The 230,686-nt window shown below is 50.6% G+C and carries 168 protein-coding genes and 1 tRNA gene (2 of these 169 only partly in view); 95 read left to right on the plus strand and 74 right to left on the minus strand.

The annotated features are described in order from the left end of the window. The 10 genes from EHT25_RS07330 to EHT25_RS07375 all read right to left on the minus strand — a co-directional run. Window positions 1-1,016, minus strand: partial view of a sialidase family protein gene (locus tag EHT25_RS07330; RefSeq protein ID WP_124872785.1) — the 5' portion only. It extends 181 nt beyond the left edge of the window; only the first 1,016 of its 1,197 coding nucleotides appear in the window; its start codon is at window positions 1,014-1,016; its stop codon lies beyond the left edge, outside the window. A 48-nt stretch (window positions 1,017-1,064) separates the two neighbouring features. Next, complete coding sequence (locus EHT25_RS07335) at window positions 1,065-2,720, minus strand: RagB/SusD family nutrient uptake outer membrane protein (protein ID WP_124872787.1); 1,656 nt, start codon at window positions 2,718-2,720, stop codon at window positions 1,065-1,067. Between the two features lie 31 nt (window positions 2,721-2,751). Further along, complete coding sequence (locus EHT25_RS07340) at window positions 2,752-6,045, minus strand: TonB-dependent receptor (protein WP_124872789.1); 3,294 nt, start codon at window positions 6,043-6,045, stop codon at window positions 2,752-2,754. 240 nt (window positions 6,046-6,285) lie between these two features. Beyond that, window positions 6,286-7,362 (minus strand): FecR family protein, encoded by a 1,077-nt coding sequence (locus tag EHT25_RS07345; RefSeq protein ID WP_124872791.1) that lies wholly within the window; start codon window positions 7,360-7,362, stop codon window positions 6,286-6,288. Continuing rightward, window positions 7,359-7,991, minus strand: coding sequence for an RNA polymerase sigma factor (locus EHT25_RS07350; RefSeq protein WP_124872793.1), 633 nt, complete (start codon window positions 7,989-7,991; stop codon window positions 7,359-7,361). The genes EHT25_RS07345 and EHT25_RS07350 overlap by 4 nt, the downstream gene beginning before the upstream one ends. Before the next feature lie 235 nt (window positions 7,992-8,226). Next, entirely contained in the window at window positions 8,227-10,446 is a 2,220-nt protein-coding gene (locus EHT25_RS07355) for a hypothetical protein (RefSeq protein ID WP_124872795.1), read from the minus strand. Between the two features lie 110 nt (window positions 10,447-10,556). Next, entirely contained in the window at window positions 10,557-12,782 is a 2,226-nt protein-coding gene (locus EHT25_RS07360; RefSeq protein WP_124872797.1) for a hypothetical protein, read from the minus strand. 45 nt (window positions 12,783-12,827) lie between these two features. Continuing rightward, a complete protein-coding gene (locus tag EHT25_RS07365; RefSeq protein ID WP_124872799.1) occupies window positions 12,828-14,012 on the minus strand; it encodes a sialidase family protein in 1,185 nt (394 codons plus the stop codon). 1 nt (window position 14,013) lies between these two features. After that, a complete protein-coding gene (locus tag EHT25_RS07370) occupies window positions 14,014-15,069 on the minus strand; it encodes a polysaccharide deacetylase family protein (RefSeq protein WP_124872801.1) in 1,056 nt (351 codons plus the stop codon). Window positions 15,070-15,185: 116 nt separating this feature from the next. After that, on the minus strand, window positions 15,186-17,432 hold the full coding sequence (locus EHT25_RS07375; RefSeq protein WP_124872803.1) for a ligand-binding sensor domain-containing protein: 2,247 nt from the start codon (window positions 17,430-17,432) through the stop codon (window positions 15,186-15,188). Window positions 17,433-17,691: 259 nt separating this feature from the next. Between EHT25_RS07375 and EHT25_RS07380 the strand changes: the two genes are divergently transcribed. The 14 genes from EHT25_RS07380 (at window position 17,692) to aac(6') (ending at window position 40,528) form a co-directional block, all read left to right on the plus strand. Then, window positions 17,692-19,086 (plus strand): purple acid phosphatase family protein, encoded by a 1,395-nt coding sequence (locus tag EHT25_RS07380; RefSeq protein ID WP_124872805.1) that lies wholly within the window; start codon window positions 17,692-17,694, stop codon window positions 19,084-19,086. A 181-nt stretch (window positions 19,087-19,267) separates the two neighbouring features. Further along, window positions 19,268-19,807 (plus strand): RNA polymerase sigma factor, encoded by a 540-nt coding sequence (locus EHT25_RS07385; RefSeq protein ID WP_124872807.1) that lies wholly within the window; start codon window positions 19,268-19,270, stop codon window positions 19,805-19,807. A gap of 181 nt (window positions 19,808-19,988) precedes the next feature. Beyond that, complete coding sequence (locus EHT25_RS07390; RefSeq protein ID WP_124872809.1) at window positions 19,989-21,029, plus strand: FecR family protein; 1,041 nt, start codon at window positions 19,989-19,991, stop codon at window positions 21,027-21,029. Window positions 21,030-21,182: 153 nt separating this feature from the next. Further along, a complete protein-coding gene (locus EHT25_RS07395) occupies window positions 21,183-24,833 on the plus strand; it encodes a SusC/RagA family TonB-linked outer membrane protein (RefSeq protein ID WP_229311455.1) in 3,651 nt (1,216 codons plus the stop codon). A gap of 21 nt (window positions 24,834-24,854) precedes the next feature. Beyond that, window positions 24,855-26,495, plus strand: coding sequence for a SusD/RagB family nutrient-binding outer membrane lipoprotein (locus EHT25_RS07400; RefSeq protein ID WP_124872813.1), 1,641 nt, complete (start codon window positions 24,855-24,857; stop codon window positions 26,493-26,495). 215 nt (window positions 26,496-26,710) lie between these two features. Continuing rightward, window positions 26,711-30,121 (plus strand): SusC/RagA family TonB-linked outer membrane protein, encoded by a 3,411-nt coding sequence (locus EHT25_RS07405; protein WP_124872815.1) that lies wholly within the window; start codon window positions 26,711-26,713, stop codon window positions 30,119-30,121. A gap of 13 nt (window positions 30,122-30,134) precedes the next feature. Continuing rightward, window positions 30,135-31,775 carry a SusD/RagB family nutrient-binding outer membrane lipoprotein gene (locus tag EHT25_RS07410; RefSeq protein ID WP_124872817.1) on the plus strand — a complete coding sequence of 547 codons (1,641 nt, stop codon included), beginning with the start codon at window positions 30,135-30,137 and terminating at the stop codon, window positions 31,773-31,775. A 119-nt stretch (window positions 31,776-31,894) separates the two neighbouring features. Beyond that, window positions 31,895-33,145: a hypothetical protein gene (locus EHT25_RS07415; RefSeq protein ID WP_124872819.1), complete on the plus strand. Its 1,251-nt coding sequence runs from the start codon at window positions 31,895-31,897 to the stop codon at window positions 33,143-33,145. 67 nt (window positions 33,146-33,212) lie between these two features. After that, window positions 33,213-34,589 (plus strand): PhoPQ-activated pathogenicity-related family protein, encoded by a 1,377-nt coding sequence (locus tag EHT25_RS07420; protein ID WP_124872821.1) that lies wholly within the window; start codon window positions 33,213-33,215, stop codon window positions 34,587-34,589. Between the two features lie 87 nt (window positions 34,590-34,676). Continuing rightward, window positions 34,677-36,461: a purple acid phosphatase family protein gene (locus tag EHT25_RS07425; protein WP_124872823.1), complete on the plus strand. Its 1,785-nt coding sequence runs from the start codon at window positions 34,677-34,679 to the stop codon at window positions 36,459-36,461. 5 nt (window positions 36,462-36,466) lie between these two features. Continuing rightward, window positions 36,467-37,264, plus strand: coding sequence for a glycerophosphodiester phosphodiesterase family protein (locus EHT25_RS07430; RefSeq protein WP_229311456.1), 798 nt, complete (start codon window positions 36,467-36,469; stop codon window positions 37,262-37,264). 252 nt (window positions 37,265-37,516) lie between these two features. Beyond that, window positions 37,517-39,310: a tetratricopeptide repeat-containing sensor histidine kinase gene (locus EHT25_RS07435; protein WP_124872827.1), complete on the plus strand. Its 1,794-nt coding sequence runs from the start codon at window positions 37,517-37,519 to the stop codon at window positions 39,308-39,310. Between the two features lie 5 nt (window positions 39,311-39,315). Continuing rightward, the gene (locus EHT25_RS07440) at window positions 39,316-40,056 is read left to right on the plus strand and encodes a response regulator (RefSeq protein WP_124872829.1); all 741 of its coding nucleotides are present in this window, start codon (window positions 39,316-39,318) and stop codon (window positions 40,054-40,056) included. A gap of 10 nt (window positions 40,057-40,066) precedes the next feature. Continuing rightward, complete coding sequence (gene aac(6'), locus EHT25_RS07445) at window positions 40,067-40,528, plus strand: aminoglycoside 6'-N-acetyltransferase (RefSeq protein ID WP_124872831.1); 462 nt, start codon at window positions 40,067-40,069, stop codon at window positions 40,526-40,528. A gap of 5 nt (window positions 40,529-40,533) precedes the next feature. Here the strand turns inward: aac(6') and EHT25_RS07450 are convergent, their stop codons facing one another. Further along, window positions 40,534-41,814 carry a sensor histidine kinase gene (locus EHT25_RS07450; protein WP_124872833.1) on the minus strand — a complete coding sequence of 427 codons (1,281 nt, stop codon included), beginning with the start codon at window positions 41,812-41,814 and terminating at the stop codon, window positions 40,534-40,536. A 626-nt stretch (window positions 41,815-42,440) separates the two neighbouring features. Here EHT25_RS07450 and EHT25_RS07455 point away from each other — a divergent pair. The 4 genes from EHT25_RS07455 to EHT25_RS07470 all read left to right on the plus strand — a co-directional run bounded on the left by EHT25_RS07455 (window position 42,441) and on the right by EHT25_RS07470 (window position 51,893). Beyond that, window positions 42,441-44,366 carry a helix-turn-helix domain-containing protein gene (locus EHT25_RS07455; protein WP_124872835.1) on the plus strand — a complete coding sequence of 642 codons (1,926 nt, stop codon included), beginning with the start codon at window positions 42,441-42,443 and terminating at the stop codon, window positions 44,364-44,366. Window positions 44,367-44,505: 139 nt separating this feature from the next. After that, window positions 44,506-46,440 carry a helix-turn-helix domain-containing protein gene (locus EHT25_RS07460; protein WP_124872837.1) on the plus strand — a complete coding sequence of 645 codons (1,935 nt, stop codon included), beginning with the start codon at window positions 44,506-44,508 and terminating at the stop codon, window positions 46,438-46,440. Window positions 46,441-46,529: 89 nt separating this feature from the next. After that, window positions 46,530-47,075, plus strand: a complete 546-nt coding sequence (locus EHT25_RS07465; protein WP_124872839.1) for a hypothetical protein — start codon at window positions 46,530-46,532, stop codon at window positions 47,073-47,075. A gap of 18 nt (window positions 47,076-47,093) precedes the next feature. Continuing rightward, on the plus strand, window positions 47,094-51,893 hold the full coding sequence (locus EHT25_RS07470) for a beta strand repeat-containing protein (protein WP_124872841.1): 4,800 nt from the start codon (window positions 47,094-47,096) through the stop codon (window positions 51,891-51,893). Between the two features lie 87 nt (window positions 51,894-51,980). Here EHT25_RS07470 and EHT25_RS07475 read toward each other — a convergent pair whose 3' ends face one another. Further along, a complete protein-coding gene (locus EHT25_RS07475) occupies window positions 51,981-53,432 on the minus strand; it encodes an RNA polymerase sigma factor (RefSeq protein WP_124872843.1) in 1,452 nt (483 codons plus the stop codon). Between the two features lie 379 nt (window positions 53,433-53,811). Between EHT25_RS07475 and EHT25_RS07480 the strand changes: the two genes are divergently transcribed. The 4 genes from EHT25_RS07480 to EHT25_RS07495 all read left to right on the plus strand — a co-directional run bounded on the left by EHT25_RS07480 (window position 53,812) and on the right by EHT25_RS07495 (window position 65,120). After that, window positions 53,812-55,560, plus strand: coding sequence for a helix-turn-helix domain-containing protein (locus tag EHT25_RS07480; RefSeq protein WP_124872845.1), 1,749 nt, complete (start codon window positions 53,812-53,814; stop codon window positions 55,558-55,560). A gap of 641 nt (window positions 55,561-56,201) precedes the next feature. Then, entirely contained in the window at window positions 56,202-60,788 is a 4,587-nt protein-coding gene (locus EHT25_RS07485; protein ID WP_124872847.1) for a DUF8693 domain-containing protein, read from the plus strand. Window positions 60,789-61,600: 812 nt separating this feature from the next. Then, window positions 61,601-63,799: a peptidase domain-containing ABC transporter gene (locus EHT25_RS07490; RefSeq protein WP_124872849.1), complete on the plus strand. Its 2,199-nt coding sequence runs from the start codon at window positions 61,601-61,603 to the stop codon at window positions 63,797-63,799. Window positions 63,800-63,839: 40 nt separating this feature from the next. Beyond that, complete coding sequence (locus EHT25_RS07495) at window positions 63,840-65,120, plus strand: HlyD family secretion protein (protein ID WP_185731294.1); 1,281 nt, start codon at window positions 63,840-63,842, stop codon at window positions 65,118-65,120. Between the two features lie 10 nt (window positions 65,121-65,130). Here the strand turns inward: EHT25_RS07495 and EHT25_RS07500 are convergent, their stop codons facing one another. From EHT25_RS07500 to EHT25_RS07510, 3 genes are all read right to left on the minus strand, one after another. Continuing rightward, window positions 65,131-66,204 (minus strand): TonB family protein, encoded by a 1,074-nt coding sequence (locus tag EHT25_RS07500; RefSeq protein ID WP_185731295.1) that lies wholly within the window; start codon window positions 66,202-66,204, stop codon window positions 65,131-65,133. Window positions 66,205-66,335: 131 nt separating this feature from the next. After that, complete coding sequence (locus tag EHT25_RS07505) at window positions 66,336-66,602, minus strand: hypothetical protein (RefSeq protein ID WP_124872855.1); 267 nt, start codon at window positions 66,600-66,602, stop codon at window positions 66,336-66,338. Window positions 66,603-66,663: 61 nt separating this feature from the next. Next, window positions 66,664-66,852: a hypothetical protein gene (locus EHT25_RS07510; protein WP_124872857.1), complete on the minus strand. Its 189-nt coding sequence runs from the start codon at window positions 66,850-66,852 to the stop codon at window positions 66,664-66,666. Between the two features lie 339 nt (window positions 66,853-67,191). Here EHT25_RS07510 and EHT25_RS07515 point away from each other — a divergent pair, with 339 nt between their 5' ends. Then, window positions 67,192-68,235, plus strand: a complete 1,044-nt coding sequence (locus tag EHT25_RS07515; protein ID WP_124872859.1) for a sugar phosphate isomerase/epimerase family protein — start codon at window positions 67,192-67,194, stop codon at window positions 68,233-68,235. Between the two features lie 29 nt (window positions 68,236-68,264). Here the strand turns inward: EHT25_RS07515 and EHT25_RS07520 are convergent, their stop codons facing one another. Further along, window positions 68,265-69,548: a hypothetical protein gene (locus tag EHT25_RS07520; protein WP_124872861.1), complete on the minus strand. Its 1,284-nt coding sequence runs from the start codon at window positions 69,546-69,548 to the stop codon at window positions 68,265-68,267. A 129-nt stretch (window positions 69,549-69,677) separates the two neighbouring features. Between EHT25_RS07520 and EHT25_RS07525 the strand changes: the two genes are divergently transcribed. Both EHT25_RS07525 and EHT25_RS07530 read left to right on the plus strand, forming a co-directional pair. Further along, window positions 69,678-70,907 carry a DegT/DnrJ/EryC1/StrS family aminotransferase gene (locus EHT25_RS07525; protein ID WP_124872863.1) on the plus strand — a complete coding sequence of 410 codons (1,230 nt, stop codon included), beginning with the start codon at window positions 69,678-69,680 and terminating at the stop codon, window positions 70,905-70,907. 104 nt (window positions 70,908-71,011) lie between these two features. Continuing rightward, the gene (locus EHT25_RS07530) at window positions 71,012-73,330 is read left to right on the plus strand and encodes a hypothetical protein (RefSeq protein ID WP_124872865.1); all 2,319 of its coding nucleotides are present in this window, start codon (window positions 71,012-71,014) and stop codon (window positions 73,328-73,330) included. Between the two features lie 102 nt (window positions 73,331-73,432). Here EHT25_RS07530 and EHT25_RS07535 read toward each other — a convergent pair whose 3' ends face one another. From EHT25_RS07535 to EHT25_RS07555, 5 genes are all read right to left on the minus strand, one after another. Beyond that, window positions 73,433-74,128, minus strand: coding sequence for a 3-keto-disaccharide hydrolase (locus EHT25_RS07535; protein WP_124872867.1), 696 nt, complete (start codon window positions 74,126-74,128; stop codon window positions 73,433-73,435). Between the two features lie 29 nt (window positions 74,129-74,157). Further along, on the minus strand, window positions 74,158-74,613 hold the full coding sequence (locus EHT25_RS07540; protein WP_124872869.1) for a DUF1440 domain-containing protein: 456 nt from the start codon (window positions 74,611-74,613) through the stop codon (window positions 74,158-74,160). A 123-nt stretch (window positions 74,614-74,736) separates the two neighbouring features. Further along, window positions 74,737-75,900 carry a DNA-binding transcriptional regulator gene (locus tag EHT25_RS07545; protein ID WP_124872871.1) on the minus strand — a complete coding sequence of 388 codons (1,164 nt, stop codon included), beginning with the start codon at window positions 75,898-75,900 and terminating at the stop codon, window positions 74,737-74,739. Window positions 75,901-76,023: 123 nt separating this feature from the next. Further along, on the minus strand, window positions 76,024-77,277 hold the full coding sequence (locus EHT25_RS07550; protein WP_124872873.1) for an MFS transporter: 1,254 nt from the start codon (window positions 77,275-77,277) through the stop codon (window positions 76,024-76,026). 74 nt (window positions 77,278-77,351) lie between these two features. Beyond that, entirely contained in the window at window positions 77,352-79,949 is a 2,598-nt protein-coding gene (locus EHT25_RS07555) for a family 20 glycosylhydrolase (RefSeq protein ID WP_124872875.1), read from the minus strand. 89 nt (window positions 79,950-80,038) lie between these two features. On the opposite strand from EHT25_RS07555, the gene EHT25_RS07560 reads away from it, so the two are divergent. From EHT25_RS07560 to EHT25_RS07585, 6 genes are all read left to right on the plus strand, one after another. Further along, the gene (locus EHT25_RS07560; protein ID WP_124872877.1) at window positions 80,039-81,178 is read left to right on the plus strand and encodes an acyltransferase family protein; all 1,140 of its coding nucleotides are present in this window, start codon (window positions 80,039-80,041) and stop codon (window positions 81,176-81,178) included. 11 nt (window positions 81,179-81,189) lie between these two features. Further along, window positions 81,190-82,149 carry a metallophosphoesterase family protein gene (locus EHT25_RS07565; RefSeq protein ID WP_124872879.1) on the plus strand — a complete coding sequence of 320 codons (960 nt, stop codon included), beginning with the start codon at window positions 81,190-81,192 and terminating at the stop codon, window positions 82,147-82,149. A gap of 1 nt (window position 82,150) precedes the next feature. After that, complete coding sequence (locus EHT25_RS07570; protein ID WP_229311457.1) at window positions 82,151-84,028, plus strand: sialidase/neuraminidase family protein; 1,878 nt, start codon at window positions 82,151-82,153, stop codon at window positions 84,026-84,028. 60 nt (window positions 84,029-84,088) lie between these two features. Continuing rightward, window positions 84,089-86,518 carry a hypothetical protein gene (locus tag EHT25_RS32610; protein ID WP_229311458.1) on the plus strand — a complete coding sequence of 810 codons (2,430 nt, stop codon included), beginning with the start codon at window positions 84,089-84,091 and terminating at the stop codon, window positions 86,516-86,518. A gap of 223 nt (window positions 86,519-86,741) precedes the next feature. Continuing rightward, window positions 86,742-88,214, plus strand: coding sequence for a CoA-acylating methylmalonate-semialdehyde dehydrogenase (locus EHT25_RS07580; RefSeq protein ID WP_229311459.1), 1,473 nt, complete (start codon window positions 86,742-86,744; stop codon window positions 88,212-88,214). Window positions 88,215-88,252: 38 nt separating this feature from the next. Continuing rightward, entirely contained in the window at window positions 88,253-89,611 is a 1,359-nt protein-coding gene (locus tag EHT25_RS07585; protein WP_124872881.1) for an aminotransferase class III-fold pyridoxal phosphate-dependent enzyme, read from the plus strand. A 52-nt stretch (window positions 89,612-89,663) separates the two neighbouring features. On the opposite strand, the gene EHT25_RS07590 is transcribed toward EHT25_RS07585, so the two are convergent. From EHT25_RS07590 to EHT25_RS07600, 3 genes are read right to left on the minus strand one after another with little or no spacing between them, the layout of a single operon-like run. After that, window positions 89,664-90,644, minus strand: a complete 981-nt coding sequence (locus tag EHT25_RS07590; RefSeq protein WP_124873557.1) for a Gfo/Idh/MocA family protein — start codon at window positions 90,642-90,644, stop codon at window positions 89,664-89,666. Window positions 90,645-90,675: 31 nt separating this feature from the next. Then, entirely contained in the window at window positions 90,676-92,817 is a 2,142-nt protein-coding gene (locus EHT25_RS07595; RefSeq protein WP_229311460.1) for a hypothetical protein, read from the minus strand. Between the two features lie 8 nt (window positions 92,818-92,825). Beyond that, window positions 92,826-93,650, minus strand: a complete 825-nt coding sequence (locus EHT25_RS07600; RefSeq protein WP_124872883.1) for an HpcH/HpaI aldolase family protein — start codon at window positions 93,648-93,650, stop codon at window positions 92,826-92,828. A gap of 330 nt (window positions 93,651-93,980) precedes the next feature. Between EHT25_RS07600 and EHT25_RS07605 the strand changes: the two genes are divergently transcribed. From EHT25_RS07605 to EHT25_RS07625, 5 genes are all read left to right on the plus strand, one after another. Next, the gene (locus tag EHT25_RS07605; RefSeq protein WP_124872885.1) at window positions 93,981-94,685 is read left to right on the plus strand and encodes an orotidine 5'-phosphate decarboxylase / HUMPS family protein; all 705 of its coding nucleotides are present in this window, start codon (window positions 93,981-93,983) and stop codon (window positions 94,683-94,685) included. Between the two features lie 62 nt (window positions 94,686-94,747). Beyond that, entirely contained in the window at window positions 94,748-95,773 is a 1,026-nt protein-coding gene (locus EHT25_RS07610) for a zinc-binding dehydrogenase (RefSeq protein WP_124872887.1), read from the plus strand. A gap of 102 nt (window positions 95,774-95,875) precedes the next feature. Next, window positions 95,876-96,652, plus strand: a complete 777-nt coding sequence (locus tag EHT25_RS07615) for an SDR family NAD(P)-dependent oxidoreductase (RefSeq protein ID WP_124872889.1) — start codon at window positions 95,876-95,878, stop codon at window positions 96,650-96,652. A 121-nt stretch (window positions 96,653-96,773) separates the two neighbouring features. Beyond that, on the plus strand, window positions 96,774-97,670 hold the full coding sequence (locus EHT25_RS07620; RefSeq protein ID WP_124872891.1) for a sugar phosphate isomerase/epimerase family protein: 897 nt from the start codon (window positions 96,774-96,776) through the stop codon (window positions 97,668-97,670). A 33-nt stretch (window positions 97,671-97,703) separates the two neighbouring features. Then, entirely contained in the window at window positions 97,704-100,043 is a 2,340-nt protein-coding gene (locus EHT25_RS07625; RefSeq protein WP_124872893.1) for a right-handed parallel beta-helix repeat-containing protein, read from the plus strand. 38 nt (window positions 100,044-100,081) lie between these two features. On the opposite strand, the gene queG is transcribed toward EHT25_RS07625, so the two are convergent. Continuing rightward, on the minus strand, window positions 100,082-101,026 hold the full coding sequence (gene queG / locus EHT25_RS07630) for a tRNA epoxyqueuosine(34) reductase QueG (RefSeq protein WP_124872896.1): 945 nt from the start codon (window positions 101,024-101,026) through the stop codon (window positions 100,082-100,084). Window positions 101,027-101,218: 192 nt separating this feature from the next. On the opposite strand from queG, the gene EHT25_RS07635 reads away from it, so the two are divergent. After that, window positions 101,219-101,791, plus strand: a complete 573-nt coding sequence (locus tag EHT25_RS07635) for a nucleotide exchange factor GrpE (RefSeq protein ID WP_124872898.1) — start codon at window positions 101,219-101,221, stop codon at window positions 101,789-101,791. An 83-nt stretch (window positions 101,792-101,874) separates the two neighbouring features. After that, window positions 101,875-103,017, plus strand: coding sequence for a molecular chaperone DnaJ (gene dnaJ / locus EHT25_RS07640; protein ID WP_124872900.1), 1,143 nt, complete (start codon window positions 101,875-101,877; stop codon window positions 103,015-103,017). 40 nt (window positions 103,018-103,057) lie between these two features. Here dnaJ and EHT25_RS07645 read toward each other — a convergent pair whose 3' ends face one another. The 6 genes from EHT25_RS07645 to EHT25_RS07670 all read right to left on the minus strand — a co-directional run bounded on the left by EHT25_RS07645 (window position 103,058) and on the right by EHT25_RS07670 (window position 107,880). Beyond that, window positions 103,058-103,411 carry a VOC family protein gene (locus tag EHT25_RS07645; RefSeq protein ID WP_124872903.1) on the minus strand — a complete coding sequence of 118 codons (354 nt, stop codon included), beginning with the start codon at window positions 103,409-103,411 and terminating at the stop codon, window positions 103,058-103,060. A gap of 313 nt (window positions 103,412-103,724) precedes the next feature. Next, window positions 103,725-104,189, minus strand: a complete 465-nt coding sequence (locus tag EHT25_RS33115; RefSeq protein ID WP_229311461.1) for a transposase — start codon at window positions 104,187-104,189, stop codon at window positions 103,725-103,727. A 486-nt stretch (window positions 104,190-104,675) separates the two neighbouring features. Continuing rightward, window positions 104,676-105,263 carry a DUF4082 domain-containing protein gene (locus EHT25_RS07655; protein WP_124872905.1) on the minus strand — a complete coding sequence of 196 codons (588 nt, stop codon included), beginning with the start codon at window positions 105,261-105,263 and terminating at the stop codon, window positions 104,676-104,678. A gap of 745 nt (window positions 105,264-106,008) precedes the next feature. Continuing rightward, complete coding sequence (locus EHT25_RS07660) at window positions 106,009-106,707, minus strand: SDR family NAD(P)-dependent oxidoreductase (protein ID WP_124872908.1); 699 nt, start codon at window positions 106,705-106,707, stop codon at window positions 106,009-106,011. A 26-nt stretch (window positions 106,708-106,733) separates the two neighbouring features. After that, window positions 106,734-107,123 (minus strand): DoxX family protein, encoded by a 390-nt coding sequence (locus EHT25_RS07665; RefSeq protein ID WP_124872910.1) that lies wholly within the window; start codon window positions 107,121-107,123, stop codon window positions 106,734-106,736. 52 nt (window positions 107,124-107,175) lie between these two features. Further along, entirely contained in the window at window positions 107,176-107,880 is a 705-nt protein-coding gene (locus EHT25_RS07670; protein WP_229311462.1) for a DsbA family oxidoreductase, read from the minus strand. Between the two features lie 231 nt (window positions 107,881-108,111). Here EHT25_RS07670 and EHT25_RS07675 point away from each other — a divergent pair, with 231 nt between their 5' ends. Next, window positions 108,112-108,456 (plus strand): winged helix-turn-helix transcriptional regulator, encoded by a 345-nt coding sequence (locus tag EHT25_RS07675; protein ID WP_124872914.1) that lies wholly within the window; start codon window positions 108,112-108,114, stop codon window positions 108,454-108,456. A 197-nt stretch (window positions 108,457-108,653) separates the two neighbouring features. On the opposite strand, the gene EHT25_RS07680 is transcribed toward EHT25_RS07675, so the two are convergent. Together EHT25_RS07680 and EHT25_RS07685 are read right to left on the minus strand one after the other, a co-directional pair. Further along, window positions 108,654-108,842 carry an IS3 family transposase gene (locus tag EHT25_RS07680; RefSeq protein WP_185731296.1) on the minus strand — a complete coding sequence of 63 codons (189 nt, stop codon included), beginning with the start codon at window positions 108,840-108,842 and terminating at the stop codon, window positions 108,654-108,656. Window positions 108,843-108,901: 59 nt separating this feature from the next. Beyond that, a complete protein-coding gene (locus EHT25_RS07685; protein WP_124872916.1) occupies window positions 108,902-109,210 on the minus strand; it encodes an RsbRD N-terminal domain-containing protein in 309 nt (102 codons plus the stop codon). A 625-nt stretch (window positions 109,211-109,835) separates the two neighbouring features. Between EHT25_RS07685 and EHT25_RS07690 the strand changes: the two genes are divergently transcribed. Continuing rightward, the gene (locus tag EHT25_RS07690; RefSeq protein WP_124872918.1) at window positions 109,836-110,321 is read left to right on the plus strand and encodes a VOC family protein; all 486 of its coding nucleotides are present in this window, start codon (window positions 109,836-109,838) and stop codon (window positions 110,319-110,321) included. Between the two features lie 618 nt (window positions 110,322-110,939). On the opposite strand, the gene EHT25_RS07700 is transcribed toward EHT25_RS07690, so the two are convergent. Beyond that, complete coding sequence (locus EHT25_RS07700; protein WP_124872922.1) at window positions 110,940-111,371, minus strand: IS5 family transposase; 432 nt, start codon at window positions 111,369-111,371, stop codon at window positions 110,940-110,942. A 413-nt stretch (window positions 111,372-111,784) separates the two neighbouring features. On the opposite strand from EHT25_RS07700, the gene EHT25_RS07705 reads away from it, so the two are divergent. From EHT25_RS07705 to EHT25_RS33560, 13 genes are all read left to right on the plus strand, one after another. Next, window positions 111,785-112,522, plus strand: a complete 738-nt coding sequence (locus tag EHT25_RS07705; protein WP_124872924.1) for a LytR/AlgR family response regulator transcription factor — start codon at window positions 111,785-111,787, stop codon at window positions 112,520-112,522. A gap of 518 nt (window positions 112,523-113,040) precedes the next feature. Further along, window positions 113,041-113,976, plus strand: a complete 936-nt coding sequence (locus tag EHT25_RS07710) for an NAD-dependent epimerase/dehydratase family protein (protein ID WP_124872926.1) — start codon at window positions 113,041-113,043, stop codon at window positions 113,974-113,976. 50 nt (window positions 113,977-114,026) lie between these two features. Then, the gene (locus EHT25_RS07715; protein ID WP_124872928.1) at window positions 114,027-115,133 is read left to right on the plus strand and encodes a nuclear transport factor 2 family protein; all 1,107 of its coding nucleotides are present in this window, start codon (window positions 114,027-114,029) and stop codon (window positions 115,131-115,133) included. Window positions 115,134-115,204: 71 nt separating this feature from the next. Continuing rightward, window positions 115,205-115,744, plus strand: coding sequence for a nuclear transport factor 2 family protein (locus EHT25_RS07720; RefSeq protein ID WP_124872930.1), 540 nt, complete (start codon window positions 115,205-115,207; stop codon window positions 115,742-115,744). 60 nt (window positions 115,745-115,804) lie between these two features. After that, complete coding sequence (locus EHT25_RS07725; protein WP_124872932.1) at window positions 115,805-116,863, plus strand: proline iminopeptidase-family hydrolase; 1,059 nt, start codon at window positions 115,805-115,807, stop codon at window positions 116,861-116,863. 28 nt (window positions 116,864-116,891) lie between these two features. Then, complete coding sequence (locus EHT25_RS07730) at window positions 116,892-117,395, plus strand: RidA family protein (RefSeq protein WP_124872934.1); 504 nt, start codon at window positions 116,892-116,894, stop codon at window positions 117,393-117,395. A gap of 109 nt (window positions 117,396-117,504) precedes the next feature. After that, window positions 117,505-118,749 (plus strand): acetyltransferase domain-containing protein, encoded by a 1,245-nt coding sequence (locus EHT25_RS07735; RefSeq protein ID WP_124872936.1) that lies wholly within the window; start codon window positions 117,505-117,507, stop codon window positions 118,747-118,749. Window positions 118,750-118,778: 29 nt separating this feature from the next. Beyond that, on the plus strand, window positions 118,779-119,315 hold the full coding sequence (locus tag EHT25_RS07740; protein WP_124872938.1) for a GNAT family N-acetyltransferase: 537 nt from the start codon (window positions 118,779-118,781) through the stop codon (window positions 119,313-119,315). An 87-nt stretch (window positions 119,316-119,402) separates the two neighbouring features. Then, window positions 119,403-119,807: a hypothetical protein gene (locus tag EHT25_RS07745; RefSeq protein WP_124872941.1), complete on the plus strand. Its 405-nt coding sequence runs from the start codon at window positions 119,403-119,405 to the stop codon at window positions 119,805-119,807. 18 nt (window positions 119,808-119,825) lie between these two features. Beyond that, a complete protein-coding gene (locus tag EHT25_RS07750; protein WP_124872943.1) occupies window positions 119,826-120,338 on the plus strand; it encodes a YybH family protein in 513 nt (170 codons plus the stop codon). 125 nt (window positions 120,339-120,463) lie between these two features. Beyond that, window positions 120,464-120,946: a YybH family protein gene (locus tag EHT25_RS07755; RefSeq protein WP_124872946.1), complete on the plus strand. Its 483-nt coding sequence runs from the start codon at window positions 120,464-120,466 to the stop codon at window positions 120,944-120,946. A gap of 85 nt (window positions 120,947-121,031) precedes the next feature. Continuing rightward, entirely contained in the window at window positions 121,032-124,229 is a 3,198-nt protein-coding gene (locus tag EHT25_RS07760; RefSeq protein WP_124872949.1) for a histidine kinase dimerization/phosphoacceptor domain -containing protein, read from the plus strand. Window positions 124,230-124,248: 19 nt separating this feature from the next. After that, a complete protein-coding gene (locus EHT25_RS33560; protein ID WP_229311463.1) occupies window positions 124,249-124,638 on the plus strand; it encodes a hypothetical protein in 390 nt (129 codons plus the stop codon). Window positions 124,639-124,859: 221 nt separating this feature from the next. Here EHT25_RS33560 and EHT25_RS07775 read toward each other — a convergent pair whose 3' ends face one another. From EHT25_RS07775 to EHT25_RS07785, 3 genes are all read right to left on the minus strand, one after another. After that, window positions 124,860-127,175 carry a hypothetical protein gene (locus EHT25_RS07775; protein ID WP_229311464.1) on the minus strand — a complete coding sequence of 772 codons (2,316 nt, stop codon included), beginning with the start codon at window positions 127,173-127,175 and terminating at the stop codon, window positions 124,860-124,862. A 643-nt stretch (window positions 127,176-127,818) separates the two neighbouring features. After that, complete coding sequence (locus tag EHT25_RS07780) at window positions 127,819-128,094, minus strand: hypothetical protein (protein ID WP_124872951.1); 276 nt, start codon at window positions 128,092-128,094, stop codon at window positions 127,819-127,821. Between the two features lie 64 nt (window positions 128,095-128,158). Next, window positions 128,159-131,191, minus strand: coding sequence for a glycosyltransferase family 117 protein (locus EHT25_RS07785; protein WP_124872953.1), 3,033 nt, complete (start codon window positions 131,189-131,191; stop codon window positions 128,159-128,161). 271 nt (window positions 131,192-131,462) lie between these two features. Between EHT25_RS07785 and EHT25_RS07790 the strand changes: the two genes are divergently transcribed. Further along, entirely contained in the window at window positions 131,463-131,753 is a 291-nt protein-coding gene (locus EHT25_RS07790; RefSeq protein ID WP_124872956.1) for a hypothetical protein, read from the plus strand. A 105-nt stretch (window positions 131,754-131,858) separates the two neighbouring features. Here EHT25_RS07790 and EHT25_RS07795 read toward each other — a convergent pair whose 3' ends face one another. Both EHT25_RS07795 and EHT25_RS07800 read right to left on the minus strand, forming a co-directional pair. Beyond that, window positions 131,859-133,988, minus strand: coding sequence for a M3 family metallopeptidase (locus EHT25_RS07795; protein WP_124872958.1), 2,130 nt, complete (start codon window positions 133,986-133,988; stop codon window positions 131,859-131,861). 96 nt (window positions 133,989-134,084) lie between these two features. Next, window positions 134,085-134,837 (minus strand): FkbM family methyltransferase, encoded by a 753-nt coding sequence (locus tag EHT25_RS07800; protein WP_124872960.1) that lies wholly within the window; start codon window positions 134,835-134,837, stop codon window positions 134,085-134,087. 133 nt (window positions 134,838-134,970) lie between these two features. Between EHT25_RS07800 and EHT25_RS07805 the strand changes: the two genes are divergently transcribed. The 5 genes from EHT25_RS07805 (at window position 134,971) to EHT25_RS07825 (ending at window position 138,845) form a co-directional block, all read left to right on the plus strand. Next, complete coding sequence (locus tag EHT25_RS07805; protein WP_124872963.1) at window positions 134,971-135,567, plus strand: outer membrane beta-barrel protein; 597 nt, start codon at window positions 134,971-134,973, stop codon at window positions 135,565-135,567. 55 nt (window positions 135,568-135,622) lie between these two features. Next, window positions 135,623-137,326: a DUF6909 family protein gene (locus EHT25_RS07810; protein ID WP_124872965.1), complete on the plus strand. Its 1,704-nt coding sequence runs from the start codon at window positions 135,623-135,625 to the stop codon at window positions 137,324-137,326. A gap of 29 nt (window positions 137,327-137,355) precedes the next feature. Next, window positions 137,356-137,958 carry a hypothetical protein gene (locus EHT25_RS07815; protein ID WP_124872967.1) on the plus strand — a complete coding sequence of 201 codons (603 nt, stop codon included), beginning with the start codon at window positions 137,356-137,358 and terminating at the stop codon, window positions 137,956-137,958. Between the two features lie 99 nt (window positions 137,959-138,057). Further along, a complete protein-coding gene (locus tag EHT25_RS07820; protein WP_124872969.1) occupies window positions 138,058-138,447 on the plus strand; it encodes an iron chaperone in 390 nt (129 codons plus the stop codon). Further along, entirely contained in the window at window positions 138,444-138,845 is a 402-nt protein-coding gene (locus tag EHT25_RS07825; RefSeq protein WP_124872971.1) for a DUF1801 domain-containing protein, read from the plus strand. The genes EHT25_RS07820 and EHT25_RS07825 overlap by 4 nt, the downstream gene beginning before the upstream one ends. Window positions 138,846-138,955: 110 nt before the next feature. Here EHT25_RS07825 and EHT25_RS07830 read toward each other — a convergent pair whose 3' ends face one another. The 3 genes from EHT25_RS07830 to EHT25_RS07840 form a co-directional block, all read right to left on the minus strand. Next, window positions 138,956-139,567: a hypothetical protein gene (locus tag EHT25_RS07830; RefSeq protein ID WP_124872973.1), complete on the minus strand. Its 612-nt coding sequence runs from the start codon at window positions 139,565-139,567 to the stop codon at window positions 138,956-138,958. Then, complete coding sequence (locus EHT25_RS07835; RefSeq protein ID WP_124872975.1) at window positions 139,557-140,042, minus strand: DUF6036 family nucleotidyltransferase; 486 nt, start codon at window positions 140,040-140,042, stop codon at window positions 139,557-139,559. The genes EHT25_RS07830 and EHT25_RS07835 overlap by 11 nt, the downstream gene beginning before the upstream one ends. A 270-nt stretch (window positions 140,043-140,312) precedes the next feature. Further along, window positions 140,313-141,563, minus strand: a complete 1,251-nt coding sequence (locus EHT25_RS07840) for an MFS transporter (protein ID WP_124872977.1) — start codon at window positions 141,561-141,563, stop codon at window positions 140,313-140,315. Window positions 141,564-141,762: 199 nt separating this feature from the next. Between EHT25_RS07840 and EHT25_RS07845 the strand changes: the two genes are divergently transcribed. Then, entirely contained in the window at window positions 141,763-142,887 is a 1,125-nt protein-coding gene (locus tag EHT25_RS07845) for a hypothetical protein (RefSeq protein ID WP_229311465.1), read from the plus strand. On the opposite strand, the gene EHT25_RS33425 is transcribed toward EHT25_RS07845, so the two are convergent. The 4 genes from EHT25_RS33425 to mutS are packed head-to-tail and all read right to left on the minus strand — an operon-like array spanning window position 142,870 to window position 146,212. Then, window positions 142,870-143,031, minus strand: coding sequence for a HepT-like ribonuclease domain-containing protein (locus EHT25_RS33425; protein WP_124873571.1), 162 nt, complete (start codon window positions 143,029-143,031; stop codon window positions 142,870-142,872). The genes EHT25_RS07845 and EHT25_RS33425 overlap by 18 nt on opposite strands. Continuing rightward, on the minus strand, window positions 143,001-143,207 hold the full coding sequence (locus tag EHT25_RS07855) for a ribonuclease HepT family protein (RefSeq protein ID WP_124872979.1): 207 nt from the start codon (window positions 143,205-143,207) through the stop codon (window positions 143,001-143,003). The genes EHT25_RS33425 and EHT25_RS07855 overlap by 31 nt, the downstream gene beginning before the upstream one ends. Beyond that, on the minus strand, window positions 143,200-143,508 hold the full coding sequence (locus EHT25_RS07860; RefSeq protein ID WP_124872981.1) for a nucleotidyltransferase family protein: 309 nt from the start codon (window positions 143,506-143,508) through the stop codon (window positions 143,200-143,202). Before EHT25_RS07860 ends, EHT25_RS07855 begins: the two co-directional genes overlap by 8 nt. Before the next feature lie 19 nt (window positions 143,509-143,527). After that, a complete protein-coding gene (gene mutS / locus EHT25_RS07865; protein ID WP_124872983.1) occupies window positions 143,528-146,212 on the minus strand; it encodes a DNA mismatch repair protein MutS in 2,685 nt (894 codons plus the stop codon). Between the two features lie 143 nt (window positions 146,213-146,355). On the opposite strand from mutS, the gene EHT25_RS07870 reads away from it, so the two are divergent. From EHT25_RS07870 to EHT25_RS07885, 4 genes are all read left to right on the plus strand, one after another. Beyond that, window positions 146,356-147,390, plus strand: a complete 1,035-nt coding sequence (locus EHT25_RS07870) for a hypothetical protein (protein WP_124872985.1) — start codon at window positions 146,356-146,358, stop codon at window positions 147,388-147,390. Between the two features lie 33 nt (window positions 147,391-147,423). Then, a complete protein-coding gene (locus tag EHT25_RS07875) occupies window positions 147,424-147,966 on the plus strand; it encodes an RNA methyltransferase (protein ID WP_124872987.1) in 543 nt (180 codons plus the stop codon). A gap of 80 nt (window positions 147,967-148,046) precedes the next feature. Beyond that, complete coding sequence (locus EHT25_RS32615) at window positions 148,047-148,496, plus strand: hypothetical protein (protein ID WP_185731297.1); 450 nt, start codon at window positions 148,047-148,049, stop codon at window positions 148,494-148,496. Between the two features lie 434 nt (window positions 148,497-148,930). Next, window positions 148,931-150,223: a sensor histidine kinase gene (locus EHT25_RS07885; protein ID WP_221622251.1), complete on the plus strand. Its 1,293-nt coding sequence runs from the start codon at window positions 148,931-148,933 to the stop codon at window positions 150,221-150,223. A 67-nt stretch (window positions 150,224-150,290) separates the two neighbouring features. Here EHT25_RS07885 and EHT25_RS07890 read toward each other — a convergent pair whose 3' ends face one another. Beyond that, a complete protein-coding gene (locus EHT25_RS07890; RefSeq protein WP_124872994.1) occupies window positions 150,291-154,070 on the minus strand; it encodes a PVC-type heme-binding CxxCH protein in 3,780 nt (1,259 codons plus the stop codon). Window positions 154,071-154,103: 33 nt separating this feature from the next. Further along, window positions 154,104-155,222, minus strand: coding sequence for a Gfo/Idh/MocA family protein (locus EHT25_RS07895; RefSeq protein ID WP_124872996.1), 1,119 nt, complete (start codon window positions 155,220-155,222; stop codon window positions 154,104-154,106). Window positions 155,223-155,507: 285 nt separating this feature from the next. Between EHT25_RS07895 and EHT25_RS07900 the strand changes: the two genes are divergently transcribed. Both EHT25_RS07900 and EHT25_RS07905 read left to right on the plus strand, forming a co-directional pair. Continuing rightward, window positions 155,508-156,380: an AraC family transcriptional regulator gene (locus EHT25_RS07900; RefSeq protein ID WP_124872999.1), complete on the plus strand. Its 873-nt coding sequence runs from the start codon at window positions 155,508-155,510 to the stop codon at window positions 156,378-156,380. A 34-nt stretch (window positions 156,381-156,414) separates the two neighbouring features. Continuing rightward, entirely contained in the window at window positions 156,415-157,752 is a 1,338-nt protein-coding gene (locus EHT25_RS07905; RefSeq protein ID WP_124873001.1) for a sigma-54-dependent transcriptional regulator, read from the plus strand. 79 nt (window positions 157,753-157,831) lie between these two features. On the opposite strand, the gene EHT25_RS07910 is transcribed toward EHT25_RS07905, so the two are convergent. After that, window positions 157,832-158,692, minus strand: a complete 861-nt coding sequence (locus EHT25_RS07910) for an alpha/beta fold hydrolase (RefSeq protein ID WP_124873003.1) — start codon at window positions 158,690-158,692, stop codon at window positions 157,832-157,834. 140 nt (window positions 158,693-158,832) lie between these two features. Beyond that, window positions 158,833-159,894 carry a PA0069 family radical SAM protein gene (locus tag EHT25_RS07915; RefSeq protein WP_124873006.1) on the minus strand — a complete coding sequence of 354 codons (1,062 nt, stop codon included), beginning with the start codon at window positions 159,892-159,894 and terminating at the stop codon, window positions 158,833-158,835. A gap of 177 nt (window positions 159,895-160,071) precedes the next feature. Between EHT25_RS07915 and EHT25_RS07920 the strand changes: the two genes are divergently transcribed. After that, window positions 160,072-160,770, plus strand: coding sequence for a peptidase associated/transthyretin-like domain-containing protein (locus EHT25_RS07920; protein ID WP_124873008.1), 699 nt, complete (start codon window positions 160,072-160,074; stop codon window positions 160,768-160,770). 297 nt (window positions 160,771-161,067) lie between these two features. Here EHT25_RS07920 and EHT25_RS07925 read toward each other — a convergent pair whose 3' ends face one another. Beyond that, complete coding sequence (locus tag EHT25_RS07925) at window positions 161,068-161,736, minus strand: ABC transporter ATP-binding protein (RefSeq protein WP_124873011.1); 669 nt, start codon at window positions 161,734-161,736, stop codon at window positions 161,068-161,070. Between the two features lie 164 nt (window positions 161,737-161,900). On the opposite strand from EHT25_RS07925, the gene sucC reads away from it, so the two are divergent. After that, window positions 161,901-163,124 (plus strand): ADP-forming succinate--CoA ligase subunit beta, encoded by a 1,224-nt coding sequence (gene sucC / locus EHT25_RS07930; RefSeq protein WP_124873013.1) that lies wholly within the window; start codon window positions 161,901-161,903, stop codon window positions 163,122-163,124. A 112-nt stretch (window positions 163,125-163,236) separates the two neighbouring features. Here sucC and EHT25_RS07935 read toward each other — a convergent pair whose 3' ends face one another. Next, complete coding sequence (locus tag EHT25_RS07935) at window positions 163,237-164,061, minus strand: M48 family metallopeptidase (protein WP_124873015.1); 825 nt, start codon at window positions 164,059-164,061, stop codon at window positions 163,237-163,239. A gap of 150 nt (window positions 164,062-164,211) precedes the next feature. Here EHT25_RS07935 and EHT25_RS07940 point away from each other — a divergent pair, with 150 nt between their 5' ends. The 8 genes from EHT25_RS07940 to EHT25_RS07975 all read left to right on the plus strand — a co-directional run bounded on the left by EHT25_RS07940 (window position 164,212) and on the right by EHT25_RS07975 (window position 171,033). After that, on the plus strand, window positions 164,212-164,823 hold the full coding sequence (locus tag EHT25_RS07940) for a fumarylacetoacetate hydrolase family protein (protein ID WP_124873017.1): 612 nt from the start codon (window positions 164,212-164,214) through the stop codon (window positions 164,821-164,823). A gap of 34 nt (window positions 164,824-164,857) precedes the next feature. Continuing rightward, on the plus strand, window positions 164,858-166,840 hold the full coding sequence (locus tag EHT25_RS07945) for a M23 family metallopeptidase (RefSeq protein WP_229311466.1): 1,983 nt from the start codon (window positions 164,858-164,860) through the stop codon (window positions 166,838-166,840). Between the two features lie 66 nt (window positions 166,841-166,906). Beyond that, a complete protein-coding gene (gene bcp / locus EHT25_RS07950; RefSeq protein WP_124873022.1) occupies window positions 166,907-167,356 on the plus strand; it encodes a thioredoxin-dependent thiol peroxidase in 450 nt (149 codons plus the stop codon). A 74-nt stretch (window positions 167,357-167,430) separates the two neighbouring features. Beyond that, window positions 167,431-168,288, plus strand: a complete 858-nt coding sequence (locus EHT25_RS07955; RefSeq protein WP_124873024.1) for a transketolase — start codon at window positions 167,431-167,433, stop codon at window positions 168,286-168,288. A 14-nt stretch (window positions 168,289-168,302) separates the two neighbouring features. After that, on the plus strand, window positions 168,303-169,259 hold the full coding sequence (locus tag EHT25_RS07960; protein WP_124873027.1) for a transketolase family protein: 957 nt from the start codon (window positions 168,303-168,305) through the stop codon (window positions 169,257-169,259). Between the two features lie 119 nt (window positions 169,260-169,378). Further along, on the plus strand, window positions 169,379-169,939 hold the full coding sequence (locus tag EHT25_RS07965; protein WP_124873029.1) for an RNA polymerase sigma factor: 561 nt from the start codon (window positions 169,379-169,381) through the stop codon (window positions 169,937-169,939). Between the two features lie 44 nt (window positions 169,940-169,983). After that, window positions 169,984-170,433 carry a hypothetical protein gene (locus tag EHT25_RS07970; RefSeq protein ID WP_124873031.1) on the plus strand — a complete coding sequence of 150 codons (450 nt, stop codon included), beginning with the start codon at window positions 169,984-169,986 and terminating at the stop codon, window positions 170,431-170,433. A 189-nt stretch (window positions 170,434-170,622) separates the two neighbouring features. After that, window positions 170,623-171,033: a hypothetical protein gene (locus EHT25_RS07975; protein ID WP_124873033.1), complete on the plus strand. Its 411-nt coding sequence runs from the start codon at window positions 170,623-170,625 to the stop codon at window positions 171,031-171,033. 64 nt (window positions 171,034-171,097) lie between these two features. Here the strand turns inward: EHT25_RS07975 and EHT25_RS07980 are convergent, their stop codons facing one another. The 3 genes from EHT25_RS07980 to EHT25_RS07990 are packed head-to-tail and all read right to left on the minus strand — an operon-like array spanning window position 171,098 to window position 174,763. Further along, the gene (locus EHT25_RS07980; RefSeq protein WP_124873035.1) at window positions 171,098-172,345 is read right to left on the minus strand and encodes an adenylate/guanylate cyclase domain-containing protein; all 1,248 of its coding nucleotides are present in this window, start codon (window positions 172,343-172,345) and stop codon (window positions 171,098-171,100) included. Between the two features lie 4 nt (window positions 172,346-172,349). Then, window positions 172,350-173,030 (minus strand): DUF6989 domain-containing protein, encoded by a 681-nt coding sequence (locus EHT25_RS07985; RefSeq protein ID WP_124873037.1) that lies wholly within the window; start codon window positions 173,028-173,030, stop codon window positions 172,350-172,352. Continuing rightward, a complete protein-coding gene (locus EHT25_RS07990; RefSeq protein ID WP_124873039.1) occupies window positions 173,027-174,763 on the minus strand; it encodes a hydroxysqualene dehydroxylase in 1,737 nt (578 codons plus the stop codon). Before EHT25_RS07990 ends, EHT25_RS07985 begins: the two co-directional genes overlap by 4 nt. 227 nt (window positions 174,764-174,990) lie before the next feature. Between EHT25_RS07990 and EHT25_RS07995 the strand changes: the two genes are divergently transcribed. After that, on the plus strand, window positions 174,991-175,584 hold the full coding sequence (locus EHT25_RS07995; protein WP_124873041.1) for an HD domain-containing protein: 594 nt from the start codon (window positions 174,991-174,993) through the stop codon (window positions 175,582-175,584). Here the strand turns inward: EHT25_RS07995 and EHT25_RS08000 are convergent. Beyond that, a complete protein-coding gene (locus tag EHT25_RS08000) occupies window positions 175,565-178,810 on the minus strand; it encodes a cyclic nucleotide-binding domain-containing protein (protein WP_124873043.1) in 3,246 nt (1,081 codons plus the stop codon). The two genes, EHT25_RS07995 and EHT25_RS08000, sit on opposite strands and share 20 nt — an antisense overlap. 86 nt (window positions 178,811-178,896) lie before the next feature. On the opposite strand from EHT25_RS08000, the gene EHT25_RS08005 reads away from it, so the two are divergent. Continuing rightward, entirely contained in the window at window positions 178,897-182,334 is a 3,438-nt protein-coding gene (locus tag EHT25_RS08005) for a methylmalonyl-CoA mutase family protein (RefSeq protein ID WP_124873045.1), read from the plus strand. Between the two features lie 15 nt (window positions 182,335-182,349). Here EHT25_RS08005 and EHT25_RS08010 read toward each other — a convergent pair whose 3' ends face one another. Together EHT25_RS08010 and EHT25_RS08015 are read right to left on the minus strand one after the other, a co-directional pair. Then, window positions 182,350-184,806, minus strand: a complete 2,457-nt coding sequence (locus EHT25_RS08010; protein WP_124873047.1) for a carboxylesterase family protein — start codon at window positions 184,804-184,806, stop codon at window positions 182,350-182,352. Window positions 184,807-184,834: 28 nt separating this feature from the next. After that, window positions 184,835-186,274 (minus strand): alpha-L-fucosidase, encoded by a 1,440-nt coding sequence (locus EHT25_RS08015; RefSeq protein WP_124873049.1) that lies wholly within the window; start codon window positions 186,272-186,274, stop codon window positions 184,835-184,837. Between the two features lie 597 nt (window positions 186,275-186,871). Here EHT25_RS08015 and EHT25_RS08020 point away from each other — a divergent pair. The 3 genes from EHT25_RS08020 (at window position 186,872) to EHT25_RS08030 (ending at window position 193,381) form a co-directional block, all read left to right on the plus strand. Next, entirely contained in the window at window positions 186,872-189,964 is a 3,093-nt protein-coding gene (locus tag EHT25_RS08020; RefSeq protein ID WP_229311467.1) for a SusC/RagA family TonB-linked outer membrane protein, read from the plus strand. Between the two features lie 19 nt (window positions 189,965-189,983). Beyond that, window positions 189,984-191,561, plus strand: a complete 1,578-nt coding sequence (locus tag EHT25_RS08025; protein WP_124873053.1) for a SusD/RagB family nutrient-binding outer membrane lipoprotein — start codon at window positions 189,984-189,986, stop codon at window positions 191,559-191,561. A 254-nt stretch (window positions 191,562-191,815) separates the two neighbouring features. Then, on the plus strand, window positions 191,816-193,381 hold the full coding sequence (locus EHT25_RS08030) for an FG-GAP repeat domain-containing protein (protein WP_124873055.1): 1,566 nt from the start codon (window positions 191,816-191,818) through the stop codon (window positions 193,379-193,381). A 97-nt stretch (window positions 193,382-193,478) separates the two neighbouring features. On the opposite strand, the gene EHT25_RS08035 is transcribed toward EHT25_RS08030, so the two are convergent. From EHT25_RS08035 to EHT25_RS08050, 4 genes are all read right to left on the minus strand, one after another. Continuing rightward, window positions 193,479-195,077, minus strand: coding sequence for a SusD/RagB family nutrient-binding outer membrane lipoprotein (locus tag EHT25_RS08035; protein ID WP_124873057.1), 1,599 nt, complete (start codon window positions 195,075-195,077; stop codon window positions 193,479-193,481). A 19-nt stretch (window positions 195,078-195,096) separates the two neighbouring features. Further along, a complete protein-coding gene (locus tag EHT25_RS08040) occupies window positions 195,097-198,420 on the minus strand; it encodes a SusC/RagA family TonB-linked outer membrane protein (RefSeq protein WP_124873059.1) in 3,324 nt (1,107 codons plus the stop codon). A 298-nt stretch (window positions 198,421-198,718) separates the two neighbouring features. Beyond that, window positions 198,719-199,492 (minus strand): SDR family NAD(P)-dependent oxidoreductase, encoded by a 774-nt coding sequence (locus tag EHT25_RS08045; RefSeq protein WP_124873061.1) that lies wholly within the window; start codon window positions 199,490-199,492, stop codon window positions 198,719-198,721. 97 nt (window positions 199,493-199,589) lie between these two features. Further along, complete coding sequence (locus EHT25_RS08050) at window positions 199,590-201,257, minus strand: UxaA family hydrolase (protein WP_124873063.1); 1,668 nt, start codon at window positions 201,255-201,257, stop codon at window positions 199,590-199,592. A 122-nt stretch (window positions 201,258-201,379) separates the two neighbouring features. On the opposite strand from EHT25_RS08050, the gene ade reads away from it, so the two are divergent. From ade to EHT25_RS08065, 3 genes are all read left to right on the plus strand, one after another. After that, window positions 201,380-203,029 carry an adenine deaminase gene (gene ade / locus EHT25_RS08055; RefSeq protein WP_124873066.1) on the plus strand — a complete coding sequence of 550 codons (1,650 nt, stop codon included), beginning with the start codon at window positions 201,380-201,382 and terminating at the stop codon, window positions 203,027-203,029. A gap of 161 nt (window positions 203,030-203,190) precedes the next feature. Further along, window positions 203,191-203,781: an RNA polymerase sigma factor gene (locus EHT25_RS08060; RefSeq protein ID WP_124873068.1), complete on the plus strand. Its 591-nt coding sequence runs from the start codon at window positions 203,191-203,193 to the stop codon at window positions 203,779-203,781. Window positions 203,782-203,895: 114 nt separating this feature from the next. Continuing rightward, window positions 203,896-205,167 (plus strand): replication-associated recombination protein A, encoded by a 1,272-nt coding sequence (locus EHT25_RS08065; protein WP_124873071.1) that lies wholly within the window; start codon window positions 203,896-203,898, stop codon window positions 205,165-205,167. On the opposite strand, the gene EHT25_RS08070 is transcribed toward EHT25_RS08065, so the two are convergent. The 3 genes from EHT25_RS08070 to EHT25_RS08080 all read right to left on the minus strand — a co-directional run bounded on the left by EHT25_RS08070 (window position 205,168) and on the right by EHT25_RS08080 (window position 207,889). Further along, window positions 205,168-205,551 carry a hypothetical protein gene (locus EHT25_RS08070; protein ID WP_124873073.1) on the minus strand — a complete coding sequence of 128 codons (384 nt, stop codon included), beginning with the start codon at window positions 205,549-205,551 and terminating at the stop codon, window positions 205,168-205,170. It lies immediately after the preceding gene. 124 nt (window positions 205,552-205,675) lie between these two features. After that, window positions 205,676-206,848 (minus strand): hypothetical protein, encoded by a 1,173-nt coding sequence (locus EHT25_RS08075; RefSeq protein WP_124873075.1) that lies wholly within the window; start codon window positions 206,846-206,848, stop codon window positions 205,676-205,678. 69 nt (window positions 206,849-206,917) lie between these two features. Continuing rightward, window positions 206,918-207,889 (minus strand): DUF2157 domain-containing protein, encoded by a 972-nt coding sequence (locus EHT25_RS08080; protein ID WP_124873077.1) that lies wholly within the window; start codon window positions 207,887-207,889, stop codon window positions 206,918-206,920. 133 nt (window positions 207,890-208,022) lie between these two features. Here EHT25_RS08080 and EHT25_RS08085 point away from each other — a divergent pair, with 133 nt between their 5' ends. Together EHT25_RS08085 and EHT25_RS08090 are read left to right on the plus strand one after the other, a co-directional pair. Beyond that, window positions 208,023-209,714: a VRR-NUC domain-containing protein gene (locus EHT25_RS08085; RefSeq protein WP_124873080.1), complete on the plus strand. Its 1,692-nt coding sequence runs from the start codon at window positions 208,023-208,025 to the stop codon at window positions 209,712-209,714. 229 nt (window positions 209,715-209,943) lie between these two features. Continuing rightward, window positions 209,944-210,324: a c-type cytochrome gene (locus EHT25_RS08090; protein WP_124873082.1), complete on the plus strand. Its 381-nt coding sequence runs from the start codon at window positions 209,944-209,946 to the stop codon at window positions 210,322-210,324. Between the two features lie 157 nt (window positions 210,325-210,481). Here the strand turns inward: EHT25_RS08090 and rlmB are convergent, their stop codons facing one another. Together rlmB and EHT25_RS08100 are read right to left on the minus strand one after the other, a co-directional pair. Further along, entirely contained in the window at window positions 210,482-211,300 is an 819-nt protein-coding gene (gene rlmB, locus EHT25_RS08095) for a 23S rRNA (guanosine(2251)-2'-O)-methyltransferase RlmB (RefSeq protein WP_124873084.1), read from the minus strand. Continuing rightward, a complete protein-coding gene (locus EHT25_RS08100) occupies window positions 211,273-212,622 on the minus strand; it encodes a GWxTD domain-containing protein (RefSeq protein WP_124873087.1) in 1,350 nt (449 codons plus the stop codon). Before EHT25_RS08100 ends, rlmB begins: the two co-directional genes overlap by 28 nt. A 199-nt stretch (window positions 212,623-212,821) precedes the next feature. Here EHT25_RS08100 and EHT25_RS08105 point away from each other — a divergent pair, with 199 nt between their 5' ends. Further along, window positions 212,822-213,589: a class I SAM-dependent methyltransferase gene (locus EHT25_RS08105; protein ID WP_124873089.1), complete on the plus strand. Its 768-nt coding sequence runs from the start codon at window positions 212,822-212,824 to the stop codon at window positions 213,587-213,589. 69 nt (window positions 213,590-213,658) lie between these two features. Here EHT25_RS08105 and EHT25_RS08110 read toward each other — a convergent pair whose 3' ends face one another. Beyond that, a complete protein-coding gene (locus tag EHT25_RS08110) occupies window positions 213,659-214,546 on the minus strand; it encodes an SDR family oxidoreductase (RefSeq protein WP_229311468.1) in 888 nt (295 codons plus the stop codon). A 131-nt stretch (window positions 214,547-214,677) separates the two neighbouring features. Here EHT25_RS08110 and EHT25_RS08115 point away from each other — a divergent pair, with 131 nt between their 5' ends. Continuing rightward, complete coding sequence (locus EHT25_RS08115) at window positions 214,678-215,811, plus strand: trans-sulfuration enzyme family protein (protein WP_124873091.1); 1,134 nt, start codon at window positions 214,678-214,680, stop codon at window positions 215,809-215,811. Here the strand turns inward: EHT25_RS08115 and EHT25_RS08120 are convergent. Further along, window positions 215,808-216,668, minus strand: coding sequence for an SDR family oxidoreductase (locus EHT25_RS08120; protein ID WP_124873093.1), 861 nt, complete (start codon window positions 216,666-216,668; stop codon window positions 215,808-215,810). The genes EHT25_RS08115 and EHT25_RS08120 overlap by 4 nt on opposite strands. Window positions 216,669-217,740: 1,072 nt before the next feature. On the opposite strand from EHT25_RS08120, the gene EHT25_RS08125 reads away from it, so the two are divergent. From EHT25_RS08125 to EHT25_RS08135, 3 genes are all read left to right on the plus strand, one after another. After that, window positions 217,741-218,001, plus strand: coding sequence for a hypothetical protein (locus EHT25_RS08125; RefSeq protein WP_124873095.1), 261 nt, complete (start codon window positions 217,741-217,743; stop codon window positions 217,999-218,001). A 291-nt stretch (window positions 218,002-218,292) separates the two neighbouring features. Beyond that, a complete protein-coding gene (locus EHT25_RS08130) occupies window positions 218,293-220,506 on the plus strand; it encodes a hypothetical protein (protein WP_124873097.1) in 2,214 nt (737 codons plus the stop codon). 5 nt (window positions 220,507-220,511) lie between these two features. Then, window positions 220,512-221,678, plus strand: coding sequence for a hypothetical protein (locus tag EHT25_RS08135; protein ID WP_124873099.1), 1,167 nt, complete (start codon window positions 220,512-220,514; stop codon window positions 221,676-221,678). Window positions 221,679-221,756: 78 nt separating this feature from the next. Here EHT25_RS08135 and EHT25_RS08140 read toward each other — a convergent pair whose 3' ends face one another. The 4 genes from EHT25_RS08140 to EHT25_RS08155 form a co-directional block, all read right to left on the minus strand. Then, window positions 221,757-222,926, minus strand: a complete 1,170-nt coding sequence (locus tag EHT25_RS08140) for a cysteine desulfurase family protein (protein WP_124873102.1) — start codon at window positions 222,924-222,926, stop codon at window positions 221,757-221,759. A 191-nt stretch (window positions 222,927-223,117) separates the two neighbouring features. Next, complete coding sequence (glmM, locus tag EHT25_RS08145) at window positions 223,118-224,527, minus strand: phosphoglucosamine mutase (protein ID WP_124873105.1); 1,410 nt, start codon at window positions 224,525-224,527, stop codon at window positions 223,118-223,120. Window positions 224,528-224,649: 122 nt separating this feature from the next. Further along, window positions 224,650-225,492, minus strand: a complete 843-nt coding sequence (locus EHT25_RS08150; RefSeq protein ID WP_124873107.1) for a transglutaminase family protein — start codon at window positions 225,490-225,492, stop codon at window positions 224,650-224,652. Between the two features lie 37 nt (window positions 225,493-225,529). Then, window positions 225,530-226,255 carry a proteasome-type protease gene (locus EHT25_RS08155; protein ID WP_124873109.1) on the minus strand — a complete coding sequence of 242 codons (726 nt, stop codon included), beginning with the start codon at window positions 226,253-226,255 and terminating at the stop codon, window positions 225,530-225,532. A gap of 235 nt (window positions 226,256-226,490) precedes the next feature. Between EHT25_RS08155 and EHT25_RS08160 the strand changes: the two genes are divergently transcribed. The 3 genes from EHT25_RS08160 to EHT25_RS08170 all read left to right on the plus strand — a co-directional run bounded on the left by EHT25_RS08160 (window position 226,491) and on the right by EHT25_RS08170 (window position 228,878). Continuing rightward, window positions 226,491-227,171, plus strand: coding sequence for an NUDIX hydrolase (locus tag EHT25_RS08160; protein WP_124873112.1), 681 nt, complete (start codon window positions 226,491-226,493; stop codon window positions 227,169-227,171). Window positions 227,172-227,332: 161 nt separating this feature from the next. After that, window positions 227,333-227,404, plus strand: a tRNA-Arg gene (locus EHT25_RS08165). A gap of 361 nt (window positions 227,405-227,765) precedes the next feature. Continuing rightward, a complete protein-coding gene (locus tag EHT25_RS08170) occupies window positions 227,766-228,878 on the plus strand; it encodes a DUF5005 domain-containing protein (protein WP_124873114.1) in 1,113 nt (370 codons plus the stop codon). A gap of 164 nt (window positions 228,879-229,042) precedes the next feature. Here the strand turns inward: EHT25_RS08170 and EHT25_RS08175 are convergent, their stop codons facing one another. Then, on the minus strand, window positions 229,043-230,182 hold the full coding sequence (locus tag EHT25_RS08175) for a hypothetical protein (RefSeq protein ID WP_124873116.1): 1,140 nt from the start codon (window positions 230,180-230,182) through the stop codon (window positions 229,043-229,045). Between the two features lie 328 nt (window positions 230,183-230,510). Between EHT25_RS08175 and EHT25_RS08180 the strand changes: the two genes are divergently transcribed. Next, a protein-coding gene (locus EHT25_RS08180) for a hypothetical protein (RefSeq protein WP_124873118.1) crosses the window boundary here: on the plus strand, window positions 230,511-230,686 show its start. The gene runs 544 nt beyond the window's last position; 176 of the gene's 720 nt are visible here — the first part of the coding sequence; its start codon is at window positions 230,511-230,513; its stop codon lies off the right edge, out of view.

The raw sequence follows: 230,686 nt of genomic DNA on the forward strand, positions 1-230,686 counted from the left end.
AGGAGTTTGTGCGGCCAGGTTTTTCCGCCGTCGGAAGACAGAAACGCCGTCATGTTGTTGCGGGTTTTGCTGTTGTTCAGGATCAGCAACAGCTTGCCCGACCGGAGTTTGCCAATGTAAAACCGGCTGGACGTCGTTGGCCCGGTTGCCGTGAACGGTTCGAGCGTGGACCAGGATTTGCCAAAATCGTTACTTTTTGAACTGTAGATACCTCTCTTGGTCCGAACGAGGCAAAGCAATTCCCCTTTGTCGGAGGTCTGAACAACCTGGTGTTCGTCGAAGGTCCGCATGCTGTCGGGCAAAACCGGGACAAAACCGTAGGGTTCGACGCTAGTAATCCGGCGGGCTTTTTTGCTGAAATCAAAGCGGTGAACGAAGGTTCCATCGGGGATATACCCGGGTTCCTGCGAATGATCCTTGCCGAGTTGCCAGACAGAAACCGGAAACAGCGCCATGTCCTTTTGCGGAATGTAAACCGGTTTGTTCATCATTACGCCGTACGAAATCAGCCGGGGTTGTTCGTAAACCACCTTCGAACCGTTCCACGACAGCGGGATGGCATTGACGCCTTCCTTCAGATCCCAGTGTTTGTTGTCCATCGAAACGGCATAGAACAGCCAGACCTGCTCGTTTTTGTCACGCCAGAGAACCGGGTCAAAAAACCGGGTGGTCGAATCTTTCGGGTAAATCACTAGCTGGTCGTTTTTCCAGGTTTTGCCATTGTCGAGACTCACCGCCAGCGTGACGTAATTGCCCGGCCCTTCACCCTTCCCGCCCGTATACCAGACAAGGTAAATCTGTTTCCCATCGGCCGAGGCCGCAATGGACGAAACCAGCTCGTGCTGCCGGTTTTTGATGCGCGGATCGTTGACGGGTTGTTCGAGAATAACGCCTGCCGTGGCCCGACGGGCGTCGGTTTTGGTTAAATCCGTTTGAGCCTGGGCTGCGGTCAGACCCAACGCCAAAACCGGCAAAAGTTTAGTGTAGATGGATCGAAAAAAGGAGAAGGATATCATTCGGTTTGAGAATTCAATGTTGGAGTTGCGGTTTGTGTTTGCCCGGTTTTAGTACCCCGGATTTTGTTCGAGTTTGGCGCTGAAATTGGCATCGATCGCGGTTTGCGGAATCGGGAAGAACTCGTGGTAATTCTGGATGCTGCTGCGGGTGTCTTCGCGCATGTTGTATTTGCGGGTTCGTTCCACCAGCTTGCCCATCCGAATCAACGTCCGGCGACGCGGTTCTTCGGCAATCAGTTCGCGCGCCCGCTCGTCGAGGATGTAATCAATCGTAACGCTGCTGGCCCCTACCGGTTTGGCATTGGCCCGCGCCCGAACCACGTTGATATCGGCGGCTGCTTTGGCCAGATCACCCTTCCGGAAATTGGCTTCGGCCCGCAGCAGGTAAGTATCTGCCAACCGGTACACCATGAAATCCGAGAAAGTCCTTCCTGTCGTGTTATTGCCCGATTTTCCGACTTTCCCTTCAATTTTGCGGAGGGTTGGAAACAGGTTCTGCATCGTATCGATCCGCGTGGTTTTGGCCTCAACGGGTTTTCGGAAATAAGCCGATGCGGGATTGGTGTAATACATCGTCCGGCGGATGTTATGGGGCGAATTCCGCATGTCGTTGCTCCAGTTTCCTTCCCAGAGATTATACAGAAAATAGGTGGTTGGTCGGGTCAGGCCCACTCCGCGCCCCAGACTGTCTACGATGATCATCCCGGCTTTTCCGTCCGGATCACGCAGGTTGATGTACCACGGCCCCCAGCCGCGCAGGATGTTGTTCCCGGCCGTTCCACCCTGCCCGCCGGGCGTCTGATCCTCAAATTGCCAGACATAGATTGACTCCAGATTACCCGAACTCCGGTTTTGATTTCCGAGTTTGAACAGGTCCGAATACGGATCACCAGGCAGGTCTTTTTCACTGCCAAATCGGGCGTTCATGAGTTTATACAGGCCGGAATCGATTACGCGCGAGGCACTGGCAACCGCTTTGTCGTGTTCGCCCAAACTCATGTAAACCTCCGTCAGCAGGTGGTCGGCGGCTGCTTTCACAATCCGGCCTTCCTGGCTCTTCTCCACCGTTGCGGGCAACCACTGCGACGCAAACTCCAGGTCGGCCCGGGCCGATTCGTAGACCTGTTTCCGGCTGTTGCGGACAAAATCCGTCTTGGGACCCGTATAAATCGTGTCCACAATCGGCACCCCGCCGTAGAGATTCGCCAGCGCGTTGTGCGTGTAGGCCCGAAAAAACCGGGCTTCGGCAATGATGGCGTTCTTTTCGGCTTCACTGGTCCAGATGCCCTTCAACTCCGGTTTGTTGGCGTAAACGATGATTGTATTGGCCCGCACCAGCATCAGTTTGTACGCCCACATCCAGTATTTGGTCACGGTATTGGCCGCTGGCGTCAGGTACGTGACATAGTTGCGAAACGGGCGGGCGTCTTCCTGACCGGTGGTCGCAATGTCGGTTCCGCTGTGCAACGTAAAATAATAATCGTGATTGTCTTCATAGGACAGTTCTTCGCGAGCAGCCTGGTGCAGCGCCGTGAGGTAGTTGTCAAAACCGGCCTTGGACGTCAGAACGACGTCGGAACTGAGGGACGCCAGCGGTTTTTCATCCAGAAAATTATCCTTACAGGCCACCAGCCAGAGACTCAGGATCAGCAAACTTCCCAGGCCGAAAACCGCCTGGCAATAACGCGTGATGATTCGTTTCATCTTCGTATTCATGTTGGAAGGGTCAGGAGGGTTAAAAACCGGCATTGATGCCTAAGGTGATTGAGCGCGAAGTCGGGTAAAAATCACCCGGACTTGTATAGCCGCTTTCCGGATCGGGGCCAATCCACTTGGTAAACGTGTGGAGGTTTTTGCCACTCAGGAATACCCGCAAATTCGACAGTTTAGCTTTGTTAGTCAGCGTTTTAGGCAAATCGTACGTCAGGGCTATATCCTGAATCCGGACAAAACTCCGGCTGTAATAATACCCGTGGCCGTACGGATTGGGATAAACAATCGAGGGTCGTGTGTTCGATTTGTTCGCAGCAGTCCACCAACCGGCATCGATCATGTTCAGCGGACGGTGCGGGTAATTGCCCCCCGAAACGCTGTAATCCACGGAGTTGAAGCTCGAAATCCAGCCCTGCATGGCGTTCAGGAAAACCGAAAGCGATAGGTTGCCGTAGCGAAACGTATTGGTAACACCCCAGCGGTATTTCGGCTGACCGGTCTGGCCGATGATGGTCCGGTCGCTGGCGTCAATTTTCTTGTCGCCGTTCCGATCTTGCAGTCGGACAAAACCGGGTTTGTAACCTGTTGGCAATTCGTCGCCTTCCTGGTAAATCCCGTCGAATACGTAATCGTAGGCCACGTTAACCGGCTGTCCGATAAACCAGCGGTTTCCCAGGTCGTCGTCCTCCTTGCCGTCGCCGTTGGTATCCGATTGATAGAGGTGAACAATCTTGTTTTTGTTGGTCGAAAAAACCAGATCGGTGCTCCACTCAAACTTTCCCTTCCGGAGATTGACCGAATTGAGGGTCAGTTCCAGCCCTTTGTTGCTGGTGGCACCCAGATTCGTCCAGACAAAATCATAACCGGTCATGGTAGGCAACGAACGCCGGACGAGCAGGTTGCGGGTGTTCATTTTGTACAGCTCGATGGTGCCGCCCAGCCGCCTGCGAAACAGGTTGAAATCCAGCGCTGCATTTCCGGTGTACGTCGTCTCCCACTTCAGGTTCGCGTTCGCCATGTTCGAAGGATAAATTCCCAGGGAAGATGAGCCGCCATCGCCGTAGACATAGCGTGTCGTGGTGGAAAGACTCAGTGATTGATACGCATTAATGGCCTGGTTCCCAACGGCTCCGTACGAAAGCCGGAGTTTCAACATATCAATAAAGGACAGTTTTTTCAGAAAGGACTCGTCGGACACTATCCAGGCCAGGGAGCCCGACGGAAAAACCGCATACTTGTTATTGGCTGCAAAAACCGAGCTGCCGTCGCGCCGGGCCGTCAGTGTCAGGAGGTATTTGTTCTTGAATCGGTAGTTCAGCCGGGCCATCGACGAAACCCCATCCGCTGCACTCGCGGTCGAAGTGTTGGTCAGCAGGTCGCCCAGGCCGAGATCGTTCCAGCCAATGGCGTCCGACGAAAGCCGGGTCGAATTGGCGGTGGTCGATTCAAAACCGAGGTGATTCCGTCCGTAGAGCAGCGTCACATCAAACGCATGATTCGGATTGATCTGGTGGTTATAAGTCAGGATATTTTCCAGCACCCAGTCGAAATCTTCCCGGTTAAACTTGCTGGCGCTGGTGTTATTAGTCGCCAGCATGTGCCGGTCCTGCCGGACAAAGTTGTAGTTGTGCTGCCAGCGGTAATTGGGCGAATAGTTCAGCCGGTACGAAAGTCCTTCCAGAAAAGGCGCATTCAGAAGCGCGTAGAAGTTGGTAAACAGGTTGTTATAAATTTCCTCATTTTTGGTCAGCAACGCCATCCGGGTCGGGGTCAGCGGAATCTGGTCTTCGGCAATGACATACCAGGTCGGTTCGCCATCGTCGTAATACCAGGTGCCGTAAGGCGTCGAGTAATAAGCCGCCGACAAATCCGCTTCCTTCCCGGACAAATCACGGCGGATGTAGGTCGAATTCAGGCCGACGGTCAGCCAGTTGGTCACCTGGTTTTCAATGTTGGCCCGCAACGAAAGACGCTTCTGGTTGTCGTTGAAAATCAGGCCCTGCTCGTTGGCCATCGAGGCCGAAAGGTAATAATTGGTCAGCCTGGTGCGCCCCGACAGGCTCAGGTCGTAGGAACTGATACGCCCCTGCTGCGACACCCCTTTCCACGGATCGACGATCCGGCCCGCTTTGTAATTGACCAGTTCGGAGGTGGTCAGGTAATCGGTGATTTTGGCCGGATCAGCTTCCAGGCCATTCTGCGTCCGGACGTCCAGCGTTTTTTGCAAGTAGCGATCGGGCGTCAGGAGGTTGACTTTGTAACTCCAGTCCGATAGTCCGTAAAAGGCATTCACCCGAATGGTCGGTTTTTCTGTATTGCCTCGCTTAGACGTAATCAGAATGACGCCATTGGCCGCCCGCGCCCCGTAAATAGCCGCCGAACTGGCATCTTTCAACACTTCCATCGATTCGATGTCGTTCGGATTGAGGTCGGCCAGACTGCCATTGAAAAAAATCCCGTCCACCACAATCAGTGGATTGTTACCACCGCTCAGCGATCGGGGCCCCCGAATCAGGATATTCCCGTTCTGACCCGGTCGGCCATTGTCGGTGAACTGCACCCCGGCCACCCGCCCCCGCAGCGATTGTGCCACGTTGGTATTCGGGAGATTTTCGGTTTGCGTCATGTCTACCTTCGTAACCGAACCGGTTACATTTCGCCGGGATTGCGTTCCGTAGCCCACGACCACGATTTCTTCCAGTGCTTTGGTATCTACTTTCAGCGTGATGGCGATCGTCGACTGATTTCCAACCGCTACCTCCTGCGAGAGGTAACCTACAAAAGAGAAAACCAGGGTTGTGTTCCTGTCCGGAATCGTGATGCTGAACTTTCCATCGGAGTCCGTCGTAGTCCCCCGCGTGGTTCCTTTCAACAGGATACTGACACCAGGCAGCGTTGCACCGTTCTCATCCGAAACCGTCCCGCCCACACTCCGGTCGGCAACTTCAACGTTTGGGGTTCGTCGGGCGGATTCTTCGGGCGACGGTGGAGGGAAAGGCTGCTGACTTAACACAATCTGACTGCCAACCACCCGGTAATTGATGTTGAGCGGTTTTAAAACGGATTCCAATACTTCCCGAACGGACTGATTCTGAATGCGAACCGAGGTCCGGCGTTCGGCCTGAATCGCTTTGGGGCTATACATAAACTTCACATCGGCTTCGCTTTCGATTCGAGTCAAAACCGATTTCAGTGATTTATCTTCGATCCGAATCGTAATCCGTTTTTCCAGCACATCCTGAGCCGGTGATTCGATCGCGTACGCCAAACTCACACAGAACACCGCCAGCAACAATTGGGTAAAAGATATTCTCATGACTCTCCGAAGCAACTCATGTGGTTGTAAGGGTTTTTCCATACATTTGAAGGGCTTAAAAAGCTGTTTTTGAACAATTGTAGAAAGGTTGGGCAAAAGCAATCCCGTTCACCTGATTGCAGGCGGTTCGCAGCCGTTTCGGGATCAATGGGGTCAGTGGTGTTCGCAGCACTACTGGCCTTTTTAGTAGAAGAGAAGAGAAATTAAATCATAGGCAAGTCGTTGAAATAGAATATCTTGTCATTTACATCCCCTGCCGTAAATTACCACCTGGCCATCGACAACTTCGTATCGTGCCTGGATGGTCTCGCAGACTAAGGTCAGTTTTTCGTAAAAAGAACCGTTCGTTAAAGTGCCGGTCAGGTTACAGTCTTTGAGTAAATCCGGGTCAAAAATCATTTTAACACCATACGATTTTTCGAGGGATGAAAAAACCGTCGGTATTGGGGTTTCCGAGAACTCCAGGGGCTGATTATCCGCGGGTTTGCTGAGCATGACCGGTTTTTCGACGAGTGTTTTGACCAATCGATCATCGGCCTTCACAAAAACGGCCTGTTGATTGGGGGTCAGAATGATTTCGTCGGAAAGCGTCGGACGGGTTGCCTGTCCGGCAGTTTGTTTGAAAACCGTCACCTTTCCCGTCCGAACGGCAACAGAAACATTCGCGTCTGCGTCGTAGGCCTTAATCCGAAAGCTGGTGCCCAGCACTTTGGTCACCACATTCCCGGTGTACACCAGAAACGGCTTTTCCGGATTTTTGGTCACCTGAAAAAATGCCTCGCCGGTCAATTGCACTTCGCGCTTCACGTTTCCAAAACCGGTTTTAATCAGCAATCGGCTGGCTGGTTCCAGAATGACCTCGCTCCCGTCGGAAAGCCGGATCGTTTTGGGGGAAGGCGTTGAATTGAACTCTTCCCGCTGTTGTTCAGAATCAACCCGATTGGAAAGGGTTTTCGGCCTGCCAGATGGGAAACCATTCCACCAAAAACCGTAACCAATTCCTGCCACTACCACCAGCATAGCGGCAAATTGAACCCAGCGGTTTTGGAAAAAAGGAGGTTTAAATACCGGCGTCTCGATGCCCGACAGAATCTGCGCGATAGCGGTTTCAACCTCAGCGGGATCAGTAGGGGCAGATTCGATGCGCAGGGCGACGACCAGCGATTTGGCCTGCTCCAGTGTGTCGTATTGCTCAGGATGTGTGGCCCGCCAGGTGGTCCAGAAGGTGTCGTCAGCGGGCAACTGGCCCAACGCCCACTTCCGGAAATAGGGGTCCTGCACGAAGTCATCGGGCTGGTAGTGCGAATAATTTTTCATGGATTGAGGGCCGAAAAAACCGCCACGACAACCGTCATAAACCAGTTTTTTCGAAGTAGTTTGAGGGATTCATACACCAGATTGACGGCCGAATGGTAATTGATGGCCATTACCCGGGCAATGTCGTCATACTCCATTTCCTGAAAAAACCGCAGGTAAATAGCTTCCCGCTGGCGTTTGGTCAGTTTGTCGAGATGAACCCGGAGCCGTTTCAGGTCTTCGTGCTGAACTTCGTTGTTGATCAGGTACGACTCGATGGTAAACTGAACTTCAAAGGCGTAGTCGTTGGTTACTTCATCGGCTTCCCGAAACCAGCGCAACCGTTTGGTTTCCCGCACCAATTTCCGGCGCAGCGACGTCAGCAGATACGGTTTCAGCATTCGCACGTCGTCGAGTCCCTCCCGCTGGTTCCAGAGTTCGATGAACAAATCGTGCAAACAATCTTTAACAAACTCCCGATCGCGCTGAAAACGAACGCCATAATTGAGCAACAACGGGTAATAGAGATTCAGTAATTTGGCAAAAGCGTTCCGATCTCCCTGTTTGAAGGATTGCCAGAGCGCGTACTCTTGTCCACTTTCCGGCAAAAGGGACGAGTCCTGCCAGTTAAAAAGGTTGGGTTTAGGCATATGAACAGGTGCGTTTCAGGCAACAGCCTGCTTTACAAGCAAAACATAACTTTCCTACTTCATACTGGTAAGAGGCATGAAATAGGAATTTGTCCTGAAAAAAAATGAAAATAGTTCGGTGAAGGGAAAAAAAAGTTTCGCGGAGTTAAGCGGAGAGAAAAGGAGTTAAGCAGAGAAAAATAACTCTGCTTAACTCCTTTTCTCTCCGCTTAACTCCGCGAAACAACTTCTCTTTTTATTTCACCGGCGCAGAGATTACTCCAAGATACCGTCCCATCCAGTAGGGTAACAGGAACGAATCACCGGCGCTGAGTTCGCTCATGCCGTTGTGGCCGGGCCGGTCGAGTTTGAAGAGGTTGCGGTTGTGCTTGAGTTCGGGCCGCTCGTCGGGTGGTAAAACAAGGGTGGTGGTTTGTTCCCGAAAGTTTTCCGGCACAAAATCGAGGTCTTTGCGGTGGCTGTTCATCACGCTCCACTCGATCATGTCGAGCGGAAATTCCTGCAAATGCCAGACGGTTTCGTCTAAATCGAAGGTCTTGGCACCGGTCATGGCGTAACAGAGGTTCCAGAGGCTGTTTTTCTCCGGTCGTTCAAACTCCCAGTGTTCCCTGATCGTTGCTCCAAATTTGGCTTGCAGTTCCTTGTCGAACGCATACGGATACAGGCACCAATAGGCCAGAAAATACATTTCGTCGTCAGAGTGGTTCCATTCTTTGGAGAGCATTTTGGCCCATTCAGTGGCGTTGGGCGGGGTTTTGCCAATTTCGCCCATCGGCCGCATCAGGTTTTCGAGGTAGCCGTGTTTTTCCATCAACTCATACGCCTTCTCTTTGTAAACCGGTTTTTTGGTGAAATGATAAGCCGCCTGCAAAAACGCGATGATGTTGGATGAGTTGATTTTCCGATCGCCGACCATCGTTGGAAAACCGTTCACATAATCCGGGTGCCACTTGGCCCAAAGCGTCGGTTTGCCGTCAAAATCAATCAGATACCAGTTGTTGTTGATGATGTTGGTCATCAGTTTATCGATCAGGTCAATGGCCCGTTTCCGCGTTTCGCCTTCGGTCAGCCCGGCAATTTGGGTCAGGGCAAAAAACTGCCCAACGGTCTGGTCGCTGCTGGTGGTTCCGCGCCAGTCCCAGTTGCCCTCTTTGGCGTGGGTCCAACCGTTGGTCAAACCGCCGTCCCATTTTTCCGGTTTAAACTTAAAGTAACCTTTTCGTTCAAAACCGCGCGCAAAATAGCCGGGCATGCTCGTGATGGTAAAAAGCCGCTCCATCGCTTCAAACGATTCCAGCCAGTTCTGCAACGCTTCCGGATCGCCGGTTACTTTGTATCGATACAACTGGCTCACCAGGTACATGGCCGTCCAGAGGTTGTCGCTGTCGCGTTGTCCCATTTCAAAGGTGGACAAATCACCGTTTTTCAGCGTCGAAACATCGCAGTTAAAACCGTAGCGAATGTGCCGTTGCCGAACCTGTTTTTCGTACATCAGGGCTTTATCGTTCAACGTCATCTCCCGAAACTGGATTTCGCCCAAGCCTTTATTGGTCAGAATCAGGACGGTTTTTCCTTCGCCTTCTGAAATATGAATAATCCGATTTCCCGGCACCCAGCGTTCGCCGTAATAATAATTGAACTTGCCATCCGGGCGAAGCATGAAAGCCCCCAGATTCGACCCAAACCAGATGTTGCCGTGAACGTATGCAATGGTGGTCAGATTCGTAACCGGGAGTCTTTTCTGAATGCTTCCGACGGTCTTGTTCTGAACCGGATCGAAAACCAGATAGCCGTCGCGTGTTCCGAGGTAAAGTTCATTTTTCACGAGCGCAAAACACGTCAGCCCTGGTTGACGCAAGGCCATCCTTAATCTATTATCAGACAACGAAAGCAAGCTGAGTGACTGATCACCCAGAATCCAAAACTGGTTTTTGGCCTCATCGAACAGAATGTCTTTTACCTTGTCATTGGTCAGTTTACCAGTCCAGACAACGGTTGAATCCTGAAGCAATTTCAATGTACTTCCGTCCGAAACCAGGTACGCAAACCGGTCGGTTCCGGGGCAGAAAATACGGGCTTTCGGCAAACCGTGCCGGGCCAGCAGCTTCCCGGCCCAGGCATTACTGAGTACGGTTTGATCATCCAGGTAGACAAATTGATTCTGGTGAATGCCCAGACTCGCCAGCTTTTTGTCGGCCATCGGTCGGTAGGCCCGAACGGGCTCCAGCGTCCCCGGATACTGAAACTGGCCGCCAGATGGTTGCAGCAGCCCTTTCGACGACAGAATCTGAATGGCGCCATTGCGGTCGGCAACTACTTTAGACAAAACCGTTGTCGTGTCTTTCAGATAATGCTTGACGCTGTAGTCCTGAACGTATGGAACATCCTGATAAACTGAAGTTTGCGCATACAGCACTTCAGTTGACAAGGCTATGAGAAGTAAAAGTTTTTTCATATGTCCGGTTAAAAAGTTATTTCGCAGCGTTAAGCGGAGTAGGTCAGAGTTAACAGAGAAATCTCCGCTTCACTCTTTTTCTCTGTTTAACTCTGCGAAACAATTTCTTTTTATTTGACCACAATCGGTGCCGAGATCACGCCCAGATACCGGCCCATCCAGTAGGGCAACAACCAGATGTCGCCCGCACTGTGTTCCGAGCCGCCACTGCGTCCTTGCCGATCCAGGGTAAACATGTTGCCATTATGCCGTTGAATGGGTCGCTCGTCGGGTGGGAGAACTTCTTTGGTCGTTTGCCGCCGGAAGTTTTCCGGTATCAATTCGATGTCCTTGCGGTGGCTGTTGTGCACTGACCAGTCGATGAGATCCAATGGATGTTCCTGCAAATACCAGACAGCTTCTTTCAAATCGAAGTCCTTTGTACCCGTCAAGGCCGTGAAAATGTTCCAGGCTCCTTCCTTCTCAGGGCGTTCGGCCTGCCAGTGATCGATGATCTGTTGTTTATATTTTGTTTTCAGCGTATCGTTAAAAGCATACCGGTATAATCCCCAGTACCCGACGAAATACATCTCATCGTCGGAGTGATTCCAGCCGTCCGACATGTGTTTGGCGTGTTCATCTGCGTCCGCCGGTGCTTTCCCAATGGCCTGCATCGAGCCCATCATGTTGGTCAGGTAACCGTGTTTCTGCATCAGCTCAAACGCCTTCTTTTTGTACTTTTCCTTTTTTGTAAAATGATAGGCGGTTTGAAGCATGGCCACAATGTTCGACGAATTCAGCTTCCGATCGCCCACATTTGGCGGAAACGAATTGACATAAGCCGGATTCCACTTGCCCCATTGCGTCGGTTTTCCGTCGAAGTCGATGAGGTACATGTCGTGCGTAATGATGTGGTTCATCAGGGTGTCGATGAGCGTAATGGCACGGCCTTTCAGGTCTTTGTCGGGTATCAATTCGGCCATCGCACCAAACGCAAAAATGTGACCGATGACCTCATCGCTGCTGGTCGTCGATTTCCAGTCCCACTCCTTGTCTTTGGCGTGTTGCCACCGTTCCGAGTCGGAAAGCTCCTTGATGTGACCGCTGCGTTCGAAGGACCGGGCCGGAAAACCGGGAACCGGCGTGATGGTATAAAGTCGCTCCATGGCGTCGAGCGACTCCCGGCAGTTTTGCAGCGCTTCGGGATCCTTCGTCACGGCGTAGCGGAAAATTTCACCGCCCAGATACATCGAGGTCCATAAACCGTCGTTGTCCGAGTCTTCCAGAAAACCGGTCGACAAATTGCCTTTTTCCATGCGGTCGAGCGTTGAATTGAATCCCACCCGAATGTGACGACTCCGCACTTGCTGATCAAAAAAAACGGCTTTATCGTGCAGGGTCATCTGCTTGAAAACAATCTGGCCCAAACCAGCCTGCGTCAGAATCAAGACCGAGTTTTTCGGGCCTTTCGAAATATTTGTAACCACGTCACCGGGCAACCAGCGTTCGCCAGCGTAATAATCGAACTTTCCATCCCTGCGCAGCGCAAAAGCGCCTTTTGTCGACCCGAACCATAGCTTGCCGTCGACCTCCGAAACCGCCGTGATCTCGGTCCAGGGAAGTTTCTGGTGAATCGCTCCGACCTGCTTTTTAGTAGCCACATCGAATTCGACGTAGCCGTTGTTCGTTCCAATGATTGCCTTTTTGCCCTGAGCGGCTAAATCAAAGGCCGTAAAACCGGTTCCGTCCAGCACTTTTGTCAGCCTGGGCGTCGCAACGGATAGCGTGTTCAACGACTTTTTGCCCAGAATCCAGAACAGATTGGCACCCGGCTGATACCGAACCCCTACTACTTCATCGCCCGGCAAATCGCCTTTCCAGACGGTTTTGGAATCTTTGACCAAACTCGCCGACGATCCGTCGGAAACGAGAAACGTAAAGTCCGGACCCGCCTGGAAAAATTTGGCATTCGGCAGGTTGTGTTCCGAAAAAAGTTTACCTGCCCAGGCATTGCTGAAAACCACCTTGTCGCTGAGGTAGACAAACTGCTGGTGGTATTCGCCCAAAGCCGCTAGCTTTTTATCCTTCATAAACCGGTATGTGTTGTCGGGCTGCAAGGTGCCGGGATACAAAAACTGGCCGTCGTGCGGGTGCAGGAGTTCTCCTTTGGAAGTCAGGATCTGAATGGCTCCGTTGCGGTCGGCATGGGCATGTAGCAGGTCGCCGGTGGATTTGTCGGAGTAATATTTGATGCTGTAATCCTGCCAATATGGTTTGTCCTGGTAAACCGGCTGCGACTGGGCGTAGCAGATGGCGGAAGTTAAGGCTAAGAAAATAATGAAAATTGAGGTTCGCATGAGAATTGGGGTTGTATATACTGAATGGGAAGCTGTGTGGACGGGTTACTGGCCAATTTTTGCGGGATCGACCACGACATATTTAATCGAATTCTGTCCTTTGCCGAGGTGATACGAATACGTCAGGTGAATGTGCCCGCCCGGCGCCTGAATCATCGACGGATACGAAAAACCGCCTTCGCCCTTCTGTTTATCTTCAATGCGGTTTTTCCATTTCCAGGTTTTTCCCTCATCGTCGGAGAGAAACAGGCTCAGCCGGTAGCGGCCATCGTCGATATCATTCCCGAAAAAGGCCCACCGGCCATCCCGAAGACGAAGCAATTCGACACTGGCGGTATTCGGAATGTCCGATTTCACGGTTGCGGTCCAGCTTTCGCCCTGGTCTTTCGATTCGCTGATGTGAACGCGGCTGGGTTGGTCGCCACTGTCGCGCATGTAAGCCACAACGGTACCATCGTTCCGCCGGGCGAGTGCGGGCTGAATCGGGCCGCGACCCACAATCGGCAGGCTTGGTCGCCAGGTGGTTCCGTCGTCATCCGAAATCGCCACCATCGACAGATTCAATCCGTCGGAATAGAGCGGCAACAGAATCCGGCCGTTGTCGAGTTGCAGCGGTTTGATGCGCGTCATCCAGCCAAAGCTGCGTTTCCGGAGATCACGACTGGCTTCGACAATCATATCGTCGTATTTGGGCGCGTATTCGGCCCAGCCCGCTGGATTTTCCGGTAACTGCTTCATTTTTAAAGCGACTTCCTTAGCAAACCGGTCATCGGGTTTGAGTAGCATATTGTCCTGCCAGTTCCAGACGGGCGCACCGGTTTTGGTATAATCGACAGCGGTTTTAAATCGCAGAATCGAGTTCTCCCAGCGATTGGCCTGGACGGCAATCCAGACCAGGAACAGCTTGTTTTGCCGGTTGAGAAAAAGAACGGGATTACAGTCCGGCAAACCGGGTGTGTCGGCCATTAAAAACGGAGCGCTCCAGCTTTTCTGGCCTTTGACCAGCCGGGCGCCCATGATGCGCACATCGTCCGCCGAACGTTCCCCACTCCCCTGAAACCAGGCCGCCAGAAAATCGCCGTTCGGCAATGCCACGACGCTGCTGCCGTGAACATGTTCGTTCTGGTACGGAAAAATCAACTCTTCCCGAACCACCGTTGCAGTAGACTGTGCCAGCAATGCATTGGCTGACAGCATGATAAAACACAAAAACAGGCTCCGTTTTTTCATGCTATTCTTTGACGGCCTTCCGACGCTGCATCAGTTCGCGCCAGGTGGTCAGCACAATGCCTTGTGATTCAATAAATGCTTTCAGATCCGGGTCCATCATCGACAGCATATCCGCGTAGCGCGAACCACCCGAACCGCTGATGAATTTGAAGGTGTCGTTCTGCTCGTTGCTGTGGATAATGATCATGGCAACACCCGGTTTCATTTTGGTCAGGATTTCCTTAAATCGCTGGGTTTTGTATTTTCCCCAGGCCTCCGGCGTCGGGTTCGGCGTGTCTTTCGGTTTCCACTGACCGGTGTCGGCATACAGATCGTCGAGGACGGGCAAACCGGCTTTCCAGATTTTTGCGCCAATGGCCGGGGCCTGTTTCAGCGATTCCGGAATAGGCAAGTTCATGCCTTCCCTGTACTTGCCTTCCGCTTTCAGTTTGTCGATCACCGGCTGAATTTCGCTGTCGACCAATAAAGTATTGTTGCCGCCGGGAAACATGACCGGAATGCCGTAATCAACGCCGACTTTGATGTATTTTTCCAGAAAAGCCGGGGTGGCAAACAGCGTTCCCATGTGCGAATCGAGGTGCGTCGGCTTCAGTCCCATTTTGATGGCCCGGTCGATCTGCGCCCGCATCTCCGTCTCCAGTTCGTCGGGTTTGCCGTTCTTCACCACATCGGCCACCTCCGGCCAGAGGGCACCTTCGTTGTCGGTCAGGCTGGGGACCTGCTTGATTCCGGCCAGGGGCGACCAGCGATAATCTTTCCACTCGGAGGTGAGCGTCAGGTGAATACCGGCGTCGATGGCTGGATTTTTCAGGACGTATTTGATAAAGCTGGCCGACCAGGCGCAGGGCATCATGATGCTGGTGGAGGTGGCCACTCCCTGCTCGATGGATTTGATCGTTCCCTGATTGGCAGTCAGGTACATCCCGGCGTCGTCGACGTGAAAAATGACGATTTTCTTGCCTTTCGGGTAGCCGAGCTTTTCGGCATACGTCGTCTGCGCCTGCGCGGATGCGGTAGTAAGCGTTGTGATCAGTAAAAGTGCTTTTAGCTTGTTCATAGATTTAAAGAAATTGTTTCGCGGAGTTCAGCGGAGAAAAGGGAGTTACGCAGAGATTTTTTTACTCCGCTTATCTCTTTTTTTACTCTGCTCGACTCCGCTAAATAATTCAAAACTTATTCGATCATTTTCAAATACCGCCCCATCCAGTAGGGCAGCAGCCAGAAAACCGGTTCGCGTTCGATGCCGGGGTCGCCGTTGATGGCTGCCCAGGGGTTTTTGTCCCAGCGCACAACGGTCCGGATGCTGGCGGGCGGCAATTCGTTCACCTGCAATTCATCCAAAACCGGGTCGCGCGAAATTCGGACATCTTCCCGTTTGGTGTGATCAACCGTCCAGTTCACCAGATCGAGCGGGGTATCAACCAGAAAATCCACCGAAGCGGCCAAATCCGTTTTCCGGTTCCGGGCGTAACAGTAAAAGAAATTGACCAGCGGATTTTGGTCATTCCGCCGACGTTCCATCCACCCGTCCATGTGTTTTTCGTAAAATGCAACCAGTTTTGGGTCTTTTTCGCACCGGATCAGAATCGGATAGACGTATGCCTGCAACATGACGTCGAAATAGATAAACCAGGCCGGATTCTGCCGCGCAATCTGCGTCATGTTGTCGAGGTAATGCTCCCGGTCGATGAGTCGACGATATTCTTTCTCGTATTTTCCTGCCCCAGTCACATGGTAAGCCAGTTTCAGAAAGGCCAGCATTTCCATCGAATTCTGGCTGCGGTCGGGCATCCATTCCGGATCGTGATTCAACTGTTCCGGTGACCAAACCGCCCAGCGCGTCGGCTTGCCGTCGACATCCACCAGGTTGTAATTGTGCTTCATCAGGTAATCCACAATCCGGGCAATGTGCTGGCGTACAACGATTTTCTCGGCGGCATCGGCCACCAGTTCGTAATACAGGTAGTAGCCAATCATGTGGCCGCAAAGTTCATCGCTGCTGGTGTCGCCCTTCCAGAGCCACTGGCCGTCTTTCGATTTTCGCCACCGGACTTCGACCGGTTTGAAACGCGGCTCCTTCACCAGTTCATCGGCTTTTTCGCGTTCCGAAAAGGTGCGGTTTCCGTCATGAACCGTCGTCCAGTTGGCCGGAACAATCGTTCGGGCGAAAAAACCGTCGGTATCGGTCACTTCCTGAAGCAATTTCAAAAACCGGAAGGCTTTGGCGGCTTTTTCCTTCGCATCCGGATTCTTGGTGGCTGCGTACCGGAAGCATTCCATGGCCAGGTAATTCCCGGTGTATTCGCCGTCGTTGTCGTCGTCTTCCGGCTGAAAGGTGGCCGTATCGCCGGGCGTCGTGAGTTTGCACTGACCGGCAATCCAGGGAGCCCGAATGTGGCGTTTCATGAGCACATCATAAAAATAATCGTGCTTCTGTGCGAGCGTCATTTTTCGTTTTTTAATGGCACTCACTCCCCTGGGAGTCGCGATCCAGGCATTGCCACCGGCGTCGAACGCAATGTCGTTGACGTGATCGTCCAGCAGCCAGCGACGACTAAACCGCAACGAATGACTGCCGTCGGGGCGATACCGTACGAGGCCCACCTCCGAGCCAATCCACATCGAACTGTCGGGCGATTGTTTGACGCATGTGACGAAATTTGACGGGATACCGTTTTCCGGTCGGAACGTTTTTTCTTTTTTACGCTGATGCAAAACCGTTACCCCACCCAATCCTCCAACCCACAACTTTTGCTCGGCGTCGAGTGCGATTCCTTTCACATAAGCACTGACCAGGTGATCGGTTTTGTAAAAATGTTCGGTTGAATCCGGCTGGCTGTGGTACAAGCCCACATCCGTTGCTACCCATATACCCCCTTTTTGATCCGAAACTACGTCGCGGATGGAACGGGCGATGGGGTAGTTTTTAGCCTGCCAGCCCGAAGCCGTATGGAGCCAGCTCCCATTGGGTCCGAGGGCATAAACGCCCTCCTGGGTCGCGCAAAGGGCCGAAATGGGCGCAACCGGCCCGGTCATGCGTTCCAGTTTATCCTTTTTAACCCGGTAAACATCGTTCCAGGTCCCCAGCCAGACCGCCGAATCCTGGTCGACCTCAACGGCGAAAGCCGGACCTTTGTCGGCTTCGGCCATAATGCTCTCCCACTTGCGCTGACCGGTTTTTTTCCGGAAAACGCCCGAAGCCGTAGCCGCCCAAACCGTCCCTTGCGGATCAATGGCGACGCTCCGAACCTGGTTTTCGTCCGGATCTGAGCTGATCGGGTGGGCTTCGTGGTACTCCTGCCAGAACGGTGCATCCTGATAAACCGCATCTTCTTCCACCTTCGAATCGGGTCGACACGATCCGATCAGGCCCAAAAGCAGCCAAACAGCAATACCGTAAACGGTTCGGTTCTGGTTCATGGAAATCGGGGAACGCATTCTGAAGTTTAGTCAGACCGGAGAAGAAGCGAATCGATCAATTAGCTAACAATCAATGGAGTACTCTTCCTTCTTTTCTCTTTGGTCTGAATGTCTTTTTTAGTATACTCAGCAAGCCGGATTCCGGGCTATCGGGGCACAGCGGCAAATTTCAGGTTTCCGGAAAACCAAAAGTTTAACATACCGGTAATAGTCCTTTTGGCAATTTTGGCCGTATATCCAGTGGTAAAATAGAGTCTATATGAAATTCCCCTTGTCAATTGCCTTTCCTTCCAGTCTGTTATTCCTGAGTTTCCTCACGTTCAATCCCGCGTGCGGGCAAGATCACAAGCCCTACCTGCCAACGGCTTATCCGGACCGGTTGACATTGGGCTGGCAGGAAAACCCGGCTACGTCGCAGGCCGTAAACTGGCGCACCGACTCGACCGTCACGCATGCTGTCGGCTCCATCGCCGAAGCAGACCCCTCGCCGGAGGTTGCTTCAAAAGCCACCACGGTTCCGGCGACGACGCAATCGGTCAAGCTCGACGGCTCGACGAAACTCTACCACACGGTTCATTTCAAAAACCTGAAACCGGCGACGAAGTACAACTACCGCGTGGGGAACGGAAAAGAATGGACCGAATGGTTTCAGTTTACTACCGCCAGCGATGGTCCGGCACCATTCTCCTTCATTTATTTTGGTGATGCGCAAAACGACATTCGTTCGCTCTGGTCGCGAGCCATTCGGGGGGCCTATTCAACGATGCCCAAAACCGCTCTGATGGTTCACGCAGGCGATCTGATCACGACCTCCAACGCAGACTGGCAATGGGGCGAATGGTTCGAAGCCGGGGGCTGGATCAACGGCATGGTGCCCACGCTGGCGACGCCCGGCAATCACGAATATTTCAAGGATGACGACGAACAACGGAAGGTTTCGCGACACTGGCGTCCGTCGTTTGTCCTGCCCGAAAACGGTCCGGAAAAATTGAAGGAAACCGCTTATTACCTCGACTACCAGGGCACCCGGTTTATCATGCTGGATTCGCAGGCGGCTCTGCTCGATTCGACGGTCTTGGATCAACAGGCCGACTGGCTCGTGAAAATCTTGACGAATAACCCCAATCGTTGGACCATCGTGACGCACCATCACCCGATTTATTCAACCAAAAGCGGACGGGATAACGAAGAATGGCGGTCCAAAATGGAACCTATTTACAAGAAATTCGGCGTCGACCTGGTTTTGCAGGGACACGACCACACGTACGGACGCGGCTTGAACATGCCGTTGGGCAAAAGCCGCAAATACCCCGACGGCCCGGTTTACGTGGTGTCGGTCAGCGGGCCGAAAATGTACGACATCGGTCTCCAGGACTGGATGGATCGGGCGGGTTCGAATACGCAGTTGTACCAGATCATTTCCATCGATGGCGTCAAGCTTTCTTACCAGTCGTATACCGTAACCGGCGAGGTCTACGACTCCTTTGAACTGACTCAGAATGCCAAAGGTCAGAACCAGTTGACCGACCGATCGCCCGCGCTGAAGCCCGAGCGGCTGGATTTACCAACGGAATATCAGAAACGATTCAAACCCGAACAGCTTGAAGAATACAATCGTAAATACAAAGAATATAAAGCACGGAAAAGCCAATAAAATCACCCAATAAGCACATTTCGCAAATTGAGGATAGATTTACGCATTTTGCGACGCTTTTTTGAAAAATTTTGACCAATTTTAGCTTAACAACAGCCCAACAGCTGCTTGGTCAATACTCAAGAGGAATACTTATACCCAACCGCCCGTAATTTTAACTGATTCCTAATCACCCACGACAATGGATTGTCTAAATGAACGTATTCTCCGCAGAGTGATCCAGGGCGATCAGGCTGCCTTCGCGGAGTTATATAAGTACTACCGGACACCGGCCCTTAAATTTGGCATTACCCTGCTTAAAGACGAGGAAGAAGCTGAGAACATGATCCACGAAGTATTCATCAAAATCTGGGATCGGCGCTCACAAATTAATCCTACCCTCAATTTTACCTCGTACCTGTTTACCTGTTTGCGCAACATGGCGTTTGATCATCTGAAGAAGGTGGAGAAGAATAACCAGCTCAAACTGCAGTACCTGGAGAAAATGACGGCTGCCCGCGATGAGGAGGTCGAAGACAAAGAAATGAAATTCCAGTTGCTGTATACAGCCGTTAATTTATTGTCGGAGAAACGGAAGCAAATTCTGTTCCTGAACATCGAGGAAGGCAAATCGTATCAGGAAATCGCCGAGATGCTGATGATATCTAAAAATACCGTCAAGAACCAGTTAGTGAAAGCCAAGCAGTTTCTACGTGAAAAGGTAGATTTGGCCGCTTTATAGTTGCTGTATAACCCTCCCCTGATTTCGTTTCCAATGAGCCGTTCGGACCTGAGTTTGAGCGGCTTTTGCTTTTGATCGAAAAATAGAAGACCCGTAGTTTTCATCAAAAAAAGTTCGCTTAGCAATAGTCTTTTACGTGAGCGTCACAGTATTATAGGCAACTTACCAAACTACCAATAGAATGGTACGGTCCCGCGCCGAATATTTAATAAATAAACTCATCAGCAATTCGCTGACGGAGAAAGAATTGGATGAATTATTGGAAGGGTTAGGAAAAGATGAAATGCAGGAGCAATATTCATCGGTTCTGGAAAAGTATTTCAATGAACTGGTTGAAGAGGATCGAACCAATTATAAACCTGAACTGAACATAAACCGGGACGAAAATGCAGCGTCTGGTCAAACGAATTTTGCGACCCGGCCAACTCATCGATTCTATGCTGATTTTCGGTTACTGGCGGCATTGATTGCGCTGCTGTTTAGCATCGGAACGCTCTTTTATTTCAAGTCAAAAAAAGCTCCGCTTGAACGGGCCACGGCAAGTGAGAACGTTCAAATTGCCCGGACGGCCCAACCGCATACCAACGAAGAAAACGTACCGCGGGGGAAACGTAAAAGTGTTCGATTGAGCGACGGAAGTTTAATCAAGCTGAATTCTGATACCAAACTCCGTTTTCCAAAAACCTTCGATCAGGCCGTACGGACGGTTGCACTCGAGGGCGAAGCCTTTTTTAACATTGAACGGGATGAGTCAAAACCGTTCGTTATTTCGGTCGGTGACCTGCGGGTAAAAGTGCTTGGAACTTCTTTTAACGTCAAGAATTATGGCGATGAAAATGAGGTCGAAATAACCGTTCGTACGGGGAAAGTCAGCGTGAAATTAAACGCTCAGCATTCCAGTCCGATTATTCTTATAAAAGATCAAAAATTAATCTATAATAAATCCACCGAAGCCTTCCGAATAACGGATGTAAATGCAGCACAGGAAGGCAATTGGGTGGACGGTTCGCTTCAGTTTAAAAATACGCCCATGGAAAGCGTCGAACGAACGATTGAAAAATGGTACGACGTCGATATAATTATTGAGAACAAAGCGCTTTACAACACTTCATTTACCGGTGTTCACCTGAATGAGAGTCTCGAATCCATGCTGGAGTCCATCACCTATGCCATTGATGCTCACTACCAAATAAATGGAAAAACCGTTGTGATCAGGAATTAACAATATCTTAAAAAGAGAAAAGATGAATATGAACGAAAACACCTCTTAATTTGACTTACGAGTAGCGTAAGGGATTAAATTAAATCCAGTTTATCTACAGATAATTACTACCTAATCAATACTTCTATGAACTCGAACTCTATTATTTCACGAATGCTAAGGCATTTGTTTACAGTAGCGTTGCTGACGGGAATATGTTTCTCAGCAGCATGGGCCGATCGACCCGAAATCGATCTGGAAAACGTTAAAATTACCCTGGTCCGGGAGGAAGGATCCATCAGCAAAATCATCGAAAAAATTACGAAAGCTACCGGGTATGTTTTCCTGTACGAAGACAACCTGAAAGGTGATCTTGAAAAACGTGTTAAAATCGAGAATGGCACAAATTTACAAACCATTTTAGCCAGCATTTCACAACAATCGTCGCTGGAATTCAAGGCGGTAAGCAAGAATATCATTATCCGGAAGAAAACCGGTGCAGCCGAACCAAACGATGCGAAACAAACCCGTAAAATCAGTGGTCGCGTAACGTCCAGCAAGGACGGCGCCGGTTTGCCGGGGGTTAACATCGTCCTGAAAGGTACGCAGACCGGTTCGAACACCGACGGAAATGGCCGGTACACCATCGACATCAGCGGGAACAATCCGACGCTGGTGTTTTCGTATATCGGTTTCGTGAGCCAGGAAATCGCCGTGGGAAACCGCAACACCGTTGATCTGGCGATGGAAGAAAGTGCCGAAACGTTGCAGGAAGCCGTCGTAACCGCCCTCGGTATCAAACGCGAGAAACGCTCGCTGGGTTACGCGGTGGGTGAAGTAGAAGGAAAAGAAGTAAGCCGGATCGCACCGGAAAACGTCCTGACCTCGATGGCCGGTAAAGTAGCCGGGGTGACGATCAGCCAGACGGGCGGAACCGGTTCGTCGGTGAGTATGATTATTCGCGGTGCCAAATCGTTGAGCAACGACAACCAGCCGTTGTTTGTGGTCGACGGTGTGCCCATCGCCAACACCCTCAACAATGTCAGCCAGAGCGGTAATGACAACCGCGTCGATTACGGGAACGCCATTTCCAGTATCAACCCGGACGACGTAGAAAGCGTTTCGATTCTGAAAGGACCCAGTGCAGCCGCTTTGTATGGTTCACGCGCCGGAAACGGCGTTGTGTTGATCACGACCAAAAGTGGTAGCTCAGCGAAAAAGATGACGGTCAATATTACCTCCAATACGGTTTTTGACCGGCCCTACAAATTCCTGGATATGCACTCGAAATTCGCAACCGGAATTTTGCCGTTCACTCCTACCAACAACCCGTATCCGGGTGGAATCCTGATGATCGACGAAGCATCGGCGGGTGGTGTTGGTCCGGAGCTGGACAAAGGTTACAAAGCCATTCAGTGGAACAGCCCGAAAGACGCCAGTGGCAAATCCATTCCGACGGATTTGGTATCACACCCGAACAACATCCGGGATTTTGTCAGAACCGGCATTACGACCACCAATGGCGTGTCGATCTCGAACAGCAATGACCTAGTGACCTACCGTTTATCGTACTCGAACATGACCAACCGGGGAATTATCCCGAACTCGGATCTGTTCCGGAATACCCTGAACCTGAGCTCATCGGTGAAGTTGAGCAACAAACTGCGGGTAAGCACGAATCTGGACTTTAGCCGCAACAACTCCAACAACCGGCCCGCCAGCGAACGCGGAACCAACCCGCTGCAATGGGCGTATGCGGTTTCTCCCCACATCGACATCAATGAACTGAAAGACTACTGGGTACCGGGTAAAGAAGGCCTGCAACAAAAATCACAGGCCATCGGAAACTACAACAACCCGTACTTCCTGGCCAATGAAGTGAACAACGCCTTTACGCGCGACCGTCTTTTTGGAAACGTGAAAGCCGACTGGCAGATTACCAAAGACCTGAACCTGATGCTCCGGTATGCACTGGATACGTATCAGGAAAGCCGGACCACCACCATGGCCAACAGCTACACCGGTGAACCACGCGGTTATTACGGCATCCGGAATCTGGGACGCTACGAACGGAACGCGGACTTCCTGTTGACGTACAAAAAAGACATTAAAGATTTCAGTCTTTCCGTTTCAGGTGGTGGAAACTTGCGGTATCAGAAATATACCGATGTAAATAACGCCAGTAAGAACGGAACCGGTCTGGTTATTCCGGGTCTGTTTACCCTGCAGAACATCGCAACGGCTAACATCCTGTACGAAAGCAGCTGGAACCAAAAAGGGGTAAATAGTTTGTATGCCCTGACGACAGTCGGTTACAAGGACATGATTTTCCTCGATGCCTCCGTTCGGAATGACTGGTCGAGTACCCTGCCGGTAGCCAACCGTTCCTACTTCTACCCTGCCGCTTCGCTGAGCTTCCTGATCAACGAAATGATTCCGATGTCTAACAACGTCAACATGTTGAAAATCAGAGGAAACGTTGCAAAATCAGGTAACGATACAGGTCCATACAGTTTGATCAATACGTTGGGAAGTTACGAATCCTGGGAAGGCTTGACCCGTCTGACCAAATCCGGCTCGATTCTGTTGCCGGATTTGAAACCGGAGATCGCGACTTCGTACGAAGTCGGTGCCGATCTGACCATGTTCCGCAACCGTTTGCGGGTTTCCGGTTCGTATTATGTGATGGAAAACCGCAACCAGATCATCCCGACCAAACTGCCGCCTTCTTCGGGTTTTACCTCTAAAAACATCAATGCCGGTTTGCTCGTCAGCAAAGGCTTTGAATTCAACGTCGGTGGAACACCGTTTGAGAAAAACGGCTGGAGAGTCGATCTGAACGCCAATATCAGCCGGAACGTCACGACGATCAAAGAACTGACGCCAGGTCTGGATTTCTACACCTTGTGGACGGATGCCAAAGGGGGTGCGTGGACGTACGTAGGCGAAAAAATTGGAGATATCTATGACTCGCAGATTGTTACGGTAACCGACCAGAATTCACCATATTTCGGTTATCCGATTCTGGACCAGGACGGCTCCTGGCAGAGCGTGAGTGCCAGTAACTCCAGAAACAAGATCGGTAACTTTAACCCGAATTTCATTCTCGGTTTACAATCGTCCATTTCGTATAAAAACTTCCATTTGAACATGACGTTCGACTGGCGGAATGGCGGTGATTTTGTTTCGCAGACTTACCGCTACAGCGAGTCGGATTTGAAATCGCAACGCTTCCTGGATCAACTGATCAACCCGAACGGTTTGACGGGCGATGCGCTGGCGAACATGCTGAAATCGGATCCGGACAAATACATCAAAATTACGGGTAACCACTTTCCGATCGTGGGTGGCCCAACGGCCGCCTACGGTGGCTTCCCCTTCGAATACGGTGGAAATACGTACGCGTACGGGGTGTTTAACCCCGGTGTGATTGCAACTTACGATGCCGAAGGCAAGGTGACCGGTTACAAGGAAAACCTGGGCGGAACGGGAACGAAAATCATCCCCTACGGCGACAACTATCCCTGGGATTTCACCCGTGCGGCCCTTTTCGATGCCTCGTTTATCAAGCTGAGAGAAGTATCACTGTCGTATGATCTGCCCAATACCTTCACCAAGCGAATTGGTATTCAGAACGCGCAGATCGGTGTATACAGCCGGAACATCATCCTGTGGACGGCCGCCAAAATCGGTATCGATCCGGAGATGGCTTTCCAGCCCCAGGCGGGTGCTCAAGCCGGTACGCAGTTCAAACAAGGTATCGAACGTTACAACGTCATGCCGTGGGTGATGCCGGTCGGTTTCAAGCTTAACTTAACTTTTTAAGCCATTATAAACTTCATACCCATGAAGATCTTATCTAAAAAATCCATCGTTTTCGTCGCTCTGTTAACTACCTTCTTTTCCTGTAAGGATTTAACCGAACTGAACGTAAACCCGAACGGTGTTGCGCCCGAAACGGTGAACCCCAACCTGCTGCTGCCGTCGGTGCTGACGGAATCCGGTAAAGCGTTTGTCAACTTAGGTTACATGGACATCGCCGGTGTGATGCAGCACACGCAGAAAGATGCGTGGTCGAGCAGCCACAACGACTATGACTGGACCGACGGACAAAGCTGGAGCGGTTATTACGACATTCTGCGGAACAACCAGTTGCTGTATGACCGGGCGGTTGAGCAGAAACTCGAATTCCATCAGGGGGTTTCGCTGGTCATGAAGTCAATGGTATTCGGATTGATCACGGATCTGTATGGCGATGCGCCGTATACGACTGCCTTAAAAGGCGAATTGGGCGGAGTTGAAAACATTACGCCAGCCTACGATTCGCAGGAAGCCATTTATACGGGTATTATTGCCGACCTGGAAAAAGCGAACACGCTGTTATCAAAAACCAAAGCCGAGTATACCAGCATTGTTGACGAAGCTGACGTGTATTACAAAGGTGATCCGACCAAATGGCGGAAACTGGCGAACTCACTCCTGCTGCGGTATTACATGCGGATTTCGAGCAAGAAAGCCGACGTAGCCAAAGCTGGTATCGAGAAAATTGTGGCGGGTGCGGCTCAATATCCGATCATTTCAGTCGAAACTGAAGACGCAACCATGAGTTTCCCCGGAACGAGCGACGGCACGTCATGGCCCGCCAACTCCGTTTATGACGTCAGTGGCAGCAACTACCGCCGGATCAAAATGAGCGCTCCTTTCGTAAAAGCCTTACAGGCGCTGAAAGATCCCCGTCTGGCGATCTGGGCGAACAAGGTTGAAATTCCGCTGGTTGTTGACGCAACGTTACCGGCAGGTACCGACAAAATCGTTAGCGGAAAGCGGTATTTGTCACCGGATAAAGTGGGAACGACCGTCATCGATACCGATCCGGATTATGTGGGTCTGCCACCGAGTGTTTCGGCGCTGCCGTCGGCTTATAACCTGAACCCAACGCCGGGTCAGACGTCCTACAATCCGCACGTATCGTTCCTGAACGATATCTACAAAGCGGCCAAAGGCCCACTGTTGAAGGCGCGACTGGTTTCGGCCGCTGAAGTTCACTTCATTCTGGCCGAAGCAGCGTTGAAAGGCTGGGCTGCTGGCGATGCCAAAACGCATTACGAAGCCGGAATCAAAGCGTCGCTCAATACCTGGACGGTGGGTAGCGCATACGCTACGTACATCACCAATCCGGGGGTTGCTTTCGACAAAACGATCAAGCAGGTGATCCAGCAAAAATGGATTGCCAGCTGGACAGCCGCTACCGAAGCCTGGTTTGACTACCGCCGGACCGGTTTTCCGGAATTGAAAGCGGGCCCCGCGGCCAAACGGGCGGTTTTGCCGGTTCGTTTCTACTACATGAAAGACGAAATGAACATCAACGCCAAAAACGCGACGGCAGCTGCGGATAAGCTGGAAACCACATCCTACTCACAGGCACAGGGCAAAAACAGCCCCTGGTCGAAACCGTGGCTGATTCAGGGAACCGGCAAGCCGTGGTAAGCTTTACGGTTTTCGGTTTACAGTTGTCGGTTTCCGGTAGCTAATTCATTTAAGCAATCTCGCGTTAGTCTTGCAGGCAACCGTAAACTGAAAACCGCATACCGCATACTAAATGAAGCAATTATCAGAAAAAGGGTGGACGAAATTCCACCCTTTTTGCATTATAATAGTTATATTTCGGCTTCCTATCTTACTATTCAATTCAACCTATTTCTATGAGAAAAACGTTTATTAATTCACTCAAATGGTTGTTTGTCACCACATGGTTGCTGGGGATTTGTCTCTCCCCGGTTTTGGCCCAATCCGGCCGAAAAATCAGTGGTAAGACCAGACTAGGCACGGACAATTCACCCCTTCCGGGCGTCAACGTACTGATCAAAGACACCCAGATCGGAACCACCAGCGACGACAACGGGCGGTTTTCACTCGACGTCAGCGGAACGAACCCCGTGTTGGTATTTTCATACATCGGGTACAAAACCGAGGAAGTTGTTGTCGGGAACCGCAGTACCGTTGATGTTACTCTAACAGAAAGTGCGGAAACCTTGCAGGAAGCCGTCGTAACCGCTCTCGGGATTAAACGCGAAGAACGCTCGCTGGGCTACTCGGTCGGCAAAGTTGATGGCAAAGACCTGACCCGCGTTGTTCAGGAAAACGTATTGAACAGCATGGCCGGGAAAGTGTCCGGTGTCACAATCAACCAAACCGGCGGAACCGGTTCGTCGGTCAGCATGGTGATCCGGGGTGCCAAATCACTCAGTAACGACAACCAGCCGCTGTTCGTGGTCGACGGCGTTCCGCTGGCCAATACGCTCAACAACGTCAGCCAGATTGGAACCGACAACCGCGTGGATTACGGCAACGCCATTTCGGGCCTCAATCCCGACGACATCGAAAGCATTTCGATCCTGAAAGGCCCCAGTGCCGCGGCTTTGTACGGCACCCGCGCCGGAAACGGAGTGGTGCTGATCACGACCAAAAACGGCTCGAAAGTCAAGAAAATGACGGTAACCATTTCGTCCAACACGGTTTTTGACCAACCGTATAAATTTCTGAAATGGCAGACCAGTTTTGGTCCGGGGCAGTATTCGGCCATTCCGGTGTCGGTCAGTAAAAACCCCCTGACCAATCCGTTTGGAAAACTGATTCAGGAGGAAATTGGCGCGACCTACGGCGCGGCTCTGGACAAGGGATACGAGGAAGTGCAGTGGAACAGCCCGCTCGACGCCAACGGGAAACCGATTCCGATGCCGCTGGTGTCGCACAAAAACAACGTCCGGAATTTTGTACAAACCGGTATTACTACCACCAACGGTATTTCAATTGCCAACAGCAACGACCAGATCACCTACCGGCTTTCGTATTCGAACATGCAAAACCGGGGCATTATTCCAAATTCGGACCTGTTCAAAAACACGCTGAATCTGAACACATCGGTGAAACTCAGCAACCAGTTGCGTCTGAGCACGAACCTGGACATCAGCCGGAATAATTCGAACAACCGACCCGCCGGAAACCGGGGTGCGAACCCGTTGCAGGCTGCGTATAACATTTCACCCCACATCGACATCCGGGACCTGCGCGATTACTGGATGCCGGGCCAGGTTGGCCTGCAGCAACGGACGCCGTACAACGGACTGTATAACAACCCCTATTTTCTGGCGAATGAAATCAACAACGGTTTTACCCGCGACCGGCTTTTCGGCAACATCAAAGCCGACTGGCAACTCACGAAGGACCTGAGCTTCATGGGCCGGTATTCACTCGATACGTATTCGGAAGAGCGCGAAACCAGGATCGCCAACAGCTACGTCAACGACCCGCGCGGAGCCTACGGGTTGATCAACATCAAACCCTTTGAAAGCAACATCGATTTTCTGGGTACTTACAAAAAAGAGTTCAATAATTTCGGCGCAACGTTCTCCGTGGGTGGAAATTATCGGTACCAGAAAGGTTCGAATCTCACGACCGCCAGCCGACCCGGAACCGGTCTGATTGTGCCGGGTGTGTTCACGATTCAGAACATTGCCCCGGCCAACCTCGACTTCAACAGTACCCGGTATGAACGGGTTATTTACAGCCTGTATGCGCTGGCCAACCTGAGTTTCAAGGACATGGTTTACCTGGACCTGACCGCCCGAAACGACTGGTCGAGTACGCTTCCGGCTTCCAACCGTTCCTATTTTTACCCCTCGGCTTCGCTGAGTGTGTTGCTGAACGAAATGCTGCCGGTTTCCAACGCCATCAGTATGCTGAAACTCCGGGCCGGGGTTGCGCAGGTGGGGAACGACGCTAATCCGTATGCCCTGCTCAGCACCCTCGAAAACGCCGGAACCTGGGACGGCATTCCGCGCCTGAACGTACCGGGAATCTTGCTGAATTCGAGTCTAAAACCGGAAATTGCCACGTCAAAAGAATTTGGGCTGGACCTGAATCTGTTCCGAAACCGCCTGCGGGCCAGCGCCACGTATTACAATTCGGAAAACCGCAACCAGATTCTGAGCTCGCTTCTCCCACCTTCATCCGGTTTTACGTCCAAGAACATCAACGCCGGTTTGCTGGTCAGCAAAGGATTTGAATTTTCGCTGGGCGGCACCCCGCTCGAAAAAAATGGCTGGCGACTGGATGTGAATGCCAACCTGACGCGCAACCGCACAACCATCAAACGACTGGCCGACGACATTCCCTATTTCACCCTTTGGACCGATGCCAAAGGCGGGGCCTGGACGTATGTAGGCGATGAAATCGGCGATATCTACGATTCCAAAGTCGTGACGGTCGAAGATAAGAATTCGCCCTATTACGGCTATCCGATTCTCGACCAGACCGGGAAATGGCAGGCCATCGATGCCATCAATACGAAGAACAAAATCGGTAATTTCAACCCCCGGTTTATTCTGGGCGCCCAAACGTCGCTTACCTACCGCGGTTTCAGCCTGAACATGACCTTCGACTGGCGGAACGGCGGGGATTTTGTCTCGCAAACCTACCGGTACGGCGAAGAAGACGGGCGTTCGCAGTTATTTCTGGATAAACTGATCAACCCCAACGGCCTGACCGGCGATGCGTTACGTAATTATTTAGTGGCCAATCAGGACAAGATGATCCTGATCAACGGAAACAATTTCCCCCTTGTGGGCGGACCAACCCCTGACTACGGCGGGTATCCGTTCAAATACGGTCCGTATACCTTGCCCCACGGCGGGGTCTTCATTCCGGGCGTGCTGGCAACGGGCTATGATGAAACCGGAAAGCCAACGGGTTACAAAGAGAATTTAGGTGGTCCGGGTACGTTGATCCTGCCTTTTGCGGGGGCTACTTCCTGGGGGTTCTCGCGGGCGGTCATGTTCGATGCGTCGTTCCTGAAACTCCGCGAGGTGTCGTTTGGCTATGAGTTGCCGCAGGGCCTGGTGAAACGTATTGGGCTGCAAAATGCGAACGTTTCGGTGTATAGCCGGAACATTATTCTGTGGACGGCCGCCAAAATCGGCATTGACCCGGAAATGGCTTTTCAGCCCGAAGCGGGGGTGCAGGCATCCGGGATTCAGTTTAAGCAAGGCATTGAACGAAACAATGTCACGCCCTGGGTCATTCCGGTTGGTTTCCGTCTTGGTTTAACATTTTAAGTTACTCGATCCTATGAAAATCGCAGCCATTAAATACATCTCCTTCGTTTGCCTCGTAGCCCTGACGGTTTTTTCCTGCCGGGATTTGACGGAGGTAAACCGAAATCCCAATGGCGTGGAGCCATCCACAGCCCACCCAAACCTGGTGTTATCGACGGTTCTGACCGAAACCGGAAAAGCGTTTGTCAATCTGGGGTACCAGGACATCGCCGGAGTCATGCAGCACACGCAGAAAGACGGCTGGGCCGGTTCACACAATGAATACGACTGGGGCGGTAGCCAGAGCTGGAGCAGCTATTACGACATTCTGCGGAACAACCAGTACGTCTACAACCGCTCGGTCGAGCTGAATTTTGAACTGCACCAGGGCATTGCGCTGGTCATGAAATCGATGGTGTTTGGGCTCATTACCGATCTCTGGGGTGATGCGCCGTACAGCCAGGCGCTCAAGGGCGCGACTGGTGGGGCAGAAAATACCTTTCCGGTTTACGATACGCAGGAAGCCATTTACACCGGTATTCTGGCCGATCTCGAAAAAGCCAATACACTGCTGTCAAAAGCCAAAAGCGCCTATAACAGCACCGCCGAATCGGCCGACGTCTATTACAAAGGTGACCCCGCCAAATGGCGAAAACTGGCCAATTCGCTGGCATTGCGGTATTACATGCGGCTGTCGCTGAAAAAACCGGATGTCGCTAAAGCCGGTATCGAGAAAATCGTCGCCAATGCCGCCCAGTACCCGATCATTACCGCATCGGCCGATGACGCTGCCATGGCGTTTGCCGGTAACAGCAACAGCGATTCGTGGCCTGCCAACGCGACATACGATGTAAGCGAAAGTAATTACCGGCGGCTGAAAATGAGCGATACATTTGTCAAGGCGTTGTTGGCAGTGAGTGATCCCCGTCTGCCCATTTGGGCCAATAAGGTGCAGATCCCGCTGATCGTGGATGCCACACTGCCCGCCGGAACCGACAAGATTGTCGATGGTAAACGCTACCTATCACCTGACAAAGTGGTGGGGAAAGAGGTCAACACGGACCCCAATTACGTCGGTTTGCCCACCGCCATCGTCGGTGGAGCCGCCTACAACCTGAGCCCTACGGCGGAGCAGGCCGCTAAAAATCCGCACGTTTCGTGGCTGAACGACATTTACAAGGCGGCCAAAGGTCCGTTGCTGAAAGCCCGGCTGATGTCGGCATCGGAAGTGAATTTTATCCTGGCCGAAGCCGCGCAGAAAGGCTGGGCCGCGGGCGACGCCAAAGCCCGTTACGAAGCCGCCATCAAGGCATCGCTGGAAACCTGGGGTGTTTCCGGTTCTTATGCGACATACATCGCCCAGAAAGGCGTTGCCTACAACGGAACGCAGCAGCAAATCGTTGAACAAAAGTGGATGGCGAGCTGGACAGCTGCCACCGAAGCCTGGTTCGACTACCGCCGGACCGGTTTCCCGGTTTTGAAAACCGGCCCCAATTCGAAGCGGAAAGTACTGCCCGTCCGATTTTTTTACATGCTCGACGAACGCAACCTGAATAAAGCCAATTCCGATGCCGCCCTGGGCCGCCTGGAACTGACGCCCAATTCAGAAGCTGATGGCAAAAACAGCCCCTGGTCGAAACCGTGGGTGTTGCAGGGAACCGGGAAACCGTGGTGATAGCCTGAATGGGAGAGAAAAGAGTATAGACAAGAGAGAAAAGATACGAACACCCTTGAGGATTGCTATTTGTTCTCTACTCTCTTGTCTATACTCTCTTGTCTTGTAGAAATACCTCCATGAAAAAGGCCCTTTTCGTTGGTTTTGTTTTAACATTGTTTACGTATTGCGTTCACGCCCAGCAATTTCGGGCCGGAGCAGCACTTCGGGTTATTACCCCAAATCCACTACTACCCATTTCGGGCGGTATTGGAACTCCTAAAAAAGCCACGGAGAAAAAAGGCGATCTTTTCGTTCGGGCGTTCGTGCTGGAAAAGGGAGCAAACCGGGTGGCGATTGTCAGTGTTGATAACCTGGGCTGGCCATCAGTTTTGGGAAACAAATCGCGGGCATTGATCAAAAGCATTCCACCCGGCAATGTGTTGATTGGCGCCACACATACCCACAGCGGACCGGATGCGTACGGTTTTCCGGACCAGTCGGGAAAAGCCCTGGCCGATTTGCCGTACCTCGATCAATGCGTTAAAAAAATTGCCGAAGCGGTGGAAGAGGCCGTAGCTAAACTGCAACCAGCGACGCTGAAAATTGCAGTTGGCGAAGCCAAAGGGAAGATTGCTTTTAACTACTACGCCGACGAATTATACGACCCACGCTGTGGGGTCATTCAGGCCCTTTCGGCAACCGGAAAACCAATTGTTACGTTGGTCAATTACGCCATTCATCCCGAAGTCATCGGCTCGGGTCGGGGCATTCTAAGCCCGGATTTGTGCGGTCCGCTCTACGATAAAATCGAGTCAAAAACCGGTGGCATGGCTATTTTCATGAACGGAGCGCAGGGCGGTATGGTAACGGCGGACGTCCGGCGCGAAGGCGGCACCGAAGCTAACACCTGGGAAGAATGCATCCGGATTGGCGAACTGCTGGGCGAGGAAGCCCTGCGGATTGTTGGCCCGGCAAAGGTACTGGAAAACCCGTCGCTCTACTGCACGAGTCGGTCCATCGAGTTCCCAATCGAGTCGGACATGATGAAGTACATTCTCAAAAACTCGCCCCTGGGTTACAAGCTGAACAGTTCCGACAAAGTGACTGCCCAATTGAACCTGCTGAACATCGGTCCGGCGCAAATCCTGAGCATTCCGGGCGAAGCATTACCCAACATCGGTTTTTACGTCAAACGCCACATGAATACGAAATTTCCGTTTCTGTTCGGACTAACCAACGATGCGTTCGGCTACATGCTGACCAAAGTCGACTTCAACAGTTTCAAACGGTACGATTACATCAGCCGAACCAGTTTAGGCGAAATGACCGGTGAAATTTACATGGAACAGGCTTTAAAAATGGTAGCAGAAAGTCCAAAACCAGAATAATAACCAGTGAATACATTCATCAAAACCCTAAAAATTATCCCCTAACAACTAAAGACTAAAAACCACCATGAAACGATTCGTAACTCCATTTATTTTTTTGTTAACCCTGACCTTTCTGTCGTTCGATTCACCCAAAAAGAAAGCCATAACTCCCGAAACGGCACTCCAGAGTTACCTGAATAACGACGACAAATCCTACAAATGGGAATTGAAGGATTCCTTCGATATGGGTGATGTAAAAGCTTATAATTTGCTGCTGACGTCGCAGAAATGGCGGGAATTTACCTGGCGTCATCAATTGACGGTTCTGGTTCCGAAAGAGAACAAGTACGACGGTGCGCTGCTGTTCATTACCGGTGGTTCCAACAAAGCCGAACAGCCAAACTGGAACGACAAAGGCAAAGATGACAAGGTGATTCAGGGGCTGGCTGGAATTGCCCTTAAAAACAAAGCGATCGTTACCTTGCTGCGCCAGACGCCCAATCAGCCGTTTTTTAATAACCTGACGGAAGATGCGCTGATTTCGTATACGCTTCATAATTTCAAAAAAGACGGTGATTATACCTGGCCGCTGCTGTTTCCGATGGTGAAAAGTGCCGTCAAAGCGATGGATGCGGTGCAGGAATTTTCGAAGCAGACACTGAAACACGACATCACCCGGTTTGTGGTTTCGGGGGCTTCGAAACGTGGCTGGACCACCTGGTTAACCGGTGCAAATGACAAACGCGTAACGGCCATTGCGCCGATGGTTATCGATATTTTAAACATGCCGGTTAGTCTCGATTACCAGGTAAAAGTGTGGAAAGAGTACAGCGTTCAGATCGAAGATTATGTCAAATTGGGTATTCCGCAGGCGGCCCGTACTGAAAGTGGAAATGCGATCAATACGATGGTCGATCCGTATTCGTACCGCAAGAATTTAACGATGCCCAAAATGATTATTATGGGTACCAACGATGAATATTGGGTGGTGGATAATATCAAAAATTATTACGACGATATTCCGGGCGATAATATGATTCACTACGTACCCAATGCGGGGCATAGCCTGGGCGATGGTAAGTCGGCATTCGAAGGATTAGGCGCATTCTTTGGGATGACAATGGCGAAAAAGTCGTACCCGATCTGCAAATGGAATGCAACCAGCACGAAAAAAGGCGTCGATGTTGCGATCAAGACCACCTCGGATGCGCTGGTTGATGTGATCGTTTGGTCGGCCAATTCAACCGATACGGATTTTCGGAACGAAACCTGGACCAGCAAAAGCCTGGGAATCAAAAACAAAGCAAAAGTGGACGTTTCAGAAGCTTTCCCGGCTTCTGGCTATCACGCATTTTATGTTGACCTGAAATATGCCGATCCGAACGGTGGAACCTACACCGAAAGCACCCGGATGTTCGTGTCCGACAATGACGAAGTATTTTTGAAACCGAGTTCGATTTAAAAATTATCCTTTTGCTGCTGACAGGACCAAGCCGTCGATACGGTGTTTTTCCTGTCAGCGGTTTTTTAAGTGCCTTATACAACCTCCATGAAACGTTCATTTCTCCTCCTTTTTGGTTTGGGGTTCTTCCTGTTTCTGGCCTCCTGCCGAACCGATTCCAAGCCAGCCACTACCTCCGTTAAAACCGTCATGGATGATGCCGTAACCCGACTTTATCAGACACTTAAACCGGAACAGCTTGACACACTTAGCCAATCGTACGTCCTCAACTTTCTGACGGAAGACGAGAAAAAAGTGCTGGGCACGCAGTATCTCACCTTCGATGTCGATGTGCCGGTAACAGTTTCGCTGATGCGGCATCAGGAACAGAAAGTGCTGCCATTCTGGCTGGAAAACGGCGGTTTCAAAAAAACCGATCTGGTCGTTAAAAACGAGGAATATACCTACGAAGTCTGGCAGAAAGCGTTCGATGCCGGCAAAATAGAACTGGGAATCAACGGTTTCGACAAGGACCGGCCAGTGTATTTCATCAGCGTCGGGCCGCAAAAACCGGGGGATCACGTAACGATTTCCGACGTTTTTCCATCCTCCCAAACCCTGGACACCTTGCAGATCGGGGCATTCACTTACCACGACTGGAGCGACCTGACGTTGAACGAAGTACCGGAATCGTTGCGCGGGCAAACGCTCTTTCAAACCATTCGGGGTCGGGCGCGGGAAGCGCATCTGGTCGGAGCATTCCGAAAAACCGCTACGCCTTCATCCGACAAACCGGATCAGATGCTGCTGACCTGGAGCGGAGATCCGAAGAGTACGATGGACGTCCAATGGCGGACCGCTTCGACGGTTTCGGCTGGCGTGGTGCAGTATTGGATGAAGGGTTCTGCCGATACGTTGACGACTACGGCAACGGCGTTTCGGATGGAGGACCGATTGTTGCAGAATGATCGATTTGCAAATCGGTTCACCGGGAACCTGACCGGACTAAAGTCGGGCGAGACGTATGGTTACCGGGTCGGTTCGAAGTCGGGCAATTGGTCCGAAGTGGGTTCATTCCAAACACAATCGGCATCGCCAGACGGTTTTTCATTCATCTGGTTTGGCGACACCCACAAATCGCCGGATTGGGGAGCCATGGCGCAAAAAACGCTCGTTCGACACCCCGAAATCGCGTTTTATTCCATTGCGGGTGACCTGGTCAGTACTGGTTTGCACCGCAACGAATGGGACGAACTCTGGCAGTATTCCGGCGGGATTTTCCGGCAAAAACCGCTTATGCCCATTCCCGGCAACCACGACAGTCAGGACGGCCTGGGTGCCTGGATGTACCAGGAAATGTTCAGTTTACCGAAAAACGGACCCAAATCGCAGGATGTTCCGTCCGAACAAACGTATGCGTTCACGTACCAAAACGCCCTCTTTCTGATGATCGATGCGACCTCGCCCATTGAAGCGCAAACCGCCTGGATCAGAGAGCAACTGGCGAATTCGAAAGCTGACTGGAAGTTGGCGTTTTTCCACTTTCCACCCTACAATTTTGAGGAAGATTACAAAGACATCCGCCGGGAATGGTGCAGCCTATTTGACAAATACCACGTCGATATGGTCATGAGCGGCCACGTGCATTATTACCAGCGCACCAAACCGATGTTTGCCGAAAAACCGGTCTCCTCCCCCGCTCAGGGCACGATTTATACGATTTCGATTGGTATTCCGAGTGAACACGAAGTATGGCCGGATGAAAAGTACGCCGTGATTCGACACAAGAACGGGCCCTTGTACCAGCACCTGAAAATCGACGGAAAGACGCTGGTTTACAAGAGCTTCGACAAGGATGGAAAGGTGAAAGATGAATTGAAGATTGTGAAATGATTGCCATGAAAATCCACGTTAGCTGCCTGCTTTGGCTTTTATCAATCGGGACAATGTGTGCCCAACCCTTCATTTCCGCCCACCGGGGCACCACACCAACTGCGCCGGAAAATACAATAGCCACATTCAAGGCGGTTTTGGAAATGCCCGTCAAGTACATCGAAATCGACGTCCGAACGACCAAAGACGGTCATTTGGTGATTCTCCACGACGGCAATCTCGACCGAACGACGAGCGGTTTTGGCCCCGTTCAAAATCTGACGCTGACCGAAGTGAAGCAACTTTCGGCCGGGAAGGGCTTCGGAGAGAAATTCAAAGACGAGCGGATTCCAACGCTCCGCGAGGTCTGCCAGCTACTCCGCGACTGGAATGCAAGTCATCCTGCCCGGGTAAATCTGTACGTCGATTGCAAAGCCGTGGCTCCGCAACTCCTGGTGGATGAACTCAATGAGTTCGACCTGTTGACCGATGCGGTTTTTTACGGTTCCGACGGTTTTCTGGCTTCGTTGAAACAGGTTGCACCACGGGCGAAACTGATGCCGTCGCTCAAAAATGCGGAAGAACTGGCGGGGAAGATCGAAAAACTGCATCCATATGCCTTCGATGTGCGCTGGCCGTCACTGACCCGCGAACTGATTCAGCAAATCCACGCGCAGGGCATTCAGGTTTTCTCGGATGCATTGGGCTTTTTCGAAAATGCGGATCAATACAAAAAAGCCGCCCAAATGGGCATCGATGTGATTCAGACGGATTATGCGCTGAAGGTCAGTCAGGCATTGACGGACTGGAAAGCGGGGAAGTAAAATGGGGCTTTATCCTCGTGTTGCTCCCTTTCCCGTTCTATTAGCACACTGACTTGCAAGTTTCACTGGGCGGTTTTTGACTTTTTACAGCGAAGTCCCTGCAATTCATACAATTCAAATAAGGTAAAAAAATTGCGGACGAAAGTTCATAAAGGACAGCGATTGCCTCTAAATTTGCTTACTTTCCAGTTGTAAAGTTTTGGTAACTTTACGAAACGGCCGATTTTCCTTTTTAACTTGCCAATTCGCTCAATGACGCTTTTGCAGAAGCTTCAAAACGTTTTCGGTCTTAAAACGTGGAAGATCTTTTCCTGGATCAGTTGGCGCGCTTATCGTTTTCTGCTGCTTTTCACGCTGGTGGCGAAACTCCAGACCGGTCTGGCGCAAAAACCGCAGTACCTCAAACTCCAGCCCCACAAACTCCTGTATGCGGATACGGTATACCGGGAAGCCATCGCGAAGCACGATTCGTTACTGCTGGCGGAAGCCTACTACCTGTATGGAAAGACCTATTCCGGGTCCGGAGATAAAGTAGCCGCTCATCGCTGGTACCTGAAATCATTGAAAATCCTTGAAAAACGCGGAGATTCGTTTGAGCTGTGTCGATTATACGTTCGAATCTATGAATCACAGCATTCGTATGACGAGTCCCGCCGGTATATACTGCTGGCGCAGGGAATTGCCCAACGGCTGAATTCATACAAAGCCTGGGTGCGTGTGCTTGGCGCTTTTTCTAATTTTCACACAAAAGATTGGTCGGAAAATGGGAATAGACCCCATTTACCCAAACCTCGATTGGACAGTGCCCTCTACTATTTAAAGAAACTTTCGCCCCTGCTTTCTAAACACAAAGACACCAATAGCATCGTCGAGAATATGATTGGCATTGGCTACTTGCTTAAAGTTTCGAAAAAGCCTGAAGCAGCAATTACCTATTTCTCCAATGCGCTGAGACTGGCAACGATACAAAAAGAAGAAGGGCAAAAAATGAAATTGCTGATGGAACTGGCAGATTGTTACCTGCTGGTCAGGCAACCCCAAAAAGCCTGGTCTTTTCTTACTCAGGCACAGCAAATCTACGATCGCAGCCCATTCAACGATTATTTCGTCAGGACTTACTTTGAAAATCTTTATTACTCGTATTACCACTTAAAAGGGAATTGGAAAAAAGCGCTGGAATACAGTGAAAAACTTCGGGAAATCGAACGCAACAACTTCATCATCGAACGGAATGGGGCGGTTTCCCGGCTGAATATGGAGTTCAAGGCCGAACAGAAAGACGCGCTCCTGAAAGCCCAGAAGAACGATTTGGCGTTGCGCTCGGAAACGCTCCGTATCCAGCAACGCCTGATCTGGGCGGTTTCGGCCCTTTTATTGGTTTCCGCCATTATGAGTACCGTGTTTTTTATTCTTTACCGCAAAAACCGGCGCATCAGCCTCCGGAATGCCGAACTGGTGAAAGAACAGAATCACCGGGTAAAAAACAACCTTCAGGTAGTGTCGAGTTTGCTCAACCTGCAATCGCGGCAACTCGTTGACGAAACCGCCCGGAAAGCCGTCGAAGAAAGTCAGTTTCGGGTGCAGGCGATGGCTATTCTCCACCGCCGACTGTACGACGGCGATGGTCTGGTGACGGTCAATCTAGATGAATTTATTCAGGAACTGATCACCAGCGTCATCCGAACTTTTGGCTACTCCGAAATCCGTACGGTTTTTGATCTGGCCCCCATTGAATTACCGGCCAATGACGCGTTATCATTAGGCTTGATTGTGAACGAATTAACGACCAATGCCTGCAAATACGCTTTCCCGGATCACCCGGATCCGGTTTTTCAAATAACCGGCGAGAAGCATAACGATTTGCTGAAACTGACCATCGCCGACAACGGGCCGGGATTGCCGCCTTCCTTGATCGGTGACGACAGTCCAAACCTGCGAAAGACGTTTGGCATGCGGCTGATTCAGATTCAGGTCAACCAGCTGGACGCCGTCGGGCGATTCAGTTCCCGGGATGGTGTCCGGTTTGAAATGCAGTTTAAAATGTAATGTTCATGGAATCCCTACAAATTCTGATTATAGAAGACGATTTATTGACGGCAACCGATTTGAAAGATGCCCTGGAAAGCGCCGGTCACCGGGTCCCAACGATTGCCCGGAATTACCAGGAAGCAATGGCGGCCGTTCGGCGGCAAAAACCGGATATGGCGCTGATCGATATTAACCTCGAACGATCGACGGCGGATGGCATTACCACGGCCCGGGATATGCTGGCCATTCACCGGATGCCGATCATTTACCTGACTGCGAATTCGGAAGTTCCCACCTTCCAGCGGGCGCGGGAAACCAATCCGGCGGCTTACCTGATCAAACCGTTTCACCAGAACGAAATCGTCTTTCAGATTGAGCTGGCGTACTGCAATCGGGCAATGGGCGGGCGGCAAACGAATCACCAGGAATACGCCGAAAGTTTGTTTTTACCGATCAATAAGGGCTATGAACAGGTTGCAAAAAAAGATGTTCTTTACCTCCTGGCCGAAGGAGCTTACGTGAAGGTGTTCATGCTTGATGCGGAAAAACCGCATCTGTTGTCGATGAATCTGGGGTATCTGGCGCAGTATTTCCCGCTCTCCCATTTTTACCGGTTGTCGCGCTCGTTGCTGGTCAACCTGAACCATATTGAACGGATGGAGCAAAATCAATTGTTCATGCGCCACCACCCTACGCCCATTTCGGTTCCCAACAACAGCCGTGCGGATCTGCTGAAAAAACTGGGGGTGATTCGGACGCGGTAATCGATCTGGAATGGCAACGAATCAAAATTTCGAACTAACAATAGTCCCCCTTTCCACAGCCTCGATCAGCCCGTTTACGGAACTCGTTCTGGAACTGTGGCCCGATTGTAATTTCGAGGAAGAATACGAAAACAGCCAAACGATCCTGGATTCAGCAACTGACATTTGCTATCTCGCCCAGGTAAACGATGCCTACGTTGCGTTTATTCACCTAACGATTCGACATGATTACGTGGAAGGAGCGGCCGATTCTCCTGTTGCCTACCTCGAAGCGCTGTACGTAAAACCGGCCTATCAAAACCACGGAATTGGTACAAAACTGGTCCAGCTCGGTGAAGAATGGGGACGGCAGAAAGGATGCCGGCAATTTGCTTCGGATACCGAGTTGACGAACTCGGCCAGCATTGATTTTCACCTGAAAACCGGTTTTGAAGAAGTAAACCGGATCGTTTGCTTCATTAAAAATCTGTGACCTTCTTATAAAACCGGCAGCAACAAAAAGAAAGTCGTACCCATATCCGGACTGCTTTCCAGCCAGATTGTTCCGTGCTGGGCTTCGGTGTATTCTTTACACAGGAAAAGGCCCAGCCCAACGCCCCGCTCCTTGTTGGTGCCAAAAGTTGGTTGGGCTTTGAGCGAGAAAATGGCGGTGATTTGTTCCTTCTGAATCCCCCGACCGTTGTCTTTAACGGTAATCAGGCATTTTTTCCCTTCCAAAACCGCCCCAACTGTGACCACACCGCCGATGTTTGTAAACTTAATCGCATTGCCGACCAGATTCCGAACGATCAACTGGAGCATGGCAGCATCCGCCAGAACCTCCTGAGCGGGATCAACCCGGAAATCCAGCTGAATTTCCTTTTTGGCCGCGAGCGGTTTATAAATTTCGATCACCGGTTTCAAGCAGAGAAAGACGTTTACCGGAGCCAGCGAAACCATTGTACCTTTCAGCTGCGTACTCGACCACGACAACAGATTGAACAGCATGTCCTGGGTGTAATTGATACTGCTGAGCAGTTCCGATTCGATCTTTTTCCGCTCTTCGGACTCCAGATCTACTTCTTTCAGAATTTCGAAATATTGCTGAACCGACGCCAGGGGCGATCGCAAATCGTGCGAAACGATGGAAAATAGCTTGTTTTTCTCCTCATTCAGCCGTTCCAGCACGACCGACCGCTCCTCGATCCGCTTTTGTTCTTTCTTATAGGCACTGGTAAAAAACCGCGTTCCCAAATACAGAAAAAGTCCGTTGGTGATGTAAGTCGATGCCAGATCGCTGGTTTGCGACAACCGACTCGGGTATCTTTCCACCACAAGTTCCGGATAAAGGTACTCGACCGTTAAGAGCGTAACGACAACAATCAGGTTGAACGTAACCCAAAACAAGGCGTGTCGGGATGGCCCGGCAATCAGAAGCAAAAACAGCGTAATGGTGAAACTGAGCAGGGAGGCACCTACCATTCCCGAATTGAAAAAATAATTGACCGCAAACAGAACGGTCACCACGATTCCGGAGATGGTGATGGCTGTTACAAACTTTTTCCGGATTCGGGAGAGGTAATAGACATATCCGCCGAACAAAAAAAGCAGCGTACAGATCCATCCGGTTTCGGGAATCCCGACAATGAAGCTGAACGGGATGTTGTAGCCCATGTTCAACACAACCAACATGCAGATGGCGTTGAAAATGCGCACTTCGAGTGTAAACTCGACCGGCCCCCCAATTAATTTATACAGTGTTTCCTTGATAACTTTCAATCGGATCAACTCCTTATCAACCTATTTTCATCGGTAAATATACCACCAAAAAACAACCCGGAAACAGGAAATGTAGCGGATAAAATGCGGGAGGGCTTCGTCAAATATTCCTTCGTGTTTGTTGATGACACCGTACTACCAATTCGAAACCGCCACACCGCCATCGTCTTTCAGCGCTTTAGCGACAATCACGGGACCGTCGGCGTATTGCCGGGCGAGGGAAAGCTGGGTGCGGGTTTTGGCTAAATCCGGCGAAGCTGGTTGATTTTATTCGGCCCGTACGGCAACCCGGCCGAAACCGCCAGCACAATAAGGAGCCAGAGAAAAATCTCCACGGCTCATTAACATAAACCGCTATTAATCAAAAAGTAAGAACTAGAGTGAGCGACTATTTAGCAACCGGTAATCAGTCGATAACCGCCAACATTATGAATGAGAAATTGGTCTGGCACATTGCCAATGCCCGCCTATTGAATGAACTGCGATATGAACGAATCGATAAAATGAAGAAATACCAGACAAAATCAGGTCCTTGATGGGGAGTTTGCCGATTTTTACTCAACAGAAACGCTGTTTATGTTACTAACAAAAGAATATATTTACAAATTGTATTAGGGGATGTCTTGATGGTAACTTCTGAAAAAGCATTTGTCGAAAAATTAAACCGGCTGATTGACGATAACCTCGACAACTCTTCGTTCACCGTTGAAACCATCTGCCAAAGTCTGGGCATCAGCCGCTCCCAGTTGCACCGAACCCTCAAGGAACAAACCGATCTTTCGACCACTCTATACATCCGCAAACGGCGGCTACTGAAAGCCCGCCAGTTACTGACTTCGTCCAGCCTGCGCATTGCTGAAATCGGCGATTTGGTCGGGATAACCAACCCGCAAAATTTCAGCAGTTACTTCATCGACGAGTTCAAGCTAAGCCCCACGGAATTTCGGAAACAGCGGTTGCAGTCGTCGGAAGACGAAGCGAACTCGGGTGCGGTTTCGGCCGAGCCGGAATTACCGGACCTGTCCGTTGAGGATCAACCCGCTGAGGAAACCGCCGGTCAACCCCGGTTTAAAAACCGACGCCGGTTGGTGTTTGCCGGTCTGGCGGCTACTCTGGCAGTGATCATCGGCGCAGGCCTTTTTGTCTGGTATCAAACCCGTTCCCTTAGCCCGTCAGCCCAAACCGCCCGCCATTCGCTGGCGGTTTTGCCGTTTACGAACCTGGGAGCGGCCGACAGCAGCCCGGCCTGCGACGGCATCATGGACGATGTGCACACCTCGATTTCGCTCATCCAAAACCTGAAGGTGATTGCCCGTTCGTCTTCGGATCAATACAGAGACACTAAAAAAAGCATCTGGCAAATTGGCGACGAACTGCGCGTCACCAACATCCTGAAAGGCAGCGTATTGAAAACCGGCGAACAGATTCAGATCAAGGTCGAACTCATCAACACGCAGGAGGATATCCGCCTGTGGGGCAAAACCTACCGGGCAGCTTACAGCGAACTCTTTAGCTTAACGGACCAGGTTGTTCGGGACATCGCCCGGCAACTCACTCCCCGACTCAATCCAGGTCAGGCGGCCCCGCTCAAACGATTGCCTACTCACAATCTGGCAGCGTATCAGGAATACATCAAAGGCAAACAGTTGGTGCTGGCCCGCACCGGCGACAAACTCCGCGCCAGTGTTACGCTGCTCAACCGGGCCATTGCGTTGGATTCCAGCTTTGCCGATGCGTATGCCGCCCGGGCTTCGGCTTACCTGATTATGGGAGATTTCAAAGTACTGGATAAGAAAACCGGATTCAAACTGGCCGAAAATGATGCCCTGAACGCCATTCGGCTTGATGGTACCAATGGGACGGCCTACGGTGTATTGGCCAATCTGTACCGCTTGCAGTACAAGTGGGATCAGGCGCTGACTACGTTTCGGATTGCCCTGAAATACAGCCCCAACGATGCACAGATCAATTTCTGGTACGGCATTACTCTGCGATCGATCGGGCGGTTCGACCAGGCCATTCAATATGAAGCCAAAGCGGTGGCACTCAACCCGCTTTACCCGGCCGCCCTGATCGGGCTGATCAGCACCTACGCCAACGCGGGGCGCTACGAGCTGGCCCGAAAGGCGATTCAGGATGGCGAACCCCTGTTTGATGATGCCTACATGTATCATTACGCCCGGTCTTTTTACCACCTGAACCGGCGCGAATATCCGCAGGCCGTAGCCGCAATGCGGATTTCCGATTCCCTGAGTCATTCCGCCAAAACGTTAGATTATTACCGGTTGTACCTCCGGGCGCGGGTACTTCCGAAAAACCGCTTTGAAACCGAACTGAAAACCGTTGCTCCCACGATCGATACCTATCACGATCTGGCGTATGCATATGCGGGTTTGGAAGACTCCGACAACTGCCTGAAATACCTGCAACTCTCAATTGACCACAAACTCGCGCCGGATTACCTGAAAGTCGCACCTTTCTTTGCGTTCCTCCACCGCGACCCCCGCTTTATCGAGATTCTCCGTCAATGCAATCTGGCGGAATACCCGTAGTGCTTGTTTGGATTAATTTCCAATAAATTCTCCGAAATGAACCCGTAATGCAATTCTCAACCGAGTCTTATTTGTATTTTTACCAACCGTAACCCTAAAATCACCGATCGGCCCCACCGATTGCTCGGCCTAACTCAAGATGAATTCTGGCGATTCATTCCGTTCAAGACTGGACTCACTCATTGAACGCAACCTGGCAGATCCGTCGCTTTCCATTGAAACCATTTGCCGGGAACTGGGCGTAAGTCGCTCCAGTTTGCACCGGCTAGTTAAAGAAGAAACGAATTTGTCCGTTACGCTGTACATTCGCCAGTTTCGGCTGGAAAAAGCCCGGACCCTCCTCAAAACCAGTGAATTACGCAGTGTGGAAATTGGCGAATTGGTTGGAATTCCAAATCCCCAGAATTTCAGCAAGTATTTTACCGAATCCTTCGGGGCCAGTCCGTCCGAATTTCGGAAGCTCCCGGCAGAGACTACAACTGTGGCACCCGAACGGGTCGACATCGCCATGGAACCCGAGCTTGTTCCTCAACCACCCCGGCAATCCGCAACGGTTTTTAAAAACCGGTCCAGAAACCGTTACCTCTTTATGGCGCTGGCCCCGGTGGCGTTAACAAGTCTGGGCCTGTACATTGGGGTACTATTCGGCCGGCAACCTGTTAAAAATCAAACTGAAACGGAATTTAACAGTTCGATTGCCATTTTGCCCTTCCAGAATCTGGGAACACCCGAAACCCAGTACTTCAGCGAGGGGGTTCGGGAGGAAGTGCAGGCTGTTTTGGCTTATTTGCCCCGCATCAAAGTAATTTCCCGAACGTCCACGCGGGCGTACGAAGGAACGGCCAAAACCGTACCGCAGATTGCCCGTGAACTCGGCGTGGTGTACCTGCTCGAAGGCAGCGCACTCCAGTCGGGCAACCGCATCAAACTATCGGTCGAGCTGATTAAAGCGGAAGAAAACCAGACCGTCTGGATCAAAACGTACGAAGGAGAAACGAAAGACCTGTGGACGTTTACCAGCACCGTTGCCAAAACCATTGCGGGGGAATTGGACCAGCAGCTCAGCAGTGCCATCCGGCAGAAAATGGATAAAGCTCCCTCCCGACAGCCAGCCGCGTATACCGAATACCTCAAAGGACAACACTTCCTGCGGGCCCGAACCAAAGAAGGGCTGGCCAATAGCCTGATCAGTCTGGACCGGGCCATTGCCCTGGATTCCGGTTTTGCGGAAGCTTACGCCAGCAAGGCGCAGGTGTATTTTCTAAACATCGAGGAAGGATATACTGACGCCGACAGCAGCCTGAAACTGGCCGAAAAAAATGCCCTCACCGCCATCCGGCTCGATCCCGAAAATGCGAACGCCTTCGCCATGCTGGCCAAATTTTATCAGCGCCAGAACAAGTGGGAACAAGCCCTCACCACCATGCGGATTGCGCTTCGCTATCAGCCCAACAATGCCCTGAACAATTACTGGTACAGCCTCATGCTTCGCTCCGTAGGCGAAACCGATCAGGCCATTCAGTACAGCACTAAAGCCCTGCACATCGATCCGCTGTTTCCGGTGATCATGATCGGTCATCTGGGTAACCTGACCTACGCCGGACGGTTTGAAGAAGCCCGACAGGTCATGCAGGAAGGGCAGCGGTTGCACGGTACGGTATATGCCTGGTACTGGAGCACCGCGTTTTATTATATCAATCAGAACCGGTTTCCCGAAGCCCTCCGTGAACTGGAAAAGGGGCAGCAGCTCAACCCCGATGCCAATCCATTTCTGGTTTATATCGCGTATGTAAAAGCCCGCATGAAGCAACCCGCTGCGGCCCGGTCTCTGCTGACTTCCCTGCCGGACGATGAAAGCAATTATTCCAATCGGGCCGTTCTCTACGCCGGGCTGGGCGACGCAAACCACTGCCTGATTTTTCTCGAAAAAGGAGCCAATGGAGGCTCCCTTCCCAATTATCTGAAAGTATCGCCCTTATTCCGGTTTGTACAGAATACGCCCCGGTTTCGGGCCGTTCTGCACAAAGTGGGCCTGGATCAGTCCGTTTTGCCCTCTGCTGACACAATACACTAACTTTTTGACACAATACACTAACTTTTTGGGCTAATACACCAACAGCCATTGCCGGGTAGGGTAGCAATTTTGTAACCAAAATCCGGTTTATGAAACCTGTCCTCGTCCTGCTGCTAGTCCTGAATCTGGCCTGTGCGCCCCCTTCCTCCAATGGCCTTCCTGACGGCTACGAAACGGCGGCTCCGGCCTACCTCGTCCTTACCCAGAAAGCCCTTTCCTACCAGGCCGACTTCGATACCGAAGCCTGGGGGCAAATGCTGACCGACAGCGTTGAATTCATTACGCCCGACGGGCAAGTGGTCTGGCACGGCAAACCGGCGGTGCTGGCGGGCTGGCAACAATGGCGGAAGCAGGTCGGGGCAGAGCGAATGTACCTGACGGATTTGACGAGCCTGCCGATTCAGATTACGGAACCCGTCCCCCTTTGGGAGAAAACCGGGGTCTATGTCGTCTCCTACTGCACCGCCCACCTAATGCTGCGGAATGGCCGACAAACTGATTTACTGCTGAACCTGTGTTGCCACTTCGATGCCTCGGGTCATATTGACCGCTATCTGTTCCTGCACCAGCAACCCGCAAGCGATCTCATCACCCGAAAACCGGTACCGGTTTTGAAAACCGCCTTTCATTTCTAACGTTCAATTCTTATTTGTATGCCTCTGTCCTACCACCCTATTCATCTCCTTCCGGGTTTATGCCGGGCGACGGTCCTGCTTCTGTTGTGGGCCGTAGTAACCACCCAACCCGCCTTTTCCAACCCGCCGACGCCAACCCAAACCACCTGGACCGGCAGCACCAGTTCCGACTGGGCGACCGCCGGAAACTGGTCGGACGGGGTTCCTACAACGACGCTCGACGTGATCATTCCCAACGTCACCCGTTCACCCCAGATCGGAAACGGAACCCTGGCCGTGGCCAAATCGGTGGAGATTCAGAACGGGGCTTCGCTGACGATTGCCAGCGGAGGCAGCCTGACCATCAACAACTCAAGATTTCTGATCCTGGAGGGCGGGAGGTCCTACGTCATGGCTTTCTACAACGATGGAACGGTCCAGAACAATGGGCAACTAATCCTTGGGAATACCGCCAACGCGGGTATTTATGGGTTGGTCAACAGGGGTAGTTTCAACAATAATAGCGGGGCCTCCCTTCAGATCGATCGAATCGAAACCTATTCCTTCTACAACGAAGTCGGCACGGTGACCAATGCTGGTACGGTTACCCTCGGATCTCTGGCTTCGACCAGCACGTTTGGTCTGTATAACAAAGCGACCTTCACCAATACGGGCCGCATCCAGATCGACCGAATGGCAACGTATGGGTTGCTCAACGAAGCTGGCACCTTCACCAATACGGCGACAATCAGTATCGGTTCGTTGGCATCGACTGGCACATATGGCATTAGTAATGAGAGTACGTTTAACAACAATACGGGGGGAATCATCCAGATTGACCGAGCAGGAACGTACGGTTTATATAATGAATCAGGAACGTTTACCAATGCGGCTGCCATCACGATTGGTGCCGCTGTCGAGGCCTCAGCCGGTGTAAATGGCATAGGCAATTTCCAGGGGACTTTCATCAATGATGCAGGGGGAAGTATTCAGATCGATCGAACCGAATCGGTTGGCTTACAAAATATGTCCCCCGGAACGTTTACCAATGCCGCCACTATCACAATCGGATCGATTGCATCAAAGAACGCATACGGTCTTGACAATCAGAGCACATTCAACAATAACGCTGGAGGAATTATTCGGATTGACCGATCAAAAACGTACGGTTTAAACAACAACTCCGGTACATTCAACAATGCGGCCACCCTTATTATTGGTGGTTCGTTTGAAATAGGAAACTCGGGTTTATATAATAGTGCCATCTTCAACAACAATACCGGGGGAAGCATTCAGCTTGATCGCTCAACCTACAACGGAATAAAGAACAGCGGTGGGACATTTACGAACGTGGCCCTCATCAACATCGGAGCTTCGACGGGTTTTACGGGTATTCGAAACGACGCTACGTTTGCCAACGGCTGCGGAGGGGCGATCACTACCCAAAACATCATTGAGAATGCACGCACCTTTACCAATAGTGGTGCGATCATTGAAAAGGCCAGTGGCAACAGCTCCATTTCCACCAACACCGGTCTGGTGCAGAACTTAAACGGGGGTACTTTTACCATTACGACCAATACCGGCAGCCTCATCACGACAGAGGGTGTATACTGGAGAGGTTGCTTTAACACCGACTGGGCGACGGCATCCAACTGGAGCAAAGGACTCGTCCCCACGGCCTCCGACGATGTGGTGATCCCGACCGGAACCACTTATCAGCCGATAATCGGTGCCAGCACGAACGCCGTCGTGAATTCGATTGAGGTTCAAACGGGGGCTACACTGACCCTGGCCAGTTCGAGCACCCTGACCGTCAACGGTTATAAGACCGTGCAGGATATCACCAGCCCTTTCTCAAACGCCGGAACCGTCACCAACAACGGATTGCTCCAACTTGGCAACTCCGTCTCCGTCGGTCTTTCCAATACTGGTACATTTACCAACAATTCCTGCGCCGAATTCCGCCTGCGGGCGGGTCTTTCCAATACCGGCACATTGACCAACGGTGATTTGATGACCGTGATAACGGTAGCGACGCACACCAATACCAGCGGTCTGGTTAACAATGGGATCATTGAGTATCCGCTGGGAAACCCCATTTCCAACGTAACCAACAACGACCTGATTGTCAAAAACTTTACCAGTTGCCGTTCGATATCACCCGCCCTGCAACTCGGGAGCAGCAACAGTTTCCAGGTCAGTTCGACCTGGTATAAGGATCAGAATATGACTCAAACCGGGGGAACCTACAATCAGGAAACCAACACCTTTACCGTTACCAGCCTGGACGAAGGGCGTACGCATACGCTGTATTTTACCGTCGTCGACAATGCCAACCAATGTACCCGGAACATGTCGGTTTCGGTCGAGATCAGCAACACGCCATCGGTTTCCATCAGCGGAAACCCCTCCCTGACTATTACACCGGGTACTAGTGTGACCCTGACCGCCAGCGGAGCCAACTCTTACACCTGGTCTACGGGTGAAATAACCAGCAGCATCACCGTTTCCCCTCTTACTTCGACGGAGTACTCACTCACGGGTGTCAGCGGGCTTTGTTCAGGCATTGCCAGTCAAACTGTCACGGTGGCAAATCCCGCCAGCGCCACACTTTCGGGCAGCACCACCCTCTGCCCTGGTCAACCCGCCACGCTCAGCGTCGATCTGACCGGAACCGCCCCCTGGTCGCTGACCTACACCGACGGCTCCACCCCCGTCGTGCTTACCGACATCACCACGTCACCCCATACGTTCACGGTCAACCCCGGTACCACCACCACCTATTCCTTGCTGGGCGTTGCCACCGCCGAAGCGCCGACCAACGGAACCGTCAGCGGAACCGCCACCGTCACCCGAAACTCCGTCGCGTCAGCCCCCGTCCTGACGCCTTCCAGTACGAGCGTCGTCCAGAATACGCCTGACGTGACACTGACCATCAGCGGATGTTCCAGCGGGGTTACCTGGACGGGTCCGAACAATACCAGCGGAACCCAAACCACCATCAATGCGCCTACCTCGGCCATTGCCACCCTGGTCTACTCCGCCACCTGCGTCAGCACCTGCCCGGCCCCACCCGGTTCGGCCACCATTACCGTGACCGCTCTTCCCGCCAGCGCCACACTTTCGGGCAGCACCACGCTTTGCTCCGGTCAACCCGCCACGCTCAGCGTCGCCTTAACCGGAACCCAACCCTGGTCACTGACCTACACCGACGGCACCACACCGGTTGTGCTGACGGGAATAACCGCGTCGCCCCATACGTTCACCGTCAACCCCGGCATAACAACCACCTATTCCTTGCTGGGTGTTGCCACCGCCGAAGCCCCGGCCAACGGAACCGTCAGCGGAACCGCCACCGTCACCCGAAGTTCCGTCGCGCCCATGCCCGTTCTGACACTGTCCAATACGAGCGTGATTCAGAATACGCCTTTTGTCACCCTAACCATCAGCGGTTGTGCCAACGATCTCAACTGGTCGGCCAACAATAACACCAGCGGGACCGGCACCACCATCAACGTGCCCACTTCCGCTGTCGCGACCCTCGTCTATTCGGCCACCTGCGTGAGCGCTTGCCCGGCCCCGCCCGGTTCGGCCACCATCACCATCACCGCGCCCACCGCCACGGGTAGCTTCGACGGTTTTGTCAACGGCGCCGACTGCGGTTCTTTCCGGGGCTGGGCCTGGGATCGCAGCAAACCCAACACTGCCTTTTCCGTCGATATTCTGGACGGGCCCAACGTGATTGGGACGCTGCTGGCGGGCGATTTTCGGCAGGATTTGCTCGATGCGGGCAAAGGCAACGGCAAACACAGTTTCCGATTCACGATTCCCGAATCGATCAAAGACGGCTTGCCCCACAACCTTTCGGCCCGCATTGCCGGGAGCAGTTTCATGCTAAAGGATTCCCCCAAAGCCTTGATCTGCCAGAGCAGCACCACCCCGGTGGGCAACAAACCGCCGGTTCCGCCCACGCCCACGGTCTTGATTGCCCCTCTGACTGCGCAGGTTGGGGTGGCCTTCTCGGGGACGCTGGTGGCTTTCACCGATCCCGAAGGACAACCGCTGACCTACAAACTCAGCGGTTTGCCCGGCGGTTTGTCGATCAGCGAAACCAGCCGTGTCATCAGTGGAACGCCCACCGCCGACGGAACTTTCGTCTTGACCTATTCGGCCACCGATTCCGACGGAGCGACCAACTCGGTCAGCTTCAATCTGATGGTGAATCCGGCGCAGACCACCACCGTAACGGGAAATTTTGAAGGGTATCTGGACAAAGTCGAATGCGGCACGATTCGCGGCTGGGTCTGGGACCGCAACAAACCCAACACCCCGGTGACGGTCGAATTCTACACCGGCAGCACGGTTTGGGGCAGCACCATCGCCAACATTTACCGGGACGATTTGAAGAATGCCGGCAAAGGCAACGGCGTTCATGCCTACAGTTTCGAGGTTCCGGCCAGTCTGAAAGACGGCACCACGCGGTTGATTTACGGCCGGGTGCAGGGAAGCACCTTCGTGTTGAAGGATTCGGGCAAACCGCTGACTTGTGGCTCGCCCGCCCGGCTATCGGCGGAAACCGGTTCGGAACTGTCGGTGACGGTGTTAGGCAATCCGGTGACCGATCAGGTTGAATTGGAAATCCGGGGCGCAGCCGGTCAGTCGGTCAACCTGCACCTCAGTGATGCCAGTGGTCGATTGGCGAACCAGCATCGGATTGAACTGGCAAAACCGGTTGAGCGGTACTCGTTCGCGGTCGGGCAGCAACCGGCCGGGTTGTTGCTGCTGCGGGTGAATACGGCCTGGAAAACCGTAACCCTGAAAATGGTGAAAAATTAACGGAAGCGTGAAACGAGAAATCCCCGCCCGGCCGTTGCCGGGCGAGGGATTTTTATATCAAACCGAAAAATCATGGTCGGGATGATTTTATTCCGCCAGCGTTATTTCAACGGCACCAATTTTCCCTTTATCGCCGTATTTTTCAATGGCTTCCTTTTCCTTCAATTTGACCAGCCGGTATTTTTTTTCGGACAGTTTAACGGTTTCGTTTAATTCCCGGGGCGTTCCGTCAACGATCAGACAACTTATTTTGCCGAACAAGGAAAATTTTCCACTGCCCGTAAACTTCTGGGTGTTCAGATTGACCTTCACGTTGTTTCCCCGAAAATACACCTGGTTATTATCGGCCGACCAAAATAATTCCGAGGCATAAAATGTACCGTGCATTTCCTCCGAATCCGTTTTGATCGTTGGTTTCAGTAGCTCAATGGGCCGCGTGGTCTCGAACGAAGCGGTTTTTGCAACCTCCTGACTTTTACTCGGAATGAGCTGAGGGGCCCTGGTCAAGTGGCTGGTCGAATCGAGCGCCAGCGCCGAGGTGGTCAGGAGCAGGGCACTAACTGTGTTTAACGATTTCATATTCTTGCTGTTTAACGTTTTTTCACTTGGTAAGATGCCATTCTTTGAAAAGGTGGCAGTGGAAGCAGCAAGATTTAAAAACTTTTTAGCAACCCTGTTTTCTAAATTGAAACCGGAAACGCTGCTCATCACAGGCACCGGTTTTTCGGATTTGATCGCTTTTTTCAATTCTGTCCCCGGCTTCCAATGCAGCCAGAAAACAACGGCCAGGTTCATGACCATTGCCAGCGAAGCAACATTCGTCAGCAGAAAACCGGGCGAAAAACCGCTGGTGGTTTTGAACATTGGCGCTGAAACCGTACCAAAACCGGTAGGGTTGATTGGCGATATATTCCGCGGTTGAAGCTCCAACCGCCTTAATTTTCCCGTCAAAAAATGATCGATTTTCAAAAACCGGTCGGGCAGCAAAAGCAGGAGTAAAAACCGCTTTCTTTTTTTGCCCTCGTTTGCCTTATGAATAAGAATCTCCCGGATTTTCTTCCGGGCCCGCGCCAGATGCGACTTTGACGTTCCCTCGCTGATGCCCAATTCCGCCCCGATTTGGGCGTGCGTGAACTGGTCAAAGACATAGAGATTAAACACGAGTTTATGGTGCTCAGGTAACCGTCCAACGGCGTCCAGCAACTCAGCTGCCGAGAAACCAGGTTCGTCGCCGGGCTGGTGTTCGTTCGGGAAATCAATGAAGGCTGTCTCGCGGGCAATCCGGTCTTCGTGCGCTTTCCGTTTTTTCTGCTGCCGCAGGTATTGCAAAGCCATATTGACGACGATCCGGCGAAACCAGCCCTCGAACGATCCTTTGTTTTCAAAGCTCGACGCTTTATCGATGGCAACCAGAAAGGCATCATGCGCCAGGTCTTCGGCGGTTTGCCGGTTGCGGGTATACCGGTAACAAACGCCAATCATTTTAGCGATGTGCTGCCTGTACGTCGCTTCCCAAAAATGGCTGGTGACATCATTCATACAGACAATGATGCTTTTTTTTCAGAAGGTGGCAGTTTTTGCGAATTAAATTAATCAATCTTTGAACAACTGAAGCAGCGGTTCTTCCGAAAAAAGAAAAGTACGTCAGGTGGGTATCTGACGCACATCCGTTCCTAAAATACGGCATTTGCAATAATATACGAAGCAATGCAACAATACACAAAGTTTTTGGCACAATACCAGAAGACTTTTGGCGGCAAAAACCGGAAACTTGCAGGGATGAAATCCGTTCGCTGTCGCTTTAAGTTTTCACCAACCAAGCAGCCGCTGACGGAATAGCGATGCGGTTTTACAACCAAAACGTATTACTTTTCATTCAAAAACCGTCCAACAATACCGTACTTGATCCAGGGAGTTTATGACGCAGACCGGCAATGGAGTTCTGACTAAGTTAAATACTTTCTTAGATGAAAATCTAAGCCATCTGGCGCTGCCGTCGGATGCAATTTGCCGCAAGGTTGGGTTGAGCCGGTCGCATTTGTACCGGATTATCAAAGAACATACGGACTTATCGATTACACTCTACATCCGTCAAAAACGCCTGGAAAAATCCCGTGAGCTGCTGACCGAAACGGATTTGCGGGTTTCGGAAATCGCTTACCTCGTCGGCATCGAAAGTCCCCAGAATTTCAGCAAATATTTCGCCAGCGCTTTTCATCTGAGCCCGACCGAGTACCGGAATCAGGCCCAGCTCGGAAAAACCGCTCCGGTTTCTCCCCCGGTCCCGAAAGCCTCCATTGCCGTTTTGCCGTTTTTGAACCTCAGCAACGATGCTGACCAGGAGTTTTTCAGCGACGGTGTAACAGAAGAAATCATCAACGCCCTGAGCCACGTGCCCGACTTGCAGGTTGCGGGCCGAACCTCGTCGTTTGCGTTCAAAGGGAAAAATCAGGATCTCCGGCAGATTGGCGAACAGCTCAATGTGACGCACATTCTGGAAGGAAGCGTCCGGAAAGCGGGCCAGAAACTTCGCATTACGGCGCAGTTGATCAAGGTCGCCGACGGTTATCACGTCTGGTCGGAGAAGTACGACCGGGAGTTGAACGATATTTTTGACATCCAGGACGAGATTGCGCTCGCCATTTTAAAGGAAGTTAAAGTGCAGTTGCTGGGCGTCAACCAGAACGCGGTGCTTAAACGATATACCCTAAACGCGGATGCGTACCTGCTGTATCTGCACGGGCGGTTTTATCACAACAAGTTCGCAGGTTTCGACGAGTTCAACCGGGCGATTGGTTATTTTCAGTCGGCGATTGATCGGGAACCTACTTATGCCATTGCCTACGCCGGCATTGCTTCCTGCTACCTGAATATGTGGTTTTATCGGCACCTGCCGTCGGCGGTTTGCCTGCCGCTCATGAAACAGGCCACGGAACAGGCCATTCAACTGGACAACACGGTTCCGGAAAGCTACCTGGCCCTGGCCCGGATGCAATTACTGTATCAGTGGGATTTTTCCAGTGCGGCTACATCCTTTAAAAAAGCGCTGGAACTCAACTGGAATACCGCCGAACTCTACGGTCAATATGCGCTCTATTGGGGTCTTATGGGCTACCACGCCAAGGCGGAGGAGCAAATCCGGCTGGCGCTAACGCTGGAACCGTTTTCGCTGATCAATAATTTTTACGCGGGGTATGGCTACTGGATGGCGGGAAAGTTTGAAAAAGCCATCGATCAGGGGAAACGGCTGGCCGCACTCGAACCCACCTTCTGGGGCGGACACCTGATTACAGGCCTGAATCTGATCACGTTACAAAACTACGCAGAAGCTCGTCCGGCACTGGAAACCGCCCTGCATCTTCATTACAACGGCATCACACTCAGCGCGCTCGGGGCGCTGTGGGGCCTGACCGGCGAAACCGAAAAAGCCCGGCAGGTGCTGGCCGAAATGGAAATTCTGAACACAACCCAGGCGGTGGCGCAGTATGACCGGGGCATCGTCCATGCCTGTTTGGGCGAGGTTGAAACCGCCTGCGGTTATTTTCAATCGGCCATCGACCAGCACGAACCGCCGATGTTGTTTTTCCGTTTCATTGTCCGGGACTGGCTGGCGGGAAGCCGGTACGACGCTCAATACGAACGACTCATTCGGCAACTGGTTCACTGATTCTTCGGGGAGAATTCCCCTTGTAGCCGGAAAATAGCCTGTCCGGCTACGATGAAACCCCTCGATCCATTCCGCGATTGGCCAAACATCCGACGACCGATCAGCTTTTGGCTGTTCCGGCCGGCCTTGCCCCTAACCGGTTTTTGTGGACTTGCCACCCCGGCTCTTCCCTGGTTAGCCGTGGAGCCCAAAGCGTCAAAAGCCTGAAATAAATCGTTTTATAGTTCCTATTCGCTTTTTGGGGAAAAGCATCCGACGGCTCCCAAATGCCTTTTTGTAACGGGGGCCATGAAATCAGCTCTATTTCTCTCTTTAATGGCCCATCGTTTTTTAATTAATACTCCTCCGATAACTAAATCCCCGGTTTCGGACAGTTTTAATATGCGTTCATCCTTGAATGCCTGATCTTAAAAATCATTTTTGTCACTTTTGCCCGTAAAACGCCCGGTGACCATTTCCGAATCACCGAACAACGAGGCTATGAGATTTTTTTGATAAAAACCGCCTTCCTGCAACAATAAACAAAGTGATGCAACAATACACGAAGTTTTTGACACAATAACAGAAGCCTCATCGACAGCCTACGGCTAGCTTGCCGTGTCTAAATTCACTTCATTCTGTTCACCCATAATTCTTACTTTATGAATGCTTTTTACAATTTTGTCCATTCATTTTTCATCCGAAACCGGCTGCTGCTGGGCGTTATTCTGGCGTACTTTACTGCTCTGTCGGCGATGGCCCAGACAACCAACACCTGGACTGGTTCCAGCAGTTCTGATTGGAACACGTCGGCCAACTGGTCAGCGAATCACGTTCCACTGGCTACCGAAAATGTAGTGATTCCCGACGTAAGCCCCTATCCCGTCCTCAGTTCGACCGCGGTGGTGAACTCGGTGGAGGTGTCGGCCGCATCGTCGTTTACGATCACCGCTGCCGCTAGCCTGACCATCAACGGGTCGATGGCTGCTAGTCCCTATTCCTATGCTTTCTTCAACTGGGGCACCGTCTCGAATAGTGGGCAGGTAGTCATTAGGATGACGGAAAGCGTCGGACAGGTTGGTTTGTTTAACCGCGGGGGCGGGGGAGGACGCGGTTTTACCAATAACGCAGATGCCAGTGTTCAAATTAACGGTTCTTCCTACGCGGGTATCTATAATACGTCCACATTCAATAATGGGGGTGCCATCACCATCGGAGCTTCGGCCAGCGTGGGGGAATATGGCGTCTATACCAGTGGGGGGTTTTACAACAATACCGGTGGAATTCTTTCCATCGACCGAGCAACCGAAGCAGGGTTTTATAATCCGGGCGGTATCTCACCCAACGATGGCACCATCCGGATCGGTTCTCTGGCCCCCATGGGACCGGTTGGTTATAATAACAGTGGATTTAATTTGACAACCAATAGTGGAATCATCACAATTGACAATACAACTACAAATGCCTTTTTAAACAACAGCTCATTTAAGAACACTGGGTCCATCACCATCGGGGCGCTGAGTCCGGTTGGTGCTGAAGCGATTCGGCTTACTAATACTTTCACCAACGACGGCTGTGGGGCGTTGGTCGACATCCGGGCTGATGCCGTGATCACGACAACCAATGCCAGTTCTAATCGGTTCAATAATAACGATGGTGCGACGATTATCGAGCGCGCCAGTGGCACCAGTACCATTTACAATAATTCGGGTTTGGTTCGAAATCTCAACGGGGGAACCTTCACGATCACTAATAGCAACACCGGAGTACTTACCACCGACGCTGGCATTACCGCCAATCCCTCACTGACCATTACGCAGGGACAAAGCACCACCCTAACCGCGGAAGGAACCGCGCCCTACACCTGGTCATCGGGACAAAACACCCAATCCATTGAAGTGACCACCTCCGGCCCCTATTCGGTCACGAGTACCCTGGCGAGTTGTACCCGGGTTTCCAGTGTGACCGTTACTGTTAATGCTCTTCCCTGCGGAACTGTTGTGTATGTGACGCAGAACGGGGCCGGTTCGCAGGATGGTTCGAGTTGGGATAATGCCTATCCGGGAACGGCTCTCCAGACGGCCATCAACACGGCAGCTACGTGCGGAGCGCAGGTGTGGGTGGCCCAGGGCCTCTATAAACCCACCGCCGACAATAACCGTGAAATCAGTTTTTCGATGAAAAACGGCGTGGCCATCTACGGCGGTTTTGCGGGTAATGAAGCCGCCAATTACGACCTGTCGCAGCGGAATCTAGTCACCAACCAAACCATCCTCAGTGGCGATATCGACGACGGTGGGACGCTCGCCAACAATAGTTACCACGTTATTTTCAATGAAAGTGGGCTAACAACAACAGCTATTCTGGATGGTTTCGTCATCACCGGTGGCTATGCCAGTGAAACGGGTGGCCAAAATAAGGCTATTGGTGGCGGGATGTTAAATAATGGCGTATGCAGCCCCACGGTTCGCAACTGCTCCTTTGTGGGCAACTTTGCTGAAAATGGTGGTGCCATCAATAATAATGGGCGTGGTACAGGTAACAGTAGTCCGGTGTTGACCAATTGCTCCTTTCAAAGCAATACGGCTGTCAGGGGTGCGGCCATTTACAACCTTGGTATTACTTCGGGTAACAGCAGTCCAACACTGACCAATTGCTCCTTTCAAAGCAATTCTGCCACCCAGGGCGGGGCTCTCTACAACTATGGGAGTGGCGGCAGCAGCAATCCGACGTTAACCAACTGTGTATTTTTCGGTAATGGAGGGAGTAATACGATCTTCAATGCAGATGCTAGCCCTACGGCATCGTATAGTCTGTTCGAGACCGGAGCAAGCGGTTACTCGGGTAGTAATAACCAGACCGTTAGTGTTACACCCTTTGCCAGTTCCACCTCTCCCGAACTTGCTCCCAATTCACCGGCCATCGATGCGGGTGACCCCGCTACCACCTCTGCCACGATTGGAACCACGGATTTAGCCGGTAACCCACGTTTTGTGAGACAACTTGACATGGGCGCCCTGGAATTTCAGGGAAGTATCAGTCTGACGCTGGTCACCTCGGCCACTCCCAACCCGGTTTGCGCAGGCACTACCGTGGCGTTGTCGGTGACGGCTTCGGGTGGTACCGCCCCCTACTCTTACACCTGGACGGCCCCGGCGGGCATTACCCTCTCGGCCACCTCCACCAGCGCCGTCTCGGCCAGCATCGGAGCGGCTATCAGTGGGGTACAAACCCTGACCATTACGGTTGCGGCATCGGGCGGTTCGCCTACCAGCACCAGTCTGGTGACTATTTCGGTTAATCCGGTGCCTTCGGTCAGCATTACCGCCAACCCTTCCCTGACCATTGTCCAGGGACAAAGCACCTCTTTAACGGCTTCCGGTGCCGATTCGTACCTCTGGTCCACTACCGAAACCAGCTCCGGGATTTCTGTCAGCACTGCCGAACCCTATTCCGTCACCGGCACCACCTCGGGTTGTTCCAGCAGTACCACCGTGACGGTAACCGTCATCAATTCGGCCAGCGCCACGCTGTCGGGCAGCACCACCCTGTGTCCCGGCCAACCTGCCACCCTCAGCGTGGCGCTCACCGGAACCCAACCCTGGTCACTCACCTATACCGACGGAACCACGCCCATCAACGTCAGCGGAATTACCTCCTCACCCTACACCTTTACGGTCAATCCCGCCGGAACGACAACGTATAGTTTAGTCGCGGTCGCTACCGCTGAAGCACCCGTCAACGGCGTCGTCAGCGGATCGGCCACCGTAACCCGAAGTACCGTCGCGTCGGCGCCCACGCTGACGCCGTCCAGCCAGAGCATAATTCAGAATACGCCTTTCGTCACCCTGACCATCAGCGGTTGTCCGGGGGCACTCAACTGGTCGGCCACTAACAGCACCAGTGGAACCGGCACCACCATCAACGTACCCACGTCCGCCGTCGCGACCATCGTCTATTCGGCCACCTGCGTGAGTTCCTGCCCCACTCCACCCGGATCGGCCACCGTTACCATCACGGCCCCAACCACCACCGGCAACTTTGACGGGTTTGTCAATGGCGCCGATTGCGGCTCCTTCCGCGGCTGGGCCTGGGATCGGGGCAAACCCAATACGGTTTTCTCTGTCCAGATCCTCGATGGGCCCAACGTCATCGGGACCCTGGCTGCCGGGGATTTCCGTCAGGATTTGCTCGATGCGGGGAAAGGCAACGGCAAACACGCCTTCCGCTTCACCATTCCCGACAACCTCAAAGACGGGTTAGCCCACAACCTCTCGGCCCGGATTGCGGAGAGTAGCTTCATTCTGAAAGATTCGCCCAAAGCGCTCATCTGTCAGGGCGGCACCACCCCGCCCGCCAACAAACCGCCGGTTGCTCCTTCGCCCACGGTGTTGATTGCGCCTTTGGCCGCCCAGGTCGGTGTGCCGTTTTCGGGAACCCTGGCGGCTTTCACCGATCCCGAAGGAGGAGCGTTGACTTATGATCTGGTGGGTTTGCCCAATGGCTTAATGATCAATACCACCAGCCGCGTTATCTCGGGAACGCCCACCGTTGCCGGCGACTTTGTCCTGACCTATACGGCCACCGATCCGCAGCTTGCCACCAACTCGGTCAGCTTTGTGCTGACCATCAGCGCTCCAATGACCACCACCGTGACCGGGAATTTTGAAGGGTATCTGGACAAGGTGGAATGCGGCACAATTCGCGGCTGGGTTTGGGATCGCAACAAACCCAACACCCCGGTGACCGTCGAATTCTACACCGGCAGCACGGTTTGGGGCAGCACCATCGCCAACATTTACCGGGACGATCTGAAGAATGCGGGCAAGGGCAATGGCGCTCACGCCTACAGTTTTACGGTCCCCACTGACCTGAAAGACGGCAATACCCGATTGATTTACGGCCGGGTACAGGGCAGCACCTTTGTGTTGAAGGATTCGGGAAAACCGCTGACCTGCAACTTACCCACCCGCTTATCAGCCGAAACAACGTCGGACTGGCAGGTGACGGTGTTGGGCAACCCGGTTTTAGGTCAGACCGTTGCAGTTGAAATCCGGGGGGCCGAAGGACAACCATTGCGGTTTTCGGTGACGGATGTACAAGGCCGGATCGTAGGGGAACAGAACGTGGAGAATGCAAAATCCGTCGAACGGCAAACGTTGTCGATTGGTAAAACCGCTCCCGGTATTCTGCTGCTGCGGGTGAACACGCCAACGATTTCCAAAACCGTGAAACTGGTCAAACCGTAAAAACGGGTTTGAATAAATTGTTCCTGCTACTGCCCAAATTCGGCAAACCGGCTCGAAAACTGGTTTGCCGTGTTTGGGCAGAAATTTTATTCCTGCAACAATACACGAAGGAATGCAACAATAAACTAACTAATTGATAAAATAAGAGAAGTCCATTTTAATGCAATTAACCACCTTGTGGTCATTAAATCAGCTCGATTGGATGACCACTTTTTGGCCTACCAGCGAAGTGTTCTGCCAACGCTAACTTATAAACCGATAACTAAAACAGCCATTTCAGACACTTTTATGCAACAACCATCCTTAAGCCGATTCCCGAATCGTGTTTATCGACAATTTTAATGACCAGCCTGAACTCTGCCGCCCAGTCATCCGCTGGAAAATGAGGCAATGTCAGTACCCTGATTAAACTGTTTTTGCGAACCAAATAGCCAATGAATCCATGAAACTCACGCGTAAATTATCCCACCCAATAATGTCCCAGGAGCCCGGAACCGGTCGGAAAACCGCCCGGCCAATGTAAATACGACCCGGCTGTTGTCCGATTTCCGTAAACCGGTCAAAGTCGGAATTGGACAAAATGGTCGATTCGGGACCAACTCATACCCCGTTCGCTTTCTCACGAACAGCCCGCTCTTCATTACGTGCTGATGAGCTTCTGATGGGATGATTCCTGTCGGCCAATGTGCCCACGAATAATTCAGAACACCGATGGATTGAGCCTTTTCTTCTGGTCTTAACCGTAAAACCGCTCGCATTGACGGTCGTATTTTACGCCATTTTCCAAACCGTACCTTTTTCCCATATCCATTATGCAGCCTTCGCATTTGCTGTCACCGCATGTCCAGCCCGTTCAGAAAAACAACAACGACTCTGCCCTGAAATGTCTGCGCAAAGTGGCTCGCCACCACGGAAAGAACCTATCCATGGCCTCCCTACGGAGCAAAAATTCGGGTAAAGCCGGAAATAAAACCCTGAAAGACATTGCCGAATTAGCCGAATCCATTGGTTTTCGGGCCCGTTGTATCGACGTTTCGTATGCAACGCTAACGCAGGAAATTCCTCTCCCCTGCCTCATCAAATGGAATGGACACGGTTTTGTTGTCGTATCCAAAATTGTTCAAAATCAGATCGCAATCGGTACCGATCGGGAAACGATCACGGTCTCATCCGGCGAGTTTCGCAAAAACTGGCTACCCGAGTCCGCCGAAGAAGCCACGGTGTTGCTGCTGGAACCGACGCCCGGTTTTTTAATGGAAACCGCACCCGAACCCGACGCAAAACCGCAGGGCTTACGGTCGCTGGTGAATTACCTGAAACGGTATCCGAAACTTGTCTGGCAATTAATTCTCGGAATGGCATTCGGAACCATTCTGAAACTCATTTTCCCCTTTCTGACCCAGGCCATCGTGGACGTGGGTGTAATGAACAACAACCTGAATTTTATCTATATTTTTCTGGCGGGCCAGTTGATGCTGATGGTCGGTCGCAATTCGCTCGAAGCGATTCGGGGGTGGTTGCTGTTGTACGTGAGCAGTAAGGTGGGTGTTTCGTTGCTGACCGATTTTGTTGCCAAAGTCATGCGGTTGCCCATCAGTTATTTCAATGAAAAAGCCGTTGGTGAGGTGATGCAGCGGGTTGAAGATCAGAAACGCATCGAAACCTTTCTTTCCGCGCAGCTGCCAATCATTCTGTTCGGGAGTATCAACCTGATCATTTACACCCTCATTTTTGCCATTTATGACCTCACTATTTTCGCCATTTTTTTCGGAGCGACGCTGCTCTATCTAGGCTGGATCGCCCTCTTCCTGAAGAAACGGCGCGAACACGATTTTACCCGGGCGCGCATCGCCGAACAGGATCAGAACAAACTGGTCCAGATTGTACAGGGCATGTCTGATATTAAACTGGCGAACGCGGAAATTCTCAAACGCTGGGACTGGGAACTGATTCGGGCGCGGCTCTTCCGGCAAAACATCCGGTTGCTCAAAATTTCGCAGGTACAGCAAATTGGCGGTTTGCTCATCAACGAAACCAAAATTCTGGTCATCACTTTCCTGTCGGCCAAAGCCGTTCTCGACGGTCACCTTTCGCTGGGCGCCATGCTGGCCGTACAGCAAATGCTGGGGCAAACCAACAGCCCGACCGAGCAATTGTTTGCTTACCTCCAGCAGATTCAGGACGCCCGGATCAGTACCGAACGCATCAATACCGTCCACCAGATGCCGGAGGAAGAGGCTGACGATCGGGCGATTACCTCTCATATATCCGAGAACCAGCCGATTGTATTGCGGAATGTCAATTTCCAGTACCCGCACTCGGCCAGTACGGTTTTGCGTGACATCCGGCTTTATATTCCGGCGGGCAAAACCACCGCCATTGTCGGTTCGAGCGGCAGCGGCAAAACCACCTTGCTCAAACTGCTCATGAAGCATTACGAACCAAGTTCGGGGGAAGTGTCGATCGGGAAACAGAGCCTCAAAAACATTGCGACCCGCAGCTGGCGGAACGAATGCGGGGTGGTAATGTCGGACGGGGTCATTTTTGCCGATTCGATTTTGAGCAACATTGCCCTGGGCGACCCCGACCCTAACCTGGAACGGGTTCACAACGCGGCCAGGGTAGCCAACATCCATGAATGGATCGAAACTACGCCCCTCGGCTATCATTCTACCATCGGCATCGAACACGGCAGCATGAGTCAGGGCCAGAAACAGCGGATACTGATTGCCCGCGCGGTGTACAAAAATCCGGAATTTCTGTTTTTCGACGAAGGGACTAATGCACTCGACGTTCAGAATCAGCAGATTATCATGAAAAACCTGAGCGATTTCTTTAGTGGCCGAACCGTTGTCGTTGTGGCCCACCGCCTGAGCACCATCCGTCATGCCGACCAGATTGTGGTTATTGAGGAGGGCCAGATTCTGGAAAAAGGAACGCATGAAGAACTCGTGGCGCTGGAGGGTCGCTATTTTGAACTGCTCACCAAACAACTCGAAGCCGCTTCCTAAATCGGCCTTTTTCGCTCAATCACTTATTCGCCATTTTCCAATGAAAAACTCTACGCAAAATCTGTTAAGCGACGAAATGCTGGATATTCTCAGCGAAACACCGGGCTGGATTGTCCGCACCTGGACGGGTGTCATTGCGGGCATTTTAACCCTGTTTTTTATCAGTACCTGGGTTATCAAGTATCCGGAAGTGTTAAAAGGCAACGCAATTGTTACCACCAAAATACCGCCCATTCGAGTCGTTGTCCCCACTGGCGGCCGCCTGATCCGGCTCCTCGCTAAAGACGATATACGGGTAAAAAAAGGCGATATTCTGGCGGAAACCGAGAACACCACCCGGCTGGAAAATATCCCGGCAATGAAGCAATTGATCGCCAGTGCGAGGCAGTTTTTACGAAACCCGCAACGCACCATTTCCTTTCCGGGCCATCAGTTTGTCTGGGGCGATTTGCAGGATGATTTTAACCTGCTGCGGCAAAGCTATCTGGATTACAAGCACCTTCAAACGGACCGTTTCCAGGCAAGCCAGCTTCTAAGTCTGCAGGAACAGGCCGACGAGTTGCGGCAGTTGGGGGCAGTGAACGAGCGCCAGAAACGGATCAGTGATGAAGAATTTGCCAATGCGGAGGAACGCTTTCGCAGTGAAGAAACGCTGTATCAGAAAGGTATTTACAGTAAATCGGATTATATCGAAAGCAAAAACAAGCACCTGAAAAAGCAGAGCGAACGGGAGGAGTTTCACAAACAGGCACTTTCCAATCGACTCAAAATCAACGAAGTCGACCGAAATTTACATGAATTGAAACACAGTTATTCGGAAAAGCAGCGCCTTTTTCTCGATAATATCGAACGCAGCATCCACAACATCGAGAATAGTTTGCAGAACTGGCGGCAGAACTACCTGATTACCGCACCGGCCGACGGCAAGCTGGTTTTCCTGAAAAATCTGACGGAGAATCAGCACCTGACGGTTTCCGATACGCTGTTTGTCGTCATGCCGGAGCAGGAGCAATTTATTGCTGCCCTCGATTTTCCTGTCCGGGGAATGGGAAAAGCCGGGATTGGGCAAAAAGTGATTATTAAACTGGACGATTACCCTTATCAGGAATTTGGTATGCTCGAAGGCCGGGTGCTGAGCATGGCCCCTTCGCTAAACGTGCGGTTTTATCGGGTTATGGTGAGCCTGCCCAAAGGCCTGACAAGTACCTACAATCAAACCTTCACCTGTAAATCAGAAATGACTGGTACGGCCGAAATTGTCACCGCCGACGTTCGGCTGATCGAACGCGCTTTTTACGGATTTCGGAAGCTGCTCCTATGAACCAATGAAGTTACTTGTAGTATCCCCAAACTTCCCGGCCATCTACTTCCGGGAAACTGCGGTAGGCAACCGTGAGCGGTATGGTGATCTCCTCCAGTTCAACAAGATCCTTCACCCGATCGGCGGGTAATTTGTTGATCGGAACGAATGTGACGGGTGTTCCGTAGGATTTGGTGTACGTAAAGGCAATCGGTAACAGGTAACTTCCGGCGTATTCCGGATTAAGTGGCGGCAGTTTTTTCAACCCCTGTTTGACTTCCTGATCAAAACCGTAACCGGCATTATCCGGACTGATTAAAGCAATATTCTGAATGTTGCCGTTTGTATCGACATCGAAACTCACGTACGTTCGGCCGTATACATGGTTCAATCTGGCTTGGGTTGGATACGCAATTCGCTTCCGGAGGGTCTGTTTAAAAACGGGATCACTGCCCAGCGTTAGTTTTTTTTCCGATAATTCCGACGTTAGCTCGTCGTAATATTTCAAAATATTTACAACAGATTCAGGAGTTATATTTTTGTCTGGTAACCGAGCCGCCAACTGCTCCGACTGATCTTCTAAAACTGATAAAATTGATTTTTTGGTTAAGTTAATCTGTTCAGGATTGGCGTTGCCTTTTTTGAGGTAATAGGTTTCCAGAATTTCATACCGTCCGCTAAACCCTTCCCGTTTCTGGTAGCCATCCGAACTGGCCAAATTCACTAGCCTGGTTTTTAGATGCTTTAACAATTTGGTCGTGCCGTTATTGACAACCTGCAAGAAAACTTTGTTGTTGCTTCCTGAACCGATCGGTAGGCGAATAAACCGGTGCCCCCCGACCGTAAAAGCTTCTGGCTGAACGCGCTCCGGCGTTTCGGCATTATTCAATTGGTATGATAATTCACCACTTACCAAGTGAAACGAAAGCTGGCAGGCAATTTCCCGACCGCCAAGCTGGACGGTCCCCTGTTGCCAGGCTGGATATGTAAAAAATTCACTGCCCAGATAAACCATCCGGTTGTAGGTTGCGCCTACGGTTTTTTCAAGCTGTATGGGATATACGTCACAAGTTGTAATAACCCGGCCCTCTGGGTCTTTTGACACAACGCATTGGCCAAAAATACGGAAACCATTCAGGAAGATTGCAAGCGTAAGAATGACGCAACGAAGCATAATGTGTCTGTTAATCAGATGGCCTTGAGTCAGTATTATAGCAACTAATTTCGAAATCCTATTTAAAGCCGGGCCATTGTCTGCCGAAAATAATCAACCGGAATTTCGCCAACCACTGTCCCTTTCACTTCAATTTCTACCTTCGAATTCTTTAAAATCAATTGCAGACGACCGTTAAAAAGCCGACTACTTTCGCTATTTAAAAACCGCTTCAGGCTGCTCACATTTTCTTTCCGACAAACCCATTCATCGCCGTTTTTCCGAACTATTAATCGAACCTTCTTTTCAAAAAGTTCGATTATCAATTCCAGCGTATCCGATAGTTTCATTGAAGTCATTTACTTTCAAAGCTATCATTTTTGCGCCACATTCACTACGGTAGTCAGCGGGTTATTGGGAGAAATTAACGCCCAGTTGAAAAGTACGCCAGGCTTCGGCCCGGTCGCGGTCGTGGTGGTAGGTTGGCTTCGTCATCTTCGCGTACGTCACCGGATTTTCGAGCATCAGCAACTGAAGAGGTGCCGCAAGCGTCGGTTGCTGACCCGGCGAAGCGGCATAATTCAATCGCAACTTAAACATGACCCGATTCGGGCGGGCACTGGAGGACGGAATCACGGAACTGACCTGAATCGTATTGTCGACAACCGTGGTTTCACCCGGTGAAATCGGATCGGTAATGGAGGATTTGCTGAAGGTAGGCGGTGTTGAAGTCCTTGTAAATCGGATGAATATATGAGAAATCCCTGCGTATTTCCGGCCAATATGATGTCGCCATTGGCCCGGTTTACGTAAAATAAACCAAAGCGAGTAAACCCGTTCCCGGCTTTTCTTTCTGGTATATTCGGAACCGCCATCTCACTTGATTTTGCTTTAAAGCCCTGTAAAAGACTGTTGTACATAGCACATTTTGGAAATCGTATGAAAAACAACCAATCCCGGCGTCAGTTTATCGGCGCAACGACCGCGCTCATTTCGGGCATTCTTGTGGGTACAAAACCGGTTTTTGGCGCTCCTGCCCTCATCCGAAGCCTGGGTGACAAACCCAACTCGCTGATCGACGGTGTTCAGATCGGATGCATTACGTATTCGTTTCGGGAAATGCCCGACCAGAGTGCCGATGCAACATTGCAATATGTTCTGGACAGCGGCATCAGCGCCATTGAATTGATGGGCGATCCGGCAGAATCGTTTGCGGGCGCTCCCAAAAGTAAGGTCGATATGAAGGTGGTTGGCCCGCTGATGCGGAAGCGACGCGAAAATCAGACGCTGACCGACGACGAGCAGAAAACGCTGGCAGAAGTGGAAGCCCAGCGGAAAGCCTACCAGCAGGAACTGGCGCAATGGCGGCTTTCGGCCCCGATGAAGAAATTTGAGCAGGTTCGTAAAATGTATAACCAGGCCGGTGTGCAGATTTACGCCTTTAAACCTTCGACATTCGGCATCCAGAGTTCGGACGCTGAGATCGATTACGGCATGCGGGCCGCCAAACTGCTGGGGGCCAATCAGGTTACGCTCGAACACCCGGCCAATGACGCTCACACGCTCAAACTCGGTAAAATGGCTGAAAAACACGGTTTGCGGGTTGGTTACCATGGCCACGAACAGCAAACCCCGACTTTCTGGGATACCGCCCTCGCCCAGTCACCGGCCAACGCGCTCAACTTTGATTTGGGGCATTACGTGGCCGCGGGCAATCCCGACCCATTGATCCTGATCAAACAGAAACACGACCGCATTGCCAGCATGCACATCAAAGACCGCCAAACCGCTGCGCACGGAAAAGGGAACCTGCCCTGGGGACAAGGTGATACGCCCCTGACGCAGGTCCTGAAACTGATGCGCGAACAGAAGTATAAATTTCCGGCCGTGGTTGAGCTGGAATACCAGATTCCGGCGGGTTCCAATTCGGTCGCCGAGGTCAAAAAATGCGTTAATTACTGCCGAAACGCGATCCTGAGCTAAAACCGGGGGTGGCAAAAACCACCCCTTTTTTATTCAAACCGCCGGTTCATTCCTTTCATTTCGCCGTGGGTGTTGATGGCCACCAGGGTAATCAGTGCAATAAAAACCAGCACGACCGCAAAGCCCATTGCCCAGCGACTCGCATACAGCCCCCGATTCGAAAAACCGGGTTTTGCTTTTCCAATCACTGCGGTAATAACCAGCAGGTTGGCCACGTAGAGATATTGCTCGATCCGGTAGGTGCTCATGTAAGCGCCGGTGGTCAGGAAACTAAAAACCGTATAGAGGCCCAGATGGCCGATGAAGAATGTGCGGACGTCGTTGTACGTATAGCCAACGAATTCAGTTGTTTTATTCCGGTAATATTTCATAAACCAGATCGCGCTGGTTACCACCAAAATTGCCAGCGTTACCCACCGAACGTTGGTAATCAGACTCAGCACGTCGCCCGTGGCAATTTTGCTGTACGTACCTTCCAGTTTCTCCATTGTAAACGTCTGATTCCAAACGATGAACGGAATGACGAGCGTCAGCATTACCAATGGAAACCAGATCCGGCTTCTTTTTTCGCGGTTTTCGGCAGGCTCCCAGTCCGACGTAAACGTTCCGTAGGCCATGCCCCCGCCCCCGAAAAAACCGATGGAATATTCCATCACATTCCAGAAGTTGAATTTGATCTGGGCGACTCCGCCCATCACCTGCAGGAAATTTCCGAAAGCAAACCCAAAACCGGCACCCAGCCCGGCAAAAACCGCTACGCGCAGGGCTGAATACTGCTCATTGCGGTACATAAACCAGGTCAGCGCAAACGCCATTCCCAGACAGGAAGCCCACATTTCGGAGCGCGGGGGCGTCATCAGCCAGCCCCATTCCTCGATCAGTAAATAATAGACAATCAACCCGCCAACCAGCATTTCGACAATGATCCGGTGCCACTGAACGCGTTTTTTGTCCGAATCGGCCAGTGCCAGTCCGAACAAACCGCCCCCGATAAAGCCGTATAAACCGCCGATGATGAACAGCATCACCAGCCCGTAATAGACATTGACAAAGTCGATGCCCCGTCCGTATCCCACCACAATTCCGTAACTCATGATTCCGCCGGTGCCCCAGCCAATGGCCGATGCCAGTGCGGCCTTGAACACTTTTGAGTACCAATCCGTCCGTTTGGCAACCAACAAAATACCCAATGCGCCGATGCCTCCGGCCCAGGCCGCACCCTGTTCGTGCCCAAATTGTCCACGGATGGCCCAGGCCGTGCCCATCGCCATGCCCGCAACGAGTAGGCTGGTAAATAATGACTTGACGTTCATAGTGGTTTAGGGGGTTTGAACTAATACGTTACAGGCTGCAAAACAGGCTATTCTCCGCAAAATTTATTCAGCGGCAATAGCCTGAAACCCATTGGATCGCGTACTTTAAGGGATTCGATTTTTATAAAAATGAAAAGTACTCCGGAAACCCTGGCCATCGACGGCGGAGAAAAAACCGTGCAGTCGACCTTCCCCTGGCCCATATACGATGAAAGTGAAGTCCAGGCCGTCGCCGAAATCGTTCGGAGCGGGCGCTGGGGCAATCCTGATTGTAGTGATGCCGTGGCAGCTTTCGAACAGGCATTCGCGGCTTACTGTGGCACAAAATACGCCGTCACCTGCGTCAATGGTTCCGTTTCGCTCCGGCTGGCCCTGATTTCCTGTGGCGTTCGGCCAGGCGATGAAGTCATTGTTCCGCCGTATACCTTTATCGCGACGGCATCGACGGTGCTGGAAGTCAACTGTGTACCGGTTTTTGTGGACATCGACCCCGACACCTACAACCTCGATCCGAAAGCCATTGAAGCGGCCATTACGGAACGGACCAAAGTGATAATTCCCGTTCATTTTGCCGGTTTGTCCTGCGACATGGACGCCATTCTGGACATTGCCAAACGCCACAATTTGCGCGTGGTTGAAGATGCGGCCCACGCCCACGGGGCCGAATACAAGGGGCGCAAACTGGGTTCCATCGGTGATGCGGGCAGTTTCAGTTTTCAGTCGTCCAAAAACCTGACGAGTGGTGAAGGCGGAATCGTGGTAACGAACGATGAGGATTTGTACCGCATGATGGCGTCGCTGCGGAACGTCGGGCGCGTGGAAGGCCACCAGTGGTATGATCATTTCAATCCCGGCTGCAATTACCGCATCACCCAGATGCAGGCGGTTTTGCTCTCCCAGCAACTCAATCGGCTGGAAGAACAGACGGTTTTGCGCAACGATAATGGCTTATATCTAAACGAATTACTGGCTGATATTGACGGTATTACACCCTTAAGCCGGGGAACCGAAGAAATCCGCCATTGCTATCACCTGTACATTTTCAAGTACGACGGGTCAGCCTTTGGCGGTCTTTCCCGGAAAGAGTTTGTCGCGCAACTGGCCGCCGAAGGGGTGCCGTGTTCGATGGGCTATCCGCATCCGCTCTACCAACAGCCGGTTTTTCAGAACAAAAATTTCATGTGCTACGCCATTCCGGAGACCGTCGATTATTCTTCCGTGAATTGCCCCGCAGCCGAACGGGCCTGCCGAGACGAAGCCGTCTGGATCTTCCAACACGCCATGCTGGGCAGCCGCGAAGACATGCGCTCCTTTGCCGAAGCTATTCGTAAAATCCAACGGGTTATTTCGCGGAGTTAAGCGGAGTAAAAAAGAATTAAGCAGAGTTTTATAGTTCTCTCCTTAACTCCCTTTAACTCTGCTCAACTCCGCGAAATAGCTCTTTCAAATTCTTCTAACCTGAAATGAAACTCTATTTCCATTTTCTATTATTGCTCACATTACCCCTTGCTGCTCAACCCGTTAATCTAAAAAATGCGGTTATTGTCGTTTCGCCTTCGATCCCGGTGCCTATGCGGACAACCGCTCCGCAGATGCTGGTGGAAGAAATCGCCAAACGTACCGGCAGCACCCTGAAACAGTCCCAAAACGGGGGTGCCACGACGCTCGTCCTGGCGCTTTCTTCCGACAAAGACGTGTTAGGAAAACCGGTTCCGGCCCGTACGGGGACTAATTTGCCCGAACAAAAACCGGAAGGTTTCCGGATCGTCACCGAAACCGGAGCAAAAGGAACGACACTCTGGATCATCGGAGCCGATTCGCGCGGCATTCTGTTCGGCTCCGGCTGGCTGCTCCGGAATTTAAAGATGGATGCCAAACGGCTCGAACTCGCCGGACCGGTCGAATTGGCCAGTGCGCCCGCCTACCCGATTCGCGGGCATCAACTCGGCTACCGCACTACCGCCAATTCGTACGATGCCTGGACGGTCGCCCAGTTTGACCAGTATTACCGCGATCTGGCGATTTTCGGCACCAACGCCATCGAAGGCATTCCGTTTCACGAAGAAGAAAAACCCAGCCCGCATTTTAAAATACCGCCGACTGAAATGCAGGTTCGCATGAGCGAATTGTGTCAGAAATACGACATGGATTACTGGGTCTGGACGCCGGTTGAATTTGAACTGACCGACGAAGCAAAGCGGAAAGCGGAAATTGAGAAGCACGAGGCTTTTTATAAATCCTGTCCCCGGCTCGACCACATCTTTTTCCCGGGTGGCGACCCTGGCGACAACCACCCGCGCGAGGTGATGGCGTTTCTGAAAGACCTGCATGAAAAGCTCGTCAAAGCGCATCCGAAGGCCAAAATCTGGATTTCGCTGCAGGGTTTTAACACCGAGCAGATCGATTATTTCTACAATTACCTGGCGCAAAACAAGCCGACCTGGTTGCAGGGTGTGGTGTCGGGGCCGAGCAGTCCGCCGATGGCCGAAACCCGGTACCGGCTTCCCAAAAATTACCAGCACCGCGAATACCCGGATTTGACGCACAACGTCCGCTGCGAATTTCCGGTGGAGCGCTGGGATCAGGCGTATGCCTTAACGTTAGGTCGGGAAGCTATCAATCCCCGGCCGTTTTTCTTCGCCGGAATTCACGGAAAATACGCGGCTTTTACCGACGGTTTTGTTTCGTATTCGGATGGTTGTCACGACGATATCAACAAGATTGTCTGGAGCCAGCGGGCCTGGGACCCGGCCAAAGATGTCAACGAAATCCTGAACGACTACAGCCGGTTTTTCTTCGGCTGGACGGTAGCCACTGAAGCCGCCGACGGTATTTCCGCGCTCGAAAACAATTGGCAGGGACCGCTGGCCCAAAATGGCGGTGTCGAAGCGACATTCACTTTCTGGAAAAATCTGGAATCCACTCATCCGGAACTAAAAAATAACTGGCGCTGGCAAATGCTGCTCATGCGTGCCTACTACGATACCTACACGCGTCGGCGGTTGATTTACGAACAGGGACTTGAAAAAAACGCCAATTTAATTCTGGCTCAGGCCAACGAAGCCAACATGGAGAAATCCATGGAATCGGCACTCACAATCCTCAATAAAGCCGACAAAGAACCCATTTCGACCGAATTACGGAAGAAAATTGAAACCCTTTGTGCCGATTTGTACACTTCCATCGGTTTGCAAACCAGCGTTCCGAAGTACAAGGCGAAGAATTATGAACGGGGCGCTTCGCTCGATTTTGTAGATTATCCGCTGAATAACCGCTGGTGGCTGGCCGATGAATTCAAGAAAGTTCAGGCCATGAAAACGCCGAAAGAAAAACTGGATCGGCTGCACGTCATCGGCAACTGGGAGACGCCGGGCGAGGGCAGTTATTACGATGACGTGTCGAGCGGCAGCAAAAGTCCGCGCGTAAAAACCATCTCCGAAGACGCCACCGACATCGCCTGGTGGGACAACGGTTTCAGCCGCGCCCGGCTTTCGACCCAAACGTTTCAGAATGAACCGGCGCTGGACTACGACAACCTCGATCCGGGCAGTCGTTACATCATTCGGGTGGCCGGTTTGGGGGAAGCGCTGCTCCGCGTCGACGGGCATCGCCTAAAACCGCTCATTTACAACAAAGCGAACGAAACCTTCAAAGAATGGATCGTCCCGCTGTCGCTCACCCAGGACGGAAAGATTTCCGTCACCTTCGATGAGCCGGAAGAATCCCACCTGAACTGGCGCCAACACTCGAAGGTTTCGGATGTGTGGCTGTTGAAGCAGTAAAACGGTTTTACGGTATACGGTTTTCGGTGGCTGGCGCATGCTTTTCAAGGCGTTTTTGTGCGTGCGTCAGCCACCGAAAAACGAAAACCAAAAACCGTATACCTATAATTCCTTCACCTTGATATTCCGAAACGCGCTCTCGTCGCCGTGGTCCTGCAGGAGGAAATAGCCGGATTCCATGGTTCCGAAATCTTCAACGGCTTTGAATTTGCTTTGGGCTTTGGCGGCTTTAAACCGGTCGTCACCGCGCTCATACTCAACGACTTTGGTGCCGTTCAGCCAGTGTTCGACGTGTTTGCCTTTGACCACCACCCGGCCTTCGTTCCACTGACCGATTGGTCTCAGTTTTCGGGATGACGGAGCGAACAGTTCGTACAAACCGGCCGTGCGCCGTTTGTCGTCTTTATCGGCGGCAATGTCTTTGTTATTCACATCGTCGATGATCTGGTATTCACAGCCCAGCCAGGCTCCATCAGGGTATTTCTTGACGAAATATTTTAACCCGCTGTTGGCACCGGGTGTCAGTTTAAACTCAAACCGCAGATCGAAATTGCCGAATTTTCGGCGCGAAATCAGGTCACCACCCCGTTTCGATTTATCACCGCCTTTGTTGGCAACCAGCGTTTTATTTTCAACACTCCAGCCTTCCTTCGGAAATCCAGCCGCTTTGGCGCTGGTCCACTGGCTGGTGTTGGAACCATCAAAAAGCCAGATCCAATCGGACTGAACGGGTCTGGAACGATCTTCGAAAGTGGAGAAAGAATTAACAAAAAGGGAAATCACAAGCAGAAAATACATGGGTTCAGGAGTTGGTTATACGAGTTTATTTATTTTTTCGACGCGTAATACCGCTCGACAATAAGCGATATGGGCAATCCGATGCATACCATCAGAATGGCCATATTAAGCAACGCACTTTCCAGTTTGATCGGTCCGCGCGCCACGTTGGTCATCGGCACGACCACCAGATTCATGACGCCCCAGACCAAAACACCGTACAGTAATCCGCTCAGCAATTTGTGTTTCTTCAACAGCGGAGGCAACGACGGAAAGATGAAAAAGTACGCAATGGCGAAGAAAAACGCGATGGTGTAGTGAAACAGGAGCCCCAACCACGCCATTTCGGAGCCACCGGCAAACGCATCTTTCCCGAAAACCCCACTCGCAATGTACTTTAAAACCGGTACCGCTTTCCAATTACCCAGCAGAACGATGGCGGCCGTGATGTCCAATGTTCCGGCGGTAAATCCCGCGAGTAAAATCGTCTTGAGTCGAGATGTCATAGGCTTAGGGGCTATTTCGCAGAGTTGAGCAGAGGAAAAAGAGTTTAGCGGAGAAAAATATATAAAACTCCGCTAAACTCCTTTTAACTCTGCTCAACTCCGCGAAATAACTCTCTTTCAAACTCATTTCCCCGCCACGTATTTATTCCGGAATTCAATCGGCGTGCAGCCCTTCACCTGCCGGAATTGCCGGGCAATGTTCTTGCTATCCGATAGCCCCATGTCAAGCGCAATTTCAAAAATTGTCATGTCGGTTTCCAGGAGTTTCTGCGTAAATTTTTCAATCCGCAGGTTAAAAATATACTTGTAAATCGGGTAGCCGGTTATCATAAAAAACCGCTTTTCCAACGCGCGTCTCGATAGCGGAACCTGTCTGACAACCTCATCGACTTCCAGGTTTTTATCGATATTCTGGTGAATGTATTTCAGCGACGAAGCAATGTAATGATCGTTGGTGGCATAGATGTCGGTCGAGTGCCTCGTAACCACTTGCGTCGGTTTCACCACAATATCGTAAAACCCCGCCCCTCCTGTCCGAATCATCTGATCGAGCAGCTTAGCGGAGTCGTAACCACCCTTCTCCGCATCGAGTGCAATACTTGATAACGGCGGATCGGAAAGTTCGCAGATCGTTTCGTCATTATCGACTCCCAAAACGGCGACTTCCTCCGGAATCCGGATACCGGTTTGCCGACAGGCTTCCGTAATGTGCTGACCCTGACGGTCGTCACAGGCCATAATTGCAATCGGTTTCGGCAATGATTGCAGCCATTGGCTCAGGGCACTTGGTTTGTAATACCACAATTCGCTGGATTGCGCCTTGGTATGTTCAAATGAATGAACCTCAAATCCGGCGCTCCTGATGCGGTTTTCGAACCCCTCCGCCCGTTCACGCGACCAGACGATGTCTTTAAAACCGTAAAAGGCAAACTGCGTAAAGCCTTTTTTCAGGAAATAATCAGCCGCCATGGCACCGGCTTCGTGGTAAGCGCCGGTGATGTTGGGTATGTCGTCAAATCGCTCTTTGAAGTCCTGGGCAATAACCGCAATCCCGGCTTTAATGATTTCAGAAATCTCGTTGTCATTATAAAACTGTCCGATAATGCCGTCGGCTCCCCACTCCTGCGCCCATTGCAGGATGCCTTTAATTCCGATGGTTTCTCGGTAAAAAAGTGGCATTCGGCAAAAAACCCAGGGACCGTGTTCGCGCGAGTATTTCGTTACGCCTTTCAACAGGCTTTTGCTGTAATCCTCGGCAAAATCGATCAGAAGGATGATTTTATACATACATACCTGTTTTGCAAAGGAGTTATTTCGCAAAGTTGAGCGGAGTTCACCAGAGTTTAATGAAGAAAAAGATAACGCTGCTTACCTCTCTTTTTCTCCGCTAAACTCTGCGAAATAACTCTTCTACTCAAATAATTCCCGAAAACTCTTCACCGTTGCATTGTTTACCAGTGGCCGCGCCCACAAACCGATGCTGAAAATGTAGCTCAGCGTAATCAACAGGAACAACATCGCGAATTTCAGCCCGACCAGTTCGCCCAGCCCGCCGATGATCAGTGGCACAACAGCTCCGCCCGCAATGCCCGTACACAGAATGCCCGAAAATGTCCCGTGGTGATGGGGCACCGAATTGAGCGCCAGCGACACGATGATCGACCACATGACGGAAGCAAAAAAACCGGTCATCGGAAACGCGTAAATGGCCAGCTCTTTCGGACCAAATAAGCCCGCCAGCAAGGAAACGATCGCTCCTCCTGCAAACAACATCAGCACCCGCCGACTGTCGAATATCTTCAGGAGCAGCAAGCCCAACAGGCAACCAATTGTCAGTAGCCCCCAGAAATAGGCAATGACCGAAGCACCGGTTGTGGCCGGATCGACGCCGTGGTACGTTTGCAGAAATTGGGAAGTCCAGTTTGCAATGCCCTGTTCCGTACCGACATACGCGAAAATTCCGCAGAAAAAAAGCCAGACGGTTTTGTTCCCGAGTAAGTCTTTGAAAGCGGCTCCGGTATCGATTCGTTCGTCGTCTTTCAACTCCACCTCCGGGAAACGAACAACGTAAATCACGGCCACCATCAGCAATGCCGTTACGGCAAAAACCCAGTAGAGCGACACCCATTTCAGGTTCGCCGGAACCAGTTGATTGAACAGGGTGATTACCGACGAAGTTTCAGTTCCGGAATGCACATTACTCACTAAGTAACTGTATAACAGCGGACTCAGGAACGAAGCGGCTCCAAAAAACAACTGGGCCAATACCGAATTGAACGCAAACTGCGCTTCGCCACCGGCCACCCGCAACAACGGATTGATCACGACCTGAAGCATCGCCATGCCGACGCCAATCAGGAAAAGTGAAAACAGAGCAATGGAGAAACCGGGGATCAGGGCAAACAATAAAGCGCCCGCAAAAGCCAGAAAAAATGCCCCCAGCAAGACCGGTTTTTCGCGGTATTTCTCGACCAGGATCCCCGACGGAATCGACATCACACCGTAGGCAACAAAGAACGCAAACGGCAGAAAACCGGCCAGGCCGATGCTCAATTCAAAACTTTTGATAATGTCCGGAATGAGCGGACCAAGAATATTGGTCAGAAAGGATATGACAAAAAATATCAGCAGTATTAACAGGACAATCAACGAATTGTGCTTCATCTTGGGACTGATTTAGTAGGAACAGAGATTGAGCGAATCTGAACGGATGATCCGTTAAAATCCGGCCCATCCGTTCAATCGAGCGTCGATCCGGCCGCGTTTCCATCCACAATTGCCGTCCGGCTCGATCGTCCGGCTGCGTCGAAACTCCTCACTTTAACTTTCCCCGACACTTTCACCGGAGCCGAATACAAGCTCGATTGGGGGGTTGGTTCAGAGCCATCGGTGGTATAGCGAATGGATAATCCCGGATATTCGACATTGGCTTTTAACGTGCTGTTTTCCAACACCGCTCCCGGCATCGGTACCCGGTAATTATACCCTCCATTCAAGGTCGCCAAACGGGGCATATCCTTCTGAGCCAGGGTATTCGCAAAAACATTCCAGCCTTTTTGCATCGATGATTGACGGACACCGCTGTTTTCGATGGTTTCCCAGGGGCGCTCGGCAGCCCAGGCACTTTCGGCAAAACCCATCAGCTTTGGCAAGGTATAGTATTCGAGCATGTCCCGTCCTTTCACGGTTTCGCTCCACAGCTGAGACTCCAGTCCAATGACATTTTTCCGCGCTTCCGGTTTCATTTTTTCCAAACCGGTAAAGGTCAACGGTTTGCCCATCGAGGTCTGGAACGTCGTTTTAAACATATCAAAGGGAGCAAACGCCCAGTTAGCGTAGGCATCGACCAGACCGCCCCAATACAAACCGGGCTCCAGCGGATCGGTATTATACGCCAGATCGAAATAGAAGTTCGTGACATTACACAGCACGACCGGATACCCCGCATTGGCCAGCCGGTTGCCTAAATCCAGGTCGTAAATGTTGTTCCAGATGTAAGGCACCACTTTTTTACCGACAAACTCCGGATTCGGGAGATATTTGCCCTCCGGAGATTTGTTCAGCGCGACTTCCTCCCAGCCGTGGATGCTCAGATTCCGTTTTTCGAGCCGCTTCAGCAGTTTCCCGAAGAAATACGATTGCAGGTTTTTGGGGTCTTTTACCGCCGGGTTTTCTTTCAGCAACTGAGCCGCTTCGGGCGATTTTGTCCAGGCACCTTCGGCTACCTCATCGCCCCCGGCATGGAAAACATCCAGCTTCAAACCCGCTTCTGCATATATTTTGGTAATTTCGTCCACCACTTTTTCGTAAAAATGGTAGGTCGATTCGCGAGCTACGTTGACCACGTTGTCCTTGTAACCCTGCGCCGAAAGGTACACCGATTTGTCGTTTGGATCGATCAGGCGGTATTCGTTAGCTTCTTTTTCCTTCCCTTCCTTCATCAGCCGTTCATACCGCGCTTCCATTGCCTTGATGGCCGCCCGTGCGTGACCCGGAAAGTTCAGTTCGGGAATGACTTTGATGTGCCGTGCGGTTGCGTATTTCAGGATTTCGATGAAATCAGCTTTGGTGTAAAAACCGCTGCCGTATTTGCCCTCGTCATACGCTTTTGGCCCCGATCCGTAGGCCGGATGCAAAACCGGTGACGCCATCCCCCCGGCGGTGTGTTCGCGTTGAGCACCGACTTTGGTTAGTTCAGGCAACCCGTCGATTTCGAGCCGCCAGCCTTCGTCTTCGGTCGTGTAAAACAGAAAATGATTGATTTTGTACATCGCCAGCAGGTCGATCAACCGCAGAATCGTCTCTTTCGTCTGAAAATTCCGGCTGACATCCAAATGCATACTCCGAAAATGAAACCGGGGTGCATCTTCGATCTGCACATAATCCAGCGCAATCGCCGGACCCGGTTTTAGATACGACGCCGTCGGGATCAAGGCCAGCAAGCTTTGGGTTCCGTAAAAAACGCCGGAGGCATCGCTTCCGGTAATGGTCACGCCTTTGTCGTCAACGCTCAGTTTATACGCTTCCTTCGCAATCCCATTCACCAAAACCGCACCGGTTTTCAGCACAATACCTTTATCGGCGGGCGTTCCACTTTTGATTGCAAAATCAGTTCCGGTCACCGCTTTCAACTTCTCACTCAACAGTTTAGCTTCGTTTTCAAGCCCGTTTCCGTAAAAGATTGCTACCTCATTTCCAAAACTCAACGTACCGGCACCTGGTGTAATTTTCACCGGAGCCGGAATAATTCTCTGCAACTGTTTGGCATCCAACAGGCTGACTGCCAGATTATCCTGATACCGTTTAGCCGCCGTTTGCAAAGGCCGAAGGTCGTCTTTCCCGCGCAATTGCTGCTCTTTTCTAGCAAACGGCAAAACCGTGTAATTGCCGACCTGAACAATGTTTTCTTCCTTTCCGTCTTTATCGTAGAAAACGAAGTAAAGCCCCATCGGCGCGTCGGTATGCTTGATTACAGCTTCGGTCCCGGCATACCGAATTTCGGTCGAATCACCGGGTGCCAGCGCAAAACCGGCGTTTGGTGTAAGCTTATACCAATCGCCGTTAATATGCTGAACAGTAGCGGACTGAGCGGTTTTTGCTGGAATAATGGGGCGGGGCGACATGTTGAAAAACAACGCCCAGTTTTTATCCGTCAGCGCATCGTTGCCGTGATTCGCCAGCGTAAACCGAGCTTCAAAACCGTTCTCCACATCCGTAAAATTGGTCACCAGCTCCCAGGAAACCGCGATTTGTCCGGTTTCCTTTTCGGATGATTTGCAGCTATTCAGCAGGAATACAACGGCGAATAAAACCGTGAGGCAAAAAAAGTTACGCATGGAAGGGTGAGTTAAGTAGCCTTAATAATACGGAATCCAGTATTAAAAATACCACTGGCGCTCAAAGACTTTTTCAAGCTTTCCCATCGATGATTACCCAAACGAATCAATCGGTCCCTTCAACCGAGTTGCTGGCTTCCAGCCCAAACCGGTTGATATCGCTCGATGCCCTGCGCGGTTTTACGATTGCGGCCATGGTTTTGGTCAATTTCCCGGGCGACAGCGAGCATGTCTATTTTCAATTGCAGCACACGAAGTGGAATGGCCTGTCATTCACCGACTTAATTGCGCCTTTCTTCCTGTTCATCATTGGTGTTTCCATTACGCTGGCGTACGCCAGGCGGCTGGAAAATGGTGATCCGAAAGGAGAAATGTACAGGAAAATTGTCATCCGGGCGGTAAAGATTTTTGCCGTCGGTATGTTCCTGAATATCCTGGCCACGTTCAGTTTTTCCGATATTCGCTGGACGGGAACGCTCCAGCGGATCGCGTTTGTGTTCCTCATGTGCGCCTTTCTTTTTCTGAATACCACCTGGCGACAGCAGGCCTGGATTGCCGTCATTACGTTAGTTGTTTACTGGCTGGCTTTAACGCTGATTCCAACTCCGGGATTTGGGAAAGTCATGCTGGAACCGGGTGCCAACCTCGTCGCGTGGTTCGACAATTTATACCTGCCAGGGCGGATGTGGCAGAAAACCTGGGACCCCGAAAGCCTTCTCAGCACATTTCCCTCGGCCGTTTCCGGCATCACCGGATTACTGGCCGGTCGCCTGATGATCAGCCCATTAAGCCAGAACGAGAAAGTAAATTACCTGATGACGGCCGGTGTTTTCGCGGCCGCCACCGGTTTTTTCTGGAACCTGGCATTCCCACTGAACGAAAACCTCTGGACCAGTTCGTTCGTGCTGGTCACGTCCGGTTTTGCCGCACTGTTGCTCGGGGCGGTGTACTTTCTGGTGGATGTTCTGGGCAAAACCGGCGGCACCAAACCGGGTATCATTTTCGGAGCCAATGCGATCACGGTTTTCGTTTTGGCGGATGTATTTTCCATTCTGTTTTACTACCTGAAATTCGGCGGACATTCGTTAAACGAACACGGCGTCGCGGCTTTAACCGGACTGGGTTTTGATTCCCGGTTTGCCAGTATGGCGTATGCGCTGTTTTTCGTCGGTATCAATTTTATTCCGGCCTACATTCTTTACCGGCGAAAGATTTTCATCAAGCTGTGAGCGATATATAAATGAAACAATATTCTTTTCTGATCCTATTTTTTTGCCTGGCAACAACCCTTTCGTTCGCTCAGAAAAACGGGGTAAAAAAAGTAAAAATCGGGATGTTTGCCGACGTTCACATCCCGACCATGCACGACGGCGAATCCCGGTTGAAGGCGTTTATGGACAGCATGAAAACCGCCAAACCGGATTTCATTATCGAACTCGGTGATTTCAGCACGCCCGCCGAAAAATACGACTATGCGTTCAAAATCTGGGAGTCTTATCCCGGCCCCAAATACCACCTGATCGGTAACCACGAAATGGACGGCGGCACCTCGCTCGCGCAGGCGTTGGCCCACCGAAATATGCCTTCTTCGTATTACACCTTTGACCAACAGGGGTTTCGCTTCATTGTCCTTGATGGAAACGACAAAAAAACGCCCGAACTAAAAGGCTATCAGGAACACATCGGAACCGTTCAACTGGCGTGGCTAAAAGCCGAACTGGAAAAAGCCACCACGCCCATCGTCATCTTTTCCCACCAGGGCTTGGGACTCGACGGCGTGGATAATGCTGCCGAAATCCGGTCCATGCTGGAAGCGCATAATGCCAAAACGAAAAAAGCTAAAATCATCGCCAATTTCTACGGCCACGTTCACTACGATCGGGCCGAAGAAGTAAACGGAATCTGGTACATCTGCATCAACTCGATGTCTTATAAATGGCTGGGCGAGGAATACGGTCACGTTCGGTACAACGACGAAATTGACAAGAATTATAAGTGGATCAAATACACGGCTCCGTACAAAGATCCGCTTTATACCGTCGTCGAAATTTCAACGGATGGCGTCATCCGGATCGCCGGTAAAAAATCATCCTGGGTTGGTCCTTCACCGTGGGCTGTTGGCTATCCCGACAAAAATAAAGCGTATGATCGGCCTGAAATCCGGGAAAAGAAACTACGCTTTTCGCCCGTAAATCAGTAAAATGAAACGTATTCTGCGTCTATCTTTCTTCTTCCTGCCTTTGTTGTCCGGTGGTCCCTTCGCTAATGCCCAAACCGGTAGTCCGGCGGAACCCGTGCGGTATGTGGGTGGAGAATCCGTCGATCCGAGTGTTCACGATGGGCGGCTTCGCTATGCCATCGGGGTCGAAAGCCGCCAGACGCTGCGCGTAAACCGAACCCATCCCGAATTGGCCGACGGGCACGGCTGGACGTACAACCACGCTTCCAATTTGTGTTACTGGAACAATACGTTTTACCAGCAGTACCTGAGCAATCCGGTCGACGAACACATTTCGCCCGGTCAAACGCTGGTCATGACTTCCAAAGACGGTCGGGAATGGAGCAAACCGCAGGTGGTTTTCCCGCCTTATGAACCGCCCACCGGCGTCAAAATTCCCGACAGTTCCAACGGCTACATGATGCACCAGCGCATGGGTTTTTACTTAGCGCCCAACGGTCGCCTGCTCGTGCTGGCGTTCTACGGACATGCCGAAGATCCGTTCGGGCAGGGCGGTATTGGGCGCGTGGTTCGGGAAGCCTACAAAGACGGCACGTACGGCCCGATTTATTTCATTCGCTACAGCAGCCATACCACCCTCAACGGCGTTCGCTGGAACGAAACCAACACGAGCTTTCCGTTTTATAAAAAGTCCACCGACACCGGTTTTCTGGATGCCTGCAACTCACTATTGGCAGACAAACTCATGACGTTCCAATGGTGGGATGAAGACCGGGGGCTCGACGGTTTTTACGGCGGAAAGGAAGCCCGGGAAGCGCTCTCCTACTACCATCGAAAAGACGGTAAAGTGGTGGCATTGTGGAAGCGGTCGCACAGCGCCCTGTCGTCCGACGAAGGGAAAACATTTTCCAAACCGGTCAAGGTACCCACAATGATCATGGCGGGTGGCAAACAGTGGGGCCAGCGCACGGACGACGGCCGGTTTGCCATTTGCTACAATCCGATCGAACTGGACGAATACCGGTACCCGCTCACCATCATTACCGGAGACGACGGTGTTTTTTTCGATAACATGCTGATTGTTCAGGGAGAAGTGCCGCCCCGTCGGTTTTTCGGCCGCTGGAAAGACTTCGGTCCCTGCTACATGCGCGGCATTGAAGAAGGCAACGGAAACCCGCCCGGCAACGACATGTGGCTGTCATACAGCATGAACAAGGAAGACATCTGGATCAGCCGGATTCCGACGCCGGTTCGGTATGCCGTTCGCGGTCCGGTAGCCGATGACTTCAATGGACTGGCTCTGAATGGCAGCGTTACCGACTGGAATATTTACGCGCCGAAATGGGCCCCGGTTTCGGTTGTCAATTCGCCGGGAGCAAGTGGGAAATGCCTTGAATTAACCGACAAAGACCCCTACGATTACGCCCGTGCGGTTCGGGTATTTGAAGAGGGAAACCGGATCGAAACCCGGCTAAAGGTCCGGGCTGCGCAAAACAACACCGGCACACTTGAAATTGACCTCACCGACCGCTACGGGAACCGCCCGGTCCGGTTGCGGTTCGATGAAAAAGGCAACATTATTGCAACGGTTGGCAGTACCGAAAAACCGGTTCAGTCGTATCAGGCGGGAAGGTGGTATGACCTTACGTTCAGTGTTGACGCCAGCCTGAGCGGAAATTACGATCTGGCCATCGATGGCAAAAAAGTTCTGACCAAAGCGGCACTGGCCGAAGCCGTCAAGTCGGTCGAACGGTTGTCGATCCGGACGGGGACGTACCGAAACTTGCCCAACCGGAAAACGCCCAACGAAGAACCGGGACCGCCCCTGCCAGGAGCCGACGAACCCGTACCTACGGCCACCTACCTCATTGATGATGTGCAGGTTAAGCCGATTAAATAGTTAAAATCAAGCTTTTAGTACAACCAGTAGTTTACCGAAACCCAGACCCTTAAAATTAACATGTTGAAGCCACTCAAAGCGTTTTTTGTGCTGATCGGATTTGTGATTTTGCTGTCGAAACCGGCCTATTCAAACCCCATTGACCTTACCAAAGCGCAGATTTATTGTCCCGTAAAAGACCCGAATGTACTGCTTCGAAGCCTGGCGGTTTTGCAGGAAGAACTGGCCAAACGAAGCCAGATCAAGTTGTCGGTTGCTAAAAAACTGCCGGGAGCTGGACAACCCGCCATTTACTTACTCACTGAAAATGAACTCAATACGCTACCCGAAAGCTTTCGAACGGCCTTGAGCGGCATGCCTTCGATTGCGAAAGAGGGATTTAAATTATTGGTTCAGGAGAATTCGCAGGCTGTTTTGGTTGTGGGCAAAGATGCACGCGGATTGCTTTTTGGGGTCGGACGGCTGTTACGCAAAATGGAAATTCGGCCCGGCAAGATTCTGGTGCCCGACAAAGCCACCATCGCAACCAGCCCGCGGTACCCGATTCGCGGGCATCAACTGGGTTATCGACCGAAAACCAATGCTTACGACGCGTTCACGGTTGCCCAGTTCGACCAGTATATCCGCGATCTGGCGCTGTTTGGGGCCAATAGCATTGAAATTATGCCCCCGCGCACCGACGATGACTTTACGAGTCGGCACATGAAACTGCCCGCCATCAAAATGATCGGCGAACAGTCGCGAATTTGTAAGGAATACGGCCTGGATGTCTGGATGTGGTATCCGAACCTGGCCAAAGATTACGTTCATCCGGATTCGATTCAGAAGGAGCTGAAAGAACGGCAGGAGATTTTTGCGTCCGTTCCGAAGTTGGATGCGGTTTTTGTGCCGGGTGGTGACCCCGGCGACCTCGAGCCCGACGTGCTGTTTGCCTGGCTGGAAAAGGAAGCCGTGGTTTTGAACAAATACCACCCAAAAGCCAAAATCTGGGTTTCTCCGCAAGTTTTTCGGCCTACCCAAGCCTGGTTCGACGCTTTTTACAAACACGTCAATAAGGAGTATCCCTGGTTTGGCGGAGTCGTTTTCGGTCCCTGGGTGAAAATGCCGGTGCAGGAAATTCGGAAAATTGTCAAACCGTCGATTCCAATCCGGCATTATCCCGACATTACGCACAATTACAGTTCACAATACCCGGTTCCGCACTGGGATCTGGCCTGGTCGATGACCTGCGGGCGCGAAAGCATCAACCCTCGCCCCCACGACGAAAAAGCGATTCACAATGCACTCGACGAGTATGGCGTGGGCAGCATCAGCTATTCGGAGGGTACCAACGACGACGTTAACAAGTTTGTCTGGAGCGATCAGGACTGGAACCCCGAAACGCCGGTCATCGAAACGCTGCGCGATTTTTCCCGGCTGTTTATTGGCCCGGAGTATACCGAAACCGTGGCGCAGGCCCTGATTTCGCTGGAAAACAACTGGCGCGGAAGCCTCCTCACCAATCAGGCCGTCAACCAGTCGCTGATGCAGTGGCAGTCGCTGGAAAAACAGGCTTCCCTTAAGGTGTTGCAAAATGCCCGGTTTCAGATGGGCTTGATTCGGGCTTATTTCGACGCCTACACCCAGCAGCGGTTTTTGTACGAAAGCGAACTGGAACAACGGGCCCGGGAGATGCTGGCGACGTATGCAACGGGCGGATCCGTACCCACCATGAACCGCGCCCGGGAAATTCTCGAAAAGGCCTGGAAATCGCCGATTCTGCCCGAATACCGGACAAAATGCTATGCCCTGGCCGATTCGCTTTTCAAGTCGATCGGTGCCCAGCTGACCATGGAAAAGCACGGCGCGATGTCGGGGCGGGGCAATTTCGTCGACAACATTGGAATTCCGCTCAACGATTCGCCCTGGCTGATGGATCAGATGGCGAAAATTGAGAAGCTATCCGATGAAAAGGCGCGGCAAGCCAAAATCCACGAGATACTGCACCGCACCGATCCCGGCCCCGGCGGTTTTTACGACCATTTCGGCGCACCCGAAAGCTGGCACCGCGTGGTTCCCGGTGTAGGTTGGGAAAAAGATCCCGGTAGTCTGCAATCGCCCCGAATTGGTTTTGGCGTGGGTTTGGTCGGCGTCGAGTGGGTAGACGAAATCAAGGCGACCGGTTTCAAAGGCCAGATTACGCCCCGGGTCTGGATGAAACAGGCCAAAACCCTGTACGACCAGCCGCTGAAAATTGCCTACGACGAGCTTGACCCGACCGCTTCCTACCGAATCCGGATTGCCTACACCGGGCGGTTTCGTTCGCGCATGAAAATGACTACGGACGACGGCTCGGTGATTCACGACTTTATCCAGACCGGCGAGCAGCCGATCTACGAATTCGATCTTCCCAAAGCGGCTTCGTCCGACGGCAAAGTAACCTTCGTCTGGACCTGTGGCGAAGGCGAACGTGGCTCGCAGGTAACCGAAATCTGGCTGATGCGGAAATGAGAAGTGAGAGGTTAGACAAGAGAATAGAGACTTTTCTTAAAATGCCAATCTCATTTCTCTTGTCTCATCTCTCTTGTCATTTTTTTCTTTTTCACGAAATACTTGTAATTTTTACAGCCGGACGCGCTGAAGAGATGCGGTTTTGCACAATGCAGGATCGGTGACAGGACCGGAATTGGAGTGAGTCGAGTTAGTTTCACCGAATTAAATCTCTCCCAAACCCATGAATACGCTCACGATGAAATATCCGCAGGTGCAGCAATTCATTGACGGACAATTTATTGACAGTTACGAGGACCGGTTTCTGGAGGTAGTTTCGCCCCTGGATGGATCGTTGCTTTCCACCGTTCCGCTGGGTTCTGCCGTTACGGTAGACAAGGCCGTTCAGGCGGCCCAAACCGCCTTTCCGCGGTGGTCGGCCATTCCGATCAAAGAGCGCGTTCAGGTGTTTTACGAGTACATGAATCTACTTCGGAAAAACCGCCAGTCGCTTTCCGAACTGATTTGCGAAGAAGGCGGAAAAACGATGCTGGAAGCGACTGCCGAAATCGACAAATGCATCGAGCTGACCGAATTTGCCTGTTCCCTCCCCCAGTTGACCGGCGGAGAAATCCTGGACGTTAGCAAGGGTGTCGAGTGCCGGACGGAACGGTATCCGCTCGGTGTCGTGGCCAGTATTGTTCCGTTCAACTTTCCGAGTATGGTGCCCCACTGGACCATTCCAAACGCGCTGGTACTGGGTAACACCATGATCATCAAGCCATCGGAGCAAGTTCCGCTGAGTGTGATGCGAATCGCTGCGATGTTGAAAGAAGCCGGTTTACCCGACGGGGTTTTCAATATCGTTCATGGCGACAAAACGGTCGTTGAGGCCATTTGCGACCATCCCGACATTGCCGCCATTTCGTTTGTCGGTTCGACGAAAGTCGCCAAACGGGTGTACGTGCGCGGCACCTCCAACCTGAAACGCGTTCTGGCGCTGGGCGGGGCCAAAAACCACCTCATCGTGTTGCCGGACGCCGTTCCCGACATGACGGCTTCTAACATCGTCGCATCCGTCACGGGCTGCTGCGGACAGCGTTGCATGGCGGCTTCCCTTATGCTGGCGGTTGGCGAAGTGGATCACATCATCGATCGAATTTGCGACGAAGCAAAAAGGGTTATTCCGGGAAACAATCTGGGAGCCGTCATCAGCCGGAGCGCCAAACAACGGATTGAAAAATACATTTCCGAAGCCGAAACTGCCGGAGCACGTATATTGGTTGACGGTAGAAATACCGTCGTTCCGGGCAAGGAAGGCGGTTTTTACGTGGGGCCAACGATCATCGATCATGTCTCAGCCGATATGGCGATTGCCCGCGAAGAAGTTTTCGGACCGGTTTTGGCCATTGTTCGCACCGCAACGGTTTCGGAAGCCCTGTCCATTGAGAACAGCAATCCGTACGGCAACGCGACCGGCGTTTATACCCAAAACGGAGGCATCGCCCGGCAGGTGGCCGAACGAGCCAGCACCGGCATGGTGGGTGTCAACATCGGCGTTCCCGTTCCGCGCGAGCCCTTTTCTTTCGGCGGCTGGAACGAATCGAAATTCGGCGCACTGGATATTACCGGCAAAAGCTCGATTGAATTCTGGACGAAATTGAAAAAAATCACTACCAAGTGGAATGCTGAAGCCGGCGTAAACTGGATGAGTTGATTGATAATGAGTTTGTAAATTCGAAAACCGCCACGCACATGAACGCTGAATTTGCCACCATTACGCAGGAAGAACGGGAAGAAATACTCCGGAACAACTTCGAACACACGATTTTTTCCTGGTCCAAACAGAAAGGTCTGAATCCAATCAGCGTGGAGCGGGCCGAGGGCGTTTACCTGTATGACCACGACGGTACCCGGTACCTGGATTTTTCATCCGGACTGATGAACGTCAACATTGGACATGGCAATCAGCGGGTTACGGAGGCCGTTGCCCGGCAAATGCAACAGGTAAGCTACGTAACACCCAGTTGCGTGACGAAAGTGCGGGGCGAGTTGGGAAAGAAATTGGCCGAAATTTGCCCCGGCGATTTAAACAAGGCCTTCTTTACGGTTTGTGGGGCGACAGCCAACGAAAATGCCATCAAACTCGCCCGACTGTATACCGGTCGGCACAAAATCCTGAGTCGGTACCAGTCGTTTCACGGAGCCTCCTACGGGGTGATTTCGGCGGGTGGTGATCCCCGAAAAATTCCGGTGGATTCGCAGCAGGCTCCCAATTTTGTGCATTTTGATATCCCGACGGCCTACCGCTGGCCCCACGCGCCCGAAACGCTGTTGCCGGAATCGGTGGCGCAACTGGAACGGATCATTGGCTACGAAGGTCCCGAAACCATTGCCGCCATCATGCTCGAAGGGGAATCGGGCACTTCCGGTTGTCTGAAATACCCAGACGGTTACTTGAAGGAAGTGCGCAGGATTTGTGATAAATACGGAATCCTGTTGATCATCGACGAGGTGATGAGCGGTTTTGGCCGAACCGGGAAATGGTTCGGCGTCGATCATTCCGGTATCGTTCCCGATCTGATGGCGTTGGCGAAGGGCGTTACGTCCGGTTATTTGCCGCTCGGCGTGCTGATGGTTTCCGACAAAATTGCCGCCCGCTACGATGACACCACGCTGCCGCTGGGCCTCACGTATTCCGCCCATCCGGTTTCCTGTGCGGCTGCGCTGGAAGTGATCCAAATTTACGAAGATGACCAACTGATCGAGAATACGGTTGCGATGGGGAAATACGTGGAAGAGCGCGTCGAAGAACTGAAATCGCAACACATTTCCATCGGTGAATTCCGGAACACCGGTTTGCTGGGCTGTCTCGACCTGGTCAAAAACCGCATCACGAAAGAACCCCTGGCTCCTTTCAACGCCAAACCCTCGGAAATGGGGCTCATGAACAAAGTCGCGGCCAAGCTGAAGGAATTGGGGATGTATACGTTCGTCCGCTGGAATCTCGTGTTCATTGCTCCGCCCCTTTGCGTCACGCGGGAACAGGTTGACGAAGGCTTGGCGATCATTTCGGAAGCCCTGAAGATTGCCGATGCGGAGTGTGATGCGTAAAACTCCCCGCCAGACTGAGTAGAAAAGCTGCTCCGGCGGGGATAAAAACCGGTTATTTCGCCGTAATCCAGTCCATGATTAAATTTGCCCGGCCGCCGGTTTCGCCGGTACTTGGCGATTTGCCTTCACCCCGCAACTCCTTGACGATTTCTTCAATCATCGGTTGCTGAACGTGGGGTGGATACGGCAGATGGTATTCCTCCACACCAGCCGCCGTTTCGACTTTAATAGTGAATTTCTCGAAGTAATGAAACGTGATTTTACCCTCCGAACCAATGAGTTGCGCTTCGTCGATACGTTGTTCTTTGTTGACGGTATAACACCAGCTTCCGGTTCCGAGAACACCGGACTCAAATTCAAAATTGGCCACCACAACGTCATCCGCTTCGTATAGACCGGCCTGATTTCGTGCAAAACCCTTAGCGGTTTTGATCGGCCCCAGCGCAAATTCCAGGAAATCGAACTGATGGGATGCCAGATCGTGGAAGTGACCACCACCGGAGATCTCCGGAAAAACCCGCCAGCGCGGTTTGGGATTCTCCCCGACTTCTTCGGCATACGGCTGCCAGTGCAACTGAATGTTGACCACCCGAATGTCCCCAATTGCTTTGGTATCGATCAACTCCTTCACCTTCAGGAAATACGGCAGCGAACGGCGGTAAAACGCGACAAAAACCGGCAACCCGGATTCCTTGCCCTTCTGAATTATTTCGTCGCACTCTTTCCAATTTCGAGCCATCGGTTTTTCAATGTAAACCGGTTTTCCGGCCTTCATGGCCCGAATGGCGTAGTCGGTGTGGACGTCCGGCGGGGTGGCAATGTACACCGCATTGACCTCCGGATCGTTGATGAGGTCGTCCACATCGTCATACCATTTCGGCACACCGTGGCGCATGGCGTAATCGGCGGCTTGTTCGCCATCACGGCGCATGACCGCCACCAGCGACGAGTTCGGCACCTTGTTGAAAGCCGGGCCGCTTTTAACTTCGGTTACATTCCCGCAACCGATAATTCCCCATTTGATCTGATCCATCATGCGCATGTAAGGGTCAAAAAAACAAAACCTACTTATGCTCCGCGTTTTTTAGATTGGGCCGGGCGCGCCAGCTGGCTTCGGGCCCAAACCGCGTGTGATTAGCCACTTTATCCAGTTTTTCATACGGCGGATACTGGTACACCAGCCGGTTGGTAACCAGAAAAACCGGTGCCGCCAGTACCAGCGCAGCAATGGCCCGAATCCAGACCCGATTGTACCACAACGCAAACGCATTTTCCGGCAGAATACGTACTGTTTCTTTTTCAAACGGAGCCAGCACCACCAGCGCCGTGGCCAGAACGGCATTGATGGTAATCACCCATTCGGTCAGCAACCGTTGCGGAGCCCAGTCGACCAGCGCGCGCTCAAAGTTGCCGATGACCATCACCCACAGCAGGATTAGAAACAGCAGTTGCCCCTTGCCCAGCCAGGTTTTCGGGATAATCGCCAGCGGTTCTTGCAAATGCCTGCGAACAACCAGAACTGCCATCACCAGCAGGAAAAACCAGGTGAGATTAAACCAGCCATCCGGGCTCAAATGGAGGTAATCGACTTTGGGTAAATGGCCGAGATACGGAACATCCCAGACCGCGGGGGCGGTTTTTACACTTCCGTCGGCCTCCGCAACCGCTTGCGTCCAAACCGCCGGGTTCAGTTTTTTGCCCCATTCCTCCACATTTTTAACCAGATTGACGTACGGAATTGCGAGTAAAACAAAAACCGCTGCCACCCCAAGCGTCCAGCGTCCCCGGTTTGGATCTGCGGGCTTGGGGTTAGTTTGGATCGGGATTCGGGTCGCCAGAAAAGCCAGCGTAACTGCAATGGCGATTCCGTTGACAAAACCGTAGGACTGCTCCAGAAAACTGTGCCAGTTCTGGTGTTGCCAGTTGGCCCAGTTCGTCGTGATCTGTAGGAAAGATTCACTTTCCGGCAAAACTCCTTTGTTTTTCAGGATCGTCGGGTTTCCCGGCGCCATCAATAAGTGTTTCAGGCACTGAACGCCCGAAAAACCAAGTCCGCCCATGGTGCCGCTCATCACGGCCGCTACCGCCACCGGCAGCAACTGATTCCGTCGCATCCAGAGTACGGTGCCGACGAAAACGCCTGTAATCCCGGCCCAGTCGTCACTCCGGGGAGGTGTCATCCGAATCCCACCCACGTCGGCAAAAAACAAACTGCCCAGAACCGGAAACGCCAGAAAGGCCAGCAACCAGCCCGAAGCCATGTAAACAATCAGGGAAGAACCGTTGCGGAATTTACCAAACCGGATAAAATAAGCCGTGATGCCGAGCACCAGCCCAATCACCCAGCCGACGTGTTGCGGGTAATCACCAAACCATTGCGGCCAGTTGTTCAGAAAGTTATGCGGATCAAAGGCCGTTTTTCCCGTAGCGGGGTCAACGTACGACGGGTCGCCCAACTGGTACGTCAGCATCGATGAAAGTCCCGCTTCCAGACCGGATTTTTGCAACATCCACTGGCTCAGATACCCCAAAACCGCTCCCGTACCAGCAAAAACCGGCAGTAGCCAGCCATTGATTTGTCGACGTTCCTGCAAATCGTAAATTCCAACTCCCAGTAGGGCAAACGAAGCGCCCAGGTAATCGGCGTCGAACCAGTAAAGCGGGCTTTTATGCCGTGACCACGTCCGGTCGAAACCAAGGCCGGATTGCAGGGCCTTCGCCACGGCATCTTCGATCAGATCCTGAAAAAACCAGGCCGCAAAGACGAACAGAATGGGTTTGAACAACCGCACCAGCCGATCCTGTTCGGCCACGGCGGCCAGCGCAGTGCCTGCTCCGCCAAGTCCGGCCCACAAAAAACCGATGTAAAACAAACCGGTATAGCCGTACCACTGCGAAAGCACGTGGCCGCTCTGGGTGTAGGAGATCACCTGCATGTAGGAAATCGAGGCCCCAAACCCCCAGCCGATGGCGCCGAAAAAAGCGAAGTAAAGCACCCGCTGTCGCCAGTCTTCCCGGCCCGACATCAGGGCGACGGTGATGGCAGCCAGACAACCCGCAAATGCCGCTCCGTATTCGTGTCCGAAATTTCCCCGAATTCCCCAACCGATTGACAAAGAGAGTCCCACCAGCAAATACGTACTTAAACGTTGAGCTGGCGATCGGGCGGTTTTAATAACCTGTTCCGGCGTATCGGCGGTGATCATGGGTGGAATTACACGACAAGCGAAGGACCTTCACCAAGCGCGGCTTCGTCGCCAACGGCTTTTTTAATCGTGCCGATGTCATGCCGCAGCCGCTGCGCGAACAGGGCGACATCGAAGCTGTGCACCACCATGTTGACGCCCTCTTTCACCCACCGAATCTGGCGCTCGGGTTCCAGTGAAAAATGGATGCCGATGGAAAGCCCTTTGGCGCGCGTCGTGTGAATGATTTTCAGGACAGCAGCTTCAAAATCCGGATGATCGTATTGTTCGGGAATGCCCAGACTCACCGACAAATCGTGGGGGCCGATGAAAACCGCATCGAGTCCGGGAACCGACAACAAACTATCCAGCCGTTCCAGCGCCGGAACACTTTCGATGTTGGCGATGCAGATGTTTCCTGCATTGTGCGCGTCGATGTACTGCTTCAGGTCGTCGGGCATCTGCTCCTTTCCGCTCAGAAACCGGGCCAGCCGTTCGCCTTTCAAGGGACGGTATTTGGTGGCTCCCACCAGGTCAATAATCTGATCGACGGATTCGAGGTAAGGCGCAATCACGCCAACCGCTCCCCCATCAATGACCTGACAGGCCAGGTACGGATCAGGTTTCGGAATGCGGACAATCGGTGTAATGTGGTAAGCCCGGAAAATCTGACACAGTCGGGCGAGTTCGGCCCGATCCAGGGGAATATGCTCGGTATCTAAAAAAACAAAATCGAGACCCGCCCGCTGGAGTGTAATCGGCCACATTGGCGCAGTGGAGGTAATACAGGTGCCATAGACGTTCTGGCCCTTTTTTAGTTTTTCAAGTAACGTAGAATCCGGCGTAACTGCCATTTTTCAAAAGTTAAGGGATAAAAAAATAGTCTATCGTTTGACGTCAATAGTTTATCAAAGTAAGTAACTGAATGAAAGTGCGTTACATGAGTCCTTTCTTACGGTGAACGATAAACTTTAAACCGGGTAACCAATTCATGCGGGCGAGTTCAACCGCTCACCTCCATAGTACTTTCTCAACCCCGATTCCGACTATTTTCACTGGAATTATTTATCGGATAATGGTCTTTTTTGCAAAAAAATGAGTAGTCATTACAGAAAAAATGCATTGGTAGTTAACAGTGCCGACGTTATTATTTGGACCCTAATTCTTCAATTCAACCCCCTTTAATGAAACCGATTGTTCAAATTTCCCTGGACCTCACCAATATTGATGAAGCGCTCGAAACGGCAGCCCTGGCCATGCGCGCCGGGGTCGACTGGCTCGAAGCCGGAACGCCATTGCTGCTGGCGGAAGGTTTACACGGTGTCAAAAAATTACGCGAAGCCTTCCCGAACGTGCCCATTGTGGCCGACCTGAAAACGATGGACGGTGGCTATCTCGAAGTCGAGATGATGGCCAAAGCCGGGGCGTCGTACGTCGTGGTGATGGCGCGCGCCCACGCCGAAACCGTTAAATGCGTCGTAAAAGCCGGTCGCGATTTTGGCGTTCAGGTGATGGGCGACAACATGATTTCGACAGATATGGTCGCAGGGGCCAAATGGCTCGAAGATCTGGGGTGCGATTTCATCATTCACCACATCGGCTACGACGAGCGCCGGGGAATTGCCGCCCAGGGATTACGGATGCCGAGCCCGCTCGACCAACTGCGCGAAGTGGTGCAGGCGGTCAATGTACCGGTTCAGGCCGTTGGCGGGCTTTCGCTCGAACAGGCCATTCGCTGCCCGGAATACGGAGCTCCGCTCGTGGTGTTGGGCGCTCCGCTGACCATCGATGCCGACGCGTTCAAAACCGCCGACGGTGATCTGGAAAGCTCCCTCCGATTGATTTGCGAAAAAATTCACGCGTACGGCGATGTGCCCGTCGGAAGATAAAACCGGTATATCTGTGAGAAAAACCTTTTACCTTTCTCACAATTAACCCCTTAACTACCTCAATGAATTCTGCTGCTGTTGTCAATTTTGCTCCCGAGAAAGGCTCGGTTGAAATTCGTGAAATTCCGAAACCAACCATTGGCGAGGAAGATGTTTTGCTGGAAGTTGCCAACGTTGGCGTTTGCGGCAGTGACCTCCACCAGTGGACCGCCGACCATAGCTGGCCCGTTAATTATCCCGTTGTGCTGGGTCACGAATTTGGCGGTCACATCGTCGAAGTCGGAAGCCGGGTCGTAGGCTGGAAAGAAGGCGACCGGGTGGTGAGCGAAACGGCCGCCATCATCGACCCCAATAACCCGATGACCCGGCAGGGCCTTTACAACCTGGACCCGACCCGCAAAGGCTTCGGATACGGTGTCAATGGTGCGATGACCAAATACGTTCGCGTGCCGATGCGCATTCTCCACCGGGTGCCGGATTCACTGGCGTTTGAACAGGCCTGCCTGACCGAACCGTGTTGTGTAGCTTTTAACGCCGTGGTCGAAAATTCACGGCTGAAACCCGGCGACCGCGTCATCGTGCTGGGTCCCGGAACAATCGGTATTCTGTGTGCCGCCATGGCGCGGCTTTGTGGTGCCGAAGTGGCCGTTGTGGGTCTGGAAGCAGATCGTCACCGGCTCGCCATTGCCCAGCAATATGGGTGCGAAGCGATCATCGGCGACGCCACAGAATGGGCCAAAAAACGTGACGGTTTGGGTGCCGACTGCATCATCGATGCCGCCGGAGCCAGTATTACCCTAAAAATCGCGCTGCAACTGGTTCGGCCGAACGGACACATCACGAAAGTGGGCTGGGGTCCGCAACCGCTTGGTTTTTCACTCGATGCACTGGTGCAGAAAAACGTCACCCTTCAGGGCAGTTTCAGTCACAACTGGCCGATCTGGGAGCGCGTACTGGCCTTGTTAACCAGCGGTCAGCTCGACGTCAAACCGATCATTGGGGGCGTGTGGCCGATCACCGAATGGCACGAAGCCTTCGAAAAAATGCACCACGGCGAAGTGATCAAAAGCGTTTTAAAACCGGTATAGATGTATAGAGAAGAGAGGTGAGACAAGAGAGTAAAGACTTTCACTGGCCAGCGCCATTCTGTTTTTTGTCTCTTGTCTTTCTTCTCGCTTCTTTTTTCTAAGATGCGCTTAGAACAGAAAGTCATTATTGTTACCGGCAGTTGTACGGGCATCGGGAAAGCCATTGCGAAACGCTGCGTGGCCGAAGGGGCGCGGGTGGTTATCCACGGACTGGAACCGGAACTGGGTCAGGAAGTCGTGGACGAACTCGGTACAGCCAATGCCGTTCTGCACATCGAAGACCTGGCGGTGGAAGGCGTTGCGCAGCGGCTGGTCGACCGGGCCGTTCAATCGTTCGGTCGGCTGGATGCGGTCGTGAACAACGCGGCTCTGGTCGCTTCGTCGAATATTCACACCACCGATCTGGCTTTTTTCCGGCACATTCTGGAAGTGAATACCCTTGCTCCTTTTGCGCTGATTCAGGCTGCTTTGCCATTTTTAAAGGAAAACCGAGGGTGTGTGCTGAACATCGGTTCGGTCAATGGCTGGAGTGGGGAACCGGATTTGATGGCCTACAGCGTGTCGAAAGGAGCATTGATGACCCTGACCCGCAACCTTGGCGATACGCTCCACCGCGAAGACGGCGTCCGGGTCAATCAGATCAATCCGGGCTGGGTGCTCACCGAAAACGAAGCCCGGCGCAAGCATGAACACGGTATGCCTGTCGATTGGTACAAAGACATTTCGCCGGTTTTTGCCCCTTCGGGTCGGATTATCTGGCCCGATGAACTGGCCGCAGCCGCCATCTACTGGCTGGCCGATGAGAGCGGCCCGATCAGCGGCCAGATCGTTGATTTGGAACAGTATCCGTTGATCGGACGAAATCCGCCAAAAAATTAATGGTTTTCGGTTTACGGTTTTCAGGTTACGGTGGCTGACGCGTTCGTCGCTCCATGCGTCAGCCACCGTAACCTGAAAACCGTAAACCGAAAACGCTAACCCATAAACCTCAAAACTTATTATGCCTAAATTGGCTGCTTTCCCCAAAGCTTTTATGCAAGCCCTCTGCAAAGATGGCACAATGACGGTTTCTGAATGGATCGAACTGGCCGTCCAGCTCGACATTGACGGACTCGAATGGTACGCCGGTTTTCTGGAAATGGCGGACGAAAGTAACTGGCCGCGTTTCCGTCAGCAGGTGGAGAGCCACGGCAAGGTGATTCCGATGATGTGCTGCTCACCGGATTTCACGCACCCCGATCCGGCTTTCCGCGCCAAGGAAATCGCCAAACAGAAACACTGGATCGACATGACTTACGCGCTGGGCGGTTCCTACTGCCGGGTTCTTTCCGGCCAGCGTCGCCCCGAACTCACGATCGATGAGGGTGTTAGACTGGCCGTTGAATGCATCGAAGCCTGTTTGCCCTACGCCCGTGAACGCGGTATTACGCTGATCATCGAAAACCACTACAAGGACGATTTCTGGGAATACCCGGAATTTGCGCAGAAAATGGACGTTTTCTGTCAGCTGGTCGATGCCATTCATGACCCGAACTTTGGCGTCAACTACGACCCGAGCAATACGTACCTGGCGGGGGAAGAACCGCTGGAATTGTTGGATCGGGTGGCCAAGCGCGTGGTGACGATGCACGCCAGCGACCGGTTTTTGCTGGAAGGAACCATCGAAGATCTGCGCAAGGAAGAGGGTGGCGCCACCGGTTACGCCAAACGACTGAGCCACGGCGAGATCGGCAAAGGGCTCAATGATTATGACGCGATTTTTACTACCTTGAAAGGCGTTGGTTTCGACAGTTGGATCAGCATCGAAGACGGCGTTGATGGTATGGAGCAATTAGCGCGCAGTGTAGCTTTTCTCCGCCGGAAAATGGCGCAGTACTGGCCCGAGCAAACGGCCTGAAAACCGGTACGGTTTTGTAAATAATAACCTTTTATGCTCCGATGGTTGCTATTTTTTCTGGCCGGCACGTCCCTGATCGCCCGGGCGCAAAGCCGGTTTTACGTCGCGCCGTCGGGAAAAGATAGCAACCCCGGAACGGTGGCACTGCCGTTGGCCACGCTTGCCAAAGCGCTGGAAAAAGTCAAAACCGCTTCCCGGAATTCCGTTGAGATTTGCCTGCGGAAAGGCACGTATTATCTGTCGGAAACCGTACGGATCAATCCGGAAGTCATTCAGGATAAAACCCTGACCATTAGCAATTTCCAAAACGAAAAAGTTACACTAAGTGGTGGCCGAAACGTAAAACTCAACTGGCAAAAAACCGGTCTGAACGTCTGGACGACCCGCGTCGACGGGCTGTCTTTTGAGCAACTTTTCCTGAACGGGAAAAAGCAGATTCTGGCCCGTTATCCCAATTATGATGCCACAGCGCGCGTGTTCAACGGCACAGCCGCCGATGCCCTGAGCGAATCGCGAATCAGCGGTTGGAAGTCGCCCGAAGGTGGTTTTATTCATGCGTTGCACCAGGGTGAATGGGGCGATTTTCATTACCGGATTACCGGAAAATCGGACGGAAAACTTCAGATGGAAGGCGGCTGGCAGAATAACCGCCCTTCGCCCCTGCACGCCAAAGAACGGTTTGTCGAGAATATTTTTGAGGAACTGGACGCGCCCGGCGAGTGGTTTCTCGACCAAAAGACCCACCTCCTTTCCCTGATTCCACCGGCGGGCGTCAATGTAGCCACCGCCACGGTGGAAGTTTCCCAGCTTAACAAATTGGTGGCTTTAACCGGAACATCAGGTAAACCGCTTCGGCAAGTTACGATTCGTGGCATCCGGTTTGTCCAGACCGAGCGCACGTTCATGGAACCCTATGAGCCGTTGCTGCGGAGCGACTGGATGCTATTTCGGGGCGCAGCGGTTTTTCTGGAAAATACCGAAAACTGTCGGATCGAAGATTGCGAGTTCGCAGAGTTGGGCGGTAATGCGCTGATGATGAGCCGATACAACCGAAAATCGATCATTGAAGGCTGTCATTTTCACGAGATTGGAGCCAGTGCCATCAGCTTTGTCGGCGATTCGTCGGCCGTTCGGTCACCGGCTTTTCGGTACGAACAGTTTGTGCCGTATGCCCAACTGGATTTGAAACCGGGTCCGAAAAACGACCAATATCCTGTTGAGTGTGTGGCTGAGAATAATTTGATTCACCGCATCGGACGCATCGAAAAACAATCGGCGGGTGTGCAGATTGCGATGGCTTCCGGGATTGTTGTCCGGCACAATACGATTTATGAAGTACCCCGGGCGGGAATTAACATTGGCGACGGCACCTGGGGCGGTCACCTGCTGGAATTCAACGATGTGTTCGATACGGTTCTGGAAACCGGTGATCACGGTGCGTTCAACTCGTGGGGCCGCGACCGGTACTGGCACCCCAACCGAAAAACGATGGATAGTCTGGTGGCAATCCACCCCGAACTGATTCTGCTCGATGCGCAAAAAACCACAATCATCCGCAACAACCGGTTTCGCTGCGACCACGGCTGGGACATCGACCTCGACGATGGCAGCAGTAATTACCACATTTACAACAATGTGTTGCTAAACGGAGGATTGAAGTTTCGGGAAGGATTTAACCGCATCGCCGAGAATAATATCCTGATCAACAACTCGTTCCATCCACACGTCTGGTTCAAAAACAGCGGAGATATTTTTCGGAAAAATATCGTCATGCGACCTTATTTCCCAATTGGCATAACGGATTGGGGCAACGAAATCGATTACAATTTTTTTCCCGATCAGGCGGCACTGTTGAAAGCTCAAAAAGACGGCACCGATCTCCACAGCGCATTCGGCGACCCGGTTTTTGTGCAGCCGGAAAAAGGAAATTATCAGGCCCGAGCCAACAGTCCCGCCCTGAAAACCGGTTTTCAAAACATCCCGATGAATCAGTTTGGCGTCCTGAAACCCGCTCTGCGCGCCATAGCCCGAGCGCCGAAACTTCCGGTTTTGCTGGATCATCGGTTTGAAAAATCGGTGCAGGCACTGACCTGGCTGGGCGCTTCCATCCGCAACGTGCAGGGTCTCGGTGACCGATCCGCCTACGGTTTACCCGACGAAAATGGCATTATTGTGGAGAACATTCCGAAAGGAAGTCTGCTCGAAAATTCGGGGCTGAAAACCGGTGACGTCATCCGAACCGCCGGTCAGGAGGATGCGCCCAACATCGGGCGACTGGTGGCCATTCAGACGCAGGTTAACTGGACGGGCCATCTGGACGTTACGGTCATCCGCAACCAGCAGATTGTCAAATTATCGCTGCCGTTGAAATAGATTGAAACGGATAATCGGTGAAAATCTGTTGAATCCGCTCAATCCGCGTTCCCATCTATTTTCACAAACGAAATATTCCGTTTCAAGCCTTCCAGTTTGGTTCGCTTTACGGCGGAACGGCGGAAGATTTCCTGAAAAATCTCCTGCGTAATTTCTTCCCAATCGGTTTTTGTCATCTCACTCAGGCCCGGACTCGGGTCAAAAGCAGGAGTCGAGTGCGTGCGGGAAAACCGGTTCCAGGGGCACACATCCTGGCAAATGTCGCAGCCAAAAATCCAGTTTTCGAATTTTCCCTTTACCTCGTCGGGAATGGCCTCTTTCAGTTCGATGGTAAAATACGAAATGCACTTGCTGCCATCGACCACGTACGGGTCGCTGATGGCGTCGGTCGGACAGGCGTCGATGCAGCGGGTGCAGGTGCCGCAATAATCGGCCATTGGACCGTCGGCCACCAGCTCCAGATCCAGAATCAGTTCACCGATAAAGACAAAACTGCCCAGGTCGCGGGTGATTAGATTGGTATGTTTGCCGACCCAGCCCAACCCGCTTTTTTTGGCCCAAACCTTGTCCATAACCGGTGCTGAATCGACGAAAAACCGCCCGTTGACTTCGCCGATTTCCTCATGAACAAACGCCAGAAGTTCCTTGAGTTTATCCTTGATCACAAAATGGTAATCCGTTCCGTAAGCATATTTTGAGATTTTATATCCCCCGGTTTCCGATACGGTTTTTTCGGGATAATAATTCAGTAAAACCGTTACAACGGACTTGGCCCCTTCAACCAGCAACCGGGGGTCCAGCCGTTTATCGAAATGATTCGCCATGTAACTCATCTGGCCGTGCATCTGCCGGTTAAGCCAGCCTTCCAACCGGGGGGCTTCCGCTTCCAGAAATTCGGCTTTGGATACACCGCAAAAATCGAAGCCCAATTCGGCGGCTTTTGATTTAATGAGCTGCGTTCGTTTTTGAATCAATTCGAGCATAAAACCGGGTGAACCATGCGCATCTGACCCGCGTTTTGACCTAAACATGTCTGACACGTCGAGCACTTTCCTGTCAAATTTAACGGGACGAGTCCATGAATAAAAATGCCATCTTGTCAGTATTCTGAAAATTGGCAACTAATTTGCAACTTTTAAATCACTATGTGGTGGCGACGAAATACAACCAAGCGTATGGAAAATAAAGAAACGTTGAATAACGAAGAACCGGAATTAACCCAACAACCTGACAATACCGTTATCGATCCAGCAGTTGAATCTGACAATACGACGGATGAACCGGGCGAAAGCGCCATTTCTGAATTCGATAAAGTGACGGGAGAACTGGGCGATCTGAAAGATAAATACCTGCGGCTCTATGCCGATTTTGAAAACTTCCGTCGGCGGACAGCCAAGGAAAAAGTTGACCTCATTTCCAATGCCAACGAAGGGCTGCTGGTGGCGCTGCTGCCCGTCCTCGACGATTTTGAACGGGCATTGAAAGCGGCCGAAACCGCGTCGGATGTCGACGCCCTGAAAGCGGGGGTTCAATTGATTTTTAATAAATTTTACAAAGTGCTGGAATCCAAAGGGGTTAAACCGATGGAATCCGTAGGTCAGGTTTTTAATCCTGATCTGCACGAGGCAATTACTCAATTTCCCGCTCCCAGTGACGATCTGAAAGGAAAAATCATTGACGAAACCGAAAAAGGGTACCACCTGAATGATAAAGTAATTCGGTTTGCAAAAGTGATTTTAGGCTCCTGAACGATATACTATGCAATGAGGAATAGACTGAACGGTATAGATTTTCTACCCGCTTCAGTCTATTCGTTTTAAAGAACTTGTACATGGCTACGAAACGAGATTATTACGAAATACTGGGTGTCGACAAAAACGCTTCGCCGGAGGAGGTTAAAAAAGCGTATCGGAAGATGGCGATCAAGCACCACCCTGACAAAAATCCGAATGACCCCACCGCCGAAGAGAAATTCAAGGAAGCCGCCGAAGCCTACGATGTACTGAGCGATCCACAGAAAAAAGCGCGGTACGATCAGTTTGGTCATGCGGGCATGAACGGCGCGGGCGGAGGTGCTCAGTCGATGGATGACATTTTCTCGCAGTTTGGCGATATTTTCGGCGACGACAGCCCGTTTGGTAGTTTCTTCGGTCGCGGGGGGCAGCAGCAGGGACGACGCGTCCGGCGCGGTTCCGATCTACGGATTAAGCTGAAGCTGAACCTGCAGGAAATTGCCAATGGAGTTGAGAAAAAAATCAAGGTAAAACGCCACGTTTCCTGTACAACCTGCGGTGGTAACGGTTCCAAAAACGGTACGGCGGTCACGACCTGTAACACCTGTAATGGTTCGGGGCAGGTTCGGAAAGTAGTCAATACGATGTTGGGCCAGATGGTTTCGACCAGCACCTGCCCCACCTGTAACGGCGAAGGAAAAATGGTTACCGATCGGTGCGACACCTGTTTCGGCGAAGGTCGTTTGTTGCAGGAAGACGTGATTCCGATCAAGATTCCGGCGGGTGTCTCCGAAGGAATCCAGTTGTCCGTAACCGGAAAAGGCAACGTTCCTCCTCGTGGTGGTGTGGCCGGTGATCTGCTGATTGTGGTGGAAGAAGAGGAGGATGAGAACCTGAAACGCGATGGCAACAACGTGGTTTTCGATTTACACGTCAACTTTGTCGATGCCGCTTTGGGGACGTCCGTTGAAGTGCCGACCATTGACGGCCGGGCACGCATTACGCTCGAACCCGGAACGCAGGGCGGCAAAATTCTTCGTCTGAAAGGCAAGGGAATCAAGGAGTTGAATGGGTATGGCCGGGGTGATCAACTCATCCATATCAACATCTGGACGCCCAAAAACCTCAGCTCGGACGAACGCAGCACGCTGGAACGACTGCGCAATTCCCCGAACTTCCAGCCCAAACCGGGTAAAAACGAGAAGGGCTTTTTCGACAAAATGAAAGATTTTTTTCATTAGAGTGTATGTCGATTAAATGTTTAGTGAGCATTTGAGCTGCTCAGGTGAAAATGGGGCAATCCACAACAGCTTTCCAACACCGAATTCGGGCTTTGACAATCCGGCAAATTTTGACCCGCCCAATGGCGTGCTCAACCACAACCCGAAAACGAGATTTCGCCACGGCCTGGTCTACATCTTCCACCGGAAAATTGAGGAAGGTAAAAGTGGCCGGGGTATGATCCGGTTTCGGGTAAAGTAGTAGTTTGCTGCCACCGCCCAAGTGCAGTGTTAACAACGGTATTCCTTTGTGTTCCTCGGTAACTTCCAGTTTCAGCGTCTGCTGATAAACCATCTTGGCCTCTGGAAAATCATCGACAGAAAACCTGCTGAATGGGTTGGTGGTCGTAAACATTGTAACGGCTGATTGACGTCAATCGTGACTTGCCTGATTTCTACTGGCATCGATAGCGATCAACCCGTTTAATTTCAAGCAAAACCGATCTTTAAACAAAACCGGTTTAGGTGATGACCGATTTTGTTTAAAGATCGGTTTTGCTCATTTCCTGTCTTAGCCCCTATCAGTTGGACAATTCTTCTAAAATAGTTGTGCTGCAAACTATGGTTTCCTGATAGGTATCATCCCACCTTTGTTGCGGTGTTACAAAACCAATCGACCGATGAGACTACTTCCTGATTGGGTATCCAAGTGCCATCTAGCCGCGCGGTCATCTGACTGGGTTTTGCCCCTGGCAACCCTGTTCGGGGGTATAATAGGATACACTGCGAGGCAAATCCAGCCACTGGCATAGCTGTGTACGGCTGGTAGTCTGTTGATACTGAGTCATGAGTGCTAATTTTTCCGGGGTCCGATGGGTGTTTTTTAGCAATTCACTTTTGACCTCCAGTTCGAGGGCCTGTTTAGCGACGATCCGTTTTAAACGCCCGTTTTCTTCTTCTAGCGTCCGCAGTTTGGGATCAATTCGTGGATACGAATCCCTCAGGCCTTCTTTGCCCTTACTCAAATATTTCTGCCGCCACTTCCTAAGCAGTGAGGGGAATAAATTGTACTTCCGGCAAATTTCGGAATGGCCATTTCGCAGGGATTCCTGAACGATGGAGTAACGGTCCTCAGGAGTGAAATTACGTCTTACTTTGCTCGTGATTTTCTGAATATAATGGACTAATCGCACCGGCAACCCGGCTGTTTTTACAATTTTGTCCAGCGATTCAGGGGGCTAAGACACGCATTCAATAACGGATAGCACAAAAAGGGGATCAGAAGTGATTATTGATACTCATTTTCTGAACCAATATCCTGACCCAATATGAGCCCCTTATTTTGGGGTGTACTGATAAGGTTGTAAAGCTATGAATTGCTGATCAAGGCCGTGCGTCACGGTTTCAAGTAACGAAACGGCCCTATAACTGGCGTTGAAAACGATCCTTCCAACCATTTCCGATAGTTCTCCGCCAAAGAGAATGTGAAAAATGGAAGTCTCTCTGAGTTGTCGATGTACTGAAAGTGATTTCGAGCCACCGCTGCGGAGCAAGTCTTGAATGTGATCTTGTGTGATTGCCCATTTTAGTTGGAAACTGACAAGCTGTTTCAGGTTAAGACACTTTGTAAACCTATTTCAGTCGCATACGGGAAACAAACCTTTTTGACGGGCGGTGGTTCAGTCGGGGATAAACGTAAATTCAGGGAAGCCGTTAATTAAGCCGAACTCGTTCGCAGAGGAAGTTGGAAAGGCCGCTGTGCCGCCACCGCCGGAGCGGATAGCATGCATTGTTATGTTACCTTGGGTGGCGGGCAAAACATTGCTCCCACTGGCTTTAAAAGCTTGGGCGTACGATCCCTGGCTGCGCTGGCCCGATCGGTTATTGATGCTGATTACATATTTCTTGTTGATCGTCAGCGGCACAACGTCTGTGTTGGTGAGCGCTAGCTTGTCGGGTATCTCTTGTTCCACCGTTTTTTGTAGTAATACCTTCCCGCTATCGAAGTCCCAGACCGTGACTACATAAATACCAGCGTCAGGCAGTTTGCTACCCACCTGGGTGAGTTTACCGGAGACGGAACTGCTGAATACCACACCCGACTCCCGAAAGCTATTTCCCCGAATCTCCACTACTTTCAACGTCTGCGCCTGCTCGCTCAAGAAGGTAGTAATCGGGTTCTGGGCTGGTTTGACAGCTTCTTTCTTGTCACAACTCGTCAGGTTGGCGGCAAGCATTAGAAGTCCCAACACCCATAGATTTCTCATAATTTCAGAGGTTTATTGGTTTGGCAATTGCAATCCGCCCACTGCAACTTGGCGGAACCGTTTACTACATAATCCGGAGGCCATTGTTGGGCGATAGCAAGCGTAGCGCCATACAGCAAATACTTGATCTGCCCTTGTTCGAGCTGGCTAATTTGGATTTCGATCGTGTTATTGCTGACGGTCTGTAAAGCCTTATTCAGTTTGTCTACCAGCAGGCCAATTTAAATTCCTAGCGATTTTTTTCATTAAATGTGCTAAGAAATATAATGTATAATCCCCAAGAGCCATTGAATAGATACTAATATAGAGAAATAACTGAACGCCAAGGAAGGTATTTAGCAAACGGTAATCATCCATTATAGAACTTCACATGCTAAAAGGTTCCTATACAAGTGCGTCTAAAATAACGCTCGTGGCAATTGCACAATTCCTGCTCGGAGCGGAATCCGAGTGCTTCACTATAAAATCAGCCAAATTTGGGATTAAAACAGCACCCGAGAACGTGGTAGAAGGGTAATTTGGAGAGTTACATTGACAGAAATAAGTTGTGTGACCGCCTGGGCTTTCTTACGCACCATCGGCCCGGAGCCATGCTCCTTTTTTTAGAACAAGGATGATTTATTTATCATTCTTGTTCTAATTTACCGGTGAACAGGCCATCAATGCTCACCTTAGTTCTTTTAGATGTAAACGAGTACCTCGGACTATTCATTTTCAAGGTACTCGTTTGCAGTGAATGCGTGATCTAGTTCGCGCCAATAATGATCTCGACTACCTCACGTTTCGTATGAAGATTCCAATGCGTTTCAGCCACTTCGTTAACATGAATGGTTAGCATACCAGCGGGGAAATCACCTTTTGAGGCTATGCCCTCACCGACAACAATGGCCCCAATCGATACGATACCTACGTATACATTGTCCTTACCCAGATCCTCGTGAAGCAAGCGTGCATAATTGAGTAATGCACCGGCAGCTACGCCAAAACTAGCCGTAGCAAAGTTCGGACGCTGAGCGGCTGACGCCGTGGTGAAAAGGATGCTACCCGTTTTGCGCTCGAGCATTTGAGGAAGCACCGTTTGGACGGCTGTGATGGCAGAGAGTACCTGAAAATCTAAATGATATTGTTCATTTTCAACATCAATATTTCTGGGGGTCCGCAGGGTTTCCCAGGCAGGAGAAGGACTAAACTCCAGTACATCGATTGATCCATATGCATCGATTACCTGATTGAGCGCCCGGGTGGTGCTGTCTCGGTCGAGAATGTCAGCTTTGAAAATGCTTGCCGTAATGCCCCTGGCTTGTAGTTTGCTTTGGAGCGGGGCAAGCTTCTCTGTATTTCTGGACAACAGGGCTACGTTGTAACCTTGCAGACCAAATTTTTCAGCGATTGCTAACCCTACACCAGGGCCAGCACCGATAATTGCGATTGTTTGTGCCATCATTTTAAGAAGATTGTTGAAAGTAATTACTACGAAATTTGGCTGTTGAATTTAGGCTGAAATAGCTGCTGCCAGGCCCAATACGACACCCCCGCAGCGGCAAGAATCAACAGCGTAACGCCCCATTTTTCGGGGCCGCCATGGGTGGCCATCAGGGTGTAGGTTGCCCCAATAAAATAAAAGATAAAACCGAAATAAGCTGCTTGCTGGAAGCGTCTAAGCGCGGGAACCAGAATGGTAATGGCACCGACCACTTTAACGAAACCGAAAAAGGGCATGAAATAATCGGGTAGTCCCAGTGCTCTATTGGCCTGGACCAACTGGTCAACTAGGAGGATATTGAAGATGCCCGCGAAGCCAACCAGGGCTAAAAATAGCGTGGATAGCCAATAGATTTGTTTTACGTGCCTAAGAGTCATAATGGATTGATGTTTGGAAATTGAAACGGGTCTGATTTGCTGCCAATGAGCCTTAATTACAGTACCCCTCTGGGGTGCATACAGCTCCTCCGACGATGTCTATTTTCTCATTTTTCGTCTGCACCCATTGCTCGTAGGCCGCGGCTAGTGCCTGAGCGAATACCTTGGGTTGTTGAGCACCGCTAACCGCCTGGGTTTGATTGAAGACAAAGAAGGGCACACCGGTGGCTCCCATTTGTCGTACCCGTTGGGCGTCTTGGCGAACCTTGTCTTTATACAAATCGGATTGTAGAACCTGCTTTACTACATCCGGTTGAAGTCCTGTCTCCGTGCTTAAGGTGAGTAAAGTTTGGTGGTCGCTCAGTAAGGCACCTTCGGTGAAATAGGCCCGGAAAAAGCGCTCTTCCAGATCATTGGTCAGGTTGTATTTTTTGGCCAATTGAATAAGCCGATGGGCATCCAGTGAATTGGTGACCTTCGCCTGATCCAGTCGGTAATCCAGGCCCGCATATTTGGCAGTTTGAACCAATGTTTTATGAACCTGAATGGACCATTCCCGAGTTTGCCCCTTCAATTCGGCTACATAATCATAAAAGCTTTTGTTGGGTTGATACGTCAAGTCGGGGTTAAGCTGAAAGCTATGCCAGACAACCTCTACAGAGTCCTTGGCGGGAAATTCAGCGAGTGCTTTTTCGAAATTTCGCTTGCCGATATAACAAAAGGGACACATGATGTCACTCCAGATATCGACTCTCATTTTTGCGTTCATGTTGGTTGTAATTTTGTGTTGAAAAACGGGTGGTCTCGACGGCTGACTAACGACTTTAAAGCTCAGGACTAGGCTAATCCAAATCTGAGGGTGTGTCATGCGCTAATTGGTAGGAATCGACCGTTTGTTTTTTTTACAAAAGTACCTATATTTGATTACCAAAAGTTATCAGTTACCCGTAGGTAATCAATTACCTTTTGGTAATCAAATAAGAAAGCTATGCCGAATTACACAGATTGTTTAGCTGCTCTGACCCCTATTCGAGATGCGTTGGAAGTAGTCAACGGAAAATGGAAACTGTTGATATTGGTTTCCATTGGGGTCGGAAATCACCGGTTTCGGGAGATACAGCGCAGTATTCCCGATCTAAGCACGAAGGTGCTGGCGAAGGAGTTGAAAGACCTGGAAGAAAATGGATTGATCAAACGTACTGTTGAAGATGGCTACCCTGTTCTGATCACCTATACCACGCTGCCTTATGCGGAAACACTGGGGAGTGTGATCGAGGCTTTGAAGAACTGGGGCGTCCAACACCGCGAACATATCATGGGAGACATGTCCTAGCAATCACCTACCGCATTGGAAGGTAGTAAATACCTTAAAGTTGGAACCGGCCTGGCCATCATCAGACAGCTCTCTGTGCTTTATGTTCACTCTCAAAAACACTCCTTTCTGGAATTGCAATAGTATACTGGAGGATTTTTTAGGCAGCCATTGAGTTTGTAAAAAAATGAGATTCACTTTGATGAGGGATCTGATAATTAAGCGTCGAATGTTTCCGCCGACGGTTGTACGGCACGGGCCGCCCCGCACCCCTCGATATATTCAAATGTAGCCAACCTCGCCTGGTGCCGTGTTTCAAAATTAATGTGATTGACCATCTCACACTTCAGCGTTTTGAAAAAGCTCTCAGCCACGGCGTTATCCCAGCAGTTACCCTTCCTGCTCATACTTTGTAAAACTTCTAGGCCCTTCAATTGATCCCGAAATTCGGCCAGTATAGTCTGGCTTAAATAAATATCTCGGCCAATAATCCGGCCAGGACATAGCCCTTATGCCAGCGAAGGAGACCATGGTCAGCGGCTAAGCGCTCCACCTGAGCTTCCTGGCTTTGCTGCTGCAATTGCTGCTGGAGCACATTGAGCATAAACGGGACTTTGTTGACAAAATCCTCACGGCTTAAGCGGTTAACGCTTTTCAGGCCCGGATCGGCCTCACAGGCGATTCGCCAGTTGGCTAGCAGCGCTTGGCGCCGGGTAGCCAGAAAGGAAGCGAGTTGGCCTAGCGGAGCCGATTCTGAATTGGCAGTGAATATCATGGTTGGGCTGGAAAAATTCCTACATCCGGCAGGAGCGGTTCGACCGGAGGAAGTGATCCCAATTGGGCAACCAGGCGCTAGGAACGTATACGCAAAGCCGTTATCCATTCACCTGAGGTAACGTTTGTTTAAGATAATTGTTTAGGAAAAGTGTAGTATCCTACCGGTTTGGTTCAGACTAAGAGAGACCGGCTAGCCAAGCAAACGAATCTCCTTTCCCTCTCTGGCGGAACATGTAGCTGCCCAATACCAGGCCACTTGCGGTGGGCAGCTACATGTTCTGCGTCAAGCCAACAGGACGATTAAAAATTAGTTGGGGCACCTACCAGTTGCAAAACAAAAACCGGTCGGGTAGAAACAGAGATATTCGGACTTTAGCAACGATAAAGCCGGAGACTATAAGGTTGGAAAACAACGAAAAACCGGCCGAGATTCTTTTTGTCGAGGGAAAACGATCCGATTGAAAGTAGATGGCAATGAAACGATTACACTAAAAATCACAGTTTTCAACGGCACGATCACTCCTGGCTTACACCAATTCAGACTTATAACGAAACAACAAATGATTCTTTTCAAAAAGAACAAAACCAGGCGGTCTTTCTATAAATGTGTCAAAATAACACTCATGATATTTGGGGGGGCACTAAGCGCTCTGGGACAATCTAATTTTGCCAGCAAAACAATTGGCGTAGGGGTGGTAGTCGCCGACCTTGAACGCTCGCTGGACTTTTACGTCAATGGCATCGGTATGGTCAAAACCGGCAGCTTTACCATCAATGAAGAGTTCGGCAAACGTTCCGGCCTGACCAATGGTGTAGCCACGAACGTAACCATACTGAAACTCGAAAACAGCCCTGATGCCACCGACTGGAAGCTGATGAGTTTGGGAGGCAAATCGGCGCATCCAAAGCCCAAACATATTCAGGACGATACAGGCATGCAGTATATCACTATTCAGGTGAAGGCTCTGCAACCCATCATAGACCGGCTAACGAAACTGAAGGTGCCGTTTCTGGGTAGCACTCCTACACCCTTGAATGCCAACGCGCACTTTGTTTTTGTGCAGGATCCCGACGGTACTTTCATCGAGTTAATTGGCCCGCTTCAATAATCCTGAAAACTTGATTTTAACGGCGACGCTCTTAGCCAAAGGCGGCTCCCGCTTATTCATGTTCTCGCTCTGAATGTTCAGATGAAAAACAAGCTCTTTCGATTTGTTGTACTTGTATATCCCTGAAACAGCCTGGCCGATTTTGAGCTATTTGTATTGACAAACCCCATCTCATATTTTGTGCTTTTTGCTTGGAAATTTCCGCAAATAGGGTGATCACTATTCGTTTTTTTGAACCGATATCCTGATCTAAAAAAGCTCTATATTAAAGTTAAAAACCAGGGCGAGTTGACAATTAAAGTATACGAATCATGGCCGAAGCCAAATAAACAAACCCTATAAAGCTGATGACGGTTTTGTCATAGCGGGAAGCTACCCGCCGATATTGCTTAAGTTTGTTAAAATACCGCTCCACTTTATTGTGATCTTTCTATAAATTCTCCTCAATTACACGCTCCTCTAAGCGGTTTTTCTTGGATGGTATCACGACATCGATCCCCGATTGTTGAAAGGTATTAATGAACGAATCTGCATCGTAACGGCACCGGCCGCCCGGCTCGATCTGCGAATAAGCTACTCGTTTCATAATCAGCAACGAATACTTCCGCCTGGGTAATATCAGCCCGTTGGCCCACGGTTAATAATGATCCGCAGTGGATTACCCAGAGCATCCACCGTGGCATGAATTTTCGTCGTCCAACCTTCCACGGATGGCCTAAACATCCGCGACCGGGTTCGCTTTTTGGGGCCGGCTGCATGTTGGTGAGCCCGCACGATGGTCGAGTCAATCATAATCCAATCCAGATCTGGTTCCTGTAACTCGTTAAGAATCGTTTTCCAAACTCCCTTTTTAGCCCATCTCCGAAACCGCCGATAAACCGTGTTCCAGGGATCAAATCGCAGGGATAAATCTCGCCACGGCGCTCTACTGCGATTAATCCATAGTATCGCATTGATAAAGAGTCGATTATCGGCCGCATTTCGGCCCACATCGCCAACTTTTCCCACCAGTAAAGGAGCTATTGTGCCATTATTCGTCGGTAAGCTCATAGCGTCTCATGGACCAAATTTGCAAGGCAGTAATAGATTTACCTAATTGTCAACACGCCCTACAACCTTATCAGTACACAACAAAATAAGAGGCTCATATTGGGTCAGGATATTGGTTCAGAAAATGCGTATCAATAATCACTTCTAGTCCCCGGTTTTCGCTATCGTTATTGAATGCGAAGGACAGCCATTGCAGCCATTCAGGTCCCAGGTGTGAATGAACAAAAACTACAACAGTCGCATGAGGAGGGAAATCGTCTTTCTAAATAATAAAAATTGAGCTTATCTTCGTAACGGATTTGCCGCACCGGCAGTCCGGTCTAACTGTGATAATGCCCAATCCACGTTGCCGAAGATACGCTGCACCATTCCCTAAACATATACTTTTTTTTATCGAATGACTATCATATGACATGGACATAGCCGTGAAGTTGCTCATTGTGGAGGACGAAATGATTATTGCCGCCGATATCGCCCTTCAACTCAGCAAACTAGGCTATGAAGTGAGCGGGATAGTTCCTCGGGGCGAAGAAGCCATCCGACACATCGAAACGAACCGACCTGACCTGATTCTGCTCGATATCAGTCTTAAAGGCTCACTTGACGGTATCGAGACGGCCCATGCGATCCGCCAGCAATGGAACATTCCGATTATTTACGTCACGGCCAATACCGACGAGGCCACCTTTGCTCGGGCCAAAAAAACCCGACCCTACGCCTACATTTCCAAGCCAATCCGGGCCATTGAATTACAACGGGCTATCGAATTGACCATCAGCCGCCTGGCCGACGAGCCTCCTGCCTCTGCCGACCCTGCCCCCGACGCGCCCTTCGTGCTCAATGACCGGATTTTTGTACGGCACCGCGAAAAGATCGTCAAGATTTTCATCGCCGATATTCTTTACGTGGAAGCCGACCGCAACTATTGCCACCTCTACACGGCCGACAAAGAATACCTGCTGACAACGACCCTGAAGGTGATGGAAGATAAACTCCCGGTCAACTTTTTTGTGCGGGTGCACCGCTCCTATCTGGCAAATCTGACGCAGGTCGATGAGGTAGGCGAAGGCCATATCGGAATCGGGGGTAAAACGATTCCGCTCAGCCACCTCCTGCGCGAGGCCCTGCTGAAACGAATCCAGACCATTTGAGGCCTCCGGACAAAACCGGCATTACCGTTCACACATCCGGTAAGAAAATACCCCCTTTCGGACAGTAAAAGGATGCGCTCGTCCGGGCGAACTTGGTTGGGAAATACGCTGGCGATAGTTTAGATCCGTTATCAGCCAAATCGCTTTACCGGGCTGATTGGGCCGCTCCGTTTCAGACCACCACCGAACTATGTTTAACCATGTCGTTCCCGTTTGCCACTATTCATTCGCCGGCTATTTTTTGCTTCCTGTGGATCTCCCCAACTGCCATCTTATAAGCCTACAGAGGCCTGCCGTGGCTACGATTACCGCTCATACGCACAATCGCATCAGGGTAAGTGATACGCGCGGTTCAACACGGAAACCCCTCATCTGACGAATAGAATTGAGAACCGGTCACCTCCTTTCCGATTTGGCCTATTCGGCTGCCAGCTAATTCATTCTTCTTCCTCAACCAAGTCTGTTCACCTCCTCATCACCGGGCTATAAACGGCCCGGTGGTTTAAATCCCAGACTATATGCAAACGGTAGGCGTCCTTGGCGGAGCGGGCTTCATTGGCAGCTACGTCACCCAAAAATTTCTGAACGAGGGATATGCCGTGAAAGTATCGGCTTCTGACCCGGCCAACGCCGAAAAGTACGCTCACCTGAACACCCTCAACAGGGCCGAAAACCTGATGCTGGTGACCTGCGATGTGCGCGATGTGGCTGCACTTGAGTCCTTTATGCAGGGCTGCGCGATTGTGGTACACGGTGGCACACCTTTTCAGCTGGCAGTAGAAGACCCGCAGCGCGACCTGTTAGACCCCACCATCCGGGGTACGGAAAATTTTCTGGCCATAGCCAATCGAACAGAGGGACTCAAAAGTGTAGTGTTCATCGCTTCGGTGGCGTCCTATACTACTTCGTTTCCAATGCCTCCCCCTAACCACCCCGCCGGTCAGGTATTTTCCGAAGCTGATACGCCCTGGTTCAGTGCGGAAGACCATCCCTACGGACAAGCCAAGTTCCTGGCCAACCAGGTCGTACGGAAATTCATCGAGGCAAACCCGAATATACCCTTCGAGATCACTACCGTTTCGCCGGTTTTTGTCATTGGCACCAGCTTGTCGCCCCGCGCCGATTCAACATCGATGGGTATGCTCTACCTGTTTAAAAACAAGATCGCCCCCAACCCATTCGTTGAGATGCTGTTTGCCAACGATGTGGCCTTTTCGGTGGTGGATGTGCGCGATGTGGCCGAGGCCGTTTTTCAGGCCGCTACCCGGTCGGGCTTGCACGGCAAAAACTACCTCCTTTCGAGCGAAAGTTACCCCATCTCCGATCTGTCGCTCATGCTGAACCAGCAACCGCCCGCAGGCGAAGCCGCACTTGTATACAGCAACACCCTGGCGACCAATGACCTCGGCGTAGCGTTCAGGTCTGTACAGGAAACATTACAGCAGGCCGGGTAGAAGGCTGGCTTAGAAACTCACCCAATCAACTCACGTAACCATATTTACCCATGAAAACCAGTAATCTAATTTTCGTCATGGCCCGGCTTTTGACGCTGCTACTCCTTCCGGCTTTCGTAGCCACCACCCTCGCGCAGGGCCTCAACACCGAAGCGGTTGCCTTTACCAAAACCTACCAGACCGCCTACAACAAAGGCGACCGGCCCACGCTGATGACCCTTTTTGCCGACAATGTGGGCTGGGTAAACCCCGATGGCAGTGTATCGCCCGGTTCCAAAGCCGATGTTGAAGCCGACTTTGTACGCGATTTCGGCGAAACGGCCGGGTCGTATATGGAATTCACGGTGGTTAGCACCGAGGCCCAGCCCGATGGCAAGGTAAAAATCGGCACGACCGTCACAGGCTACGATTTTGTGCGGAAAACCGGCGCGAAGCTCAACCCCACGGCGGGCACCTACGAGATGCTGATCGGCAAGGTCGGCGGACAGTGGAAAATCAGTCAGGTCAAGTGGAATATGAACACGATTGGGCTTGAGGTGCGCGACCTGGTGAAGCGATTTCAGGATGCCTTCAACCGCGAGGACGTAGCCACCCTGAAAACGATGTTCACCACCGATGCCGTGCGGACGGCTACGGACGGTACCACCACAAAAGGGGCTGCGATAGTTGATTTTTACACGAAGGGGTTTGTCGATGATGACGTGACCAACGTCATTTCGCTGGCCAGTGTTAGCCCGCAATTCGATGGCAGCGTGATTTTCACGGGAACCTATCACCTAACGGGGCGGTCGGCAAAAGGAGAGCGGATCGTGAGAGAAGGGGCTTACAGCAACACGGCTGTCAAAGAGAACGGGCAGTGGAAGATCAGCCGCAACACCCAATCCAAACTCGTCAAAGCGATGGTCTATCACAAAGTGGCCGACTATGCCGCCTGGAAAAAAGGCTTCGACCGGTTTTATAACGAACGAATGCTGGCGGGCGAACTAAATGCCGAAGTCAGTACGCTGGCCGACGACCCCAACACGGTTTGTATCATCAGCGAGTGGGCCTCGCCCGACGCACCGAAGGCTTTTTTTGCCCGCCCGGATTTGGCGGAAACGATGCGGAAAGACGGGGTCATTGGTAAGCCTACCATGCTGATTATGAGCAAGAAATAACCGACAATACCGCCACCATAATAGCCCGGTTTGTATTGTCGCAGACCGGGCGAAACAACCAAGCCAAGTCAATGAAAATCAACCAAGTTACCCTCGTTTCGGCTGCCTTCATGGCCCTGCTCCTGTTTGCCGCCGGTTGCAATACACCCGCAAAGGAAACGGACACACAAACAACCGAGGTGTCGGCCATGACACCTGAACACAAGCAGGCGATTGAACAGGAAATTTCTGGCCTTGTGAAAGAATTCTTCCAACAGGTCGAAAAACTTGACATCGAGCGGTGCATGACCTACTTCGAAAAAACGCCTGATTTTCAGGCGGTCAATCCCGATGGCACTTTCGGGGATTACAACGCACTCAAAAAATTGAACGCAGACGGGTTTAGCCAGATGAAGACGTTGAGTGTCGTGCCAGCAAAGGAAGCGATTCGGGTTTTGACTGACTCGCTGGTACTTTATACGTTCTCGATGGAACAGAATGCAACGCTCAAAACCGGCCAGAAAATAAAGTTTGAGCACGTCGCGGGAACGATGCTCTTCACCAAAATCAAGGGTGCGTGGAAAGCGACGTTTTACCAGGAGTCGGCAGCGGCACCGGTAGCCGTCAAGTAGCAAAGAGGGAGCGCACATAAAACCAATAACCTTGCAGCTTTTTCTCTATTCGATAGAGCCATGAAAATCAACCAATTTCTACCTTCGCTGTTACCGACCGCTTTTGTTGTTTTGCTCATTGGCCTGACCGTTGTCGGCTGCGACCCAAAACCAAATGCTGACAAGGCGAACGCACTCCAAACCTACTTTGCCCCAGCCGATACAGGTATACAAACCGGGGGTGTGAAAATAATCCCGATCAAGACTCCGAAAGGCACATTCAACGTGTGGACGAAGCGGATTGGCAATAACCCAACGGTCAAGGTTTTGATTCTGCACGGCGGTCCCGGTGCAGGTCATGAGGCCTACGAGGTGTTCGAGAGTTTTTTGCCTAAAGAAGGCATCGAGTTCATTTATTACGACCAACTCGGCGCGGGCAACAGCGACCGACCGACTGACAAGAGCCTGTGGGTATTACCCCGTTTTGTGGAAGAAGTAGAGCAGGTTCGGACAGCGTTGGGGTTAAACAAAGACAACCTTTACCTATACGGTCAGTCGTGGGGGGGCATTTTGGGTATTGAATACGCGCTTAAATACGGACAAAACATCAAGGGTTTAATTATCTCGAACATGATGAGCAGCGCGCCCGCCTACAGCCAGTACGCCAACGACGTACTCGCCAAACAAATGGATCCGAAGGTGCTGGCCGAGATCAAAACCCTTGAAGCCAAAGGCGACTTTACCAACCCGCGCTATATGGAACTGTTGCTGCCCAATTATTACGAAAAGCATATCTGCCGGTTTCCAACGGCGCAGTGGCCCGAACCGCTGAATCGGGGGTTGGCCAAACTGAACCAGGAGCAGTATGTGACTATGCAGGGACCAAGCGAGTTTGGCATGGCGGGTGATGCTAACCTAAAGAACTGGGATCGTAGTAAAGACCTACCCAAAATAACAGTGCCGACGCTTGTTATCGGAGCCACCTACGACACGATGGACCCCAAACACATGGCGATGATGGCCAGGCAGGTCAAAAATGGCACTTTTCTGCTCTGTACCAACGGTAGTCATCTGGCGATGTACGACGACCAGCAAACGTATTTCACCGGATTGATCTCTTTTTTGAAAAAAGGGAATTGATCTCTTCACATTAACCAACCAAATCCCAATGAAACCCAACCAATCCGCCCTGATGCTGGCCGCTTTTGCCGCCCTGCTCCTGTTTACCGTCGGTTGCAATACCGCTCCCCAAAAAGCAGATGAGAAACCAGCGACTCAATCCGATGCACCGGAGTACTTTATGTTACGCCCCGAACTCGAAAAAGCGTATGGCTATTCCCATGCTGTTCGGATTGGCAATGAACTGAAAATATCGGGTGCGGTCAGTATGGACGAGAAAGGAAACCTGACGGCTAAAGGTGATATGGGCCAGCAAATGAAAAATTGCTACGCCGATCTGGACAAAATTCTGAAGCACTATGGCTACACCTGGGACGACGTTGTGGTGGAGAATATTCTGACCACGAATATGCCCGAATTTGTGAATCAGTCGGCTTACCGAAATACAATCTACAAAAAGCAGTTTCCGACCGGGTCGTGGTTTGGCGTGAAGGAATTAGCCTTGCCCGGCCAGTTGATTGAGATCGAGTTAGAAGCCTATAAAGCGCACTGATTCAGTCAAGCAGGTTCAATGATGAGCCTCATCGGTTTTTACAGATTCCTGCCTGGGGTTAGCCCAAACCTTTCAGAACACACAGAAGAGTGTTAGTCGCTATACCGAAATGACCTTTCCGTTCATCCATACATCTGTAACCGCAGGCTCCCGCAATCCAGCGTCTTCATTCATCAACACCCGCATCGAGTCCATCGACGTACTGCGGGGTCTGATTATGATCATTATGGCGCTGGACCATACGCGCGATTTCTTTCACGCCCAGGCCTATACCGACGACCCGCTTAATCTCGATACCACCACGCCGGTCATGTTCGTCACCCGCTGGATTACCCACTTCTGCGCTCCTACGTTTGCCTTACTATGCGGTACGTCCATCTACCTGCAGGGTTTGCGAAAATCGCGCAGCGAGTTGAGTCTGTTCCTGCTGAAACGAGGCCTATGGCTCATTGTCGCCGAGGTGCTCCTGATTGCGCCAGCGGATACGTTTACCCTGTTTAATCCCATCACGCTGGTCGTTTTCTGGTCGCTGGGCATCAGCATGGTGTTCATGGCCGGACTAACGTGGCTGCCGTTCCGGGCCATCCTGAGCATTGGTTTAGCGATCGTTCTAGGCCATAATCTGCTGGATGCAGTGGAACAGGGCTCGGGATTTACGTCGGGTTTTTGGTGGGCGCTGTTTCATGGTGGCGATCACCGTGTGTTAGAATACGCTCCCGGTCGGGCCGTTGTGGTACTGTACCCGTTTCTTCCCTGGCTGGGGCTAATGATGCTGGGCTACTGCCTGGGCCGGTTGTTTGAGCCGGCGGTTTCGGACCGGAAGCGTCAACAATGGCTGGTTTATCTCGGTGCCGGCGCCATTGGGTTATTTGTGGTTCTGCGTTGGCTGAATGGATACGGCGACCCCTTCTCCTGGAGCGTCCAGAAAGACGGCCTCACCACGTTGTTCTCGTTCCTGAAGGTGCATAAATACCCCCCATCGCTGCTGTACATGTGCATTACGGTAGGGCCTGGACTGCTGGGTCTGGCGTTGCTGGAGAACGTTCACAATCGCGTTACGGGCGTGCTGCGCACCTACGGACGAACGGCCTTTTTTTATTACACGATCCATTTTTATGTCCTGCACACCCTGCGCATGATTGTCTTTTTTGCCGCTGGCCATACCATGATGGAGGCCGATAAATCGCTGCAAATCATACCGATGCGGTTTGTGCTACCCGGCGATGGCGGCTACAATCTCGGGGTGGTTTACCTTATCTGGATAGCCGTTGTCGCGTCCTTGTATCCCCTGTGTCGCTGGTTTGATGCCTACAAGACAACGCACAAAGAGCAGTGGTGGCTGAGCTATCTGTAGAAAGTAAACAACCAAAACCTAGTCAGGAAATGAACAAAAGTGAAAAAGTAAAAACAAGAACCGTTGTCATTCCGGACGACCTGGAAACCGTTAAAAAATTATGGTTTGATTATTTAGTTTGGGGGAACGACAAAATGCAGGAACTCTACGGCGTTCATCCCCATAATCCCAAAGAAGCGGTTGAACAGGACATCCAACAGATTGGCAAGTTTCAACCCCCTTACGGCCAATTAATCCTGGCTATTTATGAAGGTGAAGTATGTGGGCTTGGAAGTCTGAAACGGATCAACTCCGATATCGGTGAAGTAAAACGGATGTTTGTTGATCCAGCTAGCAGACGAATTGGAGCTGGACGAGCGATCCTCGAAGGCCTTTTACTTGAAGCGAAAAAAGTCGGTTATAAAAAAATTCGACTTGACAGTCCGAAGTTTATGGAAGCAGCTCATTCCTTATACAAAAGTGTTGGATTTCGTGACATTGGCGCGTATCCGGAAATGGAAATCCCCGCCGAATTTAAAGACTTTATGCTGTTTATGGAATTGGATTTAACGGACGACACTACCTAAATCCAAAATGATGAGCACACAGAAGCCCAGCCTATACATACTGCTGGGGGATCGATTTTAAAACAGTCAAACTAACTAATCAAACCCATGAAACAACTCCTGATTTCCCTAGCTGCTCTTTGGCTACTGGTTAGCCTCGGCCTGTCGACATCTGCACAGGCTCAGCAAACGTCAACGACCCAACTCAAAAGTATCCACCTTTTCGATATGCCAGCGGGTGTAACGGAGGCCCAGCTGTCGGCGTTGATTGGCGAGCTGAACACGGTCATTAAACGCCTGGGCTACAGTAACGCCGGCTACACACTCTACAAAGTAGAAGGAAAAGGAGCCGACAAATACCGCTACTACTTCGAGGGCAATTGGCCCAATGCCAACGCGTACCAGAAAATCCACGACGACAAATCGTTTCAGGAAGCCGATAAAAAATTGGGTACAGTGTACGAGAAAATAAAAGCCGTTGAACTCTACCGTCGCTTAGTGAGGGTCCCCTAAATCGCCTAAATCAAACCAATGAAAACCAATCCATTTACCCGAATCCTGGCCATTGTTGCCATAATGTCTGTCGGTGTTACCAGTTGCAACACGCCCGCCCAAAAACAGGAAACTGCAACCGAGCAGGTAGCTGCTAAACCCGATATGACCGCTATCAAAACGGAAATACAAGCCATCGAAACCGAATGGGCCAGCGCCACAACCGCTAAGGACATCGACAAAATAATGGCACTCTACGCAGACGATGCCATAGAAATGGCCGATGATGAACCCATGTGCGTGGGAAAGGATGCTATCCGGCAGGTGTTGCTCAAAAGTATGAAAGCGCGCAAGGCCGGGACTACGGTTTCCTACGAGACGATGGACGTGTACGGCGATGGCAACCTAGTGACCGAAGTCGGGAAGACAACGGTTAAAGACGCGTCTGGCAACGTAGTGAGCACTGGCAAATACATGGGCATTTTTGAAAAACGCGACGGAAAATTCATCTGCATCCGCGATATCAACAACGAGGATCAGAAGGACAAGTGAGGTGAGGCCGGGTTTCTAAAGGTATTGGGTAGCCCGGTGTGCAATACGATCGACACCCAGCCTATGACGCTGAATAAGCCTACAACGGCTACTCGTTTCCCAATCCGTTTAAACCTACTTTAATCATGACAGCCAAATCCTCTACACGAATCAGGGCCGCCTTTGCGGTCCTGCTCCTGTTTGCCGCCGGTTGCAACGTGCCTGCAACGGAAAAACCCGCCACGGCCGAAGAATTGTCTCAGATGAACCGGGATTTTGCTGCGGCACTCAATGCCAGAGACGCGGTGGCGGCTGCGAATTGCTATGCGGATGATGCAACGTTGTATCCGCCCAATGAGCCCGCCGTTACGGGCCGGGCAAACATTCTTAACTACTGGAAGGGTGCTATTGACGCGGGGGCCACCAATGTATCCGTCAAAACGATTGCTACGGGCAGTGAGGGTGACTTGGGGTGGGAAACGGGTCAGTTCCAGATGGATATAAAAACGCCCGACGGGAAAGTCGTTGTCGATAAAGGCCGATACACCGAACTGCTCAAACGCAATACAGACGGGAAGTGGGTATCTACAATGGGTATGTGGAATGCCGATGCACCACCTGCTCCTTGACGGAACGACATCCTGATTAAGCCGAATCGTCTATAACGCTCTATTTTTTGTATCTTGTTCGCTACTGAATACGGGTTGTCCCAACATGGGTAAATGCATCGTTCAAAGGTGGCTCATCGTCCTGTTATGCCTGCTCTCAATCGCTGGACAGGCACAATCGACGGTGCTTTATTTCAACGAACCGCCCAAAGAGACGCTGGGTCGAAACCGGAACCAACTGGTTATCAATAAATTCTTTAACGACCGTGAGGATTTTCTCTGGTTCGTCAGCGGCAATGGCCTAAACCGGTACGACGGCCACGAGATCGTATCGATCCGCTCCAATCCCGTTGATCTGAATTCCTTATCCTCGTCACGTGCGATCGATATGATCCAGGATGAGCAGGGCAACTTTTGGATCACCACCCGCGACGGTGGCCTGAATGCCTATAATCCGCAAACCGGAAAGATCGCCCATTTTCATCATGTGCCTACCAACAAAGCCAGTCTATCGTCCGATAAACTCCGGTTCCTGCAACGCGATGAGTCGGGTCAGATCTGGATCGGGAGCGATTTGGGTATGAACCAGTTCGACCCAAAAACAGGCCGTACCGTTCGTTTTTTGCCCAAACCCGGCGAGGTAGGGCAGTTACAGGGCAACCCCCTGTCGCCCATTGTGATCGAATCAGACCGGATTTATGTCAGCACCACCGTCGGCTTCGAATACTATAACCGGACTAGTAAACAATGGCATTGCTTTCCGGCGGTAGACAAAAAGGGTGTGTCTGTTCCCAACTTCATCGTTGGTCTGAATGCTCCCAATAGCCTCTGTAAAGATCATCGGGGCTTGCTCTGGATGGGTGTTCCCAACCAAACCGGGCTTCAGGTGTTCAATCCAAAAACTGGGCAGATCACCTCGTTCGACAAGCACACGGCCGACGGGAAACCGATTACGTTTCCGAAAGTAATTCTGGAAGATCGGTCGGGGCGGCTCTGGCTCTGTTGCGAGGACGACATTTTTCGAATTTCGGCCGATCGGACCGTGGTAGAGCACTGTATCCCGATGGCCGTCGAAAATCAGGAACCGCTATCGGGCTTGGTGACGCTTTACGAAGATCGGCAGGGGTTGATCTGGCTGGAGCGTATAAGTGACAAGAATCCGCTCTTTTTCGATGCCCGCCAGGAACGTTACCCTAACCTGAAAATGCCGCAATTGGGCAAGGTCAAGCCGCTGGCTAACGATCTATTTCCTGACGCGAACGGCCTGATCTGGATCAGTACCGATCTGGGGCTGATTCGTCACGATCCCAGCGGGGGCCATCCAGGCGGGGACGATACAAGGTTTGTGCTGAAGCTACCCAACGTTTATTCCAGTATCCCCCTGTCCGATCATCACCTGCTGCTTATTTCGGAAGATGAGGGTTTGTTTATTTTCGACAAAAAAACGGGTCGTGCCCTCCCTGTCCGGTTCCATAAAGCGGGGATTAAATCGATCCAAGCCCCCATCTTTACGGTTCTAGACCAGGACGGCGACTTGTGGATCTCGACCTGGGGCTATGGGCTTTTCCGTATTCCGAAGGGTAGTTTGTCCGTAAAAACGGGCCTTGTGAGCGTCTATGAGCAATGGAAAAATGACCCTGCCAACCCCAACAGCCTGCTGTCGAATCTACTGCAAAAAATTGCCGTCGATGCTCAGAATACCGTCTGGGTGTGCGGAGCCGCCAACGGGCTTTGCCGGGTAAACAAACACACCCGTCGCGTACAACGGTTTATGCTCCGGCAAGGCGACCCGCATGGGCTGGCCAGCAACTACACCTACGCACCATTGGTTGATAAGCAGGGCGATGTGTGGGTAACGAGTGGGTATAGTGCTCCTTTACAGCGGCTGTCGGTCAAAACGGGGAAGTTCAAAAAATATGGCATTGCCAACGGGTTTACAGATGATTATTTTGCCCATGCCACGCTGGACGGAACTGGCAAAATCTGGTTCAATCAGAATCAGGTAGTTTCCAGTATCGATCCCATAACGGAGCGAGTAACCACGTTTCCGCAGTTTGTGGGTACATCGGTCTTTAGTACGCCAATTGCCGCACAGCCCCTCACAGGCGAGATTTATTTTAGTTGCCAAAACAACCTTCGACGGTTTAGGCCAGCCTTGATTCAGAACGCCCCCCGAACGCCGTCGCCCCTGCGGCTGGTGGCGGTATCTTATTTCGATGCCGACGAGACAGAAACCATGAAGCCGCTACCCGAAAATCGCTGGCGAGCCAATGAACTGGCGTTGTCGTATCGGGAAAACACGCTTGAACTCAAATTTGCACTTCTGGATTACCGCAGCATCACCGGTCGGGAATATGTCTACGCCCTGACCGGGGTGGATGAGGAACCTCAGTGGGTAAGCATCGGCCTGAAAAATACCGTCGATTTTGCCCAGATGAAGCCAGGTACCTACCTGTTCCACCTGAAAGCCCGCAACAGCGACGGGATTTGGACTAAACTGGCAAAACCCCTGCGTATTAACATCACCCCGCCCTGGTGGCAAAGCCCCTGGGCGTATGTTGCTTATACACTGCTGCTGTTGCTCGGTTTTTGGTACCTGATGAAGGCCCGGCTGCGCGAACAGGCTCGCGAACTGGCCCTGCAGGAAGCCGTAATTATTAAACAGCAGCGCGACGAGATTGCCCAAAAAAATGCTCAAAACGAACTCCTGTTGAAGGAAATTCATCACCGGGTCAAGAATAATCTGGGAGTGGTTTCGGGTTTATTGGCGTTGCAGTCGGCTAAAGTCACCGACCCCAACGTACTGGAAGCTATTCAGGCCAGTCAGAGCCGGGTACAGAGCATGGGTATTATCCACCAGAAACTGTATCAGGGCAAGCAATTAGGGGCTATTGAAATGCGTGATTATTTTAACAACCTGAGCGAAAGCATCCTCCATTCGTTCGATGCCACTGACCGCATTACCATTGATTGTTCGATGCCCGAACTGGTACTGGATATTGACACCGCGGTTTCCGTAGGACTGCTAACGAACGAGTTACTGACCAACTCGCTTAAATATGCGTTTGTCGGCAGGGACAGCGGCACCATACGCCTGAGTCTGACGCGGACGGACAACGGTTCATTGCTGCTGCAAGTGGCCGACAATGGGATCGGCAAGCCGCCCGCGAAAGCCGTCAAAGAAACGGGCTTCGGTACCCAGTTGGTGGACTTGCTCACCCGCCAGCTCGATGGTATTCTGACCTACGAAAACCAGAACGGAACGCTGGTTACACTCCACTTCAACAGATCGGCCACTATCTGAATCCAGCCAAATCCAGATCTTGTCCTGGATTGTTTGGTCAGCTGACCAGCCGGATCGGTTTTTGGTTATAAACCGACACCCGCCCGGTACGTACTTTCACCTCAACCTGCTGTTCGTCATCAAAGGCTCTGATGTCGAAACTCGTCCCCAGGACCTGGGTCACCAGCTCGTTGGCGTAGACATAGAACGTTTTTTTGGGATTGGGCGCAATTTAAAAAAAGGCTTCTCCACTCAAAAAGGTTTCCCGCGATTGGGCCCTAAAATGAGCCGGGTAGCTAAACCGGCTATTCTTTTTCAGGTAAACGACGCTACCATCTTCCAGCCTGATTTCCAGGGGCGTATCATTTCGATTGATCTTTTCTATCAGCGTATTTTTTTCGGACGCCTTCGTGACGAGCGCGTCAATTGAACTTTCCGATGCCAGAGGTATGTAAACAGGTCCAGTACAGTTTAGGTCTAACCAGTTGAATGGTGCAAATTAAATAAAAATGATATAAAATATGATTTTATCAGCTCATTACCCTGTTTTTTGGTTGGACAGTTCGACAGCTATTGCACAAGCTTAACGGTTGGAAAGGGCGCAAAGAATGCGGTTGGTTTTCTACTCCTTGAGAAGTCATTCAAAGCGATTCATCCGTTTTTAAAAAGAGCCTTTTTTAAATCCGGTAGCCAGTTGTCGAGCAAGTCACGGCAATTAATGACTTTTTCGGCCAGATCGTTACAGACATAGAAATAATGATTGGAAGCCTCAAAACCCAATCGGCTGTCCTGGGCTTGTAACAGGACCATCTGTTTGGCCAGTTGAATCTCTTTTTTTAGTATGTTTTCCAGTGCCGCCAGCTTCTCTTCCCGATCTATCTTCGGTAAATCTCCCGCAGCCAACTGGTCTCGAAGCTGGATGAATCTGGCCTGGAGCGCAATACTGCCATAGTGGATAGCTACGGTTTCGGCAACACGGCATTCACCAGCCAGCATCTGTTTTTGCGGATTCGTTAATCGAAGCGCCGAGGTTTCTTTTTTTAGTATTTTTAGTGCCTGTGTAAAACCGGTGGCCACCTTTTCAAGCTGGTTTATGAAAACGTCAGTTGGATAACTACTCTGCCAGCTTTTCAGGTCGTCATACGCTAATCCCACCATACTTGCCTTGTAGCCCGTTGGTTCCGGCCAGAGCAAATTGGCCGGCCCCACTTGCAGAGGGGCATTATATACGACGCCAACGTGGTAAGGGAATTCGGTAAACGCCCGGCTAAACTGACGCCAGGCTTCGGTTACGGCCCGGGCTGCCAATCCAAATCGTCGTTTCGCCACCTTCTGCATGGCTTCCAGCGGTTCGATGGTGGAACTGCTTCCCATTTCGGCAACCACTTCCAGATTAGGCGACGGATAACCGCCCAGGGTCCAGCCGAGCATCAGGCCTTCAACACCGGCATTGCGCAGGTTTTTGGCATGCGTGGCCACGTTTTCGATCGCCGGGATATACGGTACGGCCGCGATTTCCCAGGTGTTGCCCGCCTGAATTTTGGCAATGGTTTTCAGACCGTTCTGGCGGGCAATCGCCCAATGGCGGGAAGCCCGTGGACCTGGGCCAATGGAGGAAATGGAATACTCGCCAACAACATTTTTGATCCCGCCCCGCTCGATGGGGAGTTCCCATTCGCTCACGCTCATCAGCGCGGCTTCTTTCGGTAGCCGGGGTATAATTTCTTCCGCAAACCCGGTTTTCCAGCCCCAATCCCAGACAATTAACTGCGGTTTGCTGGTAGCGTTTTTGGAAACTATCCCCCGCTGAATGCCGGTCATGTAAATTCCATTTAACTCGGCGATCACCTCGGCGGGGCTGCGTTTTGAGCAGCGTGGACAGCCATCACCTTTCCCATGCGACCAGCAATTGGTATAATTCTCTGAAGCCGTTATCGAGAAAAAACCGGCTAGCTCCGGAATGCGATTGACAATCAAGGCGATCGAATCGGTCAGATATTGCTGAACCTGCGGATGAGAGGTACACAGCGCAGCCTGTTGACCGATCGTTACGCCTTTTAATTCCGGATTTTTGTCAAAAAATGCCAAGGGCAAAAACCGGGGTTCATTCAGGTACAGGTAAATACCAATACCGTGTTGACGGGCTTTTTTGACCAGCTTACCCAAATTTTCCAATCGTTGTTCCCACTGTTCGCTCAGGGCCTGATCCCAGGGAAACGGGGTGATCTTGGAAAGAACAATGTGCATCCAGGTGCCGTCCATGCCTGCCGTCGCCATTTGCTCGAGATAACCTTCGGGATACGGATCGATGCCCGGTTCCAGCAAGGGGTCGCCAAACAACGCGAAATAGGCATACCCAAACCGGGGCGACATCCCCGACGAAGCAGGTAGTGTCATCTTTTCGGGTGGTTTGGACAGGTCTTTGACAAACTGAAACAGCGGTTCCTGATGGGTTGGAAAACCGCCCGAAAATTCTTCCCGGATCCACCGAGCCAGTTGCTTTTCCCGGACTTTCGTTTCCGTTGGAGCTTCCGTGAACTTGATGGGATGGCATTCCGGTTTGATGCTGCCCAGCTTGATATAAAAGAAGTCGTCTTCCTGAAGCGTGAAGGTCAGTTTTTCGTCGGTCCAGTCGAGAAGGGTCAGAAGCTGCTCGCGGGGTAACAGGTGCCAGTTCCGGCGAATGAGGGTCAGATAACTCCGTTTGAGCTGGTCGGCCGAAACCGGTTGAATCGGTGGGAGTTCCATTGCCGATGCTAACCGACGTACTTCGTTCGGGTTTGTTTCCAGGACCAACGCCAGTCGTTCGATTGGGACCAGATTCCAATTTCGCCAGATAAATGCGTGTAAGGGAGAAGGGAAGTGCCGGAAGAAAACCGGTGGTTTCGTTGGTCCAGGTAAAACCGGAAGCAAAGCCCAGGCCGGATTGACTACCGCATAGGCGGTTACAAAAGAAGCGGTAGTCAAAAATCGTCTTCTCGACAAGAATATAGAACGTTCAGTCATGGAAATCTGGTGCTGTTTTGACAACCGGAAGCAGGGCCCAACCGGTCGATGATATTCCTACAGCGGGTTAGTAACAGGCGTTACCCGCTGTAGTCCAATCCAGGAAAAGCAAAAATACCTACAAGGATTGTATGTTGCTTTTACTGGTCGGGCGATTTATGATACTATTTTTCGGAAAATCGAAATAAGTATGGGGTTTCAATAGAAATTTTGATTTTCGGTGAGTTTTCCACAATTCCTATCCGGTCAAACCTGGAAAACCGGTCTTGTTTTTCAGTTATATTCCGACATTAGTAGGATCGTTGGGCATTTTATTACCGCCCATTCTCAAGAGGTAAGCGACTAATCTGGCCCCAAACAACGGCTTTAGGTAGCATCGTATAAGCACAAGAAAAACAGGCTATTATTTATTCTGGAATCCAAAAAAGCGCAGCTATTGCATTGGAAAGCTGTCATCCAGGATCGAATGATGGAAAGCTGTTGTGGATTACACCATTTTCGCCCGACCCGTTCAAGTGCTCACAAAACACTTGATCGACATAAACTCTAATGATTAATACCGCCAAAAAGAAAGCCCGGCTGGAAGGTCGGACTTTCTTTTTGGCTATTTTTTCGGCTTGCTCAAATCAGGTGGAGTCAGTTTCTCCAGCGGAATCTGGCGATACCGCTGCTTTGATCCGGAGTTGGGCATTGGAATGACGCTGCTTTCATCCGGTTTGTAAACCGGCATGTTCGACTTGAACGACGGTTTTGCGTTCGGCATGACATGCTTTTCGCTCAATTCCGCCCCCCCTGGAATTTCCGTCAACCCTTTCGGTAAACGGGTAGTATCCAGTGGAGAATGAAGGGTTATTGCTAAACAACACATGATCGTTACCATACGAATGATTGATTAGAAGTTTAGCCTTCTTCTGCCCGAAGTGCCGGGCAGAAGAAGTAAGTAGTTAACCTAACGCATTCAAATGTTTCTGAAAAATGGCGTCGTATTTCTTCGCCAGTGCTTCATTTTTCGTTTCCCGGAACGCATTGACAATGGTTTGTAAATTGTACAGATCGAAGTTGGCGTCGTTGCTGCCACCACCGGTCTTCTTGATGTAGGTCAAACTTTGATCCGCCCGAGTAGCCACCACATCGGCAATTTGCTGAGCGGTTTTGACGTCTCCCACTTCCAGCAGAATCCGGATGTAATTGGTTGAAATCTGGTCATACGGAATCGCTTTGTCAGGAATTACCTGCAGCGACCGGTTCAGCACTTCTTTAACCTGGGCGTTTTTCCCTTCGCGCATCAGCTGATCCGCCAACCGCAGGAATGCAATCCGGGCCGAAATAACCGGTGAACCCCGATACGTATCGTCATAATATGAGTTTGGATTATCCATTTCCCGCCAGAAGGTTTTCTTCATCATGTTGGTGTACATAATGTCGGAATTTACAAAACCGTCGGTCGCACTCGCCACCTGCAAAGGCATCAGGCGGTAGGCATACCCTTCCAGTTGCATGTGGTCTTTCAGGTTCAGGTAATTCGACTGCCCCAGCGTGGTCGAGAAGTAGATCGGCCGCTTCCAGTTGTTGGTCGCAATGATGTCGAGCATCACCAGATCCGGTTTGTAAATATCCTGTTTACCGTAATTCCAGACAACGGTGTCTTTCATCATCGGCAACAGTTTGGCGGGCACAAAACCGAGGCTCTGCACCTCTGCTTTGTTTACGGGCAGGAAGAACGTCGGCGACGGCAGAATGTTGGTCATTTCGCCGGTGGTCAGCGGCACCTGAATCGCCTGGTTATTCTGTTTCACCAACCCAATGTATTCTTTCAGGTTGATCCCGTTTTTCACTGCCGGAATTTCGTAGAACGGAATAACGTCGTTTTTCCCTTTGTTGAACTGCGCAAATTCCAGCGAAATCGGCAACGCTTCGGATTCGTACGTCTTGCGTTTCATCTGCTGGATGTACCATTCGGTACCCAGCAGACTCAGGTTACAAACGCGTACATCGGTCCGGAAGCCTTCCACTTCCTGCGCATACCACAAGGGGAAGGTGTCGTTATCCCCACCGACAAACAAAATGGCGTTCGGCGCGCAGGAATTCAGCAGGTTTTTGGCAAAATCGACGGAGTGGTACCGGTTCGACCGGTCGTGGTTATCCCAGCTTTTAGCGCCCATCATCACCGGCACCAGCAGGCACAGGCCAACCACCAGCCCGGCGCGCATCTTTTCATTTTTCAGGTAAGCCGCCAAACCGTCGATGAGGGCCACTACGCCCAGACCAACCCACATGGCAAAGAAATAGAACGATCCTACGTAAATATAATCCCGTTCGCGCGGTTCGGAAGGGGGCGAATTCAGGAAGATTTGCAGGGCAATACCGGTGAAGAAAAACAACATGCCGACAATGAGCAGATCCTTGGGTCGACGGAAATATTGAATAACAATTCCGAATAACCCCAGCAGGAACGGCAGCATGAAGAAATTATCGCGGGCTTTGTTGTCTTTGATCAGGTCGGGAATACCGTCGTCGCTCGTCCAGGGCAACAGATAACCCGAACCTTCCTGATCTCCCGCCCGTCCGGCAAAATTCCACATCAGATACCGCCAGTACATGTGCCCCAACTGGTATTGAAAGAAGAATTGCAGGTTATCCGCCATCGTTACCTTTCGCGTCGGCTGCCCCTGCGCATCGAGCGGAATGTTCAGCATTTGTGAATACAACTGCGGATGGTTCGGCTGATTGCTGTAAATCCGGGGAAACAGCATCTGTTTGTCGTTATCGTAAACGTATTCCGGCGCATAATCGAACACCACGTATTTGCCATCCCGTTTTTCGTACTGCGGTGAACCCTTCTTCTGATCAACAGGGCGGGAAAAGAACAATGGGCCGTAGCTCAGCGACCGGCTTCCGTATTGTTCGCGTTTCAGGTACGACACAAAATTGACGACGTCGCTCGGGTTATTTTCGTTAATCGGCGTATTGAAATCGGAACGGATCAGAACCTGAATGTACGACGCGTATCCGATCAGCACAAAGGCCAGCCCCAATAAGGCCGTATTGACGATTGGGCGGTTTTTGCGGGCCGACCAGATAATTCCGTACACCAATGCCCCAATGAAAACAATCGTGAAGATAACGATGCCCGATGCATAGGGCAGTCCGAAGGTGTTTACAAAAAACCGCTCAACGGCAAAAGCCGCAGTTGGTAAACCCGGGATAATACCCGCATTGATAATACCCAATATCACCATCCCAACGCCAAAGGCGACGATTCCGCCCCACAACGTTACCTTGGGCTGTTTCTTGAAATAATAGATCAGCGCCATCGCCGGCAGCGTCACCAGGTTGAGCAAGTGAACACCGATGGACAACCCGATCAGATAGGCAATGAAAAGCAGCCAACGGTTGGCGGCCGCTTCGTCATCAATCAATTCCCAGCGGAAAGCCGCCCAGACCACAATGGCCGTAAAAAACGACGATACGCCATATACTTCCGCTTCAACCGCCGAAAACCAGAACGTATCCGAGAACGTATAGACCAGCGCGCTAACGGCCCCCGCTCCAATGACTGTCCAGGTCTCAGCCTGCGTCAATTCGGCGAATTGTTTGTTAATCAGCTTCCGGGCCAGCATGGTAACGGTCCAGAACAGGAACAGGATGGAGAACGCACTGGCCAGCACCGACATCATGTTGATCCAATAGGCCACCTGCGTAACGTCGCCCATCGCCAGCAAAGAGAAAATCCGTCCGGACAACAGGAAAAACGGCGCACCCGGTGGGTGAGGCACCTGAAGTTTGTAGGCGCAGGCAATAAATTCGCCACAATCCCAGAAACTGGCGGTTCGCTCCACTGTTGACGCATACGTGAACAGGGCGATCGCAAAAAGCACCCAGCCTGTTACGTTATTAAGTCGATTATAGGAAAAACCGGATGCCGGGGAGGGCGTCTCAGAACTTACTCTAGATTCTGTTCCTTTGATGGTTTGCATTGGGGTAACAGGTATATTTTCCCCAAAATTAGCAAAATAACCCCGCTTATTGCCCGTCGGACCCGTTAAAGTTTGTTAAAGCGGTTGCGGGGCCCTTCTGCCACTTATGGCCGGTTCCCGCAACTTATCAACCAAAAGCCACCAGTTATTCATTCTGGCTGGGCTATTTCCGGGATTATACGGTATTTCAAGTCGTTATTTAACGGCAGGAATGGCAATCGGTTCCGTAAGCGGTCCTGTCAAAGCGTTCACCGACCAACCCAATACTCGTATGAAATCTCTTTTCAGAATTGGTATCGCGATTGATTGCATAGCTGTCCTGTATGGTATTTATGATGCGCTGGCCGGAACGTTTTTATGGCCTGAAGTATATGCAGGTAAAGGACTACTCGTGATTGCTCTTTGCGGAACGTTGGTGGCTTTGGCCATTTACCTGAAAACCCGCGACCAGGTTTCGTTGTCCACGGTAACATCCCGTCTTCCGGCTTTTCCACTCCTGGGCTTCGGTCTGATGATGCTCCTGATTGCCGCTTCCAACCGGCTGAGTACGGGAGAAAAATAACGGCAAGAGTTATTTCGCGGAGGTAAGCGGAGAAAAAAGGAGGTAAGCGGAGAGAATTAATTCTACCTCCGCTTACCTCCTTTTTTCTCCGCGAAATAACATCTTTTACAACGTCAACCCGCTCCGACGCAGCATGGCTTGGGGAGACGGTTCGCGGCCCCGGAATTTCTTGTACAACTCCATCGGTTTTTCCGTACCGCCTTTTTCCAGGACGTTTTTGCGGAATTTGTCGGCCGCTTCCCGGTTCGAAAGCCCTTTTTCTTTGAAAAACTCAAACGCATCCGCGTCCAGCACTTCCGACCATTTGTAGCTGTAGTAACCTGCCGAATAACCGCCCGCGAAGATGTGCGAGAACGCCGTACTGAACGCGACTCCTTCCACCTTCGGAAACAGGTTGACCAGGGAGTCGACATGGGATTCCACCTGCTCGACGGTTTCGCCTTTGGGTGCCCCGCCGTGCCAGTACATATCGACCAGACCGTAGCGTAATTGCGTCAGATTAGCCAAACCGGCCATGAAATTCTGGCTGGCCCGGATTTTTTCGATCAGATCGTTCGGAATCACTTCACCGGTTTGGTAGTGTTTGGCAAACAGTTTCAGAGCTTCCGGGTCGTAGCACCAGTTTTCCATCACCTGCGAAGGCAGTTCCACAAAATCGCGATACACGCTCGTTCCCGACAGACTTTCGTATTTGCCATTGGCCAGCATGCCGTGCAAACCGTGCCCAAATTCGTGGAAAAGCGTCGTAACCTCGTTGAAGCTCAGCAGCGATGGTTTGGTTTCGGTCGGGCGCGTGAAGTTGCAGACATTGACGATCTGCGGCCGCACGTTTACCCCGTTTTCAATTTTCTGTCCCTGAATGTCGTTCATCCAGGCGCCACTCCGTTTGCCTTCCCGGGGGAAATAATCGCCGTAGAAAACCGCCAGAAACTTCCCGTTCTGATCGAACACATCGTAGGTTTTCACTTCCGGATTGTAAACCGGAATATCCTTCCGCTCCTTGAATGTCAGGCCGTAGAGTTTGTTGGCAATCGTAAAGACGCCGTCGATGACGTTTTCCAGTTTGAAATACGGTTTCAGAATTTCGTCGTCGAGCGCGTATTTCTCCTTTTTCAGTTTCTCGGAATAATAGTTATAATCCCAGCGCTCCAGTCGTTCGTCTTTAAAACCGTGCTCCCTGGCGTAGTTGGTCAGTTCGGCCAATTGTTTTTCCGCCACCGGTTTTGAATAACCGACCAGTTCGCTCAAAAACTGCTTCACTTTTTCCGGTGAACCGGCCATACTTTCTTCCAGAATAAAATCCGCGTGCGTCTGGTAACCCAGCAGTTTGGCGCGGTCGTAGCGGAGTTGAACCAGTTTACCGATGATCTGCTGATTATCGTTTTTGTCGTTATGAAAACCGCGTGAGCTGAATGCAATGAACAGTTTTTTACGCAGGTCACGATTATCAGCATACTGCATAAACGGCTGATAGCTTGGCGCCTGAAGTGTAAATACCCAACCAGTTTTTCCTTTTTTCTTAGCCGTCGACTTTGCCGCTTCGCGGACGAAATCCGGCAAACCGGCCAGATCTTTCTCGTCCGTTACTTCAAGCATATATTCGTTCGTTTCATTCAGGACATTTTCGCCAAACTGCAACGATGCCTGTGAAAGCTCTTTGTTGATTGCCCGGAATTTATCCTTGTCGCCGTCTTTCAGATTGGCCCCATTCCGCGCAAACCCTTTGTACGATTTATCGAGCAACATCCGGTCTTCACCGTCCAGCTTCAGTTTATCGCGCTGGTCATATACGGTTTTGATGCGCTTGAATAATTTTTCGTTCAGGGAAATATCGTTGCTGTATTCGGTTAGCAAGGGCGACGCTTCCCGCACAATTTTCTGAAGCTCAGGGCTGGTTTCGGCACTGTTCAGGTTGAATAAAACCGACGACACCCGGTTCAGCATCTGACCGGCGTGTTCGAGGGCAACGACGGTATTTTCAAAAGTCGGCGCAGCCGGATTGTTCACAATCGCATCGATCTCCTTCCGGCCCATCGCCATGGCCTCTTGGAGCGCGGGCAGGTATTGGTCATTCTTAATCAGGTTAAACGGCACCGTTTCGTGCGGTGTTTTGAACGGCTGTAATAGCGGATTTTCACTCATTTTGGCTTTTTCGGGAGAAGGCTGCGCACTGATTGGCGGGGTTAGTGCCGCCAGTAATACAGCCGTTTGGGTCAATTTTCGAAGTGTAAACATCTTAGCTCGCTGATTAGGTTTCTCGCAGTTTACAAAAGTACGGAAAATTAGGAAAGGGATTCCTGACGAACGGAATTTGGGCTTGATTGCTGGTAATCAGTTAGTCACGTTCTGACGAACATACACTTCATATTCCCCAGCTACGGTTTTTTGGTACTTATGCGCCGACGTGGCCGCCAGAAAACTAGCCGAACTTCCCGGTTTCATCCACTCGTGCAATTCCACAATCAGCGCCCGAACGTTGGGCAACCACGCTTCCGTATTGGTTCGGAACACTTCTGCTTCGCTGCCCTCAATGTCCAGTTTGACCACATCGAACGGCTGCCCGCCATTTTGCGACACCAAACCCTCGATCGACTCGGCGCGCACCGAATCAGGTGCCGGTTCTTCGATTTCCTCTACCGTAAATCCCCATTCTCCCCCACCCGTATCCCGAATGGTTAAATGGGTGGGGCGCGACCACAAACCGGCTTTGATGGCCTTTATCGTTTTATAAGCTGCAATATTTTGTTGAAGGATGGAAAAATTTTCGCTCTCCGGTTCAACGGAAAGAATTCGCATGTTCGGGTATCGGTTGGCGAAATAAACGGCCGCCAGACCAATGTTTCCACCCCCGTCGAGAAAACTCTGCGGACTAAAATCCAGGACAACCGAATCGTATTCACCATAGACAAAAATGTTGTTGAACACGTTCCGATCGGACGTGCCGAGTCGTAAAAAAATCGGGTGTCTGGCTTGCGGAATTTGAATCCGTACGGTTCGTTTCTGTTTCGATTTCAGCAGAAAATAGAGGCTCAATCCGTTAAAAACACCAAAACGCTTGAGATAGAGAGGTAGTTTGCTTTTCATTTCAGGTGAATCAGGTCACAAGGTAGTTTCTCCGTTCATCAAATAAAATGAATTTTAGCAGATCAAAAACAGTTACTTGCACGCACAAATTATCCTATTTTATTTTATTACCACCTATCAACCATTCGTTTACATGACAAAGTCACTGGTACTTGCCTTTTTTGCGCTGATTACATTATCGGCAACCGCTCAGGATTTCAAACCGTTTAAAGTCAATCTGTCGCTGGGTTACGCCCGCCCGGCCGGAAGCGGTGCCGCGGGTGGCTTGCTGGTTTCCCTTGAACCAAAATATGGCGTGATGGACAAGCTGGATCTGGGGTTACGGATTGAATTGGCCGCAATGGCCCGGTCCATTTCGGTTAATAATCAAAATGGCGACGTCAGTGCCAAAGGGATGGGATCTTACCTCCTGACCGGTACATATTATCTTTCGAACAACAATTTCCGGCCTTATGTTGGATTGGGAGCGGGTTTGTACAGCATTGCGGGGACGACGGTTACGGTGGTCAATGGCCAGGTTCAGGACGATTATGATGATTACAAAGTGGAAGCCAGTAACAAATTTGGCGTGATGGCCCGTGTGGGTTTCAAAGCCGGTCATTTTAATCTCGGAGTCGAATACAACATTGTTCCCAATTCCAAGTCGGATATTCTCGGTCAGTCCATTGACAGCAAAAATGCGTACCTCGGCGTTAAATTAGGCGTTGATATCGGCGGTGGCCGAAAATAACCGCTAGGGAGTTTAAGGTGATCGGTTATCTTGCGGGTAAATCGTTTATTTCCCAATGAATCCAGATTTTTCGCCCCCGCTCACCCGCGCCCAGGAATCCCGGCTCGCCATCGAGCGGCTCTACATAACAATGCGTCACCTGTTTAACCGGGGGTTTTATAAACCGTCCGGGGTTTCGGGTGAAGAAATCCGGCAGGCTCTGCTGACCCTCCGGCCCGAAATATACGGTTCCGTTAACGACCCGCAACGGGTTGAATTGGATGGACTTGTGTACGTCATGGACCGTCTGCCCAAAGGCATCGAAGCCTGCCGGATTGTTACACTGGTTTCCCGCGAAGGTTTTGAACACTCGCGGTTTCCGGTTTTGGTTCCGGCCAAACGTCGCCGGAATTGCTACCGGGTCGACGACGAACAGATGGTAATCGAAGTTACAAATGGCCGCAGTGAAATCTACGACATCCTGACCCACCTGACGTTCATGTACATGGAAGCCGACAAAATCCGGCGAAACGTATTTCTTGACCGGGGCAATAAACTTCGGGAATGGGAAAAACTGGAGGCCATAATCAAGTCGGGCGGAACCGTGAAGGAAGAAGATCAGGAACTGGCGCTGATGTACCTGAGCTCGATTCTGGGCCGAACCTTTGAAGAAACCCAGCAGGCTTTCCACCGGTTTGAAGAAAACGCCGGCACCAATTCCGGACTGTTCCAGATTGTCTACGGACTCGGCAGCGTGTCGGTTCGCGAAATTCAGGAAAAACACGTCGACCGCGAAATCAACTTTACACCGATGCTGCGCGAACGGGTTGGGCAACACCTCTACGGCGAACGCTGGGCCAACCGCATCAAACAGTACATTCAGGAAAACGGCTGGCAGGAACGACCGATTCACGTCATCAGCGCCAATCCACACAGCGTTATCAACTGCCTGTATGCTCCGGCGGCACTGGCCGACGCCACGTCCTGGGATAATCTCTATGACCTGGCGTATAAACTCAGTCAGCCCGCGCAAAACGAACTCCGACAGCAGGTGAGCACTTTTGCGCTGGCGCACGGTTTGCACGAACTGGAAGACCTGGGGGGTACCAATCTGCTCGTTCAGGTTATCGATACGGCCCAACTCGATGCCACCCAACTCTCGCCCGAAATCGTTCACGATCCGGTTTTGATTCAGGAGACCAAACCGCTCTTGCTGGTGATGGATTATGCGTTTGGCGAACAGGCGTTTGAAACGATGGACGAACTGCTAAAACCGTATGACGACCACCGGGGCGAATCTTACAAACTGAATGTGGCTTCCATCTCGATCATGGGAAAAGCCGGTATTCTGACCGGCGACAAGGGCGATCTGATGATTCCGACTTCGCACATTTTTGAAGGAACCGCCGACAATTACCCGCTCGACAACGACTTTTCTACCGCCGACTTTGACGGTTTTGGCATCGACGCTTTTGAGGGCTCGATGATCACGGTGTTGGGCACGTCGCTTCAGAATAAGGATATTCTGGCCTATTTCAAAAATTCATCCTGGAAAGCCGTCGGACTGGAAATGGAAGGAGCGCATTACCAGAAAGCCATTCAGTCGCACGCCAAAATCCGGGGCAGTGTGCAGCCCAGCATGAAAGTCCGGTATGCGTATTACGCGTCGGACAACCCGCTGCTCACCGGCGCCACGCTGGCATCCGGCAGCTTGGGAACACTGGGCGTCAAACCGACGTATCTGATTACGATGAAGTGCCTGGAGAAGATTTTGGGGTGACGTTTTCCCAATTAAAAACCGCTCTACCAATGGAAATCGAAACCGGAAGATACTCAGGTCCAGCCACTACGTTATTTTTTTATACCCGTGAATTCCTGGTTGAGTGTCCGAAATGCCAGCATTTGGCGGTAGTAACGACGAATCGCTCCCGCGACACCAGTCAGGATCAAGTAAGCTGTTCACACTGCAATCATACTGAAAAAGCAGATGATCGCATCCGGTATACGGCCACTGTAAAATGGGCCTGCGATCATTGCAATGAATCGCTTGGCTTTACGATTCCGAACAACAAGGAGAAAGTGGAAGAATTAACCGTTTCGTGTCCGCACTGTGGAACCGCTACAACCCTTAAACCCAAAAATGAATCGTCTCGCTTGTTTTACAAAAACTCCGGGCCTGGCGACCCGGTTTTCAATTTACCGCTGTGGTTTCAGACCGATATAAAAGGGAATCTATTCTGGGCTTTCAACCGGGAACATTTGATTGAAATCAGAAATTATGTAACGGCCAAACTACGCGAGCGTCAGACCACCACCCATACAACGATGGTCGAGAAACTTCCCCAATTTATTAAAGCGGCCAAAAACCGGGAGGTTATTTTAAAAGCAATTGAGAAACTGATGAGGAAGTAAGCGAATTCACCTACCTGGTTCTTCATTTTTTCTATGAACGAACCAGCGAAAAAATGCAAAAAGTTGCTTTAAATTTAACGAACCGAAACTCCTAAACCGATGAATAAACCAACCGATTTCGACAGTTACATCGCCGACTTTCCGGCTGAAACACAAGAGGTTCTGATTCAGGTCCGGGAAACGGTTCGCAAGGCAGCACCCGACGCCGGCGAAACCATCAGTTATGGCATGCCGACGTTTACGCTGCATGGCAATCTGGTTCATTTCGCGGGCTATAAAAACCACATCGGTTTTTACCCGGTGCCTTCCGGTATCGAAGCTTTTAAGGAAGAGCTATCAAAATTTAAAGGCGCGAAAGGCTCGGTTCAATTTCCGATCGATCAACCCATGCCGTTGGAGCTGATCAAGCGAATTGTGGAATTCAGGGTATCTGAAAATCTGAAAAAAGCGGCTTCTAAACCCAAAAAGAAGGCCCCTGCAAAGCCATGAAACACTCGGATCAGGAACAGGTATCTGACCACATTCAAAAGCTCGAACCCGAACTGCGTCAGCTCGTCGAAACGATCCGGCAAATCATTTTAAATATCGATCCGGAGATCGACGAGCGAATCAAGTGGAACAACCCCAGTTTTTATTATACTGGCGAAATGAAACCGTTCGATCCCAAAGAATACAAACGGGAAATAGCAGTTTTCAATCTGCACCAGGGACGGGTCATGCTGGTTTTCCCGAGCGGAGCGAAGGTAAATGACTCGTCCGGACTATTGGAAGGAAATTACAAAGACGGTCGCAGAACGGTGATTTTTAAAGATCTGTCGGATGTTCAGTTGAAAGAAAAACCGCTACGGAATGTCGTTATCGATTGGCTGAAATTAGTTGAAAAATAACCGCATCATGCCTTATTTGAGGGCGAATTTATAAACTCTATCATTTCTATTCCTTGGATTAACAATTGTTTTCTCAATCATTCGAAAACCGTTGACATCCAGCAAATTAATCAGATTTTCTTCGGTAAACATGGGTTTGCGACATCTTTGTGTTTCCGACCGTTTCGCCGGGCTATCAGTTCCCAAATAAACAGGTATCCGTCTTTCTTCAAATTACTCCGAATACTGATCAGCATTTCATTGGGATACGTAAATTCATGCAGGCTATTTTCGATGATAATTTTGTCGAAAAAATGTATAGGTAGCCGGGTTTCTTTTTCGTTCCCACGGTAGGGAATAAACGATGCGGTGTTTCTTCTACCCGCTATTTGATATACTTGCCGAACGGTCAAAGCCAAATTCTCAGGTTGAAGGCAAACCGGATTGATGTCCTGCAGGTAAAACACCAGGCTATCGTCCATCATTGAATAGATAATCTCGCGTTCGCCCGAACCTGCCCCAATGCTGGCTAATTTCTCCTGCTTATGAAAGTCATAGATTCGTCGGTAGCTATTCAACAACCATTCAATGTTTTCACGTTTTGTAAAATGCTTGGACAAACATCCATTGTCTTCAAATTGAGCAACGGATGTGTGGCACACGATTAAAAGGAATACGAATGTAAATAGAAATGGAATTCCTGCAAATGATGGACTTAAAGGTTTCAATAGGTCACTCGTCATCAAGTTTTCTTTGCTCGTTTAACAATTCATCAATCATCAACACATCATTTAAATCTTTTGGACGTCGTGCTAATATCTTGATTTCACGTAAATCATTGATATGAATAAATCGAATTATCTGACCCTGTTTTGTAGTAAATTCACGTGCTCTGCTTCTGCAATCGTCATAATTAAATCGAAAATGAACACGGGTCATGATGTCGATTGGCCCTAAATCAATCCGGATTATTTGCGGTTCTCTAAAATCAAGTGCCCTAAATGGATCAGTGTCTTCTTTGCTATATCCTAAATCAAGAAGCACCTCTATCAACTTTTCCTTATTCTCGTTTGAAGGCTGCAACCATAGATCGGCATCCTGCGTGAAACGAACCGCACCGTTCAGCAACAAGGCGAGTCCACCTACCAACATGTATTCGAGCCGGCGTTTTTCAGCAGCAACAACAAACTGGAGAAAATCACTATTTTCTACATCCATGTGGGTTTGATAATGCTAATTCTTTGCGTTGCTTGTACTGGACTTCCTCCTAACTCAAAAAACAGTTTTCGCATTTTCAGGTACTCTTCCCATCTTTCCTGCGGAGTCATACGTGCATACGTTCTCACCTGCTCCAAATGTGGATCATTAAGGTTTTTATAAACCGTAATCCGCTTTTTCTTTTCCATAACCCAAACAACGTCAATTTCCTCTAAAACACAAAAAGGATGCCGTTGCGTGGCACCCTTCTGTAAATTTTGGAACTTCGATTTATAATGGCCCCGTTACCAGCTCATCCTCAGCCGGTACGGTTTTCTTCCGGTCGTTGAAAAATAGCACGAATAATACCAGCACCACCGCTGCGATACCCGCCGGAACCAGCCAGAAAGAGGTCCAGTCAACCTGGTCGTTAACGGTGTACATGTCTCTCACGATGCCCGCCAGCTTAGAACCAATACCCATCCCAATGCCGTAGGTCGCCAGGGTAATCAAACCCTGGGCCGATGATTTGATGCGTTCGCCGGCTTTATTGTCGGTATAAATCTGCCCCGTTACAAAGAAGAAATCATAGCAGACGCCGTGTAGCACGAAGGCAATGTAGAACATCCAGTTAGCCGAAGCTGCGTCGCCGTAACCAAACAACAGGAACCGGATAATCCAGGCTACCAAGCCGACCACCAACATGTATTTAACGCCCAGACGGGTGAAAGCCAACGGAATCATCAGCATGAAGAAAAATTCAGACGCCTGTCCCAGCGACATGATATTCTCAATCTTAAAACTATTGGGATCGGCCGTCGGGTAGGCCGCTTTGTAAGCATCCGTTACCGACGGGTTCGCCATCGCGTAATAGAACGATAGCGGAATACAGATTAAAACAGATGAAATAAAGAAAATGGCAAACGAGCGCTCTTTCAATAATTTAAACGCATCGACGCCTAAAATCTGGCCGACAGAAGCACTGCCACTGGCTTTCGGGGGGGTATCGGGCAAGGTAAACGAGAACAAACCAAAGAATAGCGCGATGTACATCGCAATTTGGAAAATGGCTACCTGATCACCGATTCCCAGAAAACCGACAATGTTCGTAATGACGATCCAGGCTACGGTTCCCAGCACCCGAATACCCGGAAACTCTTTCTCCGGATTTTTCATGTGCTGCATGGCAATGGAGGTGGTCAGTGACATGGCCGGGGCAAACGTAAGACAATAAGCCAGAATCTGCCAGAAAAACGCATCCGCGTCTTTCTCCCGAATCAGAAAAAACAGAATGGCCGCACCCGCCAGATTCAATACACCCAGTACTTTCTGGGCGGCAAAATACCGGTCGGCAATCAGTCCGATGAAAAACGGAGCCACCAGCATCGCCAGTGAAAAAGCTGTGTAGGCATTCCCGACCTGATCCCCGGTAGCGTGTAATTGGGTAAATAGATATTTGCTCATCTGTCCGTACCAGGCTCCCCAAACCGAAAACAGGAGAAACATCATGACCGAGAGTTGAATGCGGGTTGTAAGCTTCATTGGGTTACGTCAGGATTTGATGGGTTAGTCCAAAAATGGAGTACAATTGCGGGTTTGAAGATAACCGAAATGCGTCAAGCGTCAAACGCTGGGGAGATAAGTTTCAATCAAATACCGATTTTTGGCATTTCAACCATCATCTCTTCCACTTGGTAAAAAGTTCGCTTTATTCTGGGGCCGTATTCAATAACTTTGGGCTATGAAACTGATCTACGCTCTTTTAACGACCACTCTTCTGGTCGTCGGCTCGCGGGTGAATGCCCAGAAAGTTGATCTGGACCGCTTTTATTTCGACGCCGGTTATTTAATTCTGCCCAAAGAATATACGCCAGCCGACAACCGCACCTTTGGGGTTCGGGTGATTTGCTCCCCATCGGTGGCTTCGGCGTATCCGGAGTCGTCGATTTACGAAAAAATTGGTTTGTCGGGATTTCAGCGGGTCGAGAACAATCCGGCTGTTGGGATTACAGTTGAATTCGGCAACGTGCGGTTTGAGAAAAGCGAAACCAAAACCCGGACCGAAGAGAAGAAAGACAAAGACGGCAAAGTAACCGAACAAATCACATATTATTCCATGATTGTTCGCTACAGTTTCAGCGGAAATTACAAAGTGCTGGGCTCGCGGACCGACGAAAAATCGCTGAGTCGGAAGGAGAAAGAAAAGGCAAAAGATTTACAAAATAACCGGTTTTTGCAATCGGCGTCGTCAGCCGATCCGGCGAAAACCGTCACAACGAGCGGGACATTTCCGTATGAGTTATCCTACACCACCATCGAATACCGGAATCTGGCGGATGCCCGCCGGTACATCGAACAAAATCAGCAAACTATTCGTACGGATCTGATTACCAAATACGTAACGGATGCGCTCGTGCGGGTGAACGAGGATGCCAACCGCTGGTATGGATACGTACCGACCCAAACCCGGGAGTTTCTCTGGATTCTGGATTCAAAAAGCCACCCCGAATACCCGATTCAGCAGGAAGCCATCAAAGCCGTGAAGGAATTGTCGAAACGGATGACGGCCACTCAATCCATCGACCAATTGGCCCGCGACTTGCAACCGGTTTTGGACTATTTTCAGGAATTGAAAAACAAATACCCCGGTTCCGACAAGCGAAACCAGAAAATGCGGTATTCGGCCTATTACAACCTGATGGTTTTGAACTACTTACTCGACCGCCCCGACCAGGCCATTGCCGAAGCCGAAGGCCTGATCAAGAACGGATACGATACCAAAGATGGAGAAAAGTATGCCGGTTGGTCCGAGGAATTGAAGACGATGCTGGCGAAGCATCAGATGGCGTCACGGCATGTTCAGTAAATGAAAGACATCTTGTTTCAAAACTGGAAGATGACGCTGCACGACCTCCCAGATCAAAATATCATCAACGGCATCATAAGCTTGAATAATGCGGTTTCGAAGACTGATTACTTTTATTTCGAGGTGATGGCCAAATCCGGTGATAACTTGATGGCTTTGTTCATTGCGTCACCAATGATCTCCAGTTTCCGTTCAACTGCAGCTTTCATCATCAAATTATCCCGGTATAAATAAAATGAGGAAACACTTGTTGTAAATTCTTCAATTGAAGTCAAAGCATCCAAAATATCCAGCAAATATTTCTTCAACTCATCATTCATAAAGCGCCAAACGGGTTTTATTCACTGACGAAATGAAGTAGGGGTTCCGCAGCGTATGTTGCGGAACCAGATCGACCGACCGGTTAAGTAAACGTTGCAGTTGCTCTTCCAAATTCCAGAAATTTTCGGCATATCCATCAAAGGGTTCTGTAATCCCAAAATCGATTAATAAATCAATATCGCTTTCATTGGTAAATCGATCTGTACAAACCGAGCCAAATGCATACGCTTTTTTTACTTTATGATTTCTCAATAAAGTAATCAGTTGCGGCAACTTGGCTTGAATTGAAGGATGGAGCATAACAAAAGCAAATTACGGATTATTCAATCATCTTCAACAACTCATTCAGTTTCAGCAAGGCTTCGATCGGCGTCAGTGTATTGATGTCGAGTTTCCGCAGTTTTTCCTTCACGGCTTCGGCTTTGGGGTCACCGGCTTCGAAGATTTTGAGCGTGATGTCGTTGGGTTGGGGCATGTCCCGCAAGGCTTCGCGTTTGTTATCGCCGGAGCCTTCGCGCTGGCTTTCCAGTTGCTGGAGAATTTCACCAGCCCGGCTGACAATTTTCGTCGGCATCCCGGCCATTTGCGCTACGTGAATCCCGAAACTGTGCTCGCTCCCCCCCTCTTTCAGTTTCCGCAGAAACAGCACCTTGTTTCCCATTTCCTTCACCGACACATTGAAATTCCGAATTCGTGGCAAGTTCGTCGCCAGTTCGTTCAACTCGTGGTAATGCGTGGCAAACAGCGTCTTGGCGCGGTAATTCGGGTGGTTGTGCAGGTATTCGGCAATGGACCAGGCAATCGAAACACCGTCGTACGTACTGGTTCCGCGCCCGATCTCATCCATAATCACCAGACTCCGCTCACTCAGGTTGTTCAGAATACTGGCGGTTTCGGTCATCTCGACCATGAACGTCGACTCGCCCCGCGACAGATTGTCCGATGCGCCAACCCGCGTGAAAATCTTATCGACAATGCCGATCTCCGCTTCCGATGCGGGTACAAAACTGCCGGTTTGTGCCATCAACACGATCAGAGCGGTTTGACGCAGCAATGCCGACTTTCCGGCCATGTTCGGTCCGGTGATGATGATGATTTGCTGGGTTTCATCGTCCAGATACAAATCGTTCGGCACATATGGTTCGCCGGGTGGTAATTGCTGCTCGATCACGGCATGACGCCCGTCCTTGATCACCAATGCTTTTGAATTCGTAATCGTTGGTTTGACGTAGCGGTTTTTCTCGGCTACGCGGGCAAATGACGCCAGCACGTCGAGCACCGAAATCACCCGGGCATTCTGCTGAATGTGATTGACATATTCACCGGCCGCCAGCACCAGGTCATTGAACATCCGCTGCTCGATGCTGAAAATCTGATCTTCCGCGTTCAGGATTTTATCTTCGTATTCCTTCAGTTCCGGGGTGATATAGCGTTCGGCGTTCACCAGTGTCTGCTTCCGAATCCAGTCGTCCGGTACGCGGGATTTATGCGCATTCGACACCTCCAGGTAATAGCCAAATACTTTATTGTAAGCCACTTTCAGCGACGAAATCCCGGTCCGCTGAACCTCCCGGTTTTGCAATTGAACCAGGTAATCTTTCCCGGAAAACGCAATCGCGTGTAACCCATCCAGATCGGCATTGACGCCACTTTTGATCATGCCGCCCTGATTGCTCACGACGGGCGCTTCGTCCCGGAGTTCGGCTTCGATTTTATCGACCAGAAACGTACAGGCGTTGAGTTGATCGGCGTATTTTTTAATCGACGAAGTCATCGGTTGTTGCGCCAGCGCCGTGATCAGCAATTCTTTGATCGGCAGGATGTGCGACAGCGACCGTTTCAACTGCACCATTTCGCGGGGCGAAATCCGCCGGACGGCCACTTTCGAAATCAGCCGTTCCAGATCCCCGATCTGTTTCAGGTGCACCTCCAGGGATTCGCGCAGGCTGGGCTGTTCCGACCCGGCCTCGTCCGGATTTCCGTTTTTTAGTAATTCAACGGTATTGAGTCGTTCTTCAATCAGCGGTTTATCTTTCAGCGGCAGCAACAGCCATTTCCGCAAAAGCCGGGCGCCCATTGGCGTAACGGTCTGATCCAGAATTTGAATCAGCGGAACTCCGCCATCCTGCTGGGCCATAACCAGTTCCAGATTCCGGATCGTAAACCGGTCGAGCCAGACGTATTTGTCTTCTTCCAGCCGGGTCAGCCGCACAATGTGACCCACATCCTTGTGCTCGGTTTCATTCAAGTAGTGCAGAATGACGCCAGCCGCTACAATGCCGTCGGTCAGCCCCTCGACCCCGAAGCCTTTCAGCGACGAGGTGTGAAAATGCTGGGTCAGAAGGGGGTAGGCAAAATCGTAGGTAAATGCCCAGTCTTCGAGCGTATAGGTGTGAAATTTATCGCCAAACTGTTCGACAAAATCCTTCCGAAACCGCTTGCAAAACAACACCTCCGACGGATTGAAGCTTTGCAGCAATTTATCGGCATAGGCCGCGTTGCCCTGCGCCGTCAAAAACTCGCCCGTCGAGATGTCCAGAAAAGCGATTCCGAATTGGCCTTCCGGGCCGGCGTTTTTTGTAAAATGAACCGCAGCCAAATAATTATTCCGCCGGGTATCCAGCACATTGTCGTTGAACGAAACACCGGGCGTAACCAGCTCGGTAACACCACGTTTAACAATCCCTTTCGCCATCGCCGGATCTTCCAGCTGGTCGCAAATGGCCACGCGCTCGCCCGCCCGAACCAGTTTGGGTAAATAGGTATCGAGCGAATGGTGCGGGAAACCGGCCAGGTCTTCATTGGCTCCGCCGTTGTTCCGTTTGGTCAGCGTAATGCCGAGAATCCGGCTGGCTTTGATGGCATCTTCGCCAAACGTTTCGTAAAAATCACCCACGCGAAAGAGCAGAATCGCGCCGGGGTATTTTAATTTAATCTGATTGTATTGCCGGTTTAAGGGAGTTTCGGTCGGTTTCTTGACAACCTTTGCAGGGGTACTTTTCACAAATTTCGTAGGCTTAATTTAAACAAAAATACGAAATTTTGGGCAGAGGAAGTCCCTTTTATCCGGCTTAAAGGTGATAAATGCGGTTTTGTTTGTCCTTTCCTGAAAAGAATATAAATTTCGGCCACTATCCGATCCACCTCATGAATAACCGTTCCCCACACCTGCCTTATCTACTCCAATTGGTGCTCATCGGTATGCTGCAAAGCTGCCGTTTTCTGGAGATCGGCGTCTCTGATTATCCGCCCAACGATCGCACCAAACTGAAAGGCCCCTCTGATAAAACGCTGGAAACACAAATCGTTCGGTTAACAGAATTGGTAACGTATCCCTTTTACGGATCGACATTCCAGACCAACCAACAACTGCTGCTTTTCGGTCATAATGAAGCGGCCGGGCGTCTGGCCCTGATTGCTTCGTCGGGTGTTAGCGAACTACCTAAAAGTGCCCTGAGCGATGTATTTGTCACCCCTTCCGGGACTATTTGGGGCGTTAAATACCTGAACGACGGTTTCATGATCCGCCAATTGATCAATGGGAAATGGGAAGATCAGGGGACAATCGATGGCCTAAACTACTATAAAACCGTCCGAATTACCGATCAGGAAATCTGGTTCACCACATCGAAAGGGCTGGTGAGCTGGGATATAAATCTAAAAAAAGTGAACCAGCTGACCGGAATCGACCGTTCGCGGGTTTTCACGGAGCATTTTTCCGTTGAGTCGGTGGAGAATGAACTAACTATTTTCCAAAATCAGAACCTAAAAAACCCAATCGTTCGGCTTAAAATAAAAAGTCTGGGGATAAAAAAGGGTATTTCCAATGAGATTTGGGGCGTTTTCGAGGACAAAAATCAGCATGTGTGGTTTGTGGTGAAAGACGCCGACTGGGACGGCATTTTATTCAAATTTGACGGTAAAAATCTGACTAAGTTAACGACAATACCGGTGGGTAATTTCGATTCAGGGCGTTCGGTTGATCAGTACAACCTGAATAAAACCGGAAATTTGTGGGTACGGATTGATGGCATCAATTACATATACAGACAGGATGGCCAGTGGATCTTACCCCAATTTGATTTACTCAAAAATACGCTGTACGCGGGTACGGTTTTTACCAATACCCAGGGAAATCTGGTAATCGCCAGTTTCCAGAAACTTTATTCCATTAATTCCTAAAATTGCCGGTTTACCGCATTGAATCATTCAAAAATGCCCAGAAAAGTTAGTCTCGACGAACTCAATCGGCTCACCGTCGAGGATTTCAAAACCGCTGATAAATATCCTTACGCCTTGATTTTAGATAATGTCCGGAGCCTCAACAACGTCGGATCGGTTTTCCGGACTGCCGATGCGTTCCGGGCCGAAAAAATCTACCTCTGTGGCATCACCGGAACTCCGCCCCATCGCGATATTACCAAAACCGCTCTGGGCGCCACCGAGTCGGTTGAATGGGAATACGCTGCTGATGTCATCGGTCTGGTTGAGGAATTAAAAGTGCAGGGTTGGGTCGTTGCCGCCGTCGAACAGGCGGAAGGAAGTGTTGGGTTGCAGAATTTTTTGCCGGATTCCAACAAAAAAACCGCATTTGTGTTTGGTAATGAGGTTGCCGGTGTGAACAACCAGATCGTCGAAATCGCTGATTTTGTCCTGGAAATACCGCAATTTGGCACCAAACACTCCCTCAACATTGCCGTCAGTGCCGGAATTGTTTGCTGGGATTTTCTATTAAAAATTAACAAAAACTTAACATAATGATTTTGTTTTTCCTATTTCTTTCGTAGTTGTTTGTAGATTTTTTTCTCCACAGAAGTACACCTTAACACGAATCCCATATGAAGACCAAAAAGAAATCACTGGCAACTGAAATTGCAAGTTCCATCGAAACCAAGTTGACTGAAATTGGTGAGCAGTCTAAAAAAGTAAAGAAAGCCATCGAAAAATCCGCGACTAAATTGGCGGACCGGGTTGCCAAATTGTTTAAGAAAGAAGAAGAAAAGAAGAAAAAACAACTAGCGAAAGCGAAGAAAAAAGCGGATCAGAAGACAAAAAAAGCGGTTAAAAAAGCCAAAAGCTCAACAGTAAAAGCAGCCACAGCGGAAAAACCAGTAGCAGTTGCTGCGCAAAAAGAAACACCACAACCCAAAGCAGCTCCCGCGCCCAAAGCCGCCCCAAAACCAAAACCTGCAGCAACAGCCGCACCCAAACCGGCCTCACCCCGTACCACAACCCGAAAAGCCCCCGCTCCCAAAGCCCCGACCGAAACCACCCCATCGGAATCGTAAAACCGGTATAATACTTAGGTAAAATTGTAAAATATCCATGCGTAGGGCCTCCGCTCTGCGCTTTTTTATTTCACCGTAATCGCCTTTTAATCTGACACTTACCGGAAATTAATAGCTTCCTCAACATCAATAGGGATTTTAAACGTGCTTTAATTACAATAATTTGTTTTTAAAAGCTTGATTTATAACTTACTATTCAATTAATTAGCAGTGCTAGTTGACCCATTACAACGTCTGATAAATACTTACTTCTCTAGTCTGTTAATACAGTAAGTTAGCCTCCACGTCAAAATCATTCTTCGGGATGATTCTCTGTTACTCCTTACCGTAAACTGTACATTTTTAGTAAAAAAGTTCTTGAATAGCTGACTTTCAAAAGATTCTTTCGTCTAAAGGAAATATCGACTATCAAGATCATTTAACAGGACATGCCTATGTCACGAATGACTACCCGTATTTTGATTGTGCTGTCCGTCCTTTCGATTGTTGGCATTGTATCAACACAGGTGTATTGGGTCCGGAAAGCGTATGAAGTGCGCGAACGGCAATTTCTACAATCCGTTACGAAAGCACTTAGCGAAGTGGCCCGGCGCGTGGCGCGTCCCGAAACCGGTGTGCCGGTTGGCGTACAGGTCGTAACGTTATCACCCTCCTATTACCTGGTGAATCTGGATGCTCCCATCGACCCGCGAAAACTGGACTTTTACCTGGGTGCCGAACTGGAAATCCACCAGATACTAACCACTTTTGAGTACGGTATCTATGACAACAATGCCGGCAAAATCATCTACGAAAATTCTTCCCGGGAATCCAACGGACTAGCTCAACCTTCGAAGGCGGTAAAACCGTCGGCTTCGTCACCTTATTACTTCGTTGTGCGTTTCCCGAATCAGATCCAGTACCTGACCCAGCAATTGGACAACTGGATTCTTGCGTCGATGATTGTATTGCTGATCACCTCTTTTTTTGTGTACCTCTTCTACCGGATGCTTACCCAAAAAAATCAATCGGAGGATCAGCGGGAATTTATCAACAACATGACGCATGAGCTGCAAACGCCCATTGCCTCCATTAAAATAGCAGCCGATGTATTGTCCTCCCCCAAGATTGTCGAACAGCCGGAGCGAATGCTTAAATTCGTGCGGATGGTACAAGAGGAAACGCAGCGGTTGCAGCAACAGGTTGAAACGGTTTTGACGGTAGCCCGCTCCGATAAAAAAGGCGCTTTTACACTTCATCCCGTTGCCATCGACATGCATGAGCTGCTTTATCGGCTGGCCGAACGCCATGGCGATTACCTGCATCTGGAGTTAGATGCCAACTATTCAATTGTTCAGGCCGACCGCATGCACCTGGTTAATGTGTTGGGAAATTTGGTCGATAATGCGGTAAAATATACCCCCGTTAATCCGCACATTCGGCTGATTACGCGCAATGAAAATAGCCAGTTTGTCTTGATTGTTCAGGATAATGGGATTGGTATTGCACCGGAGCATCAGTCGCACATCTTCAACGCCTATTACCGGGCGCCCGATGCCAGCACGCACAGTGTCAAAGGATTTGGTCTGGGACTAAGCTATGTGCAGAAGATTGTAAAAGCGCACCACTGGAAGCTTACATTAAGCAGTGCGCCCGGTCAGGGGAGTTCATTTGGGATCCGGATTCCACAACCCATTGTGCAGCCCATCCGCAAGACTTCGCTAAATTTAAAGAATGATGGCTTATGAATGATGAACGATGATTTAATCGGCGGTTGAACCATTAAATCATCGTTCATCATTCATAAGCCATCCTTTATTTTGCCGCTTTCTCAACCGCAGCGGTTTTCACCCGCATGATTCCGTTCATGATCCGCCAGTGGCCGGGGAACGTACAAACGAAGGGATAATCACCGGGTTGACTCGGTGCAGTGAACTTTAGCCGGTATGTCTGATCGGGATTTACCAACGGTGATGAGGCCACTACCTGCGGAATGGATGGCACGTAATTACGTTCGGCCCCATCTTTCGCCGTGATCAGTTTATCCGCAGCCGCGCCGATGATCTCCAGCGACTTCGGTTTGCCCACCACGATGTTGTGTTGCATGGCATCCACGTTCTCGAAAACGATTTCAACCTGTTTGCCCGCCGTAACGGTAAATTCCTTTTTGTCAAACTGCAACGCTTCCTTGATCGGTTTGATCCGGATGGTTTCCACGTTTGGATCGACAGCCTGCTCGGCTGAAACCCCCCAGGCTTGTAAAACCCGCCCCATGCGATCACGGCTGTCGGATGGAATGGTATTGACCAGACTGGCAACAAACGATTTATCAGCGTCATTCAGGGTGGCTTTCCGGCGGAAACCCCAGCCTTCCGAAATACCTTTCACAATGGCGGCACTACCGGTTTGATCCAATTGCTGAGATAAACGCAGCAACGCAATGACCGAATCGGTCGGAGCGGCCGAAGTATAGTTTCGAATGGCCCGTTCCAGCACAAAGGCACTCATATTTTGCGGTGGGCGATACGTCAGTTTGTGCGTCGTCGTGTTGTTCCGCTCGTTTCCTTCCACCAGCACGTTATTGGCATCAACCGTTGCAATTACCGCGTAGTCACCCGCTTTCTCGAAAGACACATTAAACGTTGTATTCCAAGGACCATTATTGCCTTCCTGAATCGTTACGGTTTCACCCGGTTTGATACCCGTCGTATGTTTCTGGCTGACGTATTCCACTTTTCGGCCCTGACCTTCCACCCGAATCGCCAGCGGAATCGGTGTGCCGTCCGGAATCGCTACTCCGCCTTTATTCGTGACTTCAACAATGATCCGGGCGGATTCGCGGACGAACGGAGAAGCCGGTTCGGTCCGTATTTTCGTAATGACCAGATCGGGCTGATCACCCGGTGAAGCCGGTGTTGGCTGGGCGGAAGCCTGGGTTGTCATAGCCGCGTGGTCGTGATGCCCGCTCATCGACTCCTGTGCTTTTGATCCGGTTTTGCTGTTTTGCACCATTTGCTTCAGGAACGTTTGCATCAACTTTCCATCATGGCTTGTCAGCGCACAGGCAAAAGCATCCGGCAACCAGCGGTCATTCACTTCTTTCGCATCGTTCAAACGCGTCAGGATAGCGGTTTCGACGGACGGGCTGGTCGGCATTTCCGACAACGCCAGCAAGGTATTCAGCACCACCAATGGTTCCTTGTCATTCAACGCATTGGCCTGCAACAACGCATTGGCCGACGCTTCGCTTCGCGGCAGAACCTGAACAGCAGTTTTACGAACGCCCGGACACGCATGTTTCAGAGCCGCTGTTGCCACTTGCAACGCACTCGCATCCGATCCCTCCAGCGCACCCAGTCCTTTCAGCGTCCAAAGCGCATGAATTGCACCGGGATTGATCCCGATTTCGTCCAGACTCTGATCTTTTACCAATTCAAGCAATTGCGGCACAACATCTTTCTGATTCCGCTCCACCAGCAGACGCTGAGCGGTTTGACGCCAGAACATATTGTTGTTTTTCAAAGCCGCTACCAGTTCCTGCGGGCGATCTTTGCTCAACGACAAGGGCGTGTAAGCTGGGGCTTTTTTGTAGGCGATCCGGTAAATCCGGCCGTGGGTAAAATCCCGCAAATCGGTCTGATAGGCATTTCCAGGGCCGTTTTGCGCACCTTTCGGTGTCGGATTGTGCTGAATAATGTAGCTATACCAGTCGACGACCCAAACCGCTCCGTCGGGACCGACTTCGGCAAAAACCGGTGCCACCCATTCGTCGGCACCCGCCAGCAAATTGAAGCCCAGTCCTTCGGTATCTTCGAAATCAGTGCCGGTTTTGACCATAATATTCTGGTGAAGAATATGCCCGGTTGGTTCCGATACAAACGCGACTTTGTTCCAGTAACTTTTCGGGAAAGCACGGGCCGTATAGAAATTATGCCCGGCAGCCGCCGTAAATCCGCCGAACACATCAACCTGCCGAACCTTGCTAGTGATCGGTTTCATGTCTTTATGGGTGTCGGTTCCGCGACTACCGCTTCCGTTGTTTCCCGGAAAATACCGGTGCGGAATGGCCATGTACCAGCCGTGGGAGTTGTTCGCCGTCGAGCCAAACACATCACCGGTTTCGTTAAAGGACATCCCCCAGGTGTTGTTGGAAGTACTGGTCACGTATTCCAGTTTCGAACCGTCGGGTTTGAACCGGAAAAAACCCTGCCCAAACTTCAGACTATCGGCCCCCACTTTTCCGACAAAACCGGAATAACCCAGGCAACCCCAGATCCAGTTGTCGAAGCCAACGTGCAGATTGGATGGCCCGGCGTGGGTATCGCCCGTTCCAAAACCGGTAAACAGAATTTTCTTTTCGTCCGCCTTATCGTCGCCATTCGTATCTTTCAGGAACAGCATGTGCGGAGCCTGCGAGACAATTACCCCTCCGTTGTAGAAGGTCAAACCGGTCGGAATACTCAGTCCATCGGCAAATTTGGTAAACTTATCCGCCTTGCCATCTTTGTTGGTATCCTCACAAATCAGGATGTAATCCGTGCCGCCGGTATCTTTTCGCTCGTTCGGGTAGTCGCGGGTGATCAGCACAAAAAGCCGTCCGCGCTCATCCCAGGCCATTGCAATCGGGTGCATCACGTCCGGTTCGTGGGCAAATTGCTCCAGCGTAAAATCCACCGGCACCTGAATGTGTTTCATGGACTCTTCGGGCGAGAGTGGTAACTGCCGCATCTGTGGCCCCGAGCGTTTTTCGTAGTTCGGCAGGTTGGCTTCCACGTACTGAAATGCCTGTGGTTTCAGATCATCGTGCAGCTTTTTTACCTTATCGCCAACGGCCCAGAGAATTCCCTGTTCCATCAACGCCTGAAAACCGGGCACGTTCCAGGTACGCTGATCGTGACCATAGGCCGTGTAAAAAACCCGACCTTTGCCGTAATTCCGCGTCCAGGTATACGGTTCGGTTTTCTGACCCGGTTTGTCTTTTTCCTGATCGGCTTTAATATCGCGAACCGCCAGCACGTTGTTGTCGGGTTGCAGTTTTTCGTGTAGGTACGTTTCGTCGTAGGCTTTGAACGATTTCAACCCCATGATGGCCGGGTGATTCGCCTGAACCGTTAGCGTCTGAATGGTATCCATTCGGTGCCGCCAGAACTGCCCGCCCACCATTTTGACGTATTCCGGTGAATTTCGGAAGCAATACGAAGCGCAGTGAACCGGAATCAATCCTTTTCCGCCCGCTACAAAATCGAGGAGTGCCTTTTCCTGTTGCGGAGCGATACTGTCCCAGTTTGCGTAAATCAGCAAACCGTCGTATTTCGCCAGATTCTCGGCATTCAGGTCTTCCAGGTGGTCAGTATACGTCAGGTTAATACCTTTGTCGCCCAACGCAGCCATCAGTTCCGGAACGCGCTCCGCCGGACGGTGGTGACCGTTATCACCCAGAAAAAGGATTTCGGTTCGACGCGGTTTTTCGGAATTGGCCGCCGAAACCGTCGATCGTCCACCTGACTCGCGCGAACTGCTCCCCGATTGTTGACGAGCACAATCGGTCAGCAGAACCAGGAGGCTCAGGGTTAAGAAAAGATTCAGTTTTTTCATAGAAATTGGTTTAATCAGGTGGCACTGTTAGGCTTATAAACTCCCAAAATCCGGCAAATTCTTCAGCTTCCCTCCTTCCATGGCCGAGTCATGCGCCAGAATTCCGACGCTGGTCCAGTTGGCCGATTGCACGGCATTGGGGAACGGATCGCGATCTTCCACAATGGCCGACACAAATTCGTGGACCATGTGCGGGTGTGAACCGCCGTGGCCGCTGCCCTGAATAAAGGATAAGTGGGCATTATCTTCCTCATTATAAACGCCCTGCGTCGTGAACGACTGAATTTCGGCGGGCAAATAATGCGCAAAATCTGGCACCTTCACCTTTTCCGGGATTTCTGGTTCCGGTTTTTTAGCCGTGTGAATCACCGGATCTTCGCCTTCGATCAACGGCCATTCGAACGACTTCAGCGAACCGTACACTTCGAAGCTCTCGCGGTATTGGCGGGCCGTATCGAACAGCGAGCGGTATACATAAGCGGCCAGGTCACTGTCTTTGAACTTGATATGCGCCGACTCAATGGCAAACGGTGAGTTATAATGCGGGATGAGTTCTTCCCGAATCGTTCCGGAACCGAAACACGAGACGTACTCGGCTTCCAGTTTCAGCAAACCGGCCACCGGGCCAACGCAGTGAGTTGCGTAGTGCATGGGCGGCAAACCGGGCCAGTAGCCGGGCCATCCGTCCATATCCTGCTGGTGACTCGCTTTCAGAAACTGAATTTTCCCTAGTTCACCTTTTTCGTATAACTCTTTGACAAACAGAAACTCCCGGCTGTAAACCACGGTTTCCATCATCATGTATTTTTTACCGGTTTCATTGCAGGCTTTCACAATTTCCATGCATTCTTCCACCGATGTTGCCATCGGAACCGTGCAGGCCACGTGTTTGCCCGCCCGCAGTGCTTTCAGGGTTTGCTCGGCGTGATTGTGAATGGGCGAGTTGATATGCACCGCATCGACATTGGGATCGGCCAGCAGGTCATCGATGTTGTTGTATCGTTTTTCAATACCAAATGCATCACCGATTTCATTCAGTTTTTCGGTATTACGCTGGCAGATCGCATACATGTTTGTGTGCGGATGGCGCTGATAAATGGGGATGAACTCAGCTCCAAAACCAAGTCCGACGATGGCAATGTTGATTTTCATACTGACCAAACGAGTGATTAACCCGTCTCTTTTTTGAATTTAAGGCCGACTATTATTTTTATGAATAAATAGTCGCGGGGTGATAAAATAAATTAAAAAAATACAAGGCATTTGTCGATCAAATTTCGATGGGAAAATGCCTTATTCCTATTTATTCTCAATCAATTACTACAAAAGTAAAGAACAAATCAGGATTCTTCTCGGCTTTTCTTGCCAAATACCGGTTGTATTTTAACTAAAAAAGTTTGATAAATTTGTCAAAGACAGCAAAAGAAAGCAAAAGCCATGCGAAATGCCCTCCGAAAAGACCTGGAACCCGTTGCATCTTCGTTCATTGTGAAAGAACTGGTCGAACCGCATTTTGACGCAAACTGGCATTTCCATCCGCACTACCAGCTTTTTCTGGTAGAAGAAGGAACAGGTACCCGTTTCATTGGTGACTCGATCAAGCCGTTTGCGGAGGGCGATCTTGTCTTTTTAGGCCCTAACCTACCTCACCTCTGGCGCAGTGATCAGGCTTTTTTTGAGCGGGAATCGGGGCGAATCACCAAGGGCATTGTTGTGTATTTTTCGGAGGATTTTCTGGGTGATCATTTTTTTGACAAACCGGAAATGAACCTGATGCAGCAATTGCTTCAACACGCCCGCCGGGGGCTGGAATGGACCGGGCCAACGCAGAAACTGGTGTATGAAACCTTGGTAAAAATGACAACCCAGGCGGTGGGCTTTAACCGGGTCATGACGCTTCTGAGTTTGCTCGACGACCTTTCCCACGCTACCGACTACCGCTTTATTACCAGTCTGGGCTATACCAATACCGTTAAACCGTCGGAAACGGACCGAATGCAACAGGTTCATAATTACGTACTTGGGCATTTTCACGACGACATTAGTCTGGATTCCGTAGCGGATCTGGCGGGAATGACGCCACCGGCCTTTTGCCGTTATTTTAAAGCGCGGGCCAATAAAACCTTTTCCGAATTTGTGTCGGAAATCCGGATCGGGCATTCCTGTAAACTCCTGATGGAAGGGAAACTGAGCGTTACGCAGGTCAGTTACGAGAGCGGTTACCGAACCCTCTCCAACTTCAACCGCCAGTTTAAAGGCATTACCGGCCAGACTCCGTCGGAATATGTCAGAACCGTTCGGGCAGTATAACTCCCGACTGCCTTGTTTTGCTATCTTTGCGCTCATGCAAGGCACTATTCTCATTATCGACGACGAAGACCGGCTTCGCCAGCTTTTAGCCCGACTTCTAAGCCTTGAAGGATATCACGTCCTGGAAGCCAATAACGCCCGCAACGGCCTCCGAATTCTGGAGCAGGAAGATATTCAATTAGTCATCAGCGATGTTAAACTGCCCGACAAAAACGGCATCGAACTTTCTGCGCTGATCAAACAGCAGCATCCTGCTACCGAAATTATTGTTCTGACGGCTTTTGGAACCATTTCCGACGGCGTAACTGCTATCAAAAACGGCGCTTTTGACTACATCACGAAGGGTGATGATAACGACCGCATCATTCCGCTCGTCAGCCGGGCCATCGAGAAGGCTCAGTTGCAATTTCGCATCCGGCAACTGGAAGAAAAGGTCAGTAAACGCTTTGGTTTTGAGAGCATTAACGGCAAATCGAAAGCCATCACCAAAGCCGTTGAACTCGCCCGAAAAGTGGCCGTTACCGACACAACCGTTCTTCTGACCGGCGAGACCGGAACGGGTAAAGAAGTGTTTGCGCAAGCCATTCACCAGGCCAGTCCCCGGCGCTCGGGTGCTTTTGTCGCCGTAAATTGCAGTGCGCTGGGAAAAGACATTCTGGAAAGCGAGCTATTTGGTCACCGCGCCGGAGCTTTCACGGGAGCCTCCCGCGACAAAAAAGGGTTGTTTGAAGAAGCCAATAAAGGGACTTTGTTTCTGGACGAAATCGGCGAGATGGCGCTCGATTTACAGGCTAAATTACTGCGGGTGCTGGAAATGCACGAATTCATTCGGGTTGGCGATACCAAACCGACCAAAGTGGATGTTCGTGTCGTGGCCGCCACCAACCGCGACCTCGAACGGGAATCGGCCGCCGGGCATTTTCGACTGGATTTGTATTATCGGTTATCGGTTTTCCGCATCGAACTTCCTTCTCTCCGCGATCGTCGCGATGACATTCCCGATTTGGCACTGCAATTCGCCCGACAAAGTGCCTTGAAAATTGGTAAACGGGATGTCCGGTTGAGCGAAGAATTCCAGCAGAAACTTCGTCAACACGACTGGAAAGGCAATATTCGCGAACTTAAAAACGTGATTGAACGAGCGGTTATTCTGGCTGATGGTCCCGAATTGGAACCGGACCTCCTTCCGTACGATCTCCTGTATCCGGGAAAACCGACACCCACCGGACCGGTTTTTGATTTGGCTCGGGTGGAAGAAAACCACATCCGCCACGTTCTCCAGTATACCCATGGCAACAAAGCCGAAGCGGCCCGGCTCCTTAATATCGGCCTGACCACATTATACCGAAAAATCGCAGAATACCAGATTTAGTGAAGAGTCATGAGCAAAGAATTAAAAAGCGTGCGTCAGCCAACTCCTAATTCTTAACTCATAACTCTAAATCAATTCACTATACGTTTTCCGTCACCGGCATCGTTGCCGAAATGAACGTGAGCAGGTCTTCGTTCAACTCATCTTTTTGCGTAAAGAATAACCCGTGCGGTTCTCCTTCGTAGACCAGTAATTGCGACTGCGGAATCAGCTCGTGCGTCTTTTGGCCGGACGATTCAAAGGGCACCGTCTGATCGGCGTCTCCGTGAATAATCAGCGTTGGAACCGTGATTTTAGCCAGATCCGCCCGGAAATCCGTGCTGGAGAACGATTTGGCACATTCGATCGTTGCCCGGGGCGAGCCTAACAACGCCAGCGTTTGATCCCATTTCAAATGCGAATCGCTGACAGGATGGTTAAGCATACTGACGCCGTAAAATTGCTTCCCAAACGAGGCCAGAAAGTCGGCGCGGTCGGCCTGCATTTTTTCCAGCATGTCATCAAAAACCGACTGATCGACACCGTCCGGGTTGTCATCGGTTTTTAACAGATAAGGAGTTACGGCACTAATCAGAACGATTTTGGAGACGCGTTCCGAACCGTAACGGCTCAAATACCGAACCACTTCTCCCCCGCCCATCGAAAAGCCAACCAACGTTACATTTCTTAAATCCAGTTCGTCCAGAACGGCTTTCAAATCATCCGCCAATGTATCATAATCGTACCCTTCCCAGGGTTTCGACGACTTCCCAAAGCCCCGCCGATCATAAGCAATGCAGCGCAAACCGTGTTGCGGCAGTTCGGTCAGTTGATACTCCCACATTTCGTGACTCAACGGCCAGCCGTGAATCAATACAACGGGATTTCCCGTGCCCCAATCCTGATAGAACAGATTGACCGGCTCGCCATTGCGACCGGTTCCAGCTTGAATGTAACTCATAACGTTGACTGATTAATATAAACCGCTTGTTTATCTCAACCCTAACAAGCCAACTGCCCGAATGTTAGTCTGCTCCTTAAATAATGATCAAACAGCCTGGACTTTTCGAAAAATTGGATGCCCGAAATGTCCGAATGAGCTCAACTAAACAACGTCAACTGCCGTTTACGCAAAAACCGGGTGGTGTCCAGTTTAGGGAATCCGTGGTTTGGGATGTATTTCTGGAGTGCAATGTGGTGAAGCTGTCGGATTTGCTCGGCGTACTTTCCCTCTCCCGACATTCGGGTTCCAAACCGCGAGTCGTTCAACTGGCCACCGTGGCAATCCCGAATCTGGTTCAATACTTTTTCGGCCCGATCGGGGTAATTTTTACGAATCCAGTCTTCAAACAGCGGACCGATGGCGCCATTTAACCGGACGATGGTGTAGCCCGCCCAGATAGCACCGTGTTTCGCTGCCGCTTCGATCAGTTTCGGAATTTCCTGATCCGTTAAACCCGGAATGATCGGCGCGGTCATTACGCCCACCGGAATGCCAGCTTTTGACAATTCGGCAATGACCTGCAACCGGCGTCGGGCCGTCACGGTTCGGGGTTCCATCGCCTGCCGAAGTTGATCGTCCAAGCTCGTAATCGTAATCAATACCATGACCAGGTTCTGAGCCGCAAGCAGCTGCAAAATGTCTTTATCACGCAGGATCAGTGCGTTTTTGGTAATAATGCTGACCGGATTTCGGTAGATCAGGCACTGTTCCAGCAATGCGCGAGTCAATTTAAAATGACGTTCGGCAGGTTGATAACAGTCCGTATTGCCCGACAAATGAATAACTTCCGGTTGATAGTTTTTAGACAGAAATTCCTTTTCCAGTAAAGCCGGAGCATTTTTCTTGACCATGATTTTACTCTCGAAATCAAGTCCGGCCGAAAACCCCCAGTATTCATGCGAATTGCGGGCGTAACAATAAATACAGCCGTGTTCACAACCCATATACGGATTAACGGAAGCGACAAACCCGATGTCCGGACTGTTGGGTCGGCTGACAATCTGTTTCGGATTTTCCTCATAAAACTGCGTTTTGATGGACGGTTCCGGAAAGTCGTCATCCGGAACATCCTGTTCCGGATCGGGTTCTATTTGCAGCGCCTGAAACCGGTTGGGCGCATTGAACTGGGCTCCGCGCCCCTTCAGGTAATCGTTCCTCATCTCATCGGGTAACCTAAAAAATGATCCGTAATAATATAAGTAAAATACATAACACACAACTAAATCATAATCTTTTTTAATTAGATGAAAGATCGGTCTGTCTTTACCTGTTAAAATATCTTAAATAACCGCCGTACTTTGCCAACCTTTTTGTTTATATCGAACTTGCCGTCGATTATGAAGCTTCTACTGGTTTTACTATTTGTTTCTTTCGCGTCGCTGGCTCAAACGCCAAAGTACATTATTGGCAAAGTGCTGGACCAGGAAACGGGTCGGGGCGTCGGCAATGCCAGTGTCATCAACAAACGGACATTGGCAGTTGGACGAACCAATCAGATCGGCAATTATTACCTGCAGGTTAAGCCAGGAGATTCGGTTGTCGTAACCAGTCCGACGCACGGCCGTTACTCGTTCATGTGGGACGGCACCACGCAGCAACCCGTGATGCGGATCAAACGGCAGTTGGCCGACAACGTGATTCAGTTGGACGAAGTAACCGTCCGGGGTAAACAGGAGGCTGAACTCAAGCGTGAACTGGAGCAATTACTCAGTGAACCGGAAGCAAAACGGGGATTGACGGGAGAACAGGTGCTGGATCGGGCCGCTTCGGGTTCAGTGATTACGCTCCTGTATGAAGCATTCAGTAAACGGGCAAAATCCGACCGAAAGGCGCTGGTACTGATGCAGGAAGACCGACGGCATAAACTTGCCTCTTACCGCTTCGATCTGGTAGCCGGCCGCGCAACCGATCTAACCGGCGATAATCTGACTAAATTCAAGGAATTTTGTCAATTCGAAGACATGTTCATCCTCCAGGCCTCCGAATACGAGCTCACCTTTGCGATTTTACAGCGCCTGAAAGAGTATAACCGGTGAGTAACAATCGCTGATTTCAACTAATCTGACGATTATCGGTCATTTATCCATAAGTGGTTTTACTTATCAAACACAAAAAAGCCATGCGGGATTTCCCTCATGGCTTTCTGATTTACTCAACGTTATGAAAAACTTTTCTTTTCGATGCAAATATATAATATTAGTTAAGATATAAAATCCAAAAAGGTCAAAAAAATTTTACACGACCAATTTATACCTTATTATATATTCATTATCAAGCACTTAAACGATTAACCAATTCTGATAACCAAGCCGCATAATAAGTACTAATACTCATTATTCCTCATCCAGAATTAATCCATCCCGAATTGTTAGCTTTCGGTCGGCCATATTGGCCAATAAATCGTTATGTGTTACAATTACAAAGGTTTGCCCCAATTCGTCCCGCAACCGAAAAAAAAGCTTATGTAGTTCTTCGGCATTGTGTGAATCCAGATTCCCACTGGGCTCATCGGCGAAAATCAGAGCGGGTGAATTGATCAGCGCCCTGGCTACGGCGGTTCGTTGTTGCTCCCCTCCTGATAATTGAGACGGTAAATGGTCCTTCCGGTCACTTACTCCGAGCACATTTAATAATTCTTCGGCTCTGGCACGCACTTTTTTTTCTTCATGTCCCGCAATAAACCCCGGCAAACACACATTTTCGAGTGCTGTAAATTCAGCCAGCAGGTTATGAAACTGAAAAACAAAACCGATACGTTCGTTCCGAAACCGGGCCAATTCCTTTTCATTCAAGCCGAAAACATGGTGTCCGGCCAGCACAACCTGGCCGGAATCGGGCCGGTCGAGCGTGCCCAGAATGTGCAGCAGCGTACTTTTCCCGGCACCGGAAGCACCGACGATCGAAACGATTTCGCCGGGTTGTATACTTAAATTAATTCCTTTCAAAACGGGCAGATCGCCGTGTGATCGGATCAGGTTAACGGCATTCAGAAGCGGTTCCATAGACAAATGATTGGGTTCAGATTTACCGTTTCTGGCGTAACGTAACGATGTGCATGTACGATGTAATTGAAACTCACTACCTGAAACTCGAAACTATAACCGATTAATTTGTTAAGTTTACCGCGAAAATAACGTTTTTTTCACCATTCCTTGTTTTGCTCAATATGAACATCCACGAGTACCAGGGTAAAGAGATATTAAAAAACTACGGTGTCCGCGTTCAGGAAGGCATCGTAGCCGAATCACCCGAAAAAGCCGTTGAAGCCGCCAAGCAGATCATGGCGCAAACCAATTCCAAGTTTGTAGTGATCAAATCCCAGATTCACGCCGGAGGCCGTGGAAAAGGCAAAATCCGAGGTTCGGAGCAACGTGGGGTTCAGTTAGCCAAATCGGTTGACGACGTACGGGACATTTCGAAAAACCTGATCGGCAATGTGTTGGTTACGCACCAAACCGGTCCCGAAGGTAAAAAGGTCAATAAAGTACTGGTTGCTCAGGATGTGTACTATCCGGGCGCTTCAGATCCGAAAGAATTTTACATCGGTATTCTGCTCGATCGGGCCAAAGCCTGCAACGTAATCATGGCCAGTACCGAAGGGGGGATGGACATTGAAGAAGTTGCGGAGCATACGCCCGAAAAAATCTTTAAGGAATGGGTCGATCCGGCCATCGGACTGCAACCTTTTCAGGTACGGAATATTGCGTTTGCGTTGGGTTTACAGGGCGAAGCGTTCAAAGAAATGGTCAAATTCGTCGGGTCGCTCTACAAAGCGTACGTCGAGACGGATTCGTCCATGTTTGAAATTAACCCGGTTTTAAAAACGTCGGACAATAAAATTCTGGCCGTTGACGCCAAAGTTAATCTGGACGACAATGCGCTGTATCGTCACCCGGATTTGATCCACCTCCGCGACATTACCGAAGAAGATCCTTTGGAAGTGGAAGCTACGGCCAATGATCTGAATTACGTCAAACTGGATGGCAACGTAGGCTGTATGGTGAATGGAGCCGGTCTGGCAATGGCCACGATGGACATCATCAAACTGTCGGGTGGCGAACCTGCCAACTTCCTGGATGTTGGCGGTGGAGCGAACGCCAAAACCGTTGAAGCCGGTTTCCGCATTATCCTGAAAGATCCGAACGTCAAAGCGATCCTGATCAATATTTTCGGAGGTATCGTTCGTTGCGACCGCGTGGCAACGGGTGTTGTGGAAGCGTACAAAGCGATCGGCGACATCAAAGTACCGATTATTGTTCGTCTGCAAGGCACCAACGCAGAAGAAGGCGCGCGCATCATCGACGAATCCGGTCTGAAAGTATTCTCTGCCGTTCAGTTGAAAGATGCGGCTGCGAAAGTGAAGCAGGTGCTGGAGGACCTGGGAGAATAGAAATTTAAAGTTTCGCGGAGGTAAGCGGAGAAAAAAAGAGGTAAGCGAAGAAGATTTATTTTTCTCTGCTTACCTCTTTTTTTCTCCGCTTACCTCCGCGAAACAACTTCTCCTATCTCGCCTTTTGGTAATACTTCATCGCGTCCGGCATCTGACTTTGCAGATCACGAATCCGGCGCTGATCAGATGGGTGAGTAGAAAGGAATTCCGGCGGTTTTTGGCCTGATCCGGCTTTGGCCATCCGACTCCAGAAATTGACAGCCTCCTGCGGATTATACCCCGCCATCGACATGAAAATCAACCCCAGTTTATCAGCTTCGGATTCCTGCGCCCGGCTGTGTGGCAACGCCCGACCCACCTGATAGGCAATCGGCAAGCCTGCTCCTACTGCCTGTAAAAGCAACGCGTTGGTCTGACTGCGTTGATTTTGCGACAGGGAACCCAGCACCAGTTGGCCACCCTGCATTAATCCGTTCGCCAGTAACCCTTCGCTCATACGCTCGTTACCGTGTTCGGCAATGGCGTGCGAAACTTCGTGGCCCATTACCGTAGCCACACCCGCTTCATTCTGCGTATAGGGCAAAATACCGGTGTAAAAAGCGACTTTTCCGCCGGGCATACACCAGGCATTCACCTGAGGACTTTCAATCAGATTAAACTCCCATTGAAAGCCATTCAGCCGTTCACTGAGGTTATTGGCTGCCATATACGATTCAACCGCCTTTTGTATACGAACACCCACTCGTTTAATCATATCGTCCTGCCCTCCGGCCCGTACCACTTTGCTGGTATCGAGAACCTCTTTGTAGTTCGTAAAACTGAGCGGCAACATTTGAGCATTCGGTATGAGTACCAATTGGTTGCGGCCAGTTAGAGGAACCTTTTGGCAGGCAATGACGAGGCCAAGCATCAACATGACCATTATCGCTTTTTTCATAGCAAGAGTTAATAGAGTTTACAAATTTAGACGTTAAAACTACCTATAAGAGACTGTTAGAAGCCCCAATTTGTTCATTTTTTTTAATAAGCGTGCGGTTGGGCCGTCTTTCCTGTTTAGATTTGCGGCAGCAGAAAAAGTTTAAACCGCATGAAAATCATCGCCGTCGGGCGGAATTACGCCGAGCACATCAAGGAATTGAACAACGAGCAACCCGAAGATCCGGTCATTTTCACCAAACCGGAAACGGCAATTCTGCGCCCTGGCGATCCTTTTTTCTATCCTGACTTTTCCTCCGATGTTCATTTCGAGGTGGAAATTCTGGTGCGAATTGGCCGTACCGGTAAAAATATCGAACAAAAATTCGCCCACCGGTATTACGACGAAATCGGAATCGGTGTTGATTTTACGGCGCGTGATCTCCAGTCAAAACTGAAAGCCAAAGGATTACCGTGGGACCTGGCCAAAGGTTTTAACGGTTCAGCTCCCATGTCATCCTTTATTCCGAAGACGGATTTTCCGGATTTGCGCAATCTTAATTTCCGGCTCGACGTGAACGGAGAAACCCGACAGGCGGGCAATACATCGATGATGTTATTTCCGATCGACTACCTGATTTCTTTTGTCTCGAACTATTTTATGTTACTTCAGGGCGATATTCTTTTCACCGGAACCCCGAAAGGCGTTGGCCCCGTCCAGATTGGCGACCGGCTGACGGCCTATATCGAAGACCGGAAAATGTTAGAATTTGATGTAAAATAGTGCTCACCTAGGGCCGGTGATTATGGTAGAAATCGTGAGAAAAAAGCGGGTAAGTATTGGTTTAGTCGGTTTTCTGCTACTTATTCGTTTAGTAGGCTTCGGACAGGCAACCCCCGACAAAGAAATTCTGAAAGCCGTTCAGCCCGGTTATTTCTTGTTTCCCATCATGCCCGGTGAAGCCAATTCGCTCTCGGGCGGTTTAGGCGACCTCCGACCCAACCACTTCCACGCCGGTATCGATATCCGAACTGCCCAACGGGAAGGATTAGACGTTTATGCGGCCGCCGATGGGTACGTTTCGCGCATTGCGGTTTTTACGGGCGGTTACGGCAATGTCATTTTTATTAAACATCCCAATGGTTTAACGACGGTTTACGGCCACCTAAAAACCCTGAACGACACGCTGGGACGGTTTTTGCGGGCTGAACAATACAAAAAGCAAACGTTTGAAATTGATCTGCGCCCGCAACCGAATCAGTTTCCGGTAAAAAAAGGAGAAATCATTGCGCTGTCGGGCAATACCGGTGGTTCAGGTGGCCCGCACCTGCACTTCGAAATTCGCGACGCCAAAAACAATTTACTGAATCCGCTTCTGTTTGGTTTTCAGGAAATTGAAGATGAACTGCCGCCGTTTTTTGAACGGATTGCCTTGCAGCCTTTGACGCCTGCCTCCCGCGTAAATGGACAGGCCAGCCGAATTGCCTTAACGCCGACGCGCAAGCCCAATGGCGATTATGTTCTGACGCAACCCGTTTCGGCCAACGGTTTGATCGGACTGGAAGTCTTAGGCCACGACCGAACCAGTGGATCGCCGTTCAAAAATGGCTTAACCTGCATCGAAATCCAGTTGGATAATCGGGAAGTGTTTGCTTACAACATGAACAATTTCCCGAATGAGGAAACCCGGTTCATCAATCTTCACATGAATTACAGCGTTGAACAACTGACAGGCCAACGGTTTCACCGGTGTTACCTTGCCGACGGAAATACGCTGAATCTATACCGATATGATGGCAAACGCGGGAAATTACCACTTTTCGACGGTCAGCCACACGAGGTCAGCATTACATTATACGACTGTTTTCAACACGCCAGCACCTTACGGTTTACGGTGAACCCCGAAATAGCAAGCGAGACCGTTGCCAAACTGATACCAAGCAAATTGCCCACCGCTCTTTTTACTTCGGTGGAAGAAAATACCCTGATCATTCGGGCGCGGAATTTTCCGACGACCTCCGCCCCAATTGCTCAATTGTTCATGAGCGGAGCGGCTTTGGAAATACCGGTTAGCTATGTTCGCGGCAATGAAGCCAGCTACGTCATCGATTTACAAAAGCAGTTGCCGGATTCGGTCAAAATCGGAAAAACCGTTCAGGCATTGAATTTCAAAAAACGGATTGTTCCGGGTCAGGAAACTACCTACCGGGATTCGTCCGTTACAATTACATTCCGACCGGAAACCTTGTACGACACGCTTCATCTGGCGGTTTCAAGTTCCGGTAATCGCTTGACGATCAATCAGGGAACGGTGGCTATGAACGATTATTTTGAAGTAAATTTTGCTCCTACGGAACCGCTGGAAAACCGGCAGAAATCGCAGGTCTATCTGGTGAATGGCGGAGGCCGATCATACGTTGGCGGTTTTTGGAAAGGCGACCGGTTTTTATTCAAAGCCCGTCAATTGGGTACGTTTCAGCTTTTGACCGACCTGAATCCGCCGACGGTGAAGATCTTACGGAAAGATTATCAGGTATTGGTGGCGACGGTTCGGGACGATTTGTCAGGCATCGACACGGTTCGGGCCATGGTGAACGGCGAGTGGATTTTGATGCAATATGATTATAAAAAAGCGTTGATCTGGTCGGATAAGCTCGATCCGGCCAAACCGTTTGAAGGATCTGTGGTGTTAGAAGTGAAAGACCGGGCCGGTAATCTGACGACTGTTACGGCGGTGCTTCCTCCGGCTCCACGCCCCATGATGGTGGATTCGGCGGCTATTCTGAACAAGGAAAATTAGGCTTTAGCGGACAATGTGCAAATTTTGCCGTTACTTGCTAATCCGAAGACTGTAAACCTAAAACTTATGTCTCTCCAAATCGGCGACGCGGCACCCGAATTCGAAACCCGCGACCAGAATGGCAACCCGATCCGGTTATCGGATTTCAAGGGTAAAAAAGTTGTGTTGTATTTTTACCCCAAAGACGACACGCCCGGTTGTACGGCCGAAGCCTGCAATCTCCGGGACAACTACAATTACCTGTTAAAAGCAGGTTATGAAGTCCTCGGTGTCAGTGTCGATGATGAAAAGTCGCACCAAAAATTCATCAAAAAATTCAACTTGCCGTTTGCTTTGCTGGCCGATACGGATCACAAATTGGTGGAAGCCTATGATGTCTGGCACGAAAAGTCGATGTTTGGCAAAAATTACATGGGCATCGTTCGGACCACTTTTATTATCGACGAAAACGGGATCATTTCCGACATTATCACCAAAGTCGATAACGAAAATCACACGGAGCAGATTTTAAAATAGAAGTTAGATTAGAGCCAAGAGCGAATAGACTTTTTTAGGTCTAGTTTCTCTTGTCTTACCTCTTTTGTCTCATCATGGAAATCCAACAATTACAACACATTGCTACGCAGGTTCGGCGCGATATTGTCCGGATGGTTCACGCCGTAAATTCGGGTCACCCCGGTGGTTCGCTGGGCTGTACGGACCTTTTGGTTGCACTCTATTTTGACGTCATGCATCTGAAACGCGACGAGCAGGGCGCGGCTATTTTTGATATGAATGCCACCGACGAAGACCTTTTCTTCCTGTCGAACGGGCACATTTCCCCGGTTTTTTACAGCGTGCTGGCGCGCAGCGGTTACTTCCCGGTTTCGGAACTGGCGACGTTTCGGAAACTCGACAGCCGGTTACAGGGCCACCCCGCCACCGCCGAGCATTTGCCCGGCATACGGATCGCTTCGGGTTCGTTGGGGCAAGGGTTATCGGTAGCCTGCGGTGCGGCTTTTGCCAAACGCCTGAACGGCGACGACAAGCACGTTTACGTGTTGATGGGCGATGGCGAACAGCAGGAAGGCCAGATTTGGGAAGCGGCTACGTTTGCCCCCCACCACAAGCTCGGCAACCTGACGGCCATCATCGACTTCAACGGCCAGCAAATCGACGGGCCGACCAATCTGGTGATGAACAACCGGGACCTGGGTGCGAAATACCGGGCCTTCGGCTGGAACGTTACGGAGATGAAGGGCAACGACATGAGTGATATCATCAAAACGCTGCACGAGTCGAAAAATGATCCGGAAGTGCCAACCCTGATTCTGATGGAAACCGAGATGGGCTTCGGCGTCGATTTCATGATGGGAAGCCACAAATGGCACGGTGTCGCTCCGAACGACGAGCAACTCGCCGTAGCCCTGAATCAATTGCCCATCACTGCCGGAATGTCTGACTATTGACCACTGAACTTAGTATGAAAAAATATACATACACCGAGAAAAAAGACACGCGTTCCGGTTTTGGCGCGGGTATTCTGGAACTGGGCCGCACCAACCCGAACGTGGTGGCACTGACCGCCGACCTGGCCGGGTCGCTCAAACTGGAAGGATTTATCAAGGAATTCCCGGAACGCTACGTGCAGTGCGGGATTTCGGAAGCCAACATGATCGGCGTTTCAGCCGGGCTAACGATTGGCGGCAAAATTCCATTTGCGACCTCCTTTGCCAACTTTGCAACCGGACGGGTTTATGACCAGATCCGTCAGTCGGTTTGCTATTCCAATAAAAACGTCAAAATCTGCGCGTCACACGCCGGTTTGACATTGGGCGAAGACGGCGCGACCCACCAGATTCTGGAGGACATCGGCATGATGAAAATGCTGCCGAACATGACCGTCATCAACCCCTGCGACTTCAACCAGACCAAAGCGGCCACCATCGCCATCGCGGATTACGAAGGACCGGTTTACCTGCGGTTTGGCCGTCCGGTGGTGCCGATTTTCACCCCCGCCGATCAGAAGTTTGAAATTGGCAAAGCGATTGTTCTGAACGAAGGGCCGGACGTCTCCATTTTTGCGACGGGTCACCTGGTTTGGGAAGCCATTAAAGCCGGTGAAATGCTGGCTGAACAAGGGATTGAAGCGGATATTATCAACATTCACACGATAAAACCGTTTGATGAAGAGGCCGTCCTCGCGTCGGTGCGCAAAACGCGCTGTGCGGTGTCAGCCGAAGAACATCAATTGAACGGCGGTTTGGGCGATAGCGTAGCGCAGGCACTGGCCCGGAATTTTCCCGCTCCGCTCGAAATGATCGGCGTACACGATAGTTTCGGCGAAAGCGGTACACCCGATCAGTTGATGAAAAAATACGGCCTGACTGCCGAAAAAATTGTTGAAGCAGCCCTGCGGGCCAAGTCCCGCGTTGTTTGATGCTTATGGTTTGTAGTTTATGGTTTACGGTTTACGGTTTATAGTTGAGCAGGACGTATCAAACTATAAACGATAACCATAAACCATAAACCGTAAACCGTAAACCATAAACTAACCCAATGACTGACGAAGAACTCCTGCAAAAATACCGCGATCCGCAAAGCCGGAATTATGCCTTTAATCTGATGGTGCGGCAGTACCAGCAGAAAATTTACTGGCATATCCGGAAGATGGTCATCGACCACGATGATGCGGACGATCTGGTGCAGGAGACCTTTATCAAAGTCTGGAATTCCTTGGAGAACTTCCGTGGTGATTCGCAGCTTTATACCTGGATTTACCGGATTGCGACCAACGAATGTCTGAATTTTCTGAATAAAAAACGGCGTCGGTTTTTCCTGCCCATCGGAGACGTGGAAGGAGAATTAATGGAAAAACTGGAAAGTAATTCGGATTACGTCACCTCAGGTTCCGATCCGTCGGGCGAGGAGATTCAGATGAAGCTGCAAAAAGCGTTGCTAAAATTGCCTGATAAACAACGGCTTGTCTTCAACATGAAATACTTCGATGATATGAAATATGAAGAAATTTCCGAAATTACGGGAACGTCGGTCGGTGCCTTAAAAGCATCGTACCACCTGGCTGTTAAAAAAATTGAAGATTATCTGAATGGGAATTAAACCCGGTACAGGCTTGCTTGTCAAACCGTTGTGCTTATAAGACAATGGAACCGAAAAAACCAATACGACTTGACGAATTAGACCGGCAACATCCACTTCGGCAGTTGCCGTTTACGACGCCGGAAGCCTATTTCGACACACTTCCGTCGCGGATACAAGCCGAAACCGCCCGCCGATCACATCGTTTTACGATTAGCTGGTCGTGGCAGCGATCGGTTGCTACAGTGGCCGGTGCCGGTTTGGTAGCTGCACTGGTCTGGTTCACGTACCCGCAGAAACAGGATTCGCTGGAACCGGAATTGCTGAGCAACGTCAGTACGGAATCCGTGCTGGAATACCTGCAGGATCAGGATATTTATCTGGAGGATTATTCCGACATGATCAAGACGCACGATATGCCGAACGATTCGACCCTGATTCATGAACTGCACGTCTCGCCGGAGTCGATTCAGCAAATGATTGAGGAAGATGCGGCCGGGACTGCAACCATTTGAGTAGTTCAACGGTAGTTAAGGGGGTAAGTAGTCTGTCGGAGCGCTCCGGTTTATGGTTGAAGTAAACCTTTTTTTGAGTTGAAGTACGCTTTTGCTTAAACGATAAACCGCTCCGCTTCGGCGGGGCAATCCCGCACTCTAAACCCGTTTTACTGGATAATGACCGAATCTTTACTTTTAAAAATTGATATGAAATCGTTCACCCGCTTACTGGTTTTGTTCGTTGGCCTGATGTTTACCCTTCCGGCGCTTGCCCAGAACCCGGATCGTCAGAAAATAGAAAGTGCGAAGATTGGCCTGATTACGAATCGCCTGAATCTGACGCCTGAGCAAGCTCCGCAGTTCTGGCCGATTTATAACGAATACAGCGATAAACGTCGGGATATTTCCCGGCAGCTTCGTCAGTCCAACAAACCGGGTGGCAATTCGGCCATCAGCGAACTGAACGAATCGGTCGAATTGAAACAAAAACTGGTTGATCTGGAGAAAGAATACAACTCCCGGTTTTTGAAGGTTATTTCGGCCCAACAGCTTCAGGAGTTGCACAACACCGAGCGCATGTTCAACAAGATGCTGATGGATCAGCTCCGGGGAAATTAACAATCCAATTTTTTGCTATACTACCTATTTTGACAAGCCCGGCCAGATTGGCCGGGCTTTGTATTTATTCTTCCACGAAATACATATCGATCTTGCCTTTGTTCTTCGCTTCTATTTTCCCGCGATGTTGACAGCGAAAATGGTCTTTGATGTGTTCATAAGTCGTTCCCGACACATTCACTTTGCCCACTTCGCCGTGCTGCTCCATCCGGGCTGCGGTATTAACCGTATCTCCCCAAATATCGTAAGCAAACTTTTTAAGACCCACAATACCGGCGACAACCGAACCGGAATGAATACCGATCCGAAAGTCGAAGTAATGATTATTGACGGCAATGCGTTCAAGCCGAATCGTTTCCATAAAAGCCCGGATTTCGAGCGCTGCCTGCACCACTTCCCGGGCATTGTCGCCATAGGGAACCGGTAAACCACCCGCGCACAGATACGCATCCCCAATGGTTTTGATTTTCTCGATGCGGTATTTACTGATAATGTTATCGAAAGACCGGAAATAAAAATCTATTTCATTGACCAGCGCTTCCGGCGTCATGTCTTCACCGTGGGTCGTAAAATTCTGAATATCAATAAATAAAACCGTTACCAGATCGAAAAGCTGCGGAATCGATTTACCGTTTTGCATAATTTCTTCGGCAATTTCAGACGGCAGAATGTTCAGCAACAGCTCATCAGATCGTTTTTTTTCCGCAGCAAGCTGCTGGTTTTTAGCTTTCAGCTGATTCAAAGCTGTATTTTTCCCGTTTTCAAAAACCAGAACTATTACGAAGCAAATAATGATCAGCCCAATTAAGGTGCTGGCGCTAAAACTCAGTTCCCAGCTCGTATCATAAAACTTGGTCAATTCGATGCCGTTGGCGGCCATGAGCCATAAGATCAATGAAAACAGGCAGTTGTAAATCAGGCAAATGGTCGCATTGCGTTTTCCGGCTACCAATAATATTACCATTGGCGACGAAATCAGCCAGGGGTGCGCCGGTGAATACGCTCCTCCGCTGAACAAAATAACGCTGTGAACCGTGAGTGCCCCGACCAGGCTATAGCCGTTGGCGACCCATTGAAAAGGTTTGGTACGGAGCTGATAGAGCAAAACAAAGTACAGCACGCCAAACAGAATCATCCCGACAATACCGGGAACAAACGAGATGCGGATCGAATCCAGTGAATAGTAAAACGCAAAGACACCCGTTATGAAACAGGTGTAAGCCAGCAACTTATAGCGTCTTAAATTGACTTCATCGGCGAAGGCTTCAGGTGGGATGAACTTGTAAATGTATTCCTGGAGTCGCTCAATCATCGCCCTATCGAAACAAATTGTAGCAGATTACGTACGACAGCCAGATCCAGGCTCCCTGAGCGATCCCCAAACCAATGGCGGAGGACCAGCCGACCCGGTTATTGATTTGTCGGAAAAACAGCGGTAATAGCGTACAAATTAAGCCTTCGCCCGTGATGATGTACAAGGGCGCGCTCCCGACCATCTGACAGTGAATATAATACCACCAACCCGCGTCTTTCGCCCAATGTTCCATCAGTGGAATGATCAACAGGCCCATCAATGCGGCTGCAAATACCGCCAGACGCATTGATTTCCAGCCGCTAACCAGCCAGCTCAGGTAACCAATCTGAACCAGAATCACCGCCCAGGCAAATGGCATGTACATCGGCGACCGGATCAGCATGGGCTCGTCGTTCGGATAAATCAGTGTCCCGGTGCTGTCGACCAGCCACCAGTCGGCCAGGAGTTCTCCCAATCCCGCAACCAAACCGAAAACCATCAGCTTTCGCAGAAAACCATCGGAATACCACCACGTAAAAAGGCCCATCAGCCCATAAGTTCCGTAGGCCAGCCAGGCTGCCGACTTCCAGCCCAGGTGGTAGCGATCACTCACGATGCCAACGCCCAGCACCAGCGCCAGTGTCAGCAGGATGAAATAGGTTCGGATTCGTTGATTCTGTTGAGTAACCGGTACCGAGATCATAGAAAGGGTCGTTTAACAACCTGACGTGTTTTTTGAATGATAGCATTCAATTTTGCCACCGTCTGAACGGTTTTGGGCACATTGGGATTCCAGCACAATCCCCGCTGGTAGCGGATTTTGTCCAGCCACCGAAAGGGCAGCAACAGAAAGGGTTCGTGCAAATCCCACAAGGTGCAGAGTGGCGCATTGGAGCCCGAACGTTTGATGATGTTGTTGACGGCCCGGCGAGCGGCCTCGTTGGCTCCTTCCATCGATGCCAGGTCCGTAAAGGTTTTCACGTAATCCGATGCCAGAAACAGGTTCGGAATCCCCGTGTACGAGTTCGGTCGCAAATCCCACGTATTGGTGAGATTTACCAGCAGTTTTTCCGTATTTTCAACCGTTTTGCCGTTTTTTTCAACTATATCAGAATCAATGTAATACGTGACAATGGATTGATCATGCAGAATGACTTTCCCTTCGACGTTGAAACTGCGCTTCAACTGCGCCCAGACTTCTTCCTTGATTTCGGTAAACGAACATTGCTGAGCGGTTTTATTGTAGAGAATGCCGGGCGTTTCCCAATCCGAAACGTCAACTGACAAAACCGTTTTCACGGCCCCATCGCCGTATTTACTGATATCGAAATCGGCCCAGAACTGAAGCTGGGAAATGGCCGTCAACGCCCAGGGCGTATCGACACAAATGATGTGCCCGTCGATGATATTCACCTCGTCGGACAAATAGAACTGAATGCCATTCATCCAGTCGACGTTGTTGGCCAGGGTAACGATATTGGTCAGGCAGGCATCCTTATACAACATATTTTCGTTCACCAGCGGAGCCATGGCTTCGACTGGCAGCGCCGAGAGGTAAAAATCTCCCCGAACGGTTTTTCGGCTCCCGTTTGCGTCTTCCAAAACCACACCCGTAATGGTCTGCTTATCGCACACAAACTCAACCAGTTCCTGCCCTTTCTCGTACCGAACCCCTTTCTGGACAAGGTAATCATACCAGGGATTGAGCCATACATCGTTGGTGGGGCCGTTCAGTACCCGATCGACCTGAATTTCCGGATTCAACAAATCGAAAACGAGCTGAATCAGAATATCGCCCCCGGTTTTTGTACTGGCTTTTCGGGCTTTAGCCGCCACCAGCGTTCGGGTTAATCCATTGACAAATAAAGCTTTATAAGCATCGCTATGTTCATCGGCATCCGTAAATTCCCACCAGCCAATACTTTCGTAATCATCCAGTCGACGGGTTTTACAACTCGTCATAAGTTGCCACAGGCGATGGGCCATCAGCTTGGCTTCGCCCGGTTTCAATCCGGTATGCGTATGGAACAGATCGTTGTAGATAATCTCCAGATCGGCTAAAGAGGTGGGAAACCGGCTTAAAGCGATGATGGGTGCCTGGTCGAACCGGGCCATCATCATTTTGTTGCTCTGCACCAGATTATCAAAAACGCCCCGTTTGTTTACCTTCCCGGTTTTCGGGTTCTTGAACGGAATGCGCTTCATGGTATCGGTTACGTGCCGGTAGAATCCCGGAAAAAACCGGAAACCGTGTTCGCCGGGCAGTGGCAGTCGTCCGGCTTTGCCCGAATCGGGAACGTTTACACTACGCGCCTTGCCCCCAACATACTCGGGTTTCTTTTCATACACTTCGACCGTAAACCCACGCTCGATCAGTTCATGGGCGGCACTCATGCCCGCTACTCCTCCGCCGAGAATAATAACCTTTGGACTCATAGCTTCGAAAATAATTTGGATTTAGGAGGATAGGAAGGCATATTTATTGGAAAAAATCCAAGCCAGGCTTAAAAATATTTCTTCGCCATAAGATAATCCAAAATTTGTTCGTTTGCCATATAATAGTAACTTTTCGTCAATATCCGGGCAACAGTTGACAACCGAATGGATTTGTAGTACGTTTGATTCTGAACACCCTATTATTTTATACCGTACTGGCCTTACTGATGAATCTCCGGAAAGCTGAGGAGTTTATCCTTACCAAATTAAAGCGCGATCTATCGCCAACCCTCTTTTACCACGGGCTTCACCATACGCTGGATGTTGTCGAAGTGGTTTCACAGTTGGCTCAGGCGGAGAACGTTACGGACCCGGATTCATTACTGCTACTGCAAACGGCCGCGTTGTACCACGATTGTGGTTTTATTACGACCTACCAGGGTCACGAAGCGGAAGGGTGTCGGTATGCCCGCGAAACATTGCCCCAATTTGGGTACGGAGCTGAACAGATCGAGCAGATTTGCGGAATGATTATGGCAACCAAAATACCGCAAAGCCCGCAAAACCTGCTGGAAGAAATTCTATGTGACGCCGATCTGGATTACCTGGGACGGTCCGACTTCGAACCGATCGCGAACACGCTTTTTGAAGAATTAAAAGAACGCAACTTTGTGCGCGACGAATCTTCCTGGAACCGGATTCAGGTAAGTTTTCTGGGGAGTCATCATTACTGGACCAAAACCGCTACCGAATCCCGGCAGGCCAACAAGCAGGAACGCCTGGAAGTACTGAAGGAAATTGTCAGCCATTACTCGGTATAACCGACATGGTTTGAATTTTCTCGTTTTGCAAGCGGATGCGCTGGCACAGAATCCGCATCATGTTGCGCAGCACCTCTTCCCGCTCTTCCATCAGATCATAGAAATCTTCGTGGTCGATCCGAAACAGCACCACATCGGAAGCTACGATGGCCGAAGCCGACCGGGGTTCGGTGTCGAGCAGCGCCAGTTCGCCGAACACATCTCCCCGACCAAATTGGGCCAGACGCTGCTGACGATCATAAATATCGACCGCTCCCGAATAAATGACAAACATGCAATTCCCGATTTCACCCTTCTGAAAAATAGTCTGGCCTTCTTCATACGTGACCTCCTTCATGATTGGCGCAATGGTACTCAGGATATTTTCGGGAGTATCGGCAAATAAGCGGGTGTTTTTCAAAACAATAACCCGCTCAAAATCAGAGATATGGGCTTCGGTTGGCTTCATGGTCTGAATAGAAATCATTGGATGGTCGGCCAGGAGCCGGTCATACCATTCGGAGTGATGTTCCTTAACTAGTTGTAAAACCGCATCGGCACTTTCGCTGAGCAATTGAACCGGATGGTGGAGATAATTGGCGAGCAAACGCGTATTGGGCATCGAACGGGGTGTCCAGCGACGCAATGCGACACTGATCGTCCAGGCTGAAAACATGGTTTCTCCCTGGTGCAGAATAAAGGTCAACAGCGGTTCCTGGGAATGGAAAGGTTCCAGTTGCATATCCACCAACCGAACTTTCTCGCTCACCGGTATATCATCCAATAGAGCCTGCAAACACTGGTACACCACGCGGGGAATCAGGTTGTCGAGCATTTCCAGCGCATTCGCCCGACGCTCGCGCGAGGCATGATCAATCCCCGTGCGCACGCTCGCAATCACGTCACGATCGTACAACTGCATGAGCAGGAAAAAAATTCGTTGCAGCAACAGATCGATTTCGTAATCCAGACAGGCTAGTAATTCCTTATCGGTTTTGTGCAAACTGCCGTGGAGCAACCGTTGCGCCAGTTTTAATTCATCCTGTAAAATCCGGTGATAAACGTCTGACTGAGTGGTCCGTATTCCAAAATGACTTAATGCTTTCAACGCTACCATCCGTATAGACAAATCGGTTTTGCTCACGAGTTTTGTCAACAACTGATGGCTTTCCGGCGATTTGATTTTACCGCAAACGCCCGCAATCCGGCGAATCAGAACAACATCCTCTGACATTTGAATGGCATCATCCAGAAACGGTAATGCCGCCTGCTGCATATCGACCAGGCTACGGGCTGCGGTGCGCCAGTACAATTTGTCGGACAACAAGCTAACCAGTTGACGGGTCAACTCGGGATTCTGCAAAACCGCAATCGTCCGGATGGCCGCGTTAACGACCCCCGAATCGTCGCTTTTCAACGAGTCCGTAACCAGTTCTTTGTATTGGACCAATTGAAGGCCACGCATCATCTCGAGAACGGCAATGCGGTCGGTAACATCGTCCGATTTACTCAACTCCTCAAAGCTTTCCGTGGCCTGTTGACCAAATTTGCGGTTTTGGAAACTTCCCCAAATTATTCCTTTTCGAATCGTCAAGTCAGAATGATTCAGCAAATCCGTCACCAGTTTGGCATCGGCTTTCGGCAAGCCGCCGTATAATCGGCTGGCCAGCGCCCGAATCGGCGGCTCGGAATCATGCAGGGCGAGATGGTATACCAGCGGGGCATCGACGGCCACTTTTAATTCGGTAAAAGTCTCCAACGCAAACCGGCGTACCTGAAAATCAGGATGTTTCAATAAGTCCGTAGCAACATCAGTGAGTTTGTGCGGATGATGGGTTTTCAACCAGTCGATGGCGTTGATCACCTCTTCGATTCGGGCACTTTCCAGATTGGCCAGCACCAGATTCAGCACTTCTTCGGGAGCAGCCAGTTCGTTTGTTTCCAGAAACCGCCGGCTCAACGCCGACTTCAATTCGTTCAGGTAGTTCTGGTATGTCCGCCGAAGAAGTACGAAAGCGATTAAAGTACCTCCACCCATCCAGATAAACAGCACCCATTCATTCAGTTCCGGGTAAGCATGAAACGCATAAATCATGACCCCGGCCAGCGCCATTCCCAGCGGTTCGTAAAATCCTTTGACCAGCGTATGTCCGAAAAGCCGCTGATGGGCTGTCAGTGGCTGAAATAAAACCAGAAAAACCGGATCGAACAAAGATCGACGCATGACCTCAAATGTGAGGTACAGCGCACAATAGTACAATAGCCAGGTTGATTCACTCACATCCAGCGCCCAAACCACCCAGAAAACCAGTCCCCCCACCAAAGCTGTTGTGGGCAGCAAAAGCAGCGAGCGCCGAATCCCGAGCCGATCCAGTGCCTGTCCCGAAATAATGACCTTCACAACCATAGCAATTAAGTACGTGAGTGCCAATACTTTACTCAAATACTGTAGCAGCGAGGTTGTCGAATGAATTTTATACTTGACGTTGATAAAAAAAGCATATTCGACGCTGGCGGCAACCGTGGCAACGGCCACCAGACTTAAACACATGGAAGTAATCAAATGGCTATTGCCAAATAATTGTTCGACAATGCGCGACTGATTGGGTTGACGAACGCGCGCAGCACTGTGCGTCGTATGAATATCGTGGGAATAATAGGTGAGCCGCAGAATATAGATTGCCGCCAGAAAAGAACCAAAGGCAATGATCAGCAGGAAAAACATGTCGGTGTGCGCGTGGACCAGAGCCGCCAGAATGGCCCCCATTGCTTTGGCGGGCATGTCGCCAGAACTGATCACACTGAACAACCGCTTGCTTTGCCGGACATCGAACACCACCGCCGAAACGCCCCAGAACTCCAGATTCGTCAACAGGTAGATTAGCCGAAAACCGACCATGATGGCAATGGACGACCAGACCGAATGTCCGGCTAATACGAGCACATCAATGATAAACGTCAGAACAATAACCGCCCACAACACCCGAACCGCCAGACTCCGCAGTGCCAGATGATGCTCGTAATGAGTATATATCTTCCCAACCAGCATCATCGCAATGGCCGAGCCTATGTAAGCGATCGGCAGGCTGGTTTCGGGATGATTTTCGAGTAGAATAACATTGGCCGAAACATAGACCAGGATCGTTCCAATGCCAAGAAAGAAATTATGTAAGAAAAATAACCAGACTGTTCGAACTTCATGATGACGGACACCAATCGAACGGTAGAACTTTTGCGCTGGCGACATGCCGGTTTTTAACTTGCTAATGACAATCAATAATACTGCTTTTCCGCCATTCTGCCTACTTTTACGTAACAATTTGCAATTTGATCATGGTATCACAACATAAGATAGAACCGTATCAGCCCCAAAGTCACATTCGGATCGTTACGGCGGCTTCGCTGTTCGACGGACACGATGCCGCCATCAACATCATGCGCCGGATTATGCAGGCGTCCGGTGCGGAGGTCATTCACCTGGGCCACAACCGATCAGTAGCCGAAATTGTCGACTGTGCCATTCAGGAAGATGTGCAGGGAATCGCTATCACCTCGTATCAGGGCGGCCACATCGAGTTTTTCAAATACATGATCGACCTGCTGCGGGAACGGAATGCCGCCCACATCAAGGTTTTTGGCGGGGGCGGTGGTACCATTTTACCCCAGGAAATCCAGGAATTGCAGGCCTACGGGGTTACCCGGCTGTATTCACCGGATGATGGGCGAACCCTCGGATTGCAGGGAATGATCAATGATCTGCTGGAAAAATGCGATCAGGCACCGAATAGCTTGCCACAATTGAGCGCACTGAACGGTCATTTGAGTCAATTATCCCGAACTAAAGATGCCAAGCTGATCGGCCAACTGATTTCCGCTGCGGAAAATGAACCGCAGGTGTACGAAAAAACCGCTCCGTTCGTCCAGACGGCTCCAATTCCCAAAACCGTTCCCGTTCTCGGCATTACCGGAACCGGTGGAGCCGGTAAGTCATCGCTGGTGGACGAACTGGTTCGGCGATTTCTGGTGAATATTCCGGACAAAACCATTGCAATTATTTCCGTTGACCCATCGAAACGAAAAACCGGCGGGGCACTGCTCGGCGACCGCATTCGGATGAATGCCATCCACCCCGATCTGGCGGCTGGCCGGGTTTACATGCGCTCCCTGGCGACGCGACAGGCGAATCTGGCCCTGAGCAAAAATGTCCGGGATGCGATTGAAATCTGCCAGTTTGCCCAATTTGATCTGGTTATTATCGAAACCTCGGGCATCGGGCAGTCGGATACGGAAATCACCGAGCACTCAAATGTCAGTCTGTACGTCATGACGGCGGAATACGGCGCGGCCACGCAGCTGGAAAAAATCGACATGCTCGATTTTGCCGACGTCATCGCCATCAACAAATTTGATAAACGCGGTTCGCTGGATGCCTTGCGCGATGTCCGAAAACAATACCGCCGGAATCACAGCAGCAGTAATGCCGGAATCTGGGACGTATCCGACGAAGACCTCCCCATCTTCGGCACCATTGCATCGCAGTTCAACGACGGGGGAATGAACACGCTGTTTACGAAGTTGATGCAATTGATTCAGGAAAAAACCGGTACCGGTTTTCTGGATCACGCCATCGATAAAGCTCATTCGATTGCATCGAAGGCCATTATTCCCGCCGAGCGCGTTCGTTACTTAGCCGAAATTGTCGAAAACAGCGATCAGTACGACGCTTTTGTTACTGAGCAGGTTGCCATCGCCCGAAAAATGTACCAGTTGGATGGCGTTCTCCAAACCCTGTCAGCGCCGGGCCGTCGTACGGGTGAAACCCCTGACAGGGTTGCAACTTCGCTTAAAAGTATCTATGCGGATTTTGAGAACCGGCTTCACCACGATTGCCGGCGACTCCTCAAAGACTGGCCGGAACTAAAGCAGAAATACCGCGCCGACACGTATCAGTACCAGATTCGCGATAAAACGATCCATCAGAATCTGTTTTCGACCTCCTTATCCGGTTTGCGAATCCCAAAAATCAGCTTGCCGAAATACGAAGATTGGGGCGATATCCTGCGGTGGTTGCTGACCGAAAACGTTCCGGGGGAATTCCCGTATGCGGCCGGGGTATTTCCATTAAAACGCGAAGGCGAAGACCCGGCCCGGATGTTTGCGGGTGAAGGAGGGCCGGAACGCACCAACCGGCGGTTTCACTACGTTTCGCAAGGAATGCCCGCCAAACGCCTGTCGACGGCTTTTGATTCTGTGACACTTTACGGCGAAGATCCGGATTTCCGACCCGATATTTACGGAAAAATCGGCAATTCCGGCGTCAATATTTGCACGCTGGACGATGCCAAGAAACTCTATAGCGGTTTTAACCTCTGCGATCCGGCGACCTCGGTTTCCATGACCATCAACGGCCCTGCGCCCATGCTGCTCGGTTTTTTTCTGAATACCGCCATCGACCAGCAGTGCGAGCTGTGGCTGCGGCAGCAGGGAGCAGCAGGTGACGGATCAAAAACGGGCAATTCACCCGCGGCCCTGTCGCCCGCCCCTGCCTACAATGGCGAATTGCCGGACGGCAATACCGGTTTGGGATTGCTGTTGCTGGGAACAACCGGTGACAAAGTTCTCCCCAAGGACATTTACGAAAAAATCAAAGCGGATACACTCCGGCAAGTGCGGGGAACGGTTCAGGCGGATATTCTGAAGGAAGATCAGGCGCAAAATACCTGCATTTTTTCGACGGAATTTGCCTTGCGGATGATGGGCGATATTCAGCAGTATTTTACGGACAATCAGGTTCGCAACTTCTATTCCGTTTCCATTTCGGGTTATCACATTGCCGAAGCGGGTGCCAATCCGATTTCACAGCTGGCGTTCACCCTTTCCAACGGTTTTACGTTTGTTGAGTATTACCTCGCCCGCGGAATGCGCATCGACGACTTTGCCCCCAATCTCTCCTTCTTTTTCTCGAACGGAATGGACCCGGAATATTCGGTTTTGGGTCGTGTGGCGCGTCGAATCTGGGCGAAAGCCATGCGGTACAAATACAAAGGCAATGATCGTTCGCAGAAATTAAAATACCATATTCAGACTTCCGGCCGAAGTTTGCACGCGCAGGAAATTGCCTTCAACGACATCCGGACGACGCTTCAGGCTTTGCTGGCCTTGTCGGATAATTGCAACTCCCTGCATACCAATGCGTATGATGAAGCCATTACGACACCCACCGAAGAAAGCGTTCGGCGGGCAATGGCGATTCAGCTGATTATCAACAAGGAATTTGGTCTGGCCAAAAACGAAAACCCGTTGCAGGGTGCCTTCATCATTGAAGAACTTACCGATCTGGTCGAACAGGCGGTTTTGAACGAATTCCGCAGCCTGAACGAACGAGGGGGTGTATTGGGCGCGATGGAGCGAATGTACCAGCGCAGCAAAATTCAGGATGAGTCGATGGTGTACGAAATGCAGAAACACAATGGCACCCTTCCCATCGTCGGCGTAAATACCTTCCTGGACCCCAACGGTTCGCTTACCAGCACTCCGCAGGAAATCATTCGCTCGACCGACGACGAAAAACGGTTCGCCATTGAGTCCCGAAAGGCATTTCAGGAACGAAACCGGGAAGCGGCCAATGCGGTTTTGAAACAGGTCCAAAATACCGCACTGGCCAACGGAAACATATTCGAAGCGCTCATGGAAGCCACCAAAGTTTGCACCCTTGGCCAATTGTCACGGGCGTTATACGAAGTGGGCGGCCAATACCGTCGAAATATGTAAAGCACTACCTATTAGTTATTTTCCAACCATTTCACTGCTTTCCAGCTTCCAGTTGTTGTCGAAGAAACCGGCCTGCCGAACGCCTTTGATGCCCTCTTTGGCCATATCCAGACTAAAAATCATGAAATCCGGAAAACCGCTCCCGGCGGCAAAATACTGATTGGCATCGGCGGCTTTCAGACCCGGCAAACCGGTGCCGGATACCACCGCAACCGAAGTTTTGGGACTATCCGGTCGGGGCCAGCTAAAATACACGCTGACATCATTACCTGTAAACCGTTCATTGCCAACGCTTACCACGCCCCGACTTACCTGAATGGGGCTATCGGCCAACAGTTTGCTCCATGCCCGATTGGTCGTTGCATTGCCAAAAATCACCACGCCCCGATCGGCATACTGCGCCGGCGTGAATTCTTTATCCGGCACAATATCCACCGCACCGTTCCCGCGATAATACCAGGTTTCGGCATCGTACCGGGCTTTGTTGTAGGCCCATTCGTTTTCTTCAGCGGTTCCGGAAGTACCGTAAACGAACACCATCCGGTTGTTGAACGGTTCTTTGAAAGTGCCGTTGCGGTGCGCCCCTTTCTGAGTCAGGGCCGGTTTGGTGCCAATCTCCCATTGGGTATTCTTAATCAGGAAGAGTTTTTCTGCCGGATTAGACACCTGATACTGAATGGTTTTCAGACTATCCAACGTAATGGACACGGTTTGACCCGCGGCAAAATCGACCAGGTTCAGTGAAAGCAGCTCCACGTTCCCGGTTTTTCCCACAATCGTTCCGGCCTTTTTATCCCGCTTCAACTGAACACGGCTGTATTGCAGGGGATGTTCCTGTTGTTCAATCGAAACCCAGCGCATCGTCGACGAAATGGCGGGATTGGCGGTGGTAAAATCGATGGAATTGACGGCGCTGTCGGCCGCAATCCGGTGCCATTGGAAATAGTCGAACAGCGGTTTCCAGTCCACACTTTCGCTTCCGTACCAGTGCGAACCACCCGGATATTCGTAATGGGTAAAATCGGGGTGAAACGTGCCAAGCAGTTTGCGCATCTGACGGGCATATTCCACCGAAACCGTGCGGTCAGCATCGCCGTGCAAAATGTAAACCCCAAGCGGTTTATAATTGGAAGCCAGCGCGATCACGTTGCTCGGATTGCTCGAACGCAGCAATATTTTTTCCATCGCATTCCCACCTTCTTCCGGAATTTTCCCGTCGTGCGATCCGTATCCCGCCAGCGTTGGATAACCGGCACAGGGCGCAATCGCAGCCCAATTTCCGGGGAACGTCGCCCCCAGGTACCAGGTGCCGTGGCCCCCCATCGAATGACCTGTCAAATAAATCCGCTGCGGATCGGGTTTGTATTGTTTTTTGGCGATAACAAACACTTCCAGCGCATCCAGACGCCCCCAGTCTTCCCAGTTAAAACCGCGCGGACGACGGTTGGTAGGTGCCACCAAAACGCCCCAATCCTTTGGCTGATACGCCCGGGCCTGCCCACTGGCCTCAACGCCAGCCCCGTGAACCGACAGGAACATGGCAGGTGCCTTGCCATCCGGTTTGGCTTGTGGGGCAACCCCGAAATACTGGACGCTACCGTCAATGGCGCTGACGAAGGTCTGGCTGTAATGTTCACCCGGTCCGGCTACGTTCAATGTCAATTCGTTTTCATCAATCGGCTTTCCGGATTGCAGCAGACTGATCGCCACCTTGACGTCACCTTTTTGAGTAACCCCCGAAGCATCCATCCGAAAACCGACTTTTCGGATCGTCATGGGAGGCACCGTCGGCAGATCGGTCGTCAGGTCTTTACCAGCCAACCGGCTTTTCATTTTCAAACCGGTCAGTGCTTTGTTCGTTGTGTTGACGAGGACAACCGCACCCCAGAGTGGTTCGATCTGATTGCCTAAAACCACACTCGGTACGGTCGGGTCTTCAATTTTCAGGAAAACCGGTTTTTCCGGAAAAATCAGTTTGGTGGTCAAACCCTGGAATCGTGAAAACTGGGATGTACGGAGATATATTTCGTTTACTCCTTTTTTTAATGCCACCGGAATAACCAGCCAGCCGAGGGCATACGGATCTCCGGCGTGGGGTGCGCCATTGACATACACCATGTTATGGCCGGTTGCGTGCAGCAAAGCCACCTCATCGCGGTCGGCGGTGTAGGTCAAATACAAATAGCCATTGTTGAAATTCCGGCCCCGGAACTTGCCGTCTTTATCAGGAATCACCGTCTGCCAGCGCAGCGAATCGGTACTGGCTGCGGTCATTTCCTGCCCTTCGACCGGTTTTTTCAAATCCCCGCGGTACAAATGATAGGCCAGCAAATCCGTGTACAAGGCCTCCCGACCGTACTGATGACAGGGGCCGATCGCCAGACCGGAGGCAAAATGATGGATGCGTTGCGCCCGAATCGTCAGACACCCACTCAAAAAGAATAAACAACACAAAAGAACTCGATTTCTCATAGGGGCAGGCATTTCTTTCCTGATGTAATTAGGCAATCTTAAAAACCCAAACCGGTTTTCCGGCCAGTTGCTGACGCAGTTTTTCGGGTATACTCACTTCGATGCCCGTGCCAGTTTTCTTCCATTTTAGCGCTTGCTTCGTTCCCAGAATCATCAGCGTGGCTTTCGGTTGAGCAGGCGCAATGGGGAGCGTAACCAGCGCCGGAAGCATGGTTTCAGTTTCGGTCGCCAGGTAGGAGGCATAAGCGGTTTTTCCTTTCGACGTGAAGGCCCACTGGTTTTGCCGATATGGCGCCAGCGGTTTTGTTCCGTAAACAGACTCGCCATTGATTTGCATCCAGTCGCCGATTTCCTTCAGACGCGTATAGGCCTCTTCGTGCCACTCACCGTCCGGGCCAGGCGCGATGTTGAGCAGCAGATTGCCGTTTTTAGCCACAATATCGACCAGCGTCTGCACGAGTTTACGGGCTGGTTTGAAATTTTCTTTCGGAATATACGACCAGCTATCGCCCATCGTCAGGCAGGTTTCCCACGGAATCGGCATGTAATGATCGGGAATCTGCTGCTCCGGCGTCACGTAATTTTCAAACTCGCCCGATACCGTCCGGTCAACGACCAGCAGACCCGGCTGGTTTTGCCGCCCCATTCCGGCAATTCGGCCCATATCGACATCCTGACTGTAGGGAATCGTGCGTTGCCAGCTCACCGTCGAGTCAATTGTACTGGCCGGACGCACCCAGCCGCCATCCAGCCACAAAATATCCACTTTTCCGTAACCGGTCATCAATTCCTGAATCTGGTTGTAGGTGAAGTCCTGATACTTCTTCCACATGTCTGGGTACTTCTTCGGATCGTAGCTCACATTCCGGTCTTTGGGCGGAAAATACGGCCACCAGTACGAATCGACATTCCAATCCGGTTTTGAAAAATACGTTCCGACCATAAATCCTTCGCTCCGAAACGCACCCAGAATTTCTTTCGTGACATTGCTGCGCGGATTCGACGCAAACGGCGATTTTGCTCCCGTGATTTTGTAATCCGTTTGTTTGGAATCAAACATGCAGAAACCGTCGTGGTGCTTGGTCGTAAAAATCATGTATTTCATGCCAGCGGTTTTGGCAGCTGCAGCCCAGCGCTCGGGATTAAACCGGGTTGGATTGAATGTGGTTTGCAGATTTTCGTACGCCTTTTTGTAGCCAAACCAGTCGTTGGCGTACGGCCCCCGGCGCACACACCATCCTTCATCTTCCGGACAAAGCGACCAAGATTCGACGACGCCCCACTGGCTATACGTTCCCCAGTGCATCAGTAATCCGAATTTAATGTCCTGCCACTGGTTCAGTTTTTGCTTTACCAAACTATCTTTTGGCCAGACGTATTTACTGTGATTTTGTTCGGAATGCTGCTGGGCAATCGCTGATCCACTAAAAATTAATCCAAATACTAAACCAGTAAGGAAGTACTTCATTTCTATTTTTCTATTGGGTTGTATGAATTGAATACCCTATTGTCATTCAGCAGGTATAGCCGGGAAATGTTGCCGACTTCGACCGCTTAGCGGAATGATTCTCCCCTTCTCCATCCGCCATTCCCGGCGTTCTCCCAGGCACCAGATCCAAATGGTTTGCCGCTTGAGAGAGACCTTCGGGGCTCGTTATTGGGGGCATCAACGCTATTTGACGAATCAAGTTTTTAATTATTAATTGCCAATGTCCAATTTTTGACACCAAAATTAAAGAAATTAAAAAAATTTAAAAATTATCGCCTGCTTACTGTATTAATTGCCTAATAAAAGTAGTAGTTTGACAAAAAATTCGAAATTAATTGCTTGTAAGTGCCTTCATTACCCAATAACTTATTATAATAACCTAAAACGAACATTGCCTATGACACCACCGTGTACCCCATTCCCATCCCCCAAAAAAGGACCTCCCAAGTTAATACCCCATGGGTTTTTAGACGTTGAACATCTTTTCAGATGGATTGAACCTGCCGCAAAAATTTACTTAACCTCAAACAGTCAAAAATTATGAAAAGACAGCTAGAAGTAAAATGTCCGCTATGGATGAAACTTACGTTATATCAACTGGTCGTGTTTACGGCCTCCATTAGTGTAACGTTTGCCTCACCCGCGACGGCGAAGACCATTTTAAATCACAAAGTGAAGTCCGATGTTCTCGCAAAAACGGTTACCGGTAAAGTAAGCGACGAAAAAGGGGAAGCGATTCCGGGCTCTACGGTGGTTTTAAAAGGAGGTGGAGTTGGTACAACAACGGGATCAGATGGCCGGTATTCGATCCAGGTACCTGGCGATGAAGCCATTTTGGTTTTTTCCTCTATCGGCTTTACAACGAAAGAAGTGCCGGTTGGATCACAAACCGTAGTAAATGTGGTCCTGGAAGCCTCTTCTGCTCAGCTTGAAGAAGTCGTTGTGACCGCCCTGGGTGTCCAACGGGAAAAGAAAGCCCTGACTTATGCCACACAGCAACTGGGTGGTGACGAATTGCGACGGGCCTCCAACACCAACTTTGTTGATGCCCTTACGGGTAAGGCAGCAGGTCTGGACATCAAAATCAGTAGCTCGGGCGCTGGTGGTTCTACGCGGGCCGTCCTCCGGGGAAACAAATCGTTGCAGGGTTCCAGTGAGGCCCTTTATGTGATCGATGGTATCCCGATGGCCAACAACAAAGGCGGGCAGCCAGGCTCGTATGGTGGAACCGACGGTGGAGATGGTCTTTCAGCTATTAACCCCGGCGATATCGAGAGCATCAGCATATTGCGGGGAGCCAATGCGGCTATTCTCTATGGTAGTCAGGGGGCCAATGGCGTCATCCTGATTACAACCAAAAAAGGCAAAGAAGGCAAATTATCGGTCGACGTCAATGCCAGTGCAGTTGTCGAACAGGTATCCGGTCTTCCCAAGTTTCAATACCGGTATGGAACGGTGGGTGGCGATTACAGCTGGACACCGGTTGGAACAACGGTTGTTAAATCAGACAACTACCAGAAAGATTATATCAAAGATTTCTTTCAGACCGGTGTAACCTTTAACAACACGGTGGCAGTTACGGGCGGAAACGCAAAGACTAGTGTTTATTTCTCCTACGGTAATGTTTCCTCGAAAGGTGTACTGCCAACGAATACCTACACGAAACATAACTTTTCGTTCCGGCAAAGTACCAAAATGCTGAAAGACAAGATTACGTTAAGCTCTGGTATTATCCTGTCTTCGGAAGTATCCAAAAACCGCCCGGGTGCCGGTTATTATAACAACCCATTGACCGGTTTGTATCTGTTCGCCAGAGATCGCGACTTCAATAGCTACAAGAATAATTACGCTGTCTTCAATCCCGACCGGAACATGGACAAAATGAACTGGTATTCGACCGAAGAAAAGCAAAACAATCCGTACTGGGAAATTTACAAAGATCCGAAGCTACAGTCCAACAAACGGATTATTGCCAACGCCAAACTCGCTTATGATATTACGGAGAACCTTCGCTTTGAGGTACGTGGTAACATTGATTACAATAATGTGTTGGATGACAAGCGCTACGCGGCCGGCGGTAACTCAGTGAGTGTCAGCCCGAACGGCACCTGGTCTTACAACCGATACACGGATCAGTCGCTGTATACGGACGGTATTCTTACTTATACCAAGAGTTTTGGCAATTTCAGTGTGAATGCACTGGCGGGTCTTAGCTACCAGAAAAACACCTACTACGATGGCATAAGTGTGGGTAACGGTACGGTTTCACTGCAGTATCCCAACGTATTTACGTTTGCAAATATGCCCTACAACGTCATGTTCAACAACGACGGACGTTACAGCAATACCATCAAACAGGGTGCATTTGCCAACTTGTCTCTCGGGTTCAAAGACTTCCTGTTTCTGGATCTGGCGGGACGGAACGACTGGGCTTCTACCCTGGCGCTTACCGGTAACCAATCGTACTTTTACCCTTCTATCGGAGGATCTGCGGTCATCAGCCAGATGGTTAATTTACCCCAGGCCATTTCATTCCTGAAAGTAAGGGCTTCCTTCTCACAAACGGCGAACGAAGTACCCTACAACGTGGTGAATCCGCTGAACACGATCGGTGGTGCCGGTGGGCCAACGGGCATTGGTGGGATCAACCGAAACACGCAGGTACCGTTTACCAATCTGAAGCCTGAAAAAATCGTAGCCAACGAGTACGGTATTGAAGCCAAGTTTTTAAAGGGACGTCTGGGTGCTGATTTTACGCTATACAATGGTGTCAGTACCAACCAGTTCCTTTCCCTGGCGGCACCTTCGGGCTCGGGATACACGACCTATTATGTGAATGCGGGAAAAATCACGAACAAAGGATTTGAGTTTACCCTTACTGCCGAGCCTTTCCGTTCAAATCGTTTCAGCTGGAATACAGCGGTCAACGCGTCCCAGAACAAAAACAAGATTGTTGAATTGATCGCGTCCAATCCCAACTATCAGGTAGGTGGTGATAATGAAGGTTTTGCATCAATCATCAAAGCTGGCGGTTCGTTCAATGACGTGTACATCTATAAGTTTGCCCGCAACGATGCCGGACAGATCATTCTGGACAAAAACGGCGTTCCCACCAAAGCCGCTACGCAGACAATCGTAGGTAATGTGAACCCGAAGCTCATGCTGGGATGGACCAATAACTGGAGTTATGGTAACTTCTTCGCGAGCGCACTGGTTAGCGGGAAATTCGGCGGAGTTGCTTTCTCCAAAACCGAAGCATTCCTGGATTCCTACGGGGTAAGTGAACGAAGTGCTGCGGATCGGGATGCCGGAACGGTGGCCATCAACGCTGTTACACCCGAAGGGCTGGCGGTTACTTCCATTGCCCCCTACACGTATTATTCGGCGATCGGTGACCGAAATAAGATCATGGAACCGTACGTATTTTCAAGAACCAACGTTCGGTTAGGCCAGCTTGTCGTGGGCTACAACTTCAGATCCAAGGGCTCAAACCCGGTGTTTAAAGATGCTTCGGTGTCGCTCGTAGGCCGGAATTTGTTCTTCTTCTACAAAAAAGCACCTTTCGATCCGGAACAGGCAATGAGTACCAACAACTCCCTGCAATCCACTGACGTGTTTGGTATGCCATCCACCCGATCGTACGGGATTAACCTGAAGTTAACATTCTAAAATTTCTAAAATCATTACCATGAAACGACTACTTATCGCGGTGATATCCCTGATTGCGTTCGCGGCCTGTACTGACAGTTTTGTCGATATAAACCAGAACCCCAATCAAATTTCGGATGAGCTCCTCAAGCAGGATTTTAACCTCGTAGGCTCTCCGTTTTCGAACATGATCTTCAATTTGAATGGTCACCAGGTCGAAGAGGACCTTTGTGCCGACAACTGGATGGGGTACATGGGTACGCCGACCGATTTTGTTGGAAATGTGAATAACACGACCTACTACATCCGCTGGAACTCATTCTGGGGACGGGAGTACGGTAGCATCATGTCGCCGGCCAAACAGGTGATCAAACTGGCAGCAGACAATAAGCTACCCCTTTTTGCTACCTGGGCGAAATTGATCCGGGTGTTGGCGATGTCCAAACTGACGGCCATTCACGGACCGATCATTTATTCGCAATACGGTACGACGGCGAACTCGATTCTATACGATAAAGAATCTGATTTGTATCCGATGTTCTTCAAACAGCTTGACTCGATCCAGACCGATTTTGCTGCCAACAAAGCGTATACCGGGTTTAAAAAATTTGACCCCTCAGCCTACGGTGGAGATCTTACCAAGTGGTCGAAAGTGGTCAATTCGTTACGTCTGAGATTGGCGATTCGCTTATCAAAAGTAGATCCCGCACAAGCCAAAACCCAGGGCGAAAAAGCGTTGAGCGATCCAGCCGGTTTGATTACGACCAATGCGGACAATTTTATCAATGCATTGAATGGAAACAAGATTCCGGTGGCTCAGATCTGTTACGAGTGGGATGATACCCGGATGGGCGCTTTAATGGAGTCTTTTTTGATTGGCTTAAATGATGGACGGCTCTCGAAGTATTTTGCCCCAATAACGAATGCCGCCTTGTATGCCGATCACCCGTCAGTGCCTTATAAAGGTGTCCGGAATGGCGCTTACATCAAAGCAAAAGCCGATCACGTACCGTTCTCAAAAGTAAACGAGAGCTTCCAGACGGTTCAGACCCGTCGAAATTTTACCGCAGCGGAAGTGGCGTTTCTGAAAGCGGAAGCCGGACTCCGAGGCTGGGCCGGGGCTGGTGATCCCAAAACCAACTATGAGGAAGGTATCAAATTGTCCTTTGCCGATTGGGGTGCGGGTGGCGTTGATGCTTACCTGGTCGATAAAACCAGCAAGCCGATTAATTATGTTGATCCAGTTGATGCCCGGAATAATTTTACCGCTGTTTCAACCGTTACGGTGGCATGGAATGAATCCGATTCGAACGAATTGAAACTGGAAAAAATCATTACCCAGAAATACCTCAACACCTTCACCAATACGCTGGAAGCGTGGGTGGATTACAGACGTACGGGTTACCCCAAAATTCCGGTTGCTGCCAAAAATGACAGTAATGCAGACTGGGGTGTTATTCCAGCGGGCGAATCGATCAAACGCATGCCATTTGTAAACGCGGAAAGAACCGGTAATACGGCTGCGGTAACCGATGCGGTGTCAAAAATGGGTACTGGAGCTAAAGACGATATTGCCACTCGCCTGTGGTGGGATACGGGTAAAGTAGCAAACTTCTAATTGCAGAACAGACCTACCTTTTTTGAGAATCGGGGTGGCATCCAGCCATCCCGATTTTTTTATTCGGGCTTATGTAATCAAACGCATTTCACGAGCATTTCCTGTGCGGAAAGTCCTAAAAATCAACTTTCACAGGTAACTTTGAAAAGCATCTGATAAGCGGATCGGCTGGTGCCTGCGGTCTACTGCCAGCAAATTGCAGTCATTCGGATAAATTCAGATTATTAGAACTCTAGTCAGCAACCATCCACCTGATGTTTTCGCTTAAAACCGGTCTGGTCTTTTTTTTCTCCTTTTGGGTGACCTCTTTTTTCGTGCTGAAAACGGAAAGCGTTCCGCCGGATTCAGGTCTTAAAAACGTGGCTTTGAACGATTCCGTTTCCAGCGGCAAACAACTGGCCATGCGCTATTGCGCGAGCTGTCACCTGTTTCCCGAACCGGAATTGCTGGATAAGAAGACCTGGGTTACGGGCGTACTTCCCAACATGGCGATGCGGCTTGGCCTCAAACTGCCCGGTTCTGACACGTTAAAACCGCTTCCTCCCGACGAAGAGAAAGCCGTCAGCAAACTGAACGTTTACCCCGAAACCGCCCTGCTTTCGCTGGAAGAGTGGAAAAAGATCGTAGCGTTTTATGAAAGCACCGCTCCCGCCGAACCCCTGCCGCAAAAACCGCATCAGCCTACGACCAATCAACTGCCGTTGTTTAAGCCCAGAGAACTCACCGTTGGTGATAAACAGGTGCCGCAGACGACTTTGCTGAAATACGACAAAAATACCGCCCAGCTTTACGTGGGCGACGCCCAGAATGCGCTGTACGTGCTCGATGGGAAGTTTCAACTGGCCAATACCTGGTGGATCGACACGCCACCCACCGATATTGATTTCCCGAAAAACGCGGCTCCCCGCTTGCTCACGATCGGCATTTTCAGCCCGTCCGACCAGCATCTGGGCCGACTCATGACATTGGAAAAATCCGCCAAACCGGGTACCAAACCGGTCAACATTCGGGACTTGCCCCGACCGGTTCAGTTTGCTACCGGCGATTTGAATGCTGATGGAAAAGAAGATGCGATCGTATGCGGTTTTGGGAATAATGCCGGAAAGCTGGTCTGGCTCGATGGTTTTGACCCCGCCAAAGAGCACGTCCTAAAAGCTATGCCCGGTGCCAGAAAAGTGGAAATTGCTGATTTCAACCGCGATAAAAAACCGGATATCATGGTCGTGATCGCCCAGGCGCGGGAGGAAGTAGCTATTTTTTTTAACCAGGGAAACGGAAAGTTTAAAGAAAAAACCGTGTTGCAGTTTTCTCCGCTGTTTGGCGGCAGTTATTTTGAATTAGTGGATTTTAATAAGGACGGTTTTCAGGATATTTTGCTGACGAATGGCGACAATTGGGATTATTCGTCGGTCAATAAAAACTACCACGGTGTCCGCATTTACCTGAACGATAAAAAAGACAACTTCAAAGAAACGTGGTTTTATCCGCTGTACGGAGCCAGTAAGGCCGTTGCCCGGGATTTTGACAACGATGGCGATCTGGACATTGCGGCAACGTCTTTTTATTCCAATCTGGCCCAGCCCGAACAGGGATTTGTCTATTTAAAAAACGAAGGCCGGTTGAATTTTAAACCGTTCACAACCCCGGAGGGCGCGAACGGAAAATGGCTGACGATGGAAGCCGCCGACTTCGATCGCGACGGCGATATCGATATTGTGCTGGGCTCTTATTTCCACACCGTCGGCGAAATGACTCAATTGATTTTCAAAGGAATTCTGTCATTTCCGCAATTGCTGGTGTTGGAAAATCAGGGGAAATAGACAGCGGTTTTAACAAAAAAAGAGACAAACCAACAGGTCTGCCTCTTTTGTATCCAACCAAATCTAAAATTCCTGATTTGCTTTCAATCTCCGGGTTTTACTTTACATCCCAGAACAGCTTGGTAGTCAGTTTGTCCGTTGCCCGAACAGCCTCATAATTTGCGGTGTTATAGGTAATTTCGTTACCCGGAATGGTCCATTTTACCGGCGGCAACGTCTGGTTATTGGCATTATCGGTCAGGAAGCTCAACACCGGCATATCCAACCGACGCAGGTCGGCCCAGTTTTCATACGGTTGAACCACGTTATAATGCAACCATTTCTGCGTCGCAATCAGGCTCAGTTTCTGCGCGTTGGTCGTTGCCTTGCTCCAGCTCACGCCGTCTCCTGCCAGATAGGCCGTCACGGAAGCGGCCGTTGCGGGCGTCGGAATCGTCGAACCCGTAATCCCGGTTGCGTTGGTCAGGGACAGAATCTTGTTGTAGAATTCGACGGACTGCGTAATACCGGTTTCATAAGCGGTTTTTGCCAATGCATCGTTACCCGTCCGCAGGTAGTATTCCGCTTTGATCAGGTTCATCTGGGCGGCATTGATGATCACACCCGGGAAGAACTGGTTGTTGCTCGTCGTATAGCGGTTATAGATGGCGACCAAACCGTTATTAAATTGAGCGGTTTGCACGGCTTCGGTCGCAAGTGGATCGATTCCAAAATATTTTCCGGCAGCTTTGGCACCCGGCTCAAACAGAATGGGCAGACGCGGGTCGTTATTGGCGTTCATATTGTCAATCATCGCTTTGCCCGCCGTGTTTCCGTACCAGCCGTCCGATGCCAAACCAGCCTGAAACCCTTTTGAGTTGATGTCAGTGTTGATATCGAACACATTAATCTGGATGTTCTGTGCGTTGGTTTCCACAATCGGATACGTCGCAGCGATGCCCAGAATCTCAGCGATTTCGGAATTGGACCGTGCCTTCATGCTTTCGACATCCGATACCCGGTTCAGCATGCGCAGCCGCAACGAGTTCGTATACCGTTTCCAGGCGGTAATGTCGCCTTTGTTGATAAAATCCTGCGTCTGAAACGATTTCTGATAACCAGCATTCAACGTAATGCCGTTCAACTCGGTGGCGATACGCTTTAGATCATCCAGCATAAAAGCGTAAATGCTCTCGGCAGTATCGAACTTCGCGGTCGACTTTTCATACTCTCCGCCGTTGGTGCTCAGCATACCCGCTTGCGTAAATGGAATCGCGCCGTGAACGTCCACTAGCCGCTGCGTGTGATCATAGACATAAACCGCAGCCGCCAGCATGAAAATTTTACGGTCGGCTTGCTGATCCGCGGGCCGCGAAGCATAGATTTTTTGCAGTTCCCGGTACTGGGCCATCATGTCGTAGTAACTGTACCACACGTTTTCGACCCCCGCCGAACCCGGAACGTACAGACCGGATTGATTCAACCGGCCGATTGCCTGGGTGTACGGATTCAGGGAAAGCCGCAGGGTCGTAAAGTAGTGGGTGTATCCCGGCAACACATATTCCCGATTGGAATACAACACGCCGGTAAACTGCTTTTCAACGGTCGATTCCGAAATCTTGGCCGGATTGGGGTACGCTTCGGCAAACTCGGATTCCTTGCAGGAAACGGTTCCCAAGAGCAGCCCGGCGAAAAATAGGATTGATATTTTTTTCATTTTTAGAATCAAGTTAGAATTAGAAACTGGCTCTCAGCATCACGCCCATGGTCCGGAAAGACGGGTTGTTACCCGCGTTGCTGATGTTATCCGTCCACCGGGTACTGGAGTTGGTCTGTTCCGCATCCAGATCTTTGATGGTCCGGTAAATGAAGAACAGGTTCCGTCCAAACACCGACAGAGTCAGGTTCTGGGTGCCAATGCGCCGGGTCAGGTTGGCCGGAATCCGGTAACCCAGTGAAATTTCCCGCATTTTGATGTAAGAGTTTTCCTTCACGAACAACTCATAGCGGGCATTTCCGTACTGCGGGCCTCCCCAGTTGTAGGTCGCGTTGTAATACGTAGCCTGCGAAACTACATTCGTGTTGGCTTCGCCGTTGGCGAGTACGCCACTCATCAGCATCCCGTCGTGGTAGACAACCTGACCGGCTGGCCCGGCCGTTCCCGACGTCTGAACACCTTTGCCATTGGCATCGATGTAATAACTCAAGCCACCGTGTTCGGCATCCATCGCCGTCAGACTTTCTTCCGTCAAGCCTCTGGAAGTTAACCAGTTGATACCCGTTGGCATGATGTAACCGCCGTAACGGAAGTCCGTCACGATGTCCAGATTAAATCCTTTGTAGCTGACGCTGTTGATCAAACCGCCCGTCAGTTTCGGCATCGAGTTTCCAACCTTGATCCAGTTGGCCCCATCCAGCTGATACAAACCATTCGTTCCAACCACAGGCTGTCCACTGGCATTTTTCAGAATGCCGTGGGCGTAAATATCACCCATCGGTTGACCGACGACCGACCGCAACTGAGCGGCATTTCCGTCGTAATCCGCGTGTAGCAATTCCGTCGAGCCGTTGGCCAGTTTTTCTACTTTGTTGCTGTTTTTGGCCAGGTTCAGAATAATATCCCAGTTGAAATCATTGGCACCAACACCTTTAATCGGCGTGTAATTCAAGGCCAGTTCCAGGCCCTGGTTGCGCAGGGTACCGATGTTGGCCAGAACCGATTTGGCACCCGAGCTGGCGGCAATCGTCAGCGGCAGAATCTGGTCGACGATCTGAGCGTTGTAGTAGGCCAGGTCTAAGCCCAGGCGGTTTCTGAAAAACCGGGCTTCCAGACCCACTTCAAACTCCCGTTTTTGCTCCGGACGAATTTTGTCATTGCCGTAAGCATTGCTGATGTTCGTATACAGTACTGAACTTCCTCCGGTTTGTTGTAAACTCAGGTTACCCTGATTGTAGGCGTTATTAGCGCTGTAGATGACCGGATAATTCCCCACGATCCCGTAAGACGCCCGCAGTTTTCCGTAGGAAACCACCACCGGCAAATCCAGAAAGTCACTGAAAACCAGACTCGTATTCACCGACGGATACGTAAAGGCGTTGTTCCCCGTGATCAGTGTAGACGTCCGGTCTCTGCGGATTGTACCTTCAACAAAGAACGAGTTTTTGTAATCAAAATTCACCGTTCCAAAGTACGCATCCCGAACGTAGCGATCACGGGTGTTGCTACCTCCAGCCGTGTTTACCGAAGCCGAAATATCGTAGAAATTTTCCGTGCTCAGTCCTCCGTTCGTCGAACGGCTTACAAAGGTGTTCAATTGCTTGTTGGCCGTATAACCGGCTTTGGCCGAGAGCGTAATGTCGGTATTTAGTTTCCGGGAATAGCTCAACAAGACATCACCGTAGACATTATTGTACAGGTTGTTGTTCATTGCGAAAGAACCTGAGTAACCAAAGGCAAGAGGTATCGAACTCCGCTGCTTGTCTTCAATCCGCTCCGAGGTTATATCGGTTCCGATCCGGCCACGGAGGTTCAGCCCATCGATAATCTCCCAGTTCTGGGTCAGCGAAGCAATCACGCGGTTGCTGTATTCATCGTAGGTGTTGGCGCGGGTACTCCATACGTAATCACCAATATCCGATTTGAAACCATTGCGGATGATGTTCTCACCCGGCGTCAAACTCTGGTTGGTTCCGGTGACGAACTTATAGCCCAGGCTGGTTTGGTATTTGTTGAAATACCAGTCGGCATTTTCAAACCGGTTCATCATCCCCGTAAAGTTGTTGATCATCCGATCGACTTTATACGGGCGGTTGTGGGTGGTCTGATTCACAAAGTTTACCATCAAATCCGTCGTCAGCTTTTTGTTGATGTGAAAGCTGGAGTTCAGGTTCATGATGTTCTTGCTATTCTTCGCGTTGTAACTGATCATTCCGTTGTCCTGACGGGTGTAGGAAAACCGCAGGTTGGATTTGTCAGTCGCCTGCGAAACCGCCAGGTTGATGTTCGAGCTGTGCGCATTCTGAAACAGATCGGCATAGCTGTTGTTGGAAGGCGAATATGGACGGATGACGCCGTCGAACGCCATTACCGGCTGCCCATCGAATTTGGGTCCGAAGTTGACCGTGGCATTCAGCAAACCGCGGGTGTCGCCCACGCCATCGCCGTTGGTATCGTAGGAAATAAACCCGTTGGCATCCTGACCACCGTTTGAATAATTCAACATGTAACCCGGTCCCCGGACGTTTTGATACCGTGGAAGATAGGCGATTTTGTCAACGCTGTAACTCGCACTGAAATCAACGCCCAGCCCTTTTCCGGCTTTTCCCCGTTTGGTCGTCACCAGAACCACCCCGTTCACGGCTTCAGAACCGTACAGCGCGGCCGCCGAAGCACCTTTCAGGATCGAGATGTTTTCGATATCCGCCGGGTTCAAATCCAGCAAACCGTTCCCCCGGATGCGTTGATCTCCCCAATAATCGTTGTTGCGAACCTCGCCGTTGCGAATGGGAATCCCGTCCATCACGATCAACGGTTGTGTGTTACCGGTGATGGAGCTTAATCCGCGAATACTGATGCTCACGGCACTGGTCGCACCACCCGGTGTGGCATTGATCATCACACCCGGCGCTTTTCCATAAAGTGCCGTTGCAAAGTTTGGTGATGCGGTTTTTACGAGTGCTTCATTGTTGACAACCGCCGTAGCGTAGCCCAATGCGCGTTTTTCCTGAGAAACCCCGAAAGCCGTAACGACCACTTCGTCAAGGATGGAAGCATCTTCGTCGAGGGTGACGTCAATTACCGAGCGGTTTTCAATCGCCACTTCTTTCGATTTGTACCCGATGAAAGAGAAAACCAGCGTTCCGGATTTACCGGCAGACAAACTAAATTTGCCACTTGCGTCCGTCGTAGTACCCGAAGTCGTTCCTTTTACCAGAATAGAAACGCCCGGCAATGCCTGACCGTCGGTACTCGCAGTAACCTTGCCCGTGATCGTCTGAGCGAACGCGGGAGCACTTACTACCAAACACATGATAATAAGCCTCAGTAGATTTTTTGCCATACAAAAATGTAGTAAAGTAGATATACAGGAAATTTAACACAAGATTAATAAATTTTTTTAAAATATACCCATACACTATAAAATATTTATTAAATATGACTTATATATTGTTTTTTTATAAAATATATAGTACTTTGAAAATTTACACTATACAAAAGCGGGAGCTTCGTAATAGTACGCTGCCTATTACGAAACTCCCGCTTTCATACTGAGAGCAAGCGGTTAGACAAGCGGGTAAAGACACAATGCTTTCCGCAAAACAGTCCCTACTCCCTTGCCTAACCTCTCCCTTCTTTTTCTAATTATTCAAGCGAACAAAACCGCCGTCGATTGGATAATCGCAGCCCGTGTTAAAACCGGCTTCATCCGAGCAGAGGTACAATGCCAGGGCGGCAATTTCAGCCGGTTTTGCCATCCGGCCGATGGGCTGGGTAGCGGCCAGTTTGGCAAACATCTCGGCTTCTTTTCCCGGGTATGTTTTGGCGATAAAACCGTCCACAAACGGCGTATGAACCCGCGCGGGCGAAATACAATTGCAACGGATGTTGTGTTTCAGGTAATCCTTGGCCACCGACAACGTCATCGATACCACCGCGCCTTTGGTCATCGAATAGGCAAACCGGTCGGGAATCCCCACCGTAGCCGCAATCGACGCCATATTCAGCACGACTCCCCCGCCATTGGCTTTCAGATGGGGAATGGTGGCATACAGGCAATTGTAAGCGCCTTTAACGTTGACCGTAAAGACGCGGTCGAAATCCGCTTCCGTCGTGGTTTCAACCGTTCCGATGTGCGAAATACCGGCATTGTTGACCAAAATGTTGATGGCCCCGCCCGCAGCAATCTGCCCGATCACCTCAACTACCTGCGCCTGATTCGACACATCGACCGCGTGTGCATACGCGCGTCCACCCGTAGCGTTGATGTCTTCAGCCACGGTTTTCGCCAGATCGGCATTCAGTTCCAGAATGTGAACCAACGCACCCGCTTGCGCAAACGTCTGCGAAATCGCCAGCCCGATCCCGCTGGCCCCACCCGTAATGATGGCAACTTTATCTTTTAAGCTAAACATGGTTTTTGAATGAGTGATTGAGCGAATGAGTAATTGAGTAAATAGCTCCGTCAGTTTTGCATCCAGCGAAGCTATTCACTCATCCGCTCAATCAAAATTAAAGTGAAACGCCCCGTTTCCAGGGGATAAAATCGTCCTGACCCAGTTGCTGGGCTTTGGTTTTCACTTCGCCACTGGCCAGCCGAATGACGTATTCGAGCATTTCCTCGGCATTGCTCTCAATGGTTTGTTCACCTTCGATGATCGGGCCGCAGTCGAAATCGATGACGTCGGGCATGCGCCGAAGCAGCGCGGTGTTGGTCGAAATTTTTGCAACCGGGCAAATCGGATTTCCCGTTGGCGTTCCTAAACCGGTGGTAAACAGAATGATGTTGGTGCCCGAACCTGCCATACCGGTCGTTGCTTCCACGTCATTTCCGGGCGTACAAAGCAGATTCAGACCGGGCGTCGTTGCCGGTTCGGTGTAATTCAGTACGTCCGTAACGGGTGAGGTTCCGCCTTTTTTGGCCGCTCCCGCCGACTTGATGGCGTCGGTAATCAACCCATCGCGAATGTTTCCCGGCGACGGATTCATGTCAAAACCGGAGCCGACGGCTTCGGCTTTGGCCGAATAATCCTGCATGAGGTGAATGAACTTCAGGGCTTTTTCGTCCGAAGTCGAGCGGTTGATCAGTTCCTGCTCCACGCCGTTCAGCTCCGGAAACTCCGCCAGCACGGTTTTGGCACCAAGCGTGACCAGAATATCCGATAAATGTCCGATGGCCGGGTTGGCCGATAGTCCCGAAAAACCGTCCGAACCGCCACATTTCAGTCCGACGGTCAGCGCGCTCAGGGGTGCCGGTTTCCGTTCGATTTTATTCGCTTCTATCAACCCCAGGAACGTTTCGCGAATGGCGTTGGTCAGCATCGCGTATTCGGTGCCGTCCTGCTGTTCGAAAATCAGCATCGGTTTGTTGAATTTCGGATTCCGTTTCCGAACCTCGTCTTCCAGCATCGACGTTTGCGTATGCTGGCAACCCAGGCTCAACACCGTGACTCCCACCACGTTGGGGTTATTGATAAAACCGGCAAACAATCCACATAAAGCTTCGGAATCCTGGCGAGTGCCGCCACAACCCATTTCGTGGGTTAGAAACTTGATACCGTCTATGTTTTTAAAGGGCCGCTTGGTAACCGGTTCGTCGAGCGTTCGTACCTGGGAAGGATCGAGAAAAGCTTCCATTTTGTGAACCCGGTCCAGATCACCCACTTTATACAATTGCAGCAATTCGTGTACCTGTTCGCGGTAAATCTCCGATTGAGCATAGCCCAACTCCCGCTCAAAAGCGTCTTTCAAAATCAGGATATTGCGGTTTTCGCAGAAAACCAGCGGCACCACGAGCCAGTAGTTGGCGGTTCCCACCTGGCCGTCGGCCCGGTGGTAGCCCATGAACGTCCGGTTTTTCCAGGCCGACACATCGGGCGGCTGCCACGAATACGGTTGTTTTTTGTCGATGCCGTAGTGATCGGCATCGTGTTTCAGGTTGAACGTGGTGATGGGTTCGCCCCGCTTGATCGGTTGCGTTGCCTTGCCAACCAGTACCCCGTACATAATTACCGAGTCGCCGGTTTGGAGGTCTTCGGTTACGAATTTATGTTTAATACCAACGCCGATGGGCAGCGTGTACGTTTGACCCTCAAAATCAATTTGTTCACCCGGTTTAAAATTTTGCAGGGCTACAATTACATTATCGGCAGGGTGTACTTTCAGAACTTTATGTTGCATAGTTATTCGAGTAGGAATTTCGGTGGGTGCTGATGAACCAGTAACCCGATTTAATACAAGAGACAAAAGTCTGTGAATTATCACTAATATTGAAATAAAAAAATCAAGATTCTTCCCTATACATGCAAGTTTCCGGCAATCTCCTTAATCTCTTCGACCGCACCATCCGTTTTAGCCAGTTGACCATTGAACAGGGACGGATTCATCAAATTGACGAATTAGGACCTGAACAACCCGAAAAACCGTATTTACTGCCCGGTTTTGTCGATGCGCACGTCCACATTGAAAGTTCTTTGCTCACGCCCGCCCAGTTTGCCCGGATGGCGGTGGTGCACGGCACCGTCTCCACGGTTTCGGACCCGCACGAAATTGGCAACGTGCTAGGTGTCGAAGGAGTGGAATACATGATTGCCGATGGAAAACGTGTTCCGTTCAAATTCTGCTTTGGCGTGCCTTCCTGTGTTCCAGCTACCCCATTCGAAACCGCCGGAGCCACCATCGGCGTTCGGGATGTAAGAAGATTACTGGGATTAAAGGAAATAGGCTATCTGGCCGAAATGATGAATTTTCCGGGCGTCCTGCAGCAGGACCCGGACGTGATGGCGAAAATTGCCCTGGCGAAGGCGTTCAACAAACCCATCGACGGCCACGCGCCCGGTTTGCGGGACAACGACGCGCAGCAATACATCGACGCCGGAATGACCACCGACCACGAATGTTTCACCTACGAAGAAGGGCTGGACAAAGTGCAGCGGGGCATGAACATTCTGATTCGCGAGGGCAGCGCAGCCAAGAATTTCGAGGCATTGATTCCGCTGCTGAGCGGTTTTCCGGAGAAGATTATGTTCTGTTCTGACGACAAACACCCCGATAGTCTGCTGGAAGGCCATATCAATCAACTGGTTAAGCGGGCGCTGGCCAAAGGGCACGACGCGTTCGACGTGCTACGGGCGGCCTGTCTGAACCCGGTGTTGCATTACCGTCTACCGGTCGGCTTACTGCGTGAAGGCGACCCTGCTGACTTTATCGTGGTGGATTCGATTTCGGCATTAACTATTCTGAAAACATGCATCAATGGTGAAATCGTGGCCGAAAACGGTGTGTCGAAACTGCCGGATTTGCGCAGCGAGCACGTCAATCTGTTCAACTGCCAGCCGAAAAAACCGGTCGATTTTGAAGTCCTCGCAGAATCCGGCGGACAACTTCAGGTTATTGAATGCCTCGACGGCCAGTTAATTACCAACAAGTTAACCTCCGCTCCGAAGCGGGTTGATAACCGGATCGTTTCTGATCCGGCACGCGACATTCTGAAAATAACCGTGGTCAATCGCTACCGGGATTCGGCTCCGGCGGTGGCTTTTATCAAAAACGTTGGGCTTACAACCGGTGCCATAGCGTCGTCGGTCGGCCACGATTCGCACAACATCGTTGCCGTTGGCTGCGATGACGAAAGCATTGCTCAGGCGGTTAATCTGGTCATTGAAGCCAAAGGCGGCCTCAGTGCCGTCGCCGGCCAGACGGAAACCGGTGCGAACGATTCTCAATTTATCCCTCTCCCCATCGCCGGGCTCATGACGGACGCCGACGGATATACCGTAGCCGAACAATACACCGCCATCGACCGGTTTGTGAAAAACGAACTGGGCAGCACGCTGACTTCTCCGTTTATGACCCTCTCCTTCATGGCGTTGCTGGTGATTCCATCTTTAAAATTGAGCGACAAAGGCCTCTTCGATGGAGAAAATTTCCGATTTACGCCAATTGTTATCTAACGGTCGATAAAACCGTATGCAAGCATACCAAAATAAAAATAATCCTATTTATACAAGATTTTTTAAAAAAATGCCTGGACTGTTTTTATTACCAAGATTTGTTAATAAGTTTACATTCTGTACACTTAGTACATTCTTTCGACCCATCCTAAACCTTAACTATGCCTCGCTACCGCACCCCGTCCGGTATAGACGAAGAGCAACTCTGGGATCAGTTCCGGAGTGGCGATGAAGTAGCTTTCGCCCGGCTTTACAAGGAATATGTTCAGGTGCTGTATCACTACTGCGCCCATTTCACCGCCGACCGGGCATTGATCAAAGATTGTATTCATGACCTGTTTGTCGAGTTGTGGAAACACCGGCAAACCATCGGCCAGACCACTTCGGTGCGGTTTTATCTCATGGCGTCGATCAAGCGGAAACTGGTTCGTCACCTGAACGCCGAGATGAAATTCAGTAGCCAGGACGACGTTGAAAATGACCGCGAATGGCTCCCCGGCTGCGCTCCCTCCTACGAATCGACGCTGATTTCGTACGAAGAAGACGATCACGTCAATTCCTGCGTGGCCAAAGCCATCGAAAAACTCCCCCGACGTCAGCGCGAAGCCGTTTATCTGCGCTACTATCAGAATTTGAGCAATGAAGAAATTTCGTCGCTGATGCAGATCAACATCCAATCGGTTTATAACCTGATCTTTGGCGCGTTGACTAACCTCAAGAAATACATTTCGCCCGAAAAAGTGGTATTGTAACGCTACGTGACCTGTTCACTGGCGTGTTAACTATTGTTTGCCGTTTGAAGTTTACCCACTAAGCTTGGCTACCTTTGTAACCAGAACCAGTGAACTTCAAACGGCAAATTCTGCATGAACCCCATTACCACGCCCCTACCCGAACGCATGCGTCCGCGTACCCTCGACGACGTCATTGGCCAGCAAAAACTGATTGGTCCAAAAAGTGCCTTGCGCCGGGCCGTCGAATCCAACCGCATTCCGTCAATGATTTTATGGGGACCACCGGGCGTCGGAAAAACCACCCTGGCGCAGCTGATTGCGGAAGCGACCAAACGCCCGTTTTTCAGCCTGAGTGCCATCAGTTCCGGCGTCAAGGAGGTTCGTGATGTACTGAGCCGGCCTTCCGGTTTGTTTCCTCCGATTGTTTTTATCGATGAAATTCACCGGTTTAACAAGAATCAGCAGGATGCGCTGCTCGGCGCGGTTGAAAAAGGAACCATTACGCTGATCGGCGCCACGACCGAAAACCCGTCGTTCGAGGTCAACTCGGCCTTGCTATCGCGTTGCCAGGTTTATATTCTGGAATCACTCGGCGCCAGCGAACTCAGGCAACTGGTTGATAACGCGCTTCAGAAAGACAGTTATCTCAAGGAGAAAAAAATTACCGTTGAATCCTACGATGCGCTGATGCGGCTTTCGGGAGGTGATGGCCGGAAACTGCTGAATTTGCTGGAGTTAGTGGTAACGTCCCGGCCCGACAACCAGGCAATGACGATCGACGATGAACTGGTGACCACCGTTGCCCAACAACAGATTGCCCGGTATGACAAATCCGGGGAGCAGCACTACGACATTATTTCGGCCTTCATCAAATCCCTGCGCGGCAGCGATCCCAACGGAGCCTTGTACTGGATGGCGCGCATGATCGTGGCCGGTGAAGATCCCGAATTCATCGCCCGACGGATGCTGATTCTGGCTTCGGAAGACATTGGCAACGCCAATCCGACGGCAATCATCATGGCAACCAACGCCATGCAGGCCGTTAAGGCAATTGGCTATCCCGAATGCCGGATCGTCCTTTCGCAGGTAGCGGTTTATTTAGCTACTTCACCCAAAAGCAACGCCAGTTACGTAGCGATTGGCGAAGCGATGGCGCTCGCCGAACGAACCGCCGACCAACCGGTTCCGCTGCACCTGCGGAATGCACCGACGAAGCTGATGAAGCAGATTGGGTACGGCAAAAATTACCAGTACGCGCACGATTTCGAAGGAAATTTTGTCCAGCAAAACTTCCTTCCTGATGATTTGAAGGGAACGAAACTCTACGAACCGGGTCAGAATGCGCGGGAAAACGAAATTCGCAAGCAATTGCAGCGCTGGTGGGGCGAGTGGTATAACTACTGATCAAGGCGCAAAGAAAAGCGGTTTTCGGTCGTTTTCGACGTTGTAAGTATGAATGGAGCGAAGCAGTACGATGATGAGAACCACATCGAACAGTTGCCAGGTTTGATGAATGAAAATACCATCCACAAACTTCACATTGACCTTTACAATACCAAATAATGCCCAAAGCCACTTGTAAAAATAGCGGGGATTTTCGCACTGGGTTTCCCGTAAGAAAAGGAGAAAAAAGCCGAAGCAACACACCACGCTCATAATTCGGTAGACATTGAAAGGAAGACCGGGATAGATCGTAAGAACGGCCAGCATCGCACTCATGGCCAAAATCAACCATTCACCAAACGTTGGTTTGCGGAGAAATAACCCCCAAACTTGCTTATTTTTCATTCTTCTCGTTTAGGCAATACACGCTTATTCCTGATCGGAAACGTAATTACAGGAAATTAGGGCAAACGAAATAGAAGAATTTATAAAAAGGAACTAAAAAGTTACATGTTAATTGTAACCGGATTTAATAGCGATCTCCGCTGCCGCCACCTCCGAACTCCCCTCCTCCAAACCGCAGATCATCTTTGGGGTCAAGATGACCCGACGTGGCCTGAACAGTTGACAATAGTTCGGTAGAAAGCAGAAATGATTTCGGAGATTCGTCGTCGGGCTGATCCGTAAAACCGCTCCGTGGCACATGAAGATACCGGATGAGGAAAACCGCTCCGATGAGCATCGACAAGCCATTGATGGCCAGGTAGATTTCCAGTGAAAACAAGGGATGAAAATACCGCCAGGCAGCCAGTGCCAGCCCCCAGCCAATGGCACTCATGATCAGCAGCGGGCGCTCTTTCTGGCGCAGTCCCAGGTAAAACAAAACCCCGGGAATACTGAATGTCAGGAACCAGAAAAGACCGGCCCAGGCAATTTCGGGGGCCTCCGCCGGACGTTTATCCAGTAGCCAGTAATTCATTTCGCGAACGGCAAAGTAGTTGCAACTGATCAGTAACAGGCTGATGGACAGCCACTCCAGCAGTATAAAATTATCGCGCCAATAGAGCAGCTCTTCCCGGTTTTCATAGAGCCGGGCGATCACATACAGACTCGCGGATACGGTCATTAACACAAAGGGAAGGAGTTGTTTGCCAAAGGAAAGCTCCAGTATCCCGTCGAAAATAGCCGTCGCCAGGGTGACAAAAGCCGCCAGGGTGAGTAGCAGATCACTGTAGTACCAAATGGCCGCCAGCACCAGAGGCAGTCCCATGAGACAGTATTGCCAGAGTGGTAAATTGTTGGGAAATAGGCCAATAAATCCCGCACAGACAAGCGCAACAGCCGCGATAATCAACGCATTGTCAACGCCGGAACGGTAGTATCGACGGATGTTGATTAGGTATCCGCCCAGCAATCCGATGCCTGCGCCAAATCCGATATTAAAGAAATGGTAGAACAGATCGACGTCGAATAAGCGGGATAGAAATGTAGCCAGCAAAAAATAACTTCCACTGATGGCAACGATCGAAAAGACGAAAAGCCCGATTTCGATAAAACCGTTGGAATCGCGAAAGCCGACCGGAAATTTCGCCCGAATCAGCTCCATTTTCGCTTCATCGAGCAGACCCTGACGCTGCCAGCGCGCGGCCTGATCGAGGATGTATCGATTTCGAACCCAGGTTTCGTTGTAGGCTTTCATCATGGATTGAGTGATGGGGCGAATGAGCGATTGAGTGAAAACCGGTTTCTATTTAAAATCACCCACCTTATTTCATTCTTTCTGTTTAGATAATTCGATTTTCCGGCTGTTCGACAGATAAACTGTGATGCCTATACCGGTTACAATCCAATAGAGATACGTAGCTTCTTCGCGCAAATGCAAATAATGAAAGACCAGATAGGTCACGCCAATGTAGCCGTAAAACGTACTCATCAGAATAAACAGGAACGAGTGTTCTTTCCGGGCATACCAGTCAAAACCGACGCAGGTTATGGCCAGTGCCAGCGAGAAGACCAGGTGCCGGTTTTCAAAATTGAACAGTCCGGCAACCAGCGCTACCAACAACAAATTTCCCGCAAAAGTCAGCGTTGTAATGGTGAAATGCCGTTTAATCCGTTGCCGGTCGAGCCCGATCGCAACCACCATCAATACCAGACTCAGCGCGATGGCCGAGAGCAAAACGGTCATGTCTTTCAGGTTCCCCCTGAAATAAAATTCCAGCGGCCGAACCGTCACTCCGATCCACGAAATCAGGGCCGTTAAGCCCATCGCCAAAACACCCCGATGATCGAAAAAGTAAGCCAGGCTGACAAAAAGAATGGCCGGCAGGAAGGTAACTAAACCGTAGCGCGTCCCAAAAACCGTATATTGATATTGTAAATAGCCCTCCAGTGTCAAAAAAAGCAGGCAGCCCAGCAACAGGGCGTAATCGCCAAAGGGCGAACGGCTGTGGGTGCGAGCCGTTGAAAAAGAGCCTCGAAAACGAATGGCAAACGCAAAACAAGCCGCACAAACCACAGACAGTGCCAGAATCAGCAGGTCGTGCCCGATCTGGTCAATGTATTTGTAAATGAGCAGCCCGGTTCCCGTTGTAAACAGCAAAATACCGGCATACAGCAACGACCGTAATTCCCAGTGAACCGAAAACAGCCGGTTGTCTTCAACCGACTGAATAACAGCGCGTTGTTTACTATCCAGAAGATGTTGATCGGTAAGTGCCTGCAATACCCTTTTCGGGGACATATTAGCGAAAAAAAGTGTTATTAGTTATAACAGTAAAGATGTAGAAATGGATTGAAAAAAAGGGAGAAAAGGAAGAGAGTGGACCTGATAAGTGCTATTTTCCGCCCTTCTTTTCTGCTTTTTCCTCAAGGATATGGCAACCAGACCGCAACAGATCGAACTCCCTCCCAAATATTACCTTGATTATTTCAGCTACCTGACTGATTTTGTCCGGCGCATGTACGGGCATCTGCTGAATGATGCCGAAAAGGAATTTATCCACCGGTTTAATGAATTGACCGAGGATGCTCAGTGCATGTATGTGCGATTCAGCAACCGGCGGGGCACGTTCTTTCGGGTTCAGAAACTCCAGTATAAAGAAATCGACGACCTCCCGGCGGCAGTTGGGGAGTTGCTGATTAACGGTTTTATCGAACGATTGAATCCGCACCACGAAGTGCTGGGCGACGAAGTATTAAACACCTTCACAAAACCCGAATTGCTGGAATTGCTACCGTTGGAACCGGAAGAAATCAAACCGCTGTCGAAGGCAAAAAAGGAAAATATTGTCCGCTATAGCCTGCACGAACTGGATTTCGGCCGGATTATTGAAAGCCTGACCCGCCACGAAACCGTAGTCAAACCCAATTTCGATGCGGAGGTCATGATGCTGAAATACCTGTTTTTTGGGACGCGTTCCGGCGATATGTCCGAATTTGTAATCCGGGATCTGGGCATGGTGACTTTCGAACGATACGACGAATCGAAGCTGACGGCCCGGTTTGCCAACCGCAAGGAAGTTGAGGACAAATTGCTGATTTCGCTCACCAACGAAGAGTTTCACGCATTGAGAGACTCGGTAACTCCGCCCGAAGATGTTTTCAACTGGTTCATGAACTGGGACGAAACCAAGCCCGAACTGAGTGAGATTGCGCTGCCGGGTTATGCCAAACTGGTCACACACGTCGGCGGTTTTCTGGAACGCCAGAAAATGCCCGAGCAAGCCATGCAGGTATATTCGCTGACCGATCGGGTTCCCGCCCGCGAACGGCGTGTTCGGTTGCTGTTTCGCTCAGGGCTTACGGAGGAAGCTCTGGCCTTATGCGACGAAATTGCCCTCAATCCGCAGAACGCCGACGAGCGGTATTTTGCGAATGATTTCCGGGAGAAGATGCTGAGTGCCGGCGAGAAAAAACGTTCGCGTAAAGCAACGACCCGGTTTTTGTCCGATGCCGAAAGCGTCGGAATTCCCGCAATTTACCGGCATCATGTCGAAGCAGGTGTCATGAATCACTTTCTGGAAACCGGTTGGGAAGCGGCTTTTACCGAGAATTATCCGTGGCGCGGGCTTTTCGGACTGGTATTTTGGGACATCATCTACGACGCCAATGTGCAGGCCATTCATCATCCGTTGCAGCGGTCTCCTTCCGATTTCTACCTCCCCGATTTTTACCTGAAACGGGAAGAATTACTGAAAAAGCGTCTGGCCGATTTGAAAACCCGGGACGATTGGAAAAAGCACATAGAAACGGTTTTCTTCGAAAAATACGGCATCACCAACGTACTGGTTGACTGGAATGAAGAACTGCTCAGTCTGAATCTTCAGATGGCTGATTTGCTGGAACCGGCGCAACTTGGATTAATTTTGCTGGAGATGTCCCGGAATTTACGCGAAAATACGCGCGGTTTTCCGGATTTGCTGATCTGGAATGAACAAGGTGAGTATGAGTTCATCGAGGTAAAATCGCCGACCGATCATCTGGGTGCGCAGCAATTGCACTGGCTGGAGTTTTTCCAGATCATCGGCGTCCGCTCGCGCGTATTGCGGGTAATCTGGACGGTTTAAATCGAAATTTTGGAATACGGTTGTGCCTGCACGCGACATTTTTATCAAAAAACCGTTCTCTCTTCTTTTTTATTTGGGAGAAATTAAACTTTCCTGAATATCAATTGTCATAGGGATGCAGATCAGGAAAAAGCCGGTAGAGTGTTGGTGTATTTTAAAGCAGCTTTTTAACTTTGCCAGTCCAATACTCGTTGGTCATCTTAACTTACAAGCTTTTAATCGACATTACATGAAAAGAACGTTTGGAATTCTCATTGCGGTAGCCCTGACCGCAGGCATTTTCGCCAACAAAGCGCAGGCTCAGACCGTAATCCCCGAGGACGTTAAAGCATTACTCCAGAAAAACATCTGTCTGGCCTGCCACAATCCGGACACCCGTCTGGTTGGTCCTCCGTATAAAGAGGTTGCAAAGAAGAAATATACCGATGCTCAGATTGTCGAACTGATTTATGAACCCAAACCGGAACATTGGCCGGGTTACCCGCCGATGGCTGCCTTGAAAAACGTTCCGAAAGACGAAGCGTTGAAAATTGCCGCCTGGATCAACTCACTGGATGGTGGTGCCAAAAAAGCACCGGCGAAGAAAGCAGCCGGTAAGAAAACCACTTAATTCGTATACCTGCATAAAAAAGGAGCTTCTACTGACAGAAGCTCCTTTTTTATGAGGTCTCGTCGCCACTTCAACAACAATTTTAGGTGAAAAATCGACGTACTTTTTGGAAATACCGGCACCCGGTAAAAAGCCTGATCAAAAGTGGCAATAAGGATTAAAACCCTTCATCAACCGGCGGCTCATTATCGCTAAAAATCCGCTGCCGGACGGCTTCGTACAATACCACCCCCGTGGCAACGGAAACATTCAGCGATTCGACCTGCCCCACCAGCGGAATCCGGGCGTGGTGATCGGCCAGCCGCAGAAGTTCATCGGAAATCCCATCATCTTCCGAACCCATGATAATGGCCGTTGGTCCCGACATATCGACATCGTAGAGGTAATGGTCGGTTTTTTCGGTGCACGCGATGACCTTGATTCCGGAATCTTTGAGGTATTTAACCGTCTCTTCCAAGTTGGTCTCGCGACAAACCGGCAAGTGGCTCAACGCCCCCGACGAGGTTTTCATGGCATCAGCATTGATCAGAGCCGCTCCCCGGGCCGGAATCACAATTCCCTGCACACCCGCACATTCGGCCGTGCGGGCGATGGCGCCAAAGTTACGGACATCGGTAATCCGGTCCAGCACCAGCAACAGCGGCACGTGGCCTTTTTCGTAAACACCAACAATGACGTTGGAAAGTTTGGCGTAAAAAATCGAGGAAACGAAGCAAATCGCGCCCTGGTGATTTTTTCGGGTAATCCGATCCAGCTTCTCGGGTGGAACCCGCTGGATTGTAACGCGCCGTTCGAAAGCGAGTTGTTGAATTTCGGGAAAACTGCCTTCTTTCACCAGATAAAGGCGATCGATATCCTTCCCGGAACGCAAAATTTCGGTAACAGATTGAATACCAAACACCATCTCCTCGCTGGAGTATTGTTTGGGTTTGGGAGTATGATACGTATTTATTCGCGAATTGCGCCGGTTCTCCATGCTTCGACTACGGGATACCAGACCGGTTGATATTCAACATATCGCACCAGTTCATAGTGATCCTCAACAAATTGATTAGGTTTTCGATTAAATGTAAAATTTATTTCGGACACATTGGCCCGCTGGTTATACACCCAGACCTCACGGTCGCGGCTGCGCTGCACCCGGTCGGGCGGTCCCAGCACAATGTAAATCATACCTTTGTCGGTTTTCCACCCTTCTTTATACGTTGTAAAAAGCCGGTTGGCATCTTCGACCCGACCGTAATAGGCTTTAATGGCACTTTTCGCCAGATTCTGATCACCGGCCATCAACGTCAACCAATACCGGTCGAGGGCTTTCTTAAAGTCCGGAGCGTTATTCAGGGTGGTAATTTCGGTGTTGGTACTCACATACAGAATCGGCTTGATCAATTTTTCGGGTCGGGTTATTTTCGGGAACCGGTTGTCGGCCACCACCAGGCCCATGCCATAAGCGTCGGCAGTATCTTCCAGAAAATAATACAATCCTTCCTTGGGCAACGAAAACGGCTGGTTCGTCATCACCGTCATGGCCGAATCCAGGCCGAGAACTTTTGCTGCGGGCCGGGGAGTGGTATTCATCGGCGATTGCGCGGGATCAAAATCGTGCTCGTAACGATACAAATGCAATGATTTTGAAACCGAACCCAACACATCCCGAACGACAATCGTATCGCCGGTATTCACAAAATGCTGTTGCTGAGGCAGGTTGGTTTTCGGATCGAAAAAAGCAAACCGGTCGCTGAGCTTGGTCGCCTTAAACCGGATGGGCATGTCGTTCAGCACTTTCCGGCCACTGCTGATTTCGGTGATTTCGGCCAGCATGACCCCATTGATCGCATTGGCCGGTTTTTTGACATCAAAAAAGATGGTCAACACATCGCCCGATTCCGCCGAAGGTTCCCGAATAACCGACTCCGCCGTCAGCGGAATGTTGCCGTAGCCCAACCGCTCCCGGCTGTTGTAATCCGGATAAATGACGTAATTGAGCATAAACCGGGAAGTAAAATCGTCGACGGAGGCATGTTCACTGCCTTTCCGGACTGTCACGTTCAAATACACCCGGATGGACGTTGAATCTTTTCCCAAAAACCGGGCTTTGGTCGAAGCGACCCGCCAGGTAGACTGAGCTGGCTGGGCAGGCGGTGGAGTCGACGATGGACTCGTCCGGGATGCAGCCCGGTCCGATCGATCAGCCGGGCGGTCGGTTTGGCGGGTATTGTTCTCAGCCAGTTTACTCCGTTTTCCGGAAGCACAGGCCCCAAGTAAAGCCGCACAGAGTAAGATAATTGCTATTCTCATACTGATTTTATGCTGTTCAACTTTAAAACGAACAAAACACCCAATACCGTCAAATGCAATTCGTTTTTTCAAAGCTTCTGCAAATGAAGTAACTTTACGGAAAAAGAACTATGATTAAGGTGATTCTTATGATTACGGTGATTAAAACGTTGTTATCATTTAATCATCAACATCATCTCAATCATAATTATCACAGTCTATGTATAAAACCACTGAAATTACCTCAGCCGAAATTGCTTCCGACAACCCGGTTCACCAGCGACTGTTGTTTCCGTATGTTGAAGCCGCCAAAATGGTAAGCGGCAACGTGCTGGAAATTGGCTGCGGCTGGGGTCGCGGACTGGAATTGCTGACGCAGGCGGCTGACCATTATACCGGTATTGACAAAAATGAAGCCCTGATTCAATCACTCCGTCAGGAATACCAGCAATCTACGTTTATTCAGGCCAATATTCCACCCCTAAGCGGTTTGGCCGACAATACCTTCGATTATATCGTTACCTTTCAGGTAATTGAACACATTCAGAACGACGATTTGTTCATCAAAGAAGCGTATCGGGTGTTAAAACCCGGCGGAAAATTGCTGCTCACGACCGTAAACCGTCTGTTTTCACTAACGCGTAATCCGTGGCATGTTCGGGAATATACAGCCGATGAACTGAAAAATCTGATCGGGCGGTATTTTCCGACCATCGAAACCCGGGGCATTCACGGCAATGGGAAAGTGATGGAATACTACGATCAGAACAAAAAATCCGTCGAGCGAATTACGCGATATGACATCTTTGATCTGCAACACCGACTGCCCCGCTGGATGCTCCAGGTACCTTACGATTTACTAAACCGCCTGAATCGCAACAAGTTATTGCAACAGGATGGTCTGGCGGCCCAGATCCATTACAAAGATTACATTCAGACGAACACCCCGGCCGGTAGTCTGGATTTCTTCTACCTGGCCAGGAAATAAATAGTAGCGTTAGCCGCTGACAGCGCGGGCCGTCGATACGGTCGGAAACTCTGTCAGCGGTTTTGCGTTCTATCCCTCTTTCGCTGGTCGATTCGCCAGCTTGATGGCCTGCCCGATTTCATCCCATTGCTCCGAAGTTACATTTTCCAGGTGATTAAATTCACCCGCCGAAAGTACCTCCCCCCCATCGATCGTCATGCATTCGCCGGTAACGAACGACGAATAATCGGACAACAGATAAGCCGCTATGTTTGCCAGTTCCTGATGATCACCCACACGCCTGAGCGGTATCCGGCTGGTTGGGTCCATCATTTTCACCAGCGGTTCCGGAAAAAGCCGGTCCCAGGCACCCTTGGTCGGAAACGGCCCCGGTGCAAGTGCATTCAGGCGAATACCGTATTTGGCCCACTCAGCTGCCAGCGATTTAACCAGAATCAGCGCTCCCCCTTTGGCCACAGCCGACGGTACTACATAGCCGGAACCCGTTGTGGCATAAGTCGTTGAAATGTTTAAAACCGTTCCCGGTATCTTGTTTTCAATCCAGTATTTTCCGACTGCCAGCGTAAAATAATACGTTCCCTTCAATACAATATCCACCACGACATCGAAGGCCTTGTACGATAAACGCTCGGTCGGGCTGATGAAATTTCCGGCCGAATTGTTCAGCAGGCTGTCGATCCGGCCAAACCGCCCGATGGTCTGGGCAATAACCGCTTCAATCTCCGGTGGATTCCGAACGTCGCACGCCAGTGGCAATACCTGCCCACCGGTTTCGTCCATCAATTCGGCCGCAGTGGCTTCCAGAACCGGTAATTTTCGGCTGCAAATGACGAGGTTGGCTCCCAGTTGTAAAAAATAGCGCGCCATCGATTTTCCGAGCCCCGTGCCGCCCCCCGTTACAATAATTGTTTTATCTTTCAATGCCCCTTCACGGAGCATACCTTCTGCTTTGATCATGCTGTGTAACGTTTATGGTGTATGGTTCGTCGTTTTAAAATCTTAACCGTGAGGTTGTAAGATAACTATACACCCTAAACGATAAACGGCTCTTAAACTAACCGTATTTTTGTTTATAATCCGATAATCCGATGCATCCTGAAACACTCGCCATTTACCAAAACCGCCCGGACGATGCCAATGCCGGGGCAGTAGCCCCGCCCATTACCCTCAGCACCACGTTTGAACGCGACGCCGACGGGTCGTTCCCACACGGACATGTGTATGCCCGCACCAGTAATCCCAACCGAAATGCGCTCGAAACCGCGCTGGCTCAACTCGAAGGCGGTTTTGCCGGACTGGCATTTAGTTCCGGCCAGGCTGCCACACTGACCTTGCTGCTCGCGCTCCGGCCGGGCGATCACGTCCTTATCGGCGACGATGCCTACCACGGAACACCGGCCTTGCTGGAAGAGCTTTTCCATCCGTGGGGGCTCACCTACACCCGGGTTGATATGACCAATCTGGAGGCTGTTCGCAGTTCCATTCACGAAAATACCCGCCTGATCTGGATCGAAACGCCATCCAATCCCTTGTTAAAAATTGCGGATATTCAGGCGATTGCGGATCTGGCGCACGAAGCCGGAGCGTGGTGTGCCTGCGATAACACCTGGGCAACCCCCATTCTGCAACGCCCGCTCGATCTGGGTTGCGACGTGGTGATGCATTCCACCACCAAATACATTGGCGGTCACAGTGACGTACTGAGTGGAACGCTGATTTTTAGAGAGGATAACGAGTTGTACCATCGGGTTCGGCGGTATCAGCTTATCGGGGGGGCCGTTGCAGCTCCATTCGACTCCTGGTTGTTGCTGCGCGGGATTAAAACGCTGGCTACCCGCGTCAAAACACAATCCGCTACGGCCAGGGCCGTAGCCGAATTTCTAAGTCGGCACCCGGCGGTCGAGGTGGTGCATTATCCGGGTCTGGAAAGTCACCCCGGTTTTGCCATCGCACAAAAGCAGATGCTGCTCTGTGGAGCCATGCTTTCGGTACAAATCCGGGATGGTGCCGAAGCTGCCGTACGGGTTGCGGGCCAGGTCCGGATTTTTACCCGGGCAACGAGCCTCGGTGGCATCGAAAGCCTGATCGAACACCGGGCGTCGGTCGAAGGACCGAATACGACGACACCCCAGAATCTGCTCCGCATGTCGATCGGTCTCGAACACGCCGACGATCTGATTGCAGACCTGGATCAGGCTTTATTCCACGCAAAACCGCTTTAAAACGCAACCTGATGTTGTTGTAGTTGGGTCAGATTTTCACTGAGTGTCCAGAGCTGGCTGGCATAGTATTTACTCTGGGCAGCCGCACTGGGCACTTTCGGGCGACATTTGGCAAAATACAGGCCCGTTACCTGGTCGACTTCGGGCGAAGAGGCCAAATAAATGGAGGTTTCCGCCCCTTTTTCCGAACTGATGAAAAAGGGGCGCATCATGTTGAAAAGCAATCCCTGCAGATTACTGTAATTCTTTGCAAAACTGGTTTTCACAAGGCCCGGATGAACGCTGTTCGACGTGATACCGTAACCGGCCAAACGATCCGCCAATTCTCTGGCAAACAGAATATTGCAGAGTTTGGAGGCACCGTACGCTTTCATCCCGTCATAGTGTGCCGGTTTGGGTAACTCGTCGATGATAAAACCGCTATCCCATCGGTGCGCTTCGGATGAAACCGTGATTACGCGGGCATGGGTGCCTTTCTGAAGTAAACCGGTCAGGAGATTGGTCAGGAGAAAAGCGCCGAGGTGATTGGTGGCAAACGTCAGCTCAATGCCTTCGGGTGTATACTGTTCCTTTTCAATGTATAATCCGGCATTATTGATCAGGACATCGAGACGATCGTAACGACCCGTCACCTCGTGGGCGGCCTGAATTACCGACGTCTGCACCGCCAGATCGCACCACAACAAGTCGACCTGACCGGTTTTACTAACGCGTTTGATTTCCTGCTGAACCGGTCGGGCTTTCTTCAGATCCCGGCAAAGCATGACGATATCGAATCCTTTTCGGGCCAGTTCCAAAGCCGTTACTCGCCCAATGCCCGAATTGGCACCGGTGAGCAGACAGATTCGAGATTCCATTTGGACTTGATTCAGGTTGCGCATTCTTGTGTAACTATAACCGGTCGAAGCAGGCAGAAGTTTATTTCTGCGCTCTCAGAAGGTAAATTTTTGCAGACTAAAGTGAGTTAATCGCACGTGAAGAAAAAATATAGAGTGGATTTAATGTCTGATATTTGACTAATTAGTCCTCAATGAAAAGCAAGCTATTGATAAGCTATTGTAAAAACCAGTGTGGATATTTAACTTCCTTCTTCTTACCAGATATTGCATTGTTTCAATTTTCAGTTTTTTAATCCCACGTAGGCAATGAGCAAATTAGTATAAAAGATGGTGATTTCGAAAATCTGAGGCCTTTGACTCCGAATCAAGTTTGAAAAAAAATCATTGTGAGAATATCGCTTTAGGGAAGTTGCGGCCAAAGGCAGAGCAAAAACACAGGGCAAGCGGCTTTCTAAAAAATGAAACACTCTGCATTTATTAGAATAAAAAGGTCTGATAATAGCCATATAATAAATAAAGAAAAATATATAGTTATTTCTCCTGAGTATTTAAGTACGATTTAATACATTCGCTTTCATAACCCTTAGTACTTAACGTGTAGAACTTAAATGAATTCTTCAACTCTCCTCGCCTGGCAGAACGGTTTTTCGTTTGTGCCTAAAGTCCCGAATCCATTCCAGGACGCTTCCAAGGTTCCATTGCTTGCGTTTTTTTCACCATTTTATTCGGGATAACCCCTGAACGTTTCCAACAACCCGCGTGACGTAACACAATTTTACTTTCAGCCTATTCACTCGGATGGTTTTTGCAAACTGTTCGGAAAATATCCTATTGACGTATATGTAATAGCGTTAGGGAATTATTCACTAAATACGCGTTGATTTTTCAACCGATGGGTCTGATTTAGTCGTGGATTGGGAAAAGTTCAGCGCGCCAAATTGAGATATTCCGGTGTAGTATTCACTTGCCCTTCCAAAAAATAACCAGTAAATACGATTTCCGCCAAAACGCCAGCTGTTTTGCCCAACAGTTAATGAAAATAGTTGAAGATCGACTTTAGAACCGTGTATTTATAAATTAAATCAGCTATATGGACCCGACCATCTGCGCAACCATCATGCATCCGGCAACGGGGTATCTCCAGCTTCGGCTATCGCAGCCTTCGATCGGTGCGGTTTTGGAGTTGTTGAACCTATATGTTCAGGACGGCTATGAGGTATTGTCCGCCTTTTTGATCGATTCGTCGAGTTGCCTCCGACTCCCGCCCGAAGCCTTTGACGGTCAGCCAATCTGGCGGCCGATGCTACAACTCAAGCTCGAATGGCAACAGGTGTTGCGTGTTCAAACGTAATGAAAAAGATAAAGTGAGTAGAAGGCCGGTATATTATCAGACATCCTATTGACCTAAGATATTAAATTAAAAAATACATGAAAAATAATTAATACAGCATTGTTTAGTCAAATATCCTAAGTAACTTTCCCGGCGAAATTAGTAACTATTGTCGGGTAAATACTTAGAAATACCATTAGCTGAAGCGTTTTTCTATTTAAAATCTTCTATTTATTTCCCTGATTTTCACTATTTTCTCTGTCCAACTTTTAGTCCGAAACGTGTCTATTTAACCCAAATCATAATCGATTAATGACCTCTATTTTAATCCAGGAAAAACGGGAACAGCGGGTAGGTGCCATTGTCGCCAAACGGCAGTCTGTTGCGAAAAAATTGAATAATATCAGACAGGTTTTCAACTCGTTGAAGGCGACTATCGAAGTGATGGAGGAAAGGCGCACGGAGATCTATCATTCCACGGATAACGAAACCATTCGATACCGTCTTTCCACGATTGATCTTCCGGGCCTTCGGCAACGGGTTGAAATAGAGGAGAAAAACGTGGCCCGGTATTATTCCCGTTTCGCCCGAAAAACCCTCAATATCGGAGCGGTTGGGTTGGCTCGACAAGGCAAGAGCCAGCTGTTGCGCAGTCTTTCCGGATTAGATGACAGCGCTATTCCGGCGGGTCCGTTCGGTCATTGCACCGGGACCCGAAGTACCATTATCCATAGTCCGCTGGTGGAACCGCACGGCGAGATTGAGTTCTATACGAAGAACGAATTTGTGAAGGAAGTCATCGCTCCGTATTACTCGGAACTTCTTGATTCTGTGCAACAACCGACTACTTTGGAGGAGTTTGAGCACCAACCCCTGCCACCGCTTCCGGCGGAAAAACAGCAGAGTTTGAGTGCCAAAATCAAATATGCGCAACTGGAATTATACAAAAATCAATTAGGCAATTACAAACCGCTACTGTCCAGAACCTCACCCCGTTACGTGCCAATCAACAATGTGCGGGAATACGTGGCGCAGGAGGATACGAGCGGCAAAAGAATCTTTTACAATTATCTGGCGGTTCGGGAAGCGCGCGTCGTCTGTACATTCCCCCACGACAACGTCGGCGATTTGGCGTTTGTGGATATTCCGGGGCTGGGCGATACCGGTATTGTGGCCGAAAACTGGCTCGGGAATACCTTGAATAACGACGTCGATATCATTCTGTTTGTTAAAAAACCGTCGGCTTTAGGGGAAGTCTGGAAACCACAGGAAGTTGATTTGTACGATACGCTGCGGAGTCTGTTACCCGAACTGGATCTGGAACGCTGGTCGTTTCTGGTCATGAACCGCGTGCGTTCGTCCTCACCAAATGAAGACAATGTTCGAAATTGCGAACGGCTTATTCGGGAAAAATCGGAGCAAATGAAGTTTGCCGGTGAAGTCATCGCCGACTGTTCGGACAGCGAAGAGGTGAGCGAAATCATCCTTCAGGAAGTGCTGGATTACCTGACCCAAAATATCGAGAAAATTGATCAGGTGTATATCAATTCGTTGTACGATCGCTTGCGGGTTTTACACGGCCAGATCAAGACGGAAGCGCAGAAGGCGAAAGAGGCTCTCGGCGTCGTTTCGGAATCTACCCCTTTTAGTTTCAACAGCTTCAATCGCTTGTTTAAGGATGTCGTCAAAAAAGTATACAGCGGTTTTGAGCAACTAACGAAAGACTTGCGCGACAAACGCGAAATTCCCGATGCGGTTTTTCAGGATTACGTCGCGCGGGCGCAGGAAAATGCGTATGCCGACTCCGGCATACCCAGTCTGGAAGAAATCGAGGACACCCGAAACTTGCTCGGGGGCTATAAATCGGCCTGCGAATATTACCTGAATTACAACCGGACGCACCTTACCCGGCATTTCGAGAGCCTGGAAGAAGGACTGAGCAAATCGGTTGAATCGGTTAAAATCCAGCTTGCCGATGTCCTTAAAAATGAGTTTCAGGGGCGCTTGAATCAGCTGAGTGCAGCCACCGGAACGGCTTTTTTCAAGGATGTGGTCAAACTATTGGGCGAGCAGTATCCGGCGTTGCACCCCGCTTTTGAAATGCTGATTGACTTTCAGCTCTCGTACCAGGGATTTTTCTATTACCGGCTCCGCCGACACCTCGATTATCTGGCACCGGATACGGGCATTGTGGAATTGAGCGTCAAACCGTCGGCGAAAGAAATTCATGACCTGCTGACGGCCATGCACAAAATTGTTCTGGAGAATTTAAAAGGCGAGTTGATACACTGGCCGATCGAGATCAACCACGCCATTTTTGCTACCATCGAGCAGTTTGTGGACAAGGTGTTGCGCTCGGAAAATGCCATCGATGAATGGCAATCGTTTTACATCGAAAACCGCGCAAAGGTCTGGCCGGAAACATTTCAGGAGCTGTCTGTTAACAACGGTTTACGGTGGCAATGGATCGAGGTAACGGAACGGCTCGGTACGATAAACAAATCCATTTTAACATTCGAAAATTAACGATTATGAATGCAGAATTTAACATTACGGTTCTGGGCACGGCACGGGCCGGAAAAACCAGTTTACTTTCTTCAATTTATAGTCAATTAGCGCAGGTTATTGGAGAAGCTAGCGGTCTCGAAATTAAACCGGTAGCGGATGCCGATGTGTTGCTGGACCAGCAGGTTTCTAACCTACAGAGTGCCTTTAACAGCATTACGCAAATGCCACTGAATAACGCAGATGTGGTACAGCCGACAACCATTCCGGAGGAAAAAGTGAAGCCTAAACCCCGGTATGAATTTAAATTTGGCATTGATAGTAAGAAGTCCAAAACTACCTTTAAAAAAAGCAGCATCGTTGATGTAGGTGCTCTTTTAAACCTCCGCCAAAACAGCAAACGAAGCCCGAACCGGCTGGATACCCATCATTCCGACATCGGATACCGGTTTAACCTGGGTCAGAAAAATAAAAAACCGAAAATGCAATTGGTGCTGCGGGATTATCCCGGCGAGCAGATTCTGGATAATTCCAAAGAAGTCATCAACCGAATTCGGGAATGTGCCGTTACGCTGATCACCATTGATACGCCCGCTTTGATGATTGAAGGCAATTCGGCCTTTCCGTGGTCGTTCCACAAGGAGCGCAACCAGCTGGAAAAAAAGAAAAATGGAACGACCAACATCCACAGCATTTTTCAGGAAGCCTACAAGGAGTTAAAAGACAAAAAACTGGTTATTCTGGCACCGGTTAAATGCGAAAAATGGATGAAAGAACCGGAATCGGCCAGTCTGCTACTGGAGCGGATCAAGGCCGGTTATGATAGCCTGCTTCAGTTGCTGGCGAGCGAAAACCTGAAAGATAACGTCGCCGTTGTGGTGACGCCGGTCGAAACTTTAGGAAGCATTGTCTATGCATACATGGATAATCAGGATGTGTATTCTCCCCAGTTCATGAAGCGCAGTGTTTCCTCCAAATATGATCCGCGGTATGGCGACCAACCCTTGCGGTACATGCTGCGGTTTGTGTTAAAACGTTTTCTGGAAAAACCCGGTTTTTGGTTCGACTGGTTTGGCGATGATAAACCGTTCCTGAACGCCATTCATGATTTCGCGAAAGATTGCAAATCGGATTATTCGCAGGGAATTCAAACCAGCGGTTTTTCCGTCATTCAGGGCAGTCAGTTACTGTAAAAAATAGACCGCCGGATGGCGGTCTATTCCGGGATTCGTTTAGTGGGAAATGCAGAACGGGGACAATCCCGCTGTCCGTTATTTCACGGCTTCCTGTTCGCGTTTGAACAGGCCAACCAGCGTATTGACCACATAGTCGACTTCTTCGGCCGTGTTGTATTTACTGAAAGAAAACCGGATGGCTCCGCGTTCCGGATCGTTGCCGGGCAGCGCCGACAGAACGTGGGAGCCGAGGTTGGAACCACTCGTGCAGGCACTCCCACCCGAAGCCGAAATACCCGCAATATCGAGGTTGAAGAGCAGCATATCGCTCATATCCGACGCGGGCAGGCTAACGTTCAAAACCGTGTACAAACTCTCGGACAGGCTCGCCGACAGCCCATTGAAAGAGACGCCGTCCAGCCGTTCGCGGAGTTGGGTGATCATCCGGTTCTTCAGACTTTCAATGTATTGCCGGTGGCTTTCCATCTCGCGGTAGGCTATCTCCAGCGCCTTGGCCAGGCCCACAATCCCGTAGACGTTTTCCGTTCCTCCGCGCATGTTGCGCTCCTGCGAACCGCCGTGAATGAAGGGGTGAATAGCCCCACGACCGGATTTGGTGTTGGCATTGACGTACAGAAACCCGACGCCTTTCGGGCCGTGAAATTTATGAGCGGCACCCACCACAAAATCGACCGGAAGCTGCTGTAAATCATGGCGATAGTGGCCCATTGTCTGCACCGTATCGGAATGAAAAACCGCCTGGTGTTCCCGGCAGAGAGCACCCACGGTTTCCAGATCGAGCAGGTTACCGATCTCGTTATTGCCGTGCATCAGCGACACCAGTGTAGTCGGATTGGCCTTCAGCAAGGCTTCCAGATGCGCCAGATCGATGCGTCCTTCGTCGTCTACCTCCACCAGATTTAATTGAACAATACCCTGTTTATCAAGGTGCTGGAGCGTATGAAGAACGGCATGGTGTTCGAGCGGGGAGGTAATGGCGTGGGTCAGTCCGTAGGTCTCGATGGAACTGCGGATGGCGGTGTTATCGGCTTCAGTGCCACCGGACGTAAAGAAAATTTCGGCGGGAGAGGTATGAAGCAGCGTTGCGACGGTTTTTCGGGCCCTTTCCAACGCCGTCCGAACTTTCCGTCCGTGGGAGTGAATCGACGACGGATTGCCAAACTCCTCGGTCATCAGCGGGAGCATGGCTTCCAGCACCTCCGGGTCGAGACGGGTGGTCGCTGCATTATCAAAATATACGTGCATGTGATGTTGTGTAATGGCCACAAAGGTACAAAATTAGCAGGAACGCCAATTCCGATGCGACTCAATGTTACCAGTAGGTAGCCGGATAAACACAAAAATGCGGGAAGTGAGTTCTGCAAAAGAATCAGAACTTACTTCCCGCGCTGGTTAAAACCGGGTTGCGGTTTTCTATCGTGACCTTAAACGAGGGTCTACCGTTTATCCGCAATCACTTCTTTAATATCCGAAATGATCTTGTTGGCAAGGTAATCCGCGGTCGACAGTGTATCCGATTCGGAATAAATCCGGATGATGGGTTCCGTATTCGATTTGCGCAAATGAACCCATTCTTTATCGAACTCGATCTTGACGCCGTCGATGGTATTGATTGGATTTTTGGCGTATTTGGCCTTGATCCGTTCCAAAACCGCATCGACGTTGATATCGGGCGTCAGTTCAATTTTGTTTTTGGAGATGTAGTAGTTCGGGTAAGTCCGGCGCAGCATCGACGCCGATTTGCCGAATTTAGCCAGGTGCGTCAGAAAGAGCGCAATGCCCACCAGCGCATCACGGCCCAGGTGCAGGTCGGGGTAAATGATGCCTCCGTTGCCTTCGCCACCAATTGCCGCATCAACTTCCTTCATCATTTCAACAACGTTGACTTCACCGACCGCTGAAGCCGAATGCTTGCCGCCGTATTTCTGGGTTACATCCCGCAGCGCCACCGTCGACGAAAGGTTTGAAACCGTATTGCCCGGTTGTAAATCTTTCGAGCGGTTTTTCAGGACATAATCCGCAACGGCCACCAGGGTGTATTCCTCACCAAACGGGGATCCGTCTTCGCAGATCAGCGCCAACCGGTCGACATCCGGATCCACCACAATGCCAAGGTCGTATTCGTTTTTCTTGATTTCGAGAATAATGTCCCGCAGGTTTTCGGGCAGCGGTTCGGGATTGTGCGCAAAATGACCTGTCGGTTCGCAGTGTAACCGGTGAACGGTTTCGACGCCCAGGGCTTCGAGCAGCATCGGCACGATAATACCGCCGGTGGAGTTAACCGCATCGACAATCAGCTTGAATTTCCGGGCGGCAATGGCTTCTTTATCGACCAGCGGCAGAGCCAGAATGGCATCAATGTGCTTTTGCAACCAGGTAGTGTCGGTCCGGTAACTTCCGAGTTTCCGGACATCTGCAAAATCGAACGCTTCCGATTCGGCGAACGCCAGCACTTCGGCGCCGTTTTCTTCCGAAATGAATTCGCCTTTTTCGTTGAGTAGCTTGAGCGCATTCCATTGCATCGGGTTGTGACTGGCAGTCAGGATAATACCTCCGGCCGCATTCTCACCCGTGACGGCCAGCTCAACGGTTGGGGTGGTCGATAAACCCAGATCAATCACATTCAGCCCCAGGCCTTGCAGCGTTGCTGATACCAGTTTCGAAACCATTTCGCCCGATAACCGACCATCCCGCCCGATTACGATTGTCCGATTATCCGGATGCTGGTTTCGAATCCATTGTCCAAAGGCGGCCGCAAACTTTACCACATCCAAAGGTGTAAGGCCATCGCCACTACGCCCACCAATTGTTCCACGAATTCCGGAAATCGACTTTATTAATGCCACGTTGAAGAGAGAATAGGAGTTGAGGAGTAGGGAAAATCAGCCGATTCGATCCCGTAGCTGAAGGCCCAGCTCCCCAATTCTTGAATTGAAAACAAATATAATTCCTTTTTCCGATCTGCTGACTATTCTGATCCGGTAATCGAAAGCGCGACCGTCATCGTCGAACGGGCTTGTCCCCGAAAGGAACCGGTCAGCGGAGACAGACGGTCATGGAAAAGCGAAGCCGCCAGAAAAACATGGTGATTGATGACTACCGAGCCTTCGGTCGGATCGAAACCGCGCCAACCCGCACCGGGCAGGTAGACTTCCGCCCAGGCGTGGAGCTCGTGCTCCTGCATCGGATCGCCGTAGAGATACCCGCTGACAAACCGGGCCGCAATGCCCAGACTTCGACAGGCCGCAATGTATAACACGGAATAGTCACGGCACGAACCTTTGCGCGAAATCAGGGTCAGTTCGGCGGAAGTTGCCGGACCTTCTTCCCGGACTTCATACGCAAAATTGTTGCGGATCGTCGTAGCAAGGTGCGACAGAAACGGCACGGTTTGCCATTTGGCTTCCGACGCAATCTGCCGGGCATATTGTTCGATCAGCGTCGTTACCGCCGTCCGTTCGAGATATGGTTCGAGCAATTTCCGGTCGGCGTCGGGATAGGTGAACGGAATTCGCTGCGTCTCGAACGGAAACAGGAAAAAATCGTAGGCGTTGTACAAATCCGACTCAACCTCCGTTTCGGCCCTGACAATCAGCGAATCGGTGGGGTTGTTGAAGTAAATCACCTGCTGGGTATTGCCTTCAATATCGACGTTGTTGACCAGTTTGCTGGGTTTGGGATCAACATGCAGCTCGAAATTTATCAACCGCTGGTGCGGGTAAATTCTGGGGTACAAATACAAGGTGTGCGGTTCCAGCGAAACCGCTGCGGAATAATCATACCGGAGTTCATGACTGACCCGAAGTTTCATCGAAGTGTGGAAAAGTTTACGTCAAGTGCATTCCGAATTAAACTATTTTATTAAAAATGGGATTCATCCAGGCGGTTGGAAGTTTACGAACCGAATTGTTCAGTAACGCGCTCCACTGGTTCGAAACCGCTTCCATGTCCTCTTTTTCGAGCCGGTGTTCGGCAAAATGAAAACTATCCTTCTCGTAAACCACCACGTCGAGCGGATAATCCACGTCATTTGCACTCACCCGCGTGGCATCGAACGCCAGAAAACCCATTTTCAACGCATCCTGCAGCGAGGATTCGTACGTCAGATTCCGGTACAACAGCGGTTTTCCATAGCCCGAATTCCCGATGATTTTAAACGGCGAACCCTGATCCACTTCCACCCAGTTGCCTTCCGGATATAGCAAAAACAGCTTATGTTCCTCGTCGTCTTCGAGTTGCCCGCCCACGATGGCGTTGAGGTTGAAATGCATTCCCGAGGCTTCCAGGGCCGCTTTGTCTTCAATGGCGACCCGCCTGACTTGTTCGCCAAACGCGTTAACGGCTTTGTATAACTTGTTGAACGAGCGGTCTTTCTCTCCGATCACCTCCCGAAAATAGGTGATGGCTTTGTCGCGGACGGAGCGCAGACCGGAGGTCATGATAAACAGGGAATGATTTTCCAGTTCATGAACCGAAATTTTTCGATTACTCGAAACTTCGGAGCCGGAGGTAAGTCGGGTGTCGGCAATGGCGACTAAGCCGGAGGCTACTTTGATACCTAAACAATACGTCATTGAATCTGTAAACTACAAGCTATGGCGAATGGCAAATATACACGTTTCCGAAATTTGCCCCCCGATTTAAACCGGTTTTTGCAAAAACAACTCATTTTTGTTTCAAAGCCGCGGCAGCCAGGGGCGAAAAGTGCTCCCGGAATTAAAAATGAGTAGACTTTAAAAAAGGTTTGTTACTTGCGTTGCCGGATTCGCTGAGAAAGGCCGATCCCGAAAATCAATCGCTCCAAAACGAATGCATATGAAAAAAGAATTGCTTGCCGATGCACCGAAATTCCGGTTCTGGCAACAACAGGCCGAAACAAACGGACTGGTTATTAACCATATCCATGAATTTTACGTCCGCCACCGGCACAATGGTGAGGTGCTTTTTGCGATGCTGGAAGTGGACGCCAACACGCCCGAAGGGGATAAAATTCCACCCGCGCTGTTTCTGAAGGGCCACGCCGTTTCGGTGCTGGTGTGTCTGATCGATCAGGATACGAAAGAGAAATACGTAGTGCTGGTTCGGCAACGGCGCATCTGCGATGGTTCCCACACGTACGAACACCCCGCGGGTATGGTCGATACCACCGACGATCCGCAGGAGGTGGCGGCCCGCGAGGTCGGCGAGGAAATTGGCCTGGCTCTCAAACCGGAGGAACTGACCAGACTCAATAACCGCCTGTTATTTCCGAGCACCGGCACGAGCGACGAAGCCATGCATTATTTCTACGTGGAGCGCGAAATGCCGCGTCAGCAGATCCTGGATTTCCACCACAAAGACATGGGAGTAGCGTCGGAATTTGAGCGAATTACGACGGCTGTAACGACGCTGCCCGAAGCCCACAAACTCATTACCAACATCAACGGCCTACTGATTCATTTTTTATATTTGAATGCCGTTGGCGATTATGAAACCATGAAGTTGCTGTGAATGAGCGTGAAAGGCGCGGAGCATGGGGTGTGACGCAGCAGGCCCAAAGGGCAATGGGGGCTGTTTAACAGGAAAAAAGAAGAAAAAAGAAAAAACCGGCTTGTGAAAACGGAGTAACAATCACTATATTTGCAACCCGAAACGGGCATCCGCCCGCGAATGGACCCGTAGTTCAATGGATAGAATTTCGGTTTCCGGTACCGACGATAGGGGTTCGAGTCCCTTCGGGTTCACGAAAAGCCTTCTGCAGCAATGTGGAGGGCTTTTTTACTTTTCGGGGATAAGGTACTTGTCCAAGCCGTTTCTGATGGAACTCAACGCTTTTGGCTCCCTTTGTTTGGAGTCATCTTTTTTTTCGCTTGGCTCGGCGATTGGTATCGTCTCAGAATAGGTACGTCTACTGCCCAACAAGCCGACCGAGTGGTTGATTTGCAACCATTTTATACAGGTGCAGGCTGATAGGTATAGGTTCCGTGGCACCCGCTGGAGGCATTCTTGGTTGGCATTCCAGCTACGAAGGATTTTAATAATCGACGTCCTAAATAAGTAACTTTACCCGCCGGTTTGCTTCTTTTGCTCTGATGCCCCTCCCCCATGAATAACACGGTTTTCTTATTTCTCAGCCTGCTGACAGGCTTGCTCGCCAGTCAACCAGCGCTTTTTTGGGCTACCGGACCTGTAGAAAGAAGAGCGGTTTCCGAGCCGGAAGTCCAGGTTGATTCGCAATACAACTCGTTTTTCACCCGCAACACTGCCTGGAACGGTGGTGACGGGGTTTACTCCACGCTCCTGCCCGACGGTCGGATTTTCTGGACATTCGGCGATACGTTTCTGGGTCTGGTCAAACCGGACCGCACGCGTTTATCCAATCAGAACGTCATGGTTCGGAACTCGGCGATGATTCAGCAGGGCGAAACATTCGACAGTTTTCAAACGCTGAACCAGGGGGCGAAAACCGCTACGGCGGGACAAAGCTATTTTGTTCACGCGAAGCAAAAAGGCGGCAACGACTGGTATTGGCCGTTGGATGCAACGGTTCACGACCGGAAGCTGCAAGTCGTGCTGAGTCATATCCAAAAAACCGGGTCAGGTTCCTGGGATTTTACGAATGAGTCGATTGACATTGCCATCTGCTCCCCAAAGACGGGCGCCATCGAAAAAATCATTGCCAACAAATACCGGGGAAAGTGGGGATACGGTGGTGCTCTCTGTGAAGCGGCTGACGGTTATATCTACATCTATGGCGTAATTCATGGAAACCTCACAACGAATGTTGTCGTCGCCCGCGCTCCGAAAGGAAATCTGACCGCGACCTGGCAATTTTGGAACGGTAGCCAATGGGGAAACCAACCAGCGGATCATTCGATCTATAAGGATGCTTCCGACCAGTTCAGCGTGTTTCGGCAGGGTTCCAAATACTATTTGTTCACGCAGGAAATCGTTTTCGGCCGGCGGTTATTTCTGTCGGAGTCGAACAGTCCGATTGGTCCCTGGACCGCCAAGCGGGTCCTTTACACCGTTCCTCCGGAGCAGGGCACGGGCAAAGTGATTACTTACAACGCCCTGGTACACCCCGAGTTGTCGCGAAATGGCGACCTGCTGATTTCGTACTGCATCAATGCAAACGATTTTGCCGATCATTTCAATCATCCGGGCAGCGCAGATCGGTATCGCCCCTATTTCATTCGTGTAAAAAACTGGCAATGAACGCGATGTGAGGCCCCGGCTACCGGTGGTATTTCACCCTGAAAAAGGTGTGGCGGGTTTAGTACAGCAGAAACCTAAAGTGGAAAAACCGTTAAACGCCGAACGGTTAAAGTCCCTCCTAAAAGGTACTAACCCATTCGGCGTCCAAAATTTTACCAAAACCGCTAAATCGAATTCACCTGAATCCGTCGGATGTACCAGCCCGCATTGACGAAGGTGTTGATGCTCACGTCGTTGATGATGCCGTAAAACCGCTGCTTGGTTCCAATATAAATCCAAAGGTTGACATTGGCCGGGAACGACATATTGGTGTACACCGTCAGGGTGCGCAGCTGGGCGGCCGGAACGGGATACACCACGCCCGGCGAACTCTCCCCATCACCGTGTCCGTCCAGTCCCCACACAAAATGCAAATCCACCGATTCGGTTGCCGGAGTCACGTCCTCCCATTTCCAGAACACACTCGCCACGGCGGCTTCGTTCGTCCAGGCCGTGTAATCCGACCAGCCCCATTCATCCCAGGTTTCGAGGCAATGTTGCGAAAACGCACATTCCACATCGAATCGAATCCGCAAAATACCGTTTTGCGTCGTTTTGAACGGCACCAGAAAACCGTTTTCGCGGTGCGACATCAGGTAATCGAAATCGCCCGCATCCTTGTTTTTCGAATGAATGCAGCTCCCCGAACGGGAAGCGTCCCACCACAAATAGCTGTCGTTCCGTTTGATCTGTCCGTCGCCCGAAGCACTGTTTTGGGCGCTGCGATCCCACCAACCCGGATAATTAGGGAAAAAAGTTGCCTCGCTGACCAACGGATTGGGATGCGGCAAAACGAACGGTTCGTTAAAAACCGCCTGCTCCGGCTGTTCAACCGTTGTCCGGTGCGTCGCCGACTCAACCGGCTTGATCAATTTTTCAAATTCCAGACTGGCCGCCCGGCGAAGTTTGACCAACCCATTCAGATCCAGCTTGACATCCTGCGCAAACCGGAGCGACTGGATCCGTTGCCGACACCGTTCTTCCGCCAGAAAACCGCTTTCCAGCAGCCGGGAATCTTCGCCCGGCTTGGGGTCCGGACGACGGTTTTTCCGGGTGTATTCCGTCAGCTTTTCCCGCATTTCCGACCCGATCAGTTTCATTTCTTCCGCACGGTATTTTTCCTGCAACGTGTGCAGAGCACGCTCCAGACGGGCCTCTTCTTTCTGCCGTTGGGATTGCTCACTGGTGAGAAAACGGCCAAACCGTTTTGCCGAAAATTCCGCAGGGACACGATTGTCGTCGATAAAAAACTTTTCGCCTTTCATTTGGATAGAAGTTAGTGGTATGGAATGTAAAAATGGATTTTAGCAGACACGCATCCGCCAGCATCCAACGCAAAGTAGATCATCAAATTCATTCATTGTCAGGAGTTTTGAGTAAGCGGACAAGGTTTTGACTGACCGGCAAAGCACTAATTACCCAAACGATACCGCAGCTCCAAAACGCCCGTTGCGTTTACCCGATTTGTAGTACCGTTTGCCCAATTGCTCAAAAAAGCGTCCATTTTGCTAAAAAGAAATGGTGTTTTATGTGTAACTTAGGCTGGAAATAAAAACCGTATTGCTGGGTATTGACTCCATTGACCCTGCCCCTATGAAATACCGTTCGGCCTTATTAAGTGGGTTGGTTACCTTGCTGAGTTCTGTAGCACACAGCCAGTGTGTCGTTTCGCAGGATGCCAAAAACCGGGTGATAACGACCTGCCAGTTTTACGCCCCCAAAAACGGTTTATTAGTCAATCGGCCCGACCGCAGCCAGGCGCTGACGCA

The organism is Larkinella rosea (genome assembly GCF_003858635.1).
Lineage (GTDB): Bacteria > Bacteroidota > Bacteroidia > Cytophagales > Spirosomataceae > Larkinella > Larkinella rosea.

Bases quoted from the DNA above. Each gene is read 5' to 3' on its own strand.
- EHT25_RS07335 (WP_124872787.1), bottom strand. From the start codon at position 2,720: ATGAAACGAATCATCACGCGTTATTGCCAGGCGGTTTTCGGCCTGGGA.
- EHT25_RS07340 (WP_124872789.1), bottom strand. From the start codon at position 6,045: ATGAGAATATCTTTTACCCAATTGTTGCTGGCGGTGTTCTGTGTGAGT.
- EHT25_RS07345 (WP_124872791.1), bottom strand. From the start codon at position 7,362: ATGAAAAATTATTCGCACTACCAGCCCGATGACTTCGTGCAGGACCCC.
- EHT25_RS07350 (WP_124872793.1), bottom strand. From the start codon at position 7,991: ATGCCTAAACCCAACCTTTTTAACTGGCAGGACTCGTCCCTTTTGCCG.
- EHT25_RS07355 (WP_124872795.1), bottom strand. From the start codon at position 10,446: ATGAAAAAACTTTTACTTCTCATAGCCTTGTCAACTGAAGTGCTGTAT.
- EHT25_RS07360 (WP_124872797.1), bottom strand. From the start codon at position 12,782: ATGCGAACCTCAATTTTCATTATTTTCTTAGCCTTAACTTCCGCCATC.
- EHT25_RS07365 (WP_124872799.1), bottom strand. From the start codon at position 14,012: ATGAAAAAACGGAGCCTGTTTTTGTGTTTTATCATGCTGTCAGCCAAT.
- EHT25_RS07370 (WP_124872801.1), bottom strand. From the start codon at position 15,069: ATGAACAAGCTAAAAGCACTTTTACTGATCACAACGCTTACTACCGCA.
- EHT25_RS07375 (WP_124872803.1), bottom strand. From the start codon at position 17,432: ATGAACCAGAACCGAACCGTTTACGGTATTGCTGTTTGGCTGCTTTTG.
- EHT25_RS07380 (WP_124872805.1), top strand. From the start codon at position 17,692: ATGAAATTCCCCTTGTCAATTGCCTTTCCTTCCAGTCTGTTATTCCTG.
- EHT25_RS07385 (WP_124872807.1), top strand. From the start codon at position 19,268: ATGGATTGTCTAAATGAACGTATTCTCCGCAGAGTGATCCAGGGCGAT.
- EHT25_RS07390 (WP_124872809.1), top strand. From the start codon at position 19,989: ATGGTACGGTCCCGCGCCGAATATTTAATAAATAAACTCATCAGCAAT.
- EHT25_RS07395 (WP_229311455.1), top strand. From the start codon at position 21,183: ATGCTAAGGCATTTGTTTACAGTAGCGTTGCTGACGGGAATATGTTTC.
- EHT25_RS07400 (WP_124872813.1), top strand. From the start codon at position 24,855: ATGAAGATCTTATCTAAAAAATCCATCGTTTTCGTCGCTCTGTTAACT.
- EHT25_RS07405 (WP_124872815.1), top strand. From the start codon at position 26,711: ATGAGAAAAACGTTTATTAATTCACTCAAATGGTTGTTTGTCACCACA.
- EHT25_RS07410 (WP_124872817.1), top strand. From the start codon at position 30,135: ATGAAAATCGCAGCCATTAAATACATCTCCTTCGTTTGCCTCGTAGCC.
- EHT25_RS07415 (WP_124872819.1), top strand. From the start codon at position 31,895: ATGAAAAAGGCCCTTTTCGTTGGTTTTGTTTTAACATTGTTTACGTAT.
- EHT25_RS07420 (WP_124872821.1), top strand. From the start codon at position 33,213: ATGAAACGATTCGTAACTCCATTTATTTTTTTGTTAACCCTGACCTTT.
- EHT25_RS07425 (WP_124872823.1), top strand. From the start codon at position 34,677: ATGAAACGTTCATTTCTCCTCCTTTTTGGTTTGGGGTTCTTCCTGTTT.
- EHT25_RS07430 (WP_229311456.1), top strand. From the start codon at position 36,467: ATGAAAATCCACGTTAGCTGCCTGCTTTGGCTTTTATCAATCGGGACA.
- EHT25_RS07435 (WP_124872827.1), top strand. From the start codon at position 37,517: ATGACGCTTTTGCAGAAGCTTCAAAACGTTTTCGGTCTTAAAACGTGG.
- EHT25_RS07440 (WP_124872829.1), top strand. From the start codon at position 39,316: ATGGAATCCCTACAAATTCTGATTATAGAAGACGATTTATTGACGGCA.
- EHT25_RS07455 (WP_124872835.1), top strand. From the start codon at position 42,441: ATGGTAACTTCTGAAAAAGCATTTGTCGAAAAATTAAACCGGCTGATT.
- EHT25_RS07460 (WP_124872837.1), top strand. From the start codon at position 44,506: ATGAATTCTGGCGATTCATTCCGTTCAAGACTGGACTCACTCATTGAA.
- EHT25_RS07465 (WP_124872839.1), top strand. From the start codon at position 46,530: ATGAAACCTGTCCTCGTCCTGCTGCTAGTCCTGAATCTGGCCTGTGCG.
- EHT25_RS07470 (WP_124872841.1), top strand. From the start codon at position 47,094: ATGCCTCTGTCCTACCACCCTATTCATCTCCTTCCGGGTTTATGCCGG.
- EHT25_RS07475 (WP_124872843.1), bottom strand. From the start codon at position 53,432: ATGAATGATGTCACCAGCCATTTTTGGGAAGCGACGTACAGGCAGCAC.
- EHT25_RS07480 (WP_124872845.1), top strand. From the start codon at position 53,812: ATGACGCAGACCGGCAATGGAGTTCTGACTAAGTTAAATACTTTCTTA.
- EHT25_RS07485 (WP_124872847.1), top strand. From the start codon at position 56,202: ATGAATGCTTTTTACAATTTTGTCCATTCATTTTTCATCCGAAACCGG.
- EHT25_RS07490 (WP_124872849.1), top strand. From the start codon at position 61,601: ATGCAGCCTTCGCATTTGCTGTCACCGCATGTCCAGCCCGTTCAGAAA.
- EHT25_RS07495 (WP_185731294.1), top strand. From the start codon at position 63,840: ATGAAAAACTCTACGCAAAATCTGTTAAGCGACGAAATGCTGGATATT.
- EHT25_RS07505 (WP_124872855.1), bottom strand. From the start codon at position 66,602: ATGAAACTATCGGATACGCTGGAATTGATAATCGAACTTTTTGAAAAG.
- EHT25_RS07510 (WP_124872857.1), bottom strand. From the start codon at position 66,852: ATGTTTAAGTTGCGATTGAATTATGCCGCTTCGCCGGGTCAGCAACCG.
- EHT25_RS07515 (WP_124872859.1), top strand. From the start codon at position 67,192: ATGAAAAACAACCAATCCCGGCGTCAGTTTATCGGCGCAACGACCGCG.
- EHT25_RS07520 (WP_124872861.1), bottom strand. From the start codon at position 69,548: ATGAACGTCAAGTCATTATTTACCAGCCTACTCGTTGCGGGCATGGCG.
- EHT25_RS07525 (WP_124872863.1), top strand. From the start codon at position 69,678: ATGAAAAGTACTCCGGAAACCCTGGCCATCGACGGCGGAGAAAAAACC.
- EHT25_RS07530 (WP_124872865.1), top strand. From the start codon at position 71,012: ATGAAACTCTATTTCCATTTTCTATTATTGCTCACATTACCCCTTGCT.
- EHT25_RS07535 (WP_124872867.1), bottom strand. From the start codon at position 74,128: ATGTATTTTCTGCTTGTGATTTCCCTTTTTGTTAATTCTTTCTCCACT.
- EHT25_RS07540 (WP_124872869.1), bottom strand. From the start codon at position 74,613: ATGACATCTCGACTCAAGACGATTTTACTCGCGGGATTTACCGCCGGA.
- EHT25_RS07545 (WP_124872871.1), bottom strand. From the start codon at position 75,900: ATGTATAAAATCATCCTTCTGATCGATTTTGCCGAGGATTACAGCAAA.
- EHT25_RS07550 (WP_124872873.1), bottom strand. From the start codon at position 77,277: ATGAAGCACAATTCGTTGATTGTCCTGTTAATACTGCTGATATTTTTT.
- EHT25_RS07555 (WP_124872875.1), bottom strand. From the start codon at position 79,949: ATGCGTAACTTTTTTTGCCTCACGGTTTTATTCGCCGTTGTATTCCTG.
- EHT25_RS07560 (WP_124872877.1), top strand. From the start codon at position 80,039: ATGATTACCCAAACGAATCAATCGGTCCCTTCAACCGAGTTGCTGGCT.
- EHT25_RS07565 (WP_124872879.1), top strand. From the start codon at position 81,190: ATGAAACAATATTCTTTTCTGATCCTATTTTTTTGCCTGGCAACAACC.
- EHT25_RS07570 (WP_229311457.1), top strand. From the start codon at position 82,151: ATGAAACGTATTCTGCGTCTATCTTTCTTCTTCCTGCCTTTGTTGTCC.
- EHT25_RS32610 (WP_229311458.1), top strand. From the start codon at position 84,089: ATGTTGAAGCCACTCAAAGCGTTTTTTGTGCTGATCGGATTTGTGATT.
- EHT25_RS07580 (WP_229311459.1), top strand. From the start codon at position 86,742: ATGAATACGCTCACGATGAAATATCCGCAGGTGCAGCAATTCATTGAC.
- EHT25_RS07585 (WP_124872881.1), top strand. From the start codon at position 88,253: ATGAACGCTGAATTTGCCACCATTACGCAGGAAGAACGGGAAGAAATA.
- EHT25_RS07590 (WP_124873557.1), bottom strand. From the start codon at position 90,644: ATGGATCAGATCAAATGGGGAATTATCGGTTGCGGGAATGTAACCGAA.
- EHT25_RS07595 (WP_229311460.1), bottom strand. From the start codon at position 92,817: ATGATCACCGCCGATACGCCGGAACAGGTTATTAAAACCGCCCGATCG.
- EHT25_RS07600 (WP_124872883.1), bottom strand. From the start codon at position 93,650: ATGGCAGTTACGCCGGATTCTACGTTACTTGAAAAACTAAAAAAGGGC.
- EHT25_RS07605 (WP_124872885.1), top strand. From the start codon at position 93,981: ATGAAACCGATTGTTCAAATTTCCCTGGACCTCACCAATATTGATGAA.
- EHT25_RS07610 (WP_124872887.1), top strand. From the start codon at position 94,748: ATGAATTCTGCTGCTGTTGTCAATTTTGCTCCCGAGAAAGGCTCGGTT.
- EHT25_RS07615 (WP_124872889.1), top strand. From the start codon at position 95,876: ATGCGCTTAGAACAGAAAGTCATTATTGTTACCGGCAGTTGTACGGGC.
- EHT25_RS07620 (WP_124872891.1), top strand. From the start codon at position 96,774: ATGCCTAAATTGGCTGCTTTCCCCAAAGCTTTTATGCAAGCCCTCTGC.
- EHT25_RS07625 (WP_124872893.1), top strand. From the start codon at position 97,704: ATGCTCCGATGGTTGCTATTTTTTCTGGCCGGCACGTCCCTGATCGCC.
- queG (WP_124872896.1), bottom strand. From the start codon at position 101,026: ATGCTCGAATTGATTCAAAAACGAACGCAGCTCATTAAATCAAAAGCC.
- EHT25_RS07635 (WP_124872898.1), top strand. From the start codon at position 101,219: ATGGAAAATAAAGAAACGTTGAATAACGAAGAACCGGAATTAACCCAA.
- dnaJ (WP_124872900.1), top strand. From the start codon at position 101,875: ATGGCTACGAAACGAGATTATTACGAAATACTGGGTGTCGACAAAAAC.
- EHT25_RS07645 (WP_124872903.1), bottom strand. From the start codon at position 103,411: ATGTTTACGACCACCAACCCATTCAGCAGGTTTTCTGTCGATGATTTT.
- EHT25_RS07655 (WP_124872905.1), bottom strand. From the start codon at position 105,263: ATGAGAAATCTATGGGTGTTGGGACTTCTAATGCTTGCCGCCAACCTG.
- EHT25_RS07660 (WP_124872908.1), bottom strand. From the start codon at position 106,707: ATGATGGCACAAACAATCGCAATTATCGGTGCTGGCCCTGGTGTAGGG.
- EHT25_RS07665 (WP_124872910.1), bottom strand. From the start codon at position 107,123: ATGACTCTTAGGCACGTAAAACAAATCTATTGGCTATCCACGCTATTT.
- EHT25_RS07670 (WP_229311462.1), bottom strand. From the start codon at position 107,880: ATGAGAGTCGATATCTGGAGTGACATCATGTGTCCCTTTTGTTATATC.
- EHT25_RS07675 (WP_124872914.1), top strand. From the start codon at position 108,112: ATGCCGAATTACACAGATTGTTTAGCTGCTCTGACCCCTATTCGAGAT.
- EHT25_RS07680 (WP_185731296.1), bottom strand. From the start codon at position 108,842: ATGAGCAGGAAGGGTAACTGCTGGGATAACGCCGTGGCTGAGAGCTTT.
- EHT25_RS07685 (WP_124872916.1), bottom strand. From the start codon at position 109,210: ATGATATTCACTGCCAATTCAGAATCGGCTCCGCTAGGCCAACTCGCT.
- EHT25_RS07690 (WP_124872918.1), top strand. From the start codon at position 109,836: ATGATATTTGGGGGGGCACTAAGCGCTCTGGGACAATCTAATTTTGCC.
- EHT25_RS07700 (WP_124872922.1), bottom strand. From the start codon at position 111,371: ATGAGCTTACCGACGAATAATGGCACAATAGCTCCTTTACTGGTGGGA.
- EHT25_RS07705 (WP_124872924.1), top strand. From the start codon at position 111,785: ATGGACATAGCCGTGAAGTTGCTCATTGTGGAGGACGAAATGATTATT.
- EHT25_RS07710 (WP_124872926.1), top strand. From the start codon at position 113,041: ATGCAAACGGTAGGCGTCCTTGGCGGAGCGGGCTTCATTGGCAGCTAC.
- EHT25_RS07715 (WP_124872928.1), top strand. From the start codon at position 114,027: ATGAAAACCAGTAATCTAATTTTCGTCATGGCCCGGCTTTTGACGCTG.
- EHT25_RS07720 (WP_124872930.1), top strand. From the start codon at position 115,205: ATGAAAATCAACCAAGTTACCCTCGTTTCGGCTGCCTTCATGGCCCTG.
- EHT25_RS07725 (WP_124872932.1), top strand. From the start codon at position 115,805: ATGAAAATCAACCAATTTCTACCTTCGCTGTTACCGACCGCTTTTGTT.
- EHT25_RS07730 (WP_124872934.1), top strand. From the start codon at position 116,892: ATGAAACCCAACCAATCCGCCCTGATGCTGGCCGCTTTTGCCGCCCTG.
- EHT25_RS07735 (WP_124872936.1), top strand. From the start codon at position 117,505: ATGACCTTTCCGTTCATCCATACATCTGTAACCGCAGGCTCCCGCAAT.
- EHT25_RS07740 (WP_124872938.1), top strand. From the start codon at position 118,779: ATGAACAAAAGTGAAAAAGTAAAAACAAGAACCGTTGTCATTCCGGAC.
- EHT25_RS07745 (WP_124872941.1), top strand. From the start codon at position 119,403: ATGAAACAACTCCTGATTTCCCTAGCTGCTCTTTGGCTACTGGTTAGC.
- EHT25_RS07750 (WP_124872943.1), top strand. From the start codon at position 119,826: ATGAAAACCAATCCATTTACCCGAATCCTGGCCATTGTTGCCATAATG.
- EHT25_RS07755 (WP_124872946.1), top strand. From the start codon at position 120,464: ATGACAGCCAAATCCTCTACACGAATCAGGGCCGCCTTTGCGGTCCTG.
- EHT25_RS07760 (WP_124872949.1), top strand. From the start codon at position 121,032: ATGGGTAAATGCATCGTTCAAAGGTGGCTCATCGTCCTGTTATGCCTG.
- EHT25_RS07780 (WP_124872951.1), bottom strand. From the start codon at position 128,094: ATGGTAACGATCATGTGTTGTTTAGCAATAACCCTTCATTCTCCACTG.
- EHT25_RS07785 (WP_124872953.1), bottom strand. From the start codon at position 131,191: ATGCAAACCATCAAAGGAACAGAATCTAGAGTAAGTTCTGAGACGCCC.
- EHT25_RS07790 (WP_124872956.1), top strand. From the start codon at position 131,463: ATGAAATCTCTTTTCAGAATTGGTATCGCGATTGATTGCATAGCTGTC.
- EHT25_RS07795 (WP_124872958.1), bottom strand. From the start codon at position 133,988: ATGTTTACACTTCGAAAATTGACCCAAACGGCTGTATTACTGGCGGCA.
- EHT25_RS07800 (WP_124872960.1), bottom strand. From the start codon at position 134,837: ATGAAAAGCAAACTACCTCTCTATCTCAAGCGTTTTGGTGTTTTTAAC.
- EHT25_RS07805 (WP_124872963.1), top strand. From the start codon at position 134,971: ATGACAAAGTCACTGGTACTTGCCTTTTTTGCGCTGATTACATTATCG.
- EHT25_RS07810 (WP_124872965.1), top strand. From the start codon at position 135,623: ATGAATCCAGATTTTTCGCCCCCGCTCACCCGCGCCCAGGAATCCCGG.
- EHT25_RS07815 (WP_124872967.1), top strand. From the start codon at position 137,356: ATGGAAATCGAAACCGGAAGATACTCAGGTCCAGCCACTACGTTATTT.
- EHT25_RS07820 (WP_124872969.1), top strand. From the start codon at position 138,058: ATGAATAAACCAACCGATTTCGACAGTTACATCGCCGACTTTCCGGCT.
- EHT25_RS07825 (WP_124872971.1), top strand. From the start codon at position 138,444: ATGAAACACTCGGATCAGGAACAGGTATCTGACCACATTCAAAAGCTC.
- EHT25_RS07830 (WP_124872973.1), bottom strand. From the start codon at position 139,567: ATGACGAGTGACCTATTGAAACCTTTAAGTCCATCATTTGCAGGAATT.
- EHT25_RS07835 (WP_124872975.1), bottom strand. From the start codon at position 140,042: ATGGATGTAGAAAATAGTGATTTTCTCCAGTTTGTTGTTGCTGCTGAA.
- EHT25_RS07840 (WP_124872977.1), bottom strand. From the start codon at position 141,563: ATGAAGCTTACAACCCGCATTCAACTCTCGGTCATGATGTTTCTCCTG.
- EHT25_RS07845 (WP_229311465.1), top strand. From the start codon at position 141,763: ATGAAACTGATCTACGCTCTTTTAACGACCACTCTTCTGGTCGTCGGC.
- EHT25_RS07855 (WP_124872979.1), bottom strand. From the start codon at position 143,207: ATGAATGATGAGTTGAAGAAATATTTGCTGGATATTTTGGATGCTTTG.
- EHT25_RS07860 (WP_124872981.1), bottom strand. From the start codon at position 143,508: ATGCTCCATCCTTCAATTCAAGCCAAGTTGCCGCAACTGATTACTTTA.
- EHT25_RS07870 (WP_124872985.1), top strand. From the start codon at position 146,356: ATGAATAACCGTTCCCCACACCTGCCTTATCTACTCCAATTGGTGCTC.
- EHT25_RS07875 (WP_124872987.1), top strand. From the start codon at position 147,424: ATGCCCAGAAAAGTTAGTCTCGACGAACTCAATCGGCTCACCGTCGAG.
- EHT25_RS32615 (WP_185731297.1), top strand. From the start codon at position 148,047: ATGAAGACCAAAAAGAAATCACTGGCAACTGAAATTGCAAGTTCCATC.
- EHT25_RS07885 (WP_221622251.1), top strand. From the start codon at position 148,931: ATGTCACGAATGACTACCCGTATTTTGATTGTGCTGTCCGTCCTTTCG.
- EHT25_RS07890 (WP_124872994.1), bottom strand. From the start codon at position 154,070: ATGAAAAAACTGAATCTTTTCTTAACCCTGAGCCTCCTGGTTCTGCTG.
- EHT25_RS07895 (WP_124872996.1), bottom strand. From the start codon at position 155,222: ATGAAAATCAACATTGCCATCGTCGGACTTGGTTTTGGAGCTGAGTTC.
- EHT25_RS07900 (WP_124872999.1), top strand. From the start codon at position 155,508: ATGCGAAATGCCCTCCGAAAAGACCTGGAACCCGTTGCATCTTCGTTC.
- EHT25_RS07905 (WP_124873001.1), top strand. From the start codon at position 156,415: ATGCAAGGCACTATTCTCATTATCGACGACGAAGACCGGCTTCGCCAG.
- EHT25_RS07910 (WP_124873003.1), bottom strand. From the start codon at position 158,692: ATGAGTTACATTCAAGCTGGAACCGGTCGCAATGGCGAGCCGGTCAAT.
- EHT25_RS07915 (WP_124873006.1), bottom strand. From the start codon at position 159,894: ATGAGGAACGATTACCTGAAGGGGCGCGGAGCCCAGTTCAATGCGCCC.
- EHT25_RS07920 (WP_124873008.1), top strand. From the start codon at position 160,072: ATGAAGCTTCTACTGGTTTTACTATTTGTTTCTTTCGCGTCGCTGGCT.
- EHT25_RS07925 (WP_124873011.1), bottom strand. From the start codon at position 161,736: ATGGAACCGCTTCTGAATGCCGTTAACCTGATCCGATCACACGGCGAT.
- sucC (WP_124873013.1), top strand. From the start codon at position 161,901: ATGAACATCCACGAGTACCAGGGTAAAGAGATATTAAAAAACTACGGT.
- EHT25_RS07935 (WP_124873015.1), bottom strand. From the start codon at position 164,061: ATGAAAAAAGCGATAATGGTCATGTTGATGCTTGGCCTCGTCATTGCC.
- EHT25_RS07940 (WP_124873017.1), top strand. From the start codon at position 164,212: ATGAAAATCATCGCCGTCGGGCGGAATTACGCCGAGCACATCAAGGAA.
- bcp (WP_124873022.1), top strand. From the start codon at position 166,907: ATGTCTCTCCAAATCGGCGACGCGGCACCCGAATTCGAAACCCGCGAC.
- EHT25_RS07955 (WP_124873024.1), top strand. From the start codon at position 167,431: ATGGAAATCCAACAATTACAACACATTGCTACGCAGGTTCGGCGCGAT.
- EHT25_RS07960 (WP_124873027.1), top strand. From the start codon at position 168,303: ATGAAAAAATATACATACACCGAGAAAAAAGACACGCGTTCCGGTTTT.
- EHT25_RS07965 (WP_124873029.1), top strand. From the start codon at position 169,379: ATGACTGACGAAGAACTCCTGCAAAAATACCGCGATCCGCAAAGCCGG.
- EHT25_RS07970 (WP_124873031.1), top strand. From the start codon at position 169,984: ATGGAACCGAAAAAACCAATACGACTTGACGAATTAGACCGGCAACAT.
- EHT25_RS07975 (WP_124873033.1), top strand. From the start codon at position 170,623: ATGAAATCGTTCACCCGCTTACTGGTTTTGTTCGTTGGCCTGATGTTT.
- EHT25_RS07980 (WP_124873035.1), bottom strand. From the start codon at position 172,345: ATGATTGAGCGACTCCAGGAATACATTTACAAGTTCATCCCACCTGAA.
- EHT25_RS07985 (WP_124873037.1), bottom strand. From the start codon at position 173,030: ATGATCTCGGTACCGGTTACTCAACAGAATCAACGAATCCGAACCTAT.
- EHT25_RS07990 (WP_124873039.1), bottom strand. From the start codon at position 174,763: ATGAGTCCAAAGGTTATTATTCTCGGCGGAGGAGTAGCGGGCATGAGT.
- EHT25_RS07995 (WP_124873041.1), top strand. From the start codon at position 174,991: ATGAATCTCCGGAAAGCTGAGGAGTTTATCCTTACCAAATTAAAGCGC.
- EHT25_RS08000 (WP_124873043.1), bottom strand. From the start codon at position 178,810: ATGTCGCCAGCGCAAAAGTTCTACCGTTCGATTGGTGTCCGTCATCAT.
- EHT25_RS08005 (WP_124873045.1), top strand. From the start codon at position 178,897: ATGGTATCACAACATAAGATAGAACCGTATCAGCCCCAAAGTCACATT.
- EHT25_RS08010 (WP_124873047.1), bottom strand. From the start codon at position 184,806: ATGAGAAATCGAGTTCTTTTGTGTTGTTTATTCTTTTTGAGTGGGTGT.
- EHT25_RS08015 (WP_124873049.1), bottom strand. From the start codon at position 186,274: ATGAAGTACTTCCTTACTGGTTTAGTATTTGGATTAATTTTTAGTGGA.
- EHT25_RS08020 (WP_229311467.1), top strand. From the start codon at position 186,872: ATGAAACTTACGTTATATCAACTGGTCGTGTTTACGGCCTCCATTAGT.
- EHT25_RS08025 (WP_124873053.1), top strand. From the start codon at position 189,984: ATGAAACGACTACTTATCGCGGTGATATCCCTGATTGCGTTCGCGGCC.
- EHT25_RS08030 (WP_124873055.1), top strand. From the start codon at position 191,816: ATGTTTTCGCTTAAAACCGGTCTGGTCTTTTTTTTCTCCTTTTGGGTG.
- EHT25_RS08035 (WP_124873057.1), bottom strand. From the start codon at position 195,077: ATGAAAAAAATATCAATCCTATTTTTCGCCGGGCTGCTCTTGGGAACC.
- EHT25_RS08040 (WP_124873059.1), bottom strand. From the start codon at position 198,420: ATGGCAAAAAATCTACTGAGGCTTATTATCATGTGTTTGGTAGTAAGT.
- EHT25_RS08045 (WP_124873061.1), bottom strand. From the start codon at position 199,492: ATGTTTAGCTTAAAAGATAAAGTTGCCATCATTACGGGTGGGGCCAGC.
- EHT25_RS08050 (WP_124873063.1), bottom strand. From the start codon at position 201,257: ATGCAACATAAAGTTCTGAAAGTACACCCTGCCGATAATGTAATTGTA.
- ade (WP_124873066.1), top strand. From the start codon at position 201,380: ATGCAAGTTTCCGGCAATCTCCTTAATCTCTTCGACCGCACCATCCGT.
- EHT25_RS08060 (WP_124873068.1), top strand. From the start codon at position 203,191: ATGCCTCGCTACCGCACCCCGTCCGGTATAGACGAAGAGCAACTCTGG.
- EHT25_RS08065 (WP_124873071.1), top strand. From the start codon at position 203,896: ATGAACCCCATTACCACGCCCCTACCCGAACGCATGCGTCCGCGTACC.
- EHT25_RS08070 (WP_124873073.1), bottom strand. From the start codon at position 205,551: ATGAAAAATAAGCAAGTTTGGGGGTTATTTCTCCGCAAACCAACGTTT.
- EHT25_RS08075 (WP_124873075.1), bottom strand. From the start codon at position 206,848: ATGATGAAAGCCTACAACGAAACCTGGGTTCGAAATCGATACATCCTC.
- EHT25_RS08080 (WP_124873077.1), bottom strand. From the start codon at position 207,889: ATGTCCCCGAAAAGGGTATTGCAGGCACTTACCGATCAACATCTTCTG.
- EHT25_RS08085 (WP_124873080.1), top strand. From the start codon at position 208,023: ATGGCAACCAGACCGCAACAGATCGAACTCCCTCCCAAATATTACCTT.
- EHT25_RS08090 (WP_124873082.1), top strand. From the start codon at position 209,944: ATGAAAAGAACGTTTGGAATTCTCATTGCGGTAGCCCTGACCGCAGGC.
- rlmB (WP_124873084.1), bottom strand. From the start codon at position 211,300: ATGGAGAACCGGCGCAATTCGCGAATAAATACGTATCATACTCCCAAA.
- EHT25_RS08100 (WP_124873087.1), bottom strand. From the start codon at position 212,622: ATGAGAATAGCAATTATCTTACTCTGTGCGGCTTTACTTGGGGCCTGT.
- EHT25_RS08105 (WP_124873089.1), top strand. From the start codon at position 212,822: ATGTATAAAACCACTGAAATTACCTCAGCCGAAATTGCTTCCGACAAC.
- EHT25_RS08110 (WP_229311468.1), bottom strand. From the start codon at position 214,546: ATGATCAAAGCAGAAGGTATGCTCCGTGAAGGGGCATTGAAAGATAAA.
- EHT25_RS08115 (WP_124873091.1), top strand. From the start codon at position 214,678: ATGCATCCTGAAACACTCGCCATTTACCAAAACCGCCCGGACGATGCC.
- EHT25_RS08120 (WP_124873093.1), bottom strand. From the start codon at position 216,668: ATGGAATCTCGAATCTGTCTGCTCACCGGTGCCAATTCGGGCATTGGG.
- EHT25_RS08125 (WP_124873095.1), top strand. From the start codon at position 217,741: ATGGACCCGACCATCTGCGCAACCATCATGCATCCGGCAACGGGGTAT.
- EHT25_RS08130 (WP_124873097.1), top strand. From the start codon at position 218,293: ATGACCTCTATTTTAATCCAGGAAAAACGGGAACAGCGGGTAGGTGCC.
- EHT25_RS08135 (WP_124873099.1), top strand. From the start codon at position 220,512: ATGAATGCAGAATTTAACATTACGGTTCTGGGCACGGCACGGGCCGGA.
- EHT25_RS08140 (WP_124873102.1), bottom strand. From the start codon at position 222,926: ATGCACGTATATTTTGATAATGCAGCGACCACCCGTCTCGACCCGGAG.
- EHT25_RS08150 (WP_124873107.1), bottom strand. From the start codon at position 225,492: ATGAAACTTCGGGTCAGTCATGAACTCCGGTATGATTATTCCGCAGCG.
- EHT25_RS08155 (WP_124873109.1), bottom strand. From the start codon at position 226,255: ATGACGTATTGTTTAGGTATCAAAGTAGCCTCCGGCTTAGTCGCCATT.
- EHT25_RS08160 (WP_124873112.1), top strand. From the start codon at position 226,491: ATGCATATGAAAAAAGAATTGCTTGCCGATGCACCGAAATTCCGGTTC.
- EHT25_RS08170 (WP_124873114.1), top strand. From the start codon at position 227,766: ATGAATAACACGGTTTTCTTATTTCTCAGCCTGCTGACAGGCTTGCTC.
- EHT25_RS08175 (WP_124873116.1), bottom strand. From the start codon at position 230,182: ATGAAAGGCGAAAAGTTTTTTATCGACGACAATCGTGTCCCTGCGGAA.